The following is a 229,706-nucleotide window of genomic DNA, read 5'->3' as shown; positions in this document are numbered from 1 at the left end:
GGCGCTGTTCGTGGACGTCACCGGATCGGTGGCGATCTCCACCGGACTCCCGCCGCAGGAGTTCGTGGCCAAACTGAACCGGCTCATGGCCACCGTGGTCGCCGCGACCGAGGACAACGACGGACTGGTGAACAAGTTCGAAGGGGACGCGGCGCTGTGCATCTTCGGCGCCCCGATCGCATTGACCGACAACGCGACTCCCGCCCTGCGCGCCGCCCGCCGGATCCGGGACGAGGTGTTGGCGGCGGGCGAACTCGATATCGGTATCGGCGTGGCCCGGGGCCGGGTGTTCGCCGGGGACGTCGGCACCGATACCCGCCGGGAGTATACGGTGATCGGGGACGCGGTGAACGCCGCGGCCCGGCTCACCAGCCGCGCCAAGGAGGTACCGCGGCGCATCCTGGTCTCCCAGAGCGTGGTCGACGCCGCCGAGGCGGGTGAGCGCGCGGAATGGGTGAAGTATGGATCCGTCGCATTGCGCGGTATCGACGCACCGACCCCGTCCTGGACCGATCGCCAAGTCGAAGCGCCACAGCGCTAGCGCGTTGCGTAGCGAGCGACGATCGCGGCGGCTCGGTCGCGCAGGCAGGTACCAGGACTTCCGCGTCGGTGGTGAGCTGCCACAGCGCCCATTCGGCGTGCCGCGTGTCCTGGAAGGTCACCTCCAGCCGTAGCCATCCGTCCGCGCCGGGCTCCTCGTTGCGGACGGCCGCGCGGTGCTCATCAACTCCTCCCGCCGCTCCGGGTTCACCCGCACCAGCACATCGATCCAGTCCCCGCCGGTCCGGAATCGGGTGCTGCGTTCCTGCCAGACCCGGCCCGGATCGATCCGGTCCGAGCGCTGGGCCGGTTCGGGAAGTACTTGCGCCGCCGATATCCGCGACAGCCGGTAGGTCCGATCCGCACCGGCTCGCATAGCGAGCAGGTACGCCAGGCCGCGCACGGTGACCAGGCCCGATCGGGTCCACCGTCCGCCACCCCGGGCCGCGGTCGGCGGGCGCCGCGGACGCCGGGTCCCGGCTCGGCCCGCACAACCGGCCGCATAGCACGACGACTTCCCGGCGCGTCCTCGCCGTCCCGATGCCTGGGTCTCCTACCGCGGGGTGGCGGCCGCGGGCCCGGCCAGGGCGGCGCGCAAGGCGTCCGGTGTCGTCACCGGCAGGTCGCAGACCGAGCCCCGGCACACATAGGCCGCCGCGGTGCCGTCGATCGAGGGCCGGTCGGTGAGCAGTGGGACGGTATCCACATCGGCCCGGACGACGACCGCGCCGCCCGGTGCGTGGGCCCGGGCGACCTCCAGCAGCTCGGCATCACCCATCGGCCGATAGCCGGTGGTGGAGATGGCGACCTGCAACGGGCCCTGGAGCGCGGCCTCGGCCACTGTCAGCCACTGGCCGGCCGAGCGCGGCGCTTTCGCCAGCACCACCGCGCCGCGGGCGAGGGTGTGCTCGGCCAGCTCCCGGTAGCGGGCGGCGCGGTCGGGTTCGACCACGGCGGAGGCGGTCAGCAGGGCTTCGGCCAGGACGGACGCCCCGGCCGGGGTGGCGCCGTCGATGGGGTCGCGGGGACGGGCGATCAGGGATTCGGCGTCGTCCGCCGTGTCGAACCAGCTACCGGGCTCGTCCGGGTCGGCGAAATGCGTGATCGCCGAGTCCAGGATGCGGTGGATATCCGGGAGCCAGCCGGCCGATCCCGAATACTGGTGCAGGGCCAGCAGGGCGGTGGCCAGCCAGGCGTAGTCCTCGAGTACGCCTGGCGCGCTACCGGCGACGCCGCCCAGCGAGGCGCGCAGCACCCGGTCCTGCACCACGTGCAGGTCGAGGAGCACTCGTGCGAGGTCGTAGGCGGCGTCGAACCAGTCGCGCCGGTCGAGTGCGCGGGCGGCTTCGCAGAGCGCGGTGATCGCCATCCCATTCCAGGCGGTCACCGCCTTGTCGTCACGGTCGGGCTGGGGGCGGCGCTGGCGGGCGGCGCGCAGCGCGGTACGGGCGCGTTCGAATCGCTCGCCGTCCTCCGGATCGGCGCGACGGGTGAGCACCGAACAGCCCTGCTCGAAATTTCCGGCGGTGGTGACCCCGAAGACCTCCGCGGCCCAGGCACCGTCGACGGGCCCCAGTTCGCCGACCAGCTCGGCGGGGTTCCAGACATAGGTCGCGCCCTCGACACCGGGTTTGCCCGCTTCGACGTGGGTGTCGGCGTCCAGCGCCGAGGCCAGACCGTGCGCGGTGGACAGATCGTCCAGCAGGAACTGCGCGATCTCTTCGGTGATCCGGCGCGGCAGCGGATCCGCGGGACTCCGGCGCGCCAGATGCGCGTAGAACCTCAGCAGCTGCGCGTTGTCGTAGAGCATCTTCTCGAAATGCGGGATCACCCAGGCCGCGTCCACCGAATAGCGGGCGAAACCGCCGCGCAGCTGGTCGTAGATACCGCCGCGGGCCATGGCTTCCGCGGTACGGTCCACCACGGCCCGGACCGCCGGGTCGCCGGTGCGTTCCCAACTGCGCAGCAGGCCCTCCAGCAGTGCGGCGGGCGGGAACTTCGGCGCGCCGCCGAAGCCGCCGTGCGCCTCGTCGAAATCGCGGAGCACCGCGGCCACGGCGTGGTCGAGCAGTTCGGCGGTGACGGTGAGCTCGGATTTCGGGATCCCGCCCGCCTGCTCGCGCAGGGCCGCGGCTACCTGCTCGGACGCCGTGTCGACATCGGCGCGGCGATTACGCCAGGTATCGGTGATCGCGGTGAGCAACTGGGTGAACGACGGCATACCGCCGCGCGGCGCCTTCGGGTAGTAGGTGCCGCAGTAGAACGGCTCCCCCGCCGGGGTGAGGAAACAGGTCATCGGCCAGCCGCCCTGACCGGTCATCGCGACCGTGGCGTTCATGTACACCGCGTCCAGATCCGGGCGTTCCTCCCGGTCCACCTTGATACACACGAACTCGGCGTTCATCTGCGCGGCGGTAGTCTCGTCCGCGAACGATTCGTAGGCCATCACATGACACCAGTGGCAGGACGCGTACCCGATGGACAGCAGGATCGGCACGTCACGCGCGACTGCCTCCGCCAGAGCCTCGGCATCCCACTGCCGCCAGTCGACTGGATTGTCCGCATGCTGACGCAGATAAGGTGATGTCGCACCAGCCAATTGGTTCACGATGCCAGCCTCCCAAATCCGGTGCGCGCACCACACGAGCTACCCGGTCCGCACGACCGGCCATATGTCTCGGCCCGAACAGCACAACCGCCGATCGGCTCTCACCGCCAGACTAGTGGCCCGCGCGCGAGGGCCGGTGGCCCGCGACAGGTACGCATCGCCGGGCCGAAGAGCTCGCCATGCGCTTCCCCGGTGGGGCCGCGGTGAACATCGCGACGCAGGCGCCGGGTAGCGAGTGACGTCGGGCAGCGGTTACCCGCTCGATGAGCGATACGGGTGCAACAGTGTCCGCGAATGCCGTTGCACCCGTACCGAGCCACTGCGTCCGGACCGCCAATGGCGATTCGGACGTCGCTACGCGACCGGTGCCCCCGTGTTGTCGCGCCGGGCCCGCAGCAGCTGGGGCCGATGTTTGCCGTCTTTGAACCAGTGATGCGAGCCGGGTTTGCGCGCTTCGGTGGCCAGATGTTTGATACCTGCCTCGCAGGCGAATTCCTTGAGCTTCTTGCCCGCGAACCCGCTGAAGTACAACCGCGTGGCGGTCTCATCCTTGTGGCCGAGCTGGTAGATCCCGGCGTCCCGGCCGAAGCTGAGGCACATGGCCGGGAACGCCAGGTCGATCGGGGTGGGCTGTTCACCCGCGATGCGACGCAGCAATGTGTCAGCGGCGTGCGCTCCCAAGCAGTACGCGGTGTAGGCGCTCATCCGGAACGGCAGGTCCGACGGCGCCGACGAATCACCCGCCGCGACAATACGCGCGTCGTCGACACTGGTCAGCGTTTCGTCGGTGAGCAGTCGCCCGGCGGCATCGGTGCGCAACCCGCTCCGAGCGGCCAGGTCGGGGACGTCGAAGCCGGCTGTCCAGATCGTGACCGCACTCGCCGGCGTTCGGCCGTCGCCGAGTTCGACGGCGTCCCGGGCCACCGCCGTGACCGCCGCATCGGATCCTTCGATGACTGTCGCTCCCAGCCCGGCGAAATACTTCCGAGCCGTGCGCCGGGCCTTCGGATGCAGGTACGGGCCGAGTGCCCCGCCACAGATCAGGGTGATGTTCCGGCCCTGCTCGGCCAGTTCCGCGGCGGTTTCGATACCGGTCGGGCCGCCTCCGATCACTGTTACCGGCGCGGTCATGGCGGTATCGAAGAGCACCGTCCGTAGCCGCTGCGCCGCCTCCAGTGTCGCCACCGGGTAGGCGAACTCGGCGGCGCCCGGCACCCGGTGCCCGGCGGTACCGCTGCCCACCGCGTAGATCAGGTAATCGTAGGCGATCGTGTCGCCCTCGCCCGTTGTCACCTTACGACCGGCCGCATCGATCCGTGTGACGCTGTCGACCACCAGCCGGACGCGCTCGGCCAGGACGTCCTTGTAGTCGACGACCGCATCGTGGGTCCCGCCCACCAGTTGGTGCAGGCGCAGCCGCGGGACGAAGACCGAGCGCGGATTGATCACGGTCACCGTCACGTCATCACGCTGCGTCAAACGGTTGGCTGCCATCACGCCGGCGTATCCGCCGCCGACCACGACCACATCGGTGTTCTTGCTCATGGGGGTCTCCTTCGTCCGAGGGGCTCGTGAACTAGACAAAGGAGAGCCGGGATTCCTGACGCCGAGTGATGCAGATCACTCGGCGTGAGTCCGGAGGCGGGCCCACCGCCCTGCCGGGCCCCGCGCCCACGCGGACTTCTACGGTGGAGCCGTGATCAGAACCGCCGCCCTGGCCCATATTCGCGACCGTCGCCTGATCCAGACCCGTTCGACCGGGAAGACCGTCTTCTACATGGCCGGCGGCAAGATCGATTCGGGGGAGAGCCCGCTACAGGCGCTGCACCGGGAGGTCCGCGAGGAACTCGGCGTCGGCGTCACCGAGGTGAACGAACTCGGCGTCTTCGAGGCCGACGCCTTTGGGCACACCGCCGGGACCCGGCTGCACATGACCTGTTTCCTCGCCGAGGTAACCGCCGAACCCAGCCCGCTCGGCGAGATCGCCGAATTCCGCTACTTCACCGGCGCCGAGTACGCGGCCATGCCCGAGGTGGCGCCCGGTTCGCTACTTGTCTTCGAGCATCTGCACCGGCTGGACCTGATCGACTGGTAGCCGCACGACCACCCGGTCGCGGTCACCGGCGCGACATCGAGCCACCACGGATCGCCCCTGGTGGTACCCGGGCGGGCACGGCTCCTACTGTTGCGCCGACCACTCACGGTCGCCTTACGTCACACCGGACGGTCGCGGTCCTCGGCGCCACCGTTCGGGGCCGATTCGGCCCGCCGCGGCACCCCGGGTTCGGTGCCCTCGTCGGCTGCCTGGTCCGGTTCCGGATGTTCGGGTTCGAAGGTCTCCGGCAGGTTCTTCAGATGTTTGTTCATCGACCGGACCAGCAGGAACGTACCCGCCAGCAGGATCAGCACGATCGCCAGCCCGAGCGGGGACGCCTTACCGAATTCCGGGCCGGTCGGCGTACCGGGCGTCTGCGCGAGCAGCGCGGTCGCCGTCACCGGGAAAGCCGCGGCCCACATCAGCGGTACTCGGCGGTGATTCCGGCGAACAGGTCGGTCTCCGGGATATCGGTGCTGACCCGAGTACGCGCCAGTTCGAACTCCTCGGTCGGCCACAGCCGCTGCTGCATCTCCAGCGGAATAGCGAAGAACGCGCCGTTCGGATCGACCTGGGTGGCGTGGGCGCGCAACGCGTCGTCGCGGCGCGGGAAGTACTTACCGCATTCGACCTGGGTGGTGACCCGGGCCATGATGTCGCCGCGTTCCACCGCGTATTTGCGGGACCGGTCCAGCCATTCCTGCAGCGGGAACGGTTCGCCCAGCTTCTCGTATTCCTCGGCGAACACTTCCATTCGCCGGATCGTGAATCCGTGGTCGTAGTACAGCTTCAGCGGGGTCCACGGTTCGCCCGCGTCGGGGAACCGCTCCGGATCACCGGCGGCCTCGAACGCGGCGACCGATACCTCGTGGCATCGGATATGGTCCGGGTGCGGGTAGCCACCCATCTCGTCGTAAGTGGTCATGACGTGCGGTTTGAACTCGCGGACCACCCGGACCAACGCCTCGGTGGCCTCTTCGAGCGGGACCAGCGCGAAGGAACCCTCCGGCACGGGCGGCAGCGGGTCGCCCTCGGGCAGCCCCGAGTCGATGAAACCGAGCCAGGTCTGCCGGACACCCAGTGCGGCGGCCGCGGCCGCCATCTCCTCGCGCCGGATCTCGTCCATTCGCTCCAGCACCCCGGGTGTGTCCATGGCCGGATTGAGGATGCTGCCGCGTTCCCCGCCGGTCATGGTCACGACGAGGACATCATGTCCCTCGTCGGCGTAGCGTGCGGTGGTCGCACCGCCTTTGCTGGATTCGTCGTCGGGGTGGGCGTGCACCGCCATGAGGCGAAGGCCACTCACTTCTCGTTCACCGTCGCTCTCGGTCGCGGGTGTTCGGACTTCGTTACCTATAGTTCCATCTGGACCGATTCTGTTCCGACCTACCCCCCGGGAGCACGAAATCATGACCGATCCCACGCCGGAACCCGGCCGCCCGGACTCCCCCGCCGCGGCTGCGGCGGCTTCGCCGGATGCCGCCGATTCCGCGCGGGACCGCAATGCCGACCGGTACGGCCGGCGCACCGCGCGGCCGAAGCGCCGCCTGATCGGCGTGGTGCTCACGGCCGTGATGCTGCTCGCCGGAATCGGGGTCGCCTATCTGGGCTGGACGAAATTCGGCCCGAAGGACATCGAATCCGAGGAACTCGGCTACACCGTGCTCGACGATTCGTCGGTTCAGGTGCAGATCCGGCTCACCCGGGACGACCCGTCGAAACCGGTGGTGTGCCTGGTGCGGGCCATGTCCCGCGACCTCACCGAGGTGGGCCGGCGCGAGGTGCTGGTCCAGCCGACGGCAGGCGATAAGACGGTGCGGGTGTCCACGGTGGTGGAGGCCTCCGAACGGCCGGCGTCCGCGGCGATCTACACCTGCACCGACAAGGTGCCGGGCTACTTGAGAACCGAGTGAGTGCGGGTTAGAAACCGGAGCACGTGGGTATCGCCTGGGTGCCGTAGGTAGGCCGAGCAAAGATGACCCGCTGGTAAAAAGTCGTCCGACCTGCATCTTTGTGACTCATGCTAAAATGGCGTCACACACGGTTCCGGGGCACGGAGCCGTGTTTGCTGCATTGGCGGCCAGCGCGGTCGATACCGGGGAGGGTCCCGGAGGTCGGACTGTCGGGGTTCTTCGAACTTCCCGCAGATCGCGATAGCCGTCTGCTGAAGCATGTCTGCCTGCGGGTGGGCCGTGCCGCAGTGATCAGGAATCCCGGCCTGCCGGGGACAACTACTAGGGAGTGATCGAGATGACTGAGACCCAAGTGACCTGGCTGACCCCGGAGTCGCACGACAGGCTCAAGAGCGAACTCGACGCGCTCATCGCCAATCGTCCGGTCATCGCCGCCGAGATCAACGAGCGCCGCGAAGAAGGCGACCTCAAGGAGAACGGCGGCTACCACGCGGCGCGCGAGGAACAGGGCCAGCAGGAGGCTCGGATCCGGCAGCTGCAGGAACTGCTGAACAATGCCAAGGTCGGCGTGGCGCCCACCAAGTCCGGTGTCGCGCTGCCCGGGTCCGTGGTGAAGGTCTACTACGACGGTGACGAGTCCGATACCGAGACCTTCCTCATCGCGACCCGCGAAGAGGGCCTGGGCAACCCCGACCTGGAGACCTACTCGCCCAGTTCCCCGCTCGGCGGGGCGCTGATCGACGCGAAGGTCGGCGAGACCCGCGAATACACCCTGCCCAACGGCAACCTCATGAAGGTGACGCTGGTCAGCGCCGAGCCCTACCACAGCTGAGACCACCGGTCCGGTCGCGGCGCACTCCGCCGATACCGGACCGTATGACGACGCGAGCGGCCGCATCCGTTTTCCCGGATACGGCCGCTCGTTCATGTCCTGCCTGTCTCCCGAATTCTCGGTGGTGCCCCGGCGGGGTCAGCTCAGGGCTTGCTCGAGGTCGGCCAGCAGATCGCTGATGTCCTCGATGCCCACTGACAGCCTTACCAGATCACCGGGCACTTCCAAAAGCGACCCTGCTGTAGAGGCATGGGTCATGGCCGCGGGATGTTCGATCAGCGACTCGATTCCGCCCAGTGATTCGGCGAGTGTGAACACTTTCGTCCGCGAGCACAGATCGCGGGCGGCGTCGGGGCCACCGGCCAGCCGCACCGAGATCATTCCGCCGAACCGCCGCATCTGCTTGTCGGCGACGGCGTGGCCGGGGTGGTCGGGCAGCCCCGGGTAGATCACATGGCTGATCGCGGGATTCCGGGACAGGAACTCGGCCAGGGTCTCGGCGTTGTCGCAGTGCCGGTCCATCCGCAGGGCGAGCGTTTTGGTGCCGCGCATCGTGAGGTAGGCGTCGAAGGGGCCGGGTACCGCGCCGGCGCCGTTCTGCAGGAAGGCGAAGGCCGAGTCGAGCTGGGCGTCGTCGGTGATGAGCGCGCCACCGATGACATCGGAGTGCCCGCCGAGGTACTTCGTCGTCGAATGCACCACGACATCGGCACCGAGCAGCAGCGGCTGCTGTAGGTACGGAGTGGCGAAGGTGTTGTCGACGACCAGTTTGGCGCCCGAGGTATGCGCGATATCGGCCAGCGCCGGGATATCGCCGATATTGAGCAGCGGGTTGGTGGGCGATTCCACCCAGATGAGTTTCGTGTTCGGGCGTATCGCGGCGCGCATCGCGTCGATATCGGTGACCGCGGCCGGGGAATGCTCGATGCCCCATTCGGTGAACACCTTGTCGATCAGCCGGAAGGTGCCGCCGTAGGCGTCGTCGGGAATGACGATATGGTCGCCCGGCCGCAACATCGCGCGCAGCGCACAGTCGGTGGCGGCCATCCCCGAGGCGAATGCCCGGCCGTAGCGGCCGACTTCGAGGGACGCCAGATTGGCCTCCAGCACCGTCCGGGTGGGGTTGCCGGTGCGGGCGTATTCATAGCCGTCCCGCAGTCCACCCACCCCGTCCTGGGCGAAGGTGGAACTGGCATAGATGGGCACATTGACCGCACCGGTCCGGGGGTCGGGATCGTAACCGGCGTGCACAGCCCTGGTGGTGAATCCCAGTTCGCTCATACCACCACCCTAGAGGTCGGACGCGCCGTGACCGCACGCCGGGCGGCCTTCCTGTGAGCAGGCTCGCGCCTGGTCCGAGACGTCCGCGCGCCGGCCGCCGACGATTACCCTGAGACCATGCTGACCGTCGCCGAACTGTTCGCCACAGATTCACTGCTGACCGGGGAGGAACGGGAGATCCGGGATACCGTCGCGGCCTTCACCGACCGGCATATCCGGCCGCATATCGCGGAGTGGTTCGAGGCCGGGGAATTCCCGGTGCGCGATATCGCGCCAGAACTCGGGAAACTGGGCGTACTCGGGATGCATCTGGAGGGTTACGGCTGCGCCGGCCTGCCGGCCACCGCGTACGGGCTGGCCTGCCAGGAATTGGAGGCCGCCGACTCCGGACTCCGGTCGCTGGTGTCGGTCCAGGGATCGCTGGCGATGACGGCCCTGCACAAATACGGTTCCGAGGAGCAGAAGCAGCAGTGGCTACCGGATATGGCGGCCGGACACACGATCGGCTGCTTCGGTCTCACCGAACCGGATTTCGGCTCCGACCCGGGCGGAATGCGCACGCGGGCCCGCCGCGACGGCGGCGACTGGGTGCTCGACGGATCGAAGATGTGGATCACCAACGGGTCGGTGGCCGATATCGCCGTGGTGTGGGCTCAGGTCGACACGGGTGGGAAGAATGTCGTGCACGGATTCCTGGTGCCCGCGGGTACGCCCGGGTTCACGGCCCGGGAAATGCGGGGGAAGCTCTCCCTACGTGCCTCGGTCACGGCCGAACTCGATTTCGACGAGGTGCGGCTGCCGGCCGATGCGGTACTGCCGGGCGCGTCCGGCCTGTCGGGCCCGCTGTCCTGCCTCGGTGAGGCACGATTCGGCATCATCTTCGGCGCACTGGGTGCCGCGCGCGACTGTTTGAATGCGACCGTCGAATACTCGCGCACCCGGGAGGTTTTCGCGAAACAGCTGGCCGCCTATCAACTCACTCAGGCGAAATTGGCGGATATGGCACTGGAATTGGGCAAGGGCCAGCTACTGGCACTGCACCTGGGCCGGCTGAAAGATCGCGGCGAACTGACCCCGGAGCAGGTGAGCGCGGGCAAATTGAACAGCACCCGCGAGGCGCTCGCGATCGCCCGTGAGTGCCGCACCATCTTGGGCGCCAACGGCATCACCCTGGACTATCCGGTGTTGCGGCACGCGAACAACCTCGAATCGGTCCTCACCTACGAGGGCACCGCGGAGGTCCACCAGCTGGTGCTCGGCAAGGCGCTCACCGACGCATCGGCTTTCCGCTGACCTCACGAGTGGTCGGGTACCACGTGCCATTTCGCGCGCAGCCATATTCCGCGATCGACACCGAACCGGCCGGACGACCGATCCGGCGCCGAGACCGAGTCGCAGCAGGGCTACCACCTGCATAAATGCGCGATATATCACAATTCGATAAATGACGGCGAGTTGTTACCATCGGGTTATGTTCGCCCTGGGTCCCCGAGTGTTCGAGATCTCCGCCCGCCGCTATCTGGAGGGTATCCACCGGACCCACGGGGCGCCGGCTTTCGCGGCGGCCGCCGCGCTACCGGGACTGTCCGCGCAACTGGATCAGCACGCCGCCGCCGTCCGCGACATTCTGGACCTCGGGATCGATACGGCCGGGCAGGTCTCCCCGATCGTCCTGGTGGTCGGCTACATGCGCGGACTGCTGGAGGACCGGACCACGCCGCTCACCGAACCCGCCGACTGGGCTACCGCCGAATGGGTGCACCTGCGGCTGGCCGGAGCCTGCCTGCAGGCCGGACACTCGGCCGGATGAACGGCTTCCGCCGTGCACCGGAGCTCCGGTGCACGGCGGAAGAGAGCCGGAAAAGCGGCGCTCAGCGCAGGTGGCGCGGTTCGCCACCGCCGTAGGGCGACCGACCACCCTCGTCGTACCCGCCATAGGGCTGCTGACCGCCGCCTCCGTAAGCCCCTTGGCCGCCGCCGCCGTAAGGTGCCTGGCCGCCGCGGTAGGGATTGCCGTACTGCCGGTACTCGCCGCCGGACATCCGCTGCCCGTAGCCGGGCTCGTCCGGTTCCTGCCGGACACCGCCACCGTGCGCGGGCTGCGGTTCGTCCCACTGCTCCGGGTCGCGTCCGGCGGTCGTGGTTCCGCGACCCGCCTGCTGGGCACCCATCCGCTCCCGCTCCCGCGAAGCGTCCTCCCGGCCACGCTGATAGGCCTCGGCGTGACCGCGCACGGACGGCATCTCCTCTTCGAGCCCGCTCAGCCAGCCCTCCCAGCGCTGTTGCATCGGCCGCACCAGACCACCGCCGACACCGACGACGAGGATGCCGCCCAGGGTGGCGAGAACCGCGATCAGCACCGGTGTGGTGACCGTGGTGGCCACCCCGATCTGGTTCAGGGCGGCGACGATACCGATACCCCAGACGAACACCGCCGCGATCCGGCCGATCATCGGCCCGTAACTCAACCCGCCCAGCGCGTTGCGCACCAGATCGCTCACCGCGTGCGCGATGGCGCCCGCGACCACCACGATCAGAATGGCCACCGCCGCGCGGGGCAGCCAGGCGACGATCCCGTTGATCAGGTTGCTGACCGGGTTGGGTCCGAAGACCCCGAAACCCATCTGCAGGGCGATCAGCAGAATAGCGTAGAAGGCCAGCCTCCCGAGGAGATCCGAGGCGTCGTACTTACTCCGCGCCAGCATCCGCTGGATTCCGCCCCGCTCGACGAGCCGATCGAAACCGACCCGCTCGAGCACTTTGTCGACGATCTTCTCGACCACCTTGGCGATGATCCAGCCGACGACCAGGATGACCAGGAAGCCGATGAGCTTGGGTACGAATGTCGCGATCGAACTCCACGCGTCAGAGAAACCCTGCTGGAAATCGATTGCCAAACTTGAGGTTTGCACAAGCCCTTCCCTTCGCTCTCCGATCGGACGCGGCGTTTGCCACGAACGGCACTACGCCACGTTATACCCCGGTAGAGCAGGTTGAACCTGTGATTGCGGAATAATTGCCAACGCGTCACGCGATTGCCAGCGCGTCACGCGATCGCTAATGCACCACACGATCGGTGCTGACGAAGCCGAGTAGATCGTGGCGGGTGATCACGCCGACCGGTTTGCCGTCCTCGACCACCATCAGCGCATCGGTATCCGAGAGCGCCTTGGTGGCCGCGGAGATCGGCTCACCCGACCCGATCAACGGGAACGACGGACTCATGTGCTGGGCCACCGAATCGGTGAGGTTCGCACGACCGGTGAACACCGCCGAGAGCAGATCCCGTTCGGACACGCTGCCGGCCACCTCGCCGGCCATCACCGGCGGTTCCGCGCCGACGACCGGCATCTGCGACACGCCGTACTCCCGCAGGATCTCGATGGCGTCGCGCAGGGTTTCCGAGGGATGGGTGTGCACCAGATCCGGCAGTTCGCCGGACTTACCGCGCAGCACATCGCCGACCAGCGTTTCCGCGGTCGACCCGTCGAGCGGGGTGCGCAGGAACCCGTAGGAGCTCATCCAACGGTCGTTGAAGATCTTGGAAAGGTAGCCGCGCCCGCCGTCCGGGAGCAGCACCACCACGACTGCGTCCGGGTCGCGCCGGGCCACCTCGAGCGCCGCCACCACGGCCATCCCGCACGAACCACCGACCAGCAGCCCCTCCTCCCGGGCCAGGCGCCGGGTCATATCGAAGGAATCCGCGTCGGAGACGGCGATGATCTCGTCCGGGATCGCCGGGTCGTAGGCCGAGGGCCAGAAATCCTCGCCGACCCCCTCGACCAGATACGGACGCCCGGTACCGCCGGAATACACCGAACCCTCCGGATCGGCGCCGATGACCTTCACCTTGCCGCCCGATACTTCCTTGAGGTAGCGGCCGACACCGGTGATGGTGCCGCCGGTGCCGACACCGGCGACGAAATGGGTGACCGTGCCCTCGGTATCGCGCCAGATCTCCGGCCCGGTGGTCTCGTAATGGCTGTCCGGGCCGCCGGGATTGGAGTACTGGTTCGGTTTCCAGGCGCCCTCGATCTCCTCGACCAGGCGGTCGGAGACGCTGTAGTAGCTGTCGGGGTGCTCCGGCGGCACGGCGGTCGGGCAGACCACCACTTCGGCACCGTAGGCACGCAGCACATTGCGCTTGTCCTCGCTGACCTTGTCCGGGCAGACGAAGACACAGTGGTAGCCGCGCTGCTGGGCCACCAGCGCCAGGCCGACGCCGGTATTGCCCGAAGTCGGTTCGACGATGGTCCCGCCGGGACGCAGCTGCCCGGACTTCTCCGCAGCCTCGATCATCTTCACCGCGATCCGGTCCTTGGAGCTGCCACCCGGGTTCAGGTACTCGATCTTGGCGGCCACCAGCCCGGCACCCGAGGGCACCACCGAGTTCAACCGGACCAGCGGGGTGTTGCCGATGAGGTCCACGACATGATCCGCAATGCGCATACCCCCATCGTTGCAGAGACGTTGCCGGGGGGCTCCGTGTGGTCCGCCACCCACCGCGTAAATCCGACGGCGTAGCCATCGAGGCTCTAGGATCTGGGAGCTATGAGGCTGCCGAAGCTCGCACGTGCCACCGTGCTCCTGGCCGGGTCCGCCTTCGCGCTGGCGGCCGCGTCCGGGGCCACGGCAGGTGCCGCCATCATCGCGTTTCCCGACGTCCCGACGCTGACCTACGGCGGACTGTGCGGGACGAGCATCCGCACCTGGGCCGATACGAGCCCCCAGTGGCCGGGCCGCGCGGTACTGAACGTCCGGGCCAACCCGGTCGCCGGCATCGGGCCGGGCGCGTACCCGCTGGCGCCACTGTGTGAGGTACTGACCACGGTGACCTGGCGCAACCTCGACACCGGGGCCACCGGCACCTACGTCAACAATGTGGTGACCGGCATCTACGGCAGCATCCAGTACTCGCTGTTCCAGGACACCGGCCCCGGCCGGGTGGAGGTCGTGGTGACCACGAACCACGCGAGCATCCCGGCCTACGGCAGTTTCGTCGTCCCGGCCTGAATACCGCGCGCGACCGGTCCCGGTGCGCACGGTCGCACGAGATCATTCCCGCTCGTAAAATCCCGGCATATGAGCGAAACTCGGGTCGCATGGCGGACGGCCGCGGTGGCCGGCGCCGCCACGGTTCTGGTCGGCTCCGGGGCGGGTACCGCGTCCTGGGCGGCCTACCGGCTGCTCACCACCCAGGCGGGCACGGCACGCGGCATGATCGGCCGCGACGCCTCCAAACCCCCGGAGGCCGACGGCATCTACTCACCGCTGGGGTACGAGCGCTGGCGCGCAGGTGAGCACGCCGACCTGCACCTGATGATCTTCGGCGACTCCACCGCCGCCGGTCTGGGCTGCCACAGCGCCGCCGAGGTGCCCGGGGTCCGCATCGCGCACGGACTGGCCGATGCCACCGGGCAGCGCATCCGGTTGAGCACCAAGGCGATCTCCGGCGCCACCTCCAAGGGGTTGGCCGGGCAGGTGGACGGCGCGGCCCGGAGCTGCCCGAGTTGATGAGAGCGCTCGCTGAACGGGATACGGCCGCGGCGGATATTTCCTAGTAGCCGGGCGCGACGTAGATTCGAGGGGATCGTACCCGCGAGTAGTGTCCGGCCCGGCCGTGCACACTCCCCGACAAAGGAGTCCTCATGCCAGAGGCCGTCATCGTTTCCGTTGCTCGATCCCCCATCGGCCGGGCCAACAAGGGGTCGCTGGTGAGCATGCGGCCCGACGACCTGGCCGCGCAGATGGTGCGCGCCGCGCTGGACAAGGTCCCCGCCCTGTCGCCTGCCGATATCGACGATCTGATGCTCGGCTGCGGCCAGCCCGCCGGCGAATCCGGGTTCAATATGGCCAAGGTCGTCGCCACCCAGCTGGGCTACGACTACATGCCCGGTACCACGGTGAACCGCTACTGTTCCTCCTCGCTGCAGACCACCCGGATGGCGTTCCACGCCATCAAGGCCGGCGAGGGCCACGCGTTCATCTCCGCCGGTGTGGAAACCGTGTCCCGGTTCCCGAAGGGCACCGCCGACGGCTGGCCCGACACCCATAACCCGCAGTTCGGCACCGCCGAGGAACGTACCGCCACCGCCGCGCAGGGCGGGGTGAGCTGGCGTGACCCGCGCGAGGACGACAATATCCCCGATATCTACATCGCCATGGGCCAGACCGCGGAGAACGTCGCCTCGTTCACCGGGATCTCCCGGGAAGACCAGGACCACTGGGGTGTGCGGTCGCAGAACCGGGCCGAAGAGGCCATCAAGTCCGGTTTCTTCGAACGCGAGATCACCCCGGTGACCCTGCCCGACGGCAGCGTCGTCTCCACCGACGACGGCCCCCGCGCCGGCACCACCTACGAGAAGATCTCTCAGCTCGAGCCGGTCTTCCGCCCGGACGGCACGGTCACCGCAGGTAACGCCTGCCCGCTCAACGACGGCGCCGCCGCCCTGGTCGTCATGAGCGACACCAAGGCAAAGGAACTGGGCCTGACCCCGCTGGCCCGGATCGTGTCCACCGGTGTCTCCGGCCTCTCCCCCGAGATCATGGGCCTGGGCCCGATCGAAGCGGTACGCAAGGCGCTGAAGCTGGCCGACAAGACCATCGGAGATATCGATCTCTACGAGATCAACGAGGCGTTCGCGGTGCAGGTCCTCGGGTCGGCCCGGGAACTGGGTATGGACCTGGACAAACTGAACGTCTCCGGCGGCGCCATCGCGCTGGGCCACCCGTTCGGTATGACCGGGGCCCGCATCACCGCCACCCTCATCAACAACCTCCAGACCCACGACAAGCAATTCGGTCTGGAGACCATGTGTGTCGGCGGCGGCCAGGGCATGGCGATGATCATCGAACGCCTGAGCTGATTGCCTCCGGGGCGAGGGCGCGGAATCGTACGGTCCAGGCTCCGTCTCGCAAGTGCCGGCAACCGGGGATCGCCGCTGTGCGGCGATCCCCGGAATCTGCCACTCTCATACTGTCTAGCTCACGGTGTACTCGGCGCTGCAATCACCGTTGGTGTAGTTCTGATCCGATCCATGATTGCTGGCATGAAGAGTAAAGGCGATACGTCCGGGCTCGGTCTGCACACCGGGGATCGACAGCACATTGTCGGGACCTTGGACCCGGGCGATCACCTCACCATGCCCGCTTCGGCCGGTGTCGAGGTTGGCCCAGATCACCCAGAACTTCTGCTCGTAGTCCACGTCGGATTGGGCATCGGTGAGCATGGTGAGGTCGACCGCGCCCGGTCCGGCCGCCGCGGCGAAGGTCGCGCTGGAGGCCGTGACACCGAAATCGTCCGGAGTCGGATAGGTGATCTTGCACAGTGCATCGCCCGGATCGCCCGGATCAGCAGATACAGCGGGGGCCCCGCCGGCAGCCAGGAACACGGCGGCGAGGCCGAGCACGGTCGAGAAAGTTCGTGTTGTCACAGTCCGTCCTTCGTATGCGTTCCAGAGAGCAATAGCCGAACTCCGCACCGGGTAGGTCGGCGAATCCCGTTTCCCAGTGGGGTATAGGCCGGTGCGTCGGCGCGTGTACGTGGCGCGGAAGAACTGTATCCACTCGATCCGGCACGCAATCCCCACATCTGGTGAGCCACCGGGCCCGCCGGCCAGGAGCCCGGCCCGTCACACCGGGTACGCGGCCAGGCGTTCGGCGGGGACGAGGAACTCGGTCGCGCTACTTCTCGCCCCGCCGACGAACCATCTCGGTGATCCAAACGGGTGCGAACGGGGAGGTGCAGCCCGGGGCCGTCGGGTAGTCCTCGAGCACCTTCAGCCGCTCACCGATCTCGATCGCCCGGGCGCGGTATTCGGGGTGCTCGATCCCGATCCGGGCCAGGCAGGTGTTCATCGCCCATTGCAGAGGCTCCGGAGCGTCTTTCATCCTCGCTTCGATGATGTCGAGCAGTCCGGGCAGGTCGAGACCGGCGGGCTTCTTGACCACCCGGTCGGCGGTCAATTCCCACCCGGCACCGGCCACCTCGGGGTCGGGATCGTCGAACCAGGTCACGCGGAGTTCTTCGGCGTGCGGGTTCTTCTTCACCACATAGTTCACGAGCCAGTCGTGCACTTTGGGGGTCCGCGCGTCCCGCAGCATGGCGTCCAACTCGTCGCGTGCGAAGGCTTTCGGGCGGCAGATCAGCAGCGCCAGCAGGCGCGCCGAGGTGTCACCGGACTCCCACAGTTCGCGCGCGAGGTCCTGCTGGGTTTTCAGCCGTTTCGCGACCGCACGCAACCGGGTGAGGTTCACGTCGTGATCATCGCCGTGCTTCTCGTTCACCACGCGGATCTTCGGGTCCGCGAGGTCGGCCAGCTCGGCCAGCACCTCGGCCACGGTCGTCTCGGTCGGCTTCGTCGGGGCCACCTCGGTCTCCTGCCTGTCGGGTGCGGGATACAAGAAGCCTAGGGCCGGACGAGCCCGGTCCCTCGTCTTACGGCTCAGGGTCGCCATACCGAACTCCACGTGCGGCGACCGGCCGAGGCGACGACACCGAACTCGTCGGAAAGCAGTTCGGTCGGGCGGCCGCATAAAGGTAAGAACCCGTCGACTGTTCGAGGGGTAGGCCGTTGCTTGACTCGGGCCGCTGGGAGGAGGCGATCGCGCTGGCCCGCGCCGCCGTCGAGCTATGCCCGGCAGATGCTGCACACGCTGATGGCGATCCCACCGTCGGGTATTCGCGCAGACGTGAAGGATCTGTGCGAACGGGTTGGGGTTGCCCCGGCCGCGTGAGAACGACCGGCGCCGGCATCCGCGTGGATGGTGGATGAATTCGGTGCACCGGCGGCGGCGAACGTCCCAGGTTATCTCGGATTCGAGAACACATACCCTTCCCGCGATCCGGGCCGATCGACAACCATTGGGCCCAGACGGTTTTCCTCGCCCGGGAGTTACCGGACGCCGCCACCTGCACAGACCTCACGCCCGGCGAATCCTGAGTGGGTTCCGGAACCATCGTCGGCCCTGACCGCCGTCCCCGCGCGATCTCGGGACTCCGCGCCTCCGATGTGGTGCCGTATGTTCGGTCGGGATATGACCACTCTTCTGCTGGCGATGGCGGGGCTGGCGTTCCTGGACTCTCTCGACGTGTTGCTGATCGGAGTAACCACCGCCGTCATCATCGACAGCCGGCTCGCCCGGCGCTCCCCACTACCGGGTGGACTGGCCTTCCTCGGCGGTGTGTTCGTTCTCACCACCACCTTCGGTCTGGCCACGGTCCTGGGACTGAACTGGCTCACCGAACTCCTCGACTTCCGGCTCACCCCCACCCTGCGCTTCTGGGGTGAACTCGCCGCCGGCACTGTGCTGCTCGCCCTGGCCTGTGTGCGCACCACCGGCACAGCCGACCCGCCGGCGTGGACGGTCACGCTGCGCCGGCGTCCGGCAATGCTCGCGCTGGCCGGGATGGCGATCGGTTTCGCCCAGGCCCCGACCGCCATTCCCTATCTGACCGCGCTGGCGATGCTGTCCTCGCACCGGCCGCCCCCCTCGGGCTGGCCGGTCATCGTGCTTGTCTACTGCGCCCTGGCCCTGCTTCCACCCCTGCTGGTGCTCGCGCTGGCATTGCGGCGCACGCCGCGGGCCCAGCGGATCTACCGGTGGGTGGTACGTGTGCTGGCCCGATTCGGCCCCGTCACCGTCCGGGTCCTGTTCGCCGCGCTCGGCGCCGCACTGATCGTCTACGCCCTCGTGTACGCCAGGGCGGAACTGCCGCACTGAGTTCGGCGCATCGCGCGGGCGTACGCCGATCACGAGGTCCCGCAGGGATACGACCGCTCCGGGATGGTGCCGCCGGATCCGCGCGATCGCCGCTTCGCCCTTGCGCCGGTTGCGGACGGGCGTGACGACCTCGGCTCCGGCAACGGCGGCCAGCGGATCGTCCCGGGCCGGCTCCGGTCGAGTCACCGCCGGGAACGGGCGCGTGCGCAGTATCCATCGGCAGCTCGGTTTCGTGTTCAGTACAGAAACCGCAGCAGGCGGATGTTGTCGGCGGACAGCTCGTGGATCGTGTTCTCATCCCGCGCAGGGATACAGGAGAATGAGCGGGTGAGGAAGGAAAGTGTTTCACAGGGCCCGGGTCCGATGGTTCCGGTGCCGCGGCGCACGGGCAGCTTCCGGTTCTGGCTGGCCGAACAGCGCTGGGAGTGGTCCGACGAGGTCGCGGCCCTCCACGGCTACGCTCCCGGCGAGGTCGAACCGACCACTGAGTTGCTGCTGGCGCACAAACACCCCGAGGACCGCGGTGAGGTCGCCGACACATTGGCGACGGTGGTGAGCACGGGTGCGCCGTTCAGCAGCCGCCACCGACTCATCGATACCGCCGACCAGGTGCACCACGTACTGGTCGTCGGGGATCAGATGCTCGACGACACCGGCGCGGTGATCGGCACCACCGGCTACTACATCGATATCACCGACACCCTCGGCGAAGAGCGCCAGGACGCCCTCGATGCCGCGATACCCGGGATGGTCGCGGCACGGGAGCTGATCGAGCAGGCCAAGGGCGCCGTCATGGTGATCTACGGAATTTCGGCCGAACAGGCCTTCCGGGTGCTGATCTGGCGGTCGCAGGAGACCAACACGAAACTCCGCGATCTGGCCGCCGAACTGGTCGCCGCGGTGGGCGAGTTCGGCGGCGCCGAAACCCCCACCCGCACCCGCTTCGACCATCTCCTGCTCACCATCCACGAACGGCCCGGGCCCTGACCACGGAGAATTCTCGCCGGGGTCCGGCACCGGAACACCATCCGATCGGCGCCCGGACGCGAAAACGGCCCCCACCGAGGAGGTGGGAGCCGTTTCACTCGGTCGCGGTCGCTACTAATCGCTCTGGAAGTAGCTCAGCAGGCGCAGGATCTCCACGTACAGCCAGACCAGGGTGACGGTGAGGCCCAGAGCCACACCCCAGGCGGCCTTCGGCGGGGCTTGGGCGCGGATGAGCTGATCGGCGGCATCGAAGTCCAGCAGGAAGCTGAACGCCGCGATGGCGATGACCACCAGGCTGAAGATGATGGCGATGGGACCGCCGTCACGCAGGCCGAAGCCGCCGTCGGTGAAGAAGCTCGCGATCAGGTTGCCGACCACCAGGACCAGGATGCCGATCATGGCGCCGATCAGCATGCGGGTGAAACGCGGGGTGACCCGGATGGCGCCGGTCTTGTAGACGACGAGCATGCCGGCGAACACACCGAAGGTGCCCAGGATGGCCTGGCCGATCATGCCCGCGCCGCCCGCACCACCGAAGCTGATATCGGTGAACATGAACGACAGGGCGCCGACGAAGACGCCTTCGGCGACCGCGTAGGAGAGCACCAGCGCCGGGTTGTCGGCCTTGTTGCCGAAGGTGGCGACCAGCACCAGAACCAGGCCGATGATGCCACCACCGATGACGAACAGCGGCGCGAGGCCGTTGTTGGCGCTGGTCAGCAGGTAGGTGACCAGCGCGGACAGCGCGAGAACACCCAGCGTGATACCGGTCTTGGTGACCACGTCGTCGATGGTCAGCGCCCGGGTCGGCGCCTGCGGGTAGGGCTGCTGATACTGCTGCGGGTACTGCTGCTGGTTGCCGTACTGGTAGCCCAGCTGTCCCGCGCCGGCGGCAGCCGAGCCGAAGCTCGCGTAGCCGGTTTCCTGCCGCGGCAAATTCTTGAATACCGGATTGCTTGTGGCGCGCACCGCAAATCCCTTTCTCGGAGTTCGTTGGCCATACCGGAGCACGACCGTCGGCTCGAGCTGTTACTCGATATCCAACTGTCCGTCCAACGACTACGACCCCCGGTGGAGTTCCCGGGCGAGACGACAAGACAGACAAACCGGACCTTACCGCCGGTCGGGCCCGGATGGACCATGGACCGGAATACCGGCCGACGGCTCGATGCCGCGCGCGACCTCGCCCGATCCCGATACGGGCCGCTCACAGGGTGTCGAATCCAATTACGCAAGGGCCTTGCCTATAATCGGTGGCGCCGTGTCGGCGGCACACATCACTCGATATCGGCAGAACAGGGAAACGAGACGATATGTTCACCAGGGCTCTCCTACATCGGTACACCGCCCGGGCACTTGCGCTGACCGTGGCCGCCGGCTGCGCCACCGCGTTCCCCACCCCGGCCCCTTCCGCCACCGCAGCACCACCGGAGATAACCTGCGGGTGGAGCCCGCGGATCGGCGCGGACACATTCAACGTCGCCTACCCGGATACCTTCGCCAATTACTGGATGATGTTCGTGCCCGCGGCCCCCGGAACGAGCGTCACCTTGCGCGGCGAGTTCCCGCACGCGCGGTACATGTCGTTCGTCTCGTATTCGTCCGGATCGGCCACGGGCGTACTGACCGATACGGCGATCACTCCGGACCCCGGTTCGGTGAACCCCTTCCGCACCGGCGCCGACCGGCAGCGCGAAGGTCGCTCCTACACGATCCGGGTGGTCGTCGGTGACCGGCCGGAGAATCCCGAACCCAATACCCTCTACGCCCAGGCCACCGACGGCGTGGTTCCGGTGATCTTCCGGGTGTACCGGCCCGATGCCGGGCGCGACTCGATGGGCGGAACCGGACTACCGCGGATCACGGTACGTACGACCGGCGGCGGTGCCGTCGAACTCGCCGACTGCGCGGCGAGCACCAGCGACTCCGACCCGCACGGCATCTTCCCCAAGGATCGCCCACGGCCGGGCCGCGGGCAGGCCACGCCGCTGCCACACGCACCGCGATGGGCCGGACGTGAAGGCGGTGGACTGTTCCCCAACCCCGACAACAGATACCTCGCCACCCTGCTCGATTCCGGCCGTACCGCAGTGGTCCGCGGTCGGCTGCCCGAAACCCCCGATACCTTCCCCGGCGCCGCGCGGATGGCGCCCGGTCAGCTGCGATACTGGTCGATGTGCAGCGGCGACGGCCCGTCGACCAGCACGCTGAGCTGTCTGGTCGACGATGAGATTCCGGTCGACGAGAACGGTGAGTTCACCATCGTGGTATCCGCTCCGGAACATCGGCCGGACCCGAGTTGCGGTGTCGCCTGGCTACCCGCGAATTCCGGCGAGACGCTGCTGATCATGCGGAACATGCTGCCCGCCGCGGACTTTTCCGGTTCGGTTCAGAGCGCCGACCCGCAAGACCCGGAACCGGTGCTCGGCCCCTACTATCCGAAGCTCACCTACCAGGCGGATACCGGCGAGACGACCGGGCCCTGCTGATCCGTCCCCCACCGGGGCCACCGGTGGCGGGATCGACGGACAACCGGCTCGGCGAGAATCGTCACCATGACCGAGTCCCCCGCCGCGGCGTCGTCGTCGGCCGTACTGCTGTACCGGCTGGCCCGTGCCACCAGTGTCCGATTGGCCACAGCGTTCGCCGCCGCGGGGATGCCCGATCTCCATCCGCGACACGCTCTGCAGTTCTTTCCCCCGCTGCTCGCGGGCGGGCACCGGGTTTCGGAACTTGCGCCGCGGATCGGGGTCACCAGGCAGGCCACCGCGCAGGTCGTGGGCACGCTGGAACGTGGCGGCTATCTCGTTCGCGTCGCGGACCCCACCGACCGGCGGGCCAAACTGGTCCGCCTCACCGACCGGGGCCGGGCGGCGTCGGCTGTACTGCGCGACAGCATGGGCTCGGTGGAGCGGGATTGGACGCGGGCCCTGGGGCCCGAGCGCGCGGGCGATTTCCGGGAAATTCTGACACTGCTGCTCGGCGAATCCGGTAGCGGCGGATCGGGCCGGCCGCGTAACGGCGCGCTACATCACCATAACGAGGATCACGATGATGATGAGTAGCCCGATCAGCAGCCCGATGGTGACGGCCACGGTCGGGGGGATCTGCCGCGGAGCGGGCCGCGGGACGGAAGCCGCGACGGCGGCGGGACGGGGCGGCTGCGGCTGCGCGCGCCGCGGCAGGGGGCCGGAGCGGGGGCTGCGGAGGCCGGCGGCGGAGTTGCGGGCCGCCCAGGCGGGGATGGTGCCGTCCTCGGTCCGCACCGGGGCGCCGAGGATATTGCTCGCGGCGCCGGGACCGAATGCGGCGGCGAGAATCTCATCGCGCGCCTCGGCCATGGTCGGACGGCGCTGCGGGGCCGGTTCCATCATGTGCAGCAGCGCCCGGGTGAGCACGCCGCTGCGACTCGGCGGAATGATCTGCGCCATGGCGGCGCGCTCCACGATGGCGCCGGTGTCGTCGTCCATGCCGAACGGCGGCTGCCCCTCGATGGCGGTGTAGAGGGTGGCACCGAGGGAGAACACATCGCTGGCCGCGGTGGGCCGGGCGCCGCGCGCTACCTCCGGCGGCAGATAGGCGGGCGTACCGGTGATCATTCCGTCCGGTTCGTCGGCGGCTTCGGTGATATTGCGGGAGATACCGAAATCGCTCAGCTTCGCCATCCCGACCCCGGGGCCCCGATCGGCGACAAGGATATTGCCCGGTTTGATATCGCGGTGCACGATCCCGACATGGTGCGCGGCGGCCAGCGCGTCGGCGACCTGGGCGCCGATCTGGGCCACCTCGATCACCGGAAGGGCGTTGACCAGGGCGAGCGCGCGGGCCACACTGCGCGAGGGCAGATGCTCCATCACCAGCCAGGGCTCACCGGCCTCGATCACCACGTCGTAGACGGCGATGGCGTGCTCATGGGACAGCTTCGCCGCGACCCGGCCCTCGTGCACGATCTGATCGCGGACCCGCCGGGCCTGGGCCTCGTCCATACCGGCGGTGGACAGCACCTGCTTGATGGCGACCTCGCGGTCCAGCAGCCGGTCGCGAGCCTCCCAGACGGCCCCCATACCGCCACCGCCCAGCTTGGACTGCAGGCGGTATCGGCCGGCCACCAGATAGTCGGGGCCGACGATGGGACGGGGGCGATCGATCATGGGTGTGAGACTAGCCGAATTCGGTGGTAGCTGGCCGGATTCGGAGCCGGAGCGCGCCACACGTGACTTCGTTCACCACCACGTCCCGCCACTGCGCCGGAGGTACTTCCGGGGGCGGGTTTCAGCCGATAGTCTGTCGAATGTATGTTCGAACCAGGAGTTAGCTGGATCGGTGCCGGCCACTTCGGTGCGACCGGCCGTTCGTCCGGCGTCCGTCGCGGAAGTGGGTGAAAGTATGACGGCACGGCCACCGAAAGCGAGCGGCGCCCAATTGCGGCAACTGGCCCGGTTGCGGCGCGCCCGGGCGGCGAGCGGCGGTTGCGTACCCGGACCCCCGGCCGCGCCACGCGGCGAGAACGGCCTGCCCGCACCGGTGGCACCGGCGACGGGCCTGCGGCGGGAGATCCTGCCCGTACCTCCGGCCCTGGCACCCCTGCTACCCGAAGGCGGCCTGGTCAAGGGCAGTGTCGTGGCCTACACCGGCGCCGGATCGTTACTGGCCGGATTGCTCGCCGCCGTCACCGGACGGGGCGGGCACGCGGCCACCGTCGGGCTGCCCGGGCTCGGTCTGCTCGCCGCCGCGGAAATGGGGGCCCGGCTGGATCGGATCGCGGTGGTCGCCGATGCCGGCCGGGACCCGGCGGAGGTGGCGGCGGTGTTGCTCGACGGTATGGAACTGGTGGTGCTCGGCCTCGGCGACGCCGCGGTTCCCCCGGCCCGCGCCCGGGTGCTCACCGCGAAAGCCCGCGGAAAGAACGCCACCCTGATCGTCACCGGCGGCTCCTGGCCGGCTCCGGACCTGAACCTGGAAGCGAAGGTATCCGGCTACACCGGGCTCGGGACGGGCAGCGGGCGTATCCGTTCCATCAGCCTCGACGTCGAAGCCCGCGCCAAAGGCGGTGTACCGCACCGCGGCCGGTTGGCCGCCCGCCCACTCGCCGGCCGGGTGGAGTGGATCGCGCCGGCCGTCGCGGAAGCCGGCGAGGGCAGCGCACCGGAACGGCAGGAGCGGTCGGTTGCCTCCTGACCGGTCCGCACCGGGCACCGCCCGCGGCGGCCCCCGGGTCATGGCGGTGTGGTGCCCGGACTGGCCGGCGGTCGCGGCGGCGGCGAGCGCGGGGTTACCGCCGGAACAACCGGTGGCGGTACTCCACGCGAACCGGGTGGTCACCTGCTCGGCCACCGCCCGCGAGGCGGGGGTGCGCCGCGGTATGCGCAAACGTGAAGCCCAGGGCCGCTGCCCGGAACTCGTCGTGGCGCAACAGGACCCGGACCGTGATGCCCGGCTGTTCGAACCGGTCGCCGCGACCGTGGACACCCTCGCCTCCGGCGTGGAAGTGCTGCGGCCCGGTCTGCTCGCCCTGTCCGCCCGCGGCGTCGTCCGCTATTTCGGTTCCGCCGAGGCCGCGACCCGCCGGGTACTCACCGCGCTGGCCACCGCCGGCGTGGAGGCACGGGTGGGCATCGCCGACGAACTATCCACCGCGATCATCGCTGCCCGGCACGGGACCCTCGTGGCCCCCGGGGGCGACGCCCGGTTCCTGGCCCCGCTGCCTATCGCGGAGCTGGTGGCCGAACCGGGTCCCGCGGCCGCGGAACGGGCCGCGCTCATAGATCTGCTGCACCGCCTGGGCCTGCGCCGGATCGGGGATTTCGCCGAGCTGACACCGGCCCAGGTGACCTCCCGGTTCGGTACGGACGCGATCCTCGCGCACCGCACCGCCCGCGCCCTACCGGAACGCCCGCCGGCGCCGCGCCGGCCCGCACCGGATCTGGAGGTCCGGCTCCCCTGCGATCCGCCCATCGACCGGGTCGACCGGGCCGCCTTCGCCGGCCGGCTGCTGGCCACCCGCCTCACCGCGGCGCTGTCGGCCGCCGCACTGGCCTGCACCCGGCTCGAGATCCGCGCCGAAACCGAAACAGGCGAGAACCTGTCCCGGGTCTGGCGCTGCGCCGAACCGCTGACCGCCGACGGCGTCGCCGACCGGGTGCGCTGGCAGTTGGACGGCTGGCTGACCCGGCCCCCGAACGGCCGCCCCACCGGCCCGGTCATCCTGTTGCATCTGGTGCCCGTGGAGGTGGTGCCGGCCGGCGCCCTGCAGCTGGGGCTGTGGGGCGATACCGGATCGGGCGACGAACGCGCACTGCGCGCCCTGGTCCGCGTCCAGGGCCTGCTCGGTGGCGACGCGGTGCAGGTGGGTGTGCTCAGCGGCGGACGCGGCCCGGCCGAACGCGTCACCATGGTCGCGTTCGGTGACGAACGCGCCCCGCATACCGATCCGGCACCGCCCTGGCCGGGCCGTATCCCCGAACCCGCCCCCGCCGTGATCATGCTCGACCGTCCGCCGGTCACCCTGGAATCCGCCGACGGCGCACCGGTGCGGATCACCGAGCGCGGGGCTTTCAGTGGACCACCGGCGCGGCTGCGTTGGGGACGAGCCGGCTGGCGGCTCACCGCCTGGGCCGGCCCCTGGCTGCTGGACGAACTGTGGTGGTCGCCCGGATCGGCACCCAGCGCCCGCGCGCAGGTCGAACTACCCGGTCCGCACAGTCTGTTGCTCTTCGCCGAGAACGACCGGTGGTATGTGGAAGGGCTCTACGATTGACTTCCTCCCGGCCCTGAAGGACGCGGCTTCCACGCTACGGAGATTCGGTGACCGCCGCGCTCAGTACCCGCCGCAGGCGTCGAACGCCGCGTCCTTGTCCGCGTTGAACGTATCGATCTGCCCGTTCACCTCGTCGACCGAGGCATTGCGTTCCAGCAGGTCGGCCAGTGATTTCAGATTGTCGCGGTAGGTGCGCATCGGAGTGGAGACATCGCCCGGCACATCCGGGTTCAGGTTCTGATCGATCTTGTTGGCGGTATCGCGCAGCGCGGTGATCGCGGCCCGCTTCTTGGGTTCGAGATCTGGCGCCTTGGCGTCACTGGCGTCGATATAAGCGTTGAACGCGTCGACCGCGGGATTGTTGTTGTCGCGCAGCGCCTCGCACACATCGGTGGCGGCGGCCGCCGCCGCGGCGGCGCGCGACGAGGAGGCCGCGGCCGACGACGATCTGACTTCGGAGGTGTACAGCTGCAACTCGGACTGGTTCACCTGGGCGGTACCGGTCACCGTATTCGAGCAGGCAGCGATGAAACCACCCGCGATGAGCGCGGTCACAGCGGTGGCGAGACCGGCTCGTTCGAGTCGTCGCATAGGTGTTGCACTCCCCTCGGATGCCCACGACCCCGTATTCTCGCCCCGGCACGCCGGACATCTGAGCCGCCGGTGCTGTCAACCGTACTGCGTCGGGTCGTATTTCGACCGCCCAGCCTCGTCATTGATCGTCAACCGATACCGGGCGCAGCACACGCTACCCGGTGGCGATATCGATCACCAGGCGATTCGGCATGGTGGCGGTGGATACCGTGAAGCCCGGCCGGTCACCGGCAACCCCGATGAACGATTGCGTGACCCCCTCGAAAACCGTGGTCCGGTACACCCCGGCGATTCCCGGCACCGCCGGGTCGGTGGCCGGGTCGGGACCGGAATAGGGCGCCACCCGGCTGTCGAAGGGATAGGCCGACCCGGTGATCCGCACCTCGAGCACCGATTCGCCCGCCACCTCCAGCTCCCGGCCGCTGCCGTCCTGGACCGCCCGGCCGGTATACCACACGCTCCAACCCGGAGTGCCCTCCCCACCGAGGTCGTATTCCACCCGATCGAACCCCGCATGCCTGCTCAGCCGGATATCGGTCACGGTCAGCGCCGCCCCCGGCGAGGCCGCGGCCTGTTTGGGGACCGTATCGTCGGGCGCGGGCACCGGCTCCCCCGGCAACGGCACGGGTGGCGCCGGCAGACCGGGGGTGTCCACCTCCGAACTCGGCACCGCCGGTACCAGCTCCGGAGAGCTAACCGGTGGTGCGGAGCCGGAGTGGGCACATCCCGCGAGAAAACCCAGCATGGCCACCACCACCAGAACACGCCCGGTACGCATGCGGCCGATGCTAACCGGCGTAACCGCTGTCCTGCGGGAACATGCCCTTTCCCGGTGTGCCACGACCGACGGGCGCCCTGGCCGGGCCGCGGGGGCGCACGCAGCGGAAACGCCGACCATTCGACGGGGCGGCCGCCGGTCCGCGGCAACGATCTAGCACACTTGACCTGTGCGAGATGTGGAGGACCTACTGGAACGGTTGCGCCGCTATCCGGATGTGGAGGCCGCCAACCTGTACGCCGTCGATGCCGCCGACCGCCTGATTCTCGACGTGGCCGCGGAAGCGCTCGCCGAAGCCGCCACCGCCCGGGAAACGGTCGCGGTGATCGGTGACGGTTACGGCGCCCTCACCCTCGGCGCCGCCGCCGCCCACGACCTGCATCGAATCCGGGTCCACCAGGACCTGCTCACCGGTGAACTCGCCCTCGCCGCCAATGCCCGGACCCTCGGTCTCGCCGACCGCTACACCGCCCATCCGCTGGACGAGAGTCTGCTCCGTGGGGCGACCGTCGTCCTGCTGCGGCTACCGCGCGTCCTGGCCGGTCTGGCCGAAATCGCCGAGGCCATCGCCCGTTACGCCCACCCCGCGGTCCGCGTCTTCGCCGGCGGCCGCGACAAATACCTGACCAAGGCCATGAACGAGGTGCTGGCCGAATCATTTTCCGAGGTGCGGGCCAGCCGCGGCCGGCAGAAATCGCGCACCCTGCTGGTCCGCGGCCCGAAACCGGTGGGCGCGCCCCGATTCCCGGTGCACGAGCACATCGGCGAGATCGGAATCGAGGTGGTCGCGCACGGCGCCGCGTTCTCCGGCGCCCGCCTCGATATCGGCACCCGGTTTCTGCTCGAACATCTGCGCGCGATGAAACCCGACGCCCGCGACGCCGTCGACCTCGGCTGCGGCACCGGGATACTGGCGGTGGCACTGGCCAGGTCCCGCCCCGGACTCGCCGTGGTCGGCACCGACCAATCCGCCGCCGCCGTGGCCTCCGCCACCGCCACCGCCGCGGCCAACCAGCTCACCGACCAGGTCCGGGTGGTCCGCGACGACGCCATGACCGGCGCCCCCGACAACAGCGCCGACCTGGTCGTATGCAATCCGCCGTTCCATGTGGGCGCCGCCGTGCACACCGGATCGGCCATCAAGATGTTCGCCCAGACCGGCCGGGTCCTACGTCCCGGCGGGGAGCTGTGGACGGTCTACAACAACCATCTCAACCACCGCACGGTGGTCGAACGCATGGTGGGACGCACCGAGGTGATGGGCCGCAACCGGAAATTCACCGTCACCCGCTCGGTACGCGGTCTGCACGACCCCACCCGCCCCTGACGCCGCTCAGTCGATACGCCGCCGATGCGCCCACCGAGTGAGCGCGTTCCGGTTGGACTGCTGCGTTTTACGCAGCACATTCGACGCATGGGTCTCCACCGTCTTCACCGAGATGAACAATTTCTCGGCGATCTCCCGATAGGTGTAACCACGCGCCAGCAGACGCAAAACCTCCAGCTCACGCGGGGTCAGCGAATCCAGCTCCGGATCCAGCGGCGGCTCGGGTACCGGAGACTTCCCCGTGAACGAATCCAGAACGAAACCCGCCAGCCGCGGGCTGAACACCGCATCACCGCCGGCCACCCGGCGGATCCCGTCGGCCAGTTCGGCACCGGAAATCGTCTTGGTCACATACCCCCGGGCACCGGCCCGGATCACCGCGATCACATCCTCGGCGGCATCGGACACACTCAACGCCAGACACACCGGGCCACTGTCGATACCGTGCAACACCGCCACGCCGCCCCCATCGGGCATATGCACATCCAGCAGCACCACATCGGGTTTCGCACTGTTGATCCCCGCCACGGCCTCGGCCACCCCACCGGCCTCCCCGACCACCTCCATATCCCTCTCCCGGCTCAACTCGGCCCGCACTCCGGAACGGAAAACGGCGTGATCATCCACCAGAAAAACCCGCACACCCACCCTCTCTGTATTCAATTGCGGCGCCTTCGGCGCCGCGGGGTCGAGGCCCCCTCGGTCTCGCCGTTCAGGCCTCGAGACTCGCGCTTCGCGCATGCGCTTCGAGGCCTGAACGGCGAGACGGGCCTCGACCCTTTGGGGGCCTCGCTGGACTCGGCGCCGGGTGAGGCGGCCGAGTAGGACAGGGCACCACTGCTGATTATCGTCCGATACATGGTTTCAGGTGCGTGGTGAGGAAGAGATTCGGGTGCCGCCGTTGGTGATGCGGGGGCGGTGTGGTCCCCGGCCACACCGGCCATTCCGTCGACGGAGGTGTCTGTCGCAGTATCGGATTGCCGACCAGGTGTTCCCCGGTGCGCACCGCGGGCACGCGCCGGTATGCACAACCGCTGACAGCCGGGAAGGCGACGAACTCGAAGTCGAACCGGCCCGGCGCACGATCGTATCCACGCCGCAGGCGACGGATCCGCGGGGCAAGTGCGGATGGCGCCCGCGAATCGGCCCGCCTCGGCCGGGATCCGGCCGGTGCGCAGGTCCGGCGCGGAGTCCATCAGCGGTGGCCGTTCGGGGGTACCGGGTCGGCAGTGGCCCGGTGCGGCCGGGTGATAGCGGCGGTGACGACCTCGGTGGAGTCCATTCGGGGCTGATCCTGCGGTTCGGGGGCCGGGGTGGGCGCGGCGGCCCGGCGGAAGGCTTCCGCGGGGTCGGACCCCACCGTTTCGTCCCGGACTTCGTTCACTTGCTCTTCCGCTTCCGAAGACCCGGAATCGGTTCGCGGCATGATGATGCGGACCTCGGTGCCCCGGCCGGGCTCCGAGACGATCTCCACGGTGCCCCCGCGGCGCTCCACCCGGGCGCGGATCGAACGGGCCAGGCCGTGGCGGTCCTCGGGGATCGAATCGGGGTCGAAACCGGTCCCGCGGTCGCGGACGAACACGCTGACCTGGTGCGGTTCGGCCTCGGCGAACAGGTCGATATCGGCGACCCCGGCATGTTTGGCGGCGTTCACCAGGGCTTCGCGGGTGGCGCCCAGCACCGCGGTGAAATGCTCCTTCGGCAGGCCGGAGCCGCTCTCCGTACCGTCCATCGCCACATCGCCCACCGTCACGGGGGTGACCTTCACTCCGTGCTGGTCCTCCACTTCGCCGGCGATAGTGCGCAGTGCGGCGGCGAGGCTGGATTCGGCCGGACCCGAATCGGCGAACAACCAGCGGCGCAGCTCCCGCTCCTGACTGCGTGCCAGCCGCAGCACCTCATGGGGGTCGTCGGCCTGCCGCTGGATCAGGGCGAGCGTCTGCAGTACCGAATCGTGCAGGTGGGAGGCGATCTCCTCGCGTTCCTCGTTACGAATGCGCGCGGCACGCTCGGCATTCAGCGAATGCATGAGCCGCAGGCCGAGTGGAACGGTCAGCAGACCCACCCCGATCAGGGTCGCGGCCACGGCCAGCAGCGCCGAGCCGAGGGAACCCCAGTCCAGCTGGGACAGCACCACCACCGCCAGCCCGGTGACCACCAACGTCACGCCCGCGATAATGCGCGACCAGGTCACCACCGACGGTTTCGCCGGTATACCGACCAGCGACCGCGGACCGTCGGCGTCGTATTCGCGCCACACCAGTGCCGCGCCCACCGCGATCACCACGATCGGCGCGATGACCCGCGCCGCCGCGCCACTGAACGCCCACGACACCGCCACCGACAAACCCAGCCCGAGCAGGGCCAGCCCGATCGCCTGCCGGCGCTCGGTACCCGACGGGCGACCGGAGTCGGTGCCGTCGGGCGTGAAGATCCACAGCAGGCTGTAGGCGACTATCCCGGCCCCCGCCAGCGCGGAGAGCAGGACGAAGACCATCCGTACCTTGAGGACGTCGATACCGAGATGGTCGGCGACACCGCCGGCCACCCCGCCGACGATCCGGCCGCCGGAGCGGCGCACCAGACGTGGGGTATCGGCCTCGGGAACCGCCCCGGGCCCGGCAGCGGCCCCCCGCGTGTAGAAGGCAGGTCCGAACGGGCACATACCCTCGATACTGGCACGGGAACCGCACCGGCAGCCATGGGGAAACACCCTGATATCGGTCTCGGGTCGCCCCAGTCGACGGTGCTCAGGAGGTTTTCCGGTCCAACTTCAGGGTTCACCCCGATGTGCGCGTGGGCGCCCCGAGCGGACCATGGGATCCATGACGAGAACGAGCTTCGGCGATCAGCTGCAGCAGATGTGGCAGACCCGGCCGGTTCGGCTGCCCCGGCGAGGCCCGATCGCCGGAGTCGCGGCGGGTTTCGGCCATCGCTACGGTGTCGATCCGGTACTGGTCCGGGTGGCGTTCGTGGTGTCCACCATTTTCGGCGGTGCCGGAATCGTGCTCTACCTGGCGGGATGGCTACTGTTCCCGGAACCCGGGGGGCGCGGTTCCATGGCGGAGTCGCTCACCCGCAGGGATCAGGAATCACCGAACCAGACCAAGACCATCGTGCTGATCGTGGCGCTGGCGATCGCGGTGAGCACGATGGGCCCGGTGGGGATCGGGCTGGGCGGCTCCGGGGTCATCGCGCTGGCGCTGATGCTCGCGGGCTGGTGGATGCTACACATGCGTTCCCCCGAACCACCGCCGCTGCCACCTGGCACCGTCGAGCCGGAGTCGCTGGGCAACCCCGGTACCACCGGTTATCCCGGCGCCATGTTCCCGCAGGGCGGGGGCGACCCCTACGCACCCCCGACGGATGTGTACACGCCGTACACGAGGCTGCCGGAACGCTACGTCCCCGACCCGCTCGCCGACATCCCGCAGGCCCCGACGGCCTCGGACGGCACCGCCGGCGATCCCCCGCAACCGGCACGCCCACTGCTCACCAAGAGCGGTGACGCGGCCCCCGGCCCTGCGCGGGTCACAGGAACCGAGCAGAGCGGCGGGATCGGCGATTCCGGGACGGCCGATCCCGCACCGGCCGAGAGCTCACCCGGCGCGCCCACGGCTCCGGCCGACCCGGCCGGGGACCGGCCGGGCGCGGGTACGGGTACCTTCCGAGCCGCCCGCCCCACTATCGATATGAACAAGTCCGGCACCGCGGCGTTCGAACATCGCACCCCGCCCTCCTGGGACCCGCTGGGTGTCGCGCCACTGGCCTGGGATCTGCCCGAACCCGCGCCGGCCCGCACGATGGTCGTACCGGCCGTCGAGCCACGGCCACGTTCCCGCTTCACCCCGGTCGTTCTCGGCCTCGCGGTCCTGGCGGCGGCGGCCGCCGGTGCCACCGCCGTAGCGGGTAACGAATGGATGACCCCGGGGCGGATCGGCGCGATCGCCCTGGCGGTGATCGGGCTGGGTCTGGTGTTCGGATCGTTGCGGCGCCGCGGCCACGGCCTGCTGCTGGTCACCGCTCCCTTGGCGGCCTTCGTGCTGCTCGCCGCGGTGATCGGACCGGTGGACCTGCAGAGCCCTACCATGGGCGATCGCACCTGGGCGCCGGCCTCGGCCACCGAGGTACGGCCGGAGTACAAGGTCACCATGGGGTCGGGCACGCTCGATCTGCGCGGTATCGACCTCACCGCGGACAAGACCGTCGATGTCGATGTGCAGATGGGTCAGGCGATGGTCCTGCTACCCGAGAACATGAACGTCCGCACCGAATGCACCGTCCGGATGGGCGAGGCGACCTGCCCGGACGGGCTGACCGGACCCGGCGGGGACGCGCCGGTGCTGAACTTGAACGTACACGTGCGGATGGGCGATGCGGAGGTGCGCCGTGGCTGAACAGCAGACAGGTAAAAGAAACGATGACGCGGCCTGCGGGCAGGCCCGGCGCGGCGGTTTCTCCCCCGGCTTGTTCTTCGTGGGCCTGCTGGCGCTCGGCCTGAGCGTCTGGGCTTTGGCCGGCCCCACCCAGTGGGGACTCACCACAATCGTCCCGATCGGCTGGATCGTCGTCGCGGTGGCGATAGTCGCCGGTCTGCTCCTGGTTGTATCCCCCCGGCGACGTCGCCGCTGAGCGCTGACCTCCTACGAACGGAACCGGCCGGACCTGCACAGGTCCGGCCGGTTCGTCGTCACTCCCACTCGATGGTGCCCGGGGGCTTACTCGTCACATCCAGTACCACCCGGTTGACCTCGGCCACCTCGTTGGTGATCCGGGTGGAGATACGTTCCAGTACCTCGTAGGGCAACCGGGTCCAGTCCGCGGTCATCGCGTCCTCGCTCGATACCGGCCGCAGCACGATGGGATGCCCGTAGGTGCGGCCGTCGCCCTGCACACCGACACTGCGCACATCCGCGAGCAGCACCACCGGGCACTGCCAGATCTGCCCGTCCAGACCGGCCGCGGTCAGTTCCTCGCGCGCGATGGCGTCGGCCTGGCGCAGGGTGCGCAACCGGTCCTCGGTGACCTCACCGATGATCCGGATGGCCAGCCCCGGCCCGGGGAACGGCTGGCGGCCCACGATCTCCTCCGGCAGCCCGAGCTCCCGGCCGACCGCCCGGACCTCGTCCTTGAACAGCAGCCGCAGCGGTTCGACCAGTTCGAACTCCAGGTCTTCGGGCAGCCCGCCCACATTGTGATGCGATTTGATATTCGCGGTGCCGCTGCCCCCGCCGGACTCCACCACGTCCGGGTACAGCGTCCCCTGGACCAGGAACTCCACCGTCGGGGCCGCATCGCCGGCCACCTGTTCGCCCACGACCTCACCCACCGCGTCCTCGAAGGACCGGATGAACTCGCGGCCGATGATCTTGCGCTTCTCCTCCGGGTCGGTGACGCCCTTCAGCTCGCCCAGGAACTTGTCCACCGCGTCCACGGTGACCAGCCGGGCCCCGGTGGCCGCCACGAAGTCCCGCTGCACCTGCTCGCGTTCCCCCGCGCGCAACAGTCCGTGATCGACGAATACGCAGGTCAGCCTGTCGCCGATGGCGCGCTGTACAAGAGCGCCCGCCACCGCGCTGTCCACCCCGCCGGAAAGCGCGCAGATCGCATGCCCGTCGCCGATCTGCTCCCGCACCTGTTCGATCATGACCTCGGCGATATTGGCCGCTGTCCAGGTCGGCGAGATACCGGCCATCTCGTGCAGGAAGCGGCTCAGCACCTGCTGGCCGTGCGGCGAGTGCAGCACCTCGGGGTGGTACTGCACACCCGCCAGCCGGCGCGCCCGATCCTCGAACGCCGCGACCGGCGCGCCTACCGTCGTACCGGTGACCGTGAAGCCCTCCGGGGCGTCGGTGACAGCGTCGCCGTGACTCATCCACACCGGCTGTACGCCCGGCAGGCCCTCGTGCAGCACACCGCCGTCGATATCGAGTTCGGTGCGCCCGTACTCACGGGTCCCGGTATTGGTCACGGTGCCGCCCAGCGCCTGCGCCATCGCCTGGAATCCGTAACAGATCCCGAAAACCGGCACGTCGAGATCGAACAGCCGCGGATCGAGCGAGGGCGCGCCCTCGGCGTACACACTGGCCGGGCCGCCCGACAGGATCACCGCGAGCGGCTGCTTGTCAGCGATCTCGGCGACCGTGGCGGTATGCGGCACCACCTCGGAGTACACCTTCGCCTCCCGGACCCGGCGGGCGATCAACTGCGCGTATTGCGCACCGAAGTCGACAACGAGTACGGGTCTCTGGGAATGCGTCACCCGCATGATTCTAGTGATGGCTCCGCGGGCCCTCGAGGTCGGTCACCGGGGGGCCCACGAAGCGCCGACCTGCCGTTTGACGGAGGCCGTCGGAGAGCTCACCGGCCCGGGCGACAAGCGCCCCCGGCGGCCGTCGCGGCGGATCGAGATCACGGGCCCGGGCGGGCGGGACGGCCGTCCGCCCCGCTCGAAGCCCGAGACGCACCGCTCAGGCGCGGACGCTCAGCCCGACCTTCTGGAACTCCTTGAGATCGGAGTAACCGGCCTTGGCCATGGACCGGCGCAGGCCGCCGACCAGGTTGAGCGAGCCGAACGGATCGTCGGAAGGCCCGGTGAGAACCTGTTCGAGGCTGGGCCGCACCGAGGCGGGGCGGGCCGCGTGGCCACTGAGCAGCTCGTCGGCGAGGTCCCACGGTTCGTCCAGCGACAGCAACGAGCCGCGCGGCACCGACGGGTGAGCGGCCGCGGACGGCCAGTACCAGCCCCGCCCCGGAGCCTCGGTGGCCAGCGCCAGCGGCGCGCCGAGCATGGCGGCGTCCGCACCGCAGGCGATGGCCTTGGCCAGATCGCCGGAGGTGTGGATATCGCCGTCGGCGATGACGTGCACGTAGCGGCCACCGGTTTCGTCGAGATAGTCCCGGCGGGCCGCGGCCGCATCGGCGATGGCGGTGGCCATCGGCACCCCGATTCCCAGGACCTCGCCCGTGGTGGTCGCGCCCTCCTGCGAGCCGTAACCGACGATCACGCCCGCGGCACCGGTCCGCATGAGGTGCAGCGCGGTGCGGTGATCGCTCACCCCGCCGGCCACCACCGGCACATCGAGTTCGGCGATGAACGTTTTCAGGTTCAGCGGTTCGCCGTCACCGACGTGTTCGGCGGAGATGATGGTGCCCTGCACGACCAGGAGGTCGATTCCGGCCTGCAGCAGACCCGGGGTCAGGCTCTGGGCGTTCTGCGGGCTGACCCGCACCGAGACGGTGACCCCGCCCGCCCGGACCTGCGCCACCGCGGCGGCCAGGAGGTCGGGTTGCATGGGGGCGGCGTGCAGTTCCTGGAGGAAGGCCACGGCCCGCTGATAGCTCCCCTTGTCCGCGAGCTCCAGTAGCTGCTCGATCTTGGCGGCCACATCCGCGTGCCGCGCCCACAGGCCCTCGCCGTTGATGACGCCCAGTCCACCGCGCCGACCCATCTCGATGGCGAATTCCGGGGAGACCAGGGCGTCGGTGGGGTGGGTGAGGAACGGGATATCGAACCGGTACGCGTCGAGCTGCCAGGCCAGCGACACCTGGCTCGCCGAACGGGTCCGGCGCGACGGAACGATATCGACATCGTCCAGTTCGTAGGTCCGGCGAGCCGTCCTACCCATTCCGATCTCGACCATATCGCGCACGAAAATAACTCCTGTGTCGGTGGCGCGCTGCCGCGCGTGGGTTCTCGGCCCCCTCGCCCCACGTTCCCCGCTCGCGAGACCACGCCTGCCGCGCCTACGTTTCGAGAGCGAAAACGCGGAACGGGCAGCGACCCGGTGTGGGCCTCGGGAAACGAGGCGCCGATGTCATGGTTTCACCTGGTGAACCGCGTAATTACACGTAGACCTTACAGTGTTGTCCGCTCCGCCCGCGGCGCGCGGGGGCCGAGTCGCCCGCGGTCCCGCCGTTCAGGCCCCGGGACTCACCCCCGGCCCGAGTAGGTTCTTTATGGCCGAGGGTGCTCAACAGCCGGCAATCCCGTGCACGGCCTTCCGCACGTCGCATGCGATGTACGGACGGCCGTGCACGGATATGACCGTTCGGCGCCTTCGGTCGAGCGGGACGGGGCTCGCCTCTCCGGTGCTTCCTCGAACTCGGCGCAGGTCGTACGCCTGCCCCTTCGGAGAAACCGGTTGAGGCCGGGGCGGTATACGCCGGCGCCCGAGGGGCCGGCGCGCGGCCCCGGCCCCGCCCTCACCTACCGGTGTAGTTGGGCGCCTCGACGGTCATCGTGATGTCGTGCGGGTGGCTTTCCTTCAGCCCCGCGGCGGTGATCTGTACGAACTGCGCTTCCTGCAGATCGGTGATCGACTGGGCACCGGTGTAGCCCATCGCCGCACGCAGGCCCCCGACCAGCTGATGGATCACCTGGTTGACCGGGCCGCGGAAGGGCACCCGTCCTTCGATGCCCTCCGGGACGAGTTTGTCCTCGGCCAGGACGTCGTCCTGGAAGTAGCGGTCCTTGGAGAAGGATTTCGCCTGTCCGCGACCTTGCATGGCGCCCAGCGAGCCCATGCCGCGGTAGCTCTTGAACTGTTTACCGCCGACGAGGATCAGCTCGCCCGGGGATTCGGCGGTACCGGCCAGCAGCGAGCCGAGCATCACGGTGGAGGCACCCGCGGCGAGGGCCTTGGCGATATCACCGGAGAACTGGATACCACCGTCCGCGATGACCGGGACCCCGGCCGGTTTGCAGACGGAGACGGCTTCGAGGATGGCGGTGATCTGCGGGGCACCGACACCGGCGACCACGCGGGTGGTGCAGATGGAGCCCGGTCCGACGCCGACCTTCACCGCGTCGGCGCCCGCCTCGACGAGTGCCGCGGCACCGGCCCGGGTAGCGATATTGCCACCCACGACCTGGATACGGTCACCGACCTCGGCCTTCACCTTGCTCACCATGCTGAGCACCTGACGCTGGTGACCGTGCGCGGTATCGACCACGAGGACATCGGCGCCGGCGTCGGCCAGGGTCATGGCACGCGACCAGGCGTCGTCTCCGACACCGACCGCGGCACCCACCAGCAGCCGGCCGTCGCGGTCCTTGGTGGCATCGGGGAACTGATCGGTCTTGACGAAATCCTTCACGGTGATGAGCCCGCGCAGCCGGCCCTCGCCGTCCACGATCGGCAGCTTCTCCACCTTGTGCCGGCGCAGCAGGCCGAGCGCGGCCTCGGCGGTGACACCCTCCTGGGCGGTGATGAGCGGTACCTTGGTCATCACATCGGCGACGCGCCGGTTCTGGTCGACCTCGAAGCGCATGTCCCGGTTGGTGATGATGCCCACCAGCGCGCCGGTCTCGTCCACCACCGGCAGCCCCGAGATCCGGAACCGGGCGCACATGGCGTCGACCTCGGCGAGGGTGTCGGTCGGGCGGCAGGTCACCGGATCGGTGACCATCCCCGCTTCGGAACGTTTGACGGTTTCCACCTGGCCCGCCTGGTCGGCGACCGACAGATTGCGATGCAGAACACCCATACCGCCGGCCCGGGCCATGGCGATGGCCATCCGGGCTTCGGTGACGGTGTCCATGGCGGAGCTCACCAGCGGGGTCCGCAGGCGGACTTCCCGGGTCAGCTGACTGGATGTCTCGACCGAGCTGGGGATCAGATCCGAAGCGGCGGGGAGCAGCAGTACATCGTCGAAGGTGAGGCCGAGCATGGCGATCTTGTTCGGATCGTCACCACCCGTATGAGGGCGGACTACGGTGCGCTCGCCCGGTACGGGATTACTCATTCGGATCGACCCCTCCTGGACGTCGGCAGAGCTACCGGGGTGCGGCGACCCGATAGCGAACTGTTACTGGGATTGGACTACGGCACCGGTTCGGTTCTGGCCGGTGGTGGCCGGGTTATCGGTACTCGTCGGCGCCGTGTCACCATGGTATCGGTCCCCCTGGACCGCGGATCAACTGAGGGCATCGGCGAAACTGGCGGCGCGGACGGCTGGCGCAGACCACCCTGTTCTGCGTACCGTGGGGATGTGCGTGACCATCTACCACCTGGCTTGCCGCCGGATCCGTTCGCCGGAGACCCCGCCGACCCGTCCGCCGCGCTCGATGCCATCGAGCCGGGGGAGCCGCTGGATCCTCACGAGCGCCTTGCGGTCGAGGAGGATCTCGCCGATCTCGCAGTCTACGAAGCGCTGCTGGCGCACCGCGGTATCCGCGGGTTGGTGGTGAGCTGCGAGGACTGTCGGCAGGATCACTATCACGACTGGGACATGCTGCGCGCGAATCTATTACAGCTCCTCGTCGACGGCACGGTCCGCCCGCATGAGCCCGCCTACGACCCGACTCCGGAAGCCTACGTCACCTGGGATTACTGTCGCGGATACGCGGATGCCTCGATGAACGAGGCCTTCCACGGCGACGGGTTCGACGCCTTCGACAGCTGACTTCGGAGTAGCCGGCCCGCCCGGCAGGATCGGTCGCACCAGGCGGCCGATCGACTTTTCATGGCTACGTCCGGTTCCCCGGCACTCACACCGACTGTGGCCCGAACACACCGATGGCCATCCACCTCTCCAGGTGGATGGCCATCGGTGTGTCGGCGTTCAGTTGGTGGCGCCTCCCGGCAGCGGCAACGGCAACGTGGTCGGAGCCTGCTGGGGAATCGACGGGGCCGGCACGACGGTCTGCGGGACCGGCGGGGTGGACGGCTCGGCCGGGCCGGGCGTGCTGATCGTGGACGGCGGCGCCTGAGTGGGCTCCACCGAGTCCACACCTGGTCCGTTCGGAGTGGTGGTGCCCGGAACGCCCGGGACGGTGGTGCCGTCCGGGGCGATATCGGGGGCATGCGTTTCCGGTGCCGGGGTGTCCGGAGTGTGGGTGCCGGGTGCCTGGGTGTCCGGACGATCGGGCGCGTGGACGTCCGGAGCGCCCGGCTTGTCACCGCCGCCGGGGCCGCTCGGCCGGTCGGACGGCGTTTCTTTGCCCGGTCCCGGTGTGGTGGTCACCGTGCTACCCGGCCGTTCCGTGGTCCCACCGGGAGGCGGCGGCACCGGTGCGCTCGGATCGGGCGTGGGAGCGATCTGTTGCAGGTGCGCGGCGACGTCCGGCGGTATCACTTTCCGGACCGCCTCGAACAGCTGATTCCAGCGTTCGACCAGTTCGTTGCGCTTGGTCGGGTCGTCGACCTGGGTCGTACTGGCCGAGGCCTGCTCGAGCCGTTCCCGTGCCTCGTCCGGCTTGCCCTGTTCGAGCAGGGTCTGCGCGGCGGCCAGATCGTCACCGGCGTACTGCACGACGGTGCTCTGGGCCTGTTCGCTGAACACCACCTCTTTGACGCGCCACAGCGCGTCGCCGGGTTCGGCCTGATACGAGAACGCGGAGAGCCCACCGAATACAAGCGCCAGCGCGGCGGCGGTGGTCGCGATCGGGCGGAGCAGCCGCAGGCGGCCTCCCGATTGCGCGCCGATCCGCGCCTGCCGGGCACCGATCTCCTGATTGACGGCCGCGACCACGGTATCGAGGTCGGGCGCGTCGGGTAGCGGCGGTGCCACGATCTCGGCCCGCCAATCCGCCAGCAATGTCGCCAGCTGGAGTTCCTCGGTGCTCTCGGTGGGGACGGGTCCGCCACGGGCGATCGCGTCGATCAGTTCGTCATCACGACGAACCGCGACGATATCCACCGGTTCGGATCCGGTACCGGAGCCCTCGGCGTAGGGATCGGTGTTCCGCGATGCACGCCGCGCCCATTTGTCGCCCCGACCGCGCCCGCCATCCCTAGCCATACATTTCACCTGCCCTCGCCACTTGTGCCTTCAATTTTGCGAGCGCCCTGTGCTGGGCTACCCGAATCGCGCCCGCCGTACTGCCCACGGCGGTTGCGGTTTCTTCTGCCGACAGACCCATGACCAGGCGCAGGATCAAGATCTCTCGATGTTTCTCCGGAAGGGTGGCCAGCAGGGCGTTCATCTGCCGGCTCGTTTCCGATTCGAGAGCTCGTTGCTCCGGGCCGTGGTCGGTGGATATGACATCTGGTACTTCGGCCATCGCCTCCGCCTTGTTACGGGAGGCGTTGCGATGGGCGTCGGCAACCTTGTGGGATGCGATTCCGTATACGAAGGCCATGAAGGGTCTACCCTGGTCCTGATACCTGGGTAGCGCGGTCATGACCGCTAGACAGACCTCCTGCGCGACATCGTCCGCGGAGAGTTGTCCACGCTCCGCGACACCGACCCGCGCGCGGCAATAGCGCATCACCAGCGGGCGGACCATTTCCAGTACCTGAGCTAAAGCAGACCTGTCGCCCTGCGCAGCGGCGGCGACGGCGCGGTCCAACTCTTCGCCCGTGTGCGTCATCGTCAGCGGAATTCCTGGCGTTACAAAGTGGCACGGTCGGTGATGACCGGTGCTTCCGCCGGTCCAGCGGAACGGGTCCACAATAGGACACCGGCGGCGGTACGGGTCGAGACGGTAGAACTCGGGTTACCCACGCCCATCGCGAAATCGCCCGCCACGCCGGGAGATGAGTGCCCGACACGCGGCCGCGTCGGCGACCGCCGTGTCGCGGTCGCCGGGTTCGGCGGCCAGGCCGCCGCGCAGCATGGCGCACGCCCAGCGCAGGGGAACCGAGCCGGAGACACGGCATTCCTCATCGATACGGTCCGCCAGCGCGACGGCGCGGGCCGTCTGCCCGGTGGCACTCGCGGCCGCGGCGACCAGCAATCGCGATTTGATCCGATGCCGGACCGAGGGTCCCTGTTCGGCCAGCGCGAGCGCGGCCTCCGCCGCCGCGAGCGCCGGTGCGCCGAGACCGTCGGCCAGCGCGATTTCCGCGCGAACCCAGTGCAGCCGCACCCGGCCCCGCGCCCGCGCGGGCGCGCCGGCAGCGCGCGCACCGCATTCGGGCGCCGGGCGCTCCAGCAGGGCGACGCAGCGGTCCAGCAGCCGGGTGGACAGGGCAGTCCGGCCCACGCCCAGGGCGTCGGCCGCCAGACCGATCAGCGCGTCGGCCACGGCATCGATCGAATCGGGCCGGCGGCCGTAATCGCCCAGCGCCGCCGCGGCTCCGCCGGGAGGCGCAGTCCGGGGATCCGGGCCGGATCCCCGGACGGCCGCCGATACCGTTCGCGGTGACGCGGCCGGAAGGGTGGCCAGCGCCGGAAGAACGAGCGCGGCGGCCCGGCCGTCGTACTCGGCGGCCCGCCGGTGCCAGCCGAGCTGACGCAATAGCGACCCCTGTGTCGACGCGGCGAGTGAGAGCAACACCGGATCGACGGTCGCCGCGGACAGGCGGCGCAGCGCGGTATGGGCGGCGGCGTAGTGGCCCGCGCCACCCAGAGCGACCGCTCGCCACCACATTTCGAGGGGATCCGCCGGTTCCGGCAACTCGGCAGCGGTACGACCCGTCCGCGCGCCGAACGCGGCGTCGGCGGCTGAGCGGGAATCGGATTCGGGGCGGGTGCCGGGGACGACCATCGACGCACTGTACCGAGCACCGGATCCGCCGCCGGACGGAACGGACGGGCACCGCGGGATTTCGGCGGTACAGCTATCTTTCAGCATTAATCCGAACAAGCAGTGTTTCCATCAGGTTAATCTCCGCCCATCAATCCATGAGCGATCACGCATCGAATTCGAGGAGGTTTCGCTTAATTAACCTCACAGCCCCTCATCGGCCATCTGTGATCGTATCGAGATCTGGGCACCTTAACCCACCGAGCCGGCCCGCGGGGCAGAATTCGGTCCGGACCTATCGAGATTCCCCGAAAGAGTCGCGCCCACCTGCGGATACACCGACCAGCACGGACACGCGGAGCGGGGCCGACAACAAGCCAACCTCACAGTATCGCCGGGCGATTAGCGAAAGTAAACAGCCTACGAGGTTAAATTCAGCGCGCAAAAGAGCCGATAATTCAGGGCGCCAAACTGTTGACGGAATTTCCTCGGTACCCCTAACGTAACTCATCGCCACGGACGGCGCCGGGCGAAAACGCAACGGACGCCGACGGCAGCGGTGCACATCGGCCGACGCATGTGGCCCCGCGCGCTCGCCGAACGCCGGGCACCGCCGGAAAGCTGTATTCATCACTCGCTCGACAATGCCGACGAGCTCGCGTCTACGAGGAGTTCCCCCATGCCCATGCCCACCCACCTTCCCGGACCGAACGCCGATGTCTGGGACTGGCAGATGCGCGGTTCCTGCCGGGGTGTGGACTCGACGGTGTTCTTCCATCCCGATGGTGAACGCGGCAGAGCGCGGGCGGCACGCGAGTTGCGCGCGAAGGAGATCTGCCGGTCCTGCCCCGTGCTCATGCAGTGCCGTTCACACGCGCTGAAGGTCAGTGAGCCCTACGGAATCTGGGGCGGAATGTCGGAAACCGAACGGGAGATGCACGCCCGGCGCAACCGGCGCCGGATGGCGGTTTGATGGGTCGTCGCAGGTAGCGGCTCCGCGCCGGATTCCGTCGGCGCGACACCGCGTGTTCCACGGGGCCGCATACGCTCTCGGTTATAGCTTGTGGTTATTGTTATGACCGATGACACAGGAGAGTATCGAGCTCTCAGCGCTCTTGCAGCGCTGCGGCCACTCGGATGCCGAGGCTTTCGCCGAACTCTATGACCGGACCCGCACCCGGGTCTTCGGTCTGGTGTTGCGTGTCCTCCAGGATTCCGGGTTCGCCGAGGAGACCACCCAAGAGGTCTACCTGCAAACTTGGCGCACGGCGGCGAGTTTCGATCCGGCGCGCGGCTCGGCGGTGACCTGGCTGATGACGCTGGCCCATCGCCGCGCGGTCGACCGGGTGCGCGCCGAGCAGGCGCACACCCAGCGCGAGATCGCCTACGGCGCCCGGGTCCTCGGGCACGAGTACGACGAGGTCATCGAGGAGGTCGAGCGCAAACTCGACCACCAGGCGGTGGTCGTCGGCCTACGCGCTCTGACCGAGACGCAGCGCGAGGCGATCTCACTCGCCTATTACGACGGCCGGACCTACGCCGAGGTGGCCCGGCACCTGGATATCGGGCTACCGACCGTCAAATCCCGTATCCGCGACGGTCTGATGAGGCTGAAGAAGAGCATGGGAGGGCCGGCCTCCCTGGGCGATCGGCGACCGATACGAGAACGGGCCGTTCACATTCCACAGCGGATGTGAACGGCCCGTTCCGGTTCGGCGGCCGGTTCCCACCGGGGCGGGAACCGGCGGACCGGACTGCGATCAGTGGGCGTGACCGTGCCCGTGGTCGTCTTCCGCCTCGACGGGCTTGTCCACCACGGCGCTCTCGGTGGTCAGCACCATCCGCGCCACCGACGCCGCGTTGATCACGGCCGACCGGGTCACCTTGACCGGGTCCACGACGCCGTCGGTCAGCAGATCGCCGTAGGTGAGGGTGGCGGCGTTGAAGCCTTCCTTGCCCTCGCCGACCTTGCTGACGACGACGGCACCATCGACACCGGCGTTGGTGGCGATCCAGTACAGCGGGGCCCGCAGCGCGCCGCGCAGCACCTCCGCACCGATGGCCTCGTCCCCGGACAGGCCGGAGATCAGTCCGTCGAGCTTGGTGCCCGCCTGGACCAGCGCGGTACCACCGCCCGGGACGATACCCTCCTCGACGGCGGCCTTGGCCGCGCTGACCGCGTCCTCGACCCGGTACTTGCGCTCCTTGAGCGCGGTCTCGGTGGCCGCGCCGACCTGGATGACCGCGACACCACCGGCCAGTTTGGCCAGCCGCTCCTCCAGCTTCTCCCGATCCCAGTCGGAATCGGTGGCCTCGATCTCGCGGCGCAGCTGGGCGCTGCGGGCGGCGATATCGTCGCCGCTGCCCGCGCCGTCGATGATGGTGGTGGTGTCCTTGGTAACCACCACGCGCCGCGCCGAACCCAGCACGTCCAGACCGGAGTCGCGCAGGTTGATGCCCAGGTCCGGATTGACGACCGTGCCCGCGGTGACCACGGCCAGATCGTCGAGGAACGCCTTGCGGCGGTCCCCGAAGAACGGCGCCTTGACCGCTACGGCCTTGAGGGTCTTGCGGATCGAGTTGACCACCAGGGTGGACAGCGCCTCGCCCTCGACGTCCTCGGCGATGATCAGGACCGGCTTACCGGATTCGGCGATCTTCTCCAGCAGCGGCAGCAGGTCCGGCAGCGAGCTGATCTTCTCGCGGTGCAGCAGCACCAGCGTGTCCTCCAGCACGGCTTCCTGGCTGTCGCCGTCGGTGATGAAATACGGCGACAGGTAGCCCTTGTCGAACTGCACGCCCTCGGTGACCACGAGTTCGGTCTGCAGGGTCGAGGATTCCTCGACGGTGACCACGCCGTCCTTGCCGACCGTGGTCAGCGCCTTGCCGACCATTTCGCCGATGACCTCGTCCCGCGAGGAGACGGTGGCGACCTGGGCGATGGCCTGTTCACCGCTGACCGGGGTGGCCGCGGCCAGCAGGGCCTCCGATACCGCGTCGGCGGCCTTGGCCAGGCCCGCGCCGATCGCGATCGGGTTGGCGCCCGCGGCGATGTTCTTCAGTCCGCCGCGCACCAGGGCCTGGGCCAGCACGGTCGCGGTGGTGGTGCCGTCACCGGCGACATCGTTGGTCTTGGTGGCGACGCTCTTGACCAGTTGGGCGCCGAGATTCTCGAACGGGTCCTCGAGATCGATATCACGCGCGATGGTGACACCGTCGTTGGTGACGGTGGGGCCGCCGAACGATTTGGCCAGCACCACATGCCGGCCCCGCGGGCCGAGAGTGACCTTGACCGCATCGGCGAGCTTGTCGACACCGCGCTCCAGTGCCCGGCGAGCCTGCTCGTCGAACTGGATCTGCTTTGCCATATGTCTTCGCTCCTGTATCTGGTGCGCTTCGAATGTGTGGCACAACGCACTCCGCCCCGGGTCGGATATTCGACACCGGGGCGGAACGCATGCGCGGCAGTCGAATTACTTGCCGACGACAGCCAGCACGTCGCGCGCGGACAGGATCAGGTATTCCTCACCCTGGTACTTGATCTCGGTACCGCCGTACTTGCTGTAGATGACGGTGTCGCCCTCCTGGACATCCAGCGGGATGCGCTTCTCACCTTCGTCGTCCCAGCGGCCGGGGCCGACGGCGACAACGGTGCCCTCCTGCGGCTTCTCCTTGGCCGTATCGGGAATGACCAGGCCGGAGGCGGTCGTCGTCTCGGCCTCGTTGGCCTGGACGAGGATCTTGTCCTCGAGCGGCTTGATGTTCACGCTCGCCACGTTGAGCCCTCCACTTTCAGGGGATAACGGTCGTCCGGAACTGTTGTCCCGGACCATCGATTCGGTCACGATGCTGACCCTGCGCACAGCCCCGTCGTCGCGGGTGCCGGGACCGCCTGCTCAGTAGTCAAGCCTGGCACCGGGCAACGATCGGTGCCGACTAGCACTCTATACATGAGAGTGCCAGCGCTCAAGGGCAGGCGCTGCCAATGCGGTATCGATCGGAAACGATTCGGTCTCGCTGTCACCAAGACGCCATCCGCCGTGCCCGCTGGTCGCCGGGGTTAGGAGCACGAAAGCCGGGTAGACCAAAGGGAAAGAGGGCTTCCCAATAATTCTCCGACTCTGTAACGTTCGGATAACAGATCGTGACACCATGTGTGATGGTTGTTCGCGAAGCCACCGTTCACCGCAGACGACGGCGGCTTCGCGAACACCTTTAGGCATGTCCGGACCTCACCATCCGGCACGGCCGCCGCGTCCACTCGAAGGGAGGTGAAGAGAGTATGCGCACATCGCTCGGCATCTCCGCCGGGAACGAGGTGGTGTGCTCCGCCCTGGTCACCACCGCGGCCAACGGCGCCCGCACCTTCGACTACCGGGTGGTCTCCGCGGACGCGCATTCCGATCTGGGGGATCTGGTCGCCTCCTCCATCGAGCTGATGACCACTCAGCTGCCGGCGAGCCATTCCCACGAGGCGGTTTTCGGCACCCAGCTGCCCGCGCCCCAGGCCTCCGGGCTCGACGTGATGGCCGACCGCCCGCCCACCGGTGTCGCGGTCGCCTACCGGAGCAAGGAGCAGGCGCACGCGATCCGGCTCGCCACCGGCAACCAGCGCGAACCGCAACTGGTTCCGGAGACCACCGCGGCGCTCACCTTCCTACGCGACACCGGCCTGCTGGACCGCTACGGCACGGTGGCCGTAGTGGACCTGGGCGCCTCCGGCTGTACCGTCTCGGTGGCCGACCCGGCCGACGGCGCCGTGCTCCACACCGCGCGGTCCACCGCGGTCAGCGGCCGCGCGATCGACGATCTGCTGTACCGGCATCTGGTCGATCAGCACTACGCCCGGCGCGGTACCCGGCCCAATCGCAGTGTCCTGGTGAACCGTGCCCGCACCGCCAAGGAACACCTGTCGGTGACCCAGGCCGTCACCATCGACCACATCGCGGGCAAACCGCTCAAACTCACCCGCGCCGATTTCGAATCGCTCACCGCCGGCGTGTGGCGCGAGATGACGCGGTTCGCGGCGATGACCTTCGGTTTGGCCGACCGCGCCCCGGAAGCGGTGGTGGTGATCGGTGGCGGCGGGAATATCCCGGCGGTACTGGAAACCCTGCGCGGTGAACTCGGGCTTCCGGTGCTCACGGTGCCGGACCCGGACGCGGTGATCGCCAAAGGCGCTGCGCTACTCGCCGATACCGCCCGCTCCAGCGCGCCGATCGGCGCGCTGACATCGGACAAGTCCGGCAACACCCTGCTCAAGGCATTCGGGACGGTGGCCGGCGCCATCGTGGTGGTGGGGTTGATCGTCGGGTACGGGGTGAACACCATGGCCCCGAGTTCGGACGAAGAGGTCTCCCCCGCCGGTACCACCAGCAGCGCCCAGCTGCCGACCACCGCCACCATCGCGCCGGCGACCACCACTGTGGTCCCCGATACGACCGAGGAGATTCCCCAGCCCGTCGAGGAGCCCGCCGGCGCCGGTGAGCCGAATACGACGTTCGCCGAGCCCCCGGTGACCGGCGACCCAGGCACGGGCGAATACCCGTCGACGAACGAGATCCCCTCCACCTCGGGCGAACCGTCTCCGAGTACCACGCCGAGCACCGCGCCGTCCCCGCCCACCCTGCGGCCGGATCCGAACCTGCCCCATATCCCGTTCCCGGAGGGAATCGGCCCGGGCACGCCGATCCCCCAGTCCTCCCCGGAGGAATTGCCGACGGATCAGCCGTCCACCTCGGACGTGCCGCCGCCCTCCGGATCGCGCCAAACCCAAACGACCCTGGAGGTTCCACCGCCACAACCCCCTCGATTGCCCAATTCGGGTTCGGCGGGATAGCCGTCCACGGCGGCACAGTGCCCACAGGTACGCGAGAGCACCGGCCTGACCGACGCCCCGGGCAGAGCCCGGCAAGGCGGCAAGTGGTCCCCGATACGCACGACGGGGTGTCCTTCCAGAAGCCGACGGTCTCTGCGTGGCACCGGCGCGCTCGCCGACGGCATTGGGATGGACCGCGGGATACGAACATACCGAGAAGAGCGTGGGGTCGCGGTCCGTCGTCGCGGTAACGTCCTCGGCGCGGCCTGCCGGCAGGCTCCCATTCACCTCGGCCGTCGGTCGTGGTTACCGGGGCGGGCCGGTGGCCGGGTCAGCCCACCTGGCTGACCGAGACGGGCAGCCCGGGATCGGAGGCCACCGACAGCGGTGACGGTGCCGCGCCGCCGCCGATCACATGCGCGCCCAGCGCCGCGATCATCACGCCGTTATCGGTGCAGAGCCGGGGTTTCGGGATTCGTAGCGTCAATCCGGCCGCCGCGCACCGTTCCTCGGCCAGCGAGCGGATCCGCGTATTGGCGGTCGCGCCGCCACCCAGTACCAGGGTGTCCACGCCCACGTCCTGCGCCGCGCGCACCGCCTTCATGGTGAGCACATCGGCGACCGCCTCCTGGAAGGAGGCCGCGATATCGGGAATCGGCAGCTGTTCCGGTTCGACGCCCTGGCGGGCCCGCGCTTCCACATAGCGCGCGACCGCGGTCTTCAATCCGGAGAACGAGAAGTCGTAGCGCGGGTCCCGCGGTCCGGTCATACCCCGCGGGAAGGCGATCGCCGCCGGGTCACCGGTGACCGCGGCCGCGTCCAGCGCGGGACCTCCCGGATAGCCGAGACCCAGTAGCCGGGCGACCTTGTCGAACGCCTCACCGGCGGCATCGTCGACCGTGCTGCCCAATTCGATCAGCGGCTTCGACAGATCCTCGACATGTAGTAGATGGGTATGACCGCCGGAGACCAGCAGCGCCACACTCGGCGGCATCGGACCGTGTTCGAGAGTGTCCACCGCCACATGCCCGCCGAGATGGTTCAGCGCGTAGAACGGGATATCCCAGGCCGCCGCATAGGCTTTGGCGGCCGCGACACCCACCAGCAGCGCTCCCGCCAGACCCGGACCGATCGTCACCGCCAAGGCATCGGGGGCGGCGATCCCGGCCGCGGCCAGAGCGCGCCGCATGGCGGGCACGATCGCCTCGAGATGGGCCCGCGAGGCGATCTCGGGCACCACACCGCCGAAACGAGCGTGCTCGGCCACACTCGAGGCGACCTCGTCGGCCAGGAGTTCACAGCTGCCGTCGGGACGACGGCGCACGATGCCCACCCCCGTCTCGTCACAGGAGCTCTCGATGCCCATGACGATCACGACAGCGCCCCGTCCGGGGTCCGGGCACCGAAGACCACCGAGACGTCCTCCAGGGCCGGACGGCGCATGGTGTACGCGTCCGCGCCGCTGGGGTGGTAGTAGTTCTTGCGTAGACCGATGATGTGAAAGCCGTGCTTGGCGTACATGGAGATCGCGGCGGTGTTGTCGGTGCGCACCTCGAGGAACACCGGCCCTCCTCGCCGCCCGGCCTCGGTGAGCAGCGCCTCCAGCAGCAGCGTGCCGATACCGGCACGGTGACAGGCCGGGTCCACCCCGATGGTGTGCACCTCGGCCTCCGGGTGCTCGGCGTCACCGAGCAGCGCGATTCCCGCGTAACCCACCATATTCCCGGCATCGTCGCGGGCGGTGATATAGCGGTTGTATCCCGCGGCCAGCTCGGAGCGGAATGCCACGGCCTGCCACGGATCGTCTTCCGGGAACAGCAACTGTTCCAGTTCCACGCAGCCCGCGATATCGGTCGGCTCCATGGGTTCGATACGAATTCCCGTGGTACGAACTCCCATTGTCACGCTCCCATCCGGTCGAGAGTGCGGTAGCTGCGTTCGACCGCGTCGGGGCGGCGCAAATACAGCGGGATCAGCGGTTCCGGGGTCACGCCCGACCACAGCGCGCCCGCCGCCACCTGCACGAGCGCCGCCGGCGAAGGTGTCTGCACGGACAGCGCGGGAAGTGCGAAGAGCGCGGTGTGCGCGGCCGATCCGGCGATCTTGGTCGCACCGGCCACCGGCAGGTCGCCGGGTTCGCACACCTCGGGTCCGGCGACCCGGATGCGGCCGCGGTCGCGATAGCGCGCGGCGTAGACCTCACGGCGGCGCGCATCGGTGACCACCAGCAGTTCGTCGTCGGGCCCCAGTTCGGGCGCGCATTCGACGGCGACGGCGTCCAGACTGCACACACCGTGCACCGGGATGCCCAGCGCATCACCGAACGCGGCGGCGGTGGCCATCCCGACCCGCAGCCCGGTGAACGGCCCCGGGCCGATCCCGGTGACGACCGCCCCGATCTCGGCGCGCGACACCCCGGCTTCGGCCAGGCATTCCAGGATCTGCGGGGTGAGCGCCTCGGCGTGCGCGCGGGCGTCGACGAGTACCCGGGCGGCGAGAGTGCGCGGGGCGGCGTCCGAGGTGTTCGCACCGGCGGCCGCCTGTTCCAGTTCGACGAGGCCCGCCGTGACGGCGGGCGTCGCGGTGTCGACAGCAAGTGCAAGCATGGTCTGGTCAACGATACCGGGTGACCCGCTTCACACGGCGGTGGCGCACGGCGCCCCAGCAGCCGGGTTGCCGATCTCATGCGGTCTAGTGCGCCGCCCCGGTGTGCACCCACTCCCAAGATGCCGTGCGGACTTCGGATTCCGGCTCCCGTGACATTCGCACCAGCAGATGCCGGCCGGTCAACCGCTCCGCCATTCCACTGCCCCACTCGACCACCACGACCGCGTCGTCGAGTTCGGTGTCCAGATCGAGGGCGTCGAGTTCGTCGAGGCTACCGCCGAGCCGGTAGGCGTCGACATGGACCAGCGCCACCGGCGGGCCGTCGGCGCGTTCGCCCGCCGGATGACGGCGCGCGATGACGAAGGTCGGCGAACTCACCCGCCCACCGACCCCGAGACCGGCCGCGATTCCACGGGTCAGAGCCGTTTTACCGGCACCCAAAGGTCCGTCGAGCACCACCAGATCACCCGCTCGCAGCCCGACGGCCAGTTCCCGTCCGAGCGCCTCGGTATCGGTGACCTCCGGCAGCAGGCGTTCACCGCGGTCAGCCACCGGTGGCCTCCCACCGGTCGTCCTCGTCGACCACACCGGCACGCATCAGCAGCCGGTCCAGCGCGGCATTGGTCTCCTCCGGGTACTGCAACTGCGGCATATGTGCCGCCTCGGGAAGCCGGACGAGTTCGCAATCGGCCAATTCGCGTGCCAGCACACGGGAATTGCGGAATGGAATGACCAGGTCCCGGGTGCCGCCGAGGACCAGCGTCGGAGTATCGCGCAACACCGGCAGGGCCGCCGCCTCGTCGTGTAGCTCGATGGCCTTCAGGAACTTCACCACGGTTTCCACCGGGGTGCGGTCGATCATGATGGTGGTGAACCGCGACAGCGTCGGACTGACCGCTCCGTGGAAGGAACTCACGTGCAGGATCGGGGTGATCACGTGGCGGGCGGTGGCCCGTCCGGCCTGTACCAGCGCCGGAGCGGTATGCACGGCCAGCCGGAATCCGTCGATCGCGGGATTGCGCAGCAACTGCCCGATACCGGAGGAGGCGACCTCGGCGGCCGCGGTGGACAGCAATGCGACACCGCGCACCCGCTGCGCGAAGAGACCGCCGGCATGGGCGGCCGCGGCGAGTACCGCCATCCCGCCCAGCGAATGCCCGACCAGGATCAACGGCCCGCGTGGCGCGCGGGCGTCGATCACCGTGAGCAGGTCGCGGCCGAGCTGGGACACCGTACAGCTGTCGGTTTCCGGTGTTCCCGAGCGGCCGTGGCCGCGTAGATCGAACAGCACCAGCCGTACCCGCGAACCCCAACGCTGCGCCAGGTGGCGACGCTGGAAATGGAACGATTCCATGCTGTTGCAGAAACCGTGCACGAAAACGACTGTGGCGTCGGCGTCGCCGGAACCCCACTCCCGGGTGGCCAGGCACACACCGTCGTCGGCGATCACCTCACCGGCACGGTCGAGATCGATCAGGGCGAAATTCTCGTCCCGGTACTCGTCGCGAACGGGCGGCCACAGCACTCTCGCGCCGGCCCGGCGCAGCGCGTGTACACCGGCCATCGCGCCGACCACCCCGGCGGTGGCCAGCCCACCACGCAACAGGGTCGTTCCTCGTTTCATCTGGTACCCCCTCGATACCGCCGGTGTACCCGGCCACGGGGCGCACACACCACTTCGTAGTGGATCGTGCCGAGCAGATCGGCCCAATCCTGGGCCCGCGGCTCACCGCGGGAACCCGGGCCGAACAAGATCGCGGTATCGCCTTCGGCCACGCCCTCGGCATTGTCACCCAGATCCACCACCAGCTGGTCCATGCACACCCGGCCGCGATTGGGACGGTTGCGTCCGCCGACCCACACCTGCATCCGTCCACCCAGGAGACGGAACACGCCGTCGGCGTATCCGGCGGGGATCAACGCGACGGTGGTGTCGGCCGGGGCGATCCATTCGTGCCCGTAGGACACCCCTTCACCCTTCGGCACGTGTTTGACCAGCGCCACTTCGGCCTGGAAGGTCATCGCGGGCCGCAGCTCGAATTCGCCGATATCGGGGACCGGGGTAAGCCCGTACACGGCGATACCGGGGCGGACCATATCGAAGGCCAGGTCGGGCCGGGTCAGTGTGGCCGCGGAATTGGCCAGGTGCACGAGTTCGGGTTCCAGGCCGTATTCTTTGGCCGCCGCGATGGCGTCGAGGAACCGGTCGCGTTGCAGGTCGATGGTCGGGTGATAGGGCTCGTCGGCGTGCGCGAGATGGGAGAAGATGGCCCGGAAGCGCACCACCCCCTCGTCGACGAGTTTCCGCAGGGCCGCGAGAACCACGGGATAGACCCCCTGCTCGATCCCGTTCCGATTGAGCCCGGTGTCGATCTTGAGACTTACGACAGCCTGTTCACCCAGTTCACGGGCGGCCGCGGCGACGGCGTCCAACTGCTCCGCCGAGGAGATGCCGATTTCGATATCGGCGGCGACAGCCGCGGCGTAATCCGCGTCACAGATATTGAGCCAGCACAGGATCGGCGCCTCGATTCCGGCCTCGCGTAGCGTGACCGCCTCGGCGACCGTAGTGACCCCTAGTTCGGCCGCGCCCGCGGCCAGCGCCGCCCGGGCGACCTCGACGGCGCCGTGGTTGTAGCCGTCCGCCTTGACGACCACCATCACCGCGGCGTCGCCTGCGTGCGCACGCAGTACTCCGACATTGTGTGCGATGGCGTCCAGGTCGACGACTGCTTCCACTTGACCGTTCACACCTGCCGATACTGCCATCCCGGGGCACGCGGGCGCGACGGCGGTCACCCGCGGGCCCAGGCGTGCGTACCTCAGGCGGACAGCGCCCGCAGTGTCGCGATGGCGGCGGGGATATGCCGCAGCAGCGGCGTGGCCGAGACGGGGGCGGCGGTCCCGCCGGGGGTGTCATGGGCGGCGAGCCCCGCGGCGAGTGCGTGCACGCGGGCCGCGGCGGCCGCGGCCGAGACCGGATCGCGGCCCGCGGCGAGCAGCGCCCCGATCACCCCGGAGAGCACGTCGCCGGCACCGGCGGTCGCGGCCCAGGAACCACCGGCCTCGTTGACCAGCACCTGCCGGCCGGGGGCGGCGACCAGCGTCGCCCTGCCTTTCAGCAGCACCGTGACCTGCCACGATTCGGCGAGCTCCCGAACCGCGGCCACCCGGTCGGGTGCCGGCTCCGCACCGGTGAGCCGGCGGAACTCACCGGCGTGCGGGGTCAGCACAGTGGGGGCCCGGCGACCCCGGACCAGCTCCGGTTCACCTGCCAGCAAGGTCAGCCCGTCGGCATCGACCACGACGGGGAGGTCGGTGGCCAGGATCTCGGCGAGACGGTCGCGGGCGGCACCGTCGGTCCCGGAGCCCGGCCCGAAGACCCAGGACTGCACCCGGCCCGCGTCCGCCGGATCGTAGACCGCGATCACCTCCGGATACTGCGCGAGCACCGCGGACGCGGCGGAACCCACGTAGCGCACCATCCCGGAGGTCGCGGCCACCGCCGCGCCCGTACAGAGCACGGCCGCGCCAGGGTAGGTCGCGCTCCCGGCCTGCACCCCGGTGACCCCTTGCGTGTATTTGTCGTCCGCGGCTCCCGGCACCGGCCAGGCCGCGCCCACCGCAGCGGGATCCAATGCCGCCAGGCCGGGTTCGGGCAGCCGTAAACCGATGGGTACCAGTTCGATCCGGCCGCACTGGTCCGCAGCCAGCGCGTGTACCGGTTTACGGGCGCCGAAGGTGACGGTGACCGCCGCCCGGACCGCGGGCCCGGACACCGCACCGGTATCCGGGTCGACACCACTGGGCAGATCGGCCGCGATAATCGGGACTTCCACATTCGCAACGATTCTCGCCGCGTCCGGGCGCAGCGGGCCGTGGCCGGAGATACCGACGATCCCGTCGATCACCAGATCGGCGCCGGCGATTTCCCGCACCGCCGCAACCGGATCGGCGCACACCCGTCCGCGGGCGCGGCGCAGCGCGGTCAGCCCGGCCGCATGCGCGCGTGCCGGATTCAGCAGTACCGCGGTCACCGCGACACCCCGCCGCCGTAACGTCACCCCCGCCCACAGCGCGTCACCGCCGTTGTCACCCGAACCCACCAGCAGCGCCACCGTCCGTCCCGCGACCCCGCCGCTGCGCGCGCGCAATTCGGCCGCGGCCACCGTGGCCAGCCCGTACGCGGCGCGGCGCATGGGCACTCCGTCGGGAACTCTGGTGAACAGTTCGGCCTCGGCGAGGCGCACCTCGTCGGCGGTGTAATAGCCGAGCGGCTGGGTCACCGAACACACCTCCGTGATCGGACGGGCAGCGATGCCAGCAGACTACGCTTGACCTCCATGTCCAGAGTTCACCGCGCCGTACTCGTTCCGGCCGCCGGATTCGCCCTCGTCACGGCATTGCTGTCCGGCTGCGGCGCCGGTGATTCGACGGACGAGGCGACGAAAACCGATACCTCCGGCGCGCAAGTACGGCCCGACCGGGAGGCCACCGTCACCGTCGAGGTCGAAGACGATCAGTTCTCACCGGCCGATATCACCATCTCCGCCGGCGATACGGTGTCCTGGCATTTCGACGGCGACCTGCCACACGGCGTCCAGGGCATCGGCGACAAGGCGATGAGCATCAACAGCCCGTTGTTCGAGGTCGGCGATTGGAGTCACACCTTCACCCAGCCGGGCGAATACCGCTACCTGTGCCCGATTCATCCGGATATGCGCGGCACCATCACGGTCGAGGAGTAGACGGGGTAACCGGAGCACCGGCTACCCCGTCAGCTATTCCACGGTGACGGATTTCGCCAGGTTGCGGGGTTTGTCCACGTCGTAACCGCGGGTCTGCGCCACCTCGGCGGCGAAGATCTGCAACGGGACCGTCGACAGCAGCGGCTGGTAGAGGGTCGGGGCGGACGGAATCTCGATCAGGTCGTCGGCGAACGGCCGCACCAGATCGTCACCCTCCTCGGCGATCACGATCGTGCGTGCCCCGCGGGCCTGGATCTCCCGGATATTGCTCAGCAGTTTGGAGTGCAGCACCCCGCGCCCCTTGGGCGAGGGCATGACTACGATCACCGGCAACCCGCCCTCGATCAGCGCGATCGGGCCGTGCTTGAGCTCACCCGCGGCGAAACCCTCCGCGTGCATGTACGCCAGCTCCTTGAGCTTGAGCGCACCCTCGAGCGCCACCGGATATCCGACATGGCGACCGAGGAACAGGATGGTGCGCTCGCGCGCGAGTTCCCGGGCGATCGCCCGCACCTGCGGCGCCGTCTCCAGCACCCGGTCCACCAGCTTGGGCATTGCCTCCAGCTCGGCGAACTCACGTGCAACCTCATCGGGGTACTTGGTACCGCGCGCCTGCGCCAGCGCCAGCCCGACCAGCAGGTTCGCCGTCACCTGCGCGAGGAACGCCTTGGTGGAGGCGACCCCGATCTCCGGCCCGGCCCGGGTGTAGAGCACCGCGTCGGATTCGCGTGGGATCTGCGCGCCGTTGGTATTGCAGACCGCCAGCACCCGGGCCTTCTGGCTCTTGGCGTGCCGGACGGCCTCCAGTGTGTCGGCCGTCTCACCGGACTGGGAGACCGCCACCACCAGGGTCGAGCGGTCCAGCACCGGGTCCCGGTAGCGGAACTCGCTGGCCAGCTCCACTTCCACCGGCAGCCGGGTCCAGTGTTCGATGGCGTACTTGGCGACCAGACCGGAGTGGTAGGCGCTGCCGCAGGCCACCACGAAAACCTTCTCCACATCGCGCAACTCCTGATCGGAGAGGCGCTGCTCGTCCAGCACGATCCGGCCGTCGCGGCCGGGGGTCTGATCGAAGTGACCGATAAGCGTATCGGCGACCGCGCCGGGCTGCTCGTCGATCTCCTTGAGCATGAAGTAGTCGTGACCGCCCTTCTCGGCGGCGGCCAGATCCCAGTCGATGGTGAACGGCCGGGTACTCACCCCGTCGGTGGAGCCGTCGAAGTCGGTGACGCGGTAGCCGTCGGCGGTGATCACCACGGCCTGACCCTCGCCGAGTTCGACCGCCTCGCGGGTGTGTTCGATGAACGCGGTCACATCGGAGGCGATGAACATCTCGTTCTCGCCCACCCCGACGACCAGCGGCGTCGAATGACGCGCCGCGATGATCTTTCCCGGATGGTCGGCGTGCGTGAACACCAGCGTGAACGCACCCTCGAGCCGCCGGAGTACCGAAAGCGTGCTGGCCTCGAAATCGCCCGCGGTCGGCCCCGCGGCGTAGGCCCGGGCGACCAGGTGCACGGCGACCTCGGTATCGGTCTCACTGCGCAGTTCCACGCCGGCGTCCTCGAGCTCCCGCCGCAGCTGGGCGAAATTCTCGATGATGCCGTTGTGCACGACCGCGAGCTTGCCGCTCGCATCCCGGTGCGGGTGGGCGTTGCGGTCGGTCGGCGCGCCGTGGGTGGCCCACCGCGTATGCCCCATACCGGTGCTGCCGGCGAACTCGCCCGGGTTCGCGATATCCAGTGCCGCTTCCAGGTTGCTCAGCCGCCCGGCGCGCCGCTCGACCGCCACGCCACCGGCGCCGTCGAGAATCGCCACACCCGCCGAGTCGTAACCTCGGTACTCCATGCGGCGCAAGGCAGCGACGACGACGCCCAACGCGTCCCGGTACCCGACGTACCCCACGATTCCGCACATGGCTCCCCAGCCTACTTATCGGCTAACGTTCTCGTCGTGTCGGCGTCTGTGAAATCACTTCTGAGCACTCTGACCAGCCGCGGCCCGCATCGGGTGCTCCGCGGCAATCTTGCCATCGCGGGTCAGCCCGGGGTGGTGTACACGCCCGAGACCGGCCGCGATCTACCCGCGGTCGCGTTCGGCCACGGCTGGCTGCACGGCGCCGGCAACTACCGCACGCTGCTCGAACACCTCGCGTCCTGGGGCATCGTCGCGGCCGCCCCCGATACCGAGCGCGGCCCGCTGCCCTCCCACCTGAACCTCGCCACCGACCTGCTCACCACCCTCGATATCTGCACCGGCGTCCGGCTCGGCGACGGCACCCTTACCGTGCATCCCGAACGCTTGGCCCTGGCCGGCCACGGAATGGGCGCGGGCGCGGCCGTACTCGCCGCCGCCCAGCGCCCGGTGGCCGCGGTGGCTCCCCTCTTCCCGGCACCCACCGCCCCCGCCGCCACCTCGGTGGCCGGTGAACTCACCGCCCCGGCACTGATCCTGGCCGGGGTGAGCGATATCGATGCGCCGATCTCCGACGCGGTCCCCCTCGCCGCCGCCTGGGGCGGTCCGGTGATCCTGCGCACTCTGGACGGCGCGGGCCACAACGGACTCGCCGAGGGCCGCCGCCTACTGGCCGCGCTCGGTGGCGGTAAGCACGAGGAGAAGACGTCCCGCGCCACCCGCGCCCTGCTCACCGGGTACCTGCTGCACACCCTGCTCGGCGACAAGACCTACAAGCCGCTCGCCGACCCGGAGACCTCGATCAAGCACACCCATGTGATCGATCCGTCGGCCGCGCTGCTGGAACAGGACGAGAACCGGCGGGCCGCAGCGACACCGGACCCGGCGGCGGTGGGCAAACTGGTCCGGTCGCTGCGCAAGTAACACCGCTCCGAAACCGAGCCGTCCGTGCGGCTTCTGTCAGCTATTCCGATGATCAGCTGAAATCAGGGACGTCAGAACCCGAGGTCGTCGAACTCGCCGGCTTTGCAACCTTTGAGCCATGCCGAGAACTCGTCACGGGTGAACGCGATATGGCCGGCAGCCCGGTTGTTCGAGTTACGCACCAGGATCTCGCCGGTCGGTGCGGCCGCGACCTCCACGCACGTGTGCTTATCGGTGTATGACGACACCCGCCAGTCGAGATGGTCAGTCATCGCCCTGTCTCCATTCATCAGCCAATCGACGAATCACGGCCTCGAAGTCGTCTACACGGTGTTCACCGACACCGAATCCGCCCAGCTCACCGCACTGATCGCCATACACCACATCATCGAGAACAGCGCGGAAGTACTGATGATCCCACACCTGACCGGGCCGTGGATCGCAGGCAGCCGGCAATGGACGGCTATCCGCAGTGCAGTGCAGATCATCGGCTCCGAGGGTCCGCTAGCGGAATGCACACGATGAGCTGTCCCGGCGTCACCTATCGTGCCGATGCGCGACCGCGACTCCGGATATCGCGGCGACGAACTTTCACGATATGCGGCACACCATCGTGCCCCGGCGCGTATCCCGACCACAGGTCCCCCCAACCGGGCCACGCGCCGTCCCGACCGCGAATCTCCACCAGCCCGAAGACCAAGCCCCCGACAGTGGCATGCACCCACTTCCGCAGCAGAATCCAGTTCCCGCCGATGATGGCAAAGGGTATCGGCAGCAGCAGGTAGCTGTAGGTTCTCGGCATGTCCACTGCCACTACCAACAGGCCCACCGCGAAAGCAGGGCCGAACAGCATGACGATATCGATCAACGTGGCACCCATCGACCGCAGCTTGCGCGGTGACGGATACCGTCTATCTCCTTCGGACCCGTGGTATCCCGGCAAGAACTGTGTACTCGTCAACCCGAAGGCATCCCCCGAACTCATCGGACGATGATGGCACACGATGCGGAGCTGCGTCCGGCGGGATGACCGGCCGCACCGGAATTGATCGGTTCCGACAACCCGACGTAGGATGCCGAAGCGTTTCGCGCTCGGGTTCTTTCGTCGATGGATCCGGCGAGCTGGGATGTTCTGCAGGGGAAGGGTGTCGATGGCCGCCGAGATGGATCTGGACCGCGCGATAGCCGGATTCGCGCAGTTGGCCGCCGATGCGGAGCGGAGAGCCCAGCGTTTCGCCGAGTTACAGGAGCGGATGACAGCGCTGACGGCGACCGAATCGGGCGCCGGCGGACGAGTCAGCGTCACCGTGGACAGTAGCGGGGTGCCGACAGCGATCGATCTGGCACCGGGTGTGCGGCAGATGGATTCGCGCGCGCTCTCCGCCGAGATCCTGTCGTGTATGCGCCGGGCGCAGGGCAAACTGCGTCCGGGCATTGCCGGGCTGGTGCACGATATCGTCGGCGAAGATCCGGCCGGTGCCGCACTCGTCGACAGTTTCGACCGGCGCTTCCCGGAAGCGGAGACGACTGCGACGCCGGCACAGGATTCCGATGTGCCGCAGACCGGCCGTGCCACGCCTCCGGCCGCCGACCCGTTTTACCCTCAGCAACGTCCGGCGCCACCCACCTGGGGCTCCGAGCCTCCCCAGCAGATCACCGACCCGTATCCCTCCGAGCAACGTCCGACGCCCCCCGCGTGGGGCTCCGCACCACCTTCGGCCCCACGCACATCCGGCAGGGATCAGGTCGTCACTCCGGACGAGCCCGACGAAGAGACCGAGTACTACCGCCGCAAATCGTGGTTGGAGTGATCGATGACCAACAATCCTGATGCCGTCTCGGTCGATCCCGAAGAAGTGCGGAAGCACGCGGACAGCGTCGAAGCGCTCATGGGCAGCCTGGACAGATGCCTCGAAGCCGCCAACTATCTCATGTCGGCAGATGACGGGTACGGGAGTTGGCTACGGCCGGTGATAAAAGGGCTGTTCGACGATAACCATCGATCGACCGTCGAGGTGATTCGCGCGGCCGGTGAACGCACCGCCCAGGTACCGGAGAAGCTGAAGGCGACTGCCGCATCCTTCGAAGACGCGGACGGGTCGTTCGCCACGACACTGCAGGGACTGCAGGCGGAGATAGGGAAATCCGGATGAGCTTCGACGACGCCGCGCCACCCGACAACGATCTCATCGACGACGAGTCCCAGCACAGCAATGCCTACTTCCAGGAGGATGTCTCCTGGCTGTCCAATGTCGGGCTCGAAGGCGACGAAGAGACCGGCGGCCTGGGTGTACTCAAAGGCACCGTCGCGGGTGACGCGTGGGATATCTACGGGAATCTGCGGAGCGACAATACCGGTGAGGCAGTCTTCGGTGCAGCCGGAGTCGTGGGGACCGCGGTCGAGGCGGTCAAGGATCCGTTCGGTTTCGCGGGCACCCAGGTCGCCAAATGGATGTTGGAGCATATCGAGCCACTCAGGCAGGCCTACGAGGAACTCAGCGGCAACCCGACGATCGTGGAGGCGTATTCCTCTTCCTGGCAAGCGATTTCGACCGAACTGTCTACGACCAAGGCCGAATGGCAGCGCACCATGGAGACGGATATCAACACCTGGTCCGGCAGCGCGGGCGACGCGTACCGCAATCATGCCGCAGAGGTACTCACCGCAATCGACACCGCCGCGGCCGCAGCGGCCGCACTCGGCGAGTTGATGGACAAAGCGTCCAAAATTATTGCCATAGTCCGGGATCTGGTGCGCGATATCATCGCAGCCCTGCTCGGCGCGGCCATCGGATACACGATCGAGCTCGCCGTGACCGCAGGCGCGGCGGCCGGGCACGTCATCGCCTCGTTCCTGGCGAAACTCGCGAAGAGCAGCCTGGACACGATGACCTATCTGAAGAAACTCAATGACGTGATCCTGTCATGGGGAACGTACACCGAACCACTCGCGAGAATCTTGCAGAACTGGTGGAGTTGGCGGAACTCCGGTGAAGCGGCGCCCGGGCAACCCACGGTGGCGACGTAGTCGGGTTTCACCCGCACGGGGAGATCCACCCAACCGTTCGTTACGCAGCCCGTCCAGTCGTTACGCAGCCCATCCAGCACCCCGGGCCGATGCATATCGTGGTCGCGCGAACAGCTCGCACAGCTCCGACTCCTTCAGACCAGCCAGCTGTTGCGCCGGTAGTATTCGGCTTCGTCGTCACCGTCGTCGTCGATGGGCGTCACGACGTTCCGGTTCTGACGGTTGGCGGCCGCGCGCGCGACCGCCTCCCGCTGTTGCCGTAATTCTTCCAGCTGCTCCGGCTGTGCCCGGTGATCGGGCTGCGACGTGGAAGACTCTTGTTCCCGGCCGGTCCACGGCTCCTGCTGATCGGTCTTCGATACCTGCGCCGCCTCGTGGTTTCGCGCTTCGGCCTGTTGCAGACGCGTCCGGATACGTTGAGCCGATTGTTCGATCAGCGCCCGATTCTCCGCGGCGACCCGTTGATTCGCGGCACGTAATTCCTCGATCCTGGCCGCGCTGCGCCGGTACACCGTGTCGGCTATCTCATCGAGATCCCGGAAACTCATTGCCTCGATCCTCCTCGGGTCACAGCGGGCCCGCCTCGGCCAGTTGCGCCCCGGTATCGACCGGTGCTGCGGGGGGCGGTGCCGGTGCGTCTTCTTCCGGTGCGACGACGACATCGTCTTCCGGCGCCGTGGTATCCGCCTCCGGTGGGGCGGTCTCGTCCTCGGCGGGGGCCGGATAATCTCGCGGCTGGTGTTCACCGTCCTCGGCTCGCCGACCGCCGGGCAAGCCGGGGGTACCGGACGGCCGACCGGCGTTCTGCTGGTCTTCGGCGCTCGGGTCGCCGGTTCCCGGGGCCTGCTCACCTTCGGGTACGTCGGCGGCAATAGCCGGTTTTCCGTCCGGACCGATCTCTATCCGATAATTCTGCGGCTCGCCGTCCGCACCGGTCACCACGAGGTGCAGCCGACCGTCGGGGCCGAGTTCGAGCTTGTATTCTTTCCCGTCCAGCTCGATACCGGTATTCGCACCTGTTTCTTCGTCCGTTCCGGCAGGGTCGTCTTCGGCGTTTCCGGTGGGATCGTCCGGTTGACCGTCACCGTCTTCGTCTACATCCGGCTGCCCGTCACCGTCGAGGTCGACTTCTTGTTCGGCTTCCTCGAGCAGCTGTTCGAGAGTGCCCGAGATCTGCTCGGCGGCGGAACTCGCCAGTTCGCTCAGTCCCGTGACCAATTGGGTTCCGAGCCCCGAGGAAGCGAGTTGGGTACCGAGCTCTGTCAACGCCGACAATGGATTGTCCTCGTCGGTGGTCCCCGGATCCTCGGTCTCCGCGCCCGGGATGTCGGTCGTGCCGGGGGTTCCGGTCCCGGTGGGCGTACCCGATGGGGTACCGGAGGGCGATCCGGTCGGCACCTGGGTCGTCGGGGTCTCACTACCGGGCGTGCCCGGGGTCTGCGCGACACCCTGCGGACACGGGTACGGGGTCTGCGACAGTTTGCCCAGGCGGTCGATGAGTGTGCCGTACTGGGCTCTCACCCCATCGTTGATATCCGTGCAGGTCTGAACGAATTCGGTCACTTTCTTTTCGTAGTGATCTTTGAACTTGTTCAGCCAGTCACGGCAATGATCCTCGATATCGTCCGTATTGCCGCTACCGGGAACGGTGATGAATACATACTCGTCCAAGTTCGGGAGATCCGGGAAAATCCTATGGATCTTCCCCAGCAGGTGGTCGTCGGCACCTGTACTCCAGCCGATGCCCTGGGCAGCCGAGATGATGGAGTCGACATCCTCCGGGGACTTCCCGTCGTAGGTGACCTGGTACATGTCCTCGAGGAACACCTGAACCATCTCCGCCTTGGGTTTGACGGTTTTCCGGAGAGCGGCGGGAGCCATGTCGAACTGCTCGTGGATCTTTCGTACCGCGTCGATATCGCCGGCGGACAGGGATAATTGTGTCGCGATCATATCCGCTGCATTGGCAGCAGCCTGGCCCGACCATATGGACGGTAGATTCTGCGCATACTGGTTCAGCGCGGCGTGCTGGGCGTCCGCATTGCTCAATACACCGGCCAGCGCGGCCGCCAGATCGCGAAATCTCTGCTCGTCGAGTCCGTTCTGGGCGTAGAACACGGTGTGCAGAGCCTGGTAGCCGAGAATATTCGCGGGGGGATTCGATACCCACCGCTGATAGCGCGGTTCGAACTTCTCGAAGAAGAGCAGCGATTTCGAACCTTCTTCGAGGATTCGAGAAACGGTCCAATCATCGCCGATCGGCGGGTACCCGACACACTCTCCGATATCCGCCATCGGAGTCAGCTCGCCGCCTTCTGGGTCTGGTCGGAGTTCTGCTTGTCCACATTGGACATGGTGACAACATCGCGCCCGATGGCCTCACCGGTGAGGTCGGTGGCCTCCGCCCAATCCTTCAGCCACGATTCCACCTCTCGGAGCCCGGCCTCGATCTTCACGCCCTCGCTCTCGTAGGCAGCACCGACGTGCGCCTTTCCGATGATATTGTCGGCCACTCTCGTGGCCTGGCCTCCGATGACCCCCGCGCTGGTACAGAAATCGGCGCCCATCTTCTCCAACGCGTCGGCCTGCATTCCGACCGGCTGATCACCCGTACTCATGGGCCGCTCCCCTCCTCATGGCCGCCGCGGCGGGACCACCCCGTTCTCGGCCGAGCTGTGCTGTTACTGATTCCGACGCACCCGCGGGCCGATCGGTTCCATTGCGCGTGGAACAGGACCGGAGGCGAGGCTACGACCGCGGGAATGTCCGGTCCATCTTTCCATCCCCGACGGTACAGCGCAGCCCCGTTCCCGGGCGGGAACGGGGCTGCCGGTAGCCTTGGGGCACAGGATGTTACAGCGGCGGCCCGGCGCCGGGATCAGCGCTTCGGCATCAAGATCCACAACGCCAGGTAGATCAGGAACTGCGGTCCGGGCAGTAGACAGGACACGACGAACAGCAGCCGGACGAGTCCGGAACTCCAGCCGAGGTATTCGGCGATACCGCCGCAGACTCCACCGATCCACTTATCGGTGGACGAGAGGGTGAAACGGCGTGCGGGGGCGGTCATGGCGGTCCTTTCGATCGCGTTGCTATACCGTCCACTATCCGCATCCGGCCGGTGGCCCGCATCGGCAGCGCCACCGACCCGCACCCTGATTTCCGGGGTCCGCGGCTCAGGGTCGGACCCTGAGCCGCGGACCGTTCAGACCGCCGCGACCAGCTTCGCGAGATCCTCGGCGAGCTGCTGAGCCCTTTCGTGCTCCTCGGCCTCCACCATCACCCGGACCAGCTGTTCGGTACCGCTGGGGCGCAGCAGAATCCGCCCGGTCTCCCCGAGCTGCGCCTCGGCGGCACGGACGGCCTCCAGGACCCCGGGGTCGGCGTTGACCGCGACTTTGTCCGTGACCGGGACATTCACCAGTACCTGCGGGACCTTCTGGATCACATTCGCCAGCTCGGCCAGGGTCGTGCCGGTGCGCGACATCCGCGCCATCAGCTGCAGACCGGTGAGGATGCCGTCACCGGTGGTGCCGTGACGCGGGAAGACCACATGGCCGGACTGTTCCCCACCGAGGGTGTAACCGCCGCCGCGGAGTTCCTCGAGAACGTAACGGTCACCGACTCCGGTGGTACGCACGGTGATGCCGGCCGCGCGCATCGCCAGGTGCAGTCCCAGATTGCTCATCACGGTGGCGACGAGGGTGTTCCCGGCCAGCGTTCCGGCGTCCCGCATGCCGATGGCGAGGATCGCCATGATGGCGTCACCGTCCACCACCTCGCCCGCGGCGTCCACCGCCAGGCAGCGGTCGGCGTCGCCGTCGTGGGCCAGGCCCAGGTCGGCCCCGTGTTCCCGGACCGCGCGCTGCACCTGTTCGATATGGGTCGACCCGCAGCCGGCATTGATATTGAGCCCGTCCGGGTCCGCGTTGATCGCGATGACCCGGGCACCGGCCTCCCGGTAGGCCGCCGGGCCGACCTCCGAGGCGGCGCCGTGCGCGCAGTCCACGACGACGGTCAGTCCGCTCAGATCCCGGCCGGTGGCCTCCACCAGATGTTCGATATAGCGCTCATGGGTCCCGCCCACGCCGAACTGGCCGGGCAGATCCGTACCGGGCTGCCGCGCCCCGGCGGCACCGAGTACCCGGCCGATCGACGCACCCGTGGGACGGTCCGTCCCACCGGAGGCCACCCGGGCCTCGATACGTTCCTCGACGGCGTCCTCGAGCTTGTGCCCGCCCGCCGCGAAGATCTTGATTCCATTGTCCGGCATGGGATTGTGCGAGGCGGAGATCATCACGCCCAGACTCGCGTCGTACAGACCGGTCAGATAGGCGACGGCCGGGGTCGGCAGCACACCGACCGGTAACACATCCATTCCCGCGGCGGTCAGGCCCGCGGTCACCGCGGCCTCCAGCATCTCCCCGCTGGCGCGTGGATCCCGCCCGACCACCGCGACCTTGCGGTGACCGGTGTGCAGGTCCACACCCAGGACCTGCGCCGCCGCCCCGGCAACCCGTAACGCCAGCTCCGGGCTCAACGTATCGTTGGCGAGCCCGCGTACGCCGTCGGTGCCGAACAGATGTCCCATACCTTGCCCCTCGTCAGTGAGTCCACAGCGCGTGACGACGCCTGCCGAAACTGCCCTCGGAACGGCCGGCCGACGAACACCGCGGTAGATATAGCACGAGAGCAGGCGACCGGACTCCGGCCGGTCGCCTGCTCTCGGAACCGACACCGGCTCGTCCACCCACACGCGGCGGGTGGACAGCCGGCATCGGCGATATCAGCGCTTCGAGTACTGCGGCGCTTTACGGGCCTTCTTGAGGCCGTACTTCTTGCGCTCGGTGGCACGCGGGTCACGGGTGAGGAACCCGGCGCGCTTGAGCGCGGGGCGGTCGTCCGCATTGACCACGGTCAGCGCCCGGGCGATGGCCAGGCGCAGCGCGCCGGCCTGACCCGAGGGGCCGCCGCCGTGCAGGCGGGCGTACACATCGAAGGATTCGACGCGCTCGACGGTGACCAGCGGCGACTTCACCAGCTGCTGGTGGACCTTGTTCGGGAAGTAGTCCTCGATCGAGCGGCCGTTGAGCACGAAGTTGCCGGTACCCGGCACCAGGCGCACGCGGACCACGGCCTCTTTACGGCGGCCGACGGTCTGCACCGGACGGTCCAGCGGGGCCGCGTACTCGACGAACTCGGCGTCGTCGTCGTAGACGACACCCTCGTCCAGCACCTCGGCCGCGGCGTCTTCGACGACCGCTTCGTCGTATTCGGTGTATTCCTCGGGAGCGGTCACTGGGCCACCTGCTTGATCTCGAACGGAACGGGCTGCTGCGCGGCGTGCGGATGGGTCGGGCCCGCGTACACCTTCAGCTTGCCGGCGATCGCGTTGCCGAGTTTGTTCTTGGGGATCATGCCCTTGACGGCCTTCTCCACCAGGCGGTCGGGGCGCGTATCCAGCACCTGACCGACAGTGCGGGACTTCAGGCCACCGGGGTGCCCGGAGTGGTGGTGGATGAGCTTGTTCTGCCGCTTGTTGCCGCTGATGGCGACCTTGTCGGCATTGATGATGATGACGAAATCGCCACCATCCATATGCGGTGCGTAGGTCGGCTTGTGCTTACCGCGCAGCAGATTCGCTGCCTGCACGGCAAGACGGCCGAGCACTACGTCAGTAGCGTCGATGACGTACCACTGCCGGGTCACGTCACCCGCCTTCGGGCTGTACGTAGGCACAGTGCTTCCCTGTCTGTCGTCGATGCTGCCGGCCCAGTGCGTGGTCGAGGGGTTCCCGGCGGCCGGTTGAGACCCGGGCCTCGGCGTACCACACACCAGCCGGTGACGATACCAGCCGGGTGGTGCCACCCGGAAACCGCCCGGACGCTGGTCAGATATCGATCGGCGGGCCCGGGTCGGCGATCCCCGGTAGACCGGGTACCAGATAGCGGAGGGTGTCGATACCGGGTTCGGCGCATTCGGCCGGATCCCGTTCCTCGGCCGCTCCGGGTTCCGGTGCCGCCCGGCGCGCGGAATCGCCGGGCGCGGGGGCCGTGGGGACGCGGGCGTAGAGCGGAAGACCGCCGTTGTCATCCGCGTCCTCGGCGCCTGGAGCGGAGCCGCGCGGCTCGACGGTGACCCGTGGCATGGGTACACATCCGGCCGTCGCGGTCGACGCCGCGATGCCGGGTGCGGCCGTTGCGTTGATCACCGGTTCGGTTCCGGCGCCGGCCTGTGCGGTCCCCGCCCCGTCCGCGCCCCACGCCGTGGCGGCGAGTGCGGCCACGCCGATGACGGCATGGGCGCCGAACAGATTGTCCTTCATCTTGTTCCAGAGCTTGCCCTTGCCCCGGTCGCCCTCCGGCCCCGGGCCGGGCCGCTGCCCACCGCCGGGCCCGGGCTGGCCGGGGTCCTGCGGCGCCGCGGACTGAGCACCGGTTTCCGGATCGGGTGGCCGGGTGAACCGGCTGGCCGGCCCCGAGATCGGTGGCGGCAACTCGCCCCGGTCGGCCTTCACCGTGGCGTCCTGATCCGGCTGCGCGGACGGGCCGTACGGTGCGGGGCCGGGCCACCCCGGCGGCGGCGCCGCGGGCCCACCCGGCACCGGACCGCCGGGCCCGGACTGTTCCGGGCCGGGACGCGAGGCGTTCGGATCGGGCCGGGCCGGCGGTGGCGGCACTGTCACGTGCGGACCGGGCGTCGGCGGATTCGGGGCCGGCGGGTGCGGGCCCGGTGCGGGCCGGTAGGCACCGGGCGGCGGGTTCCGACCCGGAGCAGGTCCGTTCGGAACTAATCCGGCCGGCGGCTGCCCGGGAACCGCATAGTTCGCGGCGGGCTCCGGCTGCGCCGCCGTATTCGGCCCGGCCTCCGGGTAGGGCGCCGGCTCCTCCGCGTCGTCCTCGCTCTCGCTGATCAACAGATGCGTGGCACCGAGAACGAGCGCGTGCATGGGATGTTCCGCCTTTTTCAGGCGCTGCCCCAGATGGTTGCGGAAGGCGAACCGCAGGGTCTCGTTGAACACCACCTGCCCGGCGAGCAGGACCGTCGAATTGTCGGCCCCGATGGAGCGGGCCGCGGCCATCACCTCGATCACGGTGTCGTCGGCTACGCGGGGGTTGCGGGTCGATTCGGGCTCGATCGGTACGTACACCGATTCGGTGGGCCGCTCCTCGTCTCCGTGTACCGCGACCACCAGCACATTCGCCCGGCCGTCCACCACCTGACCGTCGAAATGGACCGCGGTGGCCCCGACCCCTTCGGGCAGGGCGGGGTCAGGCGGCCGGACCAGGCCGAGGGCGCGGACATAGCCCGACAGCGCGATCGATTCCGGGATCGGCTCGACCTCGACGTCGAGCTGCTCGACCAGCTGGGCGTAGGCGTCGATCTTCGCGTCCGGCCAGTCGTCCGGATACGGCAGCGCGACCACATCGGGTTTACCCCGCAGATAGCTCCCCACCGCGGCCAGCGGGTTGTAGAGACGGGCCCGGAACACCAGCTCGGCGGGCCAGGTCGCCCCGGCGATGACGATCTGCGGATGCCCGAGGATGTCGCGGACATCGGGGATCGCCATCCCCAGCTCGGGCCGCTGCCGGTCCGCGCCGGCAGTGTAGAGCCGGCCGGAGGCGTCGGCCAGCAGATAGGCGGGGGGGTTGTAGCTTCCTTCGACCTGTACGGGGCGGATGGGCACGCCGGATCCGCCCGCGGCCACGGACACCACATCCCACCCGAGATGTACCGCCCCAACTCGCACCATCACAGGCATCAGTGTGCCTGGTGTGTGGTCGGCGCGCTCGCCGCCCCCACCCACCAGCGGCGGAGGCGGCGGATCGGCCCGTTCACCTGTCTCATCTCGCGGACTTCTTCAGCCGCAGCCGGGTCCAGGTGAGGAGCGCGAGCATCACTGTGATGGCCACCACCAGGCCGATATCCAGGAACCATGCGCTACGCGTGTGTTCCCAGAAGGCGTCCTGTTGCGATTGGACGAACAGTGAGCGAATATCCACCGTCGACGCCGCCGCGGCGTAGCCCCAGCGCGAGGGAAACAGCCACGAGATCTGTTCCAGCACCACCCGGTCGGTCACCGGGATGAGACCGCCGGCCATCACCAGCAGGCCCATGATCGCTACCACCAGCAGCGGCATCACCTGCTCGCTCGATTTGGCCAGACTCGACAGCAGCAGCCCGAACACCACACAGGCGATCGCCGTGACGGCGATATCTATATAGAGCTCGGCGCCACCGATGGCCAGCGCCGAACCCTCCTCGGGCCGTTTCTTGCCCAGCAGCACGAAACCGATCATCACACCCGATTGCAGCAACGCGGCCACACTGAAGACCACGATCTTCGCGGTCAGGTAGGCCCCCGACCGCAATCCGACCGCGCGTTCGCGCAGGAAGATGGTCCGCTCCCCGACCAGATCACGCACGGTGAGCGTGGACCCCATGAAGCAGGCGCCCAGAAGCAGCACCACCAGCAACTGTTGCGGTTCGGAACTGCCGGCCCGGACGAAGTTGCCGTCGTCGGTCTGGATGAGCGGTGGCGGCGAGAACCCGTACTGTCCCGGCACCACCAGCGACAATCCGCCGAGTACGAACGGCAGCAGCACCAGGAAGACCAGGTAGCCGCGGTCGGCCAGGATCAGCCGCAGCTGCCGCCGCGCCAGCGTAGAGAACTGTTTCCAGGCACCGGACTGCGGGGGCGAACCACCACCGCTCTGCCGTGCCGCGGGCGGCGGCGGGGGCGGCAACGCCGCCTGCCGGGATCGGTAGTGCGCGAACGCGGCATCCGGGTTGGCCGCCACATCGGCGAAGATCTTGGCCCAATCGCTGGTCCCCAGCGCGGCTTCGACACCGGCCGGGTTTCCGGCATAGGCGGTTTTACCGCCGGGCGCCAGCAGGACCACCTGGTCGCACATGTCCAGGCAGGCCACGGAGTGGGTGACCACGATCACCACGCGACCGGCGTCGGCCAGTTCGCGCAGCATCATCATGACCTGGCGGTCGAGAGCCGGGTCCAGGCCCGAGGTTGGTTCGTCCAGGATGAGCAGTGAGGGACCGGTGAGCAGCTCCAATGCCACCGAGGCCCGCTTGCGCTGGCCACCGGAGAGCCGGTCGACCCGGGTGTCGGCGTGTTCGGTGAGCGAGAGTTCGCGCAGGACACCGTCGATCACCTCGCGACGATCGGCAGTGGAGGAGTCGGGCGGCAGTCGCAGTTCCGCGGCGAACCCCAGGGCCTGCCGGACGGTGAGCTGCCGGTGCAGCACATCGTCCTGGGGCACCATGCCGATACGGGAGCGTAGCGCCTCGTATTCCGCGTGCAGATCACGACCCTCGAAGGTCACGGCACCACCGGAGGGTTGAGTGCTACCCGCGATCAACCGCGACAGCGTCGACTTACCCGCCCCGGAGGGACCGATCAGCGCGGTCAGCGTGCCACGCGCGGCCTGCATGTTCACATCGACGAGCAGCTGTTTGTTGCCCTCGACGGTGAACCCGACCCCGTGCACGGCCAGGCCCTGTTCGGCGACCGGGCGCTGCCGGTGCACCAGCGTGCCCTGCTGGACCTCGAAGTCGATATTGCCGATGGTGATGATGTCACGTTCGCGCAGCACCGTGCGCTGCTGCCGGACACCGTTGACGAATGTTCCGTTGGCCGAACCGAGGTCCTCGATGGCGAGACCTTCGGCCCCGGCGACGAGGCGCGCGTGTTTACGCGAGGCCAGCGGATCGTTGACGACGATCTGGTTGTCCGAGGTCCGCCCGATCGCCAGACCCCCCGGCGGGATCCGGTCGGCGCGGGCGATCGGCCCCTCGATATTGCGATGGCGGACCGGCGGAACGGCAGCCACGCTCGCCTTGGCGGTCATATTCACATTGGCGGGCTGCGGCGGGACGACCGGCGGCTGGGCCGCGGTGGCGACCTGCGGTGCCCGGGGCGGCTGCCCGCCGTGCGGCGGCCGTTGCTGCGGTGCCGGACGCTGCGCGGGCAATGGCCGGCTGGGGGTCTGACCGCGCTGGCCGTGCGGTCCGACCTGCGGGTGCGGGCCGGACTGCGGCCGGGGAGGTGGCGCGGGACGCGGCGGCGGCTGGGCGGGACGCGCCTGCGACGGCGGCCGCGCCGGCTGCTGTTGCTGCTGGGGGACTCCGGAGGGAACGAGCCAGAGCAGTGGACCGCTGATCGCGTCACCGAGCCGGACCTGGGTGGCCCGGTCGATCGGAACGGGCCCACCGACCCGGCGAGCATCGACGAACACCCCGTTGGTACTTCCGTTGTCGGTGAGCACCCAGGCTCCCGACTGCCAGGCCAATATCGCGTGGACCCGTGATACCAGCGGACTGTCGACGAACAGCGTCACCTCGGGCGCACGACCCAGAGTGATCTGCTGATTCGAATCGAAGACTCGTTCGGTTCCATCATGGCGCACCGTGATGGTGCGCACCCCCGGTGCAGACATGCAGCGGATACTATTCCATTACCCGGGCGTCGGAGGCGCCCCCGAGCAGGGGCGAACTCCCCGCTCCGGAGGCGACGAGCGGCACCCGAACCGGCCGAATTTGGGGGAGGATCCATGCCGAAACTCACGACCGCAGCTGTCGTCGTCTCGGCGTTGTGCGCACTGCTGCTGGTCACCGGGTGTACCCGTGCCGTGGACGGCCGGGCGGTATCGATCTACGACAATCCCTTCCAGGTCGCCGGTCTGCCGACCACCAGCGGCCCCAGCGGTCCCCGGGAGAACCCGCCGACCTCCGACCTCGTCGCCGAGCACAGCGACGGCGGCGAGATCGATACCCTCGCGCTGAACGCGGTCACCGATGTACAGGCGTACTGGGAGCAGCACTACGACGCCGAGTTCGAGGGCGAGTTCGAACCGGTCGGCAAATTGATTTCCTGGAGTGCCCGGGATTCGCGACGCGAATCGGTGGAATTCTGCACCGAATCGACCTATCGGATGGTGAACGCCGCCTACTGCCGGCTGGACAACTCCATCGGCTGGGACCGGGCGCTGCTACTGCCCACCATGACCGAGACGTTCGGGAAGATGTCGGTGGTGATGGTGATCGCCCACGAGTACGGGCACGCCATCCAGAACAACGCGAATATCGTCGACCGCGACGACCCGGTGATCGTCAAGGAACAGCAGGCCGACTGTTTCGCCGGGGCATACATGCGCTGGGTGGCCGAGGGGAAGTCGGACTACTTCACCATCAACACCTCCGACGGCCTGAACTCGGTCCTCGCCGCCACGGTGGCGATCCGCGATTCGGATCCCGACGATCCCGAGAGCGTGCACGGTTCGGCCTTCGAACGGGTTTCGGCGGTGCAGATCGGTTTCACCGACGGCGCCAAGGGGTGCAAGGGGATCGATATGAACGAGATCGACCAGCGCCGAGGTGATCTGCCCCAGAGTTTCGAGGGCACGTCCGGGGAGTTCGAGATCACCGAGCGGAGCCTGGTCGAACTGAGCAAGGCCCTGTCGGTGATCCTGCCGAACCCACAGGAGCCGACCTACCGTTACGACGGGGCCGAAATCGAATGCAGCGACGGCGTCCCCACCGAGCCCGTCACCTATTGTCCGGCCAGTAATACGATCGCCACCAATATCGACGGACTCGCCGAGCGCGGGGCCGCCACCGATGATTCGGAGGTCCCGCTGCCGGTGAAGGTCACCGGAGACTACAACGGCTACGTGGTGTTCATCTCGCGCTACACCTTGTCGGTGCAGCAGAGTCGGGACCAGGAACTGGTGGGGGCGAAAACGGGGTTGCGGGCGGCTTGTCTGTCCGGGGTGGCCACCGGGAAGCTGGCGGAATCCGGGCGGGCCGAGGGCGATATCACGCTGGCCGCCGGTGATCTGGACGAGGCGGTCTCGGGCCTGCTGGCCGACGGCCTGGCCGCCAGCGATGTCGAGGGTAAAACGGTGCCGAGCGGGTTCTCCCGCGTGGATGCCTTCCGCGCCGGGGTGCTCGGCGGCGAGGACACCTGCAGCGCCCGGTACGAATAACGCGCGGCCGCACCCGCGTCACAGGCCGAAGGGGGGCGGCGCGGCCGATTCGTACCGCAGCATTCGATGGCCGATCAGGATCTCGGTGCCGGGCACCAGCACCACGGCTTGATGCGGCGGGATTCGGACCCAGTCCCGGAAACCCGTGGCCCGGGTGCGGGTGCCGTTGGTGGACCCCCGGTCGACCAGCGTCACATCCCAGTTCACCAGCAGCAGCTCCGCGTGCGCGCGGGACATCCCGCCAGAATTGTCGGCCACCTGTAGTGGGGTGAGGCCCCGGCGCGCGGGTTCGGAATGCTCCGGATCGCGACCCAGCACGGAATCGCTTTCCAATAGATAGGTCGCACCGTCGTCGAGGACCAGGATGCCCAGCGGCGGGCGCACCACTTCGATCAACGGCTGCGTCTGGTCCACGGGCATACCGCAGACGCTGCAGAATGCCGCCCGGGGATCGGTGGGATGAGCACGCGCGCATTTGAATCCCATGACCTTCACGGTGAGCGCGGTGCCCTTCGCGGTGGCCTCGGTCCGGCGCCGCAGTTCCGGGTCCAACGGGGGCGTCCCGCGCTCGGGTGGCCCGGACAGCGCGTCGGGTGACACGTACGGCCGGTGCCGGCGCGGGGTGGGATGTGCGGGTGTCCGGTACGGCGCTTCCGGCTCCGGTTTCCGGGAGTCCGCCGTCTCGTCGGGTCCGGCCGCCGGACCGCCGCGCGGGGGCTGCCGGCCGCTGATCTCGGTCTGTGCCCGGTGCGGATCGGTGTCCGGGACCGCGGTAGGCGGGGCGCCGGTGGGATCCGGATCTCGCGGGTCACCGCGGAACCCACTCACCCGTTCGGACAGTTCGACCGTGTCCGGCAGTGGCGTCGATACGGCGGTGGCCACGGCATCGGGGTCCACCGGTGCCGCGGGTGGCCCGTCCGGCGCCTGGAGCGCGGGCCGCATCGTGCCGCCGGTCACCGCGGTTTCCGCGGCCGGCTCCGGTGCCGCCCGCATACCGGTCGCCATCACCCGGGAACCGGTCGGGCCGCCGGGGTCACCGGTCGATGTCCAAGCGATCATCCCGCCGGCCTCGGCGATGCCCTCCACCAGCCGTCCGATACCACGGGTGGCCGGCAGTACGGGCCGGAAATCCGCATCCGGGTCGCCGGCGGTGTCGTCGACGAACAGCGCGACCGCGCGGTCCGGTATCGCCGCCGCCCGGTCGACGGTGAAGACCGCGTCGCGACCGTGGAAGTACTCGCTGTCCGCACCGTCGAGGACCGCGGTCACGGCACCGTGCAGGAATATCGCCACCCGATCCGGACCGGCCGCGGCGAGGATGCCGAAATCGACCGCGGTACCCGGGCTCGTCCGGTCTGCCTGGGCCATGAGCCATCTGGTCGCCTCCCGGGCGATCAGCGCACCCGGGCCGTCGGGCCGGCACACGGCGGCCTCGTGCACCAGTTCGGCCAGCTCCACCAGGGCCCGCACCGCCGGAGAATGCTCGGTGGGCCGGCCCGCACCGCGATGGGCCACCAGCACCACCGCCCCCGCGATCCGGGCCGCCGCATGCGCGCCGACGACGACTTCGACCTGCTGATCCCACACGAGGATCAGCTTCCGTCGGAGTCGCGCTGCGGTTGGCCTGCCACCAGTCCAGGGTATGGCACGGCATCGCGACGCCCCTCCCCGAGACCGCCGTCCGTCGGGTAACTTCGACACCGCAGTTTCGATCGGAACGAGGGGCCAGCCCATGGTTCGGATATCGCGTGCCAGCACCGTCACCGCGGTCGTCGCTCTGGTGGCGGCCGCACTGTCCGGATGCGGTTCCCTGGCGGGGACACCGGTCCCGGGCGAGATCGACGTGCGCACCCTGGCGGTCGGCGACTTCCCGGTCGACAAGTTCGGCTACCCCGCCGACGCGGGCGGCAGCGGGCCCGTGCTGGAGGGCATCCGCATGTCGGAGGCGGTCGTGACCAGCAGCCAGGTCGATCCTTCCCTGAAATACGGCCGCGGTTCGAAGGTGCTGCCCGATAGCGCGACCGCGATCAATTTCCTGGCCAATGTGTCCGAGCCGGTGCTGAAGAATCGCCGGATGGTGGTCGGGTACGCGGCCAGCGGGGCCGATCGTGACGATCCGGAGGGCCGGACCCGCCCGGATCCCGATGCCACCGCGATCACTGTGGTGGCGCTGCGTTTTCCCGATACCGCGGCGGCGGCGAAAGCGGCAAAGGAATTGGAGGACGCCGATATCGGGGTCTCGCCGGACAACCGGCGGCTGAAGTCGGAGAAGCATCCCGACGCGCTGGTGCACTGGCGGCCCGGTATCGCCAATATCGGCGCCTTCCTGGCCCACGACGAGTTCGTGATCTCGCTGTTCGTGCAGCGGCCGAAAGCCGATAGCAAGGATCTGGTGTCCTGGGTGGACAAGACCTTGACCGCGCAGCTCGCCCAGCTCGGCCGGTTCCGTCCCACCCCCATCGCCGATATCGCCGATCTCCCGGTGGATCCGGAGAACCTGCTCTCCCGCGTGGTGGTCGCGGACCGTTCGGGTCAGGTTCCCGATCCCGACAAGTTCGCCGTCTACGGCCGCAACTACCTGATCAACTCGGCCGATGACCAGCCCGCCCGCGCCCGACTGCTCGACGAGTCCGGATTCGAGGCCACCGCCTACGCGGACGGCAGTTCGGTGGCGCGGGTCCGCGATCCAGCGGGTGCGCCGATCCTGGTGGACGGTTTCGTCGAGTCGACGGGTGCGGCCTACGACCCCCGTCCCGCCCCGGCCGATGTTCCGGGCGCGAAATGCCTGCAGCTCAACAGCTCCGGCGATCCACAGCACCAGTACCGGTTCCGCTGCTTCGTGCCGTACAAGCGGTATGTGGGCGTGGTATCCAGCGACAGCGAGAACGAGATCGAGCAGAAGACCGCGGCCCAGTACGCCCTGCTCGCCAACAGCCTCTGACCCCGGCCGGCCGGTCGGTGACCGGCCGAATTCGTTGCGGCACGGACTTTCTCGCCGCACGGCGCGGCACGCCGATTTTGCCGCAAGGGCAGGCTAGCCTTACCGTGTTCTGCGTCTCATCGTGACGCGAGCGATCGGCGCCCGCATACCCGTCCACCAGCACCTCGAGCGTGTAATGCGCAAACGCTATCGCACGCCATAGTTAGGCTACCCTTGCCATGAGTGCGTGGAAGCACTAACTTCGCATCGACTCATCACCGCCGGTACTCCGAACAACGCTTCCGAGAAGGGAAATTTTGGTGAAAAGCGTTCTCTCCGAACGTAAGACGCTTCACCCTCCTAGCATCGAAGATATCGAGCACCGTGAGTTATCCGAGACAGCCGGACGGGCGGTACGTGGCTTGGCCGCTGAGATCGCCTTCACACTGCCTCGCACGCCGACTACTACCCCGCGCACTCTCGCCGACCCCGCGCTGATCGAGCTGATCGCGGCCCGCGCCGGCGAACTCCCCGCGGAAGTCCACACCGCCATGCGCCCGCCCGCCACCGCGGCCGGCGCGTGCGTGCTGCGCCGACTGCCGCTGCGCGACGACGAAATCGGTCCCACCCCACCGGATTGGCAGAGCGCGACCGCGTGGACCGCCGAACCCGACCGCCCCGGCTGCTCGTTCGAGCTGGATATCGCCATGCTGCTGCTGGCCGCGGCGGCCGGGGAACCGTTCGGCTGGGCCGGTCAGCAGGACGGCCGCCTGGTCAACAACATCGTGCCCGCGGCCGGACATGAGCTCGAGCAATCCGGGGCCAGCAGCACCATCCTGCTCAGCCCGCACACCGAGGACGCCTTCCATCCGCTGCGCGCGAATCTGCTGTTGCTGGGCTGCCTGCGCAACCCGGACCGCGTCGGCACCACCGTCTCGTCGGTGCGCAGAGTCGGCCTCACGGCAGCGGAACAGGATGTGCTGCGCACCCCCACCCTGCCGATCCTGCCGGACGTCTCCTATGGCTCCGACTTCGACCGCGAAACCGCGGTACCGGTGCCCACCCTCTGGTGCGAGCCCGGGCACGAAGGCAGGCCCGAGGCCCTCACGATGCGATTCGACCCCGCCTACACCCCGCTCGACGACGCCGGCCCGCACTACCGCGCGGCTTACCAGCGGCTGGAAAACGAACTCGAACGAGTATGCGTTCTGGCCTGTCTCGAACCCGGCGAGCTGCTCCTGGTCGACAACGATGTCGCAGTTCACGGCCGGGTTCCGTTCACCGCGCGCTACGACGGCACCGACCGCTGGCTCAAACGAGTGAACATCCGGCTACCCGAACGCCCTCGCCGCGCAGCCGAATCCGGGGAGAATGGATACGGTCAGCGAATCATCGCGCCCTTCGCGCCGCTACCGGCGCAACGGGCGCGGGCAGAGCGGAACGGTGCAGTAGATGATCGAGGATCCGTTGAGCACACGTGACCGGCCGACCCCCCTGCGTGTCCTGAGCCGCGGCGATCTCGCCGATGTGCCGGTGGCCCCGGCCGAGGTGGTCCGCGCGGTGGAAGAGGCGTATATCGCACTGGCCGCAGGGGATTCCGATAATCCACGCAAGCTCAGCGTGGCCAATCCGGACGGCTGGTCGGTCGCCTACGCGATGCTGGGACGGGACGGACGGCGCCGGGTGGTCGCCATGAAGACGTCCTACAAGTTCGATCCCGGCCACGACCGCACCACCAAGCGCTACTACACCACGATCACGCTGTATGACGACACCACGGGCGCGCCCATCGCCATGATGGACTGCGCGCGGGTGGGCGCGCTGCGCACCCCGGCGGTATCGGCGCTGCTGGTGCGCGAGACGGTACACCGTGACGCCGATACCGTGCTGCTGATCGGGACCGGCACCCAGGGCCGCAACGCGCTACCGCATCTGCTGGCCGCCAACCCGCAGTTGCGCAAACTGATGCTCTACGGCACCCACCCCGAGGGACTCGAGGCGGTGCACCGGCAACTCTCCGACTACGCCCCGCACGCACTGCTGGAGACCGTCGACGACCCCTACGCTGCGGCGCGGACCGCGGATGTGGTGCTGGCGACGGCCGGACCGGGCACCGAGGTGGCCATCGAATCCGAACACCTCAAACCGGGTTCGGTGGTGGTGCTGGTGGGTTACGGACTGGCCCCTTCCACACTGCACGGCGCCGACCGGGTGATCGCCACCAGCGCCGAGCAGATGGCACTGACCGGCACCGATATGGCCGACGACAACGGCGAACTACGCCGGGTGGACGCGGAACTGCCGCAGATACTGAGCCGGCGCGCCGTCGCCCGGCAGCGCGCGGACCAGAAGATCTTCGTCTACAACAGCGGTCTGGTACTCACCGATATCGCGGTGGCCCACGCCCTGGCCGAACGGGCCATCGCCGAGGGCCGCGGCACGGAGGTCTCGCTATGGGATTGACCGGAGCCGATGCCCCCACCGGCGCCGGATCCGGATCGTCGGACCACTACGGGGGGACCGTCGCGGCGCCGGTCCCCGCCCATCGCGATCGGTGGGAGCAGCGGATCATGGCCGATCCGCAACTCCTGGGCGATATCGCCTTCGCGGTCGGTGGCCCCTTCCACCTGATGTATCCCGCCCGGGTGGTCGACAATATCCGCGGCTTTCAGCGGGTTTTCACCGAGACCGGGGTTACCGGCGCGGTGTACTACGGCAAGAAGGCCAATAAGGCGGCCTGTGTGGCGCGGGCCTGCGCCACCGCCGGGGCCGGTATCGATGTATCGAGCACCGGCGAACTCACCGCCGCACTCGGACAGGGCATCCGCGGCGCCGATCTACTGGTCACCGGGCCGGAGAAAAGCGACGATCTGCACTGGCTGGCCGCCCGGCACGGATGCCTGATCGCCGTGGACAGTATCAGCGAGTTGAAACGCCTGGCGGTCTTCGATATCCCGGTCCGGGTATTGCTCCGGGCGCTGCCCCCGGCATCGGCCAGCCGGTTCGGCATGTCGGCCGAGGAACTGGATCACGCCGTTTCCGAGTCGGCGGATCACCCGTCGATCTCCCTGCAGGGGTTCAGTTTCCATCTCTCCGGTTACGACCCGGCCCCCCGCGCCGAAATGGCCGGGCAATTGCTCGACCGGTGCCGCGCCGCACGGGCGCTGGGCCATCCGGCCACCACCATTTCCATCGGCGGCGGGTTCGGTGTCGATTACGTGCCTGCCGCCGAGTGGGCGGAGTTCCGGGAACAGGTGACCCGCCGCTGGTTCCATTCCGGAAAAGCGTTCGAGTCGTACTATCCGTATTCCTTCCCCGAACCCGGCCCCGCCATGCTCTCCGCGATTCTCGGACGCGACGGGCTCGCCGGCCGCTTGCGGCGCACGGAGACGACCCTGGCGGTCGAACCGGGCCGCGCCCTGCTGGACCGGGCGGGCAGCACGGTATTCCGGGTACAGGGTGGCAAGACCCGCCACGAACACGAACAGCCCTACCGGATTCTGACGGTGGACGGTTCGAGTCTGAGCCTCTCCGAACAATGGTTCGACAGCGAATACCTGCCCGACCCGGTCCTGTGGCCGGAGGGCCCCGGGACCCCGACCGCCACGGTCGTCGGCGCCGCGACCTGTCTCGAATCGGACATGCTGAGCTGGCGCCGGATTCCGTTGCCCCGCGCGGCCGCGGCCGGCGATCTGCTGATCTACCCGAATACGGCCGGATATCAGATGGATTCCAACGAATCGCCCTTTCACGAACTGCCCCTTCCGCCGAAGGTGGTGCTTTCCGAAGCGCCGGGCGGCCGGTATCGCTGGGCCCTCGATCAATCCCGTTCCTGAGACCATCGGTCCCCGGTCTCTTCGCATTGCCCGTTATCGACGCCCAGGAGATCCGCCATGCCCCTCGTCACCCATGTCACGGACCTGATCGGCCGCACCCCGCTCTTCGAATTGGCCACCACCGGGTCCGGCACTCGATTACTCCTCAAGCTGGAACAGTTCAATCCGACCGGCGCGGCAAAGATCCGGATGGCGCGGGAAATGGTTCTCGACGCGGAGCGTCGGGGTCTGCTGCGCGAGGGCGGACATATCATCGAATCCACATCCGGAAATACCGGTCTCGGTCTCGCGGTGGTCGCGGCCGAACGCGGCTATCGTTTCACCGCGGTGGTCGACCATCACGCGAGTAAGGACAAATTACGGGCGATGCGGGCAATGGGCGCGGAGCTGGTTTTCGTCGCCGACGACGGCGACGACAATCTGGCGACCTCGGCGCGTGAGGATCACGCGGCCGCGCTGGCGGCCGCGCAGCCCGACGCGTTCTTCACCGAACAGCACAACAACGATGCCAACGCGGTGGGCTATTACGCGGTGGCCGAGGAGTTACTGGCCGAGGTGGAGCGGGTCGATATCCTGCTGTCCGCGGTCGGCACCGGTGGTTCCCTCTTCGGTACCGCGACGCGGCTGCGCCAGCTGGGCTGTGTCCCTCGGGTGATCGGTGTGGAACCGGTCGGTTCGATCGCGTTCGGCGGGCCTGGTGGGCCGTACTGGCAGTCGGGCACCGGTACCCCGCCCGGGGCCACCATCGGTACGGCCGTGGACTACGACCTGCTCGATGAAGGCGTGAAGGTGACCGACCGGGCCGCGTTCGCCACCTGCCGCGCGATATCGCGGCGGCTGGGCCTGATGCTCGGCGGTTCCGCGGGCGGTTCGGTCCATGCCGCGCTGACCCGGCTCGAGGAGTTCCCGGCCGGGTCCACCGTGGTCACCATTGTCTGCGACGGCGGCGAGAAATATCTCGACACCGTCTTCGACGACGACTGGATGGCCGCCCGCGAACTGCTCGATACCGAGACCGAACGCGAAGTACATGCCATGCTGACGCGCTACGCTCCCACGAACCGGGGCAATCATCGGGTGGGGGCGGCCGTTTTGAACGACGCCGCGACCGGGAATACCCACGCCGTCCGAGTCGGCCGACCGGACGAACATGAACATACGGAGGAATCGGACACTATGGTGCGGGCCCGGTGATCAGCACACCCCTCTCGCGAATCCGTCCCGACAACCGGCGCACGGCCGGCCCGGCCGCCCTCGCCGCCCTCGCCGCTCCTATCGCGCTCACCCAATTGGCACAGGTCGCCGTATCGACCACCAATATCGCCCTGATGGGCAGCCTCGGCGTGCGCGCGGTCGCCGCCGGTGGCCTGGCGCTGGTGCTGTTCAACCAGATCCGCACCATGTGCGTCGGGTTGATCACCGGCAGCGGCAATCAGATCGCCGCCGCGGTGGGGGCCGCCGGGAAACGCGGCGACGATCCCGGCCCCGAGGTCCGCGACGTGGTGCGGTCCAGTTTCCTGATCGCCACCGCCGCCGGTCTGCTCGGCGGCGCGATACTCATCGGGCTGGGGTGGTCGCTGCAATGGCTCGGCCAGGATGCCGGCGTGCTGACCGAGGCCCGGCCCCTGATGGTCGCGTTGGCCCCCGGCCTGCTGCCCTGCCTGTGGTTCCAGGTGCTGCGTCAGTACACCGTCGGGATGCGGCGCCCGCAGGCCCTGCTGGCGGTGACCCTCGGTTCCATCGCGGTCAATCTCGTTCTGGCCTTGGCGCTGATCCACGGCTGGGCCGGTATGCCCGCGCTCGGACTCACCGGTGTCGGGGTGGCGACCTCGCTGGTTTTCCTGCTCATGTTCGTCGTGTTCTGGACGATGGTGCGCCGCGATCCCGAACTCGGCCCCACCCTGCCGATCCGGCCGTGGCCGGTGCGGATGGCGACGGTGCGCGGTGAACTGCGGCTGGGCACGCCCATCGCCCTCACCTACGGTTCGGAAGCCGGGATGTTCTCGGTACTCGCGCTGGTCATGGGGGCGCTCGGTCCCGCGGCGCTGGCCGCCCACAATGTGGTGTACCAGGTGATCTACATCGTGTTCCAGATCGCCGTCGGTATCTCTCACGGCGCGTCGGTGCTGGTCAGCCACGGTGTCGCCAGGGACGAAACCGCGGACGCCCGGGGCCTGGCCCGGCTGGCGCTGCGGTTCGCCGGGGTGGTCACCCTGGTCACCGGCCTGGCCTATGTATTCGTCCCCGACCTGGTACTGCGCCCGTTCCTCGATCCCGCCGACTCCGCGACCGTGGAATTGGCCCGATCGCTGCTGCTCATCGGCATCGTGCTGCAGTTCTTCGACGCGGCCCAGAACATCGGCACCGGGCTGCTGCGCGGTCTACAGGCCACCAACGCGGGCTTCCGCCTGTCGGTGGTCGGTTACTGGATCGTCGGACTGCCGACGGCACTGTTGCTGGCCTACCCGGCCGGGCTGGGCGCGGCCGGGGTCTGGTGGGGACTGACCGCGGGCCTGGCCGCTACCGCCGCACTCATGTTGCGCAAATACTTCGGCCTGCTCGACGAGCACGACGCCCTCCTGGCTCCCCGACAGCGCGCAGCGGTAAGTTAGGGTTGCCTTTCCAAAACCTCGAGCGGAAGGAGCAATGCGGTGCGTATCGTCGTCCTATTCGGTTCGGAGATGGGCACAGCGGAGACGGTGGCCGAGGGTATCGCCGAGGAACTGACCGAACACGAGGTCGCCGTTTTCGATATGAGCGAGTTCGATATCACCGATCTCGACCCGGAGATCTTCCACATCATCGTGTGTTCCACCTATGGCGAGGGCGATCTGCCCACCGGAGCCGAACCGTTCTTCGAGGCCCTCGAAGCGCATCGCCCCGATTTGACCGGGCTGCGTTTCGCGGTGTTCGGGCTCGGCGATTCCGTCTACGACCACACCTTCAACCGGGGTGGGGAGATCGCCGCCGAGAAACTCACCGGGTGCGGCGGGGCGCAGGTCGGCGAGCACGCCCGCCACGACGCCTCCACCGAGATCAAAGCCGCCGTACTGGGCCGCGAATGGGTCCGTACCCTCCCTTTGACGTCCGCGGCCCTCACCCCCGCCTGACTCGCCGACCCCGGAAACCGGTGGGCCGCCGACGATCTCCGGCTGCCGGCCACCGGGGTCCCCGAAGGGCCCTCTCCACCTCCCGTTCTCAGGGTCGCCTTGGCGCCGCCCGGTTTCCGGTCGGCCCCGGGGTGTTTCATCGCAGGTCGGGGGCCGGTACTTCCTCCGCGCGTGTCCGCGCCGACCTCTAGACTGGTGCGTGGTACGGCACACCCCCGCCGCACCACGTCGATCCAGGAGGGGACGATATGGCAGCCGGAATCAGTACCGCGGAGAATCCCGCAACCGACCATCCCGAGCTGGAAGCGCTGCCGGAGTGGCCGCAGGAGACGATCGCGGTTCTGGTCACCACCGATCCCGCGCCGCACGCCATTCCGGTGTCATGGCCGGTCCGCGCCGGCGACCGGCGAATCCTGCTGAGTCTCAAATTCGATCGTGGCTCGCTGGCCCGGCTGCGAGAGCGGCCGCAGGTGGCGCTGCTCATCCTGGGCGGCGGGAATGTGGCGCTGTGCGCCCGGGGCGCGGCCAAGGTCATCGCCGAAGAGATGCCCGGCGCCGACGACTATGTGGCGGTACGCCTCGATGTGGATGTGATCGACGATCACCGGCAGTCGGCTTTCGCCGTCGCGCAGGGCATCCAGCGCACGGTGCTCGACGACAGCGAACTGCGCGCCCTGGAACACCGGGTGGCGACACTGAAGTCCTGGGCGGCGAACGAAGAGAAGATCTGAGTTCACCCGGCGCGCCGCCGTCGGATATCTTCGGCACGTCGCCCGGCGGGCGTTCCCCGCTGCCGATCACCGAGTGACTCCGGCGCCGCAACAACTCTCGAGTCCGGCGGGCGTCCGCCGGCCGCCCCATCGGTGCGCGCGTCGTGAACTCTGGGCGCCTCGGCGCCGCAACAATCAGGCGCCGCAGCGCCTCGGGAAGGAGAACATGAGCGTCAATCTGGCCAAAGGCGGCAATGTCTCGCTGTCCAAACAGGCCCCCAACCTGACCAAGATCGCCGTCGGACTCGGCTGGGACGTGCGGACCACTGTGGGCGCCGACTACGACCTCGATGCCAGCGCCCTGGCCACCGGACCGAATCTGAAGGTTCTCTCCGACCAGCATTTCGTCTTCTACAACAACCTCCGGTCCCCGGAGGGCACCATCGAGCACACCGGCGATAATCTCACCGGCGAGGGCGACGGGGACGACGAGGTGATCAATGTGGATCTGGCCAATACGCCGGAGACCATCACCAATATCTTCTTCCCGGTCTCCATCCACGATGCCGATCAGCGCGGCCAGTCCTTCGGCCAGATCCGCAACGCCTATATCCGGGTCGTCGATCTGTTCACCGGCGCCGAACTCGCCCGCTACGACCTCTCCGAGGACGCCTCCTCCGAAACCGCCATGGTGTTCGGCGAACTCTATCGCCGGCAGGGCGAATGGAAGTTCCGGGCGATCGGCCAGGGCTACGCCTCGGGGTTGGCGGGGATCGCGCGCGATTACGGCGTCAACGTCTGACATCGCGGAGCGCCCTCCGCGCCGATCGCCACGGCCGGCCCGGCAAGTGACACGCGCTCCCGGGCCGTCCACGCCTTCCCCGCTCGGCTTGTGAGGTATGGCACGACCACCAGCTCCGCGATCGAAGCATCTGCTCGACGTCGGCCATCGCGTCGGCCCATGCCCCGGGTGTCGGTGAAAGCGTGTACACGATTTGCAGGTCGTGCCGCCGGGCCAACTGCTCGGTCTCCACGCCGGTCGATCGGCTCGCTTGACGTGGTAGAACAGCCGCGTCACACTAGATGTATGACACATGTAAGACAAGATATGGGCGGCCGCCGGCGGACCGCAGGGGAGGGTGGTGCGAAGCCCTCGCGGAAGCGGGCGGCGAAGAAGGCCGCACCGACCGCAGCGCGGGAGGCGACCGCTTTCGGCCGCAGTCGTTTGGCACAGGTCCGGTTGCGTGACGACGAAATGCGAGCTCTCGAGCAGGTCATGCAGACTCTGGATCTCGCCTCGACCTCGGATGCCCTGCGCGAAGGACTGAAGCTCTTGGCGAAAGAGGCTGCGGAGGTGGGTGCGGCCGAGGAGATCCGAGCTTTCTATAAAGAGCAATCCGCGCCACTCCCCGCCGGTGTCGTCGAACCCAGTGATTCCGAGCTCGCGGCCGCGGATGACATGCGGTGGTGAGTGCCGGCACGCCTTTGCGAGGCGAGGTCTGGGGTTGTGCTCTGCCTCAGCCGGTGGGGGCTCACCCCGTGGTCGTCCTGACAGTCAACCGAATAGCCGAACCGTTGGCTGCTGTGACGGTCGCGGTGATCACCGGCACATCGGGTCCCCGAACCACCCATGTTCCGGTCGGACGTGATTCGGGGTTGAGCCGCTACGACGAGTCGTATGTGAATTGCGCCGATCTTCATACGGTGGCGAAGCCGCGTTTGCGGCGAAAACTGGGACTCCTCGCACCGAACGAGCTGCGGTGTGTGGAGGACTCGGTGCGTCTGATCCTCGGACTGCAACTCTGATTTCGGTTGCCGGCCACCCGGCCGTTATCACTGCGCCACCTGTCAGTGGCTCACGGGGCCACGCTCGGCCAGTACTGCATCCAGTCCGCAGCGGTAAGCGGGCGGCGGGCACCCCGGGCGGCCTCGGCGCCGTCCTCGGCCCGGCGGATCGCGGCGGCGAAAGCCAGGGTGGCTTTGCGCAATCGTTCTTCGGCGCTCTCCGCACCGCCCAGGTGAACGACGCGCAGGTCCGCCGGAATCAGTTCCTCTGGCAGACCGGCACGGGCGCTACGAGAGCGGACCTTCTCGGCCAGCGCCAGCGCCGGTTGCGCCATGGCGATACCGTCCAGGCAGGAACGCCGGGTCTTCTCCACGGATTTCTTTTCCTCCCAGGCCTTTTCCTGGACCGCGACCTTCTCTTCTATCGTGACCGCCGTACCGAAGCCGTATTCGTCGGGCCCGGCGGCCAGATGCGGACTCCGGTTCACCAGTTTGGCGACCAACGCGGCGGCCACATCATCGATGGTGAATTCCCCGGCCGCTTCGGCTATCCGCGAATGGAACAGCACCTGGAGCAGCAGGTCGCCCAGTTCCTCCCGGATCGTCTCGGCGTCCTCGTGCTGGATGGCGTCGAGTAGTTCGTAGGTCTCCTCCAGCAGATACGGCCGCAGCGAATCGTGGGTCTGAGTGACCTCCCAGCCGCCGAACCGCCACAGCCGGTCCATCACCTCGACCGCTCCGGCCAATCCGGCGGCCACCGTGGCGGTTTCCGATTCGAGCACACCCGGTTCGGGCCGGTCGGTACGCGCGTCGCTCATCGCGCCGGACTCACCTCGGTCGCGACCGTGAGATCCACCGCGCCGGCGGCCTTGCCGTCGAGGGCGAGCAGCAGATCGGCCAGATACTGCAGCAGCGCCACATCGCGCAACCGGTCGGCGCCGACGCTGTCCTGCACCCGCGGCAGCGGCAGCTGTACCACGGAGCTGGCCGCGCGGTAGTTCGCGCTCGGATAGATCCGTTTGAGCCGCATCTGTTTCGAATCGGGCAGCGACAGCGGCGATACTTTCACCGTGGTGCCGGTGACCGCGATCTCGGTGACTCCGTACTCCCGGGCCAGCAGCCGCAGTTTCGCCACCGAGACCAGCCGGCCGACCTCCACCGGCAGCGGACCGTAGCGGTCGGTGAGTTCCTCGACCACCGCGGCCAGCGCCGGATCGTCGTGGGCGGCGGCGAGTTTGCGGTAGGCCTCCAGCCGGAGCCGGTCGCTGGCGATGTAGTCGGGCGGGATATGCGCGTCCACCGGGAGATCGATCCGGACCTCTTTGGTCTCCTCGGTGGTGATCGGTTTGCCGTCCGCGGCCGCGCGGTAGGCCTCCACCGCCTCACCGACGAGCCGCACATAGAGGTCGAAGCCGACGCCCGCCACGTGGCCGGACTGTTCGGCGCCCAGCACGTTACCGGCGCCGCGGATCTCGAGGTCTTTCATCGCCACCGCCATTCCCGCGCCGAGATCGGAGTTCTGCGCGATGGTGGCGAGCCGGTCGTAGGCGGTTTCGGTGAGCGGTTTCTCCGGCGGGTACAGGAAGTAGGCGTAGCCGCGCTCGCGGCTACGCCCGACCCGTCCGCGCAACTGGTGCAGCTGGGAAAGACCCAGCGTATCGGCGCGTTCCACGATCAGCGTATTGGCATTCGAGATATCGAGACCGGTTTCGATGATGGTCGTGCAGACGAGGACGTCGAATTCGCGCTGCCAGAAACCCTGCACGGTGCGTTCGAGATTATCCTCGTTCATCTGCCCGTGCGCCACCACGACCCGGGCCTCCGGGACCAGATCCCGGATCCGCTTGGCCGCCTTGTCGATCGAGGACACCCGGTTGTGCACATAGAACACCTGGCCGTCACGCAGCAGCTCACGCCGGATCGCGGCGGTGACCTGCTTGTCGTTGTAACCGCCGACATAGGTGAGCACCGGATGCCGCTCCTCGGGCGGCGTCAGGATGGTCGACATCTCCCGGATACCGGCCAGGCTCATCTCCAGCGTGCGTGGGATGGGGGTCGCGGACATGGTCAGCACGTCCACATGGGTGCGCAGCGCCTTGATGTGCTCCTTGTGCTCCACCCCGAAACGCTGTTCCTCGTCCACGATCACCAGGCCGAGGTTCTTCCACCGCACCCCGGTCTGCAGCAGCCGGTGGGTGCCGACCACGATATCGACCTCCCCCTCGGCCATCCCCGCGAGCACCTCCCGCGATTCCGCCGGATCGGTGAACCGGGACAGGCCCTTCACGGTCACCGGGAAACCGGCGAGACGTTCGGTGAAGGTCTGCAGATGCTGCTGGGCCAGCAGGGTGGTCGGTACCAGGACCACCACCTGCTTCCCGTCCTGCACGGCCTTGAACGCGGCGCGCACCGCGATCTCGGTCTTGCCGTATCCGACGTCGCCGCAGACCACCCGGTCCATCGGCACGGCCTTCTCCATATCCGCCTTCACATCGGAGATGGCGGTGAGCTGATCGACGGTCTCGGTGAACGCGAACGCGTCCTCCATCTCCCGCTGCCACGGCGTGTCCGGGCCGAAGGCGTGGCCGGGCGCCGCCTGCCGGGCGGCATAGAGCTGTACCAGTTCACCGGCGATCTCCCGGACCGCCTTACGCGCCCTGCGCTTGGTGTTCGCCCAGTCCGCGCCACCCAGTTTGGACAGGCTGGGCATTTCCCCGCCCACATACCGGGACAGCTGGTCCAGCGATTCCATCGGCACGAACAACCGGTCGCCGGGCTGACCGCGTTTCCCGGGCGCGTATTCGATCACCAGGTATTCGCGCCGCGCGCCGCCGACCGTGCGCTCGATCATCTCCACGAACCGGCCGATCCCGTGCTGGTCGTGCACCACCATGTCGCCGGCGTTCAACGCCAGCGGATCCACCTGGTTACGGCGTTTGGCGGGCAGTCGCTTCCCGTCGCCCGGCGCGGTGACCCGGTTACCCGTGAGGTCGGATTCCGCGACGACCACCAGGCCCGCGTCCCCGAAGATCACTCCGTCGTGCAGCGACCCGCACAGCACTCCGACCACCCCGGGCGTCGGCTCCGCACCGGCGTCCAGTTGCGCGGCCGGGACCTCGGCCTCACCGAGGCGCTCCAGGGTGCGCTGAGCCGTACCGTGCCCGGTCAGCACCACCACCGCGCGGCCGCCGGTCGTCACATGTGCGCGCAGCGACGCGAAAATGGTCGCCACGAGTTCGTCGGACCCCCGCGCGGTGGGGCCGGACTGCACCGGCAACTCCACCTCCGACGGATCCCCGGATGCCAGCGGGCTCAAGGTCCACCACGGCAGTTCCCGCGCCTCGGCGCTCGCCTGGATATCGGCGAGCGGGCGATAGGCCGACGCCGCCAGATCCAGCCCGTGCGCGCCCAGCGGCGCGTCGCCCCCGAAGGAGGCCGCGGTCCACGACGCCTCCAGGAACTCCTCACCGGTCCGCATGAGATCCGCCGCCCGGGTGCGCACCTTCTCCGGATCGCACACCAGCAGGTGGGTGCGATCCGGCAACTGCTCGGTCAGCAGGCGCAGCTCGCCGGGCTGCAGCACCGGCAGCAGCGCCTCCATCCCCTCCACGGGAATACCCTCGGCCAGCTTCGCCAGCATCTCCACCAGCGCGGCATCCGCCGGATTCGCCGCCGCCACCGCCGCGGCCCGCTCCCGCACCGCCGGGGTGAGCAGCAGCTCCCGGCAGGGCGGCGCGACCACGATCTGCGCCGAGGTCTCGCCGAGCGAACGCTGATCGGCCACCGAGAACGGCCGCAATTCGGTGATCTCGTCGCCCCAGAACTCCACCCGGACCGGATGGTCCGCGGTCGGCGGGAACAGATCCAGAATGCCACCGCGCACGGCGAACTCACCGCGCTTACCGACCATATCCACTCGCGTATAGGCGAATTCGACCAGCCGCGCGACCAATTCGTCGAAATCGGCTTCCCCGCCGATCCGCAGGACGATCGGTTCGATATCGCCCAGACCGCTCGCCATCGGCTGCATCAGCGACCGCACCGTCGTCACCACGACCCGCAACGGTTCCGGGAACACCGGATCCGCCCGCCCGCCCGACCCCCGCCCCTCATCGATTCGCTGCGCGATATCGTAATCCTGCGCCAGCCGCCGCAACACCTCCAGCCGCCGCCCGACCGTATCCGCGCCCGGCGACAGCCGCTCGTGCGGCAGGGTCTCCCAGGACGGGAACTGCGCGACCGCCGGCCCCAGCATCTCGCTTAGCTCCAGCGTCAGATCATCGGCCTCCCGGCCGGTCGCGGTCACCACCACCACCGGCCGCTCGACGGCCATGGTCGCCGCGACGAACGACCGCGCCGCCGCCGGTGCCACCAGCTCCACCGGCGATCGCCCGAGCATCCCGGAGACGGTCCGCAACGCGGCATCGGCGCCGGCCGCGGCGGCCAACCCCGCCAGCGGTGGACGAGACGAGGACATCAACGACTCCTGAACTCGGGTCGATCGCTCAGTACAATCAGGCGATTCTAATCAACCGCCCCGACCGGGCTCCGACTCCCCCGCTGCGTATCGCGGCTTCCGCCACGGCGGGTGCGAGCGCACTGTCATCCATGGTCCCGAGTCGACCCGTGAGCGATGTCACCCGGCCGTCCCTCGAACCCGCCGGTATCCGTCGCCCGAGCACACGGTGGGGCCCGCAACCGCATCCCGGTCGCGGGCCCCACCGAGCGCCGCCGTGGCTTATCGATGCAGTGAGTCGATGGCGGCCTGCAGTTTGGTGGCCGCCTCGGCCGCGACGGGCTTCAATGCGGGATCGGCGGTGACCTGGACCATCAGCTGCGGGTTCATCGCCTCGACGATGACGTCATCGGAATCGCGTGATCGGCGGACGACAACATTGCAGGGTAGTAGCAGTCCGATCTGCCGGTCGACCTCCACCGCGCGGTGGGCCAAGGGCGGGTTACAGGCGCCGAGGATCAGGTAGTCCTCCATTTCCTGCCCGAGTTTGGCCTTCAAGGTCGCTCGCATATCGATCTCGGTGAGCACACCGAAGCCCTGAGCTGCCAGCGCCTGGCGTGTGCGCTCGACCGCATCTTCGAAATCGGTGGTGAGAGCAGTGGACAGTCCCAAATCGATGCTGTTGCTCATAGTGGGTCGGACCTCCTTGTCGAGGTATTCGATCGGCGCAGGTTCGGTATCACTGACGCGTGCAGACGGTGGTGCGGGCCGGTACGCCGAGCCTGGCCATGAGCAGGCTCGCCGGGCACCAGCCGACCGCACTGTAGAGCAGCAGGTTGGCCCCCACCAGAGTGGTCAGGACCAGCCACCACGGTGAGATCGCCGCCGCCAGGGCCGTCCCGGTCAGGGTCAGGATTCCCGCAAGTAGCGGGACGATACGGTCGATGGCCCATTCACGGGGCCGCAGCGAATTCTGCATGGCTGGCGTCATCCTTTGCCCGAGGCGGCCACTTCCCCAGCGCGTGCGGGTCAGGCCAAGGTCAGAAACAGTTTTTCCAATTCGTCGACAGTCATCGGGTTGGTCTCGTCGTCCTGACGATCCAGGCATTCGCGCAACCCGCTGGCGACGATCTTGAACCCGGCCCGGTCCAGCGCCCGTGACACTGCCGCGAGTTGGGTGACGACGTCTTTGCAGTCGCGTCCCGCTTCGATCATCGCGATCACCCCGGCCAGCTGGCCATGGGCGCGGCGCAACCGATTGAGTACCGGTGCGATGCTGTTCTCGTCGCCGATCATCAAGCTCTCCTTCTCCATCATCCCCCCACGAATGATACCCCTTGGGGTATACGACCCTCGCTTTCATCCCTGCTCACTTCCCGTGCGCGAAGTTGATGGTGGGCAGCACTTTGCCGAGCCATCGGGGCGACCACCAGGCGGCGTGCCCGGTCAGCCGCAGCATCACCGGTAGCAGTACGAGCCGGACGGCGACGGCGTCGAGCAGGACGGCGACGCCGAGGATGATGCCCATCTCTTTCGGCGGTAGGGGTTGCGCCAGAGCGAAGGTGAAGAAGACCGCGACCATCACCGCGGCAGCGGCGAAGATCACTCTCCCGGAGTGGGCCAGGCCGTCGATATGGGCGATTTTCGGATCCTTCGAGTGCTCGTAGTGCTCCTTCGCGGTGGCCAGCAGGAACACGGTGTAGTCCATGGCGATCGCGAAGATCATCGCGAAGAAGAACACCGGCCCCCACCCGTCGAGGAAACCCTGCGGGGTGAACCCGAGCAGGCTCGCACCGTGACCGTCCTGGAAGATCAGCTTCGCCACACCGAAGGCCGCCGCGGTCGACAACAGGCTCACCAGAGTCCCCAGCGCGGCGATCAGCGGGGCGCGCAGCGCGACCAGCAGGAGCACGAAGCCCAGCGCGAGGATGACTCCGACGATGATCGGCAGATAGTGGTCCAGGGCGGCCTGCAGATCGAGGTTCTCCGCTGGAGCGCCGCCGACCAGTGCTTGCGCCGGCAGGCGCTCGCGCAGCCCGTCGAGGATCGTGCCCATTCGCCCGTCGGAGGGGTCGACGGTGGGCAGGGCCTGCATCATCACCAGACCCGAGCCGTCACCGGCGGGCTGCGCGGGGGTGACCATGGCGATACCGTCGCCGGCGGCGAGACGCGCGGTGTCGGCGGCATCGGCGGCGGGGGCGATGATCTGCAGTGCGCCCGGCGCGCCGGGGCCCAGTTGCCGCTGCACCAGCTCGTACCCTTGCCGCACGGGTGCGTCGGCCGGGACGACCTGGATCGAGGGCATGGCCACTTTCAGTCCCAGCACCGGGATCGCCAGCCCGATCAGTACCGCGAGCGCGGCGATGGCGAACGGCCACGGGTGCGCGTGCAGGAGTTCGCCCCACCGCGCGAACCGCGGCGAACGATGCTCCTGCCGTTTGGCGTACGGCAGCGCGGCGGCGTTGATCCGGCCGCCCAGCGCCCCCAGCGCCGCGGGCAGCAGAGTGAGCGTCGCCGCGAGGACGAAGACCACCGCGAGCATGATGCCCACCGCCATGGTGCGCACCGCGGGCGCCGGAACCAGCAGGACGGCCGAAAGACTCACCAGCACAGTCAATCCGGACAGCAGAACAGCCTTACCGGCGGTGTCCATGGTCTCGGCCACAGCGGCGCGGGTATTGCCGGCCTTGGTCAGGGCGTCGCGAAAACGAGCGACGATGAACAGGGCGTAGTCGATGCCCAGGGCGAGGGCGAACATCATCGCGAAGTTCATTGCCCACACCGAGATGGGTGTGATCTGGTTCAACAGCACCAGCCCACCGGCCGAGGCCACCAAACCGGCGACGGTCAGCAGCAGCGGTAATCCCGCCGCCACCAGCGAGCCGAAGGCCAGCACCATGATCGCCAGAGTCACCGGCCAGGAGAACAATTCGGCCTTGATCATCGCGTCGTGGTTGGCCTTGTTGAAATCACTCCACAGCGCGGACGCGCCGGTCGGGTAGACCTCCACCCCGTCGCCCGACAGCGCCGTCAACGCCTGTTTGTGCTCGTCGACCGCACGAACCATATCGTCGGTAGAGGCGTTCGCCCCGGCGAGCAGGATGCCGGTGTGCCCGTCCGGGCTGATCGTCATCCCGGGCTGCGGTGCGACGATGGCGCCGAAGCGGCCGTCCCCGGCGAATTCGGCCGCCACATCGGCCAGCACCCGCTGCACCGCCGGACTGTCCACGGTTCGGGCGTCGGAATGCACCACCACTTGCACGGCCGCCGAGGAATTCCCCCCGAAATGCCGCTGGGCCAACTCCCGCACCTGTACCGATTCCGACCCGTTGGCCTGCCACCCGGCTCCCGCCAACGAAGAGAACACACTCGGCGCCGCCGAGCCCAGCGCGACCAGCACGATCAACCACACACCGAAAACCCAGCGCGTGCGCCCGGCCATCGTCGCGCCCAAGCGCGACAGCGGCCCACCCACCGCTCGGTCGGCTTTTCTCCGCTCGGTCATCATCTCCGTCACCGCTTACCTCCGTCTCTGCTGGTCGCACCCAGGTCGCTGGCGTTTTCATACCCCGGGGGGTATGCAATATGAGCGATAATACCCCAGGGGGTATATTCGACAAGGTGATGGTGGCGACCCCGCGTCGTCCCGGGAACGGAAACCCTCGAAGGAGAACGCCCATGGCCGAGATAGACCTGTACGTGGACCCGATATGCCCATTCGCGTGGGTGACTGCACAATGGCTGCTCGACAGCTCGGCCGGGCAACACACCGTCACGCTGAAACAGATGAGCCTGGCGGTACTCAACGACGGACAGACTGTCGACGCCGACCACGAACCGATGATCACCCGCTCACGACGGATCGGCCGACTGTTCGCCGCCGCCCGGAAACGGCACGGCGAGGAGGCGTTCACCACGCTGTACCTGGCGCTGGGCGTCAAGCTACATCCGCGCGAACCGGACACCGACGACGATACGGCCGCCGCCGGGGCGCTCCGCGCGGCGGAGCTGGACCACGTACTCCTCGGCGCGCTCGACGACGCCACCCTCGATCCGGCGGTCATCGAAGCTCATCAGGCCGGTCAGACCGCGCTGGGCGGGCGCGGCGGCAGTCCCATAATCTCCATCGACGGGCAGGGCTTCGCCGGCCCTGTACTCACCGCACCACCGGCTCCACACCGCGCCACCGCCCTGCTGCGTGCACTGGTCACTGCCGCGACCACCCCCGAATTCGCCGCGCTACAGCGCCCTTACCAGGGTCCGCCGGCCTTCACCGTCGACGAGAGCAAACACTGATGTGTCACCCCGCCCGATGCCGCACCTGCGGCAAGACCACCTGGGCCGGTTGCGGCGCGCATATCGACGCCGTCCGCGCTCGGGTCGCACCACAGCAATGGTGCCCCGGCCACGACACGTCCGACGGAACCGGGCCGCGCCGCCGGCTCCGGCTCCGGCTCCGCTGATCGTCCGAGATCTACCGCGGCAGCAACCGAGCGCCCCGGGATCACGGCAATCGACGGCGCGATCCGCCGGCCGGACACCGACCGGCGGGGTGCGCCAGGAACTACAGCTAGGGCACGTACCTGCGCAACCGCCGGGCCGCGAACTCGCGGAAGTACGACACTTTGTCGTCGGGGACGATGGAGGGAAGCAGGAAGTACCAGGCCCGTTCCATGCGGGACGCCATCTGGTCGACCGATTCGGTGCCGACCGCCACGATATGGATTCCGGTGGTGAGGCCGTACAGCAGCAGGCCGACGGTTTCCGGGTCGAGGTCGGGGAGCAGATCGCCCTGGGTGATCGCCCTTTCGGCGAGGAGGCGGTAGGTCTCCCCCCAGGTCTTGGCGATATTGTCACCGTTGGCGCCGCGGTAGTCACCGATCTGGTGGGTCAGTTTGAGCATGGCGCCGACCATCGGGTCGTTCATCGACAGGTCGGCGACCACGTAGGTGATGCCGATGGCGGCTTCGAGAGCGGGGACCCGGGAGTCGAAGAATCCCTTGCAGGAGGCGATGAGGCGTTCGTTGCCCTGATCGACCACCGCGCGGGCCAATTCCTCTTTGGACCCGAAGTGAAAGTACAAGGCGCCCTTGGTCACGTTGGACTGCGCGATGATCTCGCTGAGGCTCGCATTGGCGTAGCCCAAGCGTAGAAAAACGTCGGCGGCGCCCGCCAGGACCGAATCGCGGGTGATCTCCGCACGCGCTTGCCTAGCCATCACTTCCGCCTTTGACATCCTCCCGCCACCGCAGGGCCGGGATTCCCTGCCGCGCGGCAGGGCGTTCCTGTTTCATCGACAGTTGCCTCCCAGCATCAACTGCGGGGCGGTCTCACACCATCTCCGCAGGCGAGCACCGCAAGCCCTGCGGCGCGTATGTTCCTCGCGGCGTTCACGTCCCGATCGTGGCCCGTGCCGCATTCCGCGCACTGCCACTCTCGCACGTGCAGCGCCATATTCTGCCGTAGCGCACCGCACTCGCTGCACTGTTTGCTGGACGGGTAAAAGCGATCGACGGCGACCACTTCGTTCCCGTACCACTCGGCCTTGTACTCCGGTAACGAACGGAACTCCGACCAACCGGCATCCGAGCTCGCCCGCGCCGGGCAACGATTCCGGATCATATTCCGCACCCACGAATCCTCGATGGCGATCACTTGGTTCTCGCGCATCAACCGAGTCATGAGCTCGTGCAGATGATCGCGGCGACGGTCCGCGCGGTAGAAGCGGTATCCGTAGGCCCGCTTCACCACCGTCGACGTCGTACTCGACACGATAGAACATCGGCGAGTCACGCGTATGGGGCACCGACCCGGCCCCGCGGGACCGGGCTTGCGCGCTCCGTTTCCCGGTCATCCCAATAACCAGCCATCCTGAAGTAGACCGACATTGTCGAAGTAGACCGACTTACCGCCCGAACAGCACCCAAAGGATGGGTGAACCGTACCATCCGTGTTCGCTACGTCTCTCGATTCGTCGGCTTGCCCGAGTTCGCCGGTAGTTCATCACCGGTTGCCCGAACTGTGCTGCCCGCCCGGGGAGTTCGCCGGAGGCGGGCCGGGAACGGCGGGCCATTCGGAGCTGAGCTGGGGATCGGCCTCCAGATGACTCAGACCGTTCCAGCACAGATTGACCAGATGGGCCGCGACGACTTCCTTGGACGGGCTGCGCACATCCAGCCACCAGGTGGCGGTGGTGGCCACCATCCCGACCAGTGCCTGTGCGTACAGTCCGGCCAGGCTGATATCGAAACCGCGGCGCTCGAAATCGCCACCGAGCAGATGCGCCACCTGATTGACCGCCTCGTTGAGCAGACTCGAGTAGCGGCCGTCGGTGGAGGACACCGGTTGATCACGGACCAGGATGCGGAACCCGTCGGTGCGCTGCTCGATATAGGTGAGCAGGGCCAGGGCCACCTGTTCGAGCCGCACCCGGGACCTGTTGTTGGTGAGCGAGGAGGTGATCATGTCGAGCAACATCGACATCTCCCGATCGACCACTACCGCGTAAAGCCCCTCTTTACCGCCGAAATGCTCGTAGACGACCGGCTTGGAAACCAGGGCGCGTTGCGCGATCTCCTCGATGGACGTGGCGTCGTAGCCGCGCTCGGCGAACAGGGCGCGACCGATCTCGATCAACTGCTGGCGCCGCTGGGTGCCCGTCATCCGCTGCCGGCCCACCGGAACCGGCTCGGCGGACTCTGCGGCGTTACCGGCGGCCCGCAACTCCTCGGTTGTTCTCGGTTCTCCCGACGCCACGTTCCCGCCTCCCTGGTTATCGGGGCCGCGGGGGCCGGAGCCGGACCTGCGACCAGAACCATCGAGATCAACTGTCCCAGACCTCTGGCTGCCGGAGACACCCGGGCGGCACCGGGCCGCTGGCGTGTCGCCACCACCACGGTTCGACGTATCCCGGGGTGGCATGCGAGTATCGTTCCCGTGCCGGGGCACAGCGACGGGTTTCGGGTACCCGCCGGTGTGACAGTCCGCCGTAGTGTAATGGCAGCACCTCTGATTTTGGTTCAGATAGTTCAGGTTCGAGTCCTGGCGGCGGAGCAGCTCGCGTGCACGATGACCATCGTCGGCCCGAGGGAGATTCATGCAGGAGCAGACCGCCGTCATCGTGCTAGCCGCAGGTGCCGGTACGAGAATGCGGTCGAAGACGCCCAAGGTGCTGCACCCGCTCGCCGGGCGCAGCATGCTGGCGCACGCACTGTACGCGGCCCACGCCATCGACCCGCGCCATCTGGTGACGGTGGTGGGGCACGACCGGGAGCAGGTCGGAGCGGCCGCGGCCGCGGTGGCAGGCGAACTCGACCGGGAGATTGTGCCGGTGGTGCAGGAGGAGCAGCTGGGCACCGGGCACGCCGTTCAGGTCGGGCTCACCGGCCTGCCCACCGATTTCTCCGGTGACGTCATCGTCACGTCCGGGGATGTCCCGCTGCTGGACGGGCACACCCTCGCCGCGCTGCTCGACGAGCATCGCAGCTATTCCGAGCGCCCCGCTGTCACGGTCCTCACCTTCGTCCCCGACGATCCCAACGGCTATGGCCGGATCGTGCGTGACGCCGACGGTGAGGTCGCCGAGATCGTCGAGCATGCCGACGCGACCCCGGAGCAGGCCACGATCCGCGAGGTCAATTCCGGCGTGTACGCCTTCGACGCCGGGGTGCTGCGCACCATGCTGGGCCGGCTATCCACCGCCAACGCCCAGCACGAGCTGTATCTGACCGATGTCCTGAAACTCGCCCGCGAGGCCGGCTACCCCGTACAGGGCGCCCGCCTGGTGGATTCGGCCAAGGTCACCGGCGTGAACGACCGCGTACAGCTGGCCGCCGCGGCCCGGACACTCAATCGCTACATTCTGGAACGCCATATGCGCGCCGGCGTGACCATCATGGATCCCGCCACCACCTGGATCGATACCGATGTCCGAATCGGCCGCGACACCGTGGTGCGCCCGGGGGTCCAACTGCTGGGTACGACGGTGGTCGGCGAGGAGGCCGAGATCGGCCCGGACTCCACCCTCACCAATTCGGTGGTCGGGGACGGCGCCCGGGTGATCCGCACCCACGGTGAGGCCGCGACGATCGCCGCGGATGCGACGGTCGGTCCGTTCAGCTATCTGCGGCCGGGCACGGTGTTGGGCGAGTCGGGCAAGATCGGCGCCTTCGTGGAGACCAAGAACGTCGAGATCGGCCGGCACACCAAGATCCCGCACCTGACCTATATCGGCGACGCCACCATCGGCGAGTACAGCAACATCGGAGCATCCAGTGTGTTCGTGAACTACGACGGGGTGCGCAAGCACCGCACCGTCGTGGGGTCACACGTGCGTACCGGCAGCGATACGATGTTCATCGCCCCGGTGACCGTGGGTGACGGCGCCTACACCGGGGCAGGTACTGTACTGCGGGAAGACGTCCCACCGGGCGCGTTGGCGGTGTCCGGCGGAACGCAACGCAATATCGAGAACTGGGTGCAGCGGAAACGGCCGGGAACCGCTGCAGCAGATGCGGCGGCCAAGGCCCTCGCCGCCGCGGAGACACCAGGTCGGGCAATAAAGCTTAAGGATGGCAACCAGCAGTGACCGCGTCATGGATCGACAACCAGAAGAACCTGATGCTCTTCGCCGGACGCTCGCACCCCGAACTAGCCGAGCAGGTCGCCAAGGAACTCGACGTTCATGTGACCCCGCAGACCGCGCGTGATTTCGCGAACGGAGAGATCTTCGTCCGGTTCGAGGAATCGGTCCGCGGTTCCGACGCTTTCGTCCTGCAGAGCTTTCCGGCGCCGCTGAACCAGTGGCTGATGGAACAGCTGATCATGATCGACGCGCTCAAGCGCGGTTCGGCCAAGCGGATCACCGCGATCCTGCCGTTCTACCCCTACGCCCGGCAGGACAAGAAGCACCGCGGCCGCGAGCCCATCTCGGCCCGCCTGGTCGCTGATCTGCTCAAGACCGCGGGTGCCGATCGGATCGTCACCGTCGATCTGCACACCGACCAGATCCAGGGCTTCTTCGACGGCCCGGTCGACCATATGCACGCGCAGCTGCAGCTCGCCGAGTACGTGCGCACCAACTACAGCCTCGACAACATCACCGTGGTCTCCCCCGATTCCGGCCGGGTCCGGGTGGCGGAGAAGTGGGCGGATTCGCTGGACGGCGCGCCGCTGGCGTTCATCCACAAGACCCGTGATCCGCTGGTCCCGAACCAGGTGAAGTCGAACCGGGTGGTCGGCTCGGTCGAGGGCCGCACCTGCATCCTCATCGACGATATGATCGACACCGGCGGCACCATCGCGGGCGCGGTGAACGTCCTGCGTGAGGCGGGTGCCGGCGATGTGGTCATCGCCGCGACGCACGGCGTGCTGAGCGCCCCGGCCGCCGAGCGGCTCGCATCCTGCGGTGCCCGGGAGGTCGTGGTGACCAACACCCTGCCGATCACCGAGGACAAGAAGTTCCCGCAGCTCACCGTGCTGTCGATCGCGCCGCTGCTGGCCCGCACCATCCGTGAGGTGTTCGAGAACGGTTCGGTGACCGGACTGTTCAACGGCAACGCCTGATCCTCTTTTCCGAGCGGCCCCGGACCCATCGGTCCGGGGCCGCTCGGCGTTCGGGGGCGGGCGACGACACCGCTGGTCACGGTCCCGCCGAGCGGCCCCGCGGCGGCGCATACTGGTTGGTATGGATCGCGAACCACGAGAGCCCGATATGGGCGACGACGACCAGGAGGACGAGGTCCGCGCCTACGAACGCTATATCGAGGACCCACCCGCGGACCTGCGCATTCACAACCGTGAGAGCGACGACGACGGCCGTCTCGGCATAGCCGACGAGCTGCGGCAGGAACCGGACCGGCGTGACCGGGCCGACGACGACAACCGCCCCGCCGAGGCCGCCGCCATGCACATCGAGGAAGAACCCGAATAGGGACGACCCGCCAGCTGACGCTGCGCCCGCACCGCGGTACCGGCCTACGAGCCCTCGACGATTCGAACGAGGAGACGTGATGAGCACACCGCAGGACCCGCGCGACTCCGGCGACCGGCCGGAGGACAGAAGCACAGACCGGCCGGAACCCGATTCCGGCGCCACCGGCCGGCCTGCGGCGGAACGCCCGCGGGAAGCACCGGACGAGCCGTACATCACCCCCAACGCTCCGCAACCTCCCGACGAGACGCAGACCCCGGGTAACACTCCCGAGCCCCCGGCGGGTGGGGCGGGGGCCGGCGCTCCGCAGCCGCCGGAGGGCGGCGAACCGCACGGTGGTCAGGCGGCACGGTCCGACGAACCACCCACCGAGTACCTGCCGAAACTGCTCGGCCGGGAGTCTCGGCCGGCGTCCGGGCCGGAACAGGCCGCGCCGGGGTCCGGCGAAGGCGCCGGCGCCTTCGAGTACGGTCGGCACCCCGGCACCCCGGAGCAGCGACCGCCCGGCGGCGAAGTACCCCCGCAGGCATGGTCGGCCCGGCCCGAGGAGCAGTCTCCAGGGCAGGCCTGGCAGCAGCAGTCACCCGGCGGGTACCCGGGTTCCGGGCAGGCCCAGGGCGGGTCGCCGTATCCGCCACCGGGCGGTGGACAGTACCCACCGCAGGGCGGGTACGGCGGGCAGTCGAGTGGCGGGTACGGCGGCCAGGGCGGCTGGGGTGCGCAGGAACAGTCCGGGTGGGGTGCGGGGGAACAGACCGGGTGGGGTCCGCAGGAACAGGCGGGCTGGGGCGGTGCTCCCGGATGGTCCGGCGGCGGCGCGCCGGGCGGACAGCAGAGCGGCCGGCCGGGCGGGGCTCCCGGTGCCGGGGGTTATCCCGCCTACCCCGAACAACACCAGCAGTACCAGCCGTATGGCGCCGACCGGAAGCCGGAACGTTCGGGGCCGCAGGTGCTGTCCATCATCGGTTTCGTCTGCGCCGCGGTTTCACTGTTGTTCTGTCCGATCGTGTTCGGCGCCGCCGGTATCGTGCTCGGAGTCATCGGCCATATCCGTGGCGAGCCCCTGGGCAAGTGGGCGGCCATCGCCGCCGCGCTATGTCTCGTGGTGGGCGTGGTGGTCGGGTTGCTCCTCACCGGGACCGAGATCGTACCCAACGAATCGTTCGGCTGACCGGAGGTACAGCCGGCCACCGCGGCCCGTTCCGGTCGCACTTGCGCCCACGTACTACGCGGCGCCGCGGCGGCGGATATCGTCTGGCCCATGCCCGATGAACGAGGCGCCGGTGGATTCGCGGCGGCGACAGGGGCGGCCGCGCCGCCGTGGTGCGGATAGATGTCACAGCGGGAACTGGTCGTATTGGGCACCGCGAGCCAGGTGCCGACGACCCAGCGCAATCACAATGGATACGCACTGCGCTGGGGTGGTGAGGTCGTACTGTTCGATCCCGGCGAGGGCACCCAGCGGCAGATGATCCGTGCCGGGATCTCCGCGACCGACCTGACCAGGATCGCGATCACCCACTTCCACGGTGACCACAGCCTGGGCCTGGCCGGGGTGGTGCAGCGGATCAACCTGGACCGGGTCCCACACCCGATCGACACCTACTTCCCGGCCTCGGGCCGGCGGTTCTTCGACAACCTCTGCGACGCGACCGCCTACCACCGGACGGTCGAACTCCGGCAGCGGCCGATCACCGGGCCGGGCGCATTACCGGCTCCCGGCGCTCCCTTCGAGATCACCGCCGCCCCGCTGGACCATCCGGTGGAAGCGTTCGGTTACCGGCTCACCGAACCCGATTACCGGACCATCCGGCCGGAGGCGCTGGCCGAACTGGGCCTGCACGGCCCGATGGTGGGCCGTCTGCAACGCGAGGGCGAGATCGACTGGCAGGGCCGGACCGTGACCCTCGACGAGGTGAGTACGCTGCGGCGCGGCCAGAGTTTCGCGTTCGTCATGGACACCCGCATCTGTCCCGGGGCCCGGGCACTCGCCGCGGGAGTGGACATGCTGGTGATCGAAGCGACCTTCGTCGAAGCCGATGCCCGGCTGGCCACCGAGCACGGTCATCTCACCGCCGGACAGGCCGCCCGGATCGCCGCCGACGCCGGTGCGCGGACCCTGGTCCTGACCCATTTCTCGCAGCGCTATCCCGGCCTCGACCAGCATCTGGCCGAGGCGCGGCGGGAGTTCGGGGGCGAGATAGTGGTGGCCGCGGATCTGGACCGTATCCCGTTCCCGTCCCGCCGCTGACCCACTGCGGCCGGGCGGAGGCCGGCGTCAGGGGCCGGTGACCGGCTCCATCCGCGTCCCGTCCCGCAACCCGATCGACATGATGTCGGACGGTTGGTCGAGTTCGAGCCGATGCCAGCGGTTACGTGGTACGACGAATGCCGTGCCCGCGCTCAGACGCACTTCGGTCTCGGTGTCGCCGGGGTGGTCCGGGCGCAGGTAGAGCCGCAGCGCACCGGACAGACAGCACACGGCCTCCTCTGATCCGGGATGGATCTCCCAGTGGTCGGCGTGGACGTCGGCGTCGGTCTCGACGTGGAACGCGGCCAGCTGCCAGCCGTCCGTACCGTCGCGCATCCGGCGTTCGCCGGTCCGTACCCGGCCCTCGGGGTGGAAGGTCAGGGCGCGCGCGAACAGGTCGATTGCGGTGGTCATATTCGATTCCTCTCGTAGGTATTCGTATGAGCAGTTGGGCGGAAGTACGTGCCGGCGGCTGTGCCCGGGAGCGGATCGGCGCTCCCGGGCCGTCACGCCGGTACCCGGCCGCGTGGCTCGCCGGGCCGGGTGGTCTCGTCGGCACTCGGCTCCGCACGCCGGGGCAGGATCACGGCGGCCACCCCGGCCGCCAGCACGAAGACCGCGGCGCAGATCACCAGAGCCAGTGCGTAACCGCTACTGAGTGCGGCGGGATCGGTGGCCGTGCCGGTCCGGCTCGCGGCCACGGTTGCCAGTACCGCGACCCCCACACATCCGCCGAGCTGACGGGAACTGTTGAACACACCCGACGCCGTACCGGCCTCCCGGGCGTCCACGCCCGTCGATGCCGCCACGGCGGCCGGGGCGAGGCACAGTCCGATACCCAGGCCGGTGACGATCGACGGTCCCAGGACATCGGTGAGGAAGCCGCCGTCCGGGCCGATCGCGGCGAACCACAACAGCCCGGATGCGGTGACCAGCCCACCCGCGATCAGGATCGGCCGGGGTGATCTGCCCGCGCCGGCTCTGGTGGCGAGCACGATGCCGGCCACGCTCGTCACCGAGAAGGGCAGGAAGCCGGCCCCGGTGGCGCCCGCGCCCATTCCCAGCACCTGCTGCATATAGAGCGAGACCAGGTAGAAGGCCGCGAATTGGCCACCGGCGGCGAGGAAGACGAAGAGGTTCGCACCGCGGACCCAGCGATCGGCGAACAACCCGAGCCGTACCAGCGGTGCGAGCGAGTACTTTTCGACCAGGACGAACGCGGCCAGCAACAGCACACCCGCCGTCAGGGTCGCCACGGTGACCGGAGCCGACCAGCCGTACCGGTCGGTGCGGATCACGCCGGTCACCACCAGACCGATTCCGGCGGTGACGAGTACCGCCCCGGGCAGATCGAGCCGGCGCCCGGTGGCGGGCCGGCTCTCGGCGCCGATCCCGGCTGCGCCCGCGGCCACCGCCACAGCCACCAGTGGCACATTGATCAGCAGCACCCAGCGCCACTCGGCGTATTCGGTGAGCAACCCGCCGACCAGCACACCGCTGGCACCGCCGGCCGCGTTCACCGCACTCCAGACGCCGAGTGCGCGGACTCGGGCGGGGCCGGCGGTGAATGTCGTGGTGAGTATCGCCAGTGCGGCGGGGGCCAGGGCCGCGGCCGCACAACCCTGGACGGCGCGGGCGGCCACGAGCTGCCACGGTTGCTGTGCCAGCCCACCGGCCAGCGAGGCGATACCGAAGACCACCAGTCCGGCGGTGAGCAACCGCCGCCGGCCGAACAGGTCGCTCGCGGTACCACCGAGCAGCAGGAATCCGCCGAAGGTCAGCGCGTAGATATGCACCACCCAGGCCAGATCCAGGGGCGCGAAGCCGAGGTCGGCGCGGATGGAGGGTAGCGCGACGTTCATCACCGCCATATCCAGCGCGACCATGAACTGGGCCGTCGCCACGGCCACGAGGGCGAGCGACGATCGGCCGGAGAACTTTTTATACACGTATAAAAAGTAGCGTCACAGCAAGGCCGTGTCCAGAGCGCGAGCGACGATGCGCCAAGATGACCCCATGACCGAGTCCGCGCCGCGCACCGGCAGACCGCCGAAGATCTCCCGCGCCGAGATCGTGACCGCCGCCGACGCGGTGGTCGCCGCCGACGGCCCGGCCGCGCTCACCATGCGCCGGGTGGCCACCGAACTCGGCTGTACCCCGATGGCCCTCTACCACCACGTCCGTGACAAGGACGAACTGCTGCGGCTACTCCTCGAGGACTACGCCGACCACGTGGAATGGCCCCCGCTACCCGCGGATCCCCGCGAGCGGATGATCACCGCCGCGCGCGCGATGCACGATGTCCTCGCCGCGCGCGCCTGGATGGTCGAGATCCTCGCCGCCGACGATCTACTCGGCGTCGCCGCGCTCTGGGCCCCCGAAGCGATCATCGACGGCGCCGTCGGCTGCGGGTTCACCCTCGACGAAGCAGTCCGCGCCTATCGCATCATCTGGCACTACACGGCGGGCGAGATCATCATCCGCGCCCGCTCCGCCCAGCGCGCCGCCGCCGACCGCCCCACCTTCCGCGCGCAGGTCTTCGCCGATCTGGATCCGGATAATCTGCCGCGTCTGGCCGAACTCGGCCCGCGCTGGGTCGAGTTGACGGCCGAGGACACCTATCTGCTCGGGCTCCGGGCGCTGGTCGGCGGCCTGGTCGGACCGGAGCGGGGCTAGGACGGACCGTTCACGCCGACGGCTTCGGGCGCGGACGAGCCGAGGTCGAACTTCTCGCGATTGGCCTGCACCTCGTCCATATGGGCCTCCGCCCACATCTTGATCCCGCGCATGATCCCGTGCAGCGAGAGCCCGAGTTCGGTCAGTTCGTAGGTGACGGTGACCGGCACGGTCGGCGTGACCGTGCGGGTCACCAGGCCGTCGCGTTCCAGGGTGCGCAGTGTCTGGGTGAGCATCTTCTGGCTGACCCCGGCCAGCCGGCGGGCCAGCTCGGAGTAGCGCAGCGGCTGCGGCTCGCCGCCGCACGCCACGCCCGGATGGGGGCCGCCGCTGCCCAGGGCGGATAGCACCAGCGCCACCCATTTCCCGGAGATCCGTTCCAGCAGCTGCCGACTGGGACATCCCGCGAAGAACGCGTCGTAGTCCACCTTGCGCAGCGCCCGCTGCTGGGCCGCCGTCGTCGTCGCCATAGCCCGCTTCTTCCTACTCGGCGGTGGGATACGCACTTTCAGGTGCCTACTTCCCGAAAGAGAGTTACCACACCATTGTGGAGTCATGGCACAGAGAACACCACAGGAGGCCACCGTGTCCGGTACTTTCCGCAGCGCGATCGTCCGTACCCCGGGCGGACCCGATTCCATCGAGATCATCGACGTACCCGTGACCGAGCCCGCCGCGGGACAGGTGCAGGTCGCGATAGCCGCCGCCACCGTCAACCCCGTCGACCTCGCGCTGACCGCGGGCGTCTTCCACGACCTCGGCCTGATCACCCGGTCGGAGTACACCGGGATCGGTACGGATTTCGCCGGCACCGTCACCGCGGCCGGGCCCGGCGTCGAGCTGCCGGTCGGCACCCGCGTCGCGGGCCTGATCGGTGGATTCGACCGCGATTTCGGCAGCTATGCCGAGCAGGTGACCGTCCCGGTGAGCGTTATCGCCCGCGTGCCCGACGAACTCGATCCGGCCACCGCGGCGACCGTCCCGCTCAACAGTCTCACGGCGGCCCAGCTGGTGGATCTGCTCGGCGCCGGGGAAGGCCGTGACCTGCTGGTCACGGGTGCCGCCGGGGCCGTCGGCGGCTATGTGACCCGGTTCGCGCAGGAGCGCGGCTGGCGGGTCACCGGACTGGCCCGCGTCACCGACGAGGAGTTCGTACGCGGGCTCGGCGCCGATTTCACCGCCACCGCCACCCCGGGTTGGGACGCGGTGGCCGATGCCGCCGCCCTTCAGGAAGCGGCCTTGCCGCTGGTCCGCGACGGCGGCCTGTTCGTCGGAGTGCGGCCCGGCGCCGAACCACCGGCCGAACGCGGTATCACCGTCCGTGCCGTCGCGGTACAACCCGACGCGGAACGACTCGCCGGGTTCCTCGCCGATGCCGCGAGCGGCCGTCTTCCGGCCCGGGTGCACGCCGTCCTACCGCTCGACCGGGCCGCCGACGCCCACCGGGAACTCGCCCGGGGCGGGGTGCGCGGGAAATACGTACTACAACCCTGAATCGTGTCGATCCGGGCTCGACGTGGGACGGGACGGCGCGGCGGCGCAGGAGGCCCCCGGACCCTTCGGGGACACCGGAGACACGACGGGTAGCCGCGCCACCGGTGGTCCGATCACGGCCGCCACAGCACATCGGACCCTGCGTCGGGACGGATTCGATCGCCCGAAAAGGCGGGATCCATACCCGATGCGATCGTATACCCGAACAAAAACTCCTGCGGCGCAATGTGAGAGGCAACAATGATTCGCAATTCGCCGGCACGACCATCGGGTGCGTCGGCGAAACCGCATTTGTAGTGGCCGAATAGGCCGCGGTGTACTGCTCCGGACACTACGGCCGGTCGGAGATTACTCGATTGCGACACGGCTCGGCCCACCCGCGGGTATCAGGTCGCGAAGGTGGCGAATGCCGCCCACAGCACCGGCGAATTCTCGATGGTGCCGGTCGCGCGCCAGGCGCGTAACCGGTCGCGTTGCCATTCGGCCAGTTCCGCCACCGGATCGGTCGCCTCGTGGGCCGTATCGACCACACGGACGACCTCCTGCAGTGGAGTCGCGTCCGCCGCCGCGCCCCAGCGCTGGAAGGCGAGGTCGGTGGGGAGCGGCCAGCGGGTGGCAGTGACGAGTTCGGCGCCACCGGTGATCATGGCGGCGACGAGCCCCAGCGCCTCGGTGAACCGCAGATCGCCGCCGCTTTCGCAGGCGATGAGCGCGACCCGGCCGGGCACCGGCCACAACTCCTGGCCCGATACGGGGTCGGCGGCCAGCGTATGGGTACCGAGCAGCAGATCCTTCGCCGACAGCGGCCGATGTGTGCGCTGCGGTTCGGCGAAACCGGCCGTATCGGCGGTGCAGGCCAGATGCAGTTCGGTGTTCTCGCTCCGGCCGGATTCCGGCGCGGCCGCGGTCACGTGGCCGACATAGAGCAGCCGGGCTGCCCCGGCCCGCAGCGTGCGGGAGAGCCAATCGCGGTCGAGGTCGATACGGCGGAAGAGCTCGGCGGGCGTGGTGACCTCCGGGCGGATCCGGCCGGAATCGATATGGCTTGCCAGGCGTCGGGTCAGCGGTGTCGGATCGGTCATCCGGCCGAGGACCGAGCCGAGTTCGGAATCGGCGCGGAAGCCGGGTATTCGGGGGTCGAGTACGGCGACCACCGGCAGTTCCCGGGTTTCGGCCCAGCAGCGCGCGATACGCGTGGGCCCGTGCACCACTCCGGCGGGTGCGAGCAGCCCGATATCGGCGATATCGATCAACCGGAGTTCCGGTGCCGGGGCCAGGATCTCCCACGGCACCTGGGCGACCCGGGGCGCGGGCTGGAGCCGGATGTGCGGCCGGATCCCCTGCCGGTAGAGCGTATGCAGCTGTCCGGCCAGGTCATAGGGCAGCAGCGCGCGGGAAAGGTCGCGGGCCAGCAGGTATTCGGTATCGGGCGTGGCGAACGCGGCGGTGGTGAGGGTGCGTTCCAGACCGCCGGGCACGGTCGGATCCGGGAGCGCGTCCGCCAGTTTCCGGACCACCGCGTCGATATCGGCACCGGGTAGCGCCGCCACACCGGGCGCGGCGTCGTCGCCGACCCAGTGCCAGGACATGTACATATCACCGGCGTCGGCCATCCGCACCACCACGGTGGGCTGATCGTTCAGCACAACTCCCCCGTACTCCGATCCCCGCTCATACCGCGATCACCCGATCCTCCCGGACGCGCTGTCCGTACCGCTGTTCGGCGGCCGCGATGTAGTCCCCGAGCGCGATACGCGCGTCGGGCCCCACGGCCAGCCGCGCGGGCGGCGCCACCGGTAGGCCGGCCGCCGCCGCGACCCGGGCCAGGGCGGCACCCAGATGCAGCGGGCCGGATCCGGATTCGCCGGCTGTCGGCGGTACGGGATCGTCCAGCGGGAACTGCGGGCGTTCCACTCGTTCACCCGAGGTCGTGTCCAGTGTCGTTCCCGCGCACTGTGTCTCGATGAGATCGGTGAGCAGCCGGGCATCCCCGCAGAGGTAGGCGAAGCGGAAGGCCAGCCGGACGGCGGGGTCGGCGACCTCCCGGTTCCACTGCTCGCGCTGACTGCCGTCCGGCAGCGTGTAGCGCACCGCGTCGATGGTGATCGCGGCGGGTACCGCCAGGGCACGGCCCAGCGCCAGCAGTTCGGCGGGCGGGGAATCCATATCGTCGACCACCATCTGCACCAGCACCGCGTGCCAGTAATCGAGTTGCGCGCACTGCAGACCGAGACCGCGTTCGGCGTAGACGGTGAACGCGGCATCGAGCAGCCGCTGTCCGTGCCCGACCAGGCCGCGCGCGTAGGCCACCGTGGCGAGCCGGCACTGCACGGAGGCGGCGTCGAGTACCGCCCCGGAGTCCTGGAAGCAGTCGAGGCCGCGCCGATACCATTCGTCGGCCCGATCGACCTCACCGCGGCATTCGGCCAGGAAACCGCGGATCTTCCAGCCGACTCCCGCCCGGTACCGGAGTCCCGCCCGCTCGTAGTAGGCCTGACTGGCCAGCACCAGTTCCTCCGCCTCGTCGAGCCGGTCGAGCCGGCCGAAGAGCTGGGCCAGGTTCTGCTGGGTATCGGCGACGGCATTGTGGTCCCCCGCCGCGGTGAACGCCGCCAGCGCCTGCTGCGCGAAATCCACCCCGAGTTCCCGGCGTCCGGTTTCGAAATACGCCCCGGCCAGGTTCATCAGTGGGTGGCCGGCCAGGTGGGGCGCGAAACGGAGTGCGGTGTCGAGCGATTCGGTAGCGGTCTCGATGACCCGGCTCCACTGGCTGCGATGGGCCGCGACGGCGCTGAGCGAGAGCAGGCACGAAACCCGCAGCACACCCAGGTCGGTAGCGTCGGTGAGTAGATCCCGCGCCTGTTCCAGCACCGCTTGGGCTTCGTCGAGCGAGCCGAGATGCTGGAGGGCCTGCGAATAATTGATCAGTGTGGAGGCCCGCTTCTCGCGGGCGTCCGCCGGAATCCGTGCCAACGCCGCGCGGTACCGGACCGCGGCACGGTGGTGGTCACCGAGTTCGTCATACATGCTCGCGGCATTGATCAGCGCGCTGGTGTGGACTCCGTCGGTGGTGGTGTCCACCGCGTGCTCGAATATCCGCAGCGCCTCGGCGATATCGCCACGCTGGTAGGCGGCCGCGCCCTCGTACAGCAGTTCCAGTCCGGGGGGCTCTTCCGCGCTCATCTCAGAAATCCGAATCTTTTTCGGCGGCCGTGGTCTCGGCCCGCAGTGGTCCTATATCGGTGGGTCCCCCGGCCGGTGGCTCGCCGGCGCGCGCCGGGCCGACTCCGGGGCCGGACTCCGCACGCCGCAGCCGGGCGTGCGCGAGTTCCCTGATCCGTTCTCGCTGCCGCGCATCCACCGCCGGATCCGCGGGGTCTCGCGGATCCGGACCGGGAAGCTCCGTGGCGAACTGGGATGGGTCCACCCTCCGCGGTGGCGCCGGGCCGACCCCGGGTACATAGACCTCCACCCCCGCTACCGTGTCCGCCGTGTCGGCTACCGCGGCAGTCCAGCTGTCCCCGGCCAGCACCAGCGCGGCGCCGTGATCGCCCGCCGGGGTGCGGACCAGCGCGTACGGTCGCAGATGGGCGGGCGGTTCCCCGCGCAGACCCGGTGCCGCGACCGCCCGGACCCGCAGCGAGTTGACACCCCCGGTACGCGTGAGTTCCCACGAGACGGCACGTTCGGAGGCATCGACCACACCGGGCGGGCAGTACCGCCAGTCCCAGCCCGCGCTACCCCGTTCGAGTACCAGCGCAGCCTGTGGATCGCGCTGCCCACCGGCGGCCAGCGCGTAGTCGGCGGCACGCCCGGGAGCGGGACCACCGAGGCGGTATTCCATCTCAGGCACCTCGGTGATCTGCACGGATTCGGCGGGCACCGCGGCATCGGCACCGGCGACGACGCTCTCGCAGATCTCGCTCAATTCCGCGATCTCGCCCTCGAGTTCGGTCGCGTCGAGGGCCGGGATCCCGTCCACCGTCGAGGCAGGCCACCAGCGGGCCGCCCAGTGCGCGTAACCGAGCCGGCGCACCGCGGCCGCCAGTTCGGGTCGCTCCGGACGGGCCGGCAGCTCCACGGGCCCGGAGTACTCGTCGGCCGCCACCGCGACAGCGGCGCCGTAGAGCGCCCACAACCATTCCTGCGCGGTGTCCAGATCGTGCAGGATCGCCGCCGGTATCTGTGGTGGCGCCAGCACACTCCAGCTCAGGTGGCCGCCGCCGACCTCCAGTACCGCGGTGTCCAGGCCGGGATCGGTATCGGCCGGAGTCGGCGAACCGGGCGGCGCGATACTCCACAGCCCCGGTCCGATTCGCTGGATACGCACACTGTCGACCATCACACCGCCCTCGGTTCGGCCGTATCCGGCTCCCGCACCGCCTGCGCGCTGAGAACTTTCCGGACCCGGGCGCGGTGATCGAGCACCACCGAGCGGGCCACCCCGTCGAGCAGATCCCACAGCTCGTCGGGTTCGGTGACCGGCAGCTCCCGGACATCGCGCCCGTGCAACCGCACCCACAGGCGCCGCAGGTACGGACGCCACGGGGTCCGCAGCTCGGTGGCGATGGCGGCGAGCGGGTTGCCGTCCCCGGGCACCCGGTGGACGGCCAGCCGCCGGGCCTGCAGCACATAGGCTTCGCGCTGCCAGCGCCCGTTGACCAGCCGGTGCGCAGCCGACGCGTCGGCCTCCGCCCGGGAGCGGCAAGGATCCGGCGGTGCGATCGGCGCCAGACCGAGGGCCAGCTCGACGCCGGCGGCCGCGGTGACGCGCAACGATTCGCCCAGCAATGCCCACGGTGCGCAACTGCGGGCGACCTCCGCGGCGACCAGGTCCGGGATCGGTGGCAGTTCGGCGCGTTCGGTGGAGACCTGGAGCACCGTGAAGACCCGTTCGTGCACGGTGCGATCGAACGGTAACCCCAGTGTCGCGGTGGACGCCGATTCCCCGACCTCCGGGCGCCGCGGAACAGAATGGGTGGTCAGGCCGAGTTCGTGCGCCCGATATCGCGCGAGATCGGTTGCGGCGTCGCGGATTTCCGCGAACCACAATTCGATCCCGGAATGGGTCCCCGCGTTCGCGGCGGCCAACCGGTCGAGCAGGCGACGACCCGCGCGGGTATCGGTGCCGGTGCGGGAGGCGACCGCACAGTCCAGCAGCTCCCGCAGCTGCGCGGTGTGCTCGACCGGTACCGCGGGTGGCGGCGGACGGCGGCGCCAGGCCGTGGTGAGCAGATCGTCGAGCAGCGCGGCCCGGGCGGGATCGGTCAGATGGTCTTTCAGGGCCTGGGTGGTGCGCCCGGCCGCGAAACCGTGGATCTCACGCAACACCGCCTCGGCCCGCACCCGGTCCCGGTGGGGATCGGGGTGGCCCTGGGTGGCGGCCAGCTCGAAACAGCGCTGGAAATACAGATCCTGCGCGGTGCCCTCGGTGATCCGCAATCGGCGGCGCACCTGTTTGAGCAGCGTGAACCAGGCCGCGGTCGCGCGCAACGCGTCGGCGTGCGCGTAGACGCGCGCGGCGAGCAGGGTCGCACCGTCGGCCGTCAGTACCGCGCCCCCGCAGCTCGGATACTGCACCGGCCGGATGACCAGCGGGTCGAGGATCAGTTTCACGGTCCGGCGCAGCGGCCCGCCCTGGGGGCCGCTCAACGCCTCGACGCCCTCGAGACCGCGCCACACCTCATCGAGCACCATGGCCCGCGGTCGTCGCATGTGCCCAGGTTATCGGAGTTTCACCCGGGTGGCGGTGCCGAAAGTTGGGATCGGTAGGCGCGCAGCGATTCCTACTTTTCTCGTAACGGCCACGCACACCGGGCCGGAACACCGAGAGAACAGGACCCACCATGAGCACCACCATCTTCCGCCTCGGCGCCGTCGCCCTCGCCGCTTCCGCCACCCTGCTGCTGTCCGCCTGCGGCGACGACACGGGCACCAGCGCCGCCCCGGCGGCCCCGAGCTCGCCGGCCGCCGCCCCCGCGGGGGGCACCGGCGGTGGCGAATCGGCCGCGCTGGTCGACGGAAAGGCGCTGACCGGCGATTTCGAGACCACCTGCGTGAAGCAGGGCAACACCCTGGCACTGGCCCTCACGGACAACAACAACGCCCAGTACGGGCAGTTGAGCGTCAGCGCCGGCATCCTCGACGACAAGACCGTGCAGGCGGTGGCCATCGCCGGCAGCCAGGGCGGTTCCTCCGGGATGCCCTACGCGGTCGGTTACGGCAACGGCCAGCCCGGAGGGTCCGCCCAGGTGACCAAGGACGGCGACACCTACACCGTGACGGGCGAGGGTATCAGCGCTCCCGATATGGCGAATCCGCTGGCCGGGCCCGCCACCGCGGCCTTCGAGATCACCTTCGCCTGCTCGACCGTCGTCGGCGGCTGATCGGCCCGGACATCCGGCTCCCCGTCGCCCCGCACCTCGGCCCCCGCGGCGATGCGTCCGGGGCGACGAGGTGGCCAGGTATCCGGACCACGAACATCAGGAGAGAATCATGATCCGCGCCCTGCGTGCCACCGCCCTCGCCGTCGAAGCGCTCGCGATCGGCTTCTACCTCTGGCACGGCCTGACCTACGAACCCACCGTCTACGAACCGGCCGCCATGGCCTGGCTCAACGGCTTCCTGGCCCTGCCGATCATCGCATCCACCCTGGTCGTCATGGTCTTCGCATTCACCGGCTCGGGGATCTTCACCGCACTCACCGGCCGCAACACCGGCGAGTTCCGTGACGCACCGCTGGGTCTGGGCACCGTGCGCTCATTCACCCACACCGGGGTCACCCTGAACGACCAACCGCAGATCCGGATCGAGTTCGGCGTCGAGGGCGCGCAGGGCGAACGATTCGACGCCACGGCGAGAACGGTGGTCCCCCTCACCGAACTCGCCCTGCTGGCACCCGGTGTGGTGCTGCCCGTCCGCTACCGGCCGGACCGGCCCGGGATCGTCGAACTGGACCAGTCCGGTGACAGCGCCGCGGCGCAGCGGGTGATGAACGAATCCCTGATCCGCAAGGGGTTCACCACCCGGGCCAAGGTGGATATCGCCGCCCGCGGTATCGCGGCGCAGGCGGTGGTCCGGTCGCTCACCGTCCCGGGCGAGATCCGCGACGGATACTCCAAAGTCGCGGTGGGACTGGTGGTAACCCGTCCCGACGGCAGCACCTTCGCCACCTGCTCCGAAAAGTTCCTGCCGCCGACCGCGATCGGAAACGTGCAGGTCGGCCGGATCGTCACGGCACACTATCTGCCAGCGAACGAGAAGGAGGTGGTGCTGTCGATCCCGGTCAACGCATGAGCCGCCGAACCGGTACGCCCGTTCCCCGCTCGGGAGCGGGCTCACCTGCGTGCACCGGGCCGAACCCCTGGTCGACTCGACTCACCGTGATCCTGACGCCTCGGCAGCCCGTACCACTGCCGCCCAGGCAGTCTTGTCCGTCACTGAGAGGTGCGGGTCCGGACTCGGTGGGCGGCTTCCAGGCGGCTGCGGAGTTGGTGCAGGATTTCGTCGGCCGGGCCGGGGGTGAGGGTGAAATCGTCGGTGTTGTGATTGTGCAGCAGGTAGCGGCCGTCGTCCGGGTAGTCGAGCCAGAGAAAGGCGTACCCGTCGCCGGTGGGCCGGGTGTCGACGGTGTAGCCCGGATAGACGGCGATCTCGCCGGTGCCGGTGCGGGGGCGGCGGAAGAAGCGCTGCAGTTCCTCCTCCGGGGACAGGCGCGTGGGATGCCGGGAGTACACGGGTGCGTTCAGGTCGCTACGTCGGGCGCGGATGGGTTGATGGCGGCCGGCCGCGATCGGTGGCAGGCCCGCCACCAACTGGGCAGCCAGCTGATCGGTGCGGAGCTGGGTGAGCACGATATCGCCGCCGGATTTCCGCGCCGGCCCGGGTAACTGGCCGGCCAGCACAGCGACTCGGCCGACGACGCCGGCGTGCATCCGTACCGTGGTGTGGGGGCCGTGGACACCGTAGACCTCCACGCGGATCTCCGGTTCCAGGAGCACGGTGAGCGCCCGGTACAGCCGCTCGTCGAACACCGGCCGCAACCTGCGTGCGCATTGCTGCCGGTACCGCCGGAAATCGTCGTCGTGCGCCATCCGGTGCGGCTGGTATTCCAGCGGATACGGTAACCGGTCGCGTCCCATGGCCTCGAGGGCCAGCGTGAAATCGTAACCGTCCAGCTGCCAGCGGGATCCGTTCACGCGGTGCCCATTGCGCATGAACGAGGGCCCTGCGTGGTCACGCTGCGCTCCCGCCTCCGGGCCTGAATCGTTCATCCGCCGATGACCCCGCCCGGCGGAAGCACCCGCGGCTGCTCGCCGAGCAGTTCGGTGGCGCGGTCCTGGATGAGATAGTCAGGTGTCTTGTGTTCGTCGTCGTCCTCCCCGCGACCGCGTTGGCCACCGGCGCCCATCGCGCCGGGCATCCCGGACATGCCACGGGTTGCGGCCGGACTACCGGAACGGGTCGCGGGACCGGGCGTCTGGTTCGTACTGCCGGGAGTTCCACTGAGAGTGCGGCCCGGCGTGCCCGCGGGCTGTTGGCCACCCGGGGTGGCGACCATCGGTGCGCCGGTGGTGGTACTCGGCGAACCGGCTGTGGTGGTGTTCGGGCGGCCCACCGGTTCCTCGAGCGGCACGGTGCTCGCCGGTGTCGTCGCTGTCGACGGGGTGGTCGACGCGGGAGTTCCGGTGCCGGCGGAAGTGGTCGCCGAATCCTGCGGTGTCTCCTGGCCGAGAGCGGCCGTGTCCTGCGGGGTCGTGCCGGCGGGGGGCGTCCCGGCCGCGTTGGTGCTACTCGGGTTCGTACCGGCGGGGTTCTGAATGCCGCCGGGTCCTACCGACTGCTGCGTTCCGGCGCCGTCACCGACCGGGTTTTTCGTCACGGGCAGCACCGGAGTTTTGCTGTCGACGGCCGTGACTCCGGGCTGATAGAACTCGATCATCAGATCCTGGGCCTGCGCCTGCGCCTCGTTGGCGCGATGCTTGGCGGCCTTGACGACACCGTTGCCGGGAATATGGCCGACGAATTCATCGAACCCGGACACCTCGACCGGCGGCACGATCGACATCTTCGCCTGAGCCAGATAGCCCTGCATGAGGTCGATACCGTTGGCGACCATCTCGAAGCTCTTGACCAGCTTGCGAGCCTCGGTCGTAAACGTACGAGTGCCTTCGACCGCCGCGTTCGCGGACCGACCGCCCCATTTCTCGTTGATCACCGTGTCGACGTTCTTGCCGAAGGTGTCGAGCGCGACGGAAAGATCCCCGGTGAGCCGCCGCCAGCCATCCGCACCGGCATTGATATCGGCGGATGCCACAGCCGGATGCTCGGAGTTACCGTTGAGTGCTTCCCAGATCTGCTGATGCGTCCAGGTTTTGAACGCTTCCCGGGTAGCGGTGGCCGGGGCGTACTCGCCGTCGAAACCCTCGCTCACCCGGGCCAGTTCGTTGTTGATGTGTGTCCGGTCGCCGCTCCACTCCTGCTCACCGGCGCCGGCGGCATCGGAGGCGCGAGTGCGGTTGCCGTCGGATTCGTCGTAGTTGCCGGTGACTTCATCGACTGCGGAATCGACGGTGGCGACGGCGGCGACAATCGCGGCAGCGACCAGCAATGGTGCGGGCATCAGCGGAGTCCCTCCCCGGCGGCGGTGGTCTGGGAGGAGTTTGCCTGATCGGTCTCGGAGAGTTCGCCGATCATGGCGGCGTAGGTGTCGCGCATGAGGTTGACTATCTCGATCAGTCCATCGATCCGAGCTACGGCGGAGTCACCATTCTCGCCGCCGTTTGCTTTCAGCTCGAACTTCTTCTGGATATCCTGCGCGGAGGGCAGACCGCCATAGCCGGCGAGACGGCCGAGGGTTATCGCGTTGTCCCGACGATCTAGAAGGTTGAACAGAAGCGTTTCGCACTCTTGGTGTAGAAGTGTGCCCACCTCGTGCTCGACGCGCAGTTCACCATCGATGGCTTGCTGCTTGAGGTTCTGCCAATGTTTCAGCTGGTCACTCATGCTTTTGTGCCTGTCGTAAGCCGGTGCGGGGGTTAGCTATTTGGGAAGGTGCGGGTCGAGAGCGGTGGCGAACTCCCCGGAGACCTCGCAGATATCGCGAGTCCAGCCGTCTTCTTCGAACCAGGTGGCCTTGACCTCGAACATTCCCTGCTCGGCTTCAAAGGATGTGTAGCAGGACCGGCCATCTGTCTCGGCGGCATCGTAGGACCTCAACGCCGAACGCGAACCGACAGTAGTTTCGACTGTCTGGACCAGGTTCTCGTTCGCGCGGGCCTCGTCCAGAGTGTGCGAGGTCGACAAGATGCTTACTCGGACCGAGTTATCGGGCGTTCGCCAGGCACATACCCGCCAGGAGGACTCCCCTTCCGGCGGATCGGTCACGACGTTCTTGGTGGCCGGATTCAATCCGATCTCCGCCACAACCTGGGCAGGCAGCTCGGTACAGGGATTGTAGATCGCGATGGAACCCGTGGTCGTCGATGCAGCCGCCCCGGTCGCGGCCCCCTCAGTGCTCGAAGTACAGCCGGTGGCCAGGACCGCTGCGGCCGCCGTGACAAGTATGGCGCGGATCAGCGCGGCGGTTCGCATGAATCTCCCCTGTGTCGGTGCGGCGGATTACCCCCCATCACTATAGGACGCACCTACAGGCTCCGTGGTTCCAGCAGGTTTCGGCGACCGCAACCTTGGCTCCCGGAAGACTTCGGCCAGGGATCGACCGATCCGTCCCCTCGAGCACTAGCCGCATTCGGTCCACTCGATGCCCCGAGTACTGCGATGCTCGTTGTGCTGCTGACCGGTAAACCTGTGCTGTGCGTCCGGGCCCTCCGCTTGAGAAGGCCCGGACGAACCGTGGTCGATCGAGCCGCGCCGAGGTCGGGAACTCATCCCACACTGCGACGTCAAAAGGCAGTGCCGGTCCGATTCGGTATCTGCTGTCCCGGACTCCAACGACGTCTTCCGTTGAGGTGAGCGACCTGTACACGCTCCCGATCGGCTCCGCTGTATCAGCGTTCGGACCACGGAGCATCGGTTGAACCGATCACCGTCACTGTTACTCCTTGCAAGATCCGAGATTCGTTGTGGAATCCCGCGACCATGATTCGGGTAATCGCCCGGCAGCTGGAACAACAGAGTTATGAACGGTCGAACCTTCCGGTACGTGCTGCGCTCAGGAACTCCTGCCACTGGGATTGAGGGAACAGGAGCACAGGACCAGTCGGATTCTTACTGTCTCGGACTCCGACCGTCCCAGAGCCCAGCTCAGCCACTTCGACGCAATCCCGAGAGGGACCGCTGTGTCGGCTCTTAAACCAACGCGCATCGCTCAGGTCAGTCTTCACGTCTCGAACTCCTCCGCAACCTTCGCGATCAACGCTCGGGTTTCCTGCTCGCTCAAAGCTACACGCTCGATCGCCTCGGTGGCGGCCCGATACTGCACAACCTCCTCCCGCCGTTCGAGGTAGAGACTGCCGGTGAAGCCTTCCACGTAGACCACCGGTGGGTCCATCAAACGAGTGTTGGGCAGCATTTCGAATTCAAGGAACACGAACGAACGCACGAGAAGGCCCACCAGACTGCGTGCCCGGAAGGGTACGACACGCACACTGATATTCGCCGCTTCGCTGACTGCGAGCAGGTGTTTCAGCTGGCGCGGCATAACCGCCGAGCCGCCCACTCCATGGCACAGTACCGCCTCGGACAAGAGCGCGTTCAACTCGAACTTGCTGTTACGCAGATTCTTCATCCGTTGTTCTGACACTGCTATGCGACGTTCGACGTCCTCGGGAGCCAGTTGCGGGCTTTCGGTCCAGATCATCTCGCGCCGGTACTCCGGAATCTGCAGCAGTCCGGGAAGCAGAGTCTCCTGCCATGTAGTCACCCGTGTGGCGGACTCCTCCAGTGCGAGATAGTGGTTGAAATCCCCGGGGATCTGGTCTGCGTAGGCCCGCCACCACCCACCCCCGCTCTGTTTCGCCGTCCGTGAATCCTCCAGCAGATCCAGCAGGAACCGGCGTTCCTCGTCCGATGCTCCGTACCGGTCGCACAGACCGTTGATCTGCAATGTCGTGGGCCGCGACGCGTGCCCGTCTTCCATGCGGCCGATCGTCTGGGGACTCACTTCGATGGCGCGGGCCGCGGCGGCCTGCCTGATACCGCTGCGTTCCCGCAGTCGGCGCAGTTCGCGGCCGAGTGCTCGTTTCGGGAGTGTGGATCCACCCGCCATTTCCTTACCTTCCCTAATTATCGCATGCATTTATGGAACACTCCGGCCCGGAACACAATGCCGGAAGTGGCCCGGCACGGATGCCGGGCCGAGTGGGCAAGAATCTCCACCGAGGCGGTTCCACATAACGTGCTGTTCCGGTCTACTGATTTCGCGCCCGGCGCAGGCAATCCCCCGAAATCCCTTGGGAAACACCGGTTCCATCACCTGGAGCGTTGTGTAACCGGTGGTCCGATCGCGGCCGCTACTCCCGATCGGACCCTGCGCCGGGCTGCACCCCATCGCCTCTCGAGTAAAGGCAGAGCCATGCCCATCGCGATCGTATACCTGAACAAAAGTCTCTGTGGCACAAAGCAAGAGCATCACGAAACCGAATGTCGAGATTTCGCCCGCGCGCACGGATACGGTGTCGCCCGGGTGGTAGTGGAATTCGGAGCGGATGTGCTGCCATGGACATTACGAAAATCAGAATTGCTCGGTGGCGGCGCCATTGTGACACCGACCGTGGAACATATCGGGTTTCGCGCGCCGGTGGTGCTCGAACGCTGCGGGCTGATGGTCGTCCATCCTTACGGGTGGTATCGCCACGGCGAGGTGGATCGGTGGATACCGGCGACACCTGAGGTCTATCGGTGACCGATCACGAACCCGGCGCGACCCCGAACGATTCCCTTCCCGCACCGGGCGGGCAGCCGGTAGCCATCGGCTACCTGCGCACCGATTTATGCGGGCATCGCGGATTCGTCACCGCGCGATTGCGGTTGGCCGCCATCGCCCATGGTTACCGGCTTCGCTGGCTGGTCGAACTCCCGGCCGACCCCCGGCCGGACCATCTCACCACACTCCGCGCCGCACTGGACCGGACCGGAGCCGACGCGGTGATCGTCGCGGCGACGACGCACCTACCCGGCAGACAGCTGCATGCCTTGCGCACCATCACACCGGTAATCGCCGATACCACCGTGCTGCCCCGGACATCCGAGTTCCGCGCTCGGCTGCGCGCCCTTCTCGGCCGTTATCTGCTACGAAAGCACGGGCGGTCGCGACGCGACGCGGACTGCGCGCCAAATGAACTTCCCAGTACCAGGGGATGCCGTTGGTAGCGTAGCGGGCCTTTTTCGCTTCGATATCGGTTTGTGTGTCGAGGGGGGCAATACTTCACCGGCCACCGGGATATCCCTCGCGCGAATGCCTTGAAACTCGTCCGGTAGGCACTGGATGCCGCGATTACAACCCGGCCACCGCACCGACGAATCGGTCGAGCTCGTCCCGGCCGACGAAACAGTGCGGGGACGCCCGCACCACCGAATCCAGTCCCCGCGCGGACATATCGAGCAGCGTGGACGCGCGGTGGCTGACCGTCACTGTGATGTCTTTGCCCAGCAGTCGGTCCCGGACCTCCACCGGCGCCGTTCCGGCCACCGTGAACGAGACGATGCCGCTGTGCTCCACCCCCAGATCGCGGACCGTCACCGCGGGCAGGTCACCGAGCGCACCCCGCAGGTACTCGGCGCGTTCGGCGATCGCCGAGTACACCGTCTCCGGCCCGAGCTCGAGCAGGTAGCGCACCGCCGCACCGAGCCCGAGCCGGGCCGCGACATCGTGCTCCCAGAACTCGAACCGGGATGCGTCCGGAGCCATCTCGTACTCCCGCGGACCGGTCCACCGGGCGCTGTGCAGATCCAGCCGGCCCGGTTCCAGCGCGGCCGCCAACTCGGGCCGCAGGTAGAGGAACCCGGTGCCCCGGGGCCCGCGCAACCATTTGCGGCCGGTGGCCGACAGCGCGTCCACCCCGAGTTCCGCGACATCCAGCGGCAGCTGACCGGCGGACTGGCAGGCATCGAGCAGGACCAGCGCGCCCGCCTCGCGCGCGATCCGCGCCGCGGCGGCCACCGGATTCACCAGCCCGCCGTTGGTGGGCACATGCAACAGCGAGACCAGCCGTACCCGGTCGTCCATCATCGCGGCCAGCGCGTCGAGGTCGATCCGGCCCAGCTCGTCGCTGGGGATCTGTTCCACCCGGGCGCCGGTGGCCCGCGCGCGTTGCAGGGCAGCGATGGCATTGCTGGCGTAGTCGGCCCCGGAGAGCAGGATCCGGTCGCCGGAATGTAGCGGAACGGCGTAGAAGAAGTCGGTCCAGCCGCGGGTGGCGCTGTCGCTGAGGGCGATGGTGTCGGGGGTGGTGTTCAGCAGGGTGGCTATCGCCTCCTTGACCCCGGCCAGGTCGTCGAGGCGTTCGCCTCCGGCCCGGTATCCGCCGATCTCGGCCTCACGCCGCAGATGGGCGATCACCGTCTCGGTGACCACTCGGGGTGGAAGGGAGGACCCCGCGCTGTCCAGGAAAACCGCCCCGGCCCCGACTCCGGGCGTATCGTCACGTACTCGCTGCTCATCGACCATGCACCCGAGCCTATGCGGATCCTTGACCCGTTCGCGGCGCAAACGTGTCCGCCCCCCTCGCTACCCTGGATTCCACGCGAGGCCCCAGCGGTCCGCCGGTCCGGCCGGTGCCCCGCCGTAGATCGAAGACGAACCGACAATCGAACACCCCTGCTCGGGCAGTACCCCGGCCGAACACGAGATACGAACCAGCGAGAAGCCGCACGGAGGTTGGTATGGCGGTCACGCTCGAACATCCGGAATCGACCAGCGACCTACCAGCGCACCCGGCCCTGTCCAGCCGCGCGGCGGCCGAAGCGTTTCTCGGGGGCGTCTGTTTCAAGGTGGGCCCACCCGGGCTCGTCGGCGCCGAACTCGAATGGTTCACCGTCTGCCGTACCGGTCGTACGGCACGCCGCGGCGTACGACGGCCGGCCCCGGACGAGACCCACCACCTGTTGACCGGTCCCCGGCCCACGACCGAACTGCTGGCCCAAGCCCTGGGCCCCCACGCGCCCCGCGCCATCGCGCCCGATTCCCCCGCCCGCCCGTTACCCGGCGGCAGCCGGGTCACCGTCGAACCCGGCGGGCAGATCGAACTCTCCAGCATCGCCGTCACCGACGCCGCCGACCTGTGTGCCCGGCTTCGCGCCGACGAACAGCGGCTGCGCGAACTCCTCGGTGCCCGGTCCATCCGGATGGTCGCCGCCGCCGCCGATCCGGCCCGCACCCCCCGATGTCAGCTGGGGCTACCGCGATACCGGGCGATGGAGCACTATTTCACCCGGATCGGCCCCTACGGGCGGCTGATGATGAGCAATACGGCGGCCGCCCAGGTCAGCGTGGATATCGGCGCCGACCACGCCGACCTCACCGCCCGCTGGACCGCCCTGCACACCGTCGGCCCCGCCCTGATCGCCGCGTTCGCGTGCTCGCCGGTGCTGCGCGGGGCGCCCACCGGGGAGTGGGCCTCCCAGCGCATGCGCACCTGGCTGCACCTGGATCCGGCCCGCGCCTGCCCACCGGTCGCCGACTGGCCCGATCCGGTCGTCGGCTATGCCCGCTGGGCGCTGGACGCCCCGCTGCTGTGTGTCCGCCGGTCCGAGTCCGCCGAACGGGTCGCCTGGGCGGCGCCCCCGGATGTGACCTTCGGCGACTGGCTGTCCGGCGCCCTGGACGACATGATCGGCCGCCGACCCGATATCGGCGACCTCGAATACCACCTGACCACGCTGTTCCCGCCGGTTCGGCCCGCCGGATATTTCGAGGTCCGCTATCTCGACGCGCAGCCCGGCGACGGCTGGTCGGTCCCGATCACCGTCGTCGACGCCCTGCTGTCCACCCCGGCCGCGGTCGCGGACGCGACGGCAGCGGCGGGTACCACGGCCGGTCGCTGGCACGACGCCGCCCGGCACGGTCTCGCCGAGCCGGAGCTGCGGGCAGCGGCCGTCGCCGTCCTGGAGGCCGCCGCCGCGCACAGTTCCTTGGAGCCCCGGCTGTCTGCCGCGATCCGCCGGTGCGCCGCCGGGCGGCCACCACAGGACGAGTCCGGCCATGGCGCGCCGGCGCACCCCACTGATCCCCCGTCGACGAGCGGAGCAGCATCATGACCCTCGCCCGGCCGAACGCCGACCTCATCGAGACCGAGCGCCTGCGCGAGCACATCGCGGCCACCCTCATCCGGGCCCGGCGACGGACCGCCGCGCTCACCGACTGCCTGGACGAAGCGGAATTGCGCGCACAGCATTCGCCGCTGATGAGCCCACTGGTCTGGGATCTGGCCCATATCGGCAGCCAGGAGGAATTGTGGCTGGTCCGCGATGTCGGTGGCCGGGCCCCGGTACGCCCCGATATCGACGAGCTGTACGACGCGTTCAAACACGCGCGCCCGAACCGGCCGCAGCTGCCGCTGCTGGGTCCCGACGAGGCCCGCGGGTATGTCGGCACGGTACGCGAGAAGGTGTGGGATGTGCTGGACCGCAACCCGCTCCAGGACAACCGGCTGGTCGCGGGCGGTTTCGCGTTCGGGATGATCGCCCAGCACGAACAGCAGCACGACGAGACCATGCTCGCCACACACCAGCTGCGCACCGGCGCGCCGGTCCTGACCGCGCCCGCCCCACCCACCGCGCGCACGGCGGTCCGCGGCGAGGTGGTGATCCCGGGCGGTGAGTTCGTGATGGGCACTTCCGCCGACCCCTGGGCACTGGACAACGAGCGGCCGGCGCATCCGGTGCGCGTGCCCACATTCGCGATCGACGCGGCGCCCGTCGGCAACGCGCAGTATCTCGCGTTCGTCGCCGACGGCGGCTACGAGCGGCGGGAGCTGTGGTCCGAGCGCGGTTGGGCGCATCGGCTGGAGGCCGGGCTCACGGCACCACAGTTCTGGGAACGCGACACCGACGGCCGGTGGTGGCGGCGGGTGTTCGGGGCACTGCGGCCGCTGCGCCCGGAACAACCGGTGGTGCACGTGTGCTGGTTCGAGGCGGAGGCCTACGCGAACTGGGCCGGTAAACGGCTGCCCACCGAGGCGGAGTGGGAGAAGGCGGCCCGCTACGACCCGGATACCGGATGCACCCGCGCCTACCCGTGGGGCGATGCCGAACCGGACTCCACGCACGCCAATCTCGGCCAGCGGCATCTGGAACCGGCCGATATCGGCGCCTATCCCGCGGGCGCCTCACCCGCCGGGGTACACCAGCTGATCGGCGATATCTGGGAGTGGACCTCCTCCGGCTTCCACCCCTACCCCGGCTTCCGTGCCTTCCCGTACCGGGAGTACTCGGAGGTGTTCTTCGGCGGCGACTACCGGGTACTGCGCGGCGGCTCCTTCGGTACCGATCCGGTCGCCTGCCGCGGCACCTTCCGCAATTGGGATCATCCGATCCGCCGGCAGATCTTCGCCGGTTTCCGGCTGGCCCGCACCGTGGGCCCGGAAGAGGCCTGATGTGCCGGCACATCGGCTATGTGGGCGCACCTGTGCCGGTGGGCGACGTGCTCACCCGCGGCCCGCATTCGCTGCGTACCCAGGCATGGGCACCGCGTGAGATGCGCGGCGGCGGCACGATCAATGCCGACGGGTTCGGTGTGGCCTGGTGGCGTCCGGATACAGCGTCGGTGACCCGCTACCGCAATGCCGATCCGATCTGGACCGATCCCGCGGTGGACGAGGTCCTGCCGCAGCTGACCTCGCACGCGGTCCTCGGATCGGTCCGCTCGGCCACGGTCGGTATGCCGGTGGAACGCGCGGCGTGCGCGCCGTTCTGCGGGGCGAACTGGGCATTCAGCCACAACGGTGTGGTACCGGGGTGGCGTTCGGTGCTCACCGCGGTCCTGTCCGATCTCGACGTGGCGGCCACCCGGGCCGGGATGACCCGCCGCTACGAGACCAGTCATCTCCTCGAAGCCGAGGCACTGACCGATTCCGCCGCACTGTGGGTCCTGTTGCGTCGGCTGCTGGACCCCGAACCGCCGGCCGGCCTCGCCGAAACTCCCGGCACCGCGCTGCGGCTGCTGGTCACCGGGGTGCTGCACCACGCGCCTGACGCCCGGGTGACCCTGTTGCTCGGCAACGGCACGGCGCTGTGGGCCACGACCTGTTACCACTCGCTGTACGCGCTGATCGATGACGAATTCGCCGTACTTTCCTCCGAGCCCTACGACGACGACACCCGGTGGCAGCAGCTGCCGGATCGGAGTCTCGTGCATGCCGAACCCGGCGAGCTGAGTGTCGAAACCCTCGACCTCGGCCGCTCCACCGCGACCGAAAGCCTGACGCCATGACCCAGCCGATCGTGGAAGTCCATCTCACCGACGCCGCCCTGACCGAGGCGCTGCGCGCCGACGCGCGGCGCGGTCTCACCGCGAGCCCGAAATGGCTGCCGCCGAAATGGTTCTACGATGCCCGCGGTAGCGAACTGTTCGAGCAGATCACCGCACTGCCCGAGTACTACCCCACTCGTACCGAACGCGCCCTCCTGGAATCGGTCGCTCCGGCCATCGCCCGCACCGCGCAGGCGGAGGTCCTGGTCGAACTGGGGTCGGGATCGGCAGCCAAGACCCACATCCTGCTCAACGCTCTCATCTCGCAGGGCCCGCTGAAAACCTATGTCCCGCAGGATGTCTCGGCCACAGCGCTGCGCGCTTCGGCGGACGAGGTAGCTGCGGACTTTCCCGGCCTGGCGGTCCACGGGGTGGTCAGTGATTTCACCGACACCCTGGGTACGCTGCCGCGCGGGGGACGCCGAATGATCGCGTTCCTCGGCGGGACCATCGGCAATATGGTTCCCGACGAACGTGCCGAATTCCTCACCGGAATCCACGATGTCCTCGAACCGGGCGAACAACTACTACTGGGCGCGGGGCTGGTGGTGGATCCCGAAATCATGGTCCCCGCCTACGACGATGCCGCCGGCTTCACCGCGGAATTCAACCGCAATGTGCTGCGAGTCCTCAATTCCCGGCTGCGCGCCGATTTCGATCCGGATGCCTTTCGCCATATCGCGCACTGGGATGCCGGCAACGAATGGATCGAGATGCGGCTGGAAGCCATCCGGGACATGGCGGTGACGGTCGCCGATCTCGGTTTCACCGCGCGTTTCGCGCGGGGCGAGCAGATACGCACCGAGATCTCCGCGAAGTTCCGCCTTCCCGGGCTCGACGGCGAACTACGAGCCGCCGGTTTCGCGACCGAACACGCCTGGACCGACCCAGACAACCGTTTTGCCCTCGTCCTGGCTGCCCGGATCTGAAACCGGGCAGTAATTTCAGAACAACCCGAGCTTCAACATCAGTGCCCGGTCCAGTTCGGACGCAGGTGGTGTCCGCTACCGCCCACCGCACTATCCCGACATCCGGTCGCCCGCGCTCAGTGCAGTTGATTCTGGGCGGCTTCCAGCCCCACCCGCAGCAGCAGTTCCACCGCGTCGGCGGCCTGCTCCACCACCGTCGGGAGCTCTTTGCGCTCAACCGACGAAAAGGGCTTCAACACATAATCGGCCGGGTCCTGCCGGCCGGGCGGTCGCCCGATACCGATCCGGGTCCGCAAATAGTCCTTGCTGGTGAGAGCCCCGGACACCGACCGTAGGCCGTTATGTCCGCCCTCACCCCCGCCACGTTTGAGCCGGATCTCACCGAACGGGATATCCAGCTCGTCGTGGATCACCACGACCTCGGTGGGCGGCACCGAGAAGAACCGGGCCAGCGCCGCCACCGGCCGGCCGGACAGATTCATGTACGACCGCGGTTTCGCGATCAGTACCTGTCGTCCGTCCAACCGCGCCTGCAACAGATCGGCGCCCGACTTCTTGTGCGCGGTGAACCGGCCACCGACCCGCTCCGCGAGCGAGTCGGCGACCAGGAAGCCCACATTGTGCCGGGTGCGCTCGTAGGCGGGACCCGGATTGCCCAGGCCGACGACGAGCGCCGGCGCGGTATCGGCCATCGAGAGGGGCCGGTTCTTTATTCGGCGCTCTCGCCCTCGGCGCCCTCGGCCTCGGGCTCCGGCTCGGCGGCGCGGGGCTCGACGATATTCACGATCAGGGCTTCGGGGTCACCGGCCAGGCTGACGCCCTTGGGCAGCTCGATGGCGCCCGCGGTGATCTGGGTGCCCACCTCGGCGCCGGCGATGGAAACCTCGACCGACTCGGGAATGTTGAGCGCCTCGGCCGATACCGAGATGGTGGTGGCCTCCTGGGTGACCAGGGTGCCCGGGCCGGCCTCACCGGTGAGGGTGACCGGCACATCGGCGGTGACCTCTTCGCCGCGCTGGACGATCAGCAGGTCGGCGTGCTCGATGTAGCGGTGGATGGGGTGCACCACGACCGACTTGGTCAGCGCGAGCTGCTTGCGGCCCTCGATGTTCAGGTTCAGCACCGCATTGGTGCCGTGCTGACGCAGGATGGCCGCGAACGACAGCGCGTCCAGCGACAGATGCTGGGGGTCCGACTGGTGCCCGTACAGCACGGCCGGCACGTTGCCCGCGCGGCGGGTACGGCGCGCTGCGCCCTTGCCGAACTCGGTGCGGATCTGCGCTTCGAGAAGGTTGACGTCGGACATGACTGAAATAACTCCTACGGCTATACCGGACTGGTGGGCGGTGCCAGGGTAATCGCGCCCCTGGTCGGTTGGTCTGCTCGTCAGGCGAGGACCGATCGGAGGCGGCCGGAAGCCGCGCCGCGTCGATCACGGTGCCGCAGAAATGCGAACCCTCGCCGAGACAACCCGAATACTGTAACTCAGTCCCCGAATAACTCCTGAATCGGGTAGTGGGCGGCACGTGGACGCCTGGTCAGCACCGTCACGTAGCCTGGACAGGTTCTCCCTATCGTCCGAAAGGTTGTTTCCGTTGACCGCCTCCACCGAGGGCTCCGTCGCACCCGCTGCGCGCGGATTGGCCGCCGAGGTGTCGCGGCGCCGCACTTTCGCCGTGATCTCCCACCCCGACGCGGGTAAATCGACGCTTACCGAAGCTCTCGCGCTGCACGCGCGCAAGATCGCCGAGGCGGGCGCTATCCACGGCAAGGCCGGACGTAAATCTACGGTGTCGGACTGGATGGAGATGGAGAAGGCGCGCGGTATCTCGGTGAGCTCCACCGCGCTGCAGTTCAACTACCGGGCCGCCGGCTCCGAGATCGACAATGTGATCAATCTCGTCGACACCCCCGGTCACTCCGATTTCTCCGAGGACACCTACCGCGTACTGACCGCGGTCGATGCCGCGGTGATGCTGATCGACGCCGCCAAGGGCCTGGAACCACAGACCTTGAAACTGTTCCAGGTGTGCCGGCATCGCGGTATCCCGGTGATCACGGTCATCAACAAATGGGACCGGCCGGGCCGCGCTCCGTTGGAACTGCTCGACGAGATCGACGAGCGGATCGGTCTCACGCCGACCCCGCTGTTCCTCCCGGTCGGGATCGCCGGCGATTTCCGCGGCCTGCTGCGTCGCGGGCCCGACGGCGCCCCTGCCGAATACATCCATTTCACCCGGACCGCCGGCGGCGCCACGATCGCGCCCGAGGAATCGCTGACCCCGGCGGCCGCCGAAGCCCGGGAGGGTGAGCCGTGGACCACCGCCGCGGAGGAGAGCGAACTGCTCTCGGCCACCGGTCAGGACCACGACCAGGAACTCTTCCTCGCCGGGCAGACCTCGCCGGTGATCTATGCCTCGGCCATGTTGAACTTCGGAGTCCGGCAGCTGCTGGAAACCCTGGTGGCGCTCGCGCCCGCCCCCGGCGCACGGGACGCGGTGGACGGTACCCCGCGGCAGCCCGCGGATCCGTTCAGCGCGGTGGTGTTCAAGGTGCAGGCCGGGATGGATACCGCCCATCGCGACCGGCTGGCCTTCATGCGGATCGTATCCGGGGAGTTCGAACGCGGCATGGTCGTCACCCACGCCCAGACCGGTCGCCCGTTCGCGACCAAATACGCGCTCACCGTATTCGGCCGGGAACGCGCCACCGTGGATACCGCCTATCCCGGTGACGTGGTGGGCCTGGTGAACGCGACCGCTTTGGCCCCCGGCCACACGCTGTTCGTGGACAAGAAGGTCGAGTTCCCGCCCATTCCGTCGTTCGCGCCGGAACATTTCGCCGCGCTACGAGCGCAGAGCGCGGGCAAGTACAAGCAGTTCCGCAAGGCCATCGACCAGCTCGATTCCGAGGGCGTGGTGCAGGTCCTGCGCAACGATTCGCGTGGTGACGCCTCCCCGGTTCTCGCGGCGGTCGGTCCCATGCAGTTCGAAGTGGTGACGGCCCGTATGCAGGGCGAGTTCGGTGTGGAGACCCAACTCGACAACCTCGCCTATACGATCGCCCGGCGCACCGACGCCGAATCGGCACCCGAACTCGACCGTCAGCGCGGGGTGGAGGTGTTCACCCGTAGCGACGGCGCGATCCTGGCCGTCTTCAGCGATAAATGGCGGTTGCAGTACATCCAGAAGGAGATGCCCGATCTCACGCTGGAACCGCTGGTCGCCGCCGCCGACTGACCGGGCTCAACCGGCCGCCCGGTTCTCCGGGCCGGGATACTCGCGGTCGGTGTCGACCTCCCCATCGCCGGCCGGGGGACCTGCCTCCGCGTTACCCGTTCCGGCACCCGCCTGCGGGTGGTCGCGTGGGACGCGCTCGACCTCCTCGACCCCGGTGGCCTGCTGCATCAGACCCCAGCGGTTGGCGGTCAGCCGCAGGCTGGGCAGGTCACTGAGCGAGAGCACCACTTCGTAGGTGCGTTCGTATCCGGTGCGCGATATCCGCCAGTGGCCATCGTCGCAGCGCACGTATTCATCGTTGTAGAAGGCGGAGCCACGCAGCAGCATATTGTTCTCCGGAATCAGCGCGGTATCGGACAGGTACCAGATTCCGGTGGCCCGGTCTCCGTTCACATCGATCTCGGGGTGATCGCAGCGATGTTCGGTGATGACGTGCGGCCCGAGGGTATTGCGCAGGAATGTGAGGAATGCTTCCCGTGATTCGAACTGGAGGTATTCGCTGTAGGTGGCCGTCGCCTCCGGCACCATCGTGTCCGCGAGCTCGTCCCAGTGTTTGGTGTCCAGGGCACGCAGGTATCGGAATTTCAGGCGATGTATCGCGAGGATATCGTCGGTCGGCACAGCGTTCACCCCGGATCGTTCGCCGGGCCGCATCGGCCCCATCGTCAGCGGCACATCTGCCTCGGGCTCGAGCCGCGGAGGCAGCGAGACGTCGAGTCCGGCCCCCAATGCGGCCGCGAGTGCGGGGCCGGAGAAGGCCATGGTGTCGCTGCTCTGGCCCGGCCGCCGCGGAAAACCACCCGGGCGTGGCCCGGGATCGTTGCGCTCTTCGCCCTGGTCCATCCCTCCACCATCCCACCTGAAATGGACAAAATGGGAGGTAATTCAGATCTGTATCGGATTGCTATCCTGCGTCGGCGATATCACGGACTCCGGGCGCGGATCACCGATTACGAAAAGGTCCGCGCAGGCCCGGTTCGCCGGATCGATATCAGGGCCGCTCGCCGTTGCCCATGGTGAAGCAGGTCCGGCAGAAATCCTCTCCGAACTCGGTCAGACGCAAGCTTTTGCGGACAATTTTCGGTGCGCGGCCCGCTTTTTTCAGCGCTGCCTCCACGATCGGCTGAACCTCCAGCACCATATAGCGACTCAGTACCACCGGATCGTCGGAATTATCGGTCAGACCCAACCGGCCGAGGTTGATCAGGTACGAGCGCGCGCGGTCCATGTACCGAACCCCGGCCTGCTCCGGCACCGACGTCAGCCCCCCGGCGATCAACTCCGATCCGATACCCAGTGGGCGGTTGGTGCGCACATCGACCGTCGGCTGCGGCCCGTTGAGGGCCATATAGCGCAGGATGCGGGCCTCGTCGGGCGCCAGTTCGTCCAGGATCCGGTCATAGGCCGGATGCACCTCTTCGGTGAAGTACACATCCGCCGACCGGGCCAGCAGGGCGTCCCCGCGGCGGCGCAGTTCGGCGACGCTGGCCGAACGCAGATAGGAGCCGACCGCCACGGTCTGCTGGGGCGGGGTCTGCCCGGTGGGGACATAGCTGACGATCTCGCGCACCGAACCCTCGGTGACGCCGAGGGCATTGCGCGCGATGGAGCGCAGCGCGTTACCGGTCCGTTCGGCGATCTCGGCCGAGGATTCCCCGTCCAGGGCGGCCTGGGTGATCTCCCGGGTCATCTCGTAGGAGGTGTTGACCGCCCACTGGCCACCGCGCACCACACTGCCCGCCGCCAGGCCGGCCGCCCGGAACACACCGCGGATGAGACGGGCCTCATTGCTGATCTGCCGCTGTTCGATATCGGCGCCGCGTTCCACACTCGACGGGGGCCGGCGTTCGACGTCCGAGGTAGCCGCGCGCACACCGTTCGGGGACGCACCGCGCGCGTTTCCCGATACCCGCCTGGCCCCCGGGGGCCCGCTGCGCTGCACGGCACGGGAACCGGTCCGGGGGATCTCCTGTCCGGTCCTGTCGTCTGCCACGTCTACTCCGATATCGCCAGATGAACGAATCCGCTCACCGATTATTGCCCATTCGCCGCGATCACTCGCCGCCGGACCATGAATCCGGCTCTCGTCTGGGACACTGGTGTGCCGGACCCGAACGCGCTACCGCCGGGACGTCCGCCGCGGCGCGGTCGCCGTCCGGTGGTGGTGCTAATTTGAGGGTCCCGGTGAGGCGGCGATCACCGGAGCAGGAGGGTGTGTCGTGTTGGAGAGTGTATTCGGGGTACACCCGACGATCCTCCTGGAATTGCTGACCATTCCGCTGTTCACCGGAGTCATCGGCTACGTCACCAACTGGACCGGTGTGCTGATGCTGTTCCGGCCGATCGCATTTCACGGTATCCGGGTGCCCGGCCTGCGGTATCTGTACCCGTACCTGCCCAAGCGTATCCAGATCCTGCCGTTGCTCAGCCATGACGGCCGCTTCGGCTGGCAGGGCATCGTCCCCTCACGGGCCGACAAGATGGCCAGTATCGCGGTGGACAAAGGCCTTTCGAAACTGGGTAGTGTCGCCGACTTCTATCGAGAACTGGAACCCGACGCCCTCGCCGAGCATCTGGCGGGGACGGCCGAGACCCAGATCCGCGATATCGTCGAGTCGATCCTGCGCCGTGAGCATCCGCAGCTCTGGTACAACCTGCCCGGTCAGGTCCGGGAGATGGTGCACGAGAGAGTGCGCCAGCAACTGCCGGATATCCTGCGCGAGCTCACCACCGAACTCGGCACGAACATCGATCAACTGCTCGATGTCAAACAGATGGTCATTCGTTATTTCCAGGCCCGGCCGCAACTGCTCAACCAGTTGTTCCAGGTGCTCGGCGCCAAGGAATTGCGGTTCATGCAGAATTTCGGCCTCTACTTCGGCGCCCCGATGGGCGTGGTGCTGGTCGCGATACTGCATGTCACCGGCTGGCCCACGCTGGCGGTGCTGCCGATCGGCGGGGTGATCATCGGCTGGGTCGTCAACTGGGTCGGCCTGAACATGATCTTCGCCCCCGCCGAGCCGAAATGGTGGTGCCCGTGGCGGCAGGGTCTGCTGATCAAACGCCAGGACGAGATCACCACCGGATACGCCGAACTGGTCTCGACCCAGGTGATGACGGTGGCCAATATCGGCGACGAGCTGCTGAACGGACCCAAATCCGACCGCACCCTGCAAATGCTGGAAGACACCCTGCGCCCCGCCGCCGACCGGGCACTGGGACCGGCGCGCGGGGCGGTGAAACTGGTACTCGGCAGCCGTGACTACCGCACGCTGACCGAGACCCTGACCTCCGAGGCGATGGCCATCGCGCCGCTCGCCTTCGCCGACGAGGACTTCAACGTGCGCCAGGGCAAGCAGATCGGCGCCTATATCTCCAAGCAGATGTCCGAACTGTCGCCAGGCGATTTCGTCGATATGCTGCGGGCGGCGATCAAACAGGACGAGTGGCTGCTTTTCGTGCACGGCGGCGTACTGGGACTGTTCGCCGGATACGCGCATATCCTGGTCTTCGGAACGGGGGTGGCGACGACATGGCTGTGAAACGGGAAACGCGGGACAGCGGTGAGCCCGAGCGGCGCGACGGTAGCGGTCGGGCCGGCGGGAGCGGGCGGTCCGGCGGCCCCGCCGCCACCGTACGGGCCGTGAGCGGAGTCGCACGGGTCGCGGCCTCGGCGGTATCGGGCACCACCCGCTGGGGTGTGCACACCGCCCTCGATATCACCGAGACGGTGGTGCGCGGCAGTATGGCCGGGCTGCCCCCGGCCGAGATCCGCACCGAGGCGGTCGCGCGGGCCCAGGAGGCCCTGCGCCGGGCACTGGGTGTCGCCGCGGCGGAACCGTCGGCTCTGGACAACCCCACCGAACGCTCATTGCGCGAGCAGGGTGCCGCGCTGTTGCGCCTGGCCGCCAGCCCGCGGGCCGCCGACGAGGGCCATCCGGCCTTCGCCCGCATTCTGGCCGAGCTCACCTCCGACGAAGCCCGCATCCTGCGCCTGCTCCGCCTCGACGGGCCGCAACCGGCCGTAACCGTCCGCGGCGGCCGCCGCACCCGGCGCGCTTCGCGTAAGGCGGACCAGGGATCGGGTACGGCCGAGGTCGGGGTGAGCATGATCGGCGAGCACGCCGGGCTGCGCCATCCCGACCGGGTCCAGCGTTACCTGGCCAATCTGCGCCGGATCGGGCTGATCGAGTTGCTGCCCGAAGCGGTGGGCACCCCCGAGCGCTACCAACTGCTGGAAGCCCAGGCACCCGCGATCGAATTGCTGAAACAGGCCGGTGGCCGCGGCAACCTCCAGCACCGCGGTATCGCGCTCACTCCGTTCGGCGGCGAGTTCGTCCAGGCGAGCCTCCCGATCACGGGGGAGAACGGCCCGGCGGCCCAGAACCACTGAGCGCGGGCACTCATACCTGGTCGGCGAGTTCCATCCAGCGCTCTTCGGCCGTTTCCTTCTGGGCTTGGACATCCTTGAGTTCGGTGCCCAGTGTCACCAGTTTGCCGGGGTCGGTGGCGGCCTCGGCCAGCGCCGCGTGCAGGGCCGTCTCCCGCTCGCCCAGTTTGTCGATGGCGCGTTCCAGCCGGGTCAGTTCCTTACGGGTCGCGCGGTAGGCCGCGGAATCGGTCTGCGCCGCCGCGGGCTGCGATTGCGCCGTCGCCCGGGCGGAACCGCCCGCCGCGATTTCGGCGCGGCGGCGCAGGTACTGGGCGATACCACCGGGCAGGTTGGTGAGCGCGCCGTCACCGAACAGCGCCCAGGTGCTGTCGCAGATCCGCTCGACCAGATAGCGGTCGTGGCTGATCACCACCAGGGTGCCGGCCCAGTTGTCCAGCAGATCCTCCAACTGCTGGAGGGTGTCGATATCGAGGTCGTTGGTCGGTTCGTCCAGCAACAGCACATTGGGTTCGGACATCAGAATGCGCGTGAGTTGCAGGCGCCGCCGCTCGCCACCGGACAGGTCACGAATCGGGGTGCGCTGGCGGGCCGGGGAGAAACCGAGCCGTTCGGCGAGCTGCCCGGCCGAGAGTTCCAGCGCCTTGCTGCCTTCGCCGAGGGTGATCCGCATGGCGATCTCCTGCACCGCCTCGAGCACCCGCATATCGGTGGGCAGATCATCGAGCTCCTGGCGCAACCAGCCGATCCGGACGGTCTGGCCCTGGATCCGTTTCCCGGACACCGGGTCGATATCACCGGCGAGCGCGCGCAACAGCGTGGTCTTGCCGGATCCGTTCACCCCGACCAGACCGACCCGTTCACCGGGGGCGAGCCGCCAGGTGAGGTCGCGTACCAGTTTCCGACCGTCCGGGGTGGCGAGGGTGGCGTCCTCGAGTTCGACCACCACCCGGCCCAGGCGCTTCTTGGCGAACGCGGCGAGCGAGACCGAATCGCGCGGCGGCGGCACCTCGGCGATCAGCGCCTCGGCGGCCTCCACCCGATACCGCGGTTTGGACGTACGGGCCTGCGGGCCACGCCGCAACCAGGCCAGTTCCTTGCGCGCGAGGTTGCGGCGGCGGGCCTCGGTCGCATCGGCCTGCCGGGCGCGTTCGGCCCGTGCGAAGATCCAGTCGCCGTAGCCACCCTCGTAGGTTTCGACCCGGCCGCCCACCACCTCCCAGGTGCGGGTGGCGACCGTGTCCAGGAACCACCGGTCGTGTGTGACCACGACCAGCGCGCTACGCCGGGCCAGCAGATGTCCGGCCAGCCATTCCACCCCTTCGACATCGAGATGGTTGGTCGGTTCGTCGAGGACCAGCAGATCCAGTTCCCGCACCAGCGCGGCCGCCAGCGCGACCCGTCGGCGTTCGCCACCGGACAAGTTGGTGACCGACGTTTCCAGACCGAGGTCGGCGATACCGATACCGTCCAGCACCGACCGGATGCGGGGATCGGCGGCCCATTCGTGTTCGGCGATATCGCCGGTGGGGGCGTCGTCGGCCAGTCCGGCCAGCACCACCTCGCCGATGGTGGCTCCCGCGGGCAGGACGCCCCGCTGTGTGACCACCGCCATGCGCAGCCCGCCGAGCCGGCTCACCCGGCCGCTGTCGGGCTCCTCGATACCGGTCAGCACCTCCAGCAGGGTGGTCTTCCCGCCGCCGTTGAGGCCCACCACCCCGATCCGGTCGCCGGCGTGCACACCGAGCGAGACTCCGTCGAGCAGCGGTGTGATCCCGAAACTCTTGCTGACCTGTTCGAGGTTGATCAGGTTGGACATGGATCCTTCCGCCTCCGGCTGCCGGCCACGCCTCTACGGGGCCCCGATCAGCCTAATAGGCACTGCCGGACGCAGCCCATCCGCAGCCCACGCACGCCCGGAGGTGCTCCTGACGGGCACCGTTCGGCGCAACCCGTCCACTGTTCGTGCATGGGCTCTGGAGCGGGTGCGGTGGTACCGGGCCGCCGAGAGATGCCCGGTAGCGGTTCCGGTGTTCGGCGCTCAGGCGCGGCGCGGGCCCGGCCCAGGGTCGGGCGCCGGCGGGTGCGGCTCCTCGTGGCCGATCACCCGTGCGCCGGGTACCGGGCCGCTGGCCGTGCGCACGCTGCGGGCCACCCCCGCGCCGGACAGTTCCGCCGCGACCGCCACCGCCGATTCCGCCGATTCGCACAGGAACGCGCAGGTCGGGCCGGAGCCGGAGACCAGTCCGGCCAGTGCGCCGACCTCTACGCCCGCCCGCAATGTGCGACGCAGCTCGGGGCGCAGTGAGACCGCGGCGGCCTGCAGATCGTTGCCGAGCAGTGGGGCGAGCTGGTGCGCGTCGCCGGAGGCCAGCGCCTGCATGATCTCCTGGGGTTCGCCGAGCCGGGGCGGTTCGCCCTGGACCCGCAGCCGGTCGAGTTCGGTGAACACCTCCGGGGTGGACAGCCCGCCCTTGGCCAGCGCCAGCACCCAGTGGAAGGAATTGCGGGACAGCACCGGCAGCAGGCGTTCCCCGCGGCCGGTGCCCAGCGCGGTGCCGCCGTGCAGGGCGAAGGGCACATCGCTGCCCAGTTCGGCGCCCACCACGGCGAGTTCGTCCCGGTTCATCCCGAGTTCCCACAGCTCGTTCAGTCCGACGAGCGCGGCGGCCGCGTCGGCGCTGCCGCCGGCCATACCGCCGGCGACCGGGATGCCTTTGTCGATGACGATCTCCACCAGGGGCGCGCGTCCGGCCACCTGGGCGAGCCGGACCGCCGCCTTCCACACCAGATTGGTCCGGTCGGTGGGCACTTCGGCGGCGCCCTCCCCGGTGACCCGCAGGGTGAGCGAGTTGGCGGGAGTGATCTCCAGATCGTCGGCGAGTGACAGCGCCTGGAACACCGTGGTGAGCTCGTGGTAGCCGTCGGCGCGCAGGTCACCTACTCCCAGATGGAGGTTCACCTTCGATGGAGCCCGCACGGTGACGGGGCTGGGCACAACGGACAGCACGGTGACCCAGCCTAATGGGCGCGGTTGGACGAAGCCCATCCACAATCCGCGCACGGCCCGAGCGGGTGCGGAGGCATGCCGGGGGCCACAGTCGGGCGGGACCCATCGATGACCCGCGCACGGCCGAGGCGAAGGCGGAGGTATGCCGGGGCACACTCGCGAGACCCGTCCATGGCCCGCGCAGGCGGCGGCACCAGCGGAGGTTCGCCCGATGCCGGTCCCGGGACCGCGGGCACAGCGAAAGGTCCTGCACCGAGGGTCTCGTTCGGAGCCGGCCGGTGAGCTCGGCCCAGCGGGTGCGTTGGACAACACGCCATTGCCGCAATTACCCCCCGGGGGTATATTCGACGGCAGGACTTCCCGAACGGGAACGAGCACGAAGGAGATGTCATGGCCACGACCAGCACCTACACCGTCACCGGTATGACCTGCGGACACTGCGTCCAGTCGGTACAGACCGAGATCAGCAAGATCGACGGTGTCACCGGCGTCGACGTGGACCTCGCATCCGGCCGGGTCGTCGTCGAGGGCAACGCACCCATCTCCGATGCCGATATCGCCGCGGCGGTGGACGAAGCGGGTTACGAGATCGCCGGGTAATCAGGGGACAGGGTCGATCCGAACGGATCAGGATTGCGCGGCGAGACGGACGAACGCCGCGGTGTCCAGGGTCTCCCCGCGGGCAGTCGGTGCGATCCCGGCGGCGAGCAGCCGCCGCTCGGCTTCCGCGGGGCCACCCGCCCAGCCCGCCAGCGCGGCCCGCAGTGTTTTGCGGCGCTGCGCGAACGCCAGATCAACCACCTCGAACACCCGGCGCCGGTGCGCCTCGTCGACCGGCCAGGGCGATTCGGCGAACCGATCGATGCGCACGAGACCCGATTCGACCTGCGGCACCGGCCAGAACACCTGCCGGCCTACCGCACCCGCTTTGCGCACGGTTCCGTAGAACCCCGCCTTCACGCTGGGCACTCCGTACACCCGGCCACCCGGCTTCGCGGCGAGCCGGTCGGCCACCTCGGCCTGCACCATCACCAGCGTGGTGGTGATACTCGGGAACTCGGCGAGCAGATGCAGCAGCACCGGCACGGCCACGTTGTAGGGGAGATTCGCGACCAACGCGGTCGGCGCCGCCGCCAGCTCCGCCGACCCGATCCGCAGTGCGTCACCCGGGATCACGGTCAGCCGATCGGCCAGCGTGGCCGCCCGCTCCCGCACCGTCGCGGGCAGTTGCCCGGCCAGCACCGGGTCGATCTCCACCGCGAGGACGGTATCCACCACATCCAGTAGCGCCAGGGTCAGGGAACCGAGTCCGGGTCCGACCTCCAGCACGGTATCCGCCCGTCCGACACCGGCCGCGGTCACGATGCGCCGGACGGTGTTGCCGTCGTGTACGAAGTTCTGGCCGAGCTGTTTGGTCGGGCGCACACCCAACCGTTCTGCCAGTTCGCGCACCTGCGCGGGGCCCAGCAGTTCGGCCTGACCACGCACCATCATCTCGGCATCGGACACCGGGAGAACCTACCAACCCGGGCCGGGCCGCCCGCGCGGGCGGGAAGCTCAGGCCGCGTCGAGCGCCGGCGCGTGCGAAAGGTCCGCCGGGGCGGAGTGCGCCCGTTCGCCACCGGAGTCGTGCGTGGCGATGGCCGCACCGGCGCCGGCGATCAAGGCCAGCAGCACAGCGGCGATGACCAGGTACAGCATGAGCGAGCGGGAGGAGTTGATCCTCGCAAAGGGTGACACGGTCACGAGACGATAACGAAGCGGATGGCCGCCGACAACCGGCACGAACCGACCCGCCGATTCTTCACACCACCGGTGAGCGGTCGCGCCCCAGGTAGACGAAATCCCGGCGGGTCGAATTGTGATTCAGATCACTCAAGATCAACGCGGCTCAACTACGGCCGAATCGATAGATACGGCGCGCGTTCGCAGTGCTGATCTCGGCCAGTTCACCCGGGTCCTGACCACGGGCCTCGGCCACCGCGCGCACGGTGTACGGCAGGCAGTACGGCTCATTGGGCGCGCCCCGGTACGGATGCGGAGTCAGATACGGCGCGTCGGTCTCGAACAGCAACTGCTCGTCCGGCACCACCCGCACCGCCTCCCGCAGTTCGTGCGCGTTCTTGAAACTCGCCGTCCCCGAGAAACTCAGGACATACCCCTCGGCCACACACGACACCGCCATATTCGCGTCCGAGGAGAAACAGTGGAAGATCACCGTCTCCGGAGCGCCCTCGTCGAGCAGCACGGTCAGCAGATCGTGATCGGCTTCCCGGTTGTGGATCATCAGCGGTTTGCCGATGCGCTTCGCCAGGTCGATATGCCAGCGGAAACCCTCGATCTGGGTCGCCACATCCGCGCATCCCTCCAGCTTGCCCGGCCAGTAATAGTCCAACCCGGTCTCACCCACCGCCACCACCCGGGGGTCGGCGGCCAGCTTCTCCAGCTCGGTCCGCGCCGCATCGTCGAGCGCGTTCGCCCGGGTCGGATGCAGCGCGACGGCGGCATACACCCGGTCGTCCCAGTTCGCGGCACGGACCGCCCAGCGGGCGGCGTCCAGATCGTCGGCGACGGTCACCACCCGCCCCACGCCCACTCCGGCCGCCCGATCGACCATCTCGGCCACCGACGCGGCATCGGTGGCACCGCAGGCATCCAGATGGGTATGCGCGTCGACCAGCGGCGTCAGCGGCTCCGGCAGCGGCGGGGCGGGACGCTTCGCGCTCATCGGTCCGCGACCCGGCGCCGAAGCGGGCGAACACTCAGGACGGTGCCCGCCGCGCGGGCGGGGCGGAATTCACGCACACGATCGAGAAGAGGCACGGGCACCACACTAGAGACCGCGTCCGGCCGCACGGCGGGCAGCGCGCACCGCCATTCCGCCGCGCGCGGGCGGTACCCGCCGGATTCGATCCCGGCCCGCGGCGCCCGGCAAGTACGCTCTGATGGCATGAACACGCAGTCGAGTCGGCTTCACTGCGGTCCGCATGATGAAATCGACACACCATGAGCGCAGTCGATCGTCCCGCCTTCTACCTCACCACGGCCATCGCGTACCCCAATGGTGCGCCGCATATCGGGCACGCCTACGAGTACATCTCCTCGGACGCACTCGCCCGGTTCAAGCGGCTCGACGGGTACGACGTGTTCTTCATGACCGGAACCGACGAGCACGGTCAGAAGATGCAGCAGACCGCCGCCGCCGAGAACACCCCGGTGGAGGAGCTGGCCGCCCGTAACTCCGATGTGTTCGAGGCGATGGACAAGACCCTCGACGTCTCCTACGACCGGTTCATCCGCACCACCGACGCCGACCACCAGCTCGCCAGCGCCACCATCTGGCAGCGGATGCTGGACAACGGCGATATCTACCTCGACAACTATTCGGGCTGGTACTCGGTGCGCGACGAGGCGTTCTACACCGAGGAGGAGACCACGCTGCTCGACGACGGCAGCCGTATCTCCACCGAGACGAAAACCCCGGTCACCTGGACCGAGGAATCCAACTTCTTCTTCCGGCTCTCGGCCTATCAGGACAAACTGCTCGCGCTCTACGACGAGCACCCCGAGTTCATCGCCCCGGCCACCCGGCGCAACGAGATCGTCAGTTACGTGAAGGCCGGTCTCAAGGACCTGTCGATCTCCCGGACCACCTTCGACTGGGGTGTGCCCGTCCCCGACCACCCCGACCATGTGATGTACGTGTGGGTGGACGCGCTCACCAACTACCTCACCGGTGTCGGATTCCCCGATACCGAGTCGGCCGCGTTCCGGAAGTACTGGCCCGCCGACGTGCACATCATCGGTAAAGACATCACCCGCTTCCACACCGTGTACTGGCCGGCGTTCCTGATGTCGGCGGGGATCGAACTGCCGCGCCGGGTCTTCGTGCACGGCTTCCTCTACAACAAGGGCGAGAAGATGTCGAAGTCGGTCGGCAATGTGGTCGACCCGCTGGACCTCGTCGATGCCTACGGCCTGGACGCGGTGCGCTTCTTCCTGCTGCGCGAGATCTCCTACGGCCAGGACGGCAGCTACAGCCACGAGGCGATCGTCTCCCGGATCAATGCCGACCTCGCCAACGAATTCGGCAACCTGGTGCAGCGCAGCCTGACCATGGTCGCCAAGAACTGCGACGCGGCCGTCCCCACCCCGGGCGAGTTCACCGCCGAGGATCGGGCGTTGCTCGACCGCGCGAACGGACTACTGGAACGCTGCCGGGCCGAATTCGACGTCCAGCAGATGCATTTGGCGCTCGAACAGATCTGGCTGACCCTCGGCGAGACCAACCGGTACTTCAGCGCTCAGGCGCCGTGGGCGCTGCGCAAATCCGGTACCGAGGCAGACCTCGCCCGGATGGCGACGGTCCTCTACGTCACCCTCGAGGTGGTCCGGATCGTGGCGATCCTGGTCCAGCCGGTCCTGCCCGGCTCGGCCGCACGGATCCTGGACCTGCTCGCCCAGCAGGACCGCGATTTCGCCGCGCTCGCCACCCCGCTGGTACCCGGTGTCGCGCTCCCGGCGCCCGAACCGGTGTTCCCGCGCTATGTGGAGCCGAAAACCGAGGACTGACCATTCCGGCGCCGGCTCAGTCCACCGCGGCGCGGCGGGCAGCCAGTACGGCATCGTAGAGTTCCCGCCGGGAGACCCCGGCGACCTCGGCGATCTCCGCACTCGCGTCCTTGAGACGCAGCCCCGCCGCGGCGCGTTCCTCCACCTGCGCCACCAGATCCTCCGGATCGACCACGGTGGCCGTGGCGCCCGCGAGCACCACGGTGATCTCGCCGCGCGCCCCGTCCACCGCCCATTCGGCGAGTTCGGCCAGCGTGCCGCGCACGACCTCCTCATAGGTCTTGGTGAGTTCCCGGCACACCGCGGCCCGGCGGTCGCCACCCAGCACCTCGACCGCGTCGGCCAGGCAATCCGCCAGCCGGTGCGGCGCCTCGAAGAAGACACACGCCCGTTTCTCCCCCACCAGCGTGCCCAGCCACTCCTTGCGCCGGCCCGGCTTCCGGGGTGCGAAACCGTCGAAACAGAACCGGTCCACCGGCAGCGCCGAGAGCGCCAGCGCCGTCGTCACCGCCGAGGGGCCCGGCAGACAGGTCACCGGTAGGCCGCGTTCGGCACAGGCCGCCACCAGCCGGTAGCCGGGGTCGCTCACCGACGGCATCCCGGCATCGGTCACCAGCAGAACGCTCCGGCCGTCCGCGATCTCGGTCAGCAGCGCCGGTACCCGCGCCTCCTCGACATGATCGTAGAAACTGACCACCCGGCCCCGGATCTCCACTCCGAGCGCGTCCGCCAGCGACCGGGTCCGCCGGGTGTCCTCCGCCGCCACGATATCGGCGCTACCGAGCGCCTCCCGCAGGCGCAGCGACGCATCCCCGATCGCCCCCAGCGGTGTCGCCGCCAAGATCAGCCCACCCGTGGTCACCACGCTCCTATCTTTTGGCGCCGCCTTCGGCGTCGCGGGGTCGAGGCCCCCTTGGTCTCGCTGTTCAGGCCTCGAGACTCGAGCTTCGCTCATGCGATGTGCGGTGGGCCGTCCATAGAGGGCGACCTTTGAGCACCTTCGACCAAGGGGCGAGACGGGCCTCGACCTCTGAGGTGTCTCGCAAGCCTCGACGCAGATAGGTTACGTCGCCATTCGATGTCCGGATCGGCAGGTGGGGCGGAGGGGGGCTCCCCCTGACCCGTGACACCGAAGGTCAGGGCGTGAGCCTGCTCGTAAAGGTGGGGATGCAGGCTTGCTCGTAAAGGTCTGTGTTTATTGACGGCGCCTCCGGCGCCGCGGGGTTGAGGCGTCTCGCAACACTCGGCACATACGGGTTGCGTCAGCATTCGACAGCCGGATCCGATGCCGACTCGTTCGAAACGGATGCCAACTCGACCACCCCGCCGACCTGGCATCCGATCGTCTTCACGAACAGCAGCGCCCTCTCGGTGCCGAGTCTTACGAGGCCATGAAAGGGTCGAGGCCCGTCCCGCCGTTCAGCGCCCGAAGTGCATGCGCGAAGCGCGAGTCTCGGGCGCTGAACGGCGGGGCCTTCGGGGGCCTCGACCCCGCGACGCCGAAGGCGGCGCCAATGAGCACAGCACATAAGCTCACAACCGTGACTCAGCTGACCGAACCGCGCCGCCCCGCGGCCTGGCGGCCGCAGCGCGCCTGGTCGAGCCCGGCCCCACTGCGGCCGACACCGGATTTCGGTCCCACCGATACCGCGCGCGGCTGGGTGGTCAGCCTGTTCCTGACGGTGATCGCGGCCATCACCCGCTTCACCATGCTCAACTATCCGACCGACGCGGGGACGCCGGTCTTCGACGAGAAGCATTACGCCCCGCAGGGCTGGCAGTTCCTCACCGGCGGTATCGAGGACAATCCCGGCTACGGGCTGGTGGTGCATCCGCCGGTCGGCAAACAGATGATCGCGATCGGCGAGGCGCTGTTCGGCTACAACGGCTGGGGGTGGCGGTTCTCCGCCGCGCTGGCCGGTACCGTGCTGGTCCTGCTGGTCATCCGGATAGTGCGGCGAATGACACGCTCCACGATGCTGGGTGCCTTGGCCGGAATCCTGCTGATCGCGGACGGGACCACCTTCGTCTCGTCCCGGATCGGGATGCTCGACATCTTCATCACCGTATTCGCCACCGCCGCATTCGGATGCCTGATCGTCGACCGGGACCAGGTGCGGGCCCGGCTGGCCCGCGCCGACGCCGAGGGACGGATCGGCGAGACGCCGTGGGGCCCGCGCCTGGGTGTGCGGTGGTGGCGGTTCGGCGCGGGAGTCCTGCTGGGTCTGGCCTGCGGCACCAAATGGTCCGGGTTGTATTTCATCGCCGCGTTCGGGTTGCTGAGCATCCTGTTCGACCTGTTCGCGCGCCGCACCTACGGTGTCGGCAAACCGCTGTACGGCACCGCCGTCCGCGATCTCGGCCCCGCGCTGTACTCGCTGGTGCTGATCCCGCTGGGTATGTACCTGGCGAGCTATGCCGCCTGGTTCCGGAGCGAGACCGCCGTCTACCGCTATATGGCGGGTAATCCGTCGGCGCCCGAGGACGGGATCGGCACCGGTGGATTCTGGTCGCATCTGGTGCCCGACGCCATGCGTTCGCTGTGGTACTTCCACTCCCGCACTCTCGGGTTCCATTCCGAGCTCACCAATTCCGCCGGCAACCATCACCCGTGGGAATCCAAACCGTGGACCTGGCCGATGGGGTTGCGGCCGATGCTGTACTACTACGCCGACGACGGGGTCACCGGCTGCGGGCAGACCGAATGCGTGAAAGCCGTCATGCTGGTCGGTACGCCCGCCCTGTGGTGGGTGTCGCTTCCCGTACTCGCGTGGGGTATCTGGCGCTGGATCGTGCGCCGGGACTGGCGGTACGCGGCCGTGCTCACCGCCTACGGCGCCGCCCTGCTGCCCTGGTTCCTGACCCTCGACCGCCAGATGTACTACTTCTACGCGGTCACCCTGGCCCCGTTCCTGGTGATGGCGGTAGCGCTGGTGCTGGGCGACATACTCGGCACCACCGGGCGCCCGGCCGCGCGGGGATCCGGCGGCGAGTTCCTACCCGCCCGGCCCAGTGAACGCCACAGCCTGAGCCTCCTGGTGATCTGCCTTTACCTGGCCCTCGTGATAGCGAACTTCATCTGGCTCTGGCCCATCCTCACCGGCCTCCCCATAACAGCGAACAACTGGCAAGACCACCTGTGGCTACCGAGCTGGAGATGACAGTTCTCAGCTCCCCAGCGCGACCCTCACGTAGTGGATCGCCGCCTCCCCGTCCAACCCCAGCCGCCGGGTGGTCGCCACGTACTCCGAGGCCGCCCGCCCCGCCGCGTCGGCGGTGGGGTCGCCGGAGGAGGCGATGAACGAGCCCAGCCGGCCACGGGTTTCCAGGACTCCGTCCTGTTCCAGTTCACGGTAGGCGCGGGCCACCGTGTTGGGGGCGAGGCCGAGCTGGGCCGCCAGGGCCCGCACCGTGGGGATCTTGGTGCCCGCGGCCAGTTCACCCGCGCGGACCCGGGCGATGACGGCGAGCCGCAATTGTTCGTACGGCGGGACGCCCGAATCGTGGGACACCGTGATCTCGAGCATGGCTCGTTCTTACCGCATCCGGCCGGATTTCATACCGGATCGCGGGCAAGCGGGCAGGACAGGCAGCGCGGCCCGCCGCGACCCGAGCCCAGTTCCGAGCCGGGAATGCGCAGCACTTCGATACCGGCATCCTCCAGCCGCGCATTGGTCATTTCGTTGCGTTCATAGGCGACGACGACGCCGGGGCCCAGTGCGAGGGTGTTGTTCCCGTCATCCCACTGTTCACGTTCGGCGGTGACTCCGTCGAGTCCGGTGTCGATTACGCGGAGTTTGTCGATCCCCATAGCTGCCGCCGCGGCGGGCAGGAAGGGTTCGGGGCCGGTGACGATACAGTCGCCGGAGGTGTCGTCGCGGTTGATCGTGTAGGCGGTGAGGGTTTCGCGAACTCCCGGATACATCACCACGGCGTCGGTATCGACCATGGTGCACACGGTGTCCAGGTGCATGGTGGCGCGGTTCTGCGCGATCGGCACCACCAGCACCGTATGCGCGAGGCGGTCGTCGAACAGGCTGCGTGCCAGAGCTTCCGCACCGGCCGGTGAGGTTCGTTCGCCGACGCCGACCGCGACCACTCCGGGTGCCAGCAGCAGCACATCGCCCCCTTCGATGGGCGCGGTATGCGATTCGTAGGCCCGGCGTACGCCGAGGAAACGCGGATGGAAGGCGTAGATCAGATCGGTGAGGGAGGTTTCCCGGGCACGGGCCGGAAGGGCCAGGGCGGTGATGGCGACCTTGGGGCCGACCCAGAACGAGGAGTCTCGGGTGAACAGCAGGTTCGGCAGCGGATCGATGACGAAATCGCCGCCGTGGTGCATCCGGCGGACGAGTGAGGTGTTGTCGGCGGCGAAGGGTAGTTCGTCGAAGGTCATACCGGCCATAAGGATTCGGGCCAGGTCGGCGGCCGGGACCCCGCGCAGGTGGCCGGCCAGTTCGGCGGCGAGGGCGTGCCCGAGACGGCGGGCGTGTACGGCGGCGGAGATGCCCTGGATACGGGCGGCACCGCTCACCTCGAGCGTTTCGGTGAGCACATCGGCCAGCAGCGCGACCTCGACTCCGCGGTCACGCAGCACCTGGGCGAAGATGTCGTGCTCCTGCTGCGCGCGTTCCACCCAGGGGATTCCGTCGAACAGCAACTGGTCGTTGTTGCGTGGGGTGAGGCGGCGCAACTCGTCACCGGGGCGGTGCAGCAGTACCGCGCGCAACGCACCGACTTCGCTGGTCACCCCGTAGCCGACGGCGGGAGGCCGGTTCTCGTCACGGACGGATGTCGGATCGGGTACGGCATCTGGTCCCATGTCCCGACATTAATGCGCGATCGCGGTGTGGGCACGGCGACGCCCACCCGTTCGCGGGGTAGTTGCCCCGATTCCGCCCCGGCCTCCAGCAACCTGAAGTATTGTTCAGATAAAGGAGGAGTATCGATGCCGACAGCGGATTGGAAGACCAGAGAGCTGACCCCCGGCCAGCTTTCCGAGCGTAGCGGAGTAGCCGTGTCCGCGTTGCATTTCTACGAACGCGAAGGCTTGATCTCCAGCCGCCGGACCAGCGGGAATCAGCGGCGCTACACCCGTGAGACGCTGCGCCGGGTGGCGTTCATCCGGATCTCGCAACGGGTCGGCATCCCACTGAGCGATATCCGGGCCGCCCTGGACCGTTTGCCGGAAGGTCGCACGCCCACCCGCCGCGACTGGGAGACGCTGTCCACCGCCTGGCGCGAGGACTTGGACGAGCGGATAACCCAACTGGTCCGGCTGCGCGACAATCTGACCGGATGCATCGGCTGCGGCTGCCTGTCCCTGGGGAGCTGCAAACTGGTGAACGAGTACGACCGCCTCGGCGCCGAGGGCCCGGGCGCGCGCGTGCTGGATGTGCATCTGAACTGCCCGGAGTCCGGCTGCGACGATGCGCTCAGTGCGGTGCCGGAGAGTCCGGACTCGTTGTGTTCCCCGCTGGCCGATCCCGATTCACCGACTGCTTCAGCGTGCTGAACTGCAGATTGGCCTGCCGCATCAGCAGTTCGTAGGGGAAGACGAACTTCCGCTTCCACCAGTATCCGAACCGGATATCGAACGAGCTGTACACCAGGAACCGGTTGCGTTCGATGCCCTTCAGGATCACCGCGGCGACCTTCTCCGGCGCCACGGCGTGCCGGGTGAACAGCGAGGTGACCCGCTGGACCCGCGGGTGCTCCTTGTCCACGCCGACCAGGTCGAAAGAGCGCACCAGCGGGGTGGCGACCGCACCCGGGGTCACCACGTGCACCGAGATCCCGTGCTCGGCCAGTTCGAAGCGCAACACCTCGGACAGGCCGCGCAGCCCGTATTTGCTGGCGCTGTAGGCGGCGTGCCACGGCAGCGCCAGCAAACCGGCCGCCGACGATACGTTCACCAGCGCGCCGCCCTGACCGGCACGCACCATCGGCGGCACGAACCGCTCGATCACATTGATCGGGCCCAGCAGATTGATATCGATCATCCGCCGCCAGTGCCGGATCTCGAGACTGTCGACCGTGCCCCAGACCGAGGTCCCGGCCACGTTCATCACTACATCGAGGCTGCCGAATCGCTCGTGCACGGCCGCCGCGAATTCGGCCACGGCGTCGTAGTCCGAGATATCGAACGCCTGGGCGATGAGCACGGTGCCGCCGGACCGCTCGATCTCGGCGACGGTATCGGCCAGCCCGGCGGCATCGATATCGGTGAGCACCAACTGCGCCCCGCGAGCGGCCGAGGCCAGCGCGGTCGCCCGGCCGATACCGCTGGCCGCGCCGGTGATCAGCGTTTTCGCGTTCTGCACCGATTTCCTGCGGTCGACCCGCCCCATGCTGCTACTCCCGATCGTCCGACTGCGCTGTCGGCAGCAGCTTACCGACCCGGGCGCGCGCGGGCACGGTGGAAACGGTGCCGGACGGACCGCGGAGCGTCGGCGCCGAGACGGAGGATGTTAGTGATTACCATCCACGATTTTCCTGGAGGTTCAGCAATGCGTCTCGGTATCTTCGGTACCACGGGTGGCACCGGTGGACATCTGATACAGCAGGTTCTCGTCGCCGGGCGTGACGTCCGGGCGATCGTTCGGGACCCGGCCGGCGCGGAGCATCCCGGACTCGACGTGCGCACCGGCGACGCGAAGGACCCGGACGCGATCGGCCCGGCGGTCACCGGTCCAGGCGCGACGGCCCCGGCACGCGGATCGGCCGCCCGCACCGCACCGGCCGAGCCCACCGCCACCGGGCGCTCGATCGGCCCGATGGACTGATGCGACCACGGATCACCCGCAGCAGACTGCTGGTCGCGCTCGCCGTCACACTCGCGGCCGTTGTCGGTACCGTCGGCACAGCCGGCTACCTGACCTTCGTGCGGTCCGCCGCCGACTCTCCGGGACAGGCCTGCGCCGACGGAAAGCCGGGTGACGACCGGCCCGTTGTCGTGGCGGCGGGGGCCAGTACGACCCGCGGCACCCTCGGCGCCGACTGGGTGGGCGCGCTCCGGAAACGCGCGGAGTTCGGTGATCACCGGATCGTCAACGCCGGGGTCAACGGGAACACCAGCGCGGATCTGCGGGACCGGCTCGACACCGACGTCCTGGCCTGCCGGCCGGACGCGGTCATCGTCCTGGTGGGCACCAACGACGTCCGCGACGATATCGCCCTGGACACCTACCGCGACAACCTCACCGCGATCGTGGACCGCATCACCAACGCGGGCACGCCGCGGGTGGCGCTGATGTCACTACCCCCGCTCGGCGACGACCTCGAGGACGAGATCAACCGCCGGCTGACCGGATACAACCGGGTCATCGCCGAAACGGCCACTCGTACCGGCGCCGACTATCTGCCCCTGCACGAACGGATCGCCGGCCTCGTCCGGCGACACGGCGTTCCGAGCGCGCGCTACGACTTCGGCTTCACCCTGGCCTTCACCGCGGCCGCGCAGCACTACCTGTTCGGGCGCAGCTGGGATCAGATCGCGCGCAGCCGCGGCTCGGACCTCTTCGTCGACGGCATCCATCTCAGCGACCGCGGCGGCGCCGAGGTGCTCGACCTCACCGCGAACTGGTTGGCGACCGTGCTGCGCTGAGCCCCGAGGATTCACCGCCCGCCCAGTCGGGTACGAGCACGGCCCGACGCCGACCGCAATTCACAGGTCCCAGGGGTCCAGACCGAACTCGGGAACCGTGTGGTCGAGATTGGCGAGACGCTTGATTGAGGTCAGCAGAGCCTCGTGATTCGCGTGCGTCGGGTGGTCACTGAACGTCCGCGCGATCGCATAGTGATCGGTGGCCAGCCGATGAGCGATGGCGGTCCGGGTGGCACGGCCGACCGAGTTCCATTCTTCCGGGGCGATATTGGCCCGCAATGCCCGGTCGGAATCCCAGTGCTGCTCGACTCGTGCGATGAAGCCGTGGTCGAGCTGCGCGGCGGGGTCCGGTGCCAGGGTGTGCCGGGCCAGGCTGTCGGCGTCGGCCACCGCCTGGGCCGCGAACGCCGCCTGGGCGTCGGTGCCCGCATGGTTCGTCACCGCGTTGCCGGAGGCGACCGCCTTCTGCAGGGGGGCGAAACCGTACGGATTACGCGATCTGGTCTCGTCCCGGACCGAACGGGCGCGCAGCGCCTGGTGCACAGCACCGTGGGTGGCACCCGCGTCCAGCAGCACGGCAGACATGTGGCTATAGGGCACGCGGTTGTTGTCGAGGTATTTGATCGCGCGCGCGAGTCCGAGCTCGGTTTGGATCCCGCCCCACGCGTCGGCTTCCCGCCGCGCCAGCAGCCGCCAGTTCTGCCGGGCCATCGATGCCCATTCGTGCCCTTCCAACCGGCTCGCCGCGGTGGCCACGCTCACCCGGTCGCTGCGCATCTTGCCCCGCGCCAGCGGACTGAGCGGGTTGACCGTGCGCCCCGCGGACCAGGCCGTGAGCGGCGAGGAGTTGACGGTATTCAGCGCGGCGAGACTCGCGATCGCGCCGGCACTCGAACCACCCCCGGAACTCTTCCCGCCGCCGCCCATACCGAGCGCGGTACCACCCGAGCCACCGCGCGCGCCCTGGATCGTGAGCGCGACCCGGTTGGTCATCCAGTTCGAACCGCGGGTCAGCCCCTTACCCAGCCGGCCGAACTGCAGGATCGCCACGATTTCCACGACCGCCGTGATGACAATGACCGCGAGCACCTGTCCGTGCGCCTGCTGGAACAGATTGCCGAGGAACAGCAGGTACACGCCGATGAAGACGGTGTAGGCGCACATCCGGGCCGCGGCGACACCCGTATTCACCAGGTTGCGCACCAGGAACGTCTGACTGGGCCCGAAGACAAAACCGCCCGCGGCGAATCCGAAGACCGCCATGAACCCCTGCATGATCGCGTCCAGCGCGGCCCGCATCAACCGATAGGACAGCACCACCGCGAACAACAGCAGTACGGCCGCCGAGACCAATAGCAGCAGACCGGTGCCGACCTGCCCCACGCTCGGGTGGGCGGCGGCCGCGGCCGCCGCGGTGTCCCCGCAGGCTTCCAGTGCGCGCTGGGCGCGGTGGCTGTCCCCCGCGCTGACGCCCGAGGACCACGCCGCGGCACACGCGGATCGGTTGTCCACGATATGACCGAAGTTCCACACCTGCACCGGACGACGCGCGAAATTATCGGCCATATCGCCCTGCAGGGTGCTCACGGCCAGATCCGGATTCCGGTTCATGGACCCGTTGAGCCCCGACGCGACCGCCAAGCCGACGTCACGGCCCCGGGCGAGTACTCCGTCGGATCCCAGTGCGGCCGCCAGCGGGTCGGCCAGGAACAGCGGGCCCAGCACCGCCACCGCGAGCATCGTCACCGTCTGGATCGCCGCGCGGGCGTGGAAACCCCGCACGATGAACCACGCCACGAAGAAGGCGCCGATCGTCGCCGCGGTGATCAGGACGGCGGGCGTGGCGAGCTGGGCGACCAGCGCGCCGGCGGTACCGCGCAGCGCATCGGCGAAGAAGTCCAGCCAGGCGAAGCTCAGCGCGAAGCCGATGAACCAGATGGCGGTGGTCACGATGATCATGTAACCGGCGAACTCCAGGCCGACGATCGTCCACACGACCGTGCCGCCCGGGTCGAGCAGCCCGCCTTTGTCACTGACATAGGTGTAATCGGCGAGCGGCACACCGAAGGAGTCCCGGATATTCATCCAGGCCACCCCGTCCATCCGGCTCGACCCGGTCGCACCGTCCTGCGCGACGGCCACCGCCCCGAGCGCCCCCGGCAGTACGGTCAGCACGAAGAGGCCGGCGAAACACCAGAGAAGTCGGCGTCCCCATCCGGCTGCCGTCCGTGGTGCGCTGCTCCCGCGCTCACCCCACAGGCCCATAACCGTAGGATCCGGCTACTGGTCTGCGCGTTTCGCGCGCTCGCCGGGTGCGGGCACGGCCCGCCGGTCTGGTCTGCCGATCATATTGGCATTGGTATCGACGCCGAATGAAATTCAGCTGAACTGGCAGTGGCGGATCGGACCCACCGCGGTGAATTACGAAACAATACCTGGAAAAATTCCCACCCCTGAGAACAGGGTAGAATGTCGAATTCAATTCAAAGTAAACGGAATTCGGGAACAGGGTCGATTACTCTCGAATTGCCCGGCCTCGGCGTCCGGAGAAATTTCGTCCCATGATAGTGGATTCCGGATCGGGCCGTGGGAACTCCGTCGATCCCGCCGCGCCGCGAGCGCGGGCCCGGGCGGCGGCGCCCGGCGCGGGCAACCGGCCGGCATCGCCGTCGGTTGATAGCATGGCGGATCCAGCCGACCATTCGGTCGGCTTGCCGACCAGGACACATCTCGAAAGAGTCGTTCCATGCAGTTTGAATTCGTCGAGCGGGACGAGACGTGGGTGGCCGGACTTCCGGTACGCAGCCCCAAGCGTGCGCTCGGTGAGTTGTACGACCGCGACCTCGAAGGCGCCTGGGCGTCGGTACTACATCACGAGCTGGGCGGCCCCCTCGCCACGGCGTACACGGATTACTCGACGGAGCTGGGCACCTACAACACCCAGATCGTGGGATATCGGTGCAGTTCGTTCGACGAGGTCACCCGTGGTCATCTGGTCGCCCGGCTGCCGCGCGGCACCTATGCGAAATTCTCCTCGGTGGGTAACTTTCCCCAGATCATGACCAGCCTGTGGACACAGATCGCCTACGCCGAGGAACACCACCAGATCAACCGGACCTTCTCCGGTGATTTCGAGTTCTACCCGCACGCCTACAAGATCGATCTGTATCTGGCGGTCGAGGCCCGATGACCTACACGATCGTGGTGCGCGGCGAATCCGTGTACGCCGGACTCGTCTTCCCGAAGGTCCGGCCCAGTTTCAAGGTCAGCAACAGCGAGCTCATCGAGTTCCTCAAGGACCGGGTGCGGGAGCGACTGGACGCCGCCGGCTCGCCCGACGGACAGCGGCCCATGTACACCGTGTACGTCCGGACACCGACCGGAACCTACAACGCGCTGGTGTGTTTCGAGTACACCGACCCGGGTCTGGCCCCGGTCGGCGATGTGCTGGTCCGGGTGCCACGGGGGGTGTACGCCCGGTTCGTACCCAACGGCGACTACCACGACCCGGTCGAGGACGTTTGGGCCCAGGTCGACGACGCGACCGCGTCGGCGGAGATCACCCGCGCCTACCGCGAGGAGATCGAGATCTGGCACGGTTCGGAATCGGTGGAGCTGTTCATCTCCATCACACCCTGACCTCGGGGCGGAACAGATCGTTGCCTGCCGGTAACCAACTCGGTACCAACCGGTCTGATGGTAACGGCGCGTGTCGACTTCATTGCGATTGACCTGCGATAACGATCGCACACCGAGCCGGTTTCCGGAAGATTAACCAGAGTTCTGGTCAATTGTCTTCCGATGACGGATACTGCACTGGGCACGCCGACGAGCCGGGGCGTCGGTCGGGCTGCTGGACAACGAATCCCGCACGGCCCTCGCGTCGTGCGGCGAAAGATTAGGAACTGCATGACTGTCGAAACGATCGCAGTCGGCCAGGAAGACCCGAGCCGCGGCCGCACTGTGAGATTTCGCGACAACGTTTCCGGATACGCCCTCTGCGTAACCACCCCACATCTCTCCCCCGGCCTGTGGCGCCGATATCTGGCGGGAGCGCGGGAAGCGTACCGCCACTTCGGCAACGAAGCCGCCCTGGATTACGACGGCGTACTGGACGGGTCCTCGACTGCCCTGTTCTTCGCCGCCACCGACGTCCGCGGCGACGTGGTCGGCGGACTACGCGTCCAAGGCCCCTACAGCTGGGTGTCCGAGGTCGGCTCGCTCACTCCGTGGGCGGGCCGGGCGGGCGCGGCCGAACTGGGCCTGATGATGGCCCGGCGCATCCCGCGCGGAGTGGTGGAATCCCGGGCGGTCTGGGTCGCCCGGGACGCGCCCCGGCGCAATGAACTGGCCGCGGCGATCTCCCGCTGCATGGCCCACGCGCCGCGCCTGCTCAACGCCCGGTACGGTTTCGCCACGGTCGCCTCCTTCACCACCGAACGGCACCGCGCCAGCGGCGCAGTGGTGGCCCAGTCGATCCCGCCGGTGCCGTATCCCGACGAGCGCTATCGCACCCTGCCCATATGGTGGGACACCCGGACCTACCACGTATTTGCTGACAAGTTGCAGTATCTGCTGATGCGTGGTGAACTTCGCGCTATGGGATTAGCTGAGCCTAGGTCACGGCGGTCGAACCGACTGTTCGGGCACGGCGGGGAGGAATGCTGCGCATATGGTCGGTGAGGCAGATCTCGGGGTGGAGTACCGGCCGCTGATCCTGGACCCTAGCGATCCCGACGACGAACGCGCCCTCGCGGGGCTGCGCGCCACCCCGCATACCGAGTTCATCGATCTGCGCGGCCTGCTGGCCGCGGAGTTCGGCCGGCTCAACGATCCCCCGGACACCGGGGAGAGCGCCGCCGACGACCGCTGGATCTACTACCCGTGGCGGCGCAGCGTGCTCGTCCTGCCGGGACCGCGGACCTTCCGCGCGATCCGCCTGGACCGCAACCGCAACAAGCTGACCCGGGCCGAACAGGACCGGTTGAGCACCGTGGCGGTCGGGGTGGTGGGCCAGAGCGTCGGTCACGCCATCGCCTACACCCTGGCGCAGGAGGGCGTATGCGGTGGGCTTCGGCTCGCCGATTTCGACGAACTCGAACTGTCCAATCTCAACCGGGTACCCGCCACGCTGTTCGATATCGCGGTGAACAAGGCGATCGTCACGGCCCGGCGGATCGCCGAACTCGATCCGTACCTGCCCGTGGAAGTGCGCGGCGGCGGCGTGGACGCCGAAACCGCGGACGATTTCGTCGACGGTTTGGGAATCGTTGTGGAGGAATGCGATTCCCTGGATATCAAGCTACTCATCCGGGAAGCGGCCCGGCGCCGCCGGTTACCGCTGATCATGGAGACCAGTGACCGCGGTCTGCTCGATGTGGAACGTTTCGACCTGGAACCGGACCGGGCCCCGTTCCACGGTCTGCTCGGCGATACCGGGGCCGAACAACTGCGCGGCCTGTCCACCCGCGACAAGGCGCCCTACGTCGTCGGCCTGCTCGGCGCGCGCGACCTGTCGGCCCGGATGGCCGGCAGTCTCGTGGAGGTCGGTGAAACCCTCAACAGCTGGCCGCAGCTCAGCGGCGATGTGGTACTCGGCGCGGCCAGTGTCGCGACGGCGATCCGCCGGATCGGGCTGGGCCGGCCGCTACGGTCGGGCCGTACCCGGGTCGATGTGGAGCAGGCACTCGACGCGCTGGCCGACCCGGATATCGACACCGAGCGATATCCCGCCGACACCGACCCCGACGACCCGGCCGGCAGCACCGTCGACCGCATCCTGGTCTGCGCCCAGCGTGCGCCCTCCGGCGGCAACATCCAGCCGTGGTCACTGCACACCGCGCCGCAGGAGCTGCGGATCACGCTCGACACCCGCTACACCACCGCCATGGATATCGGCTATCGGGGCAGCGCGGTGGCCCTGGGAGCGGCCCTCTACAACGCCCGGGCCGCGGCCGCCGCCTACGACGTACTGGGTCCCTGCGAATACCTCGAAGGCACCGAACCGGACTCCCCGCTCACCGCGGTACTACGGCACGGCGCCGACACCGACCCGGCGCTGGCGGCGGACTATCCCTACGCACTCGCCCGGGAGACCAATCGCCGGCTCGGCTACGGCGGGCAGATCCCGGCCGGCGTCCTGGCCGGGCTGGCCGCGGCCGCGGCGGCCGAAGGCGCACGGATGCGGGCCGTCGCCGATTCGCCGGGGATCCGTGCGCTGGCCGCCGTCCTGGCCGAATCGGACCGCATCCGCTACCTCACGCCGCTGCTGCACCGCGAGATGTTCGCGGAGATGCGCTGGCCCGGCGAGGACCTGACCGACGGTATCGACACCCGGTCGCTCGAACTGGCGCCCGATGAGCGGGTTGCCCTGCAGATCGGGCGACGCGCCGATGTGATGGCCCAATTGCACGACTGGTCGGCGGGCGCGGCACTGGGCGACTACGCCCGGGACAGGGTGCGCTCGAGTTCGGCCGTCGTCGCCCTGACCTTCACTCCCGATCCCGGCGCCTTGCCCGGGGCATTGACCGGTTACGCCCGCGCCGGGGCCGCGGTACAGCGGCTGTGGATCCAGGCGCAGCGGTCCGGTCTGGCCGTCCAGCCGATGTCCCCCGTCTTCCTCTTTTCTCGATCCCGTACCGAACTGGATGCGCTGTCCCCGGCATACGCGGATAGACTGTCCACACTTCAGGGTCGTTTCCTGGAAATACTGGAAGTGCCGGAACAGGACAGCGTGGCGCTGGTACTACGCCTGAGTTACGCGGCAGCTGCCAGCGTGCGGAGCCGACGGCGCCCGGCACCGGGCGCGGACAGCCGAAGATAGTTGTGATCGGAGATCAGGTGCCTCGGCGGACACTCGACTCGCTGGTGACCGAAGTCGCCGCGGAGCTGATGGGCGTCGACTCGGCGACCATGGTGTCGGCGACCGAGCAGGTGCTGGCCATGCTGATCGACTATTTCGACGTCGACTTCAGCTACCTGCGGCACAACGATCCCGAGAACCGATCCACGGTGCTGGTGGCCGAGTGGCCACCGCGCCAGGACGTGCCCGAACCGGATCCGCTCAAGATCGTATATTTCGATCAGGCGGATTCGGTTTTCAAATCGCTCGAGCACGCCACCGAACCATTCCTCATCCCGGCCAGCGCCGCCGACTACCAGCAGACCATCCATTCCGCGTCCGGGCTCGGCGACATCAGCTCCGCGGCGGTACCGCTGGTATCCCGCGGCCGGGCGACCGGCCTGCTCGGTTTCGTCAAAGTCGGCGACCGCGACTGGAGTACCCGGGAGTTGAACGTGCTCAAAGCGATCGCCACCCTGTTCGCGCAGTTGCAGGCCCGGGTGGAAGCCGAGGAGAAGCTCCGTTTCATCGCCCTGCACGATGACCTGACCGGTCTGGCAAACCGCCGCGCACTGCTGGAACATATGGAGCAGCGGCTGCAACCGGGCAGTCCCGGCCCGGTCGCGGCTTTCTTCCTCGATCTGGACCGACTCAAGGCCCTCAACGACTTCCTCGGCCACACCGCCGGGGACAAGTTCATCCGGACCTTGTCCGAGCGGCTACGGGACAATCTGGACCCCAACGATATGATCGCCCGCCTCGGCGGCGACGAGTTCGTGATCGTGCCCGCCAAACCCATGGATACCGTCGCCGCCGAATACGAGGCGACGCGGGTCCAGGAATTGATCAGCCGCCGGGTCACTGTGGGCGGTGAGTCGGTGAGCCGGGGTGCCAGCGTCGGGGTGGCCGTCGGTATCCCCGGGGAAACCACCGTCGCCGATATCATGCGGCGCGCCGACCACGCGCTGCTTCTCGGCCAAATCCGGCGGCGGCAACGGGGTGGCCCTGTTCACCGATGCCATGCGGGCCCAGTTCGAACTGCAGGACGATGTGGAACTGAACCTGCGCAGCGCGGTGGCCGACGGATCGCTGATCCTGCACTACCAACCCGAGGTGGATCTGCGCACCGGCCGGATCGTGGCGATGGAGGCGCTGGTCCGCTGGATGCATCCGACCCGCGGCCTACTCCCGCCCGGCGCGTTCGTGACGGTGGCCGAGGCCACCAACCTCGCCGGCGAGCTGGGTCGCTGGGTGCTGCGTACCGCCTGTGCGCAGTTCGCGCAGTGGCGGCGGCAGGGTCTGGCGACGAATATGGTCATGCGGATCAATGTGTCGCCGGTGCAACTGGTGAGCCTGGATTTCGTGGAACGTATCGAGGACATCCTCCGGCATTTCGGCATCGACGGGAGTTCGATCTGCCTGGAGATCACCGAGCACGTGGTGGTCCAGGATCTGGCCCGCACCCAGGTCACGCTGCGTGGGCTCAAACGGATGGGTGTCCAGATCGCCATCGACGATTTCGGCACCGGCTACTCCTCGCTCTCCCATCTCAAGGCGCTGCCGGTGGACGCGGTGAAGATCGACCGCGGCTTCGTCCAGCGTCTGGGAGCCAGTACCGACGATCTGGCCATCGTGAAATCGATCATCGGTCTGGCCGGATCGTTCGGCCTCGGAGTGGTGGGCGAGGGGGTCGAGACCCCGGTCGCGGCCCGCACACTGGTCGGTCTGGGCTGCTACCGGGCCCAGGGTTTTCTCATCGCGCGCCCGCTGCCCGCCGACGAGGTCGGCGAACACCTGGCCCTCGGGCGGATCCCGCTGAATCTGGACCTGCCGCGAGTGGGCCGCGGTATGCCCGCTCCGTAGCCGCTCACCGACTGCGGCGCCGTCGCCGCCGACGATCCGGCGGCGTTCGCGCACGCGGTCACCGATGTACTGGCCCGCCCGGCCGCGCAGCGGCGTGGCGCGGCCGGGCGGCGGGCCGAGCAGTTCACCTGGCCGGCGGCCGTCTCGGGGATGCTCGCGGTGCTGGACCGCTGCTGCCGGTGGTGTGGCCGAGCCGGATCGCTCGCGCCGCCGGGCAGCACCGCGAGCGGGCCTCACGGCCGGCCGGGTAGCCGCCGCCTGCCCCGGAGTAGCTCGGTGATCAGTTCCGTGTATCCGTCGATCATCTCGGCCAGCCGGTGCCAGCGTTTGCGCGCCTGACGCTCCCGGGCGCCGTCGATCTCGACAGCCTGGTTGGCATCCACCCAACGCCAGGCCATACGGTCGATCACGGCGCCCAGCGTTTCGGTGTGGATCAGTACGTCACCGTCACGAGGCGCCGACCATGCGACGATCCAGTCGTCGATGTCCTCGACCAGTTCCCGGCGGCGGTCGTCCACCTCGGCCACCGAACGCGCGTCCCGCAGAGTCATCCGATGGCCGTGCAGTAATGCCAGAGCCCGGGCGGTACGGAGTATGTCGTGGTCCTCGAACCGGGTGCCCTGGAAACTGCACAGCAACTGGGTCGCCGTGGGCAGGTTCGGGGAGGCCGTGGCTGCGGCCGTCCTCGCATGAACGTCACCCGGCACCATCACACTCTGTTCCAACATGATCGGCTCTCGATTCGGTCATACCGCGTATCGGACATGTTTTGTTCAGTCGACGACAATAGCTGATCAACATAACTCAGAGGATGTACGAAATGCGCTATTGCGCTTGCCGGTTCGAGCCCGTGCGGCACTCGATCTCGCACCGGATCGATGTGTCCGCGAAAGCAATCGACCGCTCCCGCGGCCGCGGACTGCGGCGGACCGACCACGACCGCACGAAGGAATCCGGTCACTCCCGTCTCGGCACCGGACGACCGTCCGGACGGCCCGATTTCCGCACGCACGCGCCGTCTCGCCCGGCGAAGAAGTACCCCGGACAGGAACCGCCCGGCCGTGGCGTCGGGCCCGAGGACTGTCGTCCTCGCAGGAAGGACCGTAGGCCCTACTGCCGTGCAGTGGTGAACGAGTCCAATCGAAACGTTATCCCTTGTTCTCGTTCCCTTCGTGGGAGGCACACCATGTCAACCGGGGGCGTCGGCTCGATGATCCGTCCTCGCGCCGACCGGCCGAGGCACTCGCCGGAGTCCGGCAGCGCGCGGTACGTGCCGGAAGCCGTCCGCATTCCGAGCTCTTTCCATCCACTGAACCCACCCGCCGCGGGGAGAGCCCGCTGAGGAGATGAGCGCCATGTCGGCATCAACGCATACCTCGCTCGAGACCCATCCGGATATCGTCGCACTCCGCGAGCGCTACGACCATGCAGGCGGACAAGCCCCCGTCCAGGTCGCCGACGGTCTGCTGATGCTGTCCGGCCTATATGCGGCGGCCTCGGCGTGGATCGTCGGCTTCGCCGGCCAGACGTCGCTGACGATAAGCAATCTGATCTGCGGTATCGCGATCGCCGTGCTGGCATTGGCGTACGGATCCGCATACGGACGCACCCACGGCATCGCGTTCGTCGCCCCGCTGCTCGGTGTCTGGCTGATCGTTTCCCCGTGGATCGTCTCCGGTGTCGGTACCACGGCCGGGATGATCTGGTCCAACGTCGCTGTCGGGGCTGCTGTATGCGTGCTGGGCCTGGGCACTGTCGCACTGGCCATGAGCCGGCCCGCCCGTACGCGGTGACTCCCACCACGGCCGGGGAAAGAACCTGCTGACGAATCGGCGGGCAGCAATCCCGGCCGACCACCCGACCGTGCGGACTCCCGACGTGTTCGACACCAGCAGTGAACAACCGGGCATTACGGGACCAGAATCCGGAGATAAAGCCTGAACAGGGAAGATAAAGAGAAACGTATATCTCGCTCGACTGCACCCTGGATGAGCGATTCCCGACTCTGTCGGCGTGGAAACTCGAGTTCGGATGCGACGGAGGGTAACGAGGGCAACTTGTGACGGACGACCTCGACACCCTCCTGGCGGCACTATGTGCTTGTCGATGACCGTGTCGTGGCGACGCGCCATCGGCGTCCGGGCAGGCCCGAGAAGCCGACCGACGCCGAACTGGTGTGCTTGACATCGTGCCCGTTGTGGACCGACAACCTGCGCCTTGGTCGATGCCACTCCGATTCCGTGCGGGGCATCACGACAGACCGTGCGCCGCTCACGGCCGGCCGGAAGGGCCCACTGCAGCCACCATAGGCGGGGCCAGAGGTGACATGGGCCATGGCCCGAACACGGCTGCGGCCCCTCACGAAGGGGGCGTGAGGGGCATAAGCGGCAAATCCCAGCCCGGGGAAGTGTGCCGACGCAACGCTACGGTGGAACCCCCCGAATGGGATCCCCAGCTCGTACACCCGGGCGCGAATCCCGAACCGAGACAAGGGCGGTCGCCGGCCGGCCCTGTGCAATCGAGTAAGGAAGTACCGATGATTTCTGATAAGAGCCTTGGCCGCACACTGGTACGCGTCGCAGTTTCGGCCTCGCTCGTACTTGCACCGGCCGCGGTCCTGGCAGCTCCCGCGTTCGCCGCCCCGCTGGTACTCCAGCCCGCCGAACAGACCACCACGTCCACTGATCAGACCACGATCAACCAGGGCGACCCCATCCACCGTGGTGGTCGGGGGCATGGCCGCGGGCATGGGCACAGCGGGTCCGCTGGAAGCTGCTGAGGACACGGCTACGGCCCCTCGCAGGGTATGAGGGGCCGTAGGGTCCGCCGCAGCGTGTGCGACCGACCTGTACGGCGTCCCCTCGCCGTCGAGTAGCGACTGGAGCAGCAGATCGGCTCGGCGTCCCGCCCGAGCGAGTGAGCGTCCATCCGGGAAGGCGCTTGTTGATGCTGGCTTCTCCGGGCCCGCCGCCCCGGGTCGAACTCCCGGAACAGGATCTGGGTACAGGCGCCGCCGTCCTTTCGGGTACAGACTCGCGCGCTGGACATCTTCTCGGCTCTGTTCGAGCCTTCTCATGACCTTCCGAACGCGCCCCCGAGACGCAAAAAACGTGCAGGTGTTGATGAAGGCCGTTGATGGCTGCTCGTTAGAAGTGCCATCGTGACCAGGACCTGCACGGTCGTGGTGGAGCTAAGGGGAATCGAACCCCTGACCTTCTCGATGCGAACGAGACGCGCTACCAACTGCGCTATAGCCCCGTGCGGTTCGGTGAACCGCGCTGTGCCACTCTAGCAAACAGGGCCCCCGGAATCCGAATCGGCGCTCTGAACTGGGGTTTTTTCTCTACTCTGCGGGTTTCCGCGCGGCAGGATCCGCTACCGGTCACGCACCCGCGGCCCGACGGATATCACCGCCGGTCGCCCGGTTGCGCACGGTGCGGGCGACGGACGCGTCGTAGGCGTCCAGATGGTCGAACGCCGGATCTTCGTCATCGGGTTCGAGCAGATGGGCACGACGACGCAGCGCGCGGGCGGTATCCCGGTCCATTCCGGGCCGCGCGCCGCGCGGCGACGCCGTCCCGGCATCCGCGGGTCCGTGCCCGGCCGTTTCCTGGCCCCGGCCGGCCAGCCGGGCACTACGCCGCCGGCGGATCTCCTGTTCGATCCGGACCTGTTTGCGCAGATAACCCAGATAGGTCCCCAGAGACAGCACGGCACCACCGCAACCCCACCAGAATATGGGTGCGACGGCGACCGCGAGGCCGCCGCACAGCACGGCACCGAGCACGAGGGCGACCACGGCGCGCTGCCGGAAGGTATAGCGCGCGGCCCGGGCTATGGCGTCGGCTTCGGGATCGTAACCACCGCGTCCGCGGCGGGTCGGCACGAACTCCTCGTCGTATTCGAGTTCGGGGTCCGGCGCTCGCATCGTCGCCCGCACCGGGGGGATACGCGCGGGAACGTTGGGCTCGGGGAGCTCGGCCGAACCCCGCTCCTCGTCGCGTCCGGATTCGTCGTCGTCCCAGGTCTCGCCGGTTTCGGTGTCGTGCACGGTACCGTCCGCACCGGATTCGGGTTCGGCGCCCCCGGGCCGGTCGCCGACGGCCTCGTCCGCTTGCTCCTCGTCAGCCGCGGTACCGTTCTCCTCGGCCGATGTGCTCATCGGATCCTCCGCATCATTGGCGTGGTGACGCTTTCGGTAAGGCCGCGTGGTCCGCTTCTTGCGGGCATGCCCACTTCCCTTACGCCGTTTGGAATCTCCACGATGCAGTACCCGCGTGGCCAGGGCCGTGTCGGTGGTCCGGCGAATTCTGGGATGCCGGTCGGCAAGGATAGGAAACAGGACGAAGACCCACAGCACGACCAGCCCGATCCACAGGATCGAATTCGGCATCGTCGTCAGCACCTCCGTCCCGCCTGGTCGTCGTCCGAGCCGCTGCCATGAACCGTGTGCGTCCCGGCGCCGGAGTCCTTCCCCGCGGGTACGTCTCGCAGATCGTGGTACGAGCTCTCCACCGGTGGCACAGGACGCACCACCGACGTCCGTAGGTTAATTCCGAGTAGGGACGCAATACGGCAGGCGCGCCGTGCACTTCCGCCACATGAGTCACATTTCCACCAAAGCCGGGTCCGGGCAGGCCGGTTTCCGGCGGCATGTCACCGCAGCGTCAACCGTCCTTCCCGCGCCAGCCGATCGACCACCCGTCCGGACAGCTCCTCCACCGTTATCCCGACGAGCAGATGATCGCGCCAGGCCCCGTCCACATCGAGATACCTACGCAGCAGCCCTTCTTCACGGAAGCCCACATTGCGCAGTACCGCCTGGCTCGCCAGATTCTCCGGCCGCACGGTCGCCTCCACCCGGTGCAGGCCCACCGGACCGAAACAGTGATCGAGTCCCAGCGCCAATGCCGCGGTCGCGACCCCCTGCCCGCCGAGGTCCTTGGCGACCCAGTACCCGATCCACGCCGAACGCAGCGCGCCGCGCACGATATTGCCGACCGTCAGCTGCCCGCTGAACGCGCCGTCGACCTCGATCACCAGCGGGATCATCGCGCCGCGGCGCGCCTCCGCCTTCAGGCTCGACCACAGCGGCGGCCAGTTCGAGGCGTGGTTGCGCGCGTCCCAGGTCCCGCGCCCGGTTGGCTCCCACGGTTCCAGATGGTTGTGGTCCCGCAACCTGATCCGGCTCCACGCCGCCGCGTCGCGCAATCGCACGGGACGCAACGTCACCTCTCCGGCGGACACCCGCACCGGACCGAGGTGCGCGGGCCACCCGGGGTGCTGGGTGGCCCGGAAAACGTTCATGGACTCCACTTTCTAGCCGCGCTGCGCCAGAAACGCGACCCGAACCTTGTCACCGGTGCGAATTTCGGTGTCGTCGGGTTCGACCACGATGAGACTGTTGGCCTCCGACATGGCGGCCAACAGGTGCGACGACGCCCCGGCACTGTTGCCGAGCGGCTGCACCAGGTACTCACCGGTGGCCTCGTCCCGCATCAACTGGGCACGCAGATAACCCTTGCGGCCCGCCATCGACTGGATGGGAGTTATGGTCCGCGCGCGGACGATCCGGCGCATCGGCTGCCGCCTTCCCAGCGCGATCCGAATCAGCGGTCGTACCATCACCTCGAAAACCACCAGGGCACCCACCGGATTGGACGGCAGCAGAAAGGTGGGCACCTCGTCGCGGCCCAGACGGCCGAACCCCTGAACCGAACCCGGATGCATCGCCACCCGGGCGATCTCCAGTTCACCGAGCCCCTCCAGCGCCTCACACACCTGATCGGAGGCCCACCCGCCGACCGCGCCGGCGATCACCACCACCTCCGCGCGCACCAGCTGACCCTCGACCACATCCCGGAGCCGGCGGGGGTCGGCATCGACGATGCCGACCCGGTTCACATCCGCGCCGGCATCACGGGCCGCGGCGGCCAGGGCGTAGGAATTCACGTCGTAGACCTGTCCGGGCCCGGGCGCCCGATCGATATCGACCAGTTCCTCGCCGATGGAGATCACCGACAATCGCGGCCGCGGATGGACCAGCACCTTGTCCTGGCCCACCGCGGCCAGCAGACCCACCTGCGCGGGACCGATGATCGTACCGGCGTGCACCGCGACATCCCCGGGCTGCACATCGTCACCGGCACGGCGTACATAGTCGCCCGACCGCACCGGTTCGTAGACCTTGAGCCGCCCCCGCCCGCCGTCGGTGAAGTCGAGCGGCAGCACCGCGTCGGCGAGGGTGGGCAGCGGCGCACCGGTCGCGACCCGGACCGTCTGCCGGGGCTGCAACCGGATCGGCTGCCGGGAGCCGGCGAGCACCTCCCCGACCACCGGCAGTGTCAGATCGACCAGTTCGCCGTCCTCGTCACGGATATCGGCCCCGGCGGACGTCACATCCACACTGCGTACGGCGTAGCCGTCGATGGCGGCCTGATCGAAACCGGGCAGCGGCCGCTCGGTCACCACGTCCTCGGCGCACAGCAGGCCCTGGGCCTCGGAGATCGCGACCCGCACGGGCCGCGGCGCGACGGCCGCGGCGGTCACCTTGATCTGCTGATCCTCAACAGAGCGCATCCAGCCCTTCCCGATGTCCTCGCCCCGCAGGCGATCTCATTCGTCCGCGGTGAGTTGCGGGTTCCATTCCGGACTCAGCCGGTACTGGAGCCACTCGCGCAGCGCGGGACCGTATTCCTCGCGCTCCAGTGCGAAATCCACCGCAGCACGAAGATAGCCGCCCGGGTTGCCCAGATCGTGGCGCGACCCACGGTGGACGACCACATGCACCGGATGCCCCTCGTCGATGAGCAGCGAAATCGCGTCGGTGAGTTGCAGTTCCCCGCCGGCGCCGGGCCCGATCCGGCGCAGGGCGTCGAAGATCGCGCGATCGAGCAGGTAACGCCCGGCGGCGGCGAAGGTGGACGGGGCCTCCTCGAGGCCCGGCTTCTCCACCATGCCCTTGACCCGCAGCACATTCGGATTGACCGCGTCGGGCACCGGCGCCACGTCGAACACACCGTAGGCGCTTACCTGTTCCTTGGGGACATCGATCGCGCACAGCACGGATCCGCCGCGTTTACGGCGGACCCGGTTCATCACGTCCAGGACCCCACGCGGCAGCACCAGATCGTCGGGCAGCAGTACCGCGATGGCGTCCTCGTCGGCGTCGAGTACCGATTCGGCCTGGGCCACCGCGTGACCGAGACCCAGTGGTTCCTCCTGCACCACCGAGCTCACATCGAGCAACCCCGGGGCCTTGCGCACCTTCTCCAGCAGCTGGAACTTGCCGCGCTCGGCGAGCGTGCTCTCCAGCACCAGGTCCTCCACGAAATGCGCGACCACCCCGTCCTTACCGGGCGAGGTCACGATCACCAGGCGGCTGGCCCCGGATTCGGCCGCCTCGCTGGCCACCAGCTCGATACCGGGGGTATCGACCACCGGCAGGAGTTCCTTGGGGACCGTCTTGGTCGCGGGCAGGAACCTGGTTCCCAGCCCGGCCGCGGGTACGACGGCCGTCCGGAAACCCGGTTCCGGCGCGGAGGCGCCCTCGCTGCCCTGTTCTGCGGCCTTTTCTGTCATATACACACCCTATCCACCCGGAGTGCCGCCCAAACGGCTGTACACCGGCTCGCTGCGGACTCACGAGCCCGAACCGGCACCGGTAAGAGCCTATGGTTGTCGCCGTGCCTCTGCCCGACGAGCGTGACAAGCAGGCCTGGCGCGCGGAGATCCGTGCCCGCCGGGCGCGACTGCCCGAACTCGTGCGCGCCACGGAGGCTGCGGCACTGGCCGCCGCGGCCGGGGATCTCGGTCCCGCCGAGTGGGTGTGCGCCTATGTGCCGATGCGCGCGGAACCGGGCTCGGTGGCCGTGCCCGAGGCGCTGCGCGCGGCCGGTAGCCGGGTGTTGTTACCGGTGACCGGGCCCCCCGGCCCGCTGTGCTGGGGCGAGTTCACCGGCCCCGGATCGCTGCGGTCGGGTCGCTACGGCCTGCTGGAACCGGCGGGTCCGGTACTCCCGCCGGAAGCGGTCGCGCGGGCCGGGGTGCTGCTGATCCCGGCACTGGCGGTGGACCGGCGCGGGGTCCGGCTCGGTCAGGGCGCCGGCTACTACGACCGGACCTTGGGTATGGCCGATCCCACTGCCCGGCGCACCGTGATCGTCCGCGACGACGAGGTGGTCGAGCGGCTGCCCGAGGAACCGCACGATATCCGGATGACCTGGGTGCTCACCCCGGGCGGCGGCCTGCGCCGGCTCGATCCGGCAGCGCGGTGAGAGGCCGCCGCCGTAATACTGGGCACAATGGAGGGCGCCCGGGAATCAATCGGCGATTGGCACTGTTGGCACTGTCGGCTGTAGAGTGCTAAGTCTCGAATACTGCGGAGGACCCAGTGCCAACCTATTCATACGCGTGCACCCAGTGCGACAACCGCTTCGATATCGTTCAGTCTTTTACCGATGAGGCACTCACTGTCTGCTCGGAGTGCTCCGGCGCTCTGCGTAAGCTCTTCAATTCGGTGGGCATCGTCTTCAAGGGCAGCGGCTTCTACCGGACCGACAGCCGCAGCGGCACCTCGACCGCCAGCGAACCGGCCAAGTCCGACAGCTCCACGTCGAGCTCTTCGGGATCCGGTTCGAAATCGGGCTCGGACAAGGGCTCCTCGGGTACCTCCTCGGCACCCGCCGCCGCGGCCAGCTGAGAGCGGGACCGCGGCCCCGCTCCGCCGGCACAGATCGTTGACAGCGGCCGGGTATCGCGGATGATCCATCCACAACCCGGAAGTTGTCCACAACCGCGCACAACCCCGGGTTCACGGCCGGAAAGTATCCATACGCTCGGCCCATGAGCCGTACCCGACTCCCTGCCCGCACGGGCATCGGCCGTCGCTCCCCCCTCGGCGCGGGCGACACCTTGCGCGACGCGTTCGCCGATCGCCCACCCTGGGCCGACGGGGTCCTCCTGCGCCGTGCGCTGGCCGTACTGTGCGCACTCGCGGCCGTCACGCTGTTCCTCCGCGGCGATCCGGCCCACGCGCGTATCTCCGTCGTGGTCGCGACCCGCGATCTGCCACCCGGCCACCTGCTCGCCGCCGCGGATCTGCGCCTCGCCGCCTACCCTCCCGACGCCACCCCCGACGGCGCGGCCGCCGACCCGGCACCGCTGCTTGGCGCCGTGCTCACGGCCGCCCTGCGCGCGGGTGAGGTCCTCACCGATGTGCGCGTGGTCGGGCCACGGCTCGCGGAGGCGGCCACCGGACGGCCGGATGCCCGGATAGTGCCCGTCCGCCTGGCCGATTCCGCGATCACCGAGATCCTGCGTGCCGGCGACCGGGTGGACGTAGTGGCCGCCGGCGCCGAGGATCCGGCACTCGCGCACACCCTGGCGGTCGACGCCGCGGTGGTGCTGGTGTCGGGACCGCCGGCGGATTCGGGCAACCGGCGCACCGAACGGGTCGTCCTGGTCGCACTGGACGCTCGCCGGGCGGCGGTCGTCGCCGCGGCCTCGTTGAACAGTGCACTCACCGTGATCTTCCACTGATCGCACCGGGCGCCCACAACGAAGGGACCCACCGCGCGCGCGGTGGGCCCCCACACCTGGTTGTGGGTCCGGCCGAGCCGGGAACCCGGCCGGATGAGCGCTACGGCCGGATCAGCCGAGGCTGAACGGCTGACCCCACAGGGTCACCACGGACATGACGTGATCGGTCTCGACCTTGACCTTCACGAACGCGCGCGCCTGCGCGTAACCACCGCAGCCGTTGACGGCGATGGTCTGGTCGGACCAGGTCACCGAACCGCTGTTGCCCTTGAACTTGTTGTTGGTGGCGTGGTCCTCGTCGCCGTAGTCATCCGGCTTCTCGATATCCAGGACATAGAAGGACTTCGCCTGACCGGGGCCGAGAGTCAGGTTGGCGCCGCCTTTACCGCTCGGGGTGAGCTCGCCGGAGCCGTCGCTGACCTTCACGTCACCGGTGACGCTGCCGTCGACGCCGCCACCGGAAATATTCACCTGGCAGCCCACGACGTAGCCGGGGTAGATCTTGCCGCCTTTCCCGCCGGCGATCTCGACCTGCGCGCTACCGGAGACCCACGCGTTGCGGTGGACCGGGGTGGCGCCCATGGACGGGCTGATGTTGGCGGATTCGCCGACCAGGCGCACGGTCACCGCGGTGCCGTCGGACAGGGTCTTGACGATTTCACCGCCGGGCAGCGGGATGAAGGTATCGGCGTTGGCGGCTCCGGTGGAGAACAGGCCCAGCGTCATCGAGGCAGCGGCGCCGACGCCGGCGAGGCGCGCCAGATTCTTGCGGTTGAACATGTGTTTATGCCCCTCTGGGGTTGAATTCGCGACAGCGAGAAGTGTGGGTTGAGTGAATTCGGCCGGTATCGGCGTCAGCCGATGCTGAACGGCTGCCCGTAGAGGGTGGTCTTGGAGTAGTGGTCACCGATGATCTCGACCACGGTGTAGGAACGTGCCTGCGCGTAACCGGCGCAGCCCTGGATCGCGATCTCGATGTCCTGGTACTCGACCGAGTACACACCGGGCTTCTCGATGTCCTTGAAGTCGACCTGCACGAACTTGACCTCGCCCGGGCCCAGCTTGAGGCCGACCGAGCCGCCGATGCTGCCACCGTCGAGTTTGACGCCGACCGAGCCACCCAGGCTGATCGCGTTGTCGGCGATGCTCACCTGGCAGCCGACGATGTAGCCGGTGTTGAGCTGCGAAGCACCGTGGGTCGAGGAGTTGTTGGTCCCGTTGGCACCGGTCGGGCCGTTGTGCGGACCGGCTTCGCCCTCGGGGGTCACCGCCACGTCGGCGGACGCGTTGCCCGAGACCCAGACGGTCCGGCCCGCGCCGTTGGCGGCCAGGGAAGGCGAGATCAGTGCGCTCTCATGGGTGCGGGTGATCTTCACGCCGGGTCCGAGTTTTTCACCGTCGGGCAGCGGAACGAAAGTGTCCGCGTTCGCGGCACCGGTCGAGAACAGGCCCATGGCCACGGCCGCGACAGCGCCCACGCCCAGAGCGCGCGCGCCGCAGCGCAGACCGGTGGTGCGGTTCTTGCTCATATTTCCCCTCATCAAGGTTTTCAGCGACACCCGGCATCGCAGCGAATCGATGTCGGGGCGGCCCGAGAACAGGCTGCAATGAGCTTGCGGGACGGCTGTAGCCACCAGATGAACCAAAAACCACACAGCCGGTGAACACTCGAATACCGTGCCGCCGACACGGTGTGTCGGCGGGATGAGTGCCAGGTAGCCGGGAAGTGACGGGTGCTGGGGAAACGTACCCCGGCACCGGCGTGCACCGTTCTGCCGGAACAGAATACGGGCCCGCCGCGGCTCTTGGCTGCGGCGGGCCCGTATTCGTGCCACTATTGTCGGATTCGGCCGGATATCAGCCGAGGCTGAACGGTTGCCCCCACAGCGTGACGAAGGTGATCACGTTCTCGGTCTCCACCTCGACCTTGACGAAGGACCGGGCCTGCGCGTAACCACCGCAGCCGTTGAGGCCGATGGTCTGATCGGACCAGGTCACCGAACCGCTGTTACCCCGGAACCTGTTGTTGGTGGCGTGATCCTCGCTGCCGTAGTCGTCCGGTCCCTCGATATCGAGGACGTAGAACGATTTCGCCTGACCGGGGCCGACGGAGAGGTTGCCGCCGGTTTCGGCGCTCGGGCTCACAGCGCCTTCGGTGTCCACTTCGGCGCCGGCACCACCCTGGGCACCGCCACCGTCGATATTGACCTGGCAGCCCACGACATAGCCTGGGTAGATCTTGCCGCCCACGTCCTCGCCGCCGGCGATCTCGACCTGCGCGCTACCGGAGGCCCACGCGTTGCGGTGGACCGGGGTGGCACCCATGGACGGGCTGATGGTTGCCGATTCGCCGACCATGCGCACGGTCACCACCGTGCCGTCGGACAGCGTCTTGACGAGTTCGCCGCCGGGCAGCGGGATGAAGGTATCGGCACTGGCCGCTCCGGTGGAGAACAGGCCGAGCGCGACAGTGGTGGCGGCGCCGACGCCGGCCAGGCGCGCCAGATTTTTGCGGTTGAACATGAGAGTTACACCCTTCGAGGGGAGAGCTCGCGAAATGCGCGAGAGAGATTCGATGCGACGTGGACGGGCGCGGCGGCTCAGCCGATGCTGAACGGCTGGCCGTACAGGGTGGTCTTCGAGTAGTGGTCCCCGATGATCTCGACCACCGTGTACGACCGCGCCTGCGCATAACCCGCGCAACCCTGGATCTCGATCTCGGCATCCTGGTACTCCACCGAGTACTTGCCGGGCTTCGTGATGTCCTTGTAGTCGATCTGCACGAATTTGACGTCGCCCGGGCCCAGTTCGACGCCGACGGAGCCGCCGAGGCTACCGCCGTCGAGGGACAGGCCCAGCGAGCCGCCCAGGCCGATCGCGTCCTCGCCGATGCTCACCTGGCAACCGACGATATAGCCGGTATTGAGCTGCGAGGCGCCGTGCGTGGACGAGTTGTTGGTCCCGTCCTCGCCGGTCGGACCGTTGTTCGGACCCGGTTCGCCTTCGGGCGTCACTGCGACGTCGGCAATGGTGTTTCCGGAGACCCAGACAACCCGGCCCGCGCCGTTGGCCGCCATCGAGGGCGAAACGACGGCATGCTCACCTGTACGGGTAATGGTCACTCCGGGGCCGGCCTTCTGGCCGTCGGGCAGCGCCACGAAGGCATCGGCATCTGCGGCGCCCACCGACAACAGGCCCACGGCGACGGCGGCCGCGGCACCGACACCCGCGATCCTGGCGCCGTTACGTACACCGTCGGTGCGGTTCTCGCTCATATTTCCCCTCATCATGTCGGACAAACAGCATGGCCTACGAGACTCGGACAGCTGACTCGCCGGCTGCGACCAGTGTTTCGCTCGTTTGTTACCTACAGGTGACCTGTTGTTATTTCGGTGCAACGCCGCAAATCGGACAATGCACGCCAATGCGACCGGCGGGGTTCCACAAAGTGAAGTCGCGCCGGACCACCATTGCGGCGGTCGACGAAGCCGAGATTAAACGGTCGGTAACAGGTTCGACAAAGGGTGCTTTCGCTATACGTTAATGTGATCCAAATCACATTTGAATCCGAGGCGTAGTGCGGCGGTGCGCAAATGCAGGTGGCAGCCCTAGGGCAGGTCGTCGGCCGTGGAAATCCCCCGCAAAGAATTCGTCAAAAAAATAGCCCCCTTTAAATTACCGACATCGAGGGCCGAATATTATAATCCGCCGAATCCGATACCGGACAATTTCGAAAGAATTCACATCCCCCTTTACCTCCCCGGGATATAACGCGCCGACGCCGAATGCAATCGAAAAGCGTTGAGCGCCAATACCTTTCGGTCAGCCGGCGCCGCCGTGATGCGGTGGCACCTGGGAACGCCACCACTCGTCGTCGGCGCCGGATAACGCGCTGTCGTCCCGCTCGTCGCGCGTGGTGGACGGCAGCACCTCGCCGAAGATCCGGTCCAGACGCGCCGGGCCCCCCGTCCGGCGGTGTGCCCGACGGGGGACCTCGGGGTTCTCACCCTCACTCATACCGTGCGCTCCGGCTCATTCCAGCAGCCCGGACAGCTCACCGATCACCCGGCTCGCCAACGGCCCCAGGGTCGCCATCCCATCGCGGATCGCGGCCCGGGTGCCCGGCAGGTTCACCACCAGCGTGCTCCCCGAGATACCGGCCAGCCCACGGGAGAGCCCGGCGTCCAGCGAACCGGCCACCCGCCCCGAGGCCCGCAACGCCTCACTGATCCCGGGCAGATCCCGGTCGAGCACCTCGGAGGTGGCCTCGGGTGTGACATCACGCGGCGACATACCGGTGCCACCGACCGAGATCACTATGTCCACCCCACCGATCACCGCGGTGTTCAACGCGTTCCGGATCGCCACCTCGTCGGCCTCCACCGAGACGGAGGCGTCGACGAGGAACCCCGCCTCGGTGAGCAGTTCGGTGACCAGCGGGCCCAGCGAATCCTCGCCGCCGTGCGCCGTTCGATCGTCCACCACCACGACCAGTGCACGCCCCGCAACAGGAGCATCGATTTCCATACCGCTCACCGTAGCGCCGACCGCCAGCGCCGCGTGCCCACCCCCGGTCACCTTCCGCATCATCGGCCGCCCCCCACCGCGGCGGCGGCTAGGGTCACCTCGGCCGTGCGGCTGTTTCCACCACGTTCATCGGTATAGGTCACTGTCACCTTTTCTCCCGGCTGTTTCGATCGCACCGCGGCGACCAGCGCGTCACCGGAATCGATCGTGCGGTCGTCGAGCCGGGTCACGATAGACCCGGACGGGATCCCCGCCGCGGCCGCCGGGCCGTTCGGCGTGACATCGAGAACCCGCGCACCGTGCACCGATTCGTCCCGCTGCACCGTCATCCCGATCTGCGCGTATGTCGCGTGACCGCTTTTGATCAACTCGTCGGCGACCCGGCGTGCCTGATCCACCGGGATCGCGAAACCGAGCCCGATGGAACCGCTCTGCTGACCTCCCGCGCCCGAGGATCCCAGACTCGCGATCGCGGTATTGATCCCGATCAGCCGGCCCTCGGCGTCGACCAGCGCACCACCGGAATTACCCGGGTTGATCGCGGCATCGGTCTGGATCGCATCGATCACCGGATTCGGCACGGTCGGGTCGTTGCCGCCCTCTCCGGTGGTCGACACCGGGCGATTCATCGCCGAGACGATCCCGGTGGTCACCGTGCCCGCCAGCCCCAGCGGCGAACCGATCGCCACCACCGGCTGACCGACCTGTAGATTCGCCGAACTACCCAGTTCGATCGGCTGCAGATCCGTCTTCCCGCGCACCTTGATGACCGCGAGATCGGAGACCGGATCGGCACCGACCAGTGAGGCCTGCGCCGTGCTGCCGTCGGAGAAGGTCACCGACATTTCACCGTTCCCGCCGCCACCGGCCGCGACATGGTTGTTGGTCAGGATCAAACCGTCCGAGGAAAGAACCACCCCGGACCCCTCCCCCTGCCCGCGGTTACTGGCCACCTCGATCATCACCACCGACGGCAGCACCCGCTGCGCCACCGCCTGGGTCGACCCGGCCGGCGCATTCGCCGTGTTCTGCACCTTCGGCACCGGCCCGTCCAGCGCGTTGGTCACCGCCGGACGATCGCCCGAATCGCTGACCAGCGCACCCACCGCGCCCCCTATACCGCCGCTCACCAGTGCCAGCGCGACCGCCCCGGCCACCAGACCGGTCCGCACCGAGCTCCGGCGCGGCGGTGGCGCCGCGGCCGCGTAGAACTGCCCGGAATCGCCGGGCGGCGGCCCGGCGAATGATCCGCCCGCGACCGGATACGCAGCAGTGTCGCCCGGCCGGCCGCCCGGGAACGGCGGTGCACCCGGATACTGCGGTGCCCCGCCACCCGGCATCCCACCGGGCCCGGCCGGCTCGCCGCCGGCCCCCGAACTCGGCGGCGGCCCCGCGTGCGGTTGCGGAGTCGAGGGCGGCACCGGTCCCGATTCCGGCCCGGCCGGCCGATTGGTGAAATCCTCGGTCATAGTTTCCCTTTTCTGCTCATATCCGCTGTCCAGCCTGCCGACCACTACTGAGAACGAACTGAGAGCCGCATTAATTTGCGGTGCCTATAGCCGCGCCTCCGGTCGCTACGTGGTCGCGGCACCGGATGACCCGATTCTTCATTCCACCGATCGGTCGCTGCACTCCGCATCGGTCGCTCCGGCATCGGGGCGGGCCCCGACCACGGAGGTGGATCATCCGCAATCGATCGGAGAAGCGCGCGAACATACACGAATTATTCGCCTTCGGCGCTTTCCGGACGATATTCCTCCGGCGGCGGATTTTCACCCGGCAACACGATGCGGATGAGCGCGCCGCCGCGCTCGGAGGTATCGATGGCAATGGTTCCGCCGTGTTTGGTCACGACCTGTTTCACAATTGCCAGGCCGAGTCCGGAACCGGGCATGGAGCGGGAGGCGGTGGTGCGGTAGAAACGCTCGAAAACCAGCTCGCGCTCGCCCGGTGGAATACCGGGTCCGGCATCGTCGACCGACAATTCCAGAAGCCCGCGGCCGGTCTCGGCCATCCGCACGCGGACCTGCTCGCCGGGCGGGTTCCATTTGGCGGCATTGTCGAGAACATTGAGAATCGCGCGTTCCAATGCGGCGTCGTGTCCGTACACGAACCAGGGGCGCAATTCGGCGGCGAAATCGGACGCGCCGCGGCGGCGGACCCGTTCCAGTGCGCGTTCGGTCACCTCACCGAGGTCGACCCGCTCGTACACGGTTTCCGGGGCGTCCTCGCGGGCGAGATCCACCAGGTCGCCGACCAGGTTGGACAGTTCTTCGATCTGCGCCATCACATCCGACCGCAGTTCGGCCATGTCCTCCTCGGGGATGGCCGGGGCGTCGGGGCGGCTCGAGGCGATGAGGAGTTCCATATTCGTGCGCAAGGAGGTCAGCGGGGTGCGCAGTTCGTGGCCGGCGTCGGCGACCAGCCGCCGCTGCCGGTCCCGGGATTCGGTGAGGGCGCGCAGCATGGTGTTGAAGCTCTCGGTGAGCCGAGCGAGCTCGTCGTCACCGGTCACCGGAATGGGGGTGAGGTCGTCGGTCCGCGCGATCCGCTCGGTGGCCGCGGTCAGCCGGGCGATCGGGCGCAGCCCGGTCCGCCCCACAGTGGTACCCGCGCCGGCGGCGAGGACCACCCCGGACGCGCCGACCGCGAACAGCAGCCAGGCCAGCCGGTCCAGCACCTCCCGGGTCGGTTCCAGGCGTTGCGAGATGATCAAAGTGACGCCGGAATCCATACGCTCGGCCAATACCCGCTGATTGTTGTAGGTGCGCAGGGACGAATCGCGGGTGCCCTGCGCCACCGCGATCTCCTCGGTTCCGATGGGCGGTGTGGTCGGCTGTGGCGGGATATAGGCGGGCAGGCTGGGACGCTGGGTGGACTCCTGATTGGCGGGCGGATAGATCAGCGCTACGCCGATATCGTTGGAGAACAGTGTCGCCACGCCCAGCGATTGGAAGGCCATACTGTCGATATCGCCGCTGATCATGGTGGCGGCGCGGGCCCGCAGTTGCGCGTCGACCTGCCCGTAGAGGGCGCGGGCGACCATGGCGTAGGCGGCGATCGAGGTGATCGCCACGAAGATCGCCACCAGCGAGGCGGCCAGCAGAGTGACCCGCCACCGCAGGGATACGGTGCGGGTCAGCGGAGTCGGGGGGCGCATAGGGGTCGGCTCGTCCGGCCAGGGGCCGCCGAGTGGCGCGACCGAATGTTTCTTCGCCGCGGAACGGGAGGTGCGTGCCATATCCGCGCTTACGGGGGCGTTTCACGCAGGACGTAACCGACCCCGCGGACGGTATGGATGAGCCGGGGTTCGCCGTCGGCCTCGGTTTTCCGGCGTAGATAGCCGATATAGACCTCCAGGGCGTTTCCGGAGGTGGGAAAGTCGTAGCCCCACACCTCCTCGAGTATCCGGCCGCGGGTCAGTACCCGGCGCGGGTTGGACATGAGCATTTCGAGCAGGGAGAACTCGGTGCGGGTCAGCGAGATGGACCGCGAACCGCGGGCAACTTCCCGGGTGACCGGGTCGAGCGAGAGGTCGGCGAAGTGCATCGCCTCGGAGATCTCGCCGGTGTCCGGGGCGCGGCGGCGCAGCAGCGCGCGCAGCCGGGCCAGCAGTTCTTCGAGCGCGAACGGTTTGGGTAGGTAGTCGTCGGCGCCGGCATCGAGGCCCGCCACCCGCTCGGAGACCGAATCCCGCGCGGTCAGCACCAGGATGGGCAGATCGTCTCCGGTGCTGCGCAGTCGCCGGCACACTTCGAGCCCGTCCAGTCGAGGCATCATGACATCGAGTACCAGCGCGTCCGGGCGGTCGGCGGTCGCCTTCTCCAATGCGTCGATACCGTCCACCGCCAGATCGACGGTGTATCCGTTGAAGGTCAGCGACCGGCGCAGTGACTCCCGCACGGCACGATCGTCGTCGACCACCAGAATCCGCATAACACCAGTTTGACCGCAGCGACTGAGAGGCTACTGAGAGGGCCCGCCGCGCCGCGAGTCCGCTGACCACCGGCTTCGTCGGACGGATTTTCCGAATCCGGCGCGAAGGCGGGTCGAATAACAAGCGAAACTTCCCCCTCGTGGGAAGGTGTCGGACGGTCGACCTAATGGCGACGAACTCGCGGCGTTCCTTGCGCAGGCATCTCGACCTGGGAATTCATCCGCCGACCGGACGATCCATTACCACCCTGTGATATGCCACGAAACCTGTTCCACATCCGCTTTATTCGCGGCATAACCGGCTGAACGGCCCGATTGCCCGCCGCTACCATGCACGGTATGTTCCGATCGGTAAAAACTAGACCTCCGGTTGGTTCGGTGTGCAGTGAATCATAACTGAAGCGCCCACGCGCCAATAAGAGGTCGATCGTGATGCGGAGGCGACAGAGGCGGATGGAAACCCCGCGACCGTGGCAATTCAGCCTGTCCAACTGGTCGGTCACCCGCAAGGTCGGCATCGTCCTGGTCCTGCCGGTCGTCCTGGCGACCCTCTTCGCGGTGCTGCGGATCAACAACGAGCTGCGCACCCTGGAACAGCTCGAGGCCGCGACCGACCAGTCCCGCATCATCGCGCCCATCGTCGGCTACAACGCCGCCGCCGAGCACCTCGCGGTCACCGCGACCGCCGGCTGGGCCGACAACCGCAATCCGCGGGCCTCCGCGGCCCTCGCCGGGTTCGACGCGGCCCACGAAACCTTGGAAAGAGCGCTGGACTCCAATCAGATCCGGCTGGAGGTCTCCCGGGAACTATCCTCGGCACTCACCATCGGCGGCACCATGCGCAGCGGCCTCAGCAACGGATCGCCCGCCATGGTGGGCGATCAGGCCGACGAGATCGCGGTCCGGATCGGCAATGCGCTCGCGCAGTCACCCACCGTCGAGGACCTCTCGATCCAGCGCTACTTCCTGCAGGTGAGCGCCATCCAGAACGCACGGCGGTCGCTGACCGCGCAACGCCTGGTGATCAGTTCGCCCACCGCCGAGGACAATCCGGCCATGCGCGCCCGGGTACTCACCTCCGGTGGCGCCGAGCTCACCATGATCCACCAGTACGGACAGATCATGCCGGATGTGGCCGGCAATATGCGGCCGCTCCTGGACGCGGTCCAGACCCGGCTGGCGATCTTCAGCCAGGGCACCCAGGGCGCGATGACCGATCCCGCCGCGCTGAAATCCCTCGACACCAGCTCGCGGGCCTACCAGGTCACCACCGACCAGCTGATCGCCACCATCAGCGGCGCGCTGCACCATGCGACTGTTTCCGCCCAGAACAGCGCGCTGCGGGAGACCGCACTGCTCATCGCCGCCCTGCTCGGCGGCCTGACCCTCGCCCTCGCCGTCGCCCGGACCTTGGTCGTCCCAGTGCGCCGGCTGCGCCGTGACGCACTGGAAGTGGCCCATGTGCGCCTTCCAGAGGAACTCGAGCAGGTCCGCGGTGGCGCCGAGACCCCGGAGATCGAGCCGGTCGGCGTCCAGGGCACCGAGGAGATCGGCCAGCTCGCCCGAGCGGTCGACGAAATGCACCAGCAGGCCCTCAATCTGGCCGCCGACCAGGCACGTCTGCGGGTGCAGATCGGCAATATGTTCGAGACCCTGTCCCGGCGCAGCCAGTCGCTGGTCGAACAGCAGCTGGGCATCATCGAAGAGCTCGAACACGACGAGGACGATCCGAAACGGCTGCAGAACCTGTTCCGGCTCGACCATCTCGCCACGCGGATGCGGCGCAATGGTGACAACCTGCTCGTGCTGGCCGGTACCGCGCTGCGTCGCGGCCAGCTCGATCCGGTCCCGCTCTCGGATATGCTGTGGAGTGCGGTTTCCCAGGTCGAGGACTATCAGCGGGTCGAGATCGGTCATGTGCCCGAGGGTGTGGTCGCCGGTGAGCCCGCGGTCGATATCGAACACCTGCTCGCGGAGGTCATCGACAATGCGCTGCGGTACTCCCCGCCCAATACGCCGGTGGCGGTGACCGTCTCCCGCGCGGTCGACGGCGGGTACCTCATCGAGATCACCGACCGGGGACTGGGTATGGCCACCGAGGACCTGCAGGCCGCCAACGCGCGCCTGGCTTCCGGTGGTGAGATCAATGTCGAAACCGCACGCCGGATGGGTCTCTTCGTCGTCGGCCGGCTGGCCAAACGGCATCAGATCACCGTGGGGCTGCGGCGTACCTCGACCATGGCGCAGCAGCCCGGTATCACCGCCAGCCTGCATCTACCGGGCCTGTTGATCTCCCCCGATACCGGGTCGGACAACTCGAACGTACTCACCGCCGACCTCTCCGCGGCCCCGCCGCAACTCCAGCACACCTCGCAGCTGCCGCAGCTCCCCCCGCCGCCGGCGCCGCGGCAACTGACCCCGGTGCCCGACCTGCCGTCCGCGGATTCGTGGACCTCGCGGACCGATCTCCCCGCGCTGCGGCCGCTCACTCCCGCACCCGTGACATCGAGTTTCGGTACCACGTCCACCGGGCTACCGCAGCGTCGCCCGTCCACGCACGGTCCGGCCGCCCTCGGCAAGGACACCAACGGCAGCGGCTCCCGGGACACCTTCTCGGCATTCGATCCCGTCCCCGAGTCCGCGGCCAACGATGAATCGCCCACCGGGATCTGGTCGGAAACCTACAAGACCCAATCCTTCCCGGCTCCGGTGGAGACCTCGGCTCCCGACACCCCCGACCCCCGTCCGGCGTCCGAACCGGAGCCGCCGGCGGTCACCGCCCGCTCCGGCTTGCCGATCCGGCGTCCGGGCATGGACCACGACGACCCGTTCGGCCGCACCGCGGAGCGTCGCGACGAGCCGGCGCCGGCCACGACCACCTCCGCCCGGCTGCAACCGGTGGGCGGCGAAACCCCCACTCCGATCTACCAGCGCATGGTCTCGGAATGGCTGGTCGAGCCGGCCACCACGGCGGACCAGCCGCGGCAGGACTGGACCACTCCCGCCGATATCGGCTGGCTGGCCGCGGAGGACGCCGCCAAGCCGAGCTCGGATTCCAAGACCGCGAACGGGCTCCCCATCCGCCGGCCGGGCGCGCAACTCGTACCCGGCGGGCTGACCCCCGTCGAAGACGAGGTTCCACGGGACCCGGCGGAGATCCGGAGCAATCTGACCAGACACCTGAGCGGGGTCCGCAGTGGGCGGGCCGACGCGCAGAACAATGACGGAGGGCTTGTATGACCGATCCGAAGAGCAGCACGGACGAGAACTTGAACTGGCTCGTCGCCAGATTCACCCGGGATGTGCCGGGTGTCTCCCATGCCGTCCTGGTCTCCGCGGACGGCCTGTTGCAGGCTGTCAGCCCCCATCTGCCCGCCGATCGTGCCGAACAGCTCGCCGCGGTGACCGCGGGCCTGGCCAGTCTCTCGACCGGCGCGGCACAGTTGTTCGACGGCGGCAAGGTGATGCAGTCGATCGTGGAGATGCAGCGCGGCTACCTACTGGTGATGAGCGTCGGCAACGGCTCGCATATCGCGGTACTCGCCAACAAACAGCACGATATCGGCCGAATCGGTTACGAGATGGCCCTGCTGGTCGATCGCGTGGGTTCGGTCGTCAGCGCGACCGCCCGATCCACCGTCTGAGCACGATGTCCCAATTCGGCCAAGGCTTACCCGATCCGCACACCGGCGGACCCGGATTCGGCTCCCCGGACCACAACTACGGTCCGGGTGCACAGAACTTCGGACCCGGTTCCTCGCAGTACAACACCGGTGCCTATCGATTCAACGCCCCGGCGCAGCCGAACAGCCCGCGCCGGCCCGGACGTGTCCGTCCGTACGCACTCACCGCCGGCCGAACCCAGCCCGCAGTCGATCTACCGATGGAGGCGGTTATCGAAACCATCTCCTATCATGCACAATTCGATTGGCCGTCCGGTGACATCCGAGCCGAGATCCTCCGGCTCGGAACCCACCAGCTGTCGGTTGCCGAAATCGCCGCGCATCTCGATCGCCCGCTCGGTATGGTCCGCGTCGTCATCGGTGATCTCGTCGTGGACGGCAACCTGCGAGTGCATTCGACTTTGACCGAGCAGGCGAGTTACGACGAACGCCGGTCGCTGATGGAGAGGACATTGCGTGGACTCCGAGCCCTTTAGCAAGAGCCAGGGTGGTGGTGCGGCGGAGGCCGAGACCCGGGTCGTCGCGTCGACCAAGATCGTCGTCGCCGGTGGGTTCGGTGCGGGCAAAACAACTTTCGTGGGCGCGGTCTCGGAAATCGTGCCGCTGCGGACCGAGGCTATGGTCACCAGCTTCTCCGACGGCGTGGACGACCTAAACGACACCCCGGACAAGCGGACCACCACGGTCGCAATGGATTTCGGCCGGATCATCCTGCCGGGAAACCTGACGCTGTACCTGTTCGGCACACCCGGACAGCAACGGTTCTGGTTCATGTGGGACGACCTCGTCCGCGGCGCCATCGGCGCGGTGGTGCTGGTGGACGCGCGCCGGTTGGAGGACAGTTTCGCCGCCGTCGACTTCTTCGAGGCCCGTAATCTGCCCTTCCTGATCGCGGTCAACCGGTTCCCGAATTCGCCGCGGTTCGCGATGGCCGAACTACGCGAGGCGCTGTCGGTGCGCGAGGGCGTACCGATCGTGGATATCGATGCCCGCGACGCGAAGGAGGTGCGGCAGGCGCTGGCCGCCGTCACCGAGTACGCGATCAATCGTTTGAAGGCTCAGGAATACGAGGGAGTCGCCCGGCATGGTTGAGGTGCTGGCCGCGGGCACGGTCGAGACCGCCGATCTGTTCACCATGGGCTACTGGCTGACCCTGCTCACTTTCGGGGTGTCGGCGGTCGGGATGTTCGTGGGCCTGGCCTGCGCGGTGAACGGCCGCCGCTCGGTCCGGTTCCGCCCGGTATGGGTGGCCGCCGCCGCGGTCTCCATCGGCGGTATCGGGGTCTGGCTGGCCAGCACCGTCTCACTGCTGGGAATCTCCATTCCGGGCCGCGTTCTGCGTTACGACATCTCGGATCTGACCCTGTCCCTGGTGTTCGCCGTCGCCGCGGTCTTCCTCGGCCTGCTGCTGGCCGGTCGTGAGTTCGAGCTCAAACGCATGGTGAACGCCGCGGCCGGACTCGGTCTCGGATTCGGGATCATGCTGTGGCTACAGATCACCTCGATCGATATCCAGGGTTCGGTCTCGGTGAACATCGGCTTCTTCGTCGTCGCGATCGTCGTGGTGGTGACCGCTTCCTCGCTGTGTGTGTTCCTCTTCCAGCGGTTCCGCTTCCCGGCGGCCCGGGTCGGGTCGATCGCGATGTTCGGCGCGGGCGTGGCGGCCGTCTACTTCACCGGTGTCGCCTCGCTGGAATTCCGGTTCGACCCCGATGCCGAGCCCGCGCAGGGCATGGAGCTGTTCGGTTACGCCTTCCCGATGTTCGTTCTCGGTCTCCTGGCCCTGGCCGTTCCGATCACCGCGGTGCTGGTCGCCCCGGAGCGCCCCGACGACACTCCCCGCGGCCCGAAGCCCGGCGCGGGCGAGACCGGCGGCCCGGCGGGTGGTGCCGGCGGTGCGGCCCCCACGGACGAGCAGAGTCGGCCCGCCGCGCGCCCCAATGCCGCGGCGGCGCTCGCGCAGCGTGCTCAGCCGCTGCCGGAACCGGCGCGCTGATGCGGATGGAACCCGATACCGTGCTGTCCGATCAGGAGAAGCTGCTGCGGGAGCTGTGGGCGCAGGTGCGCGGCCTGCGCTCCGAGGTCTCCGAACTGCGGGTCGAGATCAGTGAAATGGAAGCCACGGTCGCCGATCTCGCGGCCCGGGCAGAGCGCCAGGAGCGAGTGGAGTTGCCGTGGCCGGTATCGCTGCTGCTGCTCCCGGCAGCCCTCGCTCTCGCGCTTCTGCGACAGGTGGGCGATATCGCGCAGGCGCTTGCGGCGGAAAGTGACTCACGACAGCGGGCGGAGCTGCCCGCGGAGACCGGGGCGAAAGCCCTCGAAAGTGGCGATGAGCGGGTCTCCCATTTCTGGGAGACCCGCCCTCACGCACGAGGATAACCGCTAGGGACCGCTGAAGCAGCAGTCCGCCGAGTTTTTCCGCAACTCACCGCATATCCGTCCGAAATAGCGGTGCGCCACCCACCTTCGGTCCGCAACCGGCCGGCAGGCGATCAGGCGAGGTGGGAGCCATGATTATGCTTGCGGGAGGTTTGCCACCGGCGCAGAATCGACCTCGGCTTCCGCTCGGAAGAGCCTGTCGCCACGGTCTTTTCGCATCCAGGGGGCCTGACAACTCACCGGCGTTTCAGGTCCAGCAGGCCGCGGCGGACCGCCTCGACCAGACGCCGCGGCACCCGATGCACCACACCATCCACCGTGACCGGAACCAGATCCGGCGGGGTGGCCTTCCAGTTCGACCGGCGGCTCCGGGTATTGGACCGCGACATCCTCCGCTTCGGTACCGCCATCTCAGTGCTCCTTCCGGGTCCGCCCGGCACGCCGGCCGTATCGGCGTTCGAATTTCTCCACCCGGCCCTGGGTGTCGAGCACGCGGTGCGCGCCGGTCCAGAAGGGATGTGAATCCGCGGTGACGTCCACCGTCAGCAGCGGATAGGTATTACCGTCGGTCCAGGTGACGGTCCGGTCGCCGGTGGCCGTGGAACGGGTCAGGAACCGGGCCCCGGTACTCGCGTCCTCGAAGACGACGGGATGGTAATCGGGATGGATATCGGCTTTCATCACTTCTCCTTCCGGGCGCGCTCGCCCATGTCGCCGCCCCGGCCCTCGCCGGTAGCGGCCGGATACGGTTCGTCCGGATCGCAGGGGTCGGTATGCCATTCGCCGAACGGATCCGGCCAGCGGGCCACCTGATGTGGTGCCCGCTCGACCAGCCGCAGTTCGGCATCGTCGACCAGCGCCCGGTCCAGTACCTGCCGGATCTCGTCCGGATCGGCCGCGTGGACCAGGACGACCAGCGAATTGTCACGGTCGCCGAACCTGTCGTCCCAGCGCAGCCGGGCCATGGCCAGCCGCTCCGGCTCGACCTCGGCGCGTTCGGCTTCGGTCATCGCCGCCAGCCAGCGGCCGGCCCCGCCGATCCGCAGCCCCCCACCGGCCGATTCCAGCCACACCACCTCGTCCGGCTGGGTCGCCAGCCAAACCCGGCCGCGCGCGGTGACCACACCCTCGAACAACACGTCCAGCGCCCCGTGCAGCCGCTCGGGGTGGAAGGGGCGCCCGGCGGCGAACTCCACCAGCTCCACCCCGCATTCCGCGCCCAGCGGGGGCTGCCCGCGCAACAGCGGGGTATGCGCGTCGAAAACCCGTCCGCGCCGGGACCGCGCCGGAATCCGGGCCAGCAGTTCCTCGACCGCTCCGGTGGTCACCGCGGCGTCCGGGCCCGCCCACAGCGCCGGGGCGAGCGGCACCAACCGGGACAGCACCGCCCCGAGCCGGGCCCGTTCCAGCGGGTCCACGGCGTCGCCGCCGGTGATCACCAGGGCGTCCGCGAAATCGACCTGCCCGACTGCCAGTTGAGCGAGGGTGCGCTCGTCGTCGGCCCATGCCCAGCCGAGTTCGTCCAGTGCTTCGTCCCCGGTCGCCGCAGCGAGCCAGGTGCGCGCGTCGAGACCGGTGAGCACGGCGGCTATCCGGACATCCCGCGCGGCGGGACCGTCCACCCGGCCGACGACACCGGCCACCACCACCTCGCCGATCCCCTGGCACACCGACTCCGCTTCGATGGCCGGATCCAGGGCGAGCACGATGCGCCGCACCGAATCCCGGGCCGCGAGAGTACAGAGCAGCGGCAGCAGATCCGCCTTCAGGGTGCAGGAGACGCAGCCATGCGCGAGTTCGTGTGCCGAGACGGTGGCGGTGCCGCCCTGGGATACGGTGCGGCGCACGATTCCCTCCCCGAGTTCGGCGAGATCGTGGCGCACCACCACGGTGCCCCCGGCGGCGCCGAGTGCGTCCGCGACGAGGTCGACGGAACCGGCCGGATCACCGTGCAGGCCGGCGACGACCACGACCGGTGTGCGGCGGTCTCCGGGATCGATGACGTCTGGGAGTTGTGCGGAATGGGACACCACTACCCTTTCGGTAATGATTTTCAATTACGACCGGGCACACGCTACAGTCTGGACCCATCGTTGTCGAAAACGATTGTCATCATCGTTCACGTCGGAGGGAGTCCCATGTCGGCGCACTGTCAGGTCACCGGTCGCAAACCCGGATTCGGCAAGGCCGTCTCGCATTCGCACAAACGCACCAGCCGGCGCTGGGATCCCAATATCCAGCGCAAGACCTACTACCTGCCCAGCGAGGGCCGCCGGATCACCCTCGATGTGTCGGCCAAGGGCATCAAGACCATCGACCGCGACGGGATCGAAGCGGTGGTGGCCCGTCTCCGCGCCCGCGGAACGCGGATCTGAGCGCACCGATGGCATCGAAATCGACCGATATTCGTCCGGTGATCAAACTCCGCTCCACCGCGGGCACCGGATACACCTACGTCACCCGTAAGAACCGCCGGAACGACCCCGACCGCATGGTCCTGCGGAAATACGACCCCGTGGTCCGCCGGCACGTCGACTTCCGGGAGGAGCGCTGATGGCCAAGAAGTCCAAGATCGCCCGTGACCGGCAGCGCCGCGCCGTCGTGGCCCGCTACGCCGAACGGCGGGCCGAGCTCAAAGAACTGATCCGTAAACCCTCCACACCCGAAGACGAGCGCCTGACCGCCCTGGCGGCCCTGCGCCGACTGCCCCGCGACGCCAGTCCGGTACGATTGCGCAATCGGGACACCGCCGACGGGCGACCGCGCGGTTATCTCCGGAAGTTCGGCCTTTCGCGTGTGCGTGTGCGCGAGATGGCGCATCGGGGAGAGTTGCCCGGTGTGCACAAATCGAGCTGGTAACCCACCGATCGTGAGTTAGGAACCGGTCATATGGCAGTCAAACGAGGCCCGTCGAAGAAGGTCCGCGCCGAACAGGCTCGCCGGCCCAAGAAGAACCCGCTGATCGCCGCGGGTATCGAGACGGTCGACTACAAGGATGTGAATCTGCTGCGCACCTTCATCTCCGATCGGGGCAAGATCCGCAGCCGCCGGGTCACCGGGCTGACCCCGCAGCAGCAACGCCAGGTCGCCGTCGCGGTGAAGAACGCGCGCGAAATGGCCCTGCTCCCCTTCACCAGCCGCTGACACGACCCGAATCCCTCCCGGACGCCCGGCCCCGCACCACGCGGCGCCGGGCGTTCGGCTGTCGCCTCCACGGCCGGGCAGCGCGGATGCCGGTGCCCACTACAGTGGTGGGCATGATCACACTGCGGGGATGTACGGCAATCCTGGCTCTCGGCGTCGTCCTCGCGGTCTCGGCCTGCGGTGGCGACGGCGCCGCCGATCCGGAGCCCGGCCCCTCCCCGACCTCCGTACCCGCCCCGGCGAGTACGCCCGCCACGCCCACCGAGGATCCCGCGGCCGACCCCGGGCACCTCTTCACCGCGGACCCCTCGATTGTCGGCGCCCATCCCGTCCCCTTCACCTCGTGGACGAAGATGGCCGAGGACCGGATCGCGATCCATTTCGAGACCGGCGTGCCCGAATGCTACGGCGTGGACGTCACCACCACCGCGGACGACCGCGCGGTCACCATCGAACTCCGCAGCGGCAGCCGCGCCGACGCCGTCGACAAGATGTGCGTGATGATGGCCGTTTTCGGCACGCTGGAGATCCAGCTGGACGTCCCGCTGGGCGACCGGCAAGTGCTCAGCGCTGTTTGACGGGGTCACGAATCCGTCGTCCCGGAGAGGCCCGCAGCGCAACATATTCCGTGCCCCCAAAAACATGGGCAGAGGAACTCGCGGCTCAACTGCAGCCGGAGTGTGCCATAGCGTGCTTCTCGCACGGCCACCGGTCGTGCCCAGAACCACAGAAGAGGAACACGGATATGCAGAAAACTCTCATCGGTGGTATCGCCGCGCTGGCGATCGCAGCCGGCTCGGTCGCCGGTGCCGGCACCGCGGCCGCGGCCGGACTACCGCTCGAAGCCGCCGCACCCGCCGCACCGCGCATGGTGCAGGGTGACTCCAGTGGGTCCGGCGTTGGTCACCAACCCAGCGGCTCGTCGTTGAGCGGCCCGATCTCCACTGGTTCGGCACAGGTGCTCGGCACCCTCATCACCGGCCTCGCAGCCCTCCTCGGCGGCAACCTCCCCCCTCCCTTGTGATCTCCTTGGGGGATACGCCCCCTAACGGTCTCCGGCTCGGGCCGGGTACAACTACATGGTTGTACCCCCGCCGACCGCTCACGACAACGATCGACCGAAAAGAAAAATAGTGGATATACGGAGTGCATTGATCGCGGGCGCGATTGCCATCGCGGCTGCCGCGATCGTCAATGTATCGGCCGGCACCGGAACGGCCATCGCCGGGACCGGCCTGCCACTCGAACCCGCCGCCCCTGTTGGGGTATCCGTCCCGGATACGGCACACAAGGAAGTCGCCGGAGTGCCCACCGGTTCGGCGCTCACCGAGCTCGCAACCCTGTCGGCTTGCGTCCCGGGTACCACGAATTGCTGAATACGCTCCGCTGACCGGTTTCGGGCGGACGCTCGATCGACAAGCCATCGCCCCGGCGTGGCAGCCTGTGGCCCTTCGATCGCTATGGATCGGAGGGCCACAGGCGTTGCCGCGTCGGCCCAGCTCAGTGGGCGAAGTGACGGGACCCGGTGAAGTACATGGTCACCCCGGCCGCCCGCGCCGCGTCGATAGTGTCCTGGTCGCGCACCGAACCGCCCGGCTGGACGATCGCCCGGATACCGGCTTCCAGCAATAGTTGCGGCCCGTCGGGGAACGGGAAGAACGCGTCCGAGGCCGCCACCGAACCCGCGGCGCGATCACCGGCCCGCTGGACGGCGAGCCGTACCGAATCGACCCGGTTGACCTGCCCCATACCGACACCTACCGACGCACCGTCGTGGGCCAGCAGGATGGCGTTGGATTTCACGGCTCGACAGGCGCGCCAGGCGAATTCGAGATCGGCGAGCGTCGCCGCGTCCGCGGCCTCGCCGGCCGCGAGGGTCCAGTTCGCCGGATCGTCGCCGTCGGCGTCGATCACATCGCGCTCCTGGAGCAGCAGCCCGCCACTCACCGGCCGGTGTTCGGCACCCGTGGGTGCCGGCGCTTCGGCGATCAGGATGCGGATGTTCTTCTTGCGCTGTAACACCTCGATGGCACCGTCGGCGTAGGAGGGCGCCACGATCACCTCGGTGAAGATCTCGGCCACCTGCTGGGCCATCGCCACCGAAACCTCACGGTTGGTCGCGATGACGCCGCCGTAGGCGCTCACCGGATCGCAGGCGTGCGCTTTGCGATGCGCCTCGGCGATATCCGCGCCGGTCGCGATACCGCAGGGGTTGGCGTGTTTGATGATCGCCACCGCGGGCGCCTCGTGGTCGTAGGCGGCACGGCGGGCGGCATCGGCGTCGGTGTAGTTGTTGTACGACATCTCCTTGCCGTGCAACTGCCGCGCCCGTGCCAGGCCGAGCCCGCCGTCACCGTCGGTGTACAGCGCGGCCCGCTGATGCGGGTTCTCGCCGTAGCGCAGCACGGCCGCACGGTCCCATACGGCGCCGATCCAGGACGGGAACCCGTCTTCCCCGGCCGGGCTATCGACCAGCGTCGACGCCATCCAGTTCGCCACGGCGACGTCATAGCTCGCGGTGTGCTGGAAAGCCTTGGCGGCCAGCGCGATCCGCTCCGACAGCGTGAACCCGCCGTCGGCGACGGCCTTGCGGACCTCCTCGTAGTCGCCGGTGTTCACCACCACGGCGACCGACGGATGGTTCTTGGCCGCGGCGCGCACCATCGACGGTCCGCCGATATCGATCTGTTCGACACATTCGTCCGGGCCGGCTCCGCTCGCGACGGTCTCGCTGAACGGGTAGAGGTTCACCACCACCAGCTGGAAGGTCTCGATACCCAGTCCGGAGAGCTGTTCGAGGTGTTCGGCCTTGCGGGTATCGGCCAGAATGCCCGCGTGTACCCGCGGATGCAGGGTCTTGACCCGGCCGTCCAGGGTTTCCGGGAACCCGGTCAGCTCCTCGACCGCGGTCACCGGGACGCCGGCGTCCGCGATCCGTGCCGCGGTCGACCCGGTGGACACCAGCTCCACCCCGGCCGCGTGCAGCGCGGTCGCCAGCTCCACGAGCCCGGTCTTGTCGTAGACGCTCACCAGCGCCCGGCGGATCGGCGTGCGTTCACTCACCGGAGAACTCGCTCATCAGGGATAACTGCCTTTCGTCCATCGGAGACAATTCCGCGGGTCGCGACGGCGGCGACAACCTCCACCAGCAACCGTCGCTCCACAACTTTGATGCGCTCGTGCAATTCGGCCTCGTCGTCGGCCGGATCGACCCGGACGGGCTCCTGGGCCAGGATCGGGCCGGTATCCACGCCGGCATCCACCAGGTGCACGGTGGTCCCGGTGATCCGGACCCCGTAGGCCAGTGCGTCCCGCACCCCGTGCGCACCGGGGAAAGCGGGCAGCAGGGCCGGATGGGTGTTGATGATCCGGCCGCCGAAACGATCCAGGAACACCGGGCCCAGCAGCTTCATGAAACCCGCGCAGACCACCAGGTCGGGCGAGTATCCGGCCACCGCCTCGGTGAGCGCCACATCCCAGGCCCCGCGATCGGCGTGATCGCCGACCGCCACCCGGAAGGTGGGTACGCCAGCCGCCGTCGCGTGTTCGACGGCAGCGCACTCCCGGTCGACGCCCACCGCGTGGATCCGTGCCGGATAGCCGGGATCGGCCGCGGCGTCGAGCAACGCGCGCAACAGTGACCCGGTCCCCGAGGCGAGTACGACCAGGCCGGCCGGGGTGGAATCGGTGGGTTCCGGGGCGGTCAGGGCTCTACTCCTGGAGTTCGAAGGAACGGCGGGCGGGGTCCACCCGCCGGCGGGAACGAACCCGCGGCACGGATAGAGCCTAGTAGACGCGGTCCGGCCCGCCTGCGGCGGCAGTGAGCCGCGGCCCGGACCGGACGTGGTCAGCTCCGGCGACCGTCTCCGTCGTCCCCGTCGAGAGCGTCCGGTTCGACCACTTCGGCATCCACGATCTCGGGTGCCGCCTCCGCGGCGGCGACGGCCCCCGCGGTGGATCCGCGCGGCTGGTCCTCGACCACCTCGGCCTCGACTTCCAGCGGCTGCTCGGGCCCCGGCGACTCGGCGGGCGGCCGATCGAGCAGACCCGCATAGCGGGCTCTCGGATCGGTGGCGGAATCGGCCGGCAGCTCCGGGAGCCGCCGCTCGGGCAGCGCGCGGTCCGCCGGGCCCCGGGCGCTCTCCTGCTCGTCGGGGTAATAGTCCTCGTCGTAGTCGATATCGTCCGGGTCGAACAGCGCGTCGGGATGCCGCATCAGCGGTGTGGGGAAGGAGACGACGAAGGTGCGCGCGAACAGCAGACCGGCGTAGCCGGGAATCGCCAGCCAGGCGAACACCGCCAGAGCGAACACCGGAAGCTCGAGGCCGAGGCGCCCGAAGTTCCCCAGCTCTCCCCCGGACAGCGCGGCCAGCGCGGTGAGCGCCGCGCTCCCGAGCCCGGCCGCGGCGAGCAGCGCCCAGGGCGCGCCGGGACGGTCGTAGCTCACCCGGGCCGATTCCACACCCCCGTACACACCCACGGCCGCCGGTACGAGCAGCAGCACGGCCCACCACAGCACGGCCGGGCCCGCCGGTACGGCGGCGAGCACCGGTACCGCGGGAATCGGTCCACCGACCACGGTGAACACTCCGACCGACGCAGCACCGAACTCGACTCCCGGGCCCACCAGCACCCCGACCGCGGCCACCGCGGCGTTCGGCAGATACAGCAGCGAGAGCAGGGTGAGCCCGAGCACGTCCACGATCCCCTCCGCGGCCCCGTAGGTCTCACCGACCCGCGACCAGTGCAGCAGCAGGCCCAGCACCAGCAGTACCGCCGCGGCGGCCAGCAGGCGCGATACGGCGCGGGCCGCCACGTACGCAGCGGCGATCACGTCATAGGGCAGACCCTCGAAAAGGCGTTCCCGGCAACGGAACGCGATACCGCACAGTACGGCGGTCAGATGCAGGAGCAGCACCCAGCCGAACGCGGTCAGCGGGTTGGGACGTTGCAGGGCAATGGATCCCGACGCGTCCTCGGTGACCGCCAGGCATACCGCGGTGATCAGCAGCGGACCACCCATGGCGGCACCGCACAACCAGCCGAGTTCGGCCCGGGTGGGTTCGGTATCGGTTGCGGCGACGGCTTCCCGGGCCGCGGCCCACAGCAGCAGCGCGGTCGGTAGCACCGGTAGCAGGCCCACCGTCGTACTGCCGATGAGCAGCGGTACCTGGTGCACGGCGAGCCAGCCGGCTGCCACCGCGCCGCTGAGACCGGTGAGATCGCTGCCCGCGGTGAAGAGGGTCACCAGCATGGTGACCACGACGACCGCCAGGGCGAAGGCCGCGGGCCGGAAAGCTACGAAAAGAAGCACCCGCGCGTGATCGGGCGGTAGCGAGAGAAAACCCGGCTCGTCGCCGGAACGCGTCGAACTCCTGCGTGCCCCCCGGAGCGGGTGGTTCGACGAGGTACGCGGGGAACTCATGGATTTCAGAGTGGCAGCCGCCCCGGCGCGGACGCTTCAGGCGCGCCGCGCCGGGTGCTGCCGGTACTCACTTCTGGTCGTCGGACTGCCGGAACGCGCGGGTGGCGTCGGCGGCCGGATCGGCGGGCTGTTCACCACCGAACGGCTGAGCCTGCTGGCCCGGCTGCTGCGGCTGCTGCGGCTGCTGCCCGTAGGTCGGCTGCTGCTGACCGTAGGGCGAAGGCTGCTGCTGGCCACCGGCGTACGGCGACTGCTGCGGCTGCTGGCCATAACCCTGCTGCTGTTGTTGCTGCTGAGGGTAGCCCGGCTGCTGCCCGTAGGCCGCCTGCTGCTGACCGTAGCCCGGCTGCGGCTGCTGACCGCTGCTGTACTGCTGGCCGTAGCCCGGCTGCTGGCCGTAACCCTGCTGCTGGGCCTGGTACTGCTGCTGGCCGTAACCCTGCTGACCGCCGGGGAATCCGGTCTGCGCCGCCGGACGGGCGGCCGGCGGGGTGAGGATTCCGGCGTCGAACAGCACGACCGCCACCGCGAGACCGGTCTGCACCAGCGCCAGCACCAGGATCAGGTAGAGCCCGATCTCGGCCTTCGCGCCATCGGGCAGGCTGAACAGCTGGAACAGGATGGTGACGAAGGTGCCGCCGGCCACCGCGGCCGCCGCGCCGACCCAGTCCTGCTTGGGCAGCAGCGACAGGCCCGCGAGTATCGCGGCGATCAGCAGCAGTCCACCGATCGTGGCTTCCTGGTATTCGAACAGGTTCAGGCTGGTATCGGCCGAGGACGGCAGATCCATATCGGTATCGGCGCCCACATAGGACAGGAAGCCGAGCAGGAAGGCGAGCACGCCCACCGCGGCCACCCCGATGGTGAGGAAGAACGGCAGTCCTTTCCCGCCGGCCCCAGCGGCACTCCCACCACCGGCCGCCTGCTGGCCTGGATTGGGCGGAACAGAGGGCGGAACGGGTGCGTTGTACCCGGAGCCCCCGGTCGGGTATGACATGTCGTCATCTCCTAGGTCGAGTAATACGTACTTGACGGCTGAATTCTCTTTGACGCTACTGCACGCGCGCGCACAGGTCATCACCGAAGGATTCGGCCATGGACGGCTCGACCACGCCACCGATACCGTCCACGCACCGTATTCCCGCTTGGTACGCGGCAAACCACGGAGGCCGTCCGCGCGATGCGGACGGCCTCCCGGAGTTCGGTGCTGCTACCGGATCAGGCGGAGACGGCCGCCTTCTCCAGGATCTCGCGCGCCAGCGCGGCGGTCTCGGACGGCGTCTTGCCGACCTTCACCCCGGCGGCCTCCAGCGCGTCCTTCTTGGCCTGCGCGGTACCCGAGGAGCCGGAGACGATGGCGCCCGCGTGGCCCATGGTCTTGCCCTCGGGGGCGGTGAAACCGGCCACATAGCCGACGACCGGCTTGGTGACATTGGCCTGGATGTAGGCCGCGGCCCGCTCCTCGGCGTCGCCGCCGATCTCACCGATCATCACGATCAGCTTCGTCTCCGGGTCCTTCTCGAACGCCTCGATGGCGTCGATGTGGGTGGTGCCGATGACCGGGTCGCCGCCGATACCGATGGAGGTCGAGAAACCGAAGTCGCGCAGCTCGTACATCATCTGGTAGGTCAGGGTGCCGGACTTGGACACCAGGCCGATCGGGCCCTTACCGGTGATGTTGGCCGGGGTGATACCGACCAGCGATTCGCCCGGGGTGATGATGCCGGGGCAGTTGGGGCCGATGATCCGGGTCTTGGCGCCCTTCTCCACGTTGTAGGCCCACGCGTAGGCGGTGTCCTGCACCGGGATGCCCTCGGTGATCACCACGAGCAGCGGGATCTCCGCGTCGATGGCCTCGATGATGGCGTCCTTGGAGAACTTCGGCGGAACGAACGCGATGGAGACGTCCGCGCCGGTCTTCTCCATGGCATCGGCCACGGTGGCGAAAACGGGCAGTTCGACGGCGTTGCCGTCGGCGTCGGTGTGCGAGACGGTGGTGCCCGCCTTACGCGCGTTCACACCGCCGACGACCTGGGTACCGGCCTTGAGCATCAGCGCGGTGTGCTTGGTGCCCTCGCCGCCGGTGATGCCCTGGACGATGACCTTCGAATCCTTGTTGAGGAAAATAGACATAGTTCTGTGTGTCCTTTACTGGGCGTGCCCTGGTAGGTCGACTCAGCGGGCCGCGAGTTCGGCGGCCTTGTCGGCGCCTTCGTCCATGGTCTGTGCCAGCGTCACCAGCGGATGCGCGGCCTCGGCGAGGATCTTGCGACCCTCTTCCACCCGGTTCCCGTCCAGGCGGACCACCAGCGGCTTATTCGCTTCGTCGCCCAGGATCTCGAGGGCCTTGACGATGCCATTGGCGACCGCGTCGCACGCGGTGATACCACCGAAGACGTTCACGAAAACGCTCTTCACCTGGGCATCGTTCAGAATGACGTCGAGCCCGTTGGCCATGACCTCGGCGGACGCGCCGCCACCGATATCGAGGAAGTTGGCCGGCTTGACACCGCTGTGCTTCTCGCCCGCGTAGGCGACGACGTCCAGGGTGGACATAACCAGACCGGCACCGTTGCCGATGATGCCGACCGCACCGTCGAGTTTGACGTAGTTGAGGTCGTTCTCCTTGGCCTTCAGCTCCAGCGGATCGGTCGCGTCCTTGTCCGCGAACTCCGCGTGGTCCGCGTGCCGGAACTCGGCGTTCTCGTCCAGAGTGACTTTGCCGTCGAGCGCCAGGATCTCGTTGTCCGGGGTACGCACCAGCGGGTTGACCTCGACCAGGGTGGCGTCCTCGTTGACGAAGACCTCCCACAGCTTCTGGATGGTCACCGCGGCGGCGTCCAGCACGTCGGCGGGCAGGTGACCCTGTTCGGCGATCGAGCGGGCGAACGCGAGATCGACACCCTTGACCGCGTCGACCGGGATCTTGGCCAGCCGGTCGGGCTTGGTGGCGGCGACCTCTTCGATCTCCATACCGCCCTCGACCGAGCACATGGCCAGGTAGGTGCGGTTGGTGCGGTCGAGCAGGAAGGAGATGTAGTACTCCTCGGCGATGTCCTTCGCCTCGGCGACCAGGATCTTCTTGGTGATGTGCCCCTTGATGTCCAGGCCGAGGATGTTCTGCCCGTGGGTGAACGCATCGTCCGGGGTGGCCGCGTACTTCACGCCACCGGCTTTGCCGCGGCCGCCGACCTTCACCTGGGACTTGATCATCACCGGTTTGCCGATTTCCGCGGCGATGGCGCGGGCGTCCTCGGCAGTGTCGGTCACGCGACCTTCCGACGAAGGCACCCCGTGCTTTACGAAGAGCTCCTTCGCCTGATATTCGAAGAGATCCATGTACTCACCGTCTCGTCTGCGTTGCTATGACAACGTCTTTGTTGGCGGCCCGACGTCGGTAGCGGGTCGTTCGGACTCTAACCACTCACAGGCACGCCCGATCGGGCACGTTCATCCTAAGTGGCGCAGGTCACGAGCCTTCCGGCGGGGAGGGCAAAGCCGCAGGCCAAGGCTACCGGCGAGTAGCTTTCCGGTGGGCCGCAGGCGGTGCGCGGCGACCGCCCGTGCGACGAGGGCGATCGCGGCCGCACCACCACAGGACAGAGCGTCCGACCGTGAGCCACGCCCACAAAGGAAACGTGATCAATATCACAGTAACGTTTGAAAAGGTCCTACCGCTTGCCGCGTCGCAATCGTTTCGTTACCGTCGAAGCCGGTCGATGTCACAGGCCGATCACAAACGTTGCACAGCGTGGATGCTTGCGCACCCGGTTGTACCGCGAGTAGAGATCTCCGTGATGTTGCTCCCTGAGCAGGTTTAGAGAGGACGGCAGCTTGACGCAGCACCCCGCTCCGCAGTCGCAGAGCCGTTCGGCAGCAGCCTTTCCGGCAGTGCATCCCTTCACCGCCGCCCGGAAGCCCGGTGCCAGTCGGATGCGAACCGGCCGATGAACCACCGCGGCACCCTCGACGCCCATCCCGACGGTCGCGCCCGGCGCCGGCACGAGAACGCGCAGCCGGCCGAAGCGACCCAGTCGTTCAACGCATTCGGCGTACCCGGTGACAACCGGTCCCGCAGGCGCCCGCTCAATACCGCTGCCGCCTCGGCCGCCGCCGATGCCCACCGCACCGCCGCCGACGACTTCTGGACGACCAACCAGGGTTGGGCCGATTCCCGGGCCGACAGCTGGTCCGGTGGCGAGCAGCAGGCACAGGACAACTGGCAGCAGGGCGGGTGGCAGCAGAACGACAAGCCCGTCTGGCACAGCGATCCGAACTGGAACACCCACCAGAGCTGGACCGAGGCACAGTCGTGGTCCGACGCGCCCGCGCAATCCTGGCCCGAACCCGCGCCCTACGCGCCCGGTGGCCGAGCGGCTTCCGATCACTACGCCGCACCCACCACGATCGCCGAGGCGCTGGAGAACGCGCCGGTCGCCGACGAAACGCCCGAAGAAACACGCCGGTCCCGCTCCCGGGGCGCACATCGGGTAGCTGCCCCGCCGTCCGCGCTCAAGGGCCGCGCCGCGGTCGTCGCGGTGGCCGCGGGCGCGGTGGTGGCCGCCGGACAGTGCGCCACCGCCGAACCCACCGATCAGAAACACGCCCAGCAGGCCACCGATTACGAGGCCGCCGGGTCGGTCCACGAGATCGCCGCCCAGTCGATGGCGACCGAGGATCCGGCCGCCGCCGTATCCAGTACCGCGTCGCCACAGATGCTCGGCGGGAACCTTCCGGTCGACACCAGCCGCTTCGGCGAGATGCTGGCCAACGGCGCCCAATTCGCGGAGGATCTGGCCCAGGCCGAAGAAGCCAAATTCCGCCCACTGTTCGCGAAATTCGCCAATGGCGCGTACACATCCGGATTCGGCGCCCGCTGGGGTGTCCAGCATCTCGGAATCGACGTGGCCGCGCCGATCGGCACCCCCATCTACGCGGTGGCCGACGGTGAGGTCATCGATGCCGGGCCGGCCTCGGGTTTCGGTATGTGGGTGCGGCTGCTGCACGCCGATGGCACCATCACCGTATACGGACACGTGGATACCACCACCGTCGGAGTGGGCGAATACGTGTTCGCCGGCGACCAGATCGCTACCGTGGGCAACCGTGGTTTCTCCACGGGCCCGCACTGCCACTTCGAAGTGTGGCTCAACGGCAGCGACAAGATCGATCCGGTGCCGTGGTTGGCCACCCGGGGGATCAGCCTCACCGGCAACGGCGACTGACCGATCCCGCCGACCGCCGGGTGCCACGATCCTCGGAGCACCCGGCCGCGGTCGTTTTCACGGTGCGGCGGTGACCGCCAGCCCGATCAGCGCAATCACCTTGGCGATCTCCAGCCCGATGTACCAGTAGTGCGCCGTCGAACGCGGCAACTTCTCCCCCGCGAGCACCCGGCCCGAGCGACGTGACAGCGGCGGACGCACCGCGGCCAGCTGTACCACCAGGATCACCACCGCAATCGCGAGCCACACCCGCACCGCCCCGGCGGGCGCCAGCACGACGGCCGCCACCAGCAGTACCGCCGCCAGCACGACCTCCACGGTGTTCAGGGCCCGGAACACCAACCGTCCGATCGCCAGCCCGAGTTCGGTGGTGACCCCGGGCGCACGGAATTTCAGCGGCGCCTCCAGGAACGAGATGGCCAGCACCATGCCGAGCCAGAGCATCGGCACGAACCACATCAGGTGCTGCACGACAGGCTCCATGATCGGAACCTACCGCGCGTCCGAGCCCCGCGGGGGCGCTACAGCTTGGTCAAGGTCTGGCTGAACTTGGGAATGAGCCGGATGGTGCCGCTGGTCCCGAAATCGATCGTCACACTGGCCATATCGCCGACCCCGTCCGCGGCGACCACTCGGCCGAGACCGTACTTGTCGTCGCTGACCCGGTCGCCGACCGCCAGCACCAGGCCGACATTGTTGCGGGATACGCCGGGCCGCGCCCGGCGGGTCTCCCGGATACCGGGCCGCGGCTCCCGCGACTGCGGCCGGCCACCGGTCCAGTCCTCATCGCTCGACTCGGCACCACGGCGACGGCCGTACTGTGCCGGAGCCGACGGCCGTTTGGGTTCCAGCCGCTTCCAATCGATCAGATGGTCCGGGACCTCCTGCAAGAACCGGGACTCCGGGTTGAACACCGGCTGCCCCCACGCCGAGCGGACCACCGCGCGGGTGAGATACAGGCGGCGCCGGGCCCGGGTGATCCCCACATAGGCCAGCCGGCGTTCCTCGGCCAGTTCGGCAGGGTCGCCGAGGGCCCGCAGATGCGGGAACTGGCCGTCCTCCCAGCCGGTCACGAAGACCACCGGGAACTCCAGGCCCTTGGCGGTGTGCAGGGTCATCATGGTGACCATGCCCGAACCCTCCTCGGGGATCTGGTCGGCATCGGCCACCAGTGATACCCGTTCCAGGAAGGCGGCCAGCGAACCGGGTTCGGGTTCGCCCTCACCGGTTTCCGGTACCAGGCCCTCGGCGCGGGCGGCCTCGAGCGCGTTCCGCGCCTCGGAGCTGAACTCTCGGGCGACGCTGACGAGTTCGTTCAGGTTGTCCAACCGGGCACCGTCCTGCGGATCGTCGGAGGCCTCCAGTTCCGCCCGGTAACCGGTGCGATCCAATACCGCCTCGACCACCGCGCCCACATCGGGGAAATCGACCTCGTCCATCTCACCGGCGGCCCGGATCTGCTCGAGCAGCGCGACGAATCCGGCGATGGCATTGCGTGCCCGGGTGTTCAGCAGCGCGACCTCACCGGCGGCGGCATCGCGCAGCGCTTCGGCGAAGCCGATACCGCGCTGTTCGGCGTGCACGGCCACACAGGCCTCGGCCCGATCCCCGATACCGCGCCGCGGGGTGTTGAGAATCCGGCGCAGGCTCACCGCATCCTCCGGGTTCTCCAGGACGCGCAGGTAGGCGACGATATCGCGGACCTCTTTGCGCTCGTAGAACCGGACCCCGCCGACCACCTTGTAGGGCAGGCCCATCCGGATGAAGATCTCCTCCAGGGCCCGGGAGTTGTTGTTGGTGCGGTAGAACACCGCGATATCGGAGTAGGCGGCCTCACCGTCGTCCACCAGCCGGTCGATCTCCCGCGCGACGAAGGCCGCCTCGTCGTGTTCGTTGTCGGCGACGTAGCCGGTGATGAGTTCGCCCTCACCGGCATCGGTCCACAGCCGCTTGTCGCGGCGGTTGCTGTTGCGAGCGATCACCGAGTTGGCCGCGGACAGGATGTTCTGCGTGGACCGATAGTTCTGTTCCAGCAGAATGGTCTCGGCGTCGGGGAAATCGCGCTCGAATTCCTCGATATTGCGGATGGTGGCGCCGCGGAAGGCGTAGATGGACTGATCCGCGTCCCCGACCACGCAGAGTTCGCTGGGCGGCACCGTACGCGCGTCCGGTTCCGGGGCCTCGCTGCCGGATGCGGCGGCCGCCGCGCCGGCGTCGGTATCGGCGGCTTCGCCGGCCGGGCCGGACCCCGCGGTGTGATGCCCGACCAGTTCCCGCACCAGCACGTACTGGGCGTGGTTGGTGTCCTGGTATTCGTCCACCAGGACGTGCCGGAAGCGGCGGCGGTAGTACTCGGCGACCTCGGGATGCCGTTGCAGCAGGGCGACCGTCTCGCCGATGAGGTCGTCGAAATCCAGCGCGTTGGCCGTGCGCAACCGCCGCTGGTATTCGGTATAGACCCGGGCGACCACGCGCGGCAGCTCGGCATCCTCGAATTCCGCGTCGCTACTCGCCTGTTCCGGGCCGACGAGTTCGTTCTTCAGGTTCGAGATGGCGGTCGCGAGCAGCCGCGGGGTGTACTTCTTGGCGTCCAGTTCCAGATCCCGGCCGATCATGGTGAGCAGCCGCCGGGAATCATCGGCGTCGTAGATGGAGAAGTTCGAGTTCAGCCCGGCCAGCAGGGCCGACTGGGTGCGCAGGATCCGCACACAACTCGAGTGGAAGGTCGACACCCACATGCTCGCGGCGCGCGGGCCCACCAGGCCGATGACCCGCTCGCGCATCTCGGCGGCGGCCTTGTTGGTGAAGGTGATGGCCAGGATCTGCCCGGGGGTTGCCCCGCGCGCGGCCAGCAGGTAGGCGATGCGGCGGGTCAGCACCGCGGTCTTGCCCGAACCCGCGCCGGCCACGATCAGCAGCGGCGAGCCGGTATGCAGTACAGCAGCGCGCTGCTGCGGGTTGAGGCCCTCCAGCAGCTGCTCGGCCTCCTCGGCCCGGCGCTGCGCGGTATCGGTGCGCTGCTGCGCCTGCTCGGCCTGCACCCGCTGCCGGAGCGCGGCCAGGCCGCCGGGCGCCGCCGCACGCCGGTCGGCACCGGATAGCTCCAGGCCGGGCAGAGCCGCGGCCTCCGGCGCCGGGCCGGGCTCCGGCGAGCCGGCGGCGGAGGTGGTGGCACGGGAATTGTGCGAATCCGAACGAAGTGCTGCCGCGGTGGTGTCCATCGTCTGTTCACGCTACCGCCGCGACCCGACACGATCGAACACTCGGCCGAATTCGTCGCCGACGGGACCACCCGGTGGGTCGGTGTCCCCACCAGTGAGCGTTTTGCATACATCGGTTGCCGTGGCAAACTGGCAATATGGTTTGCCCTTCAGCGAAACATCCGCGCCGGTTGTGTGGACAGCTGGGCCGCAGACCGGGCACCTGAGGCCCGACGGGACGGGGGAACGGCACTACCAGACCCGCCGGGTCTTTTTCACGCGGTGGAAGAGCTCTGGATCGGTAATACGACGCGCCTCGGCGCCGATCCAGGTTCTGACACGAGGAGATGAGAAATGAGCACACCCGCTACGGCGACCGGGTCGGGTTCGACTACCGACACGGACTCGGAGCTCCCTCGGACCGAAGCCGAGATCGAGAAGCTCCGTAAGGAGATCGACCGGCTCGATGCGGAGATCCTTGCGGCCATCAAGCGCCGATCAGAGGTCTCGCGGATCATCGGCCAGACCCGGATGGCTTCCGGGGGCACCCGCCTGGTGCACAGCCGGGAGATGAAAGTGCTGGAGCGCTTCAGCGAACTCGGTCAGGAAGGTCACACCCTGGCGATGCTGCTGCTGCGTCTCGGACGCGGACGTCTGGGCCGCTAGGCCCCACAGAAACCGACGCGGCGGCCCACAGACCGCCGCAACCTCACGAACCGCCCCGGGTGACCACGCCCCAGGGCGGTTCGTACTGTCTGTCACGTCATGGCGATGTACTTGGTCGACAGGTATTCCTCGATCCCCTCGGTACCGCCTTCCCGGCCGAAACCGGACGCCTTGACGCCGCCGAACGGGGCCGCCGGGTCCGAGATCACCCCGCGGTTCACCCCCACCATTCCGCTCTCCAGCCCCTCGGCCACCCGCAGCGCCCGGTCGAGATCCCGGGTGTAGATGTAGCTCACCAGCCCGAACTCGGTGTTGTTGGCGGCGGCCAGCCCCTCTTCCTCGGTGTCGAAGGCGACGATCGGCGCCACCGGGCCGAAAACCTCCTCGCGGAGGATCCGCGCCCCCGCGGGGATATCGGTGAGCACGGTCGCCGGATAGAACCAGCCCGGACCGCTCGGAGCTTTCCCGCCGACGCGGACCGACGCGCCCGCACCGACCGCGTCGTCGACCAGTTCGGCGACGGTGTTCAATTGATCCTCGCTGACCAGGGGGCCGAGGGTGGTGTCCGGATCGGTACCCGGGCCCAGCCGGACCTGTGCGTTGACCGCCGCCACGAACTTATCGGTGAACTCCTCGACCACCGCGCGCTGCACGTGGAACCGGTTGGCCGCGGTGCACGCCTCACCGCCGTTGCGCAGTTTGGCCAGCAGGGCCCCTTCGACGGCCGCATCGATATCGGCGTCGTCGAACACCACGAACGGCGCGTTCCCGCCGAGTTCCATCGACGTGCGCAGCAGGCCGGACGCGGATTTCTCGACGAGGGTGCGACCGACCTCGGTGGATCCGGTGAAAGTGAGCTTGCGCAACCGGGGATCGTCGAGCAGCGGCTGGGTCACCGCGCCGGATCGGCGGGAGGTGATCACCGACAGCACGCCGTCGGGCAGACCGGCCTCGGAGCACAACTTCGCCAGCAGCAGCATGGTGAGCGGGGTCGCCGAGGCCGGTTTCACGATCATGGTGCAGCCCGCCGCCAGCGCGGGGCCGATCTTGCGGGTACCCATCGCGAGCGGGAAGTTCCACGGCGTGATCGCCAGACAGGGACCGACCGGCTGCTTGTGCACCAGGATGCGGCCGGTGCCCGAGGGTGCGTGCAGATAGCGGCCGTGGATACGCGCGGCCTCCTCGCCGAACCAGCGGAAGAACTCGGCCCCGTAGCGGACCTCGTTACGGCTCTCCGGCAGAGCCTTGCCCATCTCCAGGGTCATCAGCAGGGCGAATTCCTCGGCGCGCGCGGTGATGCGTTCGAAGACCGCCCGCAGGATCTCCCCGCGCTCGCGGGCCGGGGTCGCGGCCCAGTCCGCCTGAACCGCGACCGCGGCGTCCAGGGCCCGCACGGCGTCCTCCGGAGTCCCGTCCGCCACCTCGGCCAGCACCTCGCGGTTCGCCGGGTTGTGCACCGCGAAGGTGCCCCCGCCGGTGGCGTCGACGGGTCCGCCGATCCACAGTTGCTTCGGGACGGATGCGAGTACTTCGGTTTCCGATGCCATACCGGCCAGCCTATGCGCGGAACCAGCAGAAAACAGTGTCTATTGCTCCGCCTCCGGCGGGGCGGGTCGAGGCCCGGTAACCCCGATTCTTCCTGCTCCGCTCAGTCGCTGCGCTCTTTCGCTCCGTCGGTCCAGAACCCGGGGCGGTCCCGACCATTGAGGTAGACCATCCGGAATAGGCGGAAGGTGCGTGCCGGCCTCGACCGGCCTGGGGAGGCGCACGACTCGATAAGTGCTCACTGGTCACCGGCCTCTGGACTGTCGACTGCACACGCTCAATCGCTTCGCTCCTTCGCTCTGTCGCTCCGGAGCCAGGGGCGGGCCCCGACCACGAACGCAGACCCCATCCAGATCGGATGAAAGACACCTGAGAGCTGCACCCGACCCGCCGGAGTTACCGGTGGGCAACCACCTTCGTTCGCCTTCGTCCGGCGGCCGGGACCCGCCACGGGCCCCGGCCGCGCCTGCGTCCGGGGCCCGTGGGTTGTACGCTCGGCCAGTGTGAGCGTCGACATAACCGCATCGGCGGCATGGCAGAAATTGCGCGATCACCACACTGCGATCGCCGCCCTACAACTGAGGGATCTGTTCGCCGAAGATCCGCCGCGCGGCCGGGATCTCACGCTGACCGCGGGTGAGCTGCGAATCGACTACAGCAAGCATCGCATCACCCGGGAGACCCTGCAATTGCTGGTGGAACTCGCCCGGGAAGCGGGTGTGGAGACGCAGCGCGACCGGATGCTGCGTGGTGAACACATCAACACGTCCGAGGACCGGGCGGTGGGTCATACCGCCCTGCGGTTGCCGAAGGGCAGTTCCCTCACCATCGACGGCGCGGACGCGGTCGCCGCCGTACACGAGGTACTCGACCGGATGGGTGCCTTCGCCGACTCGGTACGTTCGGGCGACTGGCGCGGTGCGACCGGTGAGCGCATCCGCACGGTGGTGAACATCGGTATCGGCGGTTCGGATCTCGGCCCCGTGATGGTGCATCAGGCGCTGCGTCATTACGCGGACGCCGGTATCGGTGCGCGGTTCGTCTCCAATGTCGATCCCGCCGATCTGGTGGCCACACTGACGGATCTGGATCCGGCGACCACCCTGTTCATCGTGGCCTCCAAAACCTTCTCGACCCTGGAGACGCTGACCAACGCCACCGCCGCGCGTCGCTGGCTGGTCGACGCCCTCGGCCCGGACGCCGTAGCGAAACATTTCGTCGCGGTGTCCACACACGCCGGGCGGGTCGCCGAGTTCGGTATCGACACCGACAATATGTTCGGCTTCTGGGATTGGGTCGGCGGCCGGTATTCGGTGGATTCGGCCATCGGCCTGTCGGTCATGGTGACGATCGGTCCGGCCAGGTTCGCCGAATTCCTCGCCGGTATGCACGATATGGACCGCCATTTCGCCACGGCGCCGCTGGCGGAGAACGCGCCGGCCCTGCTGGCTCTGCTCGGCGTGTGGTACGCGAACTTCTTCGGCGCGCAGTCGCGCGCGGTGCTGCCGTACTCCAACGATCTCGCCCGCTTCCCGGCCTATCTGCAGCAGCTCACGATGGAGTCGAACGGTAAATCGGTGCGAGCGGACGGTACCCCGGTCACCACCACCACCGGCGAGATCTTCTGGGGCGAACCCGGCACCAACGGTCAGCATGCCTTCTACCAGCTCCTGCACCAGGGCACCCGGTTGATTCCCGCCGATTTCATCGGTTTCGCCCAGCCGACCGACGATCTGCCCACCCGCGACGGCACCGGCAGTATGCACGACATCCTGATGAGCAATCTGTTCGCGCAGACCAAGGTGCTGGCCTTCGGGAAGACCGCCGAGGAGATCGCCGCCGAGGGCACACCGCCGGAATTGGTACCGCACAAGGTAATGCCCGGAAACCGGCCCAGCACCACGATCCTCGCGCCCCGGCTCACCCCCGCGGTGCTGGGCCAGCTGATCGCGCTGTACGAGCACCAGGTGTTCGTGGCGGGTGTGATCTGGGGGATCGACAGCTTCGACCAGTGGGGTGTGGAGCTGGGCAAACAGCAGGCCCTCGCATTGGCGCCACTGCTCACCGATCCGGAAGAACCCGCACCGCAGGACGATTCGTCCACGGACGCGCTGATCCGCTGGTACCGCACCAACCGCTGACGCTCACCACGGCTGGATCGGCAGATCCACCCGCGCGGCGGTCGCGGTGACCAGCCGGTGCAGTGCGGCCGCATCGGCCACCTGTTCCGGGTAGAGACTCGCGACGGTCAGAACGTGGTCGTCCCCGAATCGGCACAGGTAGCCGGACAGCCGGGTGCGCGGCCGCCGCGCGTAGTCGAGGCCGGGATGAACGGCCCGGGTGGCGATACCGGTGCACTCGTACGGCCCGAGGGTGGACAGCGCCGACGGGATCGCGCCGATATTCGAGCACAGGATGTCGCGTTCTCCCGCTCCCCGGGACAGCAGATGAGCCACTTTGTCGGGCACCAGGTAGAGGAACTCCTCCGGTAGTCCCCCGGGGCTGGTCATCCGCCGCTCGTAGGCCGACCGGCTCTTCGCGCGGATCTCGGCCGGACCATCCCCCGCGGCCACCGTGATCTCGGTCACCGCCAGATCATTGTCGATCCCGGGTTCCTCCCGGGTGTCCACGGGCAGGCTCGCCGCGATCTCGGCACCGGGAAAACCAGCGGCCCACAGCGTGTTCGCGACGAGCCAGATGAACAGGCTGTTGGCTGTACCTCCATATTTCGCGGCGACCGCCGCCCAGGCCGCCGCCGGGCAGCGGAAGATCAGCGCGGGTTCGTTCAGCGGGGCGTGGATGGAGATTTCGGCAGGTCCGGACGGACCGACGGGTTCGAGTTCCGCTGCGCGCGCGGCGTACCCGGCAGGTCGCTCGGCTCGAGCCGAGCGGTCGAGCCCCGGCCCGGCGACGAGGCGGGCCGGGGCGTGCGCGGTACGTGGAATACCTCCGGCCCCGGGCGCTACCCGTGGACGTCCGGCGGCCGATCTGCCGGTTCCGGGCCCTCGGATTCCACGCGGTATCCGGGCCGCGGCGGCCCGCACACCACCAAGCCCCACCGTCGCCCAGATACGCGCCGCATCGAGCCAGTCCGAATCCGAACCGCCCCCGACCTCGCCGCCCGGCTCCGTCCCCGGCCGGGCTCGCGGGATATCCACCGCGCGAACCGGATTCACCGCCTCGAGTGCTTGTTCCACCGCGAGGATCAGCCCCCGGGCATCGGCGAGCACATGGGAGCAGGTGAGGGCCACGATCGTGCCCCCGTCGGTAAGTGGCGCCGCCGACAGCCGCCAGCCCGGGCCGTGTTCGGGATCCAGGTCGGCACCACACGCGTCGGCCCAGTACGGGATCTCGGCGGGCATGAGTGCCGTATGGTGCCGGTCGAGCCGATGAGCGCGATCGTTGCGCTGCCACCGCGCCCGAGCGCCCGGGACCCGGGGCCGGATCACCCGGCGGGCGAGCGGCCCGCTGCGTAATGCCCCGTGCAGTTGTGCGAGAACTTCGGGTTCCACCGCCCCCGCGGTGCGCCACAGGCCCTGGAGCGCGATCGGGGTGCCGAGCCCCTGATGGGTGCGCAGGAAGATTTCGTCGACAACGCTCAAGCGGCGCATCCGCACAGGTTAACCGTTGTTTCCGGGACGCCGCGCACGGCACCGCATCCGCCGCCGGTATCCAGCCGAGGCCGGCACGTGACCGGCCCGATCACCACCCCTCGTTCGTCGAGGCGGAGCCTGGTGGCGCGGACGGCCGTGGGTCGCGGAGAGGGCGTCGGCGATGTGGAATATCTCGGCGGCGCCGTGGCTGTTCTCGGCCACGAACCCGGAAGGACGGGTGCCATCGATACCGACCGGTCCCGATCCCCCGAAGGTCCGCCATGTGACATAGGACGCATAATCGATGGATGCTCACGCACGACGTTGTCAACCAGGTTCCGCCGATCACTCCGTTCGAGGTCTCGCGGGACCCGGCGTTGCTGGCCGGTCTGCACCGGGAGGGCGCCGGGTGGGCAGAGGCGGAAGTGCGTGAACTCGGCACGCTCGCCGGTACCGAGCAGGTTCAGGAGTGGGGCCGGCTCGCCAACGAGTATCCACCCGTCCTGCACACCCACGACCGCTACGGCAACCGCGTCGACGAGGTGGAATTCCATCCGTACTGGCATGAGCTGATGGCGGTGGCGGTCGAACACGGGCTGCACGCCGCCCCGTGGGCCGACAGCCGGGCCGGCGCCCATGTGGCGCGGGCCGCCAAGTTCTACGTCTGGGGCGCCGCCGATGCCGGGCACATGTGTCCCGTCTCCATGACCTACGCCGCGATTCCGGCACTGCGGCACAATCCGGAACTGGCGGCGCGATATGAACCGCTGCTCACCGCTCGCGCCTACGACTTCGGGCTGCGCGAACCATCCACCAAGGCGGGGCTCATCGCCGGTATGTCGATGACGGAGAAACAGGGTGGGTCCGATGTCCGGGCCAACACCACCACCGCGACCCCGCAACCCGACGGCACGTATCGGCTCGTCGGACATAAATGGTTCACCTCGGCACCGATGTCGGATATGTTCCTCACTCTGGCCCAGGCGCCGGGCGGGCTGTCGTGTTTCCTACTGCCGCGAGTGCTGCCCGACGGCTCCCGCAACCCGATCCGGCTCCAGCGGCTCAAGGACAAACTGGGCAACAAATCGAACGCGTCCGCGGAGATCGAATACGAGAACGCGATCGGCTGGCCGGTCGGCGCGGAGGGCGCCGGGGTGAAGACCATTATCGAAATGGTCAACATGACCCGTCTCGACTGCGTGATCGGGTCCGCGGTCGGGATGCGCACGGCCGCCGTACGGGCGGTGCACCACGCCCGCCACCGGAAGGCGTTCGGTGCCGCGCTGGTCGATCAGCCCGCGATGCGCAATGTGCTCGCCGATCTGGTGCTCGAATCCGAGGCCGCCACCACGGTCATGCTGCGGTTGGCCGGGGCCACCGATCGCGCCGCGGCGGACTCCGGCGAAGCCGCGCTGCGCCGGATCGCGCTCGCGGTGACCAAGTACTGGGTATGCAAACGCGCGGCCCCACACGCCGCCGAGGCCCTGGAATGTTTCGGTGGAAACGGTTACGTCGAGGAATCCGGGATGCCGCGGCTGTACCGGGAGGCGCCGCTCATGTCGATCTGGGAGGGATCGGGCAATGTGGCCGCGCTCGACGCCCTGCGCGCGATGGGCACCCAGCCCGAGACCGTGGAGGCGTACTTCGCCGAGGTCTCCCGGGCGCGCGGCGAGAACCCGCATCTGGACCGCGCGATCGACCTGGTCGGCAAGGAACTGGCCGATCGCAGCGATATCGAGTACCGGGCGCGCCGGATCGTCGAGTTGATGGCGCTGGTCCTACAGGGCGCCCAGCTCGTCCGGCACGGCCACCGCGCGGTCGCCGACGCCTTCTGCGCGTCCCGGCTGGGTGCGGACTGGGGCGCCGCGTTCGGGACCCTGCCCACTGGCGTGGATACGACGGCGATCATCGAACGGGCGTTCGTCTGAGTGGTCAGTCGGCCGGGAGCACTTTGTCGAGGAAGGTGAGGGTGTGGTCGAGGCCGCCGTTCTCCTCCAGGTCTTCGTGGCCGGCCTCGAGGATCTGGACCATATGCTGCGTGCCGTTCAGGGCGAACTGCCCCATCAGCGCAAGGGTCAGTGGTAGCGGGACGACGGTGTCGTAGGTGCCGTGGACGACCAGAATCGGATCCTGGTAGCCGCTGATCGGCACGCTCATATAGTCGCGCGCCACCGACGCGAAATCCGGGTCGTCGAGGGGGCGCGATACCAGGGAGCCGATCTCCGTGGTGTACAGCATGGCCTCGGCCTGTGCACTGCAGCCGGCGCTGATTCCGGCGATGAACTTGCGGCCCTGCGGGGTCAGGAAGTCGCCGACCTCGGGGCCCAGCCGGGCGCCGACCATACCGGCGAGCACCATGGGCGCGGACCGGCCCACATATCCGGGCAGCTCGGGCTGATCCGGGCGCGAACGCAGGAACATGCTCTCCAGATTGCTGACCGGGGCCAAGGCGGCGGTACCGCGGAAATCGAGTTCGGGGGCGTACTCGGGAGCGAGCCGGCCGGTGCCGAGCGCGGCATGTCCACCCTGCGACCACCCGGCCACCGCCCAGCTCGGGGCGAGGCCGGGGTAGGCGGAGCGGGCGGCGCGGACCGCGTCGATGGTGGCGGTGGCCTCGCTCGTGGTGTGCAGATACGGATGGGGACCCGGTGAATTGGGGCTCAGCCCGATGTAGTCGGGGGCGACGACGGCGTATCCGGCGTCGTTGAAGCGCGCCACGGTCGGGCCGGTGTCCCGTTCGAGTGCCTCCGAGCCGGTGAGACCGCAGTTCTGCGCGAGCCCGGAGGTGCCGTGGTCCCAGGCGACCACCCGGCGGCCCCCTTCCGGGGCCGGCCCCTCAGGAATGCGTACCAGGGCGGCGGCGGGAACCAGTTCACCGCCCGGGCCGGTGGTGACGTATTCGATGCGCCGCACACCGTCGAGCCCGGCCCACGGCCGGTCGAGCAGTCCGGCCGAGAGCAGACGCCCCGGATACCAGGCCGCCTGCGCCCGTGCGACGGCCCCCGGCAGTCCGGCGCACAGCGCCGCAACCAGTGTCAGTACCCCCGCAAGCGCCCGGGCATAGCGGACCATTGCTCTGTGCTCTCCTCTGTTTATGCGGCAGACCATCGTCCATGGTGGCAGCGGTCCGGGAATTGTGCCCGTCCGGTCGGCGCGGGCATGTATCGGAAACACTCAGCGGGTCGGCGGGGCGATCTGCCAGTGCTGCTCCAGCGCACCGGCTATATCCGGCAGCACGGTGACCGGAATCCGTTTATGGCGCAACATGTTTCGTATCTCATTGACCTGTTCGCGCTTACGCAGTTCGTAGGCTCCCGAGACCGGCCCGCGGACCGGGGGAATCGAGAGCAGCACGAGTTCACTGTGCGGTTCCTCACTCCCGGTCAGATCCAGCGCGAGCGACCAGCGCGCGTCCTCGTCGAGGCCGAAACGGCCGGCCACCACACGCTCCCAATCGATACTGGTCGCCGACCACGGCGTCCGCCGCTGGATCGCCTCCTCGGTGAGGATCACCGTGTCCCGGGTGAACAGCGCGAACAGCGCGGCCACGGCGAGAATCGCGCCGAGGACGATCCCGGTGAACACCCGGGCGGCCCCGAACAGCAGCACCGTGGGGACGGTCACCGCGACGACCAGCGCGACTCCGGCCAGACCGTAACCCAGCACCCGAGCGGTGGGCACGACACCAGCGTGCACCCTCTGCATACCGACTCCGTTCATCCCGCGAACTGGTGCCGGCCACACGGTACCGGACAATCGATGGCGGCTCCGCCGACGCTGGTCACCCGCTCAGAACAGCGCGACGGCGGCCTCGGCCGAGTACACGTGGAAGGTCATGCTCTGCTGGAAATAGAGCTGGACAGTTTCGGCGTCGTGGGCCAGATAACCGATGGACAGATCCTGGCCCACGGTGAGATCGAAGTCACCGCCGCGGGTGGTGAGCACGAACGCCCCGTCGATGGCCGGCGCCCAGATGATCTCCCCGTCGGGAACCAGTCGTTCCAGGTGGGTACGCAGCGGATGACCGTGGTTGGAGGTCTCGCTCACCTTCGTGTACAGATCGGCGCTCAGCAATACCGAATACGGTCCGTCGACACCGGCCAGCCGCAACTGGCTCACCGCCAGGGCGATCACCTCGGGCACCCCGAACACATCCTCGGGCAGCGCGATCGACCGGTTCGACGAGGCGGCCCGGATACCGGTGATACCGGCCGCCGCGTAACCCTCGAATACGGCCCGGTCCTCGGCGAAGGCGATATTGCGGGCGGCGTCCTTCACCGGGTCCAGGTCGGTGTCCTGAGCGCCGCGCTCGACATTGTCGAGTTCCTCGCGCGAAAGCGTGAACGGCACCCGCAACTCGACCAGCGGCGCCACCACTCGCTGCCGCGCCTGGACACCGTCGTGCGGAGCGTCGATCGGCGTCGTATGGCCGAGCCCGCGGGCCGAATAGTCCGTACCGTGCGGGCCGGACAGGTCGACCACCCGGCGGCCGGCATTGTGCCGTTTGAAGGTACGCGTCGCCTCCTCCTCGATAACGGCCCAGGCCGCGTCGGTGATCGGCGCGAGTTCGCGATGCAGGTTGTTCATACGGTGCTGCTCCTTTTCAACGTGCCGATACCGAGGGAACCGTCGGCGGCCGGCGGCGGGCCCGGATCTACCGCCACGGCTTCCTCCGGCGGGTCGGGCAGATCGTCGAAGAAATCTCGGGGCGGAACGAAGAAGAGGGTGCCGGTGACCGCGGTGGAGAAATCCAGGATGCGATCGTGGGTGGCCTCATCGGTCCCGAGGAACATCCGCTCCAGCATGATCTCGGTGGTCCGGGGGGTCGCCGAATAGCCCACGAAGTAGGTGCCGAACTCACCGTCGCGGACACTGCCGAACGGCATGTTCGCGCGCAGGATCTCCCGTTCGGTGCCGTCGGGCTCGATCACCTGGTTCACCGCGATATGCGAGTCCGGGGGTTTCACCTCGTCGTCGAATTCGAAATCCTCGAGTTTGGTGCGGCCGATCACCCGTTCCTGCTCCTGCACCGGCAGCGCCCGCCAGGCGGTGAGATCGTGCAGGTACTTCTGCACGATCACATAGCTGCCACCGGTGAAATCCGGGTCGTCGGTGCCGATCAGCGCGGCCCGGCCGGCGGGTGTATCCGGCATACCGCCCTCCGGGTTCTCGGTCCCATCGACGAAACCGAGCAGGTCACGTTGTTCGAAATAGCGGAAACCGACCGTTTCGTCGACGATCGTGCCGATATCGGCCAGCCGGTCGCCGATCGCCATGGCCAGTTCGAAACAGGCGTCGTGCACTTCGGCGCGGATATGGAAGATCAGATCGCCCGGCGTGGCGGGAGCCCGGTGCAGCGGTCCCTCGTACCCGGGGAACTCGTGCAGTTCGGCCGGGCGCGGCCCGCCGAACAGCCGGTCCCAGGCGGTGGACCCGACCCCGGCGATACACGCCAGCCCGGCGCCCGGCAACCGGAATCCGATGGCCCGGCGCAGACCGGGCAGCTCGGCGAGCAGATCCCGTGCCGCCGCCTCACCACCGGGGTCGATGGTGGCGACCAGGAAATACGCGGCCGGGGTGAGCGGTTCGAGAATCGGCTGCGGCTGCCCCATAGCCGATCACATTACCGGCGCGGGACCGGCAAGCGTGTGACCCGGGCTGCCTACTTGGCGACCGTCAACAAAAAGGCCACATCGTCGATGGCCTGCACGCTGTGCCGCGCCCTCGGAACCACCAGCAGATCCCCGGCCGACCCCTTCCACTCGTTGTCCCCACTGTGCAGCGTGAGCGTGCCGGAGAGGACGAGCAGGGTGGCCTCACCGTTGTTGTCGTGTTCGGCCAGGCCCTGGCCGGCGCACAACCCCACGACGGTCTGGCGTAGCGAATTCGCGTGACCGCCGTAGATGGTCTGCGAGCTGCGACCACTGGTCACGGTCGCGGCCAGCTTGAGTTGCTGCCGGGCCACCGCTGTCAGCGATTTCTTGTCCATGGACAGCCTTTCGCCTCCGCATACCCACGACCGGGCTGTGATCGCGGGACGTACAGCCGAGTATGCCCGACCAGGCTCCACCGTTCCGGCGTTTTCCGCGGCTCGCGCCCACCGGAACCCGGATGCCGGCGGTCAGTCGCGGGTGAAACGCCGGATCCGGTAGCGCAGCCCGCCCATGGATTCGAGCCAGGTCGCCGGATCGGCCGACGACCACTCCGGACCCAGGGCGGGGGCGTGCGCGTCACCGTCCACCTCGGTGTCGACCTCGGTGACCAGTAGCTCGCCGGCATACGGCAACGCCAGCCGGTAGATCTCGCCGCCGCCGATCACCCATGTCGTCGCGGGCGCCGCCAAGGCCAGCGCCGCCTCGACCGACGCGGCCGCCTCCGCCCCGGCCGCGGACCAGCCGGGCTGCCGGGTCACGACGATATTGCGCCGGCCCGGCAGCGGCCGGAACCGGGCGGGCAGCGAATCCCAGGTGCGGCGGCCCATGACCACCGGATGACCGGCGGTCGTCTCCTTGAACCGAGCCATATCCTCGGGCACCCGCCACGGGATGGTGTTGTCCACTCCGATCACCCCGTCGGGGGTCTGCGCCCAGATCAGGCCGATCACGCGCGCGGATCCGGTCGTGGTCACACGGCCACCGGTGCCTTGATTCCCGGGTGATGCCGGTAGTCGCGTACCCGCACGTCCTCATACCGGTAGTCGAACAGCGAGGCGGCGGGTTCTAGTTCGAGCACCGGGAACGGGTACGGCGTGCGGGTCAGCTGCTCGGTCACCTGTTCGTGGTGGTTGTCGTAGATATGGCAATCACCACCGGTCCAGATGAAATCGCCCGGTGTGAGCCCGGCCTGCTGGGCGACCATCACGGTGAGCAGCGCGTAACTCGCGATATTGAACGGCACGCCGAGGAATAGATCGGCGCTGCGCTGATAGAGCTGGCAGGACAACCGGCCGTCGGCGACATAGAACTGGAACAGCGCATGGCACGGCGCCAGCGCCATCCGGTCCAGCTCGGCCACATTCCAGGCCGAGACGAGCATCCGCCGGGAATCCGGGTCGGTACGCAGCGTATGCAGCACCTGGGCGATCTGATCGATATGCCGGCCGTCGGGAGCCGGCCACGAACGCCACTGCACCCCGTACACCGGACCGAGCTCCCCCGCGGCGTCGGCCCATTCGTCCCAGATGCCGACCCCGTGCTCCTGCAACCACCGCACATTCGAGTCGCCGCGCAAGAACCACAGCAGTTCGTACACGATCGATTTGAGATGCACCTTCTTGGTGGTGATCAAGGGGAAGCCCGCGGACAGGTCGTACCGCAGCTGGTGCCCGAACACACTGCGAGTGCCGGTTCCGGTGCGATCCGCCTTGGCGGTCCCCGTCTCCAGCACCAGCCGGAGCAGATCTTCGTATTGGGTGTCCGGAGCGTGTCGCGGGTCCGGGAGCTGACTGTTCGCTGCGCTGACCACGGGCCGAGCTTACTTCGCGGCCGATAGGTCGTGCCGCCGCCCCGGGACACCGATGCCGCCCCGGCGGGGCTACACCCCATCGATTCGGGCGAGCGCCTTCTCCGGCACCCGGCGCCCGGCTCCGTCTTCGACCTGCCAAGCTGACCCCATGCGCAGGCTGTATGTGATCGGTATCGGTGCCGGCGACCCCGACCAGGTGACGATGCAGGCGATCAAGGCCCTCCGGGAGATCGACGTCTACTTCGTGATCGGCAAGGGCGTCGAGAAACAGGAACTCGTGGCGGTGCGCACCGCGATCCTCGCCGAACACGCCGATCGTCCCTACCGGATCGTGGAGATCCCCGATCCGCCCCGCGACCGGGACCCCGCGGACTACCGCGGCACAGTGCTGGACTGGCACGAACGGCGTTCGCTGCTGCTGGAGGAGGCGTTCGCGGCGCACGAGGGGGTCGGCGCGATCCTGGTCTGGGGTGATCCGGCGCTCTACGACTCCACCCTGCGCATGGTGGAACGGGTGCTGGCCCGGGGCGCCCTGGACTTCGACTACACCGTGATCCCGGGGGTCACCAGTGTGCACGCCCTCGCGGCCCGACACCGGACCGTACTGCACCGGATCGGCGAACCGGTGCACATCACCACCGGGCGCCGCCTGGGCGAGGACGGGCTGGGCGCCGGGTCGACGGTGGTCATGCTCGACGCCGACTGCGCGTTCACCACCGTCCCCGACGACACGTTCATCTGGTGGGGTGCCTATCTGGGGATGCCCGACGAAACCCTGATCGCGGGCCGGGTCGGCGCGGTCGCCGGCGATATCGTGCGGCGGCGCACGCAGTTGCGCGAGCGCAAGGGCTGGATCATGGACATCTATCTGTTGCGCCCGGCCGAATAACCAGGTGATGGACGCCGGGGTCGTAGCATGGTCGGCATGACCGAACAGGACATACTCGGGCGGATCTCCGATCTCGTCGACCACGAGCACGAGCTGCGGTCCCGGGCCTCGCGCGGGGAACTCGACCCCGACGTGGAGCGGCGGCGACTGGCCGAACTGGAGGTCATGCTCGATCAGTGCTGGGATCTGCTGCGGCAGCGGCGGGCCCGGATCGATCGCGACGAGCCACCGGACGAGGCCCAGCCGCGATCGGCGGGGCAGGTCGAGGGCTACCTACAGTAACGCAGCGTGTCTGACAACTCGATGAGCGACAGCGACGCCACCGCGGACGGTCGGGTCGCCGAATACGATGTCATCGTCCTCGGCGGCGGTCCGGCCGGTGAGAACGCGGCCGCCTACGCCATCGCCGGCAGCGACCGCACCGCGGCGATCGTCGAACCGGAGAAGGTCGGTGGCGAATGCTCGTACTGGGCCTGTATCCCGAGTAAGGCACTGCTGCGCCCGGGCCATGTGCTGGGGGCCGCGCTGGGCATGCCCGGTATCGAGGCCGAAGGACCGGATACCGCCGAAGTGCTGCGCCGGCGCGACGAATTCGTGCATGCCCACAACGGCGACCACGACGATTCGAGTCAGGTCGAGTGGGCTGCCCAGCAGGGCATCGAGGTGATCCGCGGCGTCGGCCGGCTGGACGCGGAACGCCGGGTACGCGTCGGCGACCGGGTACTGCGCGCCCGCTCGGCGGTGGTGCTGGCCACCGGGACCCATGCGGCCGTCCCGGACGTCCCCGGCCTGCGCGAGGCCCTGCCGTGGACCTCCCGCGACGCCACCAACCTGCACGAGATCCCGAAACGAGTGATCGTGATCGGCGGCGGTGTGGTGGCCTGTGAGGCCACCACCTGGCTCTCGGCGCTCGGCGCCGAGGTGACCGTCTTGGTCCGCGGGGACCGGCTGCTCACCGGTGTGGAACCGTTCGCCGGGGAGTACGTCGCCTCCGCACTGACCGCGCAGGGGGTGCAGATCCGGTTCGGGACCCGGCCGCTGCGGGTGACCCGCCCCGCGGCCGTCGACCACGGCGAGGGCCGGATCCACGGCGGCACCGTCACGGTGCACGCCAAGGGTCCGGACGGGGAGACCACGCTCGTCGCCGACGAGATCGTGGTGGCGGCGGGGCGGGTGCCCAACACCGGCGAGATCGGCCTGGAAACAGTGGGCCTTCCCGGTGGATACGTCGCGGTCGACGATCAGCTGACGGTGTCCGGCGTGCCCGGGGAATGGCTGTACGCGGTCGGTGATATCAACCACCGCGCCGCACTCACCCATATGGGCAAATACCAGGGCCGGGTGTGCGGGGACGTGATCTCCGCGCGCGCCGCGGGCCGGTCGCTGACCGGCCCGCGCTATCGGGCGGCTGCCGACCACCATGCGGTACCGCAGGTGGTGTTCACCGATCCCGAGGTCGCCGCCGTCGGGCTCACCGCCGCGGCGGCCCGGAAAGCCGGCCACGAGATCCGCACCGTGGAACTGGATATCGCGGTCGCCGGTTCGGCGCTGGCCCGCGACGACTACACCGGACGCGCCGCGCTGGTGATCGACACCGCCACCGACACAGTGCTCGGCGCCACCTTCGTGGGCCCCGATGTCGGCGAACAATTGCATGCCGCGACGATCGCGGTCGCCGGACGCGTCCCACTGGACGCCCTGTGGCACGCGGTGCCCGCTTTTCCCGCGATCAGCGAATTCTGGTTACGACTGTTGGAGACCGATCGCTCGTCGTTACGATCGGGTAGATGAGCGTAACCGAACAGATCACGACTACGGACGGTGTGGTCCGCGGTCGCCGCGGTCGGCGCGTGATGTACTGGCGGTCGCTGCCGTACGCCGCGCCACCCGTCGGTGACCTGCGGTTCCGCTCGCCCCAGCCGGTGCGGCCGTGGCCCGATATCCGCGACGCGACCTATTTCCGCGCCGCCGGTATCCAGCCGACCTTCGGAGTGCGGCTCGGTCCGCGCAAGCTTCAGGAGATGAGCGAGGATTCACTGACACTGAATGTCGTGGCTCCCGCCACCGCATCAGTGCGGCCGCGCCCGGTGATGGTGTTCATCCACGGCGGCGGCTACCTGTTCGGTACTTCGGCACTGCGCCTCTACTCCGGTGTCCAGCTGGCGGCCGACGGGGATGTACTCATGGTGTCGATCAACTATCGGCTCGGCGCGTTCGGATACGCCGATTTCAGCGAGTTCTCCACACCGGACAGCCCCTACGATTCCAACCTCGGTCTGCGTGACCAGATCGCGGCGCTGCGCTGGGTACGGGCCAATATCGCCGAATTCGGGGGCGACCCGGACAATGTGACGATATTCGGCGAATCCGCGGGCGCCCACGCGGTATTGAGCCTGCTGGCGACGCCCGCCGCGGAAGGCTTGTTCCACCGCGGTATCGCCCAGAGCCCACCCGCGGACTGGGGGCTGACGGTCGCCGAATCGCGGGAATTCGCGCGCCGCATCCTCGACCGGCTCGGTATCGCCCCCGAGGACGCGAATCACGCGTTGCGCGCCGCCGACCCGCACGATATCCGCCGCGCGTTCAACCGGGCGTCGAATGCGGCGATGACGGAATTCCCGGGGTTCTTCCCGGCCGCGCCGGTTGCCGACGGCGAGTTGTTGCCGCGCACGCCGATCGACGCCTTCACCGAAGGCCACACCCACCGGGTCCCGCTGATCATCGGCACCTGCCGTAACGAGGGCGCCCTGTTCAACCGCTTCACCGATACGCTGCCCACCCGCCCCGAACGCCTCAAGAAGGCACTCTCGTCCGCCGGACCCGACCTCTATCCCCGGGTGTTCTCCACCTATCCGGGTTTCCCGGCCGAACAGGCCGCGATCCGCGCGGGCGGCGACTACTTCTTCTGGCGGCCCTCGGTGGCGGTGGCGGAGGGACACAGCCGTCACTCCCCCACCTACTCCTATCGCTACGATTACGCACCCCGGCTGTTCCAGCTCTACAAACTGGGCGCCACACACGCGACCGATCTACTGCCCACCTTCGGCACGGTCTACGAACCGTGGAGCCGGGCCCTCACCGCCGGCGGCAGCCGTCGCGGTCTGCTCGCGGTGACCCGCCAGGTCCAGAACAACTGGTTGCATTTCGCCCGCACCGGCGAACCGCTGCCGGCCTGGCCGCGCTATACCGAACAGGAACGCAGCACGCTCATCATCGATGCGCCGGGCCGGGTGGACAACGACCCGGACAGCGCCCGGCGCGAATTGTGGGCGGGCGTCCGCGCACCGCAGCTGCTCCCGGACGGGGCCGGTGGGCCGGCTCTCCCGGCCGACGACGCGGAAGCGGCCGCCGAGTCCGAGCCCGAAGGCGAGGGGACATTGCTCGACACGGTCGCCGCCGAACACCCGATCGCCGCGACCGCCGCCGCTACGGCCGCGCAGGTCGTGGACGAGGTGTCCGGCGGTGCGGACGATGCGGCACCGGACGGTGCGGAACCCGATTCGAAACGAACCGACTGAAGCGGCCGCCCGTTCCGCGGCAACACTTCCGTACGGGTCCGGGTACCCCACTCCGGGCGACCCGAGCCGACGGACAGCACGGCCTACTTGAGCAGGCGTGACATCCGACGGTCGGCAAGGATTTTGCCACCGGTCTGGCAGGTGGGGCAGTACTGGAACGAGCGATCGGTGAAAGCGACCTCGCGGACCGTATCGCCGCATACCGGACAGGGCAGGCCGGTGCGGGCGTGCACCCGCATTCCCGAACGCTTCTCGCCCTTGAGCCGGGCGGCGTCCTGCCCCACCGACCGCGCCACGGCATCCGCCAGCACGGTGCGCATCGCCGCGTACAGGTCGGCGATCTTCGCCGCCGGTATCGTCTTGGCCGTGGCGAAGGGTGAGATCTTGGCGGTGTGCAGGATCTCGTCGGAGTAGGCGTTGCCGATGCCGGCGAGCACGGTCTGATCGACCAGCACGTTCTTGATCCGCCCGGACGCGGCGGCCAGCAGCTCGGCGAACTGCGGCTCGGTGACCGCGAGCGCGTCGGGCCCGAGCCGGGCGATTCCCGGAACCTGCGCCGGATCGTTCACGATATAGACGGCGAGACGCTTCTTGGTGCCCGCCTCGGTGAGATCGAAGGCCGGGGTGGCGCCCTCGGGGGTGAAGAAGTGCACCCGCAACGCGAGCGGACCGCGCCCCGGTTTGGGCGGACTCACGCTCGGGTTATCGGTCCAGCGCAGCCAGCCCGCCCGGGACAGATGGGTGATCAGCCACAGACCCCCGCAATCCATCCCGAGGAACTTCCCCCATCTCCCGGCGCCGGTCACATCCCGCCCCGACAGCGCCGTCACCGGCGGATCGAAGGTTTTGATCGCGCTGAGCGCCGCGATATCGATCCGCCCCACCACCGCGCCGACCGCGTGCTCCCGCAGGAACTGCGCCAGCGCCTCCACCTCCGGTAGTTCGGGCACGGCCTCAGGTTACCGGGGGCCACCGACATCGGTGCGATCCAACCGCCGGGTGATTCCGGTGGTGGTCACGGCCAGCAGCGTACCGATCACCACCAGGTCAAAGGCCATCTGCACCGTGGTCGCCACCCGGGCGGCCTGCCCGACCGGGTGCACATCGCCGAAACCGACGGTGCCCAGCGTCGCGACGGTGTAGTAGAGCGCGTCGTTGCGGGTGCGCAACTCGGCGAACTGCCCGGGCTGGCGGAGCTCGAGGAGGTAGTAGAACAGCGCGAAGAAGACCACGACGAGGGTGATCAGGAACAGCAACCCGTCGACGCGGCGGCCGGTATCGTCCCTCGCGGCCAGGAACTGGCCGATCCGGCGATAGGCCAGCCAGCAGAGACCGGCCACCCCGGCGACGAAAGCGACCAGCGTGACCACCCGCGTCGGCCAGAAGCCGGGGAGTTCCAGCCCGACCGGCACGAAGTAGTAGAACAGCAGGGCGGACAGCACCGTGCCCGCGTTCCGCCACAGATGCGCGCGGCCGCCGATACGTCGAGAACCCATGCGGTCATGATCGGCCCCCGCGGGCGGGTCGACGGCCGGGCGCGCCGGGCCGCGCACCGATTCAAGTACACCCTGTTGATCGGCACCGGTCGCCGCGCCGCGACGGCGGACGAGCAGGACGCGCTGGGCGAGTCGGCCACAAGGCTTCCGCTGATCCTCGGTTGAGGGAGGCAGAGCGAGTGATCCGGCGTCCGTTCGGCTTACCCGATACCGCCGAACTGGGTGTTCACCACCGAACCGCGACGCGGTCGGCCGCCTTCGTCATGGCGCCGCCGACCGCGTACCGGATTCAGTTTCCGTCGCCGGTCCCCCGGAGCCGGGCCAGCAGCCGTGGCGCGACCACCGCGAACGATTCCGCCGTCGTCATCTCGTCGTGTGTCGCCGGTACCGCGTATTCGACGATTTCCCCGGCCACATACGGCAACCAGTCCTCCGCTCGCGGGCCGGACTGCTGCGCACCCGGCGTGGGCACCTCGGCACGGAAGAAATCGATGACACCGCGGTAGGTCCGGGGCCGGTGTTCGGAGATCAGTTCCGCCGATCGTGCCGCGGTCCGGTACACCCCGCGCAACCGTTCCACCGGCAAGGTCAGCAGTTCCGGCGGGATCAGTTGGTGCAGTCGTTCCAGTTCGGCATCGTCGAGTTCGCCGACAGCCCGGTCCGTCCCCGGTTCCTCGGTCAGGATGCCCTGTTCCACCAGTGCGGCACGGAGCAGGGTTTCGAAGATCCCCGGATCGACGGCCGGATGGCTGTCGAGCAGGGCCAGCATCTCGACCTGCTCCCCCGCCGCCTGCAACTCGGTGGCGACGGCGTGGGCCAGTACGCCGCCCAGAGACCAGCCGAGCAGTCGATACGGGCCGCCGGGCTGGATCCGCCGGATCTCCGCGAGATACCGGGCCGCGATCTCCGCCAGCGAATCCGGCGCGTAGTCGGGTTCGGTGTAGGCGGGCGACTGGAGACCGTAGATCGGCTGATCGTCCGGCAGCAGCCCGGTCAGCGCGGCGAAACTCCATGCCAGCCCGTCGCGGGCATGGACCGCGAAGATCGGGGTCGCCGTCCCGGTCTCCCGGATGGGCAGCACGACCCGCAATGCCGCTTCGGACAGTTCCGCCGCGGCACCCGGTTCGGCGATCCGGGCGGCCAGCCCGGCGACGGTCGCCTCGGTGAACATCCACTGCACACTGATCTCTGCACCGGTGACCGCACCCAGCCGGGCCGCCACCTTGGTCGCGAGCAGCGAGTTACCGCCGAGGGCGAAGAACGAATCGTCCACCCCCACCCGGTCCACGCCCAGGACCTCGGCGAAGACCTCGGCCACGGTCTGTTCCAGCGGTGTGCGCGGTGCACGGTAGCCGGCATCGGCCGCGAACACCGGTTCCGGCAATGCGTTGCGGTCCAGCTTTCCGGCCGGGGTCAACGGGATCTCCTCGATCACCGTGATCGAGGACGGCACCATATAGCCCGGCAGTCGCTCCTCGATCTGCGCGCGCACGCCCGCCGTATCGAGGAAGACACCCGGGGCGGCCACCACATACGACACCAGCGATACCACGCCGGCCGGGTTGCGGTGCCCGACCGTGACCGCGAAATCGATGCCGTCGGAGGAGGTCAGCGCGGAATCGATCTCACCGAGTTCGATACGGAAACCGCGGATCTTGACCTGGAAGTCATTGCGGCCCACATACTCGACCGCCGGATCACCGGCACCGTCGCGCCGCCAGCGCACGATGTCACCCGTGCGGTACAGCCGCGACCCCGGCGCACCGAACGGGTCGGCGACGAAACGCTCCGCCGTCAGACCCGCCCGCGCGTGATAGCCGCGCGCCAGCTGGATACCACCGACGTACAGCTCACCGGCGACGCCCTCGGGGACCGGGTTCAACCGGTCGTCCAGTACCAGCGCGCGCATACCCCGCACCGGACCGCCGATCGTCACCGGATCGCCCGGTAGCAGCGCACCACTGATATTCGTCGCCACAGTCGCCTCGGTCGGGCCGTAGGCGTTGTGCAACCGACGCTCGACCCCACCGTCGCGGATCGTGGACCACTTCGCCACCAGATCCGCCGAGATGGCCTCACCACCGGCGATGATCACCCGCATACCCGCCAGATCGGCCGGGTCCAGCGAGGCCAGCACCGACGGCGTGATCAATCCGACCGTCACCCGCTCCCGGGAGATCAGCTCACCCAGCTCGGCACCACCGTAGGTACCGGTCGGCACCACCACCAACGCACCCGCGGACCCAACCGCCAGCAGCAGTTCCAGGATCGAGGCATCGAAACTCGGCGACGCGAAGGCCAGCGCCCGCGAATGCCGGTTGAGTCCATACCGTTCGACCTGTTCGGCACTGAAGTTCGCCAGACCGGCGTGCGTGACGACCACGCCCTTGGGCACGCCGGTGGAACCGGAGGTGTAGATGACGTAGGCGGTGTTCGCCGGCGTCAGCGGACGGACCCGGTCGGCGTCGGTGACCGCCGCGGCGGAGTGGCCTCGCGAATCCAGTTCGTCGAGCACCAGCCAATCCACCGAATCCGGCAGCTCGGCCCGCACCGACGACACCGTGATACCCACCGCGGCACCGGAATCGGACAACATATGCGCGATCCGATCGGCCGGATACGTCGGATCCACCGGCAGGAACGCCGCACCCGATCTGGTGACCGCCCACTCGGCCAGCACCGAATCCGCCGACCGCGGCACCGCCACGGCCACCAGATCCTCGGCACCCAGGCCGCGCTCGATCAGCACCCGCGCCAGCCGGTTCGACCGCTCGTCCATCTCGCCGTAGGACAGCCGCTGATCCCGGAACACCACCGCCGGTGCCGACCGGTCCTCGGCCACCGCGGCGGCCAGCAGATCCGGCAAGGTCCGGGCGGACACCGCCGGACCACCGGACCGCGATCCCAGCTCCGCCCGTTCGGCCGCGCTCAGGAACTCCACCTCGCCCACCGGTAGTTCCGGCGCGTCGACCAGCTGGTCGATCACCCGCAGCAGCCGCGTGGCGGCGGTATCGATGGTCTCGGCCGTGAACGAGCTGGTCAGGTACTTCAGCGCGATCCGGACCGTATTGTCCGCGGTCACCACCAGGGTCAGCGGGTAATGGCTGTTGTCCCGCGTACCCACCCCGGCGATCGACATACCGTCGATATCACCGGTGGCGGCGACTTCGGCGGCATCGGTGGGATAGGACTCGAACACGAACAGGCTGTCGAACTGCACCGCGGTCCCGGCGGCCCGCTGGATATCGGTCAGCCCGAGATAGTGGTGTTCCAGCAGGGCGGCCTGCGCGCGCTGCAGGCCGGTAAGCAGCTCGCCGGTGGTGGCCCGGTGCTCGAGGCGCACCCGGACCGGCAGGGTGTTGATGAACAGACCGACCATGGATTCGATACCGGGGAGTTCGGCGGGACGGCCGGACACCGTGGCACCGAACACCACATCGTCGCGTCCGGTCATCCAGCCGAGCAGCACCCCCCAGGCCGCCTGCAGCAGCGTGTTCATCGTGATCCCGAGCTCGGTGGCCCGCGTGGTCAGCTGCCGCGTCCGGTCCGCGTCGAGTTCTGTCACGACGGTGCCGATTTCGTAGTTCTCCGCCGGCACCGGTTGCGAAACCAGCAGTGAGGGTTCGGTGAAACCGGCCAGTTCCGCCCGCCAGGCCGCTGCGGAGGCGGTCCGATCGCGCTCGCCGAGCCAGGACAGGAAATTACGGTACGAGGCCACCCGCGGCAGCGCGGAGGTATCGCCGCGAAGCGCGTAGAGCACCAGCAGTTCCCGCATGAGCAGCGGCATGGACCAGCCGTCGAGCAGGATGTGGTGCGTGGTGATCGCCAGCTGCCACGCGTCCTCGGTCAATCGCACGAGGTGGAACCGGATCAGCGGCGGGACCGCCATATCGAAGTGCTCGGCCTGGTCCACGGCCAGCAACCGGCGCAGCTCGCCGGCCCGTTCGTCTTCCGGCAGGCCGCGCAGATCGATATCGCGCCACGGTACCGGCACCGTGTCGAGCACGACCTGCACCCACTGACCGGCGCTGTCGGCGACGAACGCGGTCCGCAGGTTCGGGTACCGGCCGATCATCGCCTCGGCGGCGGCCCGCAGCCGCGCCGGGTCCACCGTGCCGGCCAGGTCGACCGACGACTGCATGGTGTAGACGTCCACGCCGTCCTGGATGAACTGGGCGTGGAACAGCAGACCCGACTGCAGCGGCGACAGCGGCCAGACCTCCGACAGTGCCGGATAGGTGCGCTCCCACCGTTCGATATCACCCTGCGATACCCGCACCAGTGACATATCGGACGGCGTGAAACCGCCCGCTTCCGGCCGGCGGACATGGTCGGCGAGGGCGGTGAGCGCGGCGATCCACAGCTCCGCGAACTCGCGGGCCCGCGGCTCGGTGAGCACCCCGGCGGGGTAGGCGAACACCGCGCTCAGCACCGAACCCTCGGCGCCGGAATTGACGATGGCATTGATATCCAGCACGGCGTTGGCCGGCATATCCCGGTCCGCGTCCGCACCGATCGCACCCAGTTCGGCGGTCGGCATCCAGCCGAGCTCGGCGAGTTCGGGCGAGACCTCCCCGGCGGAGACACGGCCCAGATAGTTGAAGCTGATCTGGCCCGGTACCCGGTCCGGCAACCGGTCCCCGGTCTCGGGGTTCAGATAGCGGAGCAGGCCGTAACCCAGGCCCTTGTCCGGCACCGCGAGCAGCTGTTCCTTTACCGACTTCACCAGCACGCCGAATGCGGGACCACCGGCGAAGGCCTCGTCGATATCGATCCCGGGCAGATCCAGCCGGAGCGGATGCACGGCGGTGAACCAGCCGACGGTGCGGGACAGGTCGGCCCCGGGCACCACGGTCTCTTCGCGACCGTGGCCCTCCAGTTTGATCAGCGCCGCCGCGGACGGACCGGCGTCGCGCCACCGGGCCAATGCCAGCGCCAGCGCCGCCAGCAGGGCATCGTTGGGTCCGCCGTGGTAGCGGGCACCGACGGTGGTCAGCACCGCCTCGGTGATATCGGCGGGCAGTGACACCTCGAAGCGTTCGACCGTGGCGTTGGTATCGACGGCGGGGTCGAAGGCCCGGGCCCCCAGCAGCGGATCCGGGGTGGCGGCGATCTGCTGCCAGTACGGCAGTTCCGCGACCCGGCCGGGCTCGGCGGCGGCCTCGGCCAGCCCGTGCGCCCACCGGCGCAGCGAGGTCCCGACCGGCGGCAGCGTCACCGCGGCACCGGCCGCGAGTTGCGACCAGGCCAGCGCCAGATCCGGGATGATGATGCGCCAGGACACGCCGTCGACCACGAAGTGGTGCGCGGCGAAGAGCAGTACATCGCGCCGGTCGCCGTCGAACGAGAACCACACGAACTGCGCCATCACCGCGGCGGCCGGGTCCAACCGGTCCAGCGCGGCATCGAATTCGGCGGACGCGACGGCGACCAGTTCGTCCTCGCCGATGGCATTGTCGAGATCGACCCGGCGCACCAGCGCGTCGATATCGATCGCACCGGGCGCGAGCGCTTCGAACGCCGGCGCGCCGTCCACGACCCGCAGGCGGGTGCGCAGGGCGTCGTGGTGGTCGAATACCGCCGCGAGGGTGGCGACCAGGGTTTCGCGGTCGATATCGACCGGCAGCCGCAACAGCATGGGCTGCGTGAAACGCTGATAGGCAGTGTTTCCGTCGAGGATCTGCGACATGACCGGCAGCACCGGCATATCGCCCACCCCGCCACCGGGCAGTTCCACCAGTCGCAGCTCATCCGCGTCGCCGCGGCCGGCGACCTCGGCGAGCGCGGCGACGGTCCGGCGTTCGAACACATCCCGGGGTGTGAAGACCACGCCCCGGGCCTTGGCTCGCGACACCAGCTGGATCGACAGGATGCTGTCGCCACCGAGCGCGAAGAACGAATCGTCCACGCCGACCCGCGCGACCCCGAGGACGTCGGCGAACACCTCGCAGATGATCGTCTCGACCGCACCGACCGGAGCGCGGAACGACTGCGCCTCGAGCACCGGTTCGGGGAGCGCCTTGCGGTCCAGTTTGCCGACCGGGGTAAGCGGGATCTCGTCCAGGACGATGACAACCGACGGCACCATATGCGTCGGCAACCGGGCGGAGACGAATTCGGTCACCGCGGCGGTGTCCACCCTGTGCCCGGGTACCGCCAGCACATACGACACCAGGATCGTCGCGCCCGCATCGGTGTCCCGGCCGAGGGTTACCGCGTACTCGACATCCGGATGCGCCGCCAGCGCCGTATCGATCTCGCCGAGCTCCACGCGGAAACCGCGGACCTTGACCTGGAAATCCGAACGGCCCACGTAATCCAGTTCCCAGTGCACCGTCGGCAACGCCTCGTTACCGGCCCGCGCCCCGGGTTTCGCGTACCAGCGCACCACATCACCGGTGCGATACATCCGCGAGCCCTCGAAGCTGTACGGGTTGGCGACGAACCGGTCGGCGGTCAGGCCCGGCCGGTTGTGGTACCCGCGGGCCAGCGCACCACCGGCCAGGTACAGCTCGCCCGCCACGCCCGGGGGTACCGGTTTCAGGCGCGCGTCCAGGACCAACGCCGCCATACCGTGCACCGGATCGCCGATGGTGACGTGTTCGCCGGCGAACAGTCGCGCGTAGGACGAGATGATGGTCGTCTCGGTGGGGCCGTAACCGTTGAAGTATTTGCGGCCCGGCTCCCATTTGGCCAGTAGTTCGGCGGTGGTCACATCGCCACCCACCGACAGCACCTCGAGTGCGTCCAGGCCCGCCGGATCCAGCGTGCCCAGCACCGCCGGGGTGATGATCGCGTGGGTCACCGCTTCGGTGCGCAACAGTTCGGCCAGGTCCGGACCGCCGATGATCTCACCCGGGACCACGACGAGCGTCGCACCCACGTAGGCGGTGCACACCCACTCCAGCACCGACGGGTCGAAACTCGGTGAGCAGATGTGCAGGAATCGGTGCCGGGATCCGACGCTGTACAGATCGGCCGCCACATCGGCGAGGCCACCCATACCGGCATGCGTCACCATCACGCCCTTGGGCAGACCGGTCGATCCGGAGGTGTAGATGACGTACGCCGGATGCGACATCGCCAACGGCGTGATCCGGTCGGAGTCGGTCACGGCACTGTCCGGTTGCGCCGCCACCTGTGCCAGGAACTCCGGATCGTCGAGCAGCAGCCACTGCGCATCGCCGGGCAACCGGTCCACGTACTCGCTGCTGGTGAGCCCCAAAACGGCACCGGAGTCGGAGAGCATATGCCGCATCCGGTCCGCCGGATAATTCGGATCCACCGGGACATGCGCGCCGCCGGCCTTGGCCACGGCCCAGAAGGCCAGCACGATCTCGTAGGACCGCGGCAGCGCCAATGCCACGATCCGCTCCGGACCGACGCCGCGATCGATGAGCACCCGCGCCAACCGCGAGGACTGCTCGTCCAGCTCCCGATAGGTCACCGACCGGCCCCGATAGCGCACCGCCACACCGTCCGGGTTGACCCGGACACCGGTGGTGAGCAGGTTCGGAAGCAGACCCGTCGCCATGACATCGTCACCGCGGACATGGGTGAGTAGGCGGTACTCGGAATCGTCGATGATCGGCAGATCGCCGATCGGCGCCTGCGGATGGCGGACGATGGCCGACAGCAGGTGCAGGAACCGGCGCGCGAAGACCCCGACCGTGTCGGAGTCGAACAGATCCCGGGCGTAGGAGAAGGCGGCCGCCATACCGTCGCCGGTTTCGGTGATCCGCAGCGAGAGATCGAACTTGGCGCTGTCGGCATCGAAATCGACAGCGCCGACCCGCAGCCCGGGCAGTTCGAAATCACCCTGCGGCAGATTCTCGAACGACAATGCCACCTGGAACAACGGGTGCCGAGCGGTCGACCGCTCCACGTCGACCAGTTCCACCAGTCGTTCGAAGGGCACATCGGCGTGCGCGAACGCCTGCAGATCGGTTTCCCGGGTCGCCGCCAGGAACTCACCGAAACTCGACTCGCCGCGCACATGCGACCGCAGTACGAGGGTGTTGACGAACATTCCGACCACATCGTCGAGTTCGGCCTCGCCGCGACCCGCGACGGGCGTACCGACAGCCACATCGTCGGTGGCCGACAACCGTGCGAGCAGTAGTGCCAGGACCGCGTGCACGACCATGAACACCGTCGCATTGTGCTCGGCGGCCAATCGCGTCACCGCGCGGTGCAGTTCGGCGTCGATCCGGAACGGCACGGTGCCACCGACCATCGTCCGCACGATCGGACGCGGCCGGTCGCTCGGCAGGTTCAGCTCGTCCGGCAGGCCTGCCAGCGCCCGGCGCCAGTAGTCGGCCTGCGCGCTGACCAGGCTCTCGGGATCGTCCTCCGAGCCCAGGACCTCGCGCTGCCACAGGCTGTAGTCGGCGTACTGCACCGGCAGCGGCGTCCACGCCGGAGCCGAACCGGAGGTGCGCGCGGCGTAGGCGGTCATCAGGTCCCGGGTCAGCGGTCCCATCGACCAGCCGTCGGTACTGATGTGGTGCACCACGAAGACCAGGACGTATTCATCGTCGGCCGGCTGCAACAAGGCCACCCGTAGCGGCACCTCGACTGTGACATCGAACCCGGTCGCGATCACCTCGGTGATCCGGTCGCGGAGTTCCGTCGCGGCCACCGGAACCGGGGTCGGATCCGGAACGGCCCGGCCGACCGGCAGCACGAGCTGGTATGGCCGCCCGTCCTGCGCGGGGTAGACGGTCCGCAGCGTTTCGTGCCGGCCCACGATATCGGCGACCGCCTGCCGCAGTGCGGCGATATCGAGGTTCCCGGACAGGCGGACGGCCACCGGGATGTTGTACGCGGTCGAATCGGTATCGAACTGGTTCAGGAACCACATCCGCTGCTGCGCCAGCGACAACGGCACCCGCTCCGGACGTTCCCGCCGCGCCAGCACCGGCAGATCATCACGCCCGGTGGCGGATTCCGCGGCGGCGGCCAGCGCCGCCACAGTGGAGGCCTCGAACAGGGTCCGCACCGCGACCTTGATGTCCAGCGCCGCGCCCACCCGGGCCACGACCTGCGTCGCGATCAGCGAATTACCACCGAGGGCGAAGAAATCGTCGTCCGCGCCGACCCGCTCGAGGCCGAGGACGTCGGCGAACACACCGGCCACGATCTCCTCGATCGGGGTCGACAGGGCGCGGAACTCCCGCGCTTCGAACACCGGGGCGGGCAATGCCTTACGGTCCAGCTTGCCGGAGGTGTTCAACGGGAACGCGTCCAAGACCACGACGGCGGCCGGGACCATGTACACCGGCAGCACATCACGTAGGGAATCCAGCAGTGCCGCGGAGATGACCTGCTCACCCGGGGCCGGCACCACGTAGGCGACCAACTGCTCACCGAGATCAGAGGCGGCAACCGTGACCACGGCCTGGCTCACCATTGACTGCGCCAGCAACGCCGACTCGATCTCCCCGAGCTCGATCCGCTGACCACGGAACTTCACCTGGAAATCGGTACGACCCAGATACTCGAGCACCGGCGCCTCGGCGACCCGGCCGTCGCCCCGCTCCCCGGTACGGGTGTCGATCCACCGCACCAGGTCACCGGTACGGTACATCCGCTGCCCTTTGTCGAACGGGCTCGCCACGAACCGATCCGCCGACAGATCCGGACGGGTCACATACCCGCGAGCCAACTGATCACCCGCGAGATACAGCTCACCCACCACACCGGCGGGCACGGGCCGCAACCGGGAATCCAGCACGTACACACGCGAATTCCACTGCGGTACACCGATCGGAACCGAACCCTGGTCCGTCCCGGTGGCCCGCCAGTAGGTGATCGACACCGCGGCCTCGGTGGGACCGTAGAGGTTGTGCACCGCGGCATCGGAGATCGCGTGCATGGCGGTCACGGTTTCCGGCGGTAGCGCCTCACCGATCACGAACACATGCCCGAGACTCGGGATAGAACCCGCCGCCGTATGGGCCGCGAACACCCCGAGCATCGACGGCACGAAGTCCGTCACCGTCACCCGCTGCTCGGCAATCGTCCGCGCCAAATACTCGGTATCCCGATGACCGTCCGGCGTCGCCACCACCAAATGCGCACCCGCAGCCAACGGCAGGAAGTAACCCCACAGCGACACATCGAACGTCGTCGCGGTCTTCTGCAAATACACATCCGAGGCGTCCAACGGGTACTCCGCCAGCATCCACGCAACCTGATTGCCGATTGCCGAATGCGGAACGGCCACACCCTTCGGACGTCCGGTGGACCCGGACGTGAAGATCACATACGCCGTATTCGACGGCCGCACCGGCGCACGTCGATCCGCATCGGTCACCTCGGCATCGAGATACCCGGCCACATCCAAGGTGTCCAACGCCAACACGGGAACACCCGCGTGTGCGGGCACCGCGGCCGCGTCGGCGGTGGTGGTCAGCACACACAACGGTGCCGCCGTATCCAGGATGTAGCCGATCCGCTCCGCCGGATGCGCCGGATCCAACGGCACATACGCACCACCAGCAGCCACCACGGCATACATACCGACAACCAGGTCCAGCGACCGGGAAACCAACAACCCGACAAGTGTCTCCGGACCCACACCCTCCGCAATCAGGTGACGCGCCAGCCGGTTGACCCGACCGGCGAACTCGCCATAGGACAGACTCGTCCCCTCGAACGAAACCGCCACCCGATCCGGATACTCCGCCGCTGCGGCATTGAACCCATCCAGCAACAGTCCGGTCGGAAGCGGATGCTCGGTGGCATTCCACTCCGACAACACGCGAGCGCGCTCGACCGGGACCAGGATCTCCAGATCACCGACAGCAGTGCCCGGCGCGGCCACGATCTCGCGCAGCAACCGCGCGAACCGGTCGGCGAAGCCCGCGACGGTGGCCTCGTCGAACAGGGCGGTGGCATAGGTCAGATAACCCGCGACGCCCTGTGGGGCACCGGATTCGTCGTAGGTATCGCCGAGGATCAGATTCAGGTCGAACTGGGAGATCTCGGTGTCGAATTCCACCCCCGAAACCGTCAGGCCGGGCAGTTCCAGTACGGACGCGGCCAGGTTCTGGAAGGTCAAGCCCACCTGGAACAACGGGTGCCGCGACTGCGAACGCGCCGGGTTCAGTACCTCCACCAGGCGTTCGAATGGAACGTCCGCATGCGCGAACGCCGCGATATCGACCTCACGCTGCCGGATAAGCAGATCGGTGAACGCTTCCCCACGATCCAACTGCGTCCGGAACACCAGGGTGTTGACGAACATACCGATCAAATCATCCAGTGCGGCCTCACCGCGACCGGCGACCGGCGTACCGACGGTGATGTCGTCGCTGCCCGACAACCGAGACAACAACACCGCCAGCGCCGCGTGCACGACCATGAACAAAGTCGCGTTCTGCTCCCGGGCCACCCGCATCAAACCGGCATGGACCTCGGCATCGACAGCGACCCGAACCCGACCACCCGCGAACGACTGCACCGCCGGACGCGGCCGATCGGCCGGCAGATCCAACTGATCCGGCACACCAGCCAGCGCCGACCGCCAATAA

209 protein-coding genes, 2 tRNA genes and 5 pseudogenes (1 of these 216 running past the window's edge) are annotated in these 229,706 nt (G+C 68.5%); 97 read left to right on the top strand and 119 right to left on the bottom strand.

Annotated elements, in window-relative coordinates; all coding sequences use genetic code 11:
• A protein-coding gene (locus NGR01S_RS15375; protein ID WP_084481062.1) for an adenylate/guanylate cyclase domain-containing protein crosses the window boundary here: on the top strand, positions 1-541 show its 3' portion. Its footprint begins 989 nt before the window's first position; only the last 541 of its 1,530 coding nucleotides appear in the window; its start codon lies off the left edge, out of view; the stop codon is at positions 539-541.
• A gap of 103 nt (positions 542-644) precedes the next feature.
• Here NGR01S_RS15375 and NGR01S_RS33010 read toward each other — a convergent pair.
• The 3 genes and pseudogenes from NGR01S_RS33010 to NGR01S_RS15360 all read right to left on the bottom strand — a co-directional run.
• Positions 645-968, bottom strand: a pseudogene (locus tag NGR01S_RS33010) (hypothetical protein); the annotation flags it as partial.
• A 125-nt stretch (positions 969-1,093) separates the two neighbouring features.
• The gene (locus NGR01S_RS15365) at positions 1,094-3,148 is read right to left on the bottom strand and encodes a thioredoxin domain-containing protein (protein WP_245664609.1); all 2,055 of its coding nucleotides are present in this window, start codon (positions 3,146-3,148) and stop codon (positions 1,094-1,096) included.
• Between the two features lie 354 nt (positions 3,149-3,502).
• Positions 3,503-4,693, bottom strand: a complete 1,191-nt coding sequence (locus NGR01S_RS15360) for an NAD(P)/FAD-dependent oxidoreductase (RefSeq protein WP_063037241.1) — start codon at positions 4,691-4,693, stop codon at positions 3,503-3,505.
• Between the two features lie 151 nt (positions 4,694-4,844).
• Here NGR01S_RS15360 and NGR01S_RS15355 point away from each other — a divergent pair, with 151 nt between their 5' ends.
• Positions 4,845-5,243 carry an NUDIX hydrolase gene (locus tag NGR01S_RS15355; RefSeq protein WP_063037239.1) on the top strand — a complete coding sequence of 133 codons (399 nt, stop codon included), beginning with the start codon at positions 4,845-4,847 and terminating at the stop codon, positions 5,241-5,243.
• A 119-nt stretch (positions 5,244-5,362) separates the two neighbouring features.
• Here NGR01S_RS15355 and NGR01S_RS15350 read toward each other — a convergent pair whose 3' ends face one another.
• Positions 5,363-5,665, bottom strand: a complete 303-nt coding sequence (locus NGR01S_RS15350) for a hypothetical protein (protein WP_063037237.1) — start codon at positions 5,663-5,665, stop codon at positions 5,363-5,365.
• The gene (gene mca, locus NGR01S_RS15345) at positions 5,665-6,531 is read right to left on the bottom strand and encodes a mycothiol conjugate amidase Mca (RefSeq protein ID WP_063037235.1); all 867 of its coding nucleotides are present in this window, start codon (positions 6,529-6,531) and stop codon (positions 5,665-5,667) included. Before mca ends, NGR01S_RS15350 begins: the two co-directional genes overlap by 1 nt.
• Before the next feature lie 121 nt (positions 6,532-6,652).
• Between mca and NGR01S_RS15340 the strand changes: the two genes are divergently transcribed.
• On the top strand, positions 6,653-7,156 hold the full coding sequence (locus tag NGR01S_RS15340) for a DUF4307 domain-containing protein (RefSeq protein ID WP_063037233.1): 504 nt from the start codon (positions 6,653-6,655) through the stop codon (positions 7,154-7,156).
• A gap of 337 nt (positions 7,157-7,493) precedes the next feature.
• Complete coding sequence (greA, locus tag NGR01S_RS15335; protein WP_039826568.1) at positions 7,494-7,988, top strand: transcription elongation factor GreA; 495 nt, start codon at positions 7,494-7,496, stop codon at positions 7,986-7,988.
• A gap of 138 nt (positions 7,989-8,126) precedes the next feature.
• Here the strand turns inward: greA and NGR01S_RS15330 are convergent, their stop codons facing one another.
• A complete protein-coding gene (locus tag NGR01S_RS15330) occupies positions 8,127-9,269 on the bottom strand; it encodes a cystathionine gamma-synthase (protein ID WP_063037230.1) in 1,143 nt (380 codons plus the stop codon).
• A gap of 117 nt (positions 9,270-9,386) precedes the next feature.
• Between NGR01S_RS15330 and NGR01S_RS15325 the strand changes: the two genes are divergently transcribed.
• Both NGR01S_RS15325 and NGR01S_RS15320 read left to right on the top strand, forming a co-directional pair.
• A complete protein-coding gene (locus NGR01S_RS15325; protein WP_063037228.1) occupies positions 9,387-10,562 on the top strand; it encodes an acyl-CoA dehydrogenase family protein in 1,176 nt (391 codons plus the stop codon).
• Between the two features lie 178 nt (positions 10,563-10,740).
• Positions 10,741-11,079, top strand: coding sequence for a DUF6401 family natural product biosynthesis protein (locus NGR01S_RS15320; protein WP_063037226.1), 339 nt, complete (start codon positions 10,741-10,743; stop codon positions 11,077-11,079).
• 61 nt (positions 11,080-11,140) lie between these two features.
• On the opposite strand, the gene NGR01S_RS15315 is transcribed toward NGR01S_RS15320, so the two are convergent.
• Positions 11,141-12,166, bottom strand: a complete 1,026-nt coding sequence (locus tag NGR01S_RS15315) for a mechanosensitive ion channel family protein (protein WP_245664608.1) — start codon at positions 12,164-12,166, stop codon at positions 11,141-11,143.
• Between the two features lie 160 nt (positions 12,167-12,326).
• Positions 12,327-13,718: a cystathionine beta-synthase gene (locus tag NGR01S_RS15310; protein WP_063037222.1), complete on the bottom strand. Its 1,392-nt coding sequence runs from the start codon at positions 13,716-13,718 to the stop codon at positions 12,327-12,329.
• 102 nt (positions 13,719-13,820) lie between these two features.
• Here NGR01S_RS15310 and NGR01S_RS15305 point away from each other — a divergent pair, with 102 nt between their 5' ends.
• From NGR01S_RS15305 to NGR01S_RS15295, 3 genes and pseudogenes are all read left to right on the top strand, one after another.
• Positions 13,821-14,282: a hypothetical protein gene (locus tag NGR01S_RS15305; protein WP_063037220.1), complete on the top strand. Its 462-nt coding sequence runs from the start codon at positions 13,821-13,823 to the stop codon at positions 14,280-14,282.
• Positions 14,283-14,351: 69 nt separating this feature from the next.
• Positions 14,352-14,756: pseudogene (locus tag NGR01S_RS15300) on the top strand (SGNH/GDSL hydrolase family protein); the annotation flags it as partial.
• A 161-nt stretch (positions 14,757-14,917) separates the two neighbouring features.
• Positions 14,918-16,135: an acetyl-CoA C-acetyltransferase gene (locus tag NGR01S_RS15295; protein WP_063037218.1), complete on the top strand. Its 1,218-nt coding sequence runs from the start codon at positions 14,918-14,920 to the stop codon at positions 16,133-16,135.
• 114 nt (positions 16,136-16,249) lie between these two features.
• On the opposite strand, the gene NGR01S_RS15290 is transcribed toward NGR01S_RS15295, so the two are convergent.
• Together NGR01S_RS15290 and NGR01S_RS15285 are read right to left on the bottom strand one after the other, a co-directional pair.
• Positions 16,250-16,702, bottom strand: a complete 453-nt coding sequence (locus tag NGR01S_RS15290; RefSeq protein ID WP_157107277.1) for a hypothetical protein — start codon at positions 16,700-16,702, stop codon at positions 16,250-16,252.
• A 250-nt stretch (positions 16,703-16,952) separates the two neighbouring features.
• Entirely contained in the window at positions 16,953-17,639 is a 687-nt protein-coding gene (locus tag NGR01S_RS15285) for a DNA alkylation repair protein (protein ID WP_063037537.1), read from the bottom strand.
• A gap of 666 nt (positions 17,640-18,305) precedes the next feature.
• On the opposite strand from NGR01S_RS15285, the gene NGR01S_RS15280 reads away from it, so the two are divergent.
• Together NGR01S_RS15280 and NGR01S_RS15275 are read left to right on the top strand one after the other, a co-directional pair.
• Positions 18,306-18,992 (top strand): GAP family protein, encoded by a 687-nt coding sequence (locus NGR01S_RS15280; protein ID WP_063037535.1) that lies wholly within the window; start codon positions 18,306-18,308, stop codon positions 18,990-18,992.
• A 363-nt stretch (positions 18,993-19,355) separates the two neighbouring features.
• Entirely contained in the window at positions 19,356-19,979 is a 624-nt protein-coding gene (locus NGR01S_RS15275) for a PAS and ANTAR domain-containing protein (protein ID WP_063037214.1), read from the top strand.
• 114 nt (positions 19,980-20,093) lie between these two features.
• Here the strand turns inward: NGR01S_RS15275 and NGR01S_RS15270 are convergent, their stop codons facing one another.
• Positions 20,094-20,948, bottom strand: coding sequence for a Bax inhibitor-1/YccA family protein (locus tag NGR01S_RS15270; protein ID WP_063037212.1), 855 nt, complete (start codon positions 20,946-20,948; stop codon positions 20,094-20,096).
• Between the two features lie 344 nt (positions 20,949-21,292).
• Here NGR01S_RS15270 and NGR01S_RS15265 point away from each other — a divergent pair, with 344 nt between their 5' ends.
• Both NGR01S_RS15265 and NGR01S_RS15260 read left to right on the top strand, forming a co-directional pair.
• Positions 21,293-22,468 (top strand): hypothetical protein, encoded by a 1,176-nt coding sequence (locus tag NGR01S_RS15265; RefSeq protein WP_063037210.1) that lies wholly within the window; start codon positions 21,293-21,295, stop codon positions 22,466-22,468.
• 66 nt (positions 22,469-22,534) lie between these two features.
• Entirely contained in the window at positions 22,535-23,044 is a 510-nt protein-coding gene (locus NGR01S_RS15260) for a MarR family winged helix-turn-helix transcriptional regulator (RefSeq protein WP_063037208.1), read from the top strand.
• On the opposite strand, the gene NGR01S_RS15255 is transcribed toward NGR01S_RS15260, so the two are convergent.
• A complete protein-coding gene (locus tag NGR01S_RS15255; protein WP_063037205.1) occupies positions 23,006-24,130 on the bottom strand; it encodes a serine/threonine-protein kinase in 1,125 nt (374 codons plus the stop codon). The genes NGR01S_RS15260 and NGR01S_RS15255 overlap by 39 nt on opposite strands.
• Before the next feature lie 235 nt (positions 24,131-24,365).
• On the opposite strand from NGR01S_RS15255, the gene imuA' reads away from it, so the two are divergent.
• Complete coding sequence (gene imuA', locus NGR01S_RS15250; RefSeq protein ID WP_084481113.1) at positions 24,366-25,157, top strand: DnaE2-dependent mutagenesis accessory factor ImuA'; 792 nt, start codon at positions 24,366-24,368, stop codon at positions 25,155-25,157.
• A gap of 40 nt (positions 25,158-25,197) precedes the next feature.
• Positions 25,198-26,736: a DNA polymerase Y family protein gene (locus NGR01S_RS15245; RefSeq protein ID WP_063037204.1), complete on the top strand. Its 1,539-nt coding sequence runs from the start codon at positions 25,198-25,200 to the stop codon at positions 26,734-26,736.
• Between the two features lie 60 nt (positions 26,737-26,796).
• On the opposite strand, the gene NGR01S_RS15240 is transcribed toward NGR01S_RS15245, so the two are convergent.
• Both NGR01S_RS15240 and NGR01S_RS15235 read right to left on the bottom strand, forming a co-directional pair.
• A complete protein-coding gene (locus tag NGR01S_RS15240; protein ID WP_063037202.1) occupies positions 26,797-27,327 on the bottom strand; it encodes an Rv2240c family protein in 531 nt (176 codons plus the stop codon).
• 157 nt (positions 27,328-27,484) lie between these two features.
• Positions 27,485-28,108 (bottom strand): AMIN-like domain-containing (lipo)protein, encoded by a 624-nt coding sequence (locus NGR01S_RS15235; protein ID WP_063037200.1) that lies wholly within the window; start codon positions 28,106-28,108, stop codon positions 27,485-27,487.
• A 169-nt stretch (positions 28,109-28,277) separates the two neighbouring features.
• Here NGR01S_RS15235 and NGR01S_RS15230 point away from each other — a divergent pair, with 169 nt between their 5' ends.
• The gene (locus tag NGR01S_RS15230) at positions 28,278-29,435 is read left to right on the top strand and encodes a class I SAM-dependent methyltransferase (protein WP_063037198.1); all 1,158 of its coding nucleotides are present in this window, start codon (positions 28,278-28,280) and stop codon (positions 29,433-29,435) included.
• Between the two features lie 6 nt (positions 29,436-29,441).
• Here NGR01S_RS15230 and NGR01S_RS15225 read toward each other — a convergent pair whose 3' ends face one another.
• Complete coding sequence (locus NGR01S_RS15225; protein ID WP_063037533.1) at positions 29,442-30,077, bottom strand: response regulator; 636 nt, start codon at positions 30,075-30,077, stop codon at positions 29,442-29,444.
• A gap of 553 nt (positions 30,078-30,630) precedes the next feature.
• Complete coding sequence (locus NGR01S_RS15220; protein ID WP_084481057.1) at positions 30,631-32,100, bottom strand: ATP-binding protein; 1,470 nt, start codon at positions 32,098-32,100, stop codon at positions 30,631-30,633.
• Between the two features lie 160 nt (positions 32,101-32,260).
• Here NGR01S_RS15220 and NGR01S_RS15215 point away from each other — a divergent pair, with 160 nt between their 5' ends.
• Both NGR01S_RS15215 and NGR01S_RS15210 read left to right on the top strand, forming a co-directional pair.
• The gene (locus NGR01S_RS15215) at positions 32,261-33,832 is read left to right on the top strand and encodes a PspC domain-containing protein (RefSeq protein WP_084481110.1); all 1,572 of its coding nucleotides are present in this window, start codon (positions 32,261-32,263) and stop codon (positions 33,830-33,832) included.
• Positions 33,825-34,067, top strand: a complete 243-nt coding sequence (locus NGR01S_RS15210; protein WP_063037531.1) for a hypothetical protein — start codon at positions 33,825-33,827, stop codon at positions 34,065-34,067. The genes NGR01S_RS15215 and NGR01S_RS15210 overlap by 8 nt, the downstream gene beginning before the upstream one ends.
• Before the next feature lie 58 nt (positions 34,068-34,125).
• On the opposite strand, the gene guaA is transcribed toward NGR01S_RS15210, so the two are convergent.
• The 3 genes from guaA to guaB all read right to left on the bottom strand — a co-directional run bounded on the left by guaA (position 34,126) and on the right by guaB (position 39,182).
• Positions 34,126-35,703: a glutamine-hydrolyzing GMP synthase gene (gene guaA, locus NGR01S_RS15205; protein WP_063037194.1), complete on the bottom strand. Its 1,578-nt coding sequence runs from the start codon at positions 35,701-35,703 to the stop codon at positions 34,126-34,128.
• 202 nt (positions 35,704-35,905) lie between these two features.
• Positions 35,906-37,087 (bottom strand): GuaB3 family IMP dehydrogenase-related protein, encoded by a 1,182-nt coding sequence (locus tag NGR01S_RS15200; RefSeq protein ID WP_063037192.1) that lies wholly within the window; start codon positions 37,085-37,087, stop codon positions 35,906-35,908.
• A 553-nt stretch (positions 37,088-37,640) separates the two neighbouring features.
• The gene (gene guaB / locus NGR01S_RS15195; RefSeq protein ID WP_084481054.1) at positions 37,641-39,182 is read right to left on the bottom strand and encodes an IMP dehydrogenase; all 1,542 of its coding nucleotides are present in this window, start codon (positions 39,180-39,182) and stop codon (positions 37,641-37,643) included.
• 246 nt (positions 39,183-39,428) lie between these two features.
• Here guaB and NGR01S_RS15190 point away from each other — a divergent pair, with 246 nt between their 5' ends.
• A complete protein-coding gene (locus NGR01S_RS15190; protein ID WP_030522220.1) occupies positions 39,429-39,842 on the top strand; it encodes a DUF5319 domain-containing protein in 414 nt (137 codons plus the stop codon).
• Between the two features lie 159 nt (positions 39,843-40,001).
• On the opposite strand, the gene NGR01S_RS15185 is transcribed toward NGR01S_RS15190, so the two are convergent.
• The 3 genes from NGR01S_RS15185 to NGR01S_RS15175 all read right to left on the bottom strand — a co-directional run bounded on the left by NGR01S_RS15185 (position 40,002) and on the right by NGR01S_RS15175 (position 42,870).
• Complete coding sequence (locus NGR01S_RS15185; protein ID WP_084481051.1) at positions 40,002-41,180, bottom strand: anti-sigma-D factor RsdA; 1,179 nt, start codon at positions 41,178-41,180, stop codon at positions 40,002-40,004.
• A complete protein-coding gene (locus tag NGR01S_RS15180; protein ID WP_063037189.1) occupies positions 41,173-41,751 on the bottom strand; it encodes a sigma-70 family RNA polymerase sigma factor in 579 nt (192 codons plus the stop codon). The genes NGR01S_RS15185 and NGR01S_RS15180 overlap by 8 nt, the downstream gene beginning before the upstream one ends.
• Positions 41,752-41,877: 126 nt before the next feature.
• On the bottom strand, positions 41,878-42,870 hold the full coding sequence (locus NGR01S_RS15175) for a hypothetical protein (RefSeq protein WP_063037526.1): 993 nt from the start codon (positions 42,868-42,870) through the stop codon (positions 41,878-41,880).
• A 658-nt stretch (positions 42,871-43,528) separates the two neighbouring features.
• Between NGR01S_RS15175 and NGR01S_RS15170 the strand changes: the two genes are divergently transcribed.
• Both NGR01S_RS15170 and sigK read left to right on the top strand, forming a co-directional pair.
• Positions 43,529-43,822 (top strand): WhiB family transcriptional regulator, encoded by a 294-nt coding sequence (locus tag NGR01S_RS15170; RefSeq protein ID WP_063037187.1) that lies wholly within the window; start codon positions 43,529-43,531, stop codon positions 43,820-43,822.
• A 109-nt stretch (positions 43,823-43,931) separates the two neighbouring features.
• The gene (gene sigK / locus NGR01S_RS15165) at positions 43,932-44,546 is read left to right on the top strand and encodes an ECF RNA polymerase sigma factor SigK (protein WP_084481048.1); all 615 of its coding nucleotides are present in this window, start codon (positions 43,932-43,934) and stop codon (positions 44,544-44,546) included.
• Positions 44,547-44,609: 63 nt separating this feature from the next.
• Here sigK and groL read toward each other — a convergent pair whose 3' ends face one another.
• A complete protein-coding gene (groL, locus tag NGR01S_RS15160; protein WP_063037185.1) occupies positions 44,610-46,217 on the bottom strand; it encodes a chaperonin GroEL in 1,608 nt (535 codons plus the stop codon).
• Positions 46,218-46,322: 105 nt separating this feature from the next.
• A complete protein-coding gene (groES, locus tag NGR01S_RS15155) occupies positions 46,323-46,625 on the bottom strand; it encodes a co-chaperone GroES (protein WP_030522227.1) in 303 nt (100 codons plus the stop codon).
• A 506-nt stretch (positions 46,626-47,131) separates the two neighbouring features.
• Here groES and NGR01S_RS15150 point away from each other — a divergent pair.
• Positions 47,132-48,688: a DUF7159 family protein gene (locus NGR01S_RS15150; RefSeq protein WP_063037183.1), complete on the top strand. Its 1,557-nt coding sequence runs from the start codon at positions 47,132-47,134 to the stop codon at positions 48,686-48,688.
• A 310-nt stretch (positions 48,689-48,998) separates the two neighbouring features.
• Here the strand turns inward: NGR01S_RS15150 and tsaD are convergent, their stop codons facing one another.
• The 7 genes from tsaD to NGR01S_RS15115 all read right to left on the bottom strand — a co-directional run bounded on the left by tsaD (position 48,999) and on the right by NGR01S_RS15115 (position 55,560).
• Positions 48,999-50,042 carry a tRNA (adenosine(37)-N6)-threonylcarbamoyltransferase complex transferase subunit TsaD gene (gene tsaD / locus NGR01S_RS15145; RefSeq protein WP_063037181.1) on the bottom strand — a complete coding sequence of 348 codons (1,044 nt, stop codon included), beginning with the start codon at positions 50,040-50,042 and terminating at the stop codon, positions 48,999-49,001.
• Complete coding sequence (gene rimI / locus NGR01S_RS15140; RefSeq protein WP_063037179.1) at positions 50,039-50,566, bottom strand: ribosomal protein S18-alanine N-acetyltransferase; 528 nt, start codon at positions 50,564-50,566, stop codon at positions 50,039-50,041. The genes tsaD and rimI overlap by 4 nt, the downstream gene beginning before the upstream one ends.
• A 2-nt stretch (positions 50,567-50,568) precedes the next feature.
• On the bottom strand, positions 50,569-51,273 hold the full coding sequence (gene tsaB / locus NGR01S_RS15135; protein ID WP_063037177.1) for a tRNA (adenosine(37)-N6)-threonylcarbamoyltransferase complex dimerization subunit type 1 TsaB: 705 nt from the start codon (positions 51,271-51,273) through the stop codon (positions 50,569-50,571).
• Between the two features lie 85 nt (positions 51,274-51,358).
• Positions 51,359-51,826 carry a tRNA (adenosine(37)-N6)-threonylcarbamoyltransferase complex ATPase subunit type 1 TsaE gene (gene tsaE, locus NGR01S_RS15130; RefSeq protein ID WP_063037175.1) on the bottom strand — a complete coding sequence of 156 codons (468 nt, stop codon included), beginning with the start codon at positions 51,824-51,826 and terminating at the stop codon, positions 51,359-51,361.
• The gene (locus NGR01S_RS15125; RefSeq protein WP_063037173.1) at positions 51,819-52,898 is read right to left on the bottom strand and encodes an alpha/beta fold hydrolase; all 1,080 of its coding nucleotides are present in this window, start codon (positions 52,896-52,898) and stop codon (positions 51,819-51,821) included. The genes tsaE and NGR01S_RS15125 overlap by 8 nt, the downstream gene beginning before the upstream one ends.
• Positions 52,895-54,085 carry an alanine racemase gene (gene alr / locus NGR01S_RS15120; RefSeq protein WP_373861425.1) on the bottom strand — a complete coding sequence of 397 codons (1,191 nt, stop codon included), beginning with the start codon at positions 54,083-54,085 and terminating at the stop codon, positions 52,895-52,897. Before alr ends, NGR01S_RS15125 begins: the two co-directional genes overlap by 4 nt.
• An 11-nt stretch (positions 54,086-54,096) precedes the next feature.
• Positions 54,097-55,560 (bottom strand): NAD(P)H-hydrate dehydratase, encoded by a 1,464-nt coding sequence (locus NGR01S_RS15115; RefSeq protein ID WP_063037169.1) that lies wholly within the window; start codon positions 55,558-55,560, stop codon positions 54,097-54,099.
• A gap of 57 nt (positions 55,561-55,617) precedes the next feature.
• On the opposite strand from NGR01S_RS15115, the gene NGR01S_RS15110 reads away from it, so the two are divergent.
• The gene (locus tag NGR01S_RS15110) at positions 55,618-56,022 is read left to right on the top strand and encodes a cupredoxin domain-containing protein (protein ID WP_063037524.1); all 405 of its coding nucleotides are present in this window, start codon (positions 55,618-55,620) and stop codon (positions 56,020-56,022) included.
• Positions 56,023-56,055: 33 nt separating this feature from the next.
• Here the strand turns inward: NGR01S_RS15110 and glmS are convergent, their stop codons facing one another.
• Positions 56,056-57,939, bottom strand: a complete 1,884-nt coding sequence (gene glmS / locus NGR01S_RS15105) for a glutamine--fructose-6-phosphate transaminase (isomerizing) (protein WP_063037167.1) — start codon at positions 57,937-57,939, stop codon at positions 56,056-56,058.
• Between the two features lie 36 nt (positions 57,940-57,975).
• On the opposite strand from glmS, the gene NGR01S_RS15100 reads away from it, so the two are divergent.
• Positions 57,976-58,860: a poly(ethylene terephthalate) hydrolase family protein gene (locus NGR01S_RS15100; RefSeq protein ID WP_063037165.1), complete on the top strand. Its 885-nt coding sequence runs from the start codon at positions 57,976-57,978 to the stop codon at positions 58,858-58,860.
• A 71-nt stretch (positions 58,861-58,931) separates the two neighbouring features.
• Here NGR01S_RS15100 and NGR01S_RS15095 read toward each other — a convergent pair whose 3' ends face one another.
• Entirely contained in the window at positions 58,932-59,078 is a 147-nt protein-coding gene (locus NGR01S_RS15095) for a DUF397 domain-containing protein (RefSeq protein WP_245664607.1), read from the bottom strand.
• Positions 59,079-59,094: 16 nt separating this feature from the next.
• On the opposite strand from NGR01S_RS15095, the gene NGR01S_RS15090 reads away from it, so the two are divergent.
• Positions 59,095-59,385 carry a hypothetical protein gene (locus NGR01S_RS15090; RefSeq protein ID WP_169811912.1) on the top strand — a complete coding sequence of 97 codons (291 nt, stop codon included), beginning with the start codon at positions 59,095-59,097 and terminating at the stop codon, positions 59,383-59,385.
• A gap of 16 nt (positions 59,386-59,401) precedes the next feature.
• Here NGR01S_RS15090 and NGR01S_RS15085 read toward each other — a convergent pair whose 3' ends face one another.
• Positions 59,402-59,740: a hypothetical protein gene (locus NGR01S_RS15085; protein ID WP_063037161.1), complete on the bottom strand. Its 339-nt coding sequence runs from the start codon at positions 59,738-59,740 to the stop codon at positions 59,402-59,404.
• A gap of 271 nt (positions 59,741-60,011) precedes the next feature.
• On the opposite strand from NGR01S_RS15085, the gene NGR01S_RS15080 reads away from it, so the two are divergent.
• The 3 genes from NGR01S_RS15080 to NGR01S_RS15070 are packed head-to-tail and all read left to right on the top strand — an operon-like array spanning position 60,012 to position 61,888.
• A complete protein-coding gene (locus NGR01S_RS15080) occupies positions 60,012-60,671 on the top strand; it encodes a YbaB/EbfC family nucleoid-associated protein (RefSeq protein WP_063037159.1) in 660 nt (219 codons plus the stop codon).
• A gap of 3 nt (positions 60,672-60,674) precedes the next feature.
• Complete coding sequence (locus NGR01S_RS15075; protein WP_063037157.1) at positions 60,675-61,013, top strand: type VII secretion target; 339 nt, start codon at positions 60,675-60,677, stop codon at positions 61,011-61,013.
• Complete coding sequence (locus tag NGR01S_RS15070; RefSeq protein WP_063037155.1) at positions 61,010-61,888, top strand: hypothetical protein; 879 nt, start codon at positions 61,010-61,012, stop codon at positions 61,886-61,888. The genes NGR01S_RS15075 and NGR01S_RS15070 overlap by 4 nt, the downstream gene beginning before the upstream one ends.
• Before the next feature lie 134 nt (positions 61,889-62,022).
• Here NGR01S_RS15070 and NGR01S_RS15065 read toward each other — a convergent pair whose 3' ends face one another.
• The 9 genes from NGR01S_RS15065 to NGR01S_RS15025 all read right to left on the bottom strand — a co-directional run bounded on the left by NGR01S_RS15065 (position 62,023) and on the right by NGR01S_RS15025 (position 72,342).
• Positions 62,023-62,436, bottom strand: coding sequence for a hypothetical protein (locus tag NGR01S_RS15065; protein WP_063037153.1), 414 nt, complete (start codon positions 62,434-62,436; stop codon positions 62,023-62,025).
• 19 nt (positions 62,437-62,455) lie between these two features.
• Positions 62,456-64,183: an ICP22 family protein gene (locus NGR01S_RS15060; RefSeq protein ID WP_063037151.1), complete on the bottom strand. Its 1,728-nt coding sequence runs from the start codon at positions 64,181-64,183 to the stop codon at positions 62,456-62,458.
• 5 nt (positions 64,184-64,188) lie between these two features.
• Positions 64,189-64,506, bottom strand: coding sequence for a hypothetical protein (locus NGR01S_RS15055; RefSeq protein WP_157107276.1), 318 nt, complete (start codon positions 64,504-64,506; stop codon positions 64,189-64,191).
• 260 nt (positions 64,507-64,766) lie between these two features.
• Complete coding sequence (locus NGR01S_RS15050; RefSeq protein WP_063037147.1) at positions 64,767-64,958, bottom strand: PspC domain-containing protein; 192 nt, start codon at positions 64,956-64,958, stop codon at positions 64,767-64,769.
• 135 nt (positions 64,959-65,093) lie between these two features.
• The gene (gene glmM / locus NGR01S_RS15045) at positions 65,094-66,479 is read right to left on the bottom strand and encodes a phosphoglucosamine mutase (RefSeq protein WP_063037145.1); all 1,386 of its coding nucleotides are present in this window, start codon (positions 66,477-66,479) and stop codon (positions 65,094-65,096) included.
• A 195-nt stretch (positions 66,480-66,674) separates the two neighbouring features.
• On the bottom strand, positions 66,675-67,187 hold the full coding sequence (rpsI, locus tag NGR01S_RS15040; protein ID WP_084481042.1) for a 30S ribosomal protein S9: 513 nt from the start codon (positions 67,185-67,187) through the stop codon (positions 66,675-66,677).
• Positions 67,184-67,627 (bottom strand): 50S ribosomal protein L13, encoded by a 444-nt coding sequence (gene rplM / locus NGR01S_RS15035; RefSeq protein WP_063037138.1) that lies wholly within the window; start codon positions 67,625-67,627, stop codon positions 67,184-67,186. Before rplM ends, rpsI begins: the two co-directional genes overlap by 4 nt.
• Before the next feature lie 151 nt (positions 67,628-67,778).
• Entirely contained in the window at positions 67,779-69,641 is a 1,863-nt protein-coding gene (locus tag NGR01S_RS32545; protein WP_063037136.1) for a hypothetical protein, read from the bottom strand.
• 91 nt (positions 69,642-69,732) lie between these two features.
• Positions 69,733-72,342 carry an FHA domain-containing protein gene (locus NGR01S_RS15025; RefSeq protein WP_063037134.1) on the bottom strand — a complete coding sequence of 870 codons (2,610 nt, stop codon included), beginning with the start codon at positions 72,340-72,342 and terminating at the stop codon, positions 69,733-69,735.
• A gap of 114 nt (positions 72,343-72,456) precedes the next feature.
• On the opposite strand from NGR01S_RS15025, the gene NGR01S_RS15020 reads away from it, so the two are divergent.
• Complete coding sequence (locus tag NGR01S_RS15020; RefSeq protein ID WP_063037132.1) at positions 72,457-73,890, top strand: neutral zinc metallopeptidase; 1,434 nt, start codon at positions 72,457-72,459, stop codon at positions 73,888-73,890.
• An 18-nt stretch (positions 73,891-73,908) separates the two neighbouring features.
• Here the strand turns inward: NGR01S_RS15020 and NGR01S_RS15015 are convergent, their stop codons facing one another.
• The gene (locus NGR01S_RS15015; protein WP_063037130.1) at positions 73,909-75,477 is read right to left on the bottom strand and encodes an FHA domain-containing protein; all 1,569 of its coding nucleotides are present in this window, start codon (positions 75,475-75,477) and stop codon (positions 73,909-73,911) included.
• 145 nt (positions 75,478-75,622) lie between these two features.
• Between NGR01S_RS15015 and NGR01S_RS15010 the strand changes: the two genes are divergently transcribed.
• The 11 genes from NGR01S_RS15010 to NGR01S_RS14960 all read left to right on the top strand — a co-directional run bounded on the left by NGR01S_RS15010 (position 75,623) and on the right by NGR01S_RS14960 (position 86,272).
• On the top strand, positions 75,623-76,831 hold the full coding sequence (locus tag NGR01S_RS15010; protein WP_063037128.1) for a DUF7373 family lipoprotein: 1,209 nt from the start codon (positions 75,623-75,625) through the stop codon (positions 76,829-76,831).
• A 401-nt stretch (positions 76,832-77,232) separates the two neighbouring features.
• The gene (locus NGR01S_RS15005) at positions 77,233-78,291 is read left to right on the top strand and encodes a TauD/TfdA family dioxygenase (protein ID WP_245664606.1); all 1,059 of its coding nucleotides are present in this window, start codon (positions 77,233-77,235) and stop codon (positions 78,289-78,291) included.
• A complete protein-coding gene (locus NGR01S_RS15000; protein WP_063037124.1) occupies positions 78,263-79,273 on the top strand; it encodes an ornithine cyclodeaminase in 1,011 nt (336 codons plus the stop codon). The genes NGR01S_RS15005 and NGR01S_RS15000 overlap by 29 nt, the downstream gene beginning before the upstream one ends.
• A complete protein-coding gene (locus NGR01S_RS14995; protein ID WP_063037122.1) occupies positions 79,264-80,646 on the top strand; it encodes an alanine racemase in 1,383 nt (460 codons plus the stop codon). The genes NGR01S_RS15000 and NGR01S_RS14995 overlap by 10 nt, the downstream gene beginning before the upstream one ends.
• A gap of 57 nt (positions 80,647-80,703) precedes the next feature.
• Complete coding sequence (locus NGR01S_RS14990) at positions 80,704-81,840, top strand: PLP-dependent cysteine synthase family protein (protein WP_084481039.1); 1,137 nt, start codon at positions 80,704-80,706, stop codon at positions 81,838-81,840.
• Positions 81,840-83,258 (top strand): MATE family efflux transporter, encoded by a 1,419-nt coding sequence (locus NGR01S_RS14985; protein WP_063037520.1) that lies wholly within the window; start codon positions 81,840-81,842, stop codon positions 83,256-83,258. Before NGR01S_RS14990 ends, NGR01S_RS14985 begins: the two co-directional genes overlap by 1 nt.
• A 39-nt stretch (positions 83,259-83,297) precedes the next feature.
• A complete protein-coding gene (locus NGR01S_RS14980) occupies positions 83,298-83,756 on the top strand; it encodes a flavodoxin domain-containing protein (protein ID WP_063037120.1) in 459 nt (152 codons plus the stop codon).
• A 248-nt stretch (positions 83,757-84,004) separates the two neighbouring features.
• Positions 84,005-84,487 (top strand): pyridoxamine 5'-phosphate oxidase family protein, encoded by a 483-nt coding sequence (locus tag NGR01S_RS14975; RefSeq protein WP_063037118.1) that lies wholly within the window; start codon positions 84,005-84,007, stop codon positions 84,485-84,487.
• 205 nt (positions 84,488-84,692) lie between these two features.
• On the top strand, positions 84,693-85,268 hold the full coding sequence (locus tag NGR01S_RS14970; RefSeq protein ID WP_063037116.1) for a TerD family protein: 576 nt from the start codon (positions 84,693-84,695) through the stop codon (positions 85,266-85,268).
• A 285-nt stretch (positions 85,269-85,553) separates the two neighbouring features.
• Positions 85,554-85,937 carry a hypothetical protein gene (locus NGR01S_RS31950; RefSeq protein WP_218020769.1) on the top strand — a complete coding sequence of 128 codons (384 nt, stop codon included), beginning with the start codon at positions 85,554-85,556 and terminating at the stop codon, positions 85,935-85,937.
• Entirely contained in the window at positions 85,931-86,272 is a 342-nt protein-coding gene (locus NGR01S_RS14960) for a type II toxin-antitoxin system PemK/MazF family toxin (protein ID WP_063037112.1), read from the top strand. Before NGR01S_RS31950 ends, NGR01S_RS14960 begins: the two co-directional genes overlap by 7 nt.
• Positions 86,273-86,322: 50 nt before the next feature.
• Here NGR01S_RS14960 and NGR01S_RS14955 read toward each other — a convergent pair whose 3' ends face one another.
• The 6 genes from NGR01S_RS14955 to NGR01S_RS14930 all read right to left on the bottom strand — a co-directional run bounded on the left by NGR01S_RS14955 (position 86,323) and on the right by NGR01S_RS14930 (position 94,215).
• Positions 86,323-87,069, bottom strand: a complete 747-nt coding sequence (locus NGR01S_RS14955) for a nucleoside triphosphate pyrophosphohydrolase (RefSeq protein WP_063037110.1) — start codon at positions 87,067-87,069, stop codon at positions 86,323-86,325.
• Positions 87,066-90,728: a transcription-repair coupling factor gene (mfd, locus tag NGR01S_RS14950; RefSeq protein ID WP_063037108.1), complete on the bottom strand. Its 3,663-nt coding sequence runs from the start codon at positions 90,726-90,728 to the stop codon at positions 87,066-87,068. Before mfd ends, NGR01S_RS14955 begins: the two co-directional genes overlap by 4 nt.
• A 261-nt stretch (positions 90,729-90,989) precedes the next feature.
• Positions 90,990-91,385 (bottom strand): DUF302 domain-containing protein, encoded by a 396-nt coding sequence (locus NGR01S_RS14945; RefSeq protein WP_063037518.1) that lies wholly within the window; start codon positions 91,383-91,385, stop codon positions 90,990-90,992.
• A 61-nt stretch (positions 91,386-91,446) separates the two neighbouring features.
• Positions 91,447-91,686 (bottom strand): YgaP family membrane protein, encoded by a 240-nt coding sequence (locus tag NGR01S_RS14940; protein ID WP_063037106.1) that lies wholly within the window; start codon positions 91,684-91,686, stop codon positions 91,447-91,449.
• 50 nt (positions 91,687-91,736) lie between these two features.
• Positions 91,737-92,003 carry a metal-sensitive transcriptional regulator gene (locus NGR01S_RS14935; protein WP_063037516.1) on the bottom strand — a complete coding sequence of 89 codons (267 nt, stop codon included), beginning with the start codon at positions 92,001-92,003 and terminating at the stop codon, positions 91,737-91,739.
• Between the two features lie 73 nt (positions 92,004-92,076).
• Complete coding sequence (locus NGR01S_RS14930) at positions 92,077-94,215, bottom strand: MMPL family transporter (protein ID WP_157107282.1); 2,139 nt, start codon at positions 94,213-94,215, stop codon at positions 92,077-92,079.
• A gap of 170 nt (positions 94,216-94,385) precedes the next feature.
• On the opposite strand from NGR01S_RS14930, the gene NGR01S_RS14925 reads away from it, so the two are divergent.
• Entirely contained in the window at positions 94,386-95,003 is a 618-nt protein-coding gene (locus tag NGR01S_RS14925; protein WP_063037102.1) for a mycothiol-dependent nitroreductase Rv2466c family protein, read from the top strand.
• Positions 95,003-95,170: a DUF8730 family Cys-rich protein gene (locus NGR01S_RS33335; protein WP_507762095.1), complete on the top strand. Its 168-nt coding sequence runs from the start codon at positions 95,003-95,005 to the stop codon at positions 95,168-95,170. Before NGR01S_RS14925 ends, NGR01S_RS33335 begins: the two co-directional genes overlap by 1 nt.
• A gap of 107 nt (positions 95,171-95,277) precedes the next feature.
• Here NGR01S_RS33335 and NGR01S_RS14920 read toward each other — a convergent pair whose 3' ends face one another.
• The 3 genes from NGR01S_RS14920 to NGR01S_RS14910 all read right to left on the bottom strand — a co-directional run bounded on the left by NGR01S_RS14920 (position 95,278) and on the right by NGR01S_RS14910 (position 97,370).
• Entirely contained in the window at positions 95,278-95,925 is a 648-nt protein-coding gene (locus NGR01S_RS14920; protein ID WP_030522269.1) for a TetR family transcriptional regulator, read from the bottom strand.
• A 95-nt stretch (positions 95,926-96,020) separates the two neighbouring features.
• The gene (locus tag NGR01S_RS14915) at positions 96,021-96,458 is read right to left on the bottom strand and encodes an RNA-guided endonuclease TnpB family protein (RefSeq protein WP_245664605.1); all 438 of its coding nucleotides are present in this window, start codon (positions 96,456-96,458) and stop codon (positions 96,021-96,023) included.
• Positions 96,459-96,710: 252 nt separating this feature from the next.
• Entirely contained in the window at positions 96,711-97,370 is a 660-nt protein-coding gene (locus NGR01S_RS14910; protein ID WP_063037514.1) for a TetR/AcrR family transcriptional regulator, read from the bottom strand.
• Positions 97,371-97,689: 319 nt separating this feature from the next.
• Here NGR01S_RS14910 and NGR01S_RS14905 point away from each other — a divergent pair.
• The 6 genes from NGR01S_RS14905 (at position 97,690) to NGR01S_RS14880 (ending at position 102,889) form a co-directional block, all read left to right on the top strand.
• Positions 97,690-97,760: transfer RNA gene (locus NGR01S_RS14905), tRNA-Gln, on the top strand.
• Between the two features lie 43 nt (positions 97,761-97,803).
• Entirely contained in the window at positions 97,804-99,294 is a 1,491-nt protein-coding gene (gene glmU / locus NGR01S_RS14900; protein ID WP_063037100.1) for a bifunctional UDP-N-acetylglucosamine diphosphorylase/glucosamine-1-phosphate N-acetyltransferase GlmU, read from the top strand.
• A complete protein-coding gene (locus NGR01S_RS14895; RefSeq protein WP_030522272.1) occupies positions 99,291-100,271 on the top strand; it encodes a ribose-phosphate diphosphokinase in 981 nt (326 codons plus the stop codon). The genes glmU and NGR01S_RS14895 overlap by 4 nt, the downstream gene beginning before the upstream one ends.
• Before the next feature lie 121 nt (positions 100,272-100,392).
• A complete protein-coding gene (locus NGR01S_RS14890) occupies positions 100,393-100,638 on the top strand; it encodes a hypothetical protein (protein WP_063037098.1) in 246 nt (81 codons plus the stop codon).
• Between the two features lie 79 nt (positions 100,639-100,717).
• Positions 100,718-101,809: a hypothetical protein gene (locus tag NGR01S_RS14885; protein WP_063037096.1), complete on the top strand. Its 1,092-nt coding sequence runs from the start codon at positions 100,718-100,720 to the stop codon at positions 101,807-101,809.
• A 162-nt stretch (positions 101,810-101,971) separates the two neighbouring features.
• On the top strand, positions 101,972-102,889 hold the full coding sequence (locus tag NGR01S_RS14880) for a ribonuclease Z (protein WP_063037094.1): 918 nt from the start codon (positions 101,972-101,974) through the stop codon (positions 102,887-102,889).
• 27 nt (positions 102,890-102,916) lie between these two features.
• Here NGR01S_RS14880 and NGR01S_RS14875 read toward each other — a convergent pair whose 3' ends face one another.
• Together NGR01S_RS14875 and NGR01S_RS14870 are read right to left on the bottom strand one after the other, a co-directional pair.
• Positions 102,917-103,303, bottom strand: coding sequence for a cupin domain-containing protein (locus tag NGR01S_RS14875; RefSeq protein ID WP_063037092.1), 387 nt, complete (start codon positions 103,301-103,303; stop codon positions 102,917-102,919).
• 92 nt (positions 103,304-103,395) lie between these two features.
• Positions 103,396-104,838 (bottom strand): MFS transporter, encoded by a 1,443-nt coding sequence (locus tag NGR01S_RS14870; RefSeq protein ID WP_245664604.1) that lies wholly within the window; start codon positions 104,836-104,838, stop codon positions 103,396-103,398.
• A 67-nt stretch (positions 104,839-104,905) separates the two neighbouring features.
• On the opposite strand from NGR01S_RS14870, the gene NGR01S_RS14865 reads away from it, so the two are divergent.
• Positions 104,906-105,565 (top strand): TetR/AcrR family transcriptional regulator, encoded by a 660-nt coding sequence (locus NGR01S_RS14865; RefSeq protein ID WP_157107275.1) that lies wholly within the window; start codon positions 104,906-104,908, stop codon positions 105,563-105,565.
• Here the strand turns inward: NGR01S_RS14865 and NGR01S_RS14860 are convergent.
• A complete protein-coding gene (locus NGR01S_RS14860; protein WP_063037088.1) occupies positions 105,562-106,035 on the bottom strand; it encodes a winged helix-turn-helix transcriptional regulator in 474 nt (157 codons plus the stop codon). The two genes, NGR01S_RS14865 and NGR01S_RS14860, sit on opposite strands and share 4 nt — an antisense overlap.
• 115 nt (positions 106,036-106,150) lie before the next feature.
• Between NGR01S_RS14860 and NGR01S_RS14855 the strand changes: the two genes are divergently transcribed.
• On the top strand, positions 106,151-107,059 hold the full coding sequence (locus NGR01S_RS14855) for an NADP-dependent oxidoreductase (RefSeq protein ID WP_084481099.1): 909 nt from the start codon (positions 106,151-106,153) through the stop codon (positions 107,057-107,059).
• Positions 107,060-107,445: 386 nt separating this feature from the next.
• Here the strand turns inward: NGR01S_RS14855 and NGR01S_RS14850 are convergent, their stop codons facing one another.
• Genes NGR01S_RS14850 through NGR01S_RS14835 form a run of 4 tightly spaced genes read right to left on the bottom strand, consistent with a single transcriptional unit; the run spans position 107,446 to position 112,756 of the window.
• Positions 107,446-108,672 (bottom strand): hypothetical protein, encoded by a 1,227-nt coding sequence (locus NGR01S_RS14850; RefSeq protein ID WP_063037506.1) that lies wholly within the window; start codon positions 108,670-108,672, stop codon positions 107,446-107,448.
• Between the two features lie 58 nt (positions 108,673-108,730).
• Positions 108,731-110,242 carry a tetratricopeptide repeat protein gene (locus NGR01S_RS14845; RefSeq protein ID WP_063037084.1) on the bottom strand — a complete coding sequence of 504 codons (1,512 nt, stop codon included), beginning with the start codon at positions 110,240-110,242 and terminating at the stop codon, positions 108,731-108,733.
• Position 110,243: 1 nt separating this feature from the next.
• Entirely contained in the window at positions 110,244-111,389 is a 1,146-nt protein-coding gene (locus NGR01S_RS14840; protein ID WP_245664603.1) for a hypothetical protein, read from the bottom strand.
• A gap of 11 nt (positions 111,390-111,400) precedes the next feature.
• The gene (locus NGR01S_RS14835) at positions 111,401-112,756 is read right to left on the bottom strand and encodes a hypothetical protein (RefSeq protein WP_063037080.1); all 1,356 of its coding nucleotides are present in this window, start codon (positions 112,754-112,756) and stop codon (positions 111,401-111,403) included.
• A 149-nt stretch (positions 112,757-112,905) separates the two neighbouring features.
• On the opposite strand from NGR01S_RS14835, the gene NGR01S_RS14830 reads away from it, so the two are divergent.
• Both NGR01S_RS14830 and NGR01S_RS14825 read left to right on the top strand, forming a co-directional pair.
• Entirely contained in the window at positions 112,906-113,445 is a 540-nt protein-coding gene (locus tag NGR01S_RS14830) for a lipoprotein LpqH (RefSeq protein ID WP_063037078.1), read from the top strand.
• A gap of 109 nt (positions 113,446-113,554) precedes the next feature.
• Positions 113,555-114,355, top strand: a complete 801-nt coding sequence (locus NGR01S_RS14825; protein ID WP_063037076.1) for a hypothetical protein — start codon at positions 113,555-113,557, stop codon at positions 114,353-114,355.
• Between the two features lie 140 nt (positions 114,356-114,495).
• Here the strand turns inward: NGR01S_RS14825 and NGR01S_RS14820 are convergent, their stop codons facing one another.
• The 6 genes from NGR01S_RS14820 to NGR01S_RS14800 form a co-directional block, all read right to left on the bottom strand.
• Positions 114,496-115,332 (bottom strand): ESX secretion-associated protein EspG, encoded by an 837-nt coding sequence (locus tag NGR01S_RS14820; protein ID WP_245664602.1) that lies wholly within the window; start codon positions 115,330-115,332, stop codon positions 114,496-114,498.
• Positions 115,329-116,681 (bottom strand): hypothetical protein, encoded by a 1,353-nt coding sequence (locus NGR01S_RS14815; protein WP_063037072.1) that lies wholly within the window; start codon positions 116,679-116,681, stop codon positions 115,329-115,331. The genes NGR01S_RS14820 and NGR01S_RS14815 overlap by 4 nt, the downstream gene beginning before the upstream one ends.
• Complete coding sequence (locus tag NGR01S_RS14810) at positions 116,681-117,064, bottom strand: hypothetical protein (protein ID WP_063037070.1); 384 nt, start codon at positions 117,062-117,064, stop codon at positions 116,681-116,683. Before NGR01S_RS14810 ends, NGR01S_RS14815 begins: the two co-directional genes overlap by 1 nt.
• A gap of 36 nt (positions 117,065-117,100) precedes the next feature.
• Positions 117,101-117,652, bottom strand: a complete 552-nt coding sequence (locus NGR01S_RS14805) for a DUF3558 domain-containing protein (protein WP_063037068.1) — start codon at positions 117,650-117,652, stop codon at positions 117,101-117,103.
• A 545-nt stretch (positions 117,653-118,197) separates the two neighbouring features.
• Positions 118,198-118,404, bottom strand: coding sequence for a DUF397 domain-containing protein (locus NGR01S_RS30270; protein WP_084481036.1), 207 nt, complete (start codon positions 118,402-118,404; stop codon positions 118,198-118,200).
• Positions 118,401-119,288 (bottom strand): DUF5753 domain-containing protein, encoded by an 888-nt coding sequence (locus NGR01S_RS14800; RefSeq protein WP_063037066.1) that lies wholly within the window; start codon positions 119,286-119,288, stop codon positions 118,401-118,403. Before NGR01S_RS14800 ends, NGR01S_RS30270 begins: the two co-directional genes overlap by 4 nt.
• Positions 119,289-119,594: 306 nt before the next feature.
• Here NGR01S_RS14800 and NGR01S_RS14795 point away from each other — a divergent pair, with 306 nt between their 5' ends.
• Entirely contained in the window at positions 119,595-119,924 is a 330-nt protein-coding gene (locus tag NGR01S_RS14795) for a hypothetical protein (RefSeq protein WP_063037064.1), read from the top strand.
• On the top strand, positions 119,921-120,391 hold the full coding sequence (locus NGR01S_RS14790) for a hypothetical protein (protein ID WP_063037062.1): 471 nt from the start codon (positions 119,921-119,923) through the stop codon (positions 120,389-120,391). The genes NGR01S_RS14795 and NGR01S_RS14790 overlap by 4 nt, the downstream gene beginning before the upstream one ends.
• Before the next feature lie 124 nt (positions 120,392-120,515).
• Here NGR01S_RS14790 and NGR01S_RS14785 read toward each other — a convergent pair whose 3' ends face one another.
• Complete coding sequence (locus NGR01S_RS14785; RefSeq protein WP_063037060.1) at positions 120,516-121,688, bottom strand: aminotransferase class V-fold PLP-dependent enzyme; 1,173 nt, start codon at positions 121,686-121,688, stop codon at positions 120,516-120,518.
• A gap of 215 nt (positions 121,689-121,903) precedes the next feature.
• Between NGR01S_RS14785 and egtA the strand changes: the two genes are divergently transcribed.
• The 4 genes from egtA to egtD are packed head-to-tail and all read left to right on the top strand — an operon-like array spanning position 121,904 to position 126,418.
• A complete protein-coding gene (gene egtA / locus NGR01S_RS14780; RefSeq protein ID WP_084481033.1) occupies positions 121,904-123,277 on the top strand; it encodes an ergothioneine biosynthesis glutamate--cysteine ligase EgtA in 1,374 nt (457 codons plus the stop codon).
• Positions 123,274-124,614, top strand: a complete 1,341-nt coding sequence (gene egtB, locus NGR01S_RS14775; RefSeq protein ID WP_063037058.1) for an ergothioneine biosynthesis protein EgtB — start codon at positions 123,274-123,276, stop codon at positions 124,612-124,614. Before egtA ends, egtB begins: the two co-directional genes overlap by 4 nt.
• Positions 124,614-125,450, top strand: a complete 837-nt coding sequence (gene egtC, locus NGR01S_RS14770; protein WP_063037056.1) for an ergothioneine biosynthesis protein EgtC — start codon at positions 124,614-124,616, stop codon at positions 125,448-125,450. Before egtB ends, egtC begins: the two co-directional genes overlap by 1 nt.
• A complete protein-coding gene (gene egtD, locus NGR01S_RS14765) occupies positions 125,447-126,418 on the top strand; it encodes an L-histidine N(alpha)-methyltransferase (RefSeq protein ID WP_063037054.1) in 972 nt (323 codons plus the stop codon). The genes egtC and egtD overlap by 4 nt, the downstream gene beginning before the upstream one ends.
• 116 nt (positions 126,419-126,534) lie before the next feature.
• Here the strand turns inward: egtD and pth are convergent, their stop codons facing one another.
• Together pth and NGR01S_RS14755 are read right to left on the bottom strand one after the other, a co-directional pair.
• Complete coding sequence (pth, locus tag NGR01S_RS14760; RefSeq protein WP_063037052.1) at positions 126,535-127,110, bottom strand: aminoacyl-tRNA hydrolase; 576 nt, start codon at positions 127,108-127,110, stop codon at positions 126,535-126,537.
• 17 nt (positions 127,111-127,127) lie between these two features.
• Entirely contained in the window at positions 127,128-127,724 is a 597-nt protein-coding gene (locus NGR01S_RS14755) for a 50S ribosomal protein L25/general stress protein Ctc (protein WP_063037050.1), read from the bottom strand.
• A 289-nt stretch (positions 127,725-128,013) separates the two neighbouring features.
• On the opposite strand from NGR01S_RS14755, the gene NGR01S_RS14750 reads away from it, so the two are divergent.
• Positions 128,014-129,657, top strand: a complete 1,644-nt coding sequence (locus NGR01S_RS14750; RefSeq protein ID WP_063037048.1) for a peptide chain release factor 3 — start codon at positions 128,014-128,016, stop codon at positions 129,655-129,657.
• Positions 129,658-129,819: 162 nt separating this feature from the next.
• Here NGR01S_RS14750 and NGR01S_RS14745 read toward each other — a convergent pair.
• Positions 129,820-130,311 (bottom strand): annotated as a pseudogene (locus tag NGR01S_RS14745) (nuclear transport factor 2 family protein); the annotation flags it as partial.
• 337 nt (positions 130,312-130,648) lie between these two features.
• Positions 130,649-131,650, bottom strand: coding sequence for an Abi-alpha family protein (locus NGR01S_RS32540; protein WP_373861423.1), 1,002 nt, complete (start codon positions 131,648-131,650; stop codon positions 130,649-130,651).
• A 226-nt stretch (positions 131,651-131,876) separates the two neighbouring features.
• On the opposite strand from NGR01S_RS32540, the gene NGR01S_RS14735 reads away from it, so the two are divergent.
• Together NGR01S_RS14735 and NGR01S_RS14730 are read left to right on the top strand one after the other, a co-directional pair.
• Positions 131,877-133,199 carry a DUF445 domain-containing protein gene (locus tag NGR01S_RS14735; protein ID WP_063037046.1) on the top strand — a complete coding sequence of 441 codons (1,323 nt, stop codon included), beginning with the start codon at positions 131,877-131,879 and terminating at the stop codon, positions 133,197-133,199.
• Between the two features lie 101 nt (positions 133,200-133,300).
• A complete protein-coding gene (locus NGR01S_RS14730; protein WP_245664601.1) occupies positions 133,301-134,050 on the top strand; it encodes an Abi-alpha family protein in 750 nt (249 codons plus the stop codon).
• A 10-nt stretch (positions 134,051-134,060) separates the two neighbouring features.
• Here the strand turns inward: NGR01S_RS14730 and NGR01S_RS14725 are convergent, their stop codons facing one another.
• Both NGR01S_RS14725 and NGR01S_RS14720 read right to left on the bottom strand, forming a co-directional pair.
• Positions 134,061-135,866 carry an ABC-F family ATP-binding cassette domain-containing protein gene (locus NGR01S_RS14725; protein ID WP_063037041.1) on the bottom strand — a complete coding sequence of 602 codons (1,806 nt, stop codon included), beginning with the start codon at positions 135,864-135,866 and terminating at the stop codon, positions 134,061-134,063.
• Between the two features lie 222 nt (positions 135,867-136,088).
• Complete coding sequence (locus NGR01S_RS14720) at positions 136,089-137,057, bottom strand: 4-(cytidine 5'-diphospho)-2-C-methyl-D-erythritol kinase (RefSeq protein WP_084481028.1); 969 nt, start codon at positions 137,055-137,057, stop codon at positions 136,089-136,091.
• Positions 137,058-137,447: 390 nt separating this feature from the next.
• Here NGR01S_RS14720 and NGR01S_RS14715 point away from each other — a divergent pair, with 390 nt between their 5' ends.
• Positions 137,448-137,657, top strand: a complete 210-nt coding sequence (locus NGR01S_RS14715) for a heavy-metal-associated domain-containing protein (protein ID WP_063037037.1) — start codon at positions 137,448-137,450, stop codon at positions 137,655-137,657.
• Between the two features lie 27 nt (positions 137,658-137,684).
• Here the strand turns inward: NGR01S_RS14715 and rsmA are convergent, their stop codons facing one another.
• The 3 genes from rsmA to NGR01S_RS14705 form a co-directional block, all read right to left on the bottom strand.
• Positions 137,685-138,551 carry a 16S rRNA (adenine(1518)-N(6)/adenine(1519)-N(6))-dimethyltransferase RsmA gene (gene rsmA / locus NGR01S_RS14710; protein WP_373861424.1) on the bottom strand — a complete coding sequence of 289 codons (867 nt, stop codon included), beginning with the start codon at positions 138,549-138,551 and terminating at the stop codon, positions 137,685-137,687.
• A 63-nt stretch (positions 138,552-138,614) separates the two neighbouring features.
• Positions 138,615-138,797: a hypothetical protein gene (locus tag NGR01S_RS30975; protein WP_169811914.1), complete on the bottom strand. Its 183-nt coding sequence runs from the start codon at positions 138,795-138,797 to the stop codon at positions 138,615-138,617.
• Between the two features lie 151 nt (positions 138,798-138,948).
• Positions 138,949-139,785 carry a TatD family hydrolase gene (locus NGR01S_RS14705; protein WP_063037033.1) on the bottom strand — a complete coding sequence of 279 codons (837 nt, stop codon included), beginning with the start codon at positions 139,783-139,785 and terminating at the stop codon, positions 138,949-138,951.
• Positions 139,786-140,063: 278 nt separating this feature from the next.
• Here NGR01S_RS14705 and metG point away from each other — a divergent pair, with 278 nt between their 5' ends.
• Positions 140,064-141,629, top strand: a complete 1,566-nt coding sequence (gene metG, locus NGR01S_RS14700; RefSeq protein WP_063037031.1) for a methionine--tRNA ligase — start codon at positions 140,064-140,066, stop codon at positions 141,627-141,629.
• Positions 141,630-141,645: 16 nt separating this feature from the next.
• On the opposite strand, the gene rsmI is transcribed toward metG, so the two are convergent.
• Entirely contained in the window at positions 141,646-142,491 is an 846-nt protein-coding gene (gene rsmI, locus NGR01S_RS14695; protein WP_245664600.1) for a 16S rRNA (cytidine(1402)-2'-O)-methyltransferase, read from the bottom strand.
• 679 nt (positions 142,492-143,170) lie between these two features.
• Here rsmI and NGR01S_RS14690 point away from each other — a divergent pair.
• Positions 143,171-144,790, top strand: a complete 1,620-nt coding sequence (locus tag NGR01S_RS14690; protein ID WP_063037027.1) for a dolichyl-phosphate-mannose--protein mannosyltransferase — start codon at positions 143,171-143,173, stop codon at positions 144,788-144,790.
• A gap of 6 nt (positions 144,791-144,796) precedes the next feature.
• Here the strand turns inward: NGR01S_RS14690 and NGR01S_RS14685 are convergent, their stop codons facing one another.
• On the bottom strand, positions 144,797-145,156 hold the full coding sequence (locus NGR01S_RS14685) for a GntR family transcriptional regulator (protein WP_063037025.1): 360 nt from the start codon (positions 145,154-145,156) through the stop codon (positions 144,797-144,799).
• Between the two features lie 29 nt (positions 145,157-145,185).
• Positions 145,186-146,451 (bottom strand): arginine deiminase, encoded by a 1,266-nt coding sequence (gene arcA, locus NGR01S_RS14680; RefSeq protein WP_084481022.1) that lies wholly within the window; start codon positions 146,449-146,451, stop codon positions 145,186-145,188.
• A 126-nt stretch (positions 146,452-146,577) separates the two neighbouring features.
• Here arcA and soxR point away from each other — a divergent pair, with 126 nt between their 5' ends.
• A complete protein-coding gene (gene soxR, locus NGR01S_RS14675) occupies positions 146,578-147,144 on the top strand; it encodes a redox-sensitive transcriptional activator SoxR (protein ID WP_084481019.1) in 567 nt (188 codons plus the stop codon).
• On the opposite strand, the gene NGR01S_RS14670 is transcribed toward soxR, so the two are convergent.
• The gene (locus NGR01S_RS14670; RefSeq protein ID WP_063037023.1) at positions 147,065-147,979 is read right to left on the bottom strand and encodes an SDR family oxidoreductase; all 915 of its coding nucleotides are present in this window, start codon (positions 147,977-147,979) and stop codon (positions 147,065-147,067) included. The two genes, soxR and NGR01S_RS14670, sit on opposite strands and share 80 nt — an antisense overlap.
• Before the next feature lie 159 nt (positions 147,980-148,138).
• On the opposite strand from NGR01S_RS14670, the gene NGR01S_RS14665 reads away from it, so the two are divergent.
• Positions 148,139-148,414 (top strand): NAD(P)H-binding protein, encoded by a 276-nt coding sequence (locus NGR01S_RS14665; RefSeq protein WP_063037021.1) that lies wholly within the window; start codon positions 148,139-148,141, stop codon positions 148,412-148,414.
• Positions 148,414-149,235: an SGNH/GDSL hydrolase family protein gene (locus tag NGR01S_RS14660; RefSeq protein ID WP_063037019.1), complete on the top strand. Its 822-nt coding sequence runs from the start codon at positions 148,414-148,416 to the stop codon at positions 149,233-149,235. The genes NGR01S_RS14665 and NGR01S_RS14660 overlap by 1 nt, the downstream gene beginning before the upstream one ends.
• 60 nt (positions 149,236-149,295) lie before the next feature.
• Here NGR01S_RS14660 and NGR01S_RS14655 read toward each other — a convergent pair whose 3' ends face one another.
• Positions 149,296-151,500 carry a hypothetical protein gene (locus tag NGR01S_RS14655; RefSeq protein ID WP_157107271.1) on the bottom strand — a complete coding sequence of 735 codons (2,205 nt, stop codon included), beginning with the start codon at positions 151,498-151,500 and terminating at the stop codon, positions 149,296-149,298.
• A 481-nt stretch (positions 151,501-151,981) separates the two neighbouring features.
• On the opposite strand from NGR01S_RS14655, the gene NGR01S_RS14650 reads away from it, so the two are divergent.
• The 5 genes and pseudogenes from NGR01S_RS14650 (at position 151,982) to NGR01S_RS14630 (ending at position 157,939) form a co-directional block, all read left to right on the top strand.
• Entirely contained in the window at positions 151,982-152,425 is a 444-nt protein-coding gene (locus NGR01S_RS14650; protein WP_030522317.1) for a GyrI-like domain-containing protein, read from the top strand.
• On the top strand, positions 152,422-152,874 hold the full coding sequence (locus NGR01S_RS14645) for a GyrI-like domain-containing protein (RefSeq protein WP_063037015.1): 453 nt from the start codon (positions 152,422-152,424) through the stop codon (positions 152,872-152,874). The genes NGR01S_RS14650 and NGR01S_RS14645 overlap by 4 nt, the downstream gene beginning before the upstream one ends.
• Before the next feature lie 270 nt (positions 152,875-153,144).
• Positions 153,145-153,918: a hypothetical protein gene (locus NGR01S_RS14640; RefSeq protein ID WP_174551701.1), complete on the top strand. Its 774-nt coding sequence runs from the start codon at positions 153,145-153,147 to the stop codon at positions 153,916-153,918.
• Entirely contained in the window at positions 153,908-156,058 is a 2,151-nt protein-coding gene (locus NGR01S_RS14635; RefSeq protein ID WP_063037013.1) for an Rv1355c family protein, read from the top strand. The genes NGR01S_RS14640 and NGR01S_RS14635 overlap by 11 nt, the downstream gene beginning before the upstream one ends.
• Positions 156,059-156,126: 68 nt before the next feature.
• Positions 156,127-157,939: pseudogene (locus NGR01S_RS14630) on the top strand (bifunctional diguanylate cyclase/phosphodiesterase).
• A gap of 233 nt (positions 157,940-158,172) precedes the next feature.
• Here the strand turns inward: NGR01S_RS14630 and NGR01S_RS14625 are convergent.
• Positions 158,173-158,667: a DUF4254 domain-containing protein gene (locus NGR01S_RS14625; RefSeq protein WP_245664599.1), complete on the bottom strand. Its 495-nt coding sequence runs from the start codon at positions 158,665-158,667 to the stop codon at positions 158,173-158,175.
• Between the two features lie 627 nt (positions 158,668-159,294).
• Between NGR01S_RS14625 and NGR01S_RS14620 the strand changes: the two genes are divergently transcribed.
• Positions 159,295-159,732, top strand: a complete 438-nt coding sequence (locus NGR01S_RS14620; protein ID WP_063037499.1) for an SPW repeat protein — start codon at positions 159,295-159,297, stop codon at positions 159,730-159,732.
• 1,389 nt (positions 159,733-161,121) lie between these two features.
• Here NGR01S_RS14620 and NGR01S_RS14615 read toward each other — a convergent pair.
• The 5 genes from NGR01S_RS14615 to NGR01S_RS14595 form a co-directional block, all read right to left on the bottom strand.
• A tRNA-Ala gene (locus NGR01S_RS14615) sits at positions 161,122-161,197 on the bottom strand.
• Positions 161,198-161,321: 124 nt separating this feature from the next.
• Positions 161,322-162,332 carry a divisome protein SepX/GlpR gene (sepX, locus tag NGR01S_RS14610; protein ID WP_063037498.1) on the bottom strand — a complete coding sequence of 337 codons (1,011 nt, stop codon included), beginning with the start codon at positions 162,330-162,332 and terminating at the stop codon, positions 161,322-161,324.
• A 263-nt stretch (positions 162,333-162,595) separates the two neighbouring features.
• The gene (locus tag NGR01S_RS14605) at positions 162,596-163,246 is read right to left on the bottom strand and encodes a GNAT family N-acetyltransferase (protein WP_063037497.1); all 651 of its coding nucleotides are present in this window, start codon (positions 163,244-163,246) and stop codon (positions 162,596-162,598) included.
• Between the two features lie 12 nt (positions 163,247-163,258).
• Positions 163,259-164,518 (bottom strand): molybdotransferase-like divisome protein Glp, encoded by a 1,260-nt coding sequence (gene glp / locus NGR01S_RS14600; protein ID WP_063037011.1) that lies wholly within the window; start codon positions 164,516-164,518, stop codon positions 163,259-163,261.
• A gap of 36 nt (positions 164,519-164,554) precedes the next feature.
• The gene (locus tag NGR01S_RS14595) at positions 164,555-165,520 is read right to left on the bottom strand and encodes a UTP--glucose-1-phosphate uridylyltransferase (RefSeq protein ID WP_063037495.1); all 966 of its coding nucleotides are present in this window, start codon (positions 165,518-165,520) and stop codon (positions 164,555-164,557) included.
• A gap of 92 nt (positions 165,521-165,612) precedes the next feature.
• Between NGR01S_RS14595 and NGR01S_RS14590 the strand changes: the two genes are divergently transcribed.
• From NGR01S_RS14590 to NGR01S_RS14580, 3 genes are all read left to right on the top strand, one after another.
• Positions 165,613-166,215 carry a 5-formyltetrahydrofolate cyclo-ligase gene (locus NGR01S_RS14590; RefSeq protein WP_084481015.1) on the top strand — a complete coding sequence of 201 codons (603 nt, stop codon included), beginning with the start codon at positions 165,613-165,615 and terminating at the stop codon, positions 166,213-166,215.
• A 116-nt stretch (positions 166,216-166,331) separates the two neighbouring features.
• Positions 166,332-166,640, top strand: coding sequence for an FmdB family zinc ribbon protein (locus tag NGR01S_RS30260; RefSeq protein WP_084481013.1), 309 nt, complete (start codon positions 166,332-166,334; stop codon positions 166,638-166,640).
• Between the two features lie 143 nt (positions 166,641-166,783).
• Positions 166,784-167,479, top strand: a complete 696-nt coding sequence (locus NGR01S_RS14580) for an SAF domain-containing protein (RefSeq protein ID WP_084481011.1) — start codon at positions 166,784-166,786, stop codon at positions 167,477-167,479.
• A 111-nt stretch (positions 167,480-167,590) separates the two neighbouring features.
• Here the strand turns inward: NGR01S_RS14580 and NGR01S_RS14575 are convergent, their stop codons facing one another.
• From NGR01S_RS14575 to NGR01S_RS14535, 9 genes are all read right to left on the bottom strand, one after another.
• Positions 167,591-168,259, bottom strand: coding sequence for an MspA family porin (locus NGR01S_RS14575; protein WP_063037007.1), 669 nt, complete (start codon positions 168,257-168,259; stop codon positions 167,591-167,593).
• 74 nt (positions 168,260-168,333) lie between these two features.
• Positions 168,334-169,008, bottom strand: coding sequence for an MspA family porin (locus NGR01S_RS14570; RefSeq protein WP_063037490.1), 675 nt, complete (start codon positions 169,006-169,008; stop codon positions 168,334-168,336).
• 328 nt (positions 169,009-169,336) lie between these two features.
• Positions 169,337-170,002: an MspA family porin gene (locus NGR01S_RS14565; protein ID WP_063037005.1), complete on the bottom strand. Its 666-nt coding sequence runs from the start codon at positions 170,000-170,002 to the stop codon at positions 169,337-169,339.
• A gap of 77 nt (positions 170,003-170,079) precedes the next feature.
• Positions 170,080-170,754 (bottom strand): MspA family porin, encoded by a 675-nt coding sequence (locus NGR01S_RS14560; RefSeq protein WP_063037002.1) that lies wholly within the window; start codon positions 170,752-170,754, stop codon positions 170,080-170,082.
• 547 nt (positions 170,755-171,301) lie between these two features.
• On the bottom strand, positions 171,302-171,496 hold the full coding sequence (locus NGR01S_RS14555; protein WP_063037000.1) for a hypothetical protein: 195 nt from the start codon (positions 171,494-171,496) through the stop codon (positions 171,302-171,304).
• 15 nt (positions 171,497-171,511) lie between these two features.
• The gene (locus NGR01S_RS14550; protein ID WP_039826743.1) at positions 171,512-172,006 is read right to left on the bottom strand and encodes a MogA/MoaB family molybdenum cofactor biosynthesis protein; all 495 of its coding nucleotides are present in this window, start codon (positions 172,004-172,006) and stop codon (positions 171,512-171,514) included.
• Between the two features lie 59 nt (positions 172,007-172,065).
• The gene (locus NGR01S_RS14545) at positions 172,066-173,475 is read right to left on the bottom strand and encodes a S1C family serine protease (RefSeq protein ID WP_084481006.1); all 1,410 of its coding nucleotides are present in this window, start codon (positions 173,473-173,475) and stop codon (positions 172,066-172,068) included.
• Positions 173,476-173,729: 254 nt separating this feature from the next.
• Positions 173,730-175,166: a sensor histidine kinase gene (locus NGR01S_RS14540; protein ID WP_063037485.1), complete on the bottom strand. Its 1,437-nt coding sequence runs from the start codon at positions 175,164-175,166 to the stop codon at positions 173,730-173,732.
• Positions 175,167-175,255: 89 nt separating this feature from the next.
• Positions 175,256-175,942: a response regulator transcription factor gene (locus NGR01S_RS14535; RefSeq protein ID WP_030522341.1), complete on the bottom strand. Its 687-nt coding sequence runs from the start codon at positions 175,940-175,942 to the stop codon at positions 175,256-175,258.
• Between the two features lie 453 nt (positions 175,943-176,395).
• Here NGR01S_RS14535 and NGR01S_RS14530 point away from each other — a divergent pair, with 453 nt between their 5' ends.
• The 6 genes and pseudogenes from NGR01S_RS14530 to NGR01S_RS14505 all read left to right on the top strand — a co-directional run bounded on the left by NGR01S_RS14530 (position 176,396) and on the right by NGR01S_RS14505 (position 182,004).
• Positions 176,396-179,182: an ATP-binding protein gene (locus NGR01S_RS14530; protein ID WP_063036996.1), complete on the top strand. Its 2,787-nt coding sequence runs from the start codon at positions 176,396-176,398 to the stop codon at positions 179,180-179,182.
• Positions 179,179-179,586 carry a roadblock/LC7 domain-containing protein gene (locus NGR01S_RS14525; protein WP_058854582.1) on the top strand — a complete coding sequence of 136 codons (408 nt, stop codon included), beginning with the start codon at positions 179,179-179,181 and terminating at the stop codon, positions 179,584-179,586. The genes NGR01S_RS14530 and NGR01S_RS14525 overlap by 4 nt, the downstream gene beginning before the upstream one ends.
• A gap of 176 nt (positions 179,587-179,762) precedes the next feature.
• Positions 179,763-180,101, top strand: a pseudogene (locus NGR01S_RS14520) (DUF742 domain-containing protein); the annotation flags it as partial.
• Positions 180,102-180,159: 58 nt separating this feature from the next.
• Positions 180,160-180,717, top strand: coding sequence for a GTP-binding protein (locus NGR01S_RS14515; RefSeq protein WP_245664614.1), 558 nt, complete (start codon positions 180,160-180,162; stop codon positions 180,715-180,717).
• On the top strand, positions 180,710-181,621 hold the full coding sequence (locus NGR01S_RS14510) for an MHYT domain-containing protein (RefSeq protein ID WP_174551700.1): 912 nt from the start codon (positions 180,710-180,712) through the stop codon (positions 181,619-181,621). The genes NGR01S_RS14515 and NGR01S_RS14510 overlap by 8 nt, the downstream gene beginning before the upstream one ends.
• Before the next feature lie 5 nt (positions 181,622-181,626).
• Positions 181,627-182,004, top strand: a complete 378-nt coding sequence (locus NGR01S_RS14505; RefSeq protein WP_157107270.1) for a hypothetical protein — start codon at positions 181,627-181,629, stop codon at positions 182,002-182,004.
• Between the two features lie 236 nt (positions 182,005-182,240).
• Here NGR01S_RS14505 and rpmF read toward each other — a convergent pair whose 3' ends face one another.
• The 3 genes from rpmF to mrf are packed head-to-tail and all read right to left on the bottom strand — an operon-like array spanning position 182,241 to position 184,034.
• Positions 182,241-182,414: a 50S ribosomal protein L32 gene (rpmF, locus tag NGR01S_RS14500; RefSeq protein ID WP_063036990.1), complete on the bottom strand. Its 174-nt coding sequence runs from the start codon at positions 182,412-182,414 to the stop codon at positions 182,241-182,243.
• Position 182,415: 1 nt separating this feature from the next.
• Positions 182,416-182,685, bottom strand: coding sequence for a type B 50S ribosomal protein L31 (locus NGR01S_RS14495; RefSeq protein WP_063036988.1), 270 nt, complete (start codon positions 182,683-182,685; stop codon positions 182,416-182,418).
• Positions 182,685-184,034, bottom strand: a complete 1,350-nt coding sequence (mrf, locus tag NGR01S_RS14490; RefSeq protein WP_245664598.1) for a ribosome hibernation factor-recruiting GTPase MRF — start codon at positions 184,032-184,034, stop codon at positions 182,685-182,687. The genes NGR01S_RS14495 and mrf overlap by 1 nt, the downstream gene beginning before the upstream one ends.
• Positions 184,035-184,142: 108 nt before the next feature.
• On the opposite strand from mrf, the gene rpmB reads away from it, so the two are divergent.
• From rpmB to NGR01S_RS14460, 6 genes are all read left to right on the top strand, one after another.
• Positions 184,143-184,379 (top strand): 50S ribosomal protein L28, encoded by a 237-nt coding sequence (gene rpmB / locus NGR01S_RS14485; RefSeq protein WP_030522351.1) that lies wholly within the window; start codon positions 184,143-184,145, stop codon positions 184,377-184,379.
• An 8-nt stretch (positions 184,380-184,387) separates the two neighbouring features.
• A complete protein-coding gene (rpmG, locus tag NGR01S_RS14480; protein WP_030522352.1) occupies positions 184,388-184,558 on the top strand; it encodes a 50S ribosomal protein L33 in 171 nt (56 codons plus the stop codon).
• Positions 184,558-184,863: a 30S ribosomal protein S14 gene (gene rpsN, locus NGR01S_RS14475; RefSeq protein WP_063036986.1), complete on the top strand. Its 306-nt coding sequence runs from the start codon at positions 184,558-184,560 to the stop codon at positions 184,861-184,863. Before rpmG ends, rpsN begins: the two co-directional genes overlap by 1 nt.
• A 30-nt stretch (positions 184,864-184,893) precedes the next feature.
• Positions 184,894-185,148, top strand: a complete 255-nt coding sequence (rpsR, locus tag NGR01S_RS14470) for a 30S ribosomal protein S18 (RefSeq protein ID WP_030522354.1) — start codon at positions 184,894-184,896, stop codon at positions 185,146-185,148.
• Between the two features lie 113 nt (positions 185,149-185,261).
• Positions 185,262-185,726 carry a hypothetical protein gene (locus tag NGR01S_RS14465; RefSeq protein ID WP_063036984.1) on the top strand — a complete coding sequence of 155 codons (465 nt, stop codon included), beginning with the start codon at positions 185,262-185,264 and terminating at the stop codon, positions 185,724-185,726.
• Between the two features lie 167 nt (positions 185,727-185,893).
• Positions 185,894-186,172, top strand: coding sequence for a hypothetical protein (locus NGR01S_RS14460; protein ID WP_063036982.1), 279 nt, complete (start codon positions 185,894-185,896; stop codon positions 186,170-186,172).
• A gap of 476 nt (positions 186,173-186,648) precedes the next feature.
• Here NGR01S_RS14460 and purH read toward each other — a convergent pair whose 3' ends face one another.
• The 6 genes from purH to sucC form a co-directional block, all read right to left on the bottom strand.
• Positions 186,649-188,211: a bifunctional phosphoribosylaminoimidazolecarboxamide formyltransferase/IMP cyclohydrolase gene (gene purH, locus NGR01S_RS14450; RefSeq protein WP_063036978.1), complete on the bottom strand. Its 1,563-nt coding sequence runs from the start codon at positions 188,209-188,211 to the stop codon at positions 186,649-186,651.
• On the bottom strand, positions 188,208-188,855 hold the full coding sequence (purN, locus tag NGR01S_RS14445; RefSeq protein ID WP_063037481.1) for a phosphoribosylglycinamide formyltransferase: 648 nt from the start codon (positions 188,853-188,855) through the stop codon (positions 188,208-188,210). The genes purH and purN overlap by 4 nt, the downstream gene beginning before the upstream one ends.
• Positions 188,856-188,995: 140 nt before the next feature.
• A complete protein-coding gene (locus NGR01S_RS14440; RefSeq protein WP_063036976.1) occupies positions 188,996-190,573 on the bottom strand; it encodes a cell division protein PerM in 1,578 nt (525 codons plus the stop codon).
• A 67-nt stretch (positions 190,574-190,640) separates the two neighbouring features.
• Complete coding sequence (locus NGR01S_RS14435) at positions 190,641-191,570, bottom strand: DUF5336 domain-containing protein (RefSeq protein ID WP_063036974.1); 930 nt, start codon at positions 191,568-191,570, stop codon at positions 190,641-190,643.
• 221 nt (positions 191,571-191,791) lie between these two features.
• On the bottom strand, positions 191,792-192,706 hold the full coding sequence (gene sucD / locus NGR01S_RS14430) for a succinate--CoA ligase subunit alpha (RefSeq protein WP_063036972.1): 915 nt from the start codon (positions 192,704-192,706) through the stop codon (positions 191,792-191,794).
• Positions 192,707-192,748: 42 nt separating this feature from the next.
• Positions 192,749-193,912 carry an ADP-forming succinate--CoA ligase subunit beta gene (gene sucC / locus NGR01S_RS14425; RefSeq protein ID WP_063036970.1) on the bottom strand — a complete coding sequence of 388 codons (1,164 nt, stop codon included), beginning with the start codon at positions 193,910-193,912 and terminating at the stop codon, positions 192,749-192,751.
• Between the two features lie 608 nt (positions 193,913-194,520).
• On the opposite strand from sucC, the gene NGR01S_RS14420 reads away from it, so the two are divergent.
• Positions 194,521-195,798 carry a M23 family metallopeptidase gene (locus NGR01S_RS14420; RefSeq protein ID WP_084480997.1) on the top strand — a complete coding sequence of 426 codons (1,278 nt, stop codon included), beginning with the start codon at positions 194,521-194,523 and terminating at the stop codon, positions 195,796-195,798.
• 57 nt (positions 195,799-195,855) lie between these two features.
• Here NGR01S_RS14420 and NGR01S_RS14415 read toward each other — a convergent pair whose 3' ends face one another.
• Both NGR01S_RS14415 and pcrA read right to left on the bottom strand, forming a co-directional pair.
• Positions 195,856-196,281: a hypothetical protein gene (locus NGR01S_RS14415; protein ID WP_063036968.1), complete on the bottom strand. Its 426-nt coding sequence runs from the start codon at positions 196,279-196,281 to the stop codon at positions 195,856-195,858.
• Positions 196,282-196,319: 38 nt separating this feature from the next.
• Positions 196,320-199,019, bottom strand: a complete 2,700-nt coding sequence (pcrA, locus tag NGR01S_RS14410) for a DNA helicase PcrA (protein WP_245664597.1) — start codon at positions 199,017-199,019, stop codon at positions 196,320-196,322.
• 333 nt (positions 199,020-199,352) lie between these two features.
• Between pcrA and NGR01S_RS14405 the strand changes: the two genes are divergently transcribed.
• Positions 199,353-199,664, top strand: coding sequence for a chorismate mutase (locus NGR01S_RS14405; protein WP_063036966.1), 312 nt, complete (start codon positions 199,353-199,355; stop codon positions 199,662-199,664).
• 92 nt (positions 199,665-199,756) lie between these two features.
• On the opposite strand, the gene NGR01S_RS14400 is transcribed toward NGR01S_RS14405, so the two are convergent.
• Positions 199,757-201,211 (bottom strand): NAD-dependent succinate-semialdehyde dehydrogenase, encoded by a 1,455-nt coding sequence (locus NGR01S_RS14400; RefSeq protein ID WP_063036964.1) that lies wholly within the window; start codon positions 201,209-201,211, stop codon positions 199,757-199,759.
• Between the two features lie 501 nt (positions 201,212-201,712).
• Here NGR01S_RS14400 and pgi point away from each other — a divergent pair.
• A complete protein-coding gene (pgi, locus tag NGR01S_RS14395; RefSeq protein WP_063036962.1) occupies positions 201,713-203,350 on the top strand; it encodes a glucose-6-phosphate isomerase in 1,638 nt (545 codons plus the stop codon).
• 3 nt (positions 203,351-203,353) lie between these two features.
• Here the strand turns inward: pgi and NGR01S_RS14390 are convergent, their stop codons facing one another.
• Positions 203,354-204,820 (bottom strand): hypothetical protein, encoded by a 1,467-nt coding sequence (locus tag NGR01S_RS14390; protein ID WP_063036960.1) that lies wholly within the window; start codon positions 204,818-204,820, stop codon positions 203,354-203,356.
• A 290-nt stretch (positions 204,821-205,110) separates the two neighbouring features.
• Between NGR01S_RS14390 and NGR01S_RS14385 the strand changes: the two genes are divergently transcribed.
• Complete coding sequence (locus NGR01S_RS14385; RefSeq protein WP_063036958.1) at positions 205,111-206,730, top strand: acyl-CoA dehydrogenase family protein; 1,620 nt, start codon at positions 205,111-205,113, stop codon at positions 206,728-206,730.
• 4 nt (positions 206,731-206,734) lie between these two features.
• Here the strand turns inward: NGR01S_RS14385 and NGR01S_RS14380 are convergent, their stop codons facing one another.
• From NGR01S_RS14380 to NGR01S_RS14350, 7 genes are all read right to left on the bottom strand, one after another.
• The gene (locus NGR01S_RS14380; protein WP_084480994.1) at positions 206,735-207,874 is read right to left on the bottom strand and encodes a lipase family protein; all 1,140 of its coding nucleotides are present in this window, start codon (positions 207,872-207,874) and stop codon (positions 206,735-206,737) included.
• A 102-nt stretch (positions 207,875-207,976) separates the two neighbouring features.
• Positions 207,977-208,507, bottom strand: coding sequence for a hypothetical protein (locus tag NGR01S_RS14375; protein ID WP_063037475.1), 531 nt, complete (start codon positions 208,505-208,507; stop codon positions 207,977-207,979).
• Positions 208,508-208,591: 84 nt separating this feature from the next.
• Positions 208,592-209,389 (bottom strand): family 1 encapsulin nanocompartment shell protein, encoded by a 798-nt coding sequence (locus tag NGR01S_RS14370; RefSeq protein WP_063036956.1) that lies wholly within the window; start codon positions 209,387-209,389, stop codon positions 208,592-208,594.
• A complete protein-coding gene (locus NGR01S_RS14365; RefSeq protein WP_063036954.1) occupies positions 209,386-210,414 on the bottom strand; it encodes a Dyp-type peroxidase in 1,029 nt (342 codons plus the stop codon). Before NGR01S_RS14365 ends, NGR01S_RS14370 begins: the two co-directional genes overlap by 4 nt.
• A 50-nt stretch (positions 210,415-210,464) precedes the next feature.
• The gene (locus NGR01S_RS14360) at positions 210,465-210,791 is read right to left on the bottom strand and encodes a cupin domain-containing protein (RefSeq protein WP_063036952.1); all 327 of its coding nucleotides are present in this window, start codon (positions 210,789-210,791) and stop codon (positions 210,465-210,467) included.
• A gap of 132 nt (positions 210,792-210,923) precedes the next feature.
• Entirely contained in the window at positions 210,924-211,430 is a 507-nt protein-coding gene (locus NGR01S_RS14355) for a dihydrofolate reductase (protein WP_084480991.1), read from the bottom strand.
• On the bottom strand, positions 211,427-212,266 hold the full coding sequence (locus tag NGR01S_RS14350; RefSeq protein WP_063036950.1) for a thymidylate synthase: 840 nt from the start codon (positions 212,264-212,266) through the stop codon (positions 211,427-211,429). The genes NGR01S_RS14355 and NGR01S_RS14350 overlap by 4 nt, the downstream gene beginning before the upstream one ends.
• A 148-nt stretch (positions 212,267-212,414) precedes the next feature.
• Here NGR01S_RS14350 and cobF point away from each other — a divergent pair, with 148 nt between their 5' ends.
• The 4 genes from cobF to NGR01S_RS14330 are packed head-to-tail and all read left to right on the top strand — an operon-like array spanning position 212,415 to position 216,673.
• Positions 212,415-213,155, top strand: a complete 741-nt coding sequence (cobF, locus tag NGR01S_RS14345) for a precorrin-6A synthase (deacetylating) (protein ID WP_063036948.1) — start codon at positions 212,415-212,417, stop codon at positions 213,153-213,155.
• Between the two features lie 36 nt (positions 213,156-213,191).
• On the top strand, positions 213,192-213,437 hold the full coding sequence (locus tag NGR01S_RS14340; protein WP_063037471.1) for a DUF2630 family protein: 246 nt from the start codon (positions 213,192-213,194) through the stop codon (positions 213,435-213,437).
• A 21-nt stretch (positions 213,438-213,458) separates the two neighbouring features.
• Positions 213,459-214,946, top strand: coding sequence for a dihydrolipoyl dehydrogenase family protein (locus NGR01S_RS14335; RefSeq protein WP_063036946.1), 1,488 nt, complete (start codon positions 213,459-213,461; stop codon positions 214,944-214,946).
• Positions 214,943-216,673: a carboxylesterase/lipase family protein gene (locus tag NGR01S_RS14330; RefSeq protein ID WP_084480989.1), complete on the top strand. Its 1,731-nt coding sequence runs from the start codon at positions 214,943-214,945 to the stop codon at positions 216,671-216,673. Before NGR01S_RS14335 ends, NGR01S_RS14330 begins: the two co-directional genes overlap by 4 nt.
• An 83-nt stretch (positions 216,674-216,756) precedes the next feature.
• Here NGR01S_RS14330 and NGR01S_RS14325 read toward each other — a convergent pair whose 3' ends face one another.
• Both NGR01S_RS14325 and NGR01S_RS14320 read right to left on the bottom strand, forming a co-directional pair.
• Complete coding sequence (locus tag NGR01S_RS14325) at positions 216,757-217,623, bottom strand: Fpg/Nei family DNA glycosylase (RefSeq protein ID WP_063036944.1); 867 nt, start codon at positions 217,621-217,623, stop codon at positions 216,757-216,759.
• Positions 217,624-217,632: 9 nt separating this feature from the next.
• Positions 217,633-218,169 (bottom strand): potassium channel family protein, encoded by a 537-nt coding sequence (locus tag NGR01S_RS14320; RefSeq protein WP_063037469.1) that lies wholly within the window; start codon positions 218,167-218,169, stop codon positions 217,633-217,635.
• A 6-nt stretch (positions 218,170-218,175) separates the two neighbouring features.
• Between NGR01S_RS14320 and NGR01S_RS30970 the strand changes: the two genes are divergently transcribed.
• A complete protein-coding gene (locus NGR01S_RS30970) occupies positions 218,176-218,334 on the top strand; it encodes a hypothetical protein (protein ID WP_157107269.1) in 159 nt (52 codons plus the stop codon).
• Between the two features lie 124 nt (positions 218,335-218,458).
• Here NGR01S_RS30970 and NGR01S_RS14315 read toward each other — a convergent pair.
• The coding region (locus tag NGR01S_RS14315) for a non-ribosomal peptide synthetase (protein ID WP_063036942.1) at positions 218,459-229,706 on the bottom strand (11,248 nt) is incomplete at its 5' end.

This window comes from Nocardia grenadensis NBRC 108939 (assembly GCF_001613445.1).
GTDB classification, from domain to species: domain Bacteria; phylum Actinomycetota; class Actinomycetes; order Mycobacteriales; family Mycobacteriaceae; genus Nocardia; species Nocardia grenadensis.
This window is presented reverse-complemented; position numbering and strand designations above follow the sequence as displayed.

Bases quoted from the DNA above. Each gene is read 5' to 3' on its own strand.
- NGR01S_RS14525 (WP_058854582.1), top strand. From the start codon at position 179,179: ATGACCGATCCGAAGAGCAGCACGGACGAGAACTTGAACTGGCTCGTC.
- NGR01S_RS15220 (WP_084481057.1), bottom strand. From the start codon at position 32,100: ATGTGCCCGTTCGGACCTGCCTTCTACACGCGGGGGGCCGCTGCCGGG.
- NGR01S_RS14570 (WP_063037490.1), bottom strand. From the start codon at position 169,008: ATGAGCAAGAACCGCACCACCGGTCTGCGCTGCGGCGCGCGCGCTCTG.
- NGR01S_RS14370 (WP_063036956.1), bottom strand. From the start codon at position 209,389: ATGAACAACCTGCATCGCGAACTCGCGCCGATCACCGACGCGGCCTGG.
- pth (WP_063037052.1), bottom strand. From the start codon at position 127,110: ATGGCCGATACCGCGCCGGCGCTCGTCGTCGGCCTGGGCAATCCGGGT.
- NGR01S_RS15110 (WP_063037524.1), top strand. From the start codon at position 55,618: ATGTCCAGAGTTCACCGCGCCGTACTCGTTCCGGCCGCCGGATTCGCC.
- NGR01S_RS14420 (WP_084480997.1), top strand. From the start codon at position 194,521: ATGAACCACCGCGGCACCCTCGACGCCCATCCCGACGGTCGCGCCCGG.
- NGR01S_RS14415 (WP_063036968.1), bottom strand. From the start codon at position 196,281: ATGGAGCCTGTCGTGCAGCACCTGATGTGGTTCGTGCCGATGCTCTGG.
- NGR01S_RS15340 (WP_063037233.1), top strand. From the start codon at position 6,653: ATGACCGATCCCACGCCGGAACCCGGCCGCCCGGACTCCCCCGCCGCG.
- NGR01S_RS14605 (WP_063037497.1), bottom strand. From the start codon at position 163,246: ATGAACGTTTTCCGGGCCACCCAGCACCCCGGGTGGCCCGCGCACCTC.
- NGR01S_RS14825 (WP_063037076.1), top strand. From the start codon at position 113,555: ATGATCCGCGCCCTGCGTGCCACCGCCCTCGCCGTCGAAGCGCTCGCG.
- rpmB (WP_030522351.1), top strand. From the start codon at position 184,143: ATGTCGGCGCACTGTCAGGTCACCGGTCGCAAACCCGGATTCGGCAAG.
- NGR01S_RS14885 (WP_063037096.1), top strand. From the start codon at position 100,718: ATGAGCACACCGCAGGACCCGCGCGACTCCGGCGACCGGCCGGAGGAC.
- mca (WP_063037235.1), bottom strand. From the start codon at position 6,531: ATGGCGGTGCACGCCCACCCCGACGACGAATCCAGCAAAGGCGGTGCG.
- NGR01S_RS14990 (WP_084481039.1), top strand. From the start codon at position 80,704: ATGCCCCTCGTCACCCATGTCACGGACCTGATCGGCCGCACCCCGCTC.
- NGR01S_RS15175 (WP_063037526.1), bottom strand. From the start codon at position 42,870: ATGGTCGTCCCCGGCACCCGCCCCGAATCCGATTCCCGCTCAGCCGCC.
- NGR01S_RS14460 (WP_063036982.1), top strand. From the start codon at position 185,894: ATGCAGAAAACTCTCATCGGTGGTATCGCCGCGCTGGCGATCGCAGCC.
- NGR01S_RS14505 (WP_157107270.1), top strand. From the start codon at position 181,627: ATGGAACCCGATACCGTGCTGTCCGATCAGGAGAAGCTGCTGCGGGAG.
- egtC (WP_063037056.1), top strand. From the start codon at position 124,614: ATGTGCCGGCACATCGGCTATGTGGGCGCACCTGTGCCGGTGGGCGAC.
- guaB (WP_084481054.1), bottom strand. From the start codon at position 39,182: ATGAGTAATCCCGTACCGGGCGAGCGCACCGTAGTCCGCCCTCATACG.
- NGR01S_RS14860 (WP_063037088.1), bottom strand. From the start codon at position 106,035: ATGGCGACGACGACGGCGGCCCAGCAGCGGGCGCTGCGCAAGGTGGAC.
- NGR01S_RS14835 (WP_063037080.1), bottom strand. From the start codon at position 112,756: ATGGTGCTCGATGAGGTGTGGCGCGGTCTCGAGGGCGTCGAGGCGTTG.
- NGR01S_RS15150 (WP_063037183.1), top strand. From the start codon at position 47,132: ATGCGCACATCGCTCGGCATCTCCGCCGGGAACGAGGTGGTGTGCTCC.
- NGR01S_RS14640 (WP_174551701.1), top strand. From the start codon at position 153,145: ATGACTGTCGAAACGATCGCAGTCGGCCAGGAAGACCCGAGCCGCGGC.
- NGR01S_RS14495 (WP_063036988.1), bottom strand. From the start codon at position 182,685: ATGAAAGCCGATATCCATCCCGATTACCATCCCGTCGTCTTCGAGGAC.
- NGR01S_RS14715 (WP_063037037.1), top strand. From the start codon at position 137,448: ATGGCCACGACCAGCACCTACACCGTCACCGGTATGACCTGCGGACAC.
- NGR01S_RS14575 (WP_063037007.1), bottom strand. From the start codon at position 168,259: ATGTTCAACCGCAAGAATCTGGCGCGCCTCGCCGGCGTCGGCGCCGCT.
- NGR01S_RS32545 (WP_063037136.1), bottom strand. From the start codon at position 69,641: ATGGTGCGAGTTGGGGCGGTACATCTCGGGTGGGATGTGGTGTCCGTG.
- NGR01S_RS14365 (WP_063036954.1), bottom strand. From the start codon at position 210,414: ATGGGGCAGCCGCAGCCGATTCTCGAACCGCTCACCCCGGCCGCGTAT.
- groL (WP_063037185.1), bottom strand. From the start codon at position 46,217: ATGGCAAAGCAGATCCAGTTCGACGAGCAGGCTCGCCGGGCACTGGAG.
- NGR01S_RS15295 (WP_063037218.1), top strand. From the start codon at position 14,918: ATGCCAGAGGCCGTCATCGTTTCCGTTGCTCGATCCCCCATCGGCCGG.
- NGR01S_RS15235 (WP_063037200.1), bottom strand. From the start codon at position 28,108: ATGCGTACCGGGCGTGTTCTGGTGGTGGTGGCCATGCTGGGTTTTCTC.
- NGR01S_RS14320 (WP_063037469.1), bottom strand. From the start codon at position 218,169: ATGGGTTCTCGACGTATCGGCGGCCGCGCGCATCTGTGGCGGAACGCG.
- NGR01S_RS14650 (WP_030522317.1), top strand. From the start codon at position 151,982: ATGCAGTTTGAATTCGTCGAGCGGGACGAGACGTGGGTGGCCGGACTT.
- NGR01S_RS14925 (WP_063037102.1), top strand. From the start codon at position 94,386: ATGGCCGAGATAGACCTGTACGTGGACCCGATATGCCCATTCGCGTGG.
- NGR01S_RS14930 (WP_157107282.1), bottom strand. From the start codon at position 94,215: ATGATGACCGAGCGGAGAAAAGCCGACCGAGCGGTGGGTGGGCCGCTG.
- NGR01S_RS14800 (WP_063037066.1), bottom strand. From the start codon at position 119,288: ATGGCGGGTGGATCCACACTCCCGAAACGAGCACTCGGCCGCGAACTG.
- NGR01S_RS14440 (WP_063036976.1), bottom strand. From the start codon at position 190,573: ATGAGTTCCCCGCGTACCTCGTCGAACCACCCGCTCCGGGGGGCACGC.
- NGR01S_RS14560 (WP_063037002.1), bottom strand. From the start codon at position 170,754: ATGAGCGAGAACCGCACCGACGGTGTACGTAACGGCGCCAGGATCGCG.
- NGR01S_RS14375 (WP_063037475.1), bottom strand. From the start codon at position 208,507: ATGCAGAGGGTGCACGCTGGTGTCGTGCCCACCGCTCGGGTGCTGGGT.
- NGR01S_RS30970 (WP_157107269.1), top strand. From the start codon at position 218,176: ATGATCGGCCCCCGCGGGCGGGTCGACGGCCGGGCGCGCCGGGCCGCG.
- NGR01S_RS14785 (WP_063037060.1), bottom strand. From the start codon at position 121,688: ATGGTCGATGAGCAGCGAGTACGTGACGATACGCCCGGAGTCGGGGCC.
- NGR01S_RS15325 (WP_063037228.1), top strand. From the start codon at position 9,387: ATGCTGACCGTCGCCGAACTGTTCGCCACAGATTCACTGCTGACCGGG.
- NGR01S_RS14705 (WP_063037033.1), bottom strand. From the start codon at position 139,785: ATGAGCGCGAAGCGTCCCGCCCCGCCGCTGCCGGAGCCGCTGACGCCG.
- NGR01S_RS14400 (WP_063036964.1), bottom strand. From the start codon at position 201,211: ATGGCATCGGAAACCGAAGTACTCGCATCCGTCCCGAAGCAACTGTGG.
- NGR01S_RS14435 (WP_063036974.1), bottom strand. From the start codon at position 191,570: ATGTCATACCCGACCGGGGGCTCCGGGTACAACGCACCCGTTCCGCCC.
- NGR01S_RS15280 (WP_063037535.1), top strand. From the start codon at position 18,306: ATGACCACTCTTCTGCTGGCGATGGCGGGGCTGGCGTTCCTGGACTCT.
- NGR01S_RS14670 (WP_063037023.1), bottom strand. From the start codon at position 147,979: ATGGGGCGGGTCGACCGCAGGAAATCGGTGCAGAACGCGAAAACGCTG.
- NGR01S_RS14580 (WP_084481011.1), top strand. From the start codon at position 166,784: ATGAGCCGTACCCGACTCCCTGCCCGCACGGGCATCGGCCGTCGCTCC.
- NGR01S_RS14635 (WP_063037013.1), top strand. From the start codon at position 153,908: ATGGTCGGTGAGGCAGATCTCGGGGTGGAGTACCGGCCGCTGATCCTG.
- NGR01S_RS15085 (WP_063037161.1), bottom strand. From the start codon at position 59,740: ATGGGTGCCACGTTGATCGATATCGTCATGCTGTTCGGCCCTGCTTTC.
- NGR01S_RS14910 (WP_063037514.1), bottom strand. From the start codon at position 97,370: ATGACGGGCACCCAGCGGCGCCAGCAGTTGATCGAGATCGGTCGCGCC.
- rpsR (WP_030522354.1), top strand. From the start codon at position 184,894: ATGGCAGTCAAACGAGGCCCGTCGAAGAAGGTCCGCGCCGAACAGGCT.
- rpmF (WP_063036990.1), bottom strand. From the start codon at position 182,414: ATGGCGGTACCGAAGCGGAGGATGTCGCGGTCCAATACCCGGAGCCGC.
- NGR01S_RS14335 (WP_063036946.1), top strand. From the start codon at position 213,459: ATGAGCGACAGCGACGCCACCGCGGACGGTCGGGTCGCCGAATACGAT.
- sigK (WP_084481048.1), top strand. From the start codon at position 43,932: ATGACACAGGAGAGTATCGAGCTCTCAGCGCTCTTGCAGCGCTGCGGC.
- NGR01S_RS15070 (WP_063037155.1), top strand. From the start codon at position 61,010: ATGAGCTTCGACGACGCCGCGCCACCCGACAACGATCTCATCGACGAC.
- mfd (WP_063037108.1), bottom strand. From the start codon at position 90,728: ATGTCCTCGTCTCGTCCACCGCTGGCGGGGTTGGCCGCCGCGGCCGGC.
- NGR01S_RS14565 (WP_063037005.1), bottom strand. From the start codon at position 170,002: ATGTTCAACCGCAAAAATCTGGCGCGCCTGGCCGGCGTCGGCGCCGCC.
- NGR01S_RS14995 (WP_063037122.1), top strand. From the start codon at position 79,264: ATGGGATTGACCGGAGCCGATGCCCCCACCGGCGCCGGATCCGGATCG.
- tsaB (WP_063037177.1), bottom strand. From the start codon at position 51,273: ATGCTTGCACTTGCTGTCGACACCGCGACGCCCGCCGTCACGGCGGGC.
- NGR01S_RS15075 (WP_063037157.1), top strand. From the start codon at position 60,675: ATGACCAACAATCCTGATGCCGTCTCGGTCGATCCCGAAGAAGTGCGG.
- rpsN (WP_063036986.1), top strand. From the start codon at position 184,558: ATGGCCAAGAAGTCCAAGATCGCCCGTGACCGGCAGCGCCGCGCCGTC.
- glmS (WP_063037167.1), bottom strand. From the start codon at position 57,939: ATGTGCGGAATCGTGGGGTACGTCGGGTACCGGGACGCGTTGGGCGTC.
- NGR01S_RS14390 (WP_063036960.1), bottom strand. From the start codon at position 204,820: ATGCGCCGCTTGAGCGTTGTCGACGAAATCTTCCTGCGCACCCATCAG.
- egtA (WP_084481033.1), top strand. From the start codon at position 121,904: ATGGCGGTCACGCTCGAACATCCGGAATCGACCAGCGACCTACCAGCG.
- NGR01S_RS14510 (WP_174551700.1), top strand. From the start codon at position 180,710: ATGGTTGAGGTGCTGGCCGCGGGCACGGTCGAGACCGCCGATCTGTTC.
- NGR01S_RS14535 (WP_030522341.1), bottom strand. From the start codon at position 175,942: ATGCGGATTCTGGTGGTCGACGACGATCGTGCCGTGCGGGAGTCACTG.
- sucC (WP_063036970.1), bottom strand. From the start codon at position 193,912: ATGGATCTCTTCGAATATCAGGCGAAGGAGCTCTTCGTAAAGCACGGG.
- NGR01S_RS14940 (WP_063037106.1), bottom strand. From the start codon at position 91,686: ATGCAGAATTCGCTGCGGCCCCGTGAATGGGCCATCGACCGTATCGTC.
- greA (WP_039826568.1), top strand. From the start codon at position 7,494: ATGACTGAGACCCAAGTGACCTGGCTGACCCCGGAGTCGCACGACAGG.
- NGR01S_RS15185 (WP_084481051.1), bottom strand. From the start codon at position 41,180: ATGGCTAGGGATGGCGGGCGCGGTCGGGGCGACAAATGGGCGCGGCGT.
- NGR01S_RS15320 (WP_063037226.1), top strand. From the start codon at position 10,741: ATGTTCGCCCTGGGTCCCCGAGTGTTCGAGATCTCCGCCCGCCGCTAT.
- NGR01S_RS15275 (WP_063037214.1), top strand. From the start codon at position 19,356: ATGGTTCCGGTGCCGCGGCGCACGGGCAGCTTCCGGTTCTGGCTGGCC.
- NGR01S_RS14875 (WP_063037092.1), bottom strand. From the start codon at position 103,303: ATGACCACCGCAATCGACCTGTTCGCGCGCGCCCTGACCTTCCACCCC.
- NGR01S_RS15125 (WP_063037173.1), bottom strand. From the start codon at position 52,898: ATGAAACGAGGAACGACCCTGTTGCGTGGTGGGCTGGCCACCGCCGGG.
- glmM (WP_063037145.1), bottom strand. From the start codon at position 66,479: ATGGGACATCTGTTCGGCACCGACGGCGTACGCGGGCTCGCCAACGAT.
- NGR01S_RS15080 (WP_063037159.1), top strand. From the start codon at position 60,012: ATGGCCGCCGAGATGGATCTGGACCGCGCGATAGCCGGATTCGCGCAG.
- NGR01S_RS14830 (WP_063037078.1), top strand. From the start codon at position 112,906: ATGAGCACCACCATCTTCCGCCTCGGCGCCGTCGCCCTCGCCGCTTCC.
- sucD (WP_063036972.1), bottom strand. From the start codon at position 192,706: ATGTCTATTTTCCTCAACAAGGATTCGAAGGTCATCGTCCAGGGCATC.
- NGR01S_RS15055 (WP_157107276.1), bottom strand. From the start codon at position 64,506: ATGAGTACGGGTGATCAGCCGGTCGGAATGCAGGCCGACGCGTTGGAG.
- NGR01S_RS15065 (WP_063037153.1), bottom strand. From the start codon at position 62,436: ATGAGTTTCCGGGATCTCGATGAGATAGCCGACACGGTGTACCGGCGC.
- NGR01S_RS15000 (WP_063037124.1), top strand. From the start codon at position 78,263: ATGATCGAGGATCCGTTGAGCACACGTGACCGGCCGACCCCCCTGCGT.
- NGR01S_RS14545 (WP_084481006.1), bottom strand. From the start codon at position 173,475: ATGACCGAGGATTTCACCAATCGGCCGGCCGGGCCGGAATCGGGACCG.
- glp (WP_063037011.1), bottom strand. From the start codon at position 164,518: ATGCGCTCTGTTGAGGATCAGCAGATCAAGGTGACCGCCGCGGCCGTC.
- NGR01S_RS14540 (WP_063037485.1), bottom strand. From the start codon at position 175,166: ATGCGCCCCCCGACTCCGCTGACCCGCACCGTATCCCTGCGGTGGCGG.
- rimI (WP_063037179.1), bottom strand. From the start codon at position 50,566: ATGGGAGTTCGTACCACGGGAATTCGTATCGAACCCATGGAGCCGACC.
- NGR01S_RS15305 (WP_063037220.1), top strand. From the start codon at position 13,821: ATGAGGCTGCCGAAGCTCGCACGTGCCACCGTGCTCCTGGCCGGGTCC.
- cobF (WP_063036948.1), top strand. From the start codon at position 212,415: ATGCGCAGGCTGTATGTGATCGGTATCGGTGCCGGCGACCCCGACCAG.
- egtD (WP_063037054.1), top strand. From the start codon at position 125,447: ATGACCCAGCCGATCGTGGAAGTCCATCTCACCGACGCCGCCCTGACC.
- NGR01S_RS14810 (WP_063037070.1), bottom strand. From the start codon at position 117,064: ATGAGTGACCAGCTGAAACATTGGCAGAACCTCAAGCAGCAAGCCATC.
- NGR01S_RS14665 (WP_063037021.1), top strand. From the start codon at position 148,139: ATGCGTCTCGGTATCTTCGGTACCACGGGTGGCACCGGTGGACATCTG.
- NGR01S_RS14625 (WP_245664599.1), bottom strand. From the start codon at position 158,667: ATGTTGGAACAGAGTGTGATGGTGCCGGGTGACGTTCATGCGAGGACG.
- NGR01S_RS15330 (WP_063037230.1), bottom strand. From the start codon at position 9,269: ATGAGCGAACTGGGATTCACCACCAGGGCTGTGCACGCCGGTTACGAT.
- NGR01S_RS14890 (WP_063037098.1), top strand. From the start codon at position 100,393: ATGGATCGCGAACCACGAGAGCCCGATATGGGCGACGACGACCAGGAG.
- arcA (WP_084481022.1), bottom strand. From the start codon at position 146,451: ATGGGACCAGATGCCGTACCCGATCCGACATCCGTCCGTGACGAGAAC.
- NGR01S_RS14970 (WP_063037116.1), top strand. From the start codon at position 84,693: ATGAGCGTCAATCTGGCCAAAGGCGGCAATGTCTCGCTGTCCAAACAG.
- soxR (WP_084481019.1), top strand. From the start codon at position 146,578: ATGCCGACAGCGGATTGGAAGACCAGAGAGCTGACCCCCGGCCAGCTT.
- NGR01S_RS14330 (WP_084480989.1), top strand. From the start codon at position 214,943: ATGAGCGTAACCGAACAGATCACGACTACGGACGGTGTGGTCCGCGGT.
- NGR01S_RS15170 (WP_063037187.1), top strand. From the start codon at position 43,529: ATGCCCATGCCCACCCACCTTCCCGGACCGAACGCCGATGTCTGGGAC.
- NGR01S_RS14935 (WP_063037516.1), bottom strand. From the start codon at position 92,003: ATGATCGGCGACGAGAACAGCATCGCACCGGTACTCAATCGGTTGCGC.
- sepX (WP_063037498.1), bottom strand. From the start codon at position 162,332: ATGCCGAATTCGATCCTGTGGATCGGGCTGGTCGTGCTGTGGGTCTTC.
- NGR01S_RS15010 (WP_063037128.1), top strand. From the start codon at position 75,623: ATGGTTCGGATATCGCGTGCCAGCACCGTCACCGCGGTCGTCGCTCTG.
- NGR01S_RS14465 (WP_063036984.1), top strand. From the start codon at position 185,262: ATGATCACACTGCGGGGATGTACGGCAATCCTGGCTCTCGGCGTCGTC.
- NGR01S_RS14550 (WP_039826743.1), bottom strand. From the start codon at position 172,006: ATGGAAATCGATGCTCCTGTTGCGGGGCGTGCACTGGTCGTGGTGGTG.
- NGR01S_RS14405 (WP_063036966.1), top strand. From the start codon at position 199,353: ATGAGCACACCCGCTACGGCGACCGGGTCGGGTTCGACTACCGACACG.
- NGR01S_RS14380 (WP_084480994.1), bottom strand. From the start codon at position 207,874: ATGGTCCGCTATGCCCGGGCGCTTGCGGGGGTACTGACACTGGTTGCG.
- NGR01S_RS15260 (WP_063037208.1), top strand. From the start codon at position 22,535: ATGACCGAGTCCCCCGCCGCGGCGTCGTCGTCGGCCGTACTGCTGTAC.
- NGR01S_RS14865 (WP_157107275.1), top strand. From the start codon at position 104,906: ATGACCGAGTCCGCGCCGCGCACCGGCAGACCGCCGAAGATCTCCCGC.
- NGR01S_RS14340 (WP_063037471.1), top strand. From the start codon at position 213,192: ATGACCGAACAGGACATACTCGGGCGGATCTCCGATCTCGTCGACCAC.
- NGR01S_RS14815 (WP_063037072.1), bottom strand. From the start codon at position 116,681: ATGCCCGCACCATTGCTGGTCGCTGCCGCGATTGTCGCCGCCGTCGCC.
- glmU (WP_063037100.1), top strand. From the start codon at position 97,804: ATGCAGGAGCAGACCGCCGTCATCGTGCTAGCCGCAGGTGCCGGTACG.
- NGR01S_RS14660 (WP_063037019.1), top strand. From the start codon at position 148,414: ATGCGACCACGGATCACCCGCAGCAGACTGCTGGTCGCGCTCGCCGTC.
- rpmG (WP_030522352.1), top strand. From the start codon at position 184,388: ATGGCATCGAAATCGACCGATATTCGTCCGGTGATCAAACTCCGCTCC.
- NGR01S_RS15215 (WP_084481110.1), top strand. From the start codon at position 32,261: ATGACGAGAACGAGCTTCGGCGATCAGCTGCAGCAGATGTGGCAGACC.
- NGR01S_RS15020 (WP_063037132.1), top strand. From the start codon at position 72,457: ATGCCGAAACTCACGACCGCAGCTGTCGTCGTCTCGGCGTTGTGCGCA.
- pcrA (WP_245664597.1), bottom strand. From the start codon at position 199,019: ATGGACACCACCGCGGCAGCACTTCGTTCGGATTCGCACAATTCCCGT.
- NGR01S_RS14620 (WP_063037499.1), top strand. From the start codon at position 159,295: ATGTCGGCATCAACGCATACCTCGCTCGAGACCCATCCGGATATCGTC.
- NGR01S_RS15255 (WP_063037205.1), bottom strand. From the start codon at position 24,130: ATGATCGATCGCCCCCGTCCCATCGTCGGCCCCGACTATCTGGTGGCC.
- NGR01S_RS15180 (WP_063037189.1), bottom strand. From the start codon at position 41,751: ATGACGCACACGGGCGAAGAGTTGGACCGCGCCGTCGCCGCCGCTGCG.
- NGR01S_RS15265 (WP_063037210.1), top strand. From the start codon at position 21,293: ATGTTCACCAGGGCTCTCCTACATCGGTACACCGCCCGGGCACTTGCG.
- NGR01S_RS14880 (WP_063037094.1), top strand. From the start codon at position 101,972: ATGTCACAGCGGGAACTGGTCGTATTGGGCACCGCGAGCCAGGTGCCG.
- rsmA (WP_373861424.1), bottom strand. From the start codon at position 138,551: ATGATGGTGCGTGGTCAGGCCGAACTGCTGGGCCCCGCGCAGGTGCGC.
- NGR01S_RS15360 (WP_063037241.1), bottom strand. From the start codon at position 4,693: ATGAGCAAGAACACCGATGTGGTCGTGGTCGGCGGCGGATACGCCGGC.
- NGR01S_RS14595 (WP_063037495.1), bottom strand. From the start codon at position 165,520: ATGACAGAAAAGGCCGCAGAACAGGGCAGCGAGGGCGCCTCCGCGCCG.
- NGR01S_RS15310 (WP_063037222.1), bottom strand. From the start codon at position 13,718: ATGCGCATTGCGGATCATGTCGTGGACCTCATCGGCAACACCCCGCTG.
- NGR01S_RS15050 (WP_063037147.1), bottom strand. From the start codon at position 64,958: ATGACCGCCCCCGCACGCCGTTTCACCCTCTCGTCCACCGATAAGTGG.
- NGR01S_RS14975 (WP_063037118.1), top strand. From the start codon at position 84,005: ATGGCAGCCGGAATCAGTACCGCGGAGAATCCCGCAACCGACCATCCC.
- NGR01S_RS14725 (WP_063037041.1), bottom strand. From the start codon at position 135,866: ATGTCCAACCTGATCAACCTCGAACAGGTCAGCAAGAGTTTCGGGATC.
- NGR01S_RS14755 (WP_063037050.1), bottom strand. From the start codon at position 127,724: ATGTCCGACGTCAACCTTCTCGAAGCGCAGATCCGCACCGAGTTCGGC.
- NGR01S_RS14795 (WP_063037064.1), top strand. From the start codon at position 119,595: ATGCCCATCGCGATCGTATACCTGAACAAAAGTCTCTGTGGCACAAAG.
- NGR01S_RS14850 (WP_063037506.1), bottom strand. From the start codon at position 108,672: ATGGCCGACGCCGGTGATATGTACATGTCCTGGCACTGGGTCGGCGAC.
- NGR01S_RS15245 (WP_063037204.1), top strand. From the start codon at position 25,198: ATGGCGGTGTGGTGCCCGGACTGGCCGGCGGTCGCGGCGGCGGCGAGC.
- NGR01S_RS15350 (WP_063037237.1), bottom strand. From the start codon at position 5,665: ATGTGGGCCGCGGCTTTCCCGGTGACGGCGACCGCGCTGCTCGCGCAG.
- NGR01S_RS14920 (WP_030522269.1), bottom strand. From the start codon at position 95,925: ATGGCTAGGCAAGCGCGTGCGGAGATCACCCGCGATTCGGTCCTGGCG.
- NGR01S_RS14845 (WP_063037084.1), bottom strand. From the start codon at position 110,242: ATGAGCGCGGAAGAGCCCCCCGGACTGGAACTGCTGTACGAGGGCGCG.
- NGR01S_RS15240 (WP_063037202.1), bottom strand. From the start codon at position 27,327: ATGCGACGACTCGAACGAGCCGGTCTCGCCACCGCTGTGACCGCGCTC.
- NGR01S_RS14820 (WP_245664602.1), bottom strand. From the start codon at position 115,332: ATGAACGATTCAGGCCCGGAGGCGGGAGCGCAGCGTGACCACGCAGGG.
- NGR01S_RS33335 (WP_507762095.1), top strand. From the start codon at position 95,003: ATGTGTCACCCCGCCCGATGCCGCACCTGCGGCAAGACCACCTGGGCC.
- NGR01S_RS14645 (WP_063037015.1), top strand. From the start codon at position 152,422: ATGACCTACACGATCGTGGTGCGCGGCGAATCCGTGTACGCCGGACTC.
- NGR01S_RS14655 (WP_157107271.1), bottom strand. From the start codon at position 151,500: ATGGGCCTGTGGGGTGAGCGCGGGAGCAGCGCACCACGGACGGCAGCC.
- NGR01S_RS15025 (WP_063037134.1), bottom strand. From the start codon at position 72,342: ATGTCTGCACCGGGGGTGCGCACCATCACGGTGCGCCATGATGGAACC.
- NGR01S_RS31950 (WP_218020769.1), top strand. From the start codon at position 85,554: ATGACACATGTAAGACAAGATATGGGCGGCCGCCGGCGGACCGCAGGG.
- NGR01S_RS14555 (WP_063037000.1), bottom strand. From the start codon at position 171,496: ATGAGTGAGGGTGAGAACCCCGAGGTCCCCCGTCGGGCACACCGCCGG.
- imuA' (WP_084481113.1), top strand. From the start codon at position 24,366: ATGACGGCACGGCCACCGAAAGCGAGCGGCGCCCAATTGCGGCAACTG.
- NGR01S_RS14385 (WP_063036958.1), top strand. From the start codon at position 205,111: ATGCTCACGCACGACGTTGTCAACCAGGTTCCGCCGATCACTCCGTTC.
- egtB (WP_063037058.1), top strand. From the start codon at position 123,274: ATGACCCTCGCCCGGCCGAACGCCGACCTCATCGAGACCGAGCGCCTG.
- NGR01S_RS14685 (WP_063037025.1), bottom strand. From the start codon at position 145,156: ATGCTCGAGATCACGGTGTCCCACGATTCGGGCGTCCCGCCGTACGAA.
- NGR01S_RS15060 (WP_063037151.1), bottom strand. From the start codon at position 64,183: ATGGCGGATATCGGAGAGTGTGTCGGGTACCCGCCGATCGGCGATGAT.
- NGR01S_RS14530 (WP_063036996.1), top strand. From the start codon at position 176,396: ATGGAAACCCCGCGACCGTGGCAATTCAGCCTGTCCAACTGGTCGGTC.
- NGR01S_RS14360 (WP_063036952.1), bottom strand. From the start codon at position 210,791: ATGGACAAGAAATCGCTGACAGCGGTGGCCCGGCAGCAACTCAAGCTG.
- NGR01S_RS14590 (WP_084481015.1), top strand. From the start codon at position 165,613: ATGGTTGTCGCCGTGCCTCTGCCCGACGAGCGTGACAAGCAGGCCTGG.
- NGR01S_RS14955 (WP_063037110.1), bottom strand. From the start codon at position 87,069: ATGAGCGACGCGCGTACCGACCGGCCCGAACCGGGTGTGCTCGAATCG.
- metG (WP_063037031.1), top strand. From the start codon at position 140,064: ATGAGCGCAGTCGATCGTCCCGCCTTCTACCTCACCACGGCCATCGCG.
- guaA (WP_063037194.1), bottom strand. From the start codon at position 35,703: ATGCGGGTGACGCATTCCCAGAGACCCGTACTCGTTGTCGACTTCGGT.
- NGR01S_RS14805 (WP_063037068.1), bottom strand. From the start codon at position 117,652: ATGCGAACCGCCGCGCTGATCCGCGCCATACTTGTCACGGCGGCCGCA.